At 45.7% G+C, this 162,909-nt stretch carries 126 protein-coding genes (1 of these 126 running past the window's edge); 77 read left to right on the top strand and 49 right to left on the bottom strand.

The window, feature by feature from the left end:
- The first annotated feature begins 76 nt into the window (after positions 1 to 76).
- On the top strand, positions 77 to 1,441 hold the full coding sequence (locus AC23P2_RS04445) for a DUF2254 domain-containing protein (RefSeq protein WP_487772081.1): 1,365 nt from the start codon (positions 77 to 79) through the stop codon (positions 1,439 to 1,441).
- Between the two features lie 98 nt (positions 1,442 to 1,539).
- On the opposite strand, the gene AC23P2_RS04440 is transcribed toward AC23P2_RS04445, so the two are convergent.
- A complete protein-coding gene (locus AC23P2_RS04440) occupies positions 1,540 to 2,511 on the bottom strand; it encodes an aldo/keto reductase (RefSeq protein ID WP_487772080.1) in 972 nt (323 codons plus the stop codon).
- A gap of 63 nt (positions 2,512 to 2,574) precedes the next feature.
- On the opposite strand from AC23P2_RS04440, the gene AC23P2_RS04435 reads away from it, so the two are divergent.
- The 5 genes from AC23P2_RS04435 to AC23P2_RS04415 all read left to right on the top strand — a co-directional run bounded on the left by AC23P2_RS04435 (position 2,575) and on the right by AC23P2_RS04415 (position 11,633).
- Entirely contained in the window at positions 2,575 to 5,013 is a 2,439-nt protein-coding gene (locus AC23P2_RS04435; protein ID WP_487772079.1) for a hypothetical protein, read from the top strand.
- A 358-nt stretch (positions 5,014 to 5,371) separates the two neighbouring features.
- A complete protein-coding gene (locus tag AC23P2_RS04430; RefSeq protein ID WP_487772078.1) occupies positions 5,372 to 6,589 on the top strand; it encodes a porin in 1,218 nt (405 codons plus the stop codon).
- A gap of 598 nt (positions 6,590 to 7,187) precedes the next feature.
- Positions 7,188 to 8,000, top strand: coding sequence for a DUF2490 domain-containing protein (locus AC23P2_RS04425; RefSeq protein WP_487772077.1), 813 nt, complete (start codon positions 7,188 to 7,190; stop codon positions 7,998 to 8,000).
- 21 nt (positions 8,001 to 8,021) lie between these two features.
- Positions 8,022 to 9,443 (top strand): inorganic phosphate transporter, encoded by a 1,422-nt coding sequence (locus AC23P2_RS04420; protein WP_487772076.1) that lies wholly within the window; start codon positions 8,022 to 8,024, stop codon positions 9,441 to 9,443.
- Between the two features lie 162 nt (positions 9,444 to 9,605).
- Entirely contained in the window at positions 9,606 to 11,633 is a 2,028-nt protein-coding gene (locus tag AC23P2_RS04415) for a CHU_0125 family OmpA-like outer membrane integrity protein (protein ID WP_487772075.1), read from the top strand.
- Positions 11,634 to 11,740: 107 nt separating this feature from the next.
- Here the strand turns inward: AC23P2_RS04415 and lacZ are convergent, their stop codons facing one another.
- Positions 11,741 to 15,124: a beta-galactosidase, LacZ type gene (gene lacZ, locus AC23P2_RS04410; protein ID WP_487772074.1), complete on the bottom strand. Its 3,384-nt coding sequence runs from the start codon at positions 15,122 to 15,124 to the stop codon at positions 11,741 to 11,743.
- A gap of 280 nt (positions 15,125 to 15,404) precedes the next feature.
- Between lacZ and AC23P2_RS04405 the strand changes: the two genes are divergently transcribed.
- Positions 15,405 to 16,181 (top strand): type III pantothenate kinase, encoded by a 777-nt coding sequence (locus tag AC23P2_RS04405; RefSeq protein WP_487772073.1) that lies wholly within the window; start codon positions 15,405 to 15,407, stop codon positions 16,179 to 16,181.
- A gap of 35 nt (positions 16,182 to 16,216) precedes the next feature.
- Here AC23P2_RS04405 and AC23P2_RS04400 read toward each other — a convergent pair whose 3' ends face one another.
- From AC23P2_RS04400 to AC23P2_RS04375, 6 genes are all read right to left on the bottom strand, one after another.
- On the bottom strand, positions 16,217 to 16,876 hold the full coding sequence (locus AC23P2_RS04400; RefSeq protein ID WP_487772072.1) for a DUF2490 domain-containing protein: 660 nt from the start codon (positions 16,874 to 16,876) through the stop codon (positions 16,217 to 16,219).
- 100 nt (positions 16,877 to 16,976) lie between these two features.
- On the bottom strand, positions 16,977 to 17,639 hold the full coding sequence (locus AC23P2_RS04395; protein WP_472489802.1) for a DUF4956 domain-containing protein: 663 nt from the start codon (positions 17,637 to 17,639) through the stop codon (positions 16,977 to 16,979).
- Positions 17,608 to 18,444 (bottom strand): polyphosphate polymerase domain-containing protein, encoded by an 837-nt coding sequence (locus tag AC23P2_RS04390; RefSeq protein ID WP_487772071.1) that lies wholly within the window; start codon positions 18,442 to 18,444, stop codon positions 17,608 to 17,610. Before AC23P2_RS04390 ends, AC23P2_RS04395 begins: the two co-directional genes overlap by 32 nt.
- Entirely contained in the window at positions 18,392 to 18,874 is a 483-nt protein-coding gene (locus AC23P2_RS04385) for a hypothetical protein (RefSeq protein WP_487772070.1), read from the bottom strand. Before AC23P2_RS04385 ends, AC23P2_RS04390 begins: the two co-directional genes overlap by 53 nt.
- A gap of 8 nt (positions 18,875 to 18,882) precedes the next feature.
- Positions 18,883 to 20,382, bottom strand: coding sequence for a CotH kinase family protein (locus AC23P2_RS04380; RefSeq protein ID WP_487772069.1), 1,500 nt, complete (start codon positions 20,380 to 20,382; stop codon positions 18,883 to 18,885).
- 49 nt (positions 20,383 to 20,431) lie between these two features.
- The gene (locus tag AC23P2_RS04375; protein WP_487772068.1) at positions 20,432 to 21,937 is read right to left on the bottom strand and encodes a CotH kinase family protein; all 1,506 of its coding nucleotides are present in this window, start codon (positions 21,935 to 21,937) and stop codon (positions 20,432 to 20,434) included.
- Between the two features lie 205 nt (positions 21,938 to 22,142).
- Between AC23P2_RS04375 and AC23P2_RS04370 the strand changes: the two genes are divergently transcribed.
- Positions 22,143 to 23,234 (top strand): sensor histidine kinase, encoded by a 1,092-nt coding sequence (locus tag AC23P2_RS04370; RefSeq protein ID WP_487772067.1) that lies wholly within the window; start codon positions 22,143 to 22,145, stop codon positions 23,232 to 23,234.
- Positions 23,231 to 23,953 carry a LytR/AlgR family response regulator transcription factor gene (locus tag AC23P2_RS04365; RefSeq protein ID WP_487772066.1) on the top strand — a complete coding sequence of 241 codons (723 nt, stop codon included), beginning with the start codon at positions 23,231 to 23,233 and terminating at the stop codon, positions 23,951 to 23,953. The genes AC23P2_RS04370 and AC23P2_RS04365 overlap by 4 nt, the downstream gene beginning before the upstream one ends.
- On the opposite strand, the gene AC23P2_RS04360 is transcribed toward AC23P2_RS04365, so the two are convergent.
- The gene (locus AC23P2_RS04360) at positions 23,939 to 25,915 is read right to left on the bottom strand and encodes a T9SS type B sorting domain-containing protein (RefSeq protein ID WP_487772065.1); all 1,977 of its coding nucleotides are present in this window, start codon (positions 25,913 to 25,915) and stop codon (positions 23,939 to 23,941) included. The two genes, AC23P2_RS04365 and AC23P2_RS04360, sit on opposite strands and share 15 nt — an antisense overlap.
- 151 nt (positions 25,916 to 26,066) lie before the next feature.
- Here AC23P2_RS04360 and AC23P2_RS04355 point away from each other — a divergent pair, with 151 nt between their 5' ends.
- A complete protein-coding gene (locus AC23P2_RS04355; protein ID WP_487772064.1) occupies positions 26,067 to 27,314 on the top strand; it encodes a bifunctional 3,4-dihydroxy-2-butanone-4-phosphate synthase/GTP cyclohydrolase II in 1,248 nt (415 codons plus the stop codon).
- A gap of 104 nt (positions 27,315 to 27,418) precedes the next feature.
- On the opposite strand, the gene AC23P2_RS04350 is transcribed toward AC23P2_RS04355, so the two are convergent.
- Positions 27,419 to 28,075 carry a hypothetical protein gene (locus tag AC23P2_RS04350; RefSeq protein ID WP_183974739.1) on the bottom strand — a complete coding sequence of 219 codons (657 nt, stop codon included), beginning with the start codon at positions 28,073 to 28,075 and terminating at the stop codon, positions 27,419 to 27,421.
- A gap of 79 nt (positions 28,076 to 28,154) precedes the next feature.
- Complete coding sequence (locus tag AC23P2_RS04345; protein WP_487772063.1) at positions 28,155 to 28,865, bottom strand: ATP-binding cassette domain-containing protein; 711 nt, start codon at positions 28,863 to 28,865, stop codon at positions 28,155 to 28,157.
- A 142-nt stretch (positions 28,866 to 29,007) separates the two neighbouring features.
- Here AC23P2_RS04345 and AC23P2_RS04340 point away from each other — a divergent pair, with 142 nt between their 5' ends.
- Positions 29,008 to 31,497, top strand: a complete 2,490-nt coding sequence (locus tag AC23P2_RS04340; protein WP_487772062.1) for a T9SS type A sorting domain-containing protein — start codon at positions 29,008 to 29,010, stop codon at positions 31,495 to 31,497.
- 73 nt (positions 31,498 to 31,570) lie between these two features.
- Here AC23P2_RS04340 and AC23P2_RS04335 read toward each other — a convergent pair whose 3' ends face one another.
- Positions 31,571 to 33,079, bottom strand: coding sequence for a DUF4301 family protein (locus tag AC23P2_RS04335; RefSeq protein WP_487772061.1), 1,509 nt, complete (start codon positions 33,077 to 33,079; stop codon positions 31,571 to 31,573).
- 200 nt (positions 33,080 to 33,279) lie between these two features.
- Here AC23P2_RS04335 and AC23P2_RS04330 point away from each other — a divergent pair, with 200 nt between their 5' ends.
- On the top strand, positions 33,280 to 33,735 hold the full coding sequence (locus AC23P2_RS04330) for a (deoxy)nucleoside triphosphate pyrophosphohydrolase (RefSeq protein ID WP_487772060.1): 456 nt from the start codon (positions 33,280 to 33,282) through the stop codon (positions 33,733 to 33,735).
- Positions 33,736 to 33,738: 3 nt separating this feature from the next.
- Here the strand turns inward: AC23P2_RS04330 and AC23P2_RS04325 are convergent, their stop codons facing one another.
- Genes AC23P2_RS04325 through AC23P2_RS04315 form a run of 3 tightly spaced genes read right to left on the bottom strand, consistent with a single transcriptional unit; the run spans position 33,739 to position 38,502 of the window.
- Entirely contained in the window at positions 33,739 to 34,551 is an 813-nt protein-coding gene (locus AC23P2_RS04325; RefSeq protein ID WP_487772059.1) for an RpnC/YadD family protein, read from the bottom strand.
- A gap of 19 nt (positions 34,552 to 34,570) precedes the next feature.
- Positions 34,571 to 37,468, bottom strand: a complete 2,898-nt coding sequence (locus AC23P2_RS04320; RefSeq protein WP_487772058.1) for a metallophosphoesterase — start codon at positions 37,466 to 37,468, stop codon at positions 34,571 to 34,573.
- Positions 37,469 to 37,515: 47 nt separating this feature from the next.
- Positions 37,516 to 38,502 carry a hypothetical protein gene (locus AC23P2_RS04315; RefSeq protein ID WP_487772057.1) on the bottom strand — a complete coding sequence of 329 codons (987 nt, stop codon included), beginning with the start codon at positions 38,500 to 38,502 and terminating at the stop codon, positions 37,516 to 37,518.
- 135 nt (positions 38,503 to 38,637) lie between these two features.
- Between AC23P2_RS04315 and AC23P2_RS04310 the strand changes: the two genes are divergently transcribed.
- Positions 38,638 to 39,282, top strand: a complete 645-nt coding sequence (locus AC23P2_RS04310) for a hypothetical protein (RefSeq protein ID WP_487772056.1) — start codon at positions 38,638 to 38,640, stop codon at positions 39,280 to 39,282.
- A 174-nt stretch (positions 39,283 to 39,456) separates the two neighbouring features.
- On the opposite strand, the gene AC23P2_RS04305 is transcribed toward AC23P2_RS04310, so the two are convergent.
- The 3 genes from AC23P2_RS04305 to AC23P2_RS04295 all read right to left on the bottom strand — a co-directional run bounded on the left by AC23P2_RS04305 (position 39,457) and on the right by AC23P2_RS04295 (position 43,413).
- Entirely contained in the window at positions 39,457 to 39,792 is a 336-nt protein-coding gene (locus tag AC23P2_RS04305; RefSeq protein WP_487772055.1) for a hypothetical protein, read from the bottom strand.
- A 12-nt stretch (positions 39,793 to 39,804) separates the two neighbouring features.
- The gene (locus AC23P2_RS04300; RefSeq protein WP_487772054.1) at positions 39,805 to 42,255 is read right to left on the bottom strand and encodes a penicillin acylase family protein; all 2,451 of its coding nucleotides are present in this window, start codon (positions 42,253 to 42,255) and stop codon (positions 39,805 to 39,807) included.
- Between the two features lie 69 nt (positions 42,256 to 42,324).
- On the bottom strand, positions 42,325 to 43,413 hold the full coding sequence (locus AC23P2_RS04295) for an AI-2E family transporter (RefSeq protein WP_487772053.1): 1,089 nt from the start codon (positions 43,411 to 43,413) through the stop codon (positions 42,325 to 42,327).
- A gap of 226 nt (positions 43,414 to 43,639) precedes the next feature.
- Between AC23P2_RS04295 and AC23P2_RS04290 the strand changes: the two genes are divergently transcribed.
- Complete coding sequence (locus AC23P2_RS04290; RefSeq protein ID WP_487772052.1) at positions 43,640 to 44,494, top strand: SdiA-regulated domain-containing protein; 855 nt, start codon at positions 43,640 to 43,642, stop codon at positions 44,492 to 44,494.
- Positions 44,495 to 44,639: 145 nt separating this feature from the next.
- Here the strand turns inward: AC23P2_RS04290 and AC23P2_RS04285 are convergent, their stop codons facing one another.
- Both AC23P2_RS04285 and AC23P2_RS04280 read right to left on the bottom strand, forming a co-directional pair.
- Positions 44,640 to 46,169 carry a flotillin family protein gene (locus tag AC23P2_RS04285; protein WP_487772051.1) on the bottom strand — a complete coding sequence of 510 codons (1,530 nt, stop codon included), beginning with the start codon at positions 46,167 to 46,169 and terminating at the stop codon, positions 44,640 to 44,642.
- A gap of 57 nt (positions 46,170 to 46,226) precedes the next feature.
- Positions 46,227 to 46,796 (bottom strand): serine protease, encoded by a 570-nt coding sequence (locus AC23P2_RS04280; protein ID WP_487772050.1) that lies wholly within the window; start codon positions 46,794 to 46,796, stop codon positions 46,227 to 46,229.
- 202 nt (positions 46,797 to 46,998) lie between these two features.
- Here AC23P2_RS04280 and AC23P2_RS04275 point away from each other — a divergent pair, with 202 nt between their 5' ends.
- A complete protein-coding gene (locus AC23P2_RS04275) occupies positions 46,999 to 48,009 on the top strand; it encodes a sterol desaturase family protein (RefSeq protein ID WP_487772049.1) in 1,011 nt (336 codons plus the stop codon).
- A 12-nt stretch (positions 48,010 to 48,021) separates the two neighbouring features.
- Here the strand turns inward: AC23P2_RS04275 and AC23P2_RS04270 are convergent, their stop codons facing one another.
- Entirely contained in the window at positions 48,022 to 48,384 is a 363-nt protein-coding gene (locus AC23P2_RS04270; RefSeq protein ID WP_472489849.1) for a winged helix-turn-helix transcriptional regulator, read from the bottom strand.
- A 119-nt stretch (positions 48,385 to 48,503) separates the two neighbouring features.
- Here AC23P2_RS04270 and AC23P2_RS04265 point away from each other — a divergent pair, with 119 nt between their 5' ends.
- The 3 genes from AC23P2_RS04265 to AC23P2_RS04255 are packed head-to-tail and all read left to right on the top strand — an operon-like array spanning position 48,504 to position 50,549.
- Positions 48,504 to 48,878, top strand: coding sequence for a DoxX family protein (locus AC23P2_RS04265; RefSeq protein WP_472489851.1), 375 nt, complete (start codon positions 48,504 to 48,506; stop codon positions 48,876 to 48,878).
- A 51-nt stretch (positions 48,879 to 48,929) separates the two neighbouring features.
- Complete coding sequence (locus AC23P2_RS04260; RefSeq protein ID WP_487772048.1) at positions 48,930 to 49,889, top strand: pirin family protein; 960 nt, start codon at positions 48,930 to 48,932, stop codon at positions 49,887 to 49,889.
- Positions 49,890 to 49,901: 12 nt separating this feature from the next.
- A complete protein-coding gene (locus AC23P2_RS04255; protein ID WP_487772047.1) occupies positions 49,902 to 50,549 on the top strand; it encodes an NAD(P)-dependent oxidoreductase in 648 nt (215 codons plus the stop codon).
- A gap of 466 nt (positions 50,550 to 51,015) precedes the next feature.
- On the opposite strand, the gene alaS is transcribed toward AC23P2_RS04255, so the two are convergent.
- Complete coding sequence (alaS, locus tag AC23P2_RS04250) at positions 51,016 to 53,667, bottom strand: alanine--tRNA ligase (protein WP_487772046.1); 2,652 nt, start codon at positions 53,665 to 53,667, stop codon at positions 51,016 to 51,018.
- Between the two features lie 207 nt (positions 53,668 to 53,874).
- Here alaS and AC23P2_RS04245 point away from each other — a divergent pair, with 207 nt between their 5' ends.
- Together AC23P2_RS04245 and AC23P2_RS04240 are read left to right on the top strand one after the other, a co-directional pair.
- The gene (locus tag AC23P2_RS04245) at positions 53,875 to 54,183 is read left to right on the top strand and encodes a hypothetical protein (protein ID WP_487772045.1); all 309 of its coding nucleotides are present in this window, start codon (positions 53,875 to 53,877) and stop codon (positions 54,181 to 54,183) included.
- Positions 54,184 to 54,208: 25 nt separating this feature from the next.
- The gene (locus AC23P2_RS04240) at positions 54,209 to 54,622 is read left to right on the top strand and encodes a DUF3592 domain-containing protein (protein ID WP_487772044.1); all 414 of its coding nucleotides are present in this window, start codon (positions 54,209 to 54,211) and stop codon (positions 54,620 to 54,622) included.
- Between the two features lie 17 nt (positions 54,623 to 54,639).
- Here AC23P2_RS04240 and AC23P2_RS04235 read toward each other — a convergent pair whose 3' ends face one another.
- From AC23P2_RS04235 to AC23P2_RS04225, 3 genes are all read right to left on the bottom strand, one after another.
- Complete coding sequence (locus AC23P2_RS04235; protein WP_028525809.1) at positions 54,640 to 54,888, bottom strand: DUF4926 domain-containing protein; 249 nt, start codon at positions 54,886 to 54,888, stop codon at positions 54,640 to 54,642.
- A 17-nt stretch (positions 54,889 to 54,905) separates the two neighbouring features.
- Complete coding sequence (locus AC23P2_RS04230; RefSeq protein ID WP_487772043.1) at positions 54,906 to 56,072, bottom strand: AIR synthase related protein; 1,167 nt, start codon at positions 56,070 to 56,072, stop codon at positions 54,906 to 54,908.
- Between the two features lie 89 nt (positions 56,073 to 56,161).
- Positions 56,162 to 57,505, bottom strand: a complete 1,344-nt coding sequence (locus tag AC23P2_RS04225) for a Gfo/Idh/MocA family protein (RefSeq protein ID WP_487772042.1) — start codon at positions 57,503 to 57,505, stop codon at positions 56,162 to 56,164.
- Positions 57,506 to 57,591: 86 nt separating this feature from the next.
- On the opposite strand from AC23P2_RS04225, the gene AC23P2_RS04220 reads away from it, so the two are divergent.
- Positions 57,592 to 57,828, top strand: coding sequence for a hypothetical protein (locus AC23P2_RS04220; protein WP_487772041.1), 237 nt, complete (start codon positions 57,592 to 57,594; stop codon positions 57,826 to 57,828).
- A gap of 277 nt (positions 57,829 to 58,105) precedes the next feature.
- Here AC23P2_RS04220 and AC23P2_RS04215 read toward each other — a convergent pair whose 3' ends face one another.
- The gene (locus AC23P2_RS04215; protein ID WP_487772040.1) at positions 58,106 to 59,563 is read right to left on the bottom strand and encodes an ATP-binding protein; all 1,458 of its coding nucleotides are present in this window, start codon (positions 59,561 to 59,563) and stop codon (positions 58,106 to 58,108) included.
- Positions 59,564 to 59,885: 322 nt separating this feature from the next.
- Positions 59,886 to 61,424: a serine hydrolase domain-containing protein gene (locus AC23P2_RS04210; RefSeq protein WP_487772039.1), complete on the bottom strand. Its 1,539-nt coding sequence runs from the start codon at positions 61,422 to 61,424 to the stop codon at positions 59,886 to 59,888.
- 216 nt (positions 61,425 to 61,640) lie between these two features.
- Between AC23P2_RS04210 and AC23P2_RS04205 the strand changes: the two genes are divergently transcribed.
- A complete protein-coding gene (locus tag AC23P2_RS04205; protein ID WP_487772038.1) occupies positions 61,641 to 62,228 on the top strand; it encodes a methyltransferase family protein in 588 nt (195 codons plus the stop codon).
- Positions 62,229 to 62,231: 3 nt separating this feature from the next.
- On the opposite strand, the gene AC23P2_RS04200 is transcribed toward AC23P2_RS04205, so the two are convergent.
- Positions 62,232 to 63,743 carry a sulfatase family protein gene (locus tag AC23P2_RS04200; protein ID WP_487772037.1) on the bottom strand — a complete coding sequence of 504 codons (1,512 nt, stop codon included), beginning with the start codon at positions 63,741 to 63,743 and terminating at the stop codon, positions 62,232 to 62,234.
- 63 nt (positions 63,744 to 63,806) lie between these two features.
- Here AC23P2_RS04200 and AC23P2_RS04195 point away from each other — a divergent pair, with 63 nt between their 5' ends.
- Together AC23P2_RS04195 and AC23P2_RS04190 are read left to right on the top strand one after the other, a co-directional pair.
- Positions 63,807 to 64,517, top strand: coding sequence for an SDR family oxidoreductase (locus AC23P2_RS04195; RefSeq protein WP_487772036.1), 711 nt, complete (start codon positions 63,807 to 63,809; stop codon positions 64,515 to 64,517).
- A gap of 235 nt (positions 64,518 to 64,752) precedes the next feature.
- Positions 64,753 to 65,391, top strand: a complete 639-nt coding sequence (locus AC23P2_RS04190) for a porin family protein (RefSeq protein WP_487772035.1) — start codon at positions 64,753 to 64,755, stop codon at positions 65,389 to 65,391.
- A gap of 67 nt (positions 65,392 to 65,458) precedes the next feature.
- Here the strand turns inward: AC23P2_RS04190 and AC23P2_RS04185 are convergent, their stop codons facing one another.
- A complete protein-coding gene (locus AC23P2_RS04185) occupies positions 65,459 to 67,312 on the bottom strand; it encodes a vWA domain-containing protein (protein ID WP_487772034.1) in 1,854 nt (617 codons plus the stop codon).
- A 307-nt stretch (positions 67,313 to 67,619) separates the two neighbouring features.
- Between AC23P2_RS04185 and AC23P2_RS04180 the strand changes: the two genes are divergently transcribed.
- Together AC23P2_RS04180 and AC23P2_RS04175 are read left to right on the top strand one after the other, a co-directional pair.
- The gene (locus AC23P2_RS04180; RefSeq protein ID WP_487772033.1) at positions 67,620 to 68,201 is read left to right on the top strand and encodes an RNA polymerase sigma factor; all 582 of its coding nucleotides are present in this window, start codon (positions 67,620 to 67,622) and stop codon (positions 68,199 to 68,201) included.
- On the top strand, positions 68,194 to 69,411 hold the full coding sequence (locus AC23P2_RS04175) for a carboxypeptidase-like regulatory domain-containing protein (protein ID WP_487772032.1): 1,218 nt from the start codon (positions 68,194 to 68,196) through the stop codon (positions 69,409 to 69,411). The genes AC23P2_RS04180 and AC23P2_RS04175 overlap by 8 nt, the downstream gene beginning before the upstream one ends.
- Before the next feature lie 14 nt (positions 69,412 to 69,425).
- Here AC23P2_RS04175 and AC23P2_RS04170 read toward each other — a convergent pair whose 3' ends face one another.
- The gene (locus AC23P2_RS04170; RefSeq protein WP_487772031.1) at positions 69,426 to 70,130 is read right to left on the bottom strand and encodes an SDR family NAD(P)-dependent oxidoreductase; all 705 of its coding nucleotides are present in this window, start codon (positions 70,128 to 70,130) and stop codon (positions 69,426 to 69,428) included.
- 69 nt (positions 70,131 to 70,199) lie between these two features.
- Here AC23P2_RS04170 and AC23P2_RS04165 point away from each other — a divergent pair, with 69 nt between their 5' ends.
- On the top strand, positions 70,200 to 71,153 hold the full coding sequence (locus AC23P2_RS04165) for an aldo/keto reductase (RefSeq protein ID WP_487772030.1): 954 nt from the start codon (positions 70,200 to 70,202) through the stop codon (positions 71,151 to 71,153).
- Here AC23P2_RS04165 and AC23P2_RS04160 read toward each other — a convergent pair.
- From AC23P2_RS04160 to AC23P2_RS04150, 3 genes are all read right to left on the bottom strand, one after another.
- Positions 71,123 to 72,391 carry a sterol desaturase family protein gene (locus AC23P2_RS04160; protein ID WP_487772029.1) on the bottom strand — a complete coding sequence of 423 codons (1,269 nt, stop codon included), beginning with the start codon at positions 72,389 to 72,391 and terminating at the stop codon, positions 71,123 to 71,125. The two genes, AC23P2_RS04165 and AC23P2_RS04160, sit on opposite strands and share 31 nt — an antisense overlap.
- Positions 72,392 to 72,489: 98 nt before the next feature.
- Positions 72,490 to 73,551 carry an arsenosugar biosynthesis radical SAM (seleno)protein ArsS gene (gene arsS, locus AC23P2_RS04155; RefSeq protein ID WP_487772028.1) on the bottom strand — a complete coding sequence of 354 codons (1,062 nt, stop codon included), beginning with the start codon at positions 73,549 to 73,551 and terminating at the stop codon, positions 72,490 to 72,492.
- Between the two features lie 29 nt (positions 73,552 to 73,580).
- Positions 73,581 to 73,916, bottom strand: a complete 336-nt coding sequence (locus tag AC23P2_RS04150; protein WP_028525823.1) for an arsenosugar biosynthesis-associated peroxidase-like protein — start codon at positions 73,914 to 73,916, stop codon at positions 73,581 to 73,583.
- A 112-nt stretch (positions 73,917 to 74,028) separates the two neighbouring features.
- On the opposite strand from AC23P2_RS04150, the gene rnr reads away from it, so the two are divergent.
- The gene (rnr, locus tag AC23P2_RS04145) at positions 74,029 to 76,368 is read left to right on the top strand and encodes a ribonuclease R (protein WP_487772027.1); all 2,340 of its coding nucleotides are present in this window, start codon (positions 74,029 to 74,031) and stop codon (positions 76,366 to 76,368) included.
- A gap of 135 nt (positions 76,369 to 76,503) precedes the next feature.
- Here the strand turns inward: rnr and AC23P2_RS04140 are convergent, their stop codons facing one another.
- Positions 76,504 to 81,477, bottom strand: a complete 4,974-nt coding sequence (locus AC23P2_RS04140) for a hypothetical protein (RefSeq protein ID WP_487772026.1) — start codon at positions 81,475 to 81,477, stop codon at positions 76,504 to 76,506.
- Positions 81,478 to 81,573: 96 nt separating this feature from the next.
- Between AC23P2_RS04140 and AC23P2_RS04135 the strand changes: the two genes are divergently transcribed.
- Positions 81,574 to 82,848, top strand: coding sequence for a DUF2851 family protein (locus AC23P2_RS04135; RefSeq protein ID WP_487772025.1), 1,275 nt, complete (start codon positions 81,574 to 81,576; stop codon positions 82,846 to 82,848).
- A gap of 86 nt (positions 82,849 to 82,934) precedes the next feature.
- Complete coding sequence (locus AC23P2_RS04130) at positions 82,935 to 84,401, top strand: M20/M25/M40 family metallo-hydrolase (protein WP_487772024.1); 1,467 nt, start codon at positions 82,935 to 82,937, stop codon at positions 84,399 to 84,401.
- 114 nt (positions 84,402 to 84,515) lie between these two features.
- Here the strand turns inward: AC23P2_RS04130 and AC23P2_RS04125 are convergent, their stop codons facing one another.
- Entirely contained in the window at positions 84,516 to 85,151 is a 636-nt protein-coding gene (locus AC23P2_RS04125; protein WP_487772023.1) for a DUF1361 domain-containing protein, read from the bottom strand.
- A gap of 412 nt (positions 85,152 to 85,563) precedes the next feature.
- Here AC23P2_RS04125 and AC23P2_RS04120 point away from each other — a divergent pair, with 412 nt between their 5' ends.
- The 3 genes from AC23P2_RS04120 (at position 85,564) to AC23P2_RS04110 (ending at position 91,233) form a co-directional block, all read left to right on the top strand.
- A complete protein-coding gene (locus AC23P2_RS04120; protein WP_487772022.1) occupies positions 85,564 to 88,740 on the top strand; it encodes a SusC/RagA family TonB-linked outer membrane protein in 3,177 nt (1,058 codons plus the stop codon).
- A 51-nt stretch (positions 88,741 to 88,791) separates the two neighbouring features.
- Positions 88,792 to 90,216, top strand: a complete 1,425-nt coding sequence (locus AC23P2_RS04115) for a SusD/RagB family nutrient-binding outer membrane lipoprotein (protein WP_487772021.1) — start codon at positions 88,792 to 88,794, stop codon at positions 90,214 to 90,216.
- Positions 90,217 to 90,333: 117 nt separating this feature from the next.
- The gene (locus AC23P2_RS04110; RefSeq protein WP_487772020.1) at positions 90,334 to 91,233 is read left to right on the top strand and encodes a DMT family transporter; all 900 of its coding nucleotides are present in this window, start codon (positions 90,334 to 90,336) and stop codon (positions 91,231 to 91,233) included.
- Positions 91,234 to 91,245: 12 nt separating this feature from the next.
- Here the strand turns inward: AC23P2_RS04110 and AC23P2_RS04105 are convergent, their stop codons facing one another.
- Together AC23P2_RS04105 and AC23P2_RS04100 are read right to left on the bottom strand one after the other, a co-directional pair.
- Positions 91,246 to 92,961, bottom strand: coding sequence for a hypothetical protein (locus tag AC23P2_RS04105; RefSeq protein ID WP_487772019.1), 1,716 nt, complete (start codon positions 92,959 to 92,961; stop codon positions 91,246 to 91,248).
- Positions 92,962 to 93,005: 44 nt separating this feature from the next.
- A complete protein-coding gene (locus AC23P2_RS04100; RefSeq protein WP_487772018.1) occupies positions 93,006 to 94,187 on the bottom strand; it encodes a GlmU family protein in 1,182 nt (393 codons plus the stop codon).
- A gap of 126 nt (positions 94,188 to 94,313) precedes the next feature.
- On the opposite strand from AC23P2_RS04100, the gene AC23P2_RS04095 reads away from it, so the two are divergent.
- The 12 genes from AC23P2_RS04095 (at position 94,314) to rimO (ending at position 106,119) form a co-directional block, all read left to right on the top strand.
- Complete coding sequence (locus AC23P2_RS04095) at positions 94,314 to 95,804, top strand: tagaturonate reductase (RefSeq protein ID WP_487772017.1); 1,491 nt, start codon at positions 94,314 to 94,316, stop codon at positions 95,802 to 95,804.
- A gap of 79 nt (positions 95,805 to 95,883) precedes the next feature.
- A complete protein-coding gene (locus tag AC23P2_RS04090) occupies positions 95,884 to 96,522 on the top strand; it encodes a DUF1684 domain-containing protein (protein WP_487772016.1) in 639 nt (212 codons plus the stop codon).
- Between the two features lie 57 nt (positions 96,523 to 96,579).
- Positions 96,580 to 97,263 (top strand): MCP four helix bundle domain-containing protein, encoded by a 684-nt coding sequence (locus AC23P2_RS04085; RefSeq protein WP_487772015.1) that lies wholly within the window; start codon positions 96,580 to 96,582, stop codon positions 97,261 to 97,263.
- An 88-nt stretch (positions 97,264 to 97,351) separates the two neighbouring features.
- Positions 97,352 to 98,392 (top strand): DUF4097 family beta strand repeat-containing protein, encoded by a 1,041-nt coding sequence (locus tag AC23P2_RS04080; RefSeq protein WP_487772014.1) that lies wholly within the window; start codon positions 97,352 to 97,354, stop codon positions 98,390 to 98,392.
- A 274-nt stretch (positions 98,393 to 98,666) separates the two neighbouring features.
- Complete coding sequence (gene rfbA, locus AC23P2_RS04075) at positions 98,667 to 99,527, top strand: glucose-1-phosphate thymidylyltransferase RfbA (protein ID WP_487772013.1); 861 nt, start codon at positions 98,667 to 98,669, stop codon at positions 99,525 to 99,527.
- 1 nt (position 99,528) lies between these two features.
- A complete protein-coding gene (locus AC23P2_RS04070; protein ID WP_487772012.1) occupies positions 99,529 to 100,137 on the top strand; it encodes a riboflavin synthase in 609 nt (202 codons plus the stop codon).
- Between the two features lie 13 nt (positions 100,138 to 100,150).
- On the top strand, positions 100,151 to 101,623 hold the full coding sequence (locus AC23P2_RS04065; protein ID WP_487772011.1) for an alpha-amylase family glycosyl hydrolase: 1,473 nt from the start codon (positions 100,151 to 100,153) through the stop codon (positions 101,621 to 101,623).
- 50 nt (positions 101,624 to 101,673) lie between these two features.
- Positions 101,674 to 102,180, top strand: coding sequence for a GbsR/MarR family transcriptional regulator (locus AC23P2_RS04060; RefSeq protein ID WP_028664360.1), 507 nt, complete (start codon positions 101,674 to 101,676; stop codon positions 102,178 to 102,180).
- 86 nt (positions 102,181 to 102,266) lie between these two features.
- The gene (locus AC23P2_RS04055) at positions 102,267 to 102,845 is read left to right on the top strand and encodes a hypothetical protein (RefSeq protein WP_487772010.1); all 579 of its coding nucleotides are present in this window, start codon (positions 102,267 to 102,269) and stop codon (positions 102,843 to 102,845) included.
- The gene (locus AC23P2_RS04050) at positions 102,842 to 103,771 is read left to right on the top strand and encodes a TIGR01777 family oxidoreductase (RefSeq protein WP_487772009.1); all 930 of its coding nucleotides are present in this window, start codon (positions 102,842 to 102,844) and stop codon (positions 103,769 to 103,771) included. Before AC23P2_RS04055 ends, AC23P2_RS04050 begins: the two co-directional genes overlap by 4 nt.
- 50 nt (positions 103,772 to 103,821) lie before the next feature.
- Positions 103,822 to 104,469 carry a hypothetical protein gene (locus AC23P2_RS04045; protein WP_487772008.1) on the top strand — a complete coding sequence of 216 codons (648 nt, stop codon included), beginning with the start codon at positions 103,822 to 103,824 and terminating at the stop codon, positions 104,467 to 104,469.
- 342 nt (positions 104,470 to 104,811) lie between these two features.
- Positions 104,812 to 106,119 (top strand): 30S ribosomal protein S12 methylthiotransferase RimO, encoded by a 1,308-nt coding sequence (rimO, locus tag AC23P2_RS04040; RefSeq protein ID WP_487772007.1) that lies wholly within the window; start codon positions 104,812 to 104,814, stop codon positions 106,117 to 106,119.
- Positions 106,120 to 106,228: 109 nt separating this feature from the next.
- On the opposite strand, the gene AC23P2_RS04035 is transcribed toward rimO, so the two are convergent.
- Complete coding sequence (locus tag AC23P2_RS04035; protein ID WP_487772006.1) at positions 106,229 to 107,575, bottom strand: amidohydrolase; 1,347 nt, start codon at positions 107,573 to 107,575, stop codon at positions 106,229 to 106,231.
- Between the two features lie 92 nt (positions 107,576 to 107,667).
- Here AC23P2_RS04035 and hisB point away from each other — a divergent pair, with 92 nt between their 5' ends.
- Together hisB and AC23P2_RS04025 are read left to right on the top strand one after the other, a co-directional pair.
- Complete coding sequence (hisB, locus tag AC23P2_RS04030; RefSeq protein WP_487772005.1) at positions 107,668 to 108,789, top strand: bifunctional histidinol-phosphatase/imidazoleglycerol-phosphate dehydratase HisB; 1,122 nt, start codon at positions 107,668 to 107,670, stop codon at positions 108,787 to 108,789.
- Positions 108,790 to 109,261: 472 nt separating this feature from the next.
- The gene (locus AC23P2_RS04025) at positions 109,262 to 109,633 is read left to right on the top strand and encodes a DUF3127 domain-containing protein (RefSeq protein WP_487772004.1); all 372 of its coding nucleotides are present in this window, start codon (positions 109,262 to 109,264) and stop codon (positions 109,631 to 109,633) included.
- A gap of 159 nt (positions 109,634 to 109,792) precedes the next feature.
- Here the strand turns inward: AC23P2_RS04025 and AC23P2_RS04020 are convergent, their stop codons facing one another.
- On the bottom strand, positions 109,793 to 111,157 hold the full coding sequence (locus AC23P2_RS04020; RefSeq protein WP_487772003.1) for a putative oxidoreductase C-terminal domain-containing protein: 1,365 nt from the start codon (positions 111,155 to 111,157) through the stop codon (positions 109,793 to 109,795).
- Positions 111,158 to 111,478: 321 nt separating this feature from the next.
- Between AC23P2_RS04020 and AC23P2_RS04015 the strand changes: the two genes are divergently transcribed.
- The 5 genes from AC23P2_RS04015 to AC23P2_RS03995 are packed head-to-tail and all read left to right on the top strand — an operon-like array spanning position 111,479 to position 116,327.
- Positions 111,479 to 113,905 carry a TonB-dependent receptor gene (locus AC23P2_RS04015; protein ID WP_487772002.1) on the top strand — a complete coding sequence of 809 codons (2,427 nt, stop codon included), beginning with the start codon at positions 111,479 to 111,481 and terminating at the stop codon, positions 113,903 to 113,905.
- Positions 113,902 to 114,723 carry a DUF4249 domain-containing protein gene (locus AC23P2_RS04010; protein ID WP_487772001.1) on the top strand — a complete coding sequence of 274 codons (822 nt, stop codon included), beginning with the start codon at positions 113,902 to 113,904 and terminating at the stop codon, positions 114,721 to 114,723. Before AC23P2_RS04015 ends, AC23P2_RS04010 begins: the two co-directional genes overlap by 4 nt.
- 7 nt (positions 114,724 to 114,730) lie before the next feature.
- Positions 114,731 to 115,351, top strand: coding sequence for a hypothetical protein (locus AC23P2_RS04005; RefSeq protein WP_487772000.1), 621 nt, complete (start codon positions 114,731 to 114,733; stop codon positions 115,349 to 115,351).
- 37 nt (positions 115,352 to 115,388) lie between these two features.
- Positions 115,389 to 115,676, top strand: a complete 288-nt coding sequence (locus AC23P2_RS04000; protein WP_487771999.1) for a hypothetical protein — start codon at positions 115,389 to 115,391, stop codon at positions 115,674 to 115,676.
- A 57-nt stretch (positions 115,677 to 115,733) separates the two neighbouring features.
- On the top strand, positions 115,734 to 116,327 hold the full coding sequence (locus AC23P2_RS03995) for a hypothetical protein (protein ID WP_487771998.1): 594 nt from the start codon (positions 115,734 to 115,736) through the stop codon (positions 116,325 to 116,327).
- Between the two features lie 283 nt (positions 116,328 to 116,610).
- Here the strand turns inward: AC23P2_RS03995 and AC23P2_RS03990 are convergent, their stop codons facing one another.
- The 10 genes from AC23P2_RS03990 to AC23P2_RS03945 form a co-directional block, all read right to left on the bottom strand.
- Entirely contained in the window at positions 116,611 to 117,387 is a 777-nt protein-coding gene (locus AC23P2_RS03990) for a glucosamine-6-phosphate deaminase (protein ID WP_487771997.1), read from the bottom strand.
- 25 nt (positions 117,388 to 117,412) lie between these two features.
- Complete coding sequence (gene nagA, locus AC23P2_RS03985; RefSeq protein ID WP_487771996.1) at positions 117,413 to 118,600, bottom strand: N-acetylglucosamine-6-phosphate deacetylase; 1,188 nt, start codon at positions 118,598 to 118,600, stop codon at positions 117,413 to 117,415.
- A gap of 58 nt (positions 118,601 to 118,658) precedes the next feature.
- Positions 118,659 to 120,014, bottom strand: coding sequence for a sugar MFS transporter (locus AC23P2_RS03980; RefSeq protein ID WP_487771995.1), 1,356 nt, complete (start codon positions 120,012 to 120,014; stop codon positions 118,659 to 118,661).
- Between the two features lie 70 nt (positions 120,015 to 120,084).
- Positions 120,085 to 121,452 (bottom strand): Gfo/Idh/MocA family oxidoreductase, encoded by a 1,368-nt coding sequence (locus AC23P2_RS03975; RefSeq protein WP_487771994.1) that lies wholly within the window; start codon positions 121,450 to 121,452, stop codon positions 120,085 to 120,087.
- Between the two features lie 120 nt (positions 121,453 to 121,572).
- Complete coding sequence (locus AC23P2_RS03970; protein WP_487771993.1) at positions 121,573 to 121,896, bottom strand: high-potential iron-sulfur protein; 324 nt, start codon at positions 121,894 to 121,896, stop codon at positions 121,573 to 121,575.
- Positions 121,897 to 121,921: 25 nt separating this feature from the next.
- Positions 121,922 to 123,856 (bottom strand): PVC-type heme-binding CxxCH protein, encoded by a 1,935-nt coding sequence (locus tag AC23P2_RS03965; RefSeq protein WP_487771992.1) that lies wholly within the window; start codon positions 123,854 to 123,856, stop codon positions 121,922 to 121,924.
- Between the two features lie 7 nt (positions 123,857 to 123,863).
- Positions 123,864 to 125,129, bottom strand: a complete 1,266-nt coding sequence (locus AC23P2_RS03960) for a hypothetical protein (RefSeq protein WP_487771991.1) — start codon at positions 125,127 to 125,129, stop codon at positions 123,864 to 123,866.
- A 485-nt stretch (positions 125,130 to 125,614) separates the two neighbouring features.
- On the bottom strand, positions 125,615 to 126,967 hold the full coding sequence (locus tag AC23P2_RS03955) for a neutral/alkaline non-lysosomal ceramidase N-terminal domain-containing protein (protein ID WP_487771990.1): 1,353 nt from the start codon (positions 126,965 to 126,967) through the stop codon (positions 125,615 to 125,617).
- Entirely contained in the window at positions 126,964 to 128,358 is a 1,395-nt protein-coding gene (locus AC23P2_RS03950) for a DegT/DnrJ/EryC1/StrS family aminotransferase (RefSeq protein ID WP_487771989.1), read from the bottom strand. The genes AC23P2_RS03955 and AC23P2_RS03950 overlap by 4 nt, the downstream gene beginning before the upstream one ends.
- 61 nt (positions 128,359 to 128,419) lie before the next feature.
- Entirely contained in the window at positions 128,420 to 129,436 is a 1,017-nt protein-coding gene (locus AC23P2_RS03945; RefSeq protein WP_487771988.1) for a Gfo/Idh/MocA family protein, read from the bottom strand.
- Between the two features lie 155 nt (positions 129,437 to 129,591).
- Between AC23P2_RS03945 and AC23P2_RS03940 the strand changes: the two genes are divergently transcribed.
- The 25 genes from AC23P2_RS03940 to ileS form a co-directional block, all read left to right on the top strand.
- A complete protein-coding gene (locus AC23P2_RS03940; RefSeq protein WP_028525860.1) occupies positions 129,592 to 130,230 on the top strand; it encodes a GntR family transcriptional regulator in 639 nt (212 codons plus the stop codon).
- Between the two features lie 315 nt (positions 130,231 to 130,545).
- Complete coding sequence (locus AC23P2_RS03935; RefSeq protein ID WP_487771987.1) at positions 130,546 to 133,710, top strand: SusC/RagA family TonB-linked outer membrane protein; 3,165 nt, start codon at positions 130,546 to 130,548, stop codon at positions 133,708 to 133,710.
- A 136-nt stretch (positions 133,711 to 133,846) separates the two neighbouring features.
- Entirely contained in the window at positions 133,847 to 135,634 is a 1,788-nt protein-coding gene (locus tag AC23P2_RS03930; RefSeq protein ID WP_487771986.1) for a RagB/SusD family nutrient uptake outer membrane protein, read from the top strand.
- A gap of 6 nt (positions 135,635 to 135,640) precedes the next feature.
- A complete protein-coding gene (locus tag AC23P2_RS03925) occupies positions 135,641 to 136,444 on the top strand; it encodes a creatininase family protein (RefSeq protein ID WP_487771985.1) in 804 nt (267 codons plus the stop codon).
- Positions 136,445 to 136,762: 318 nt separating this feature from the next.
- The gene (locus tag AC23P2_RS03920) at positions 136,763 to 137,152 is read left to right on the top strand and encodes a RidA family protein (protein ID WP_487771984.1); all 390 of its coding nucleotides are present in this window, start codon (positions 136,763 to 136,765) and stop codon (positions 137,150 to 137,152) included.
- Between the two features lie 98 nt (positions 137,153 to 137,250).
- Positions 137,251 to 138,210, top strand: a complete 960-nt coding sequence (locus tag AC23P2_RS03915) for a 3-hydroxyacyl-CoA dehydrogenase family protein (RefSeq protein WP_487771983.1) — start codon at positions 137,251 to 137,253, stop codon at positions 138,208 to 138,210.
- Positions 138,210 to 139,337 (top strand): mandelate racemase/muconate lactonizing enzyme family protein, encoded by a 1,128-nt coding sequence (locus tag AC23P2_RS03910; RefSeq protein ID WP_487771982.1) that lies wholly within the window; start codon positions 138,210 to 138,212, stop codon positions 139,335 to 139,337. The genes AC23P2_RS03915 and AC23P2_RS03910 overlap by 1 nt, the downstream gene beginning before the upstream one ends.
- A 57-nt stretch (positions 139,338 to 139,394) precedes the next feature.
- On the top strand, positions 139,395 to 140,306 hold the full coding sequence (locus AC23P2_RS03905; protein WP_229598806.1) for a DMT family transporter: 912 nt from the start codon (positions 139,395 to 139,397) through the stop codon (positions 140,304 to 140,306).
- A gap of 11 nt (positions 140,307 to 140,317) precedes the next feature.
- Positions 140,318 to 141,268: a dihydrodipicolinate synthase family protein gene (locus tag AC23P2_RS03900; protein WP_487771981.1), complete on the top strand. Its 951-nt coding sequence runs from the start codon at positions 140,318 to 140,320 to the stop codon at positions 141,266 to 141,268.
- 241 nt (positions 141,269 to 141,509) lie between these two features.
- A complete protein-coding gene (locus AC23P2_RS03895) occupies positions 141,510 to 142,253 on the top strand; it encodes an SDR family NAD(P)-dependent oxidoreductase (RefSeq protein ID WP_487771980.1) in 744 nt (247 codons plus the stop codon).
- A 52-nt stretch (positions 142,254 to 142,305) separates the two neighbouring features.
- Positions 142,306 to 144,375 carry a beta-N-acetylhexosaminidase gene (locus AC23P2_RS03890; RefSeq protein ID WP_487771979.1) on the top strand — a complete coding sequence of 690 codons (2,070 nt, stop codon included), beginning with the start codon at positions 142,306 to 142,308 and terminating at the stop codon, positions 144,373 to 144,375.
- A gap of 48 nt (positions 144,376 to 144,423) precedes the next feature.
- Positions 144,424 to 145,497 (top strand): hypothetical protein, encoded by a 1,074-nt coding sequence (locus AC23P2_RS03885; RefSeq protein WP_487771978.1) that lies wholly within the window; start codon positions 144,424 to 144,426, stop codon positions 145,495 to 145,497.
- A 60-nt stretch (positions 145,498 to 145,557) separates the two neighbouring features.
- The gene (locus AC23P2_RS03880; RefSeq protein WP_487771977.1) at positions 145,558 to 146,979 is read left to right on the top strand and encodes a Gfo/Idh/MocA family protein; all 1,422 of its coding nucleotides are present in this window, start codon (positions 145,558 to 145,560) and stop codon (positions 146,977 to 146,979) included.
- A gap of 274 nt (positions 146,980 to 147,253) precedes the next feature.
- The gene (locus AC23P2_RS03875) at positions 147,254 to 147,748 is read left to right on the top strand and encodes a molybdopterin-dependent oxidoreductase (protein ID WP_487771976.1); all 495 of its coding nucleotides are present in this window, start codon (positions 147,254 to 147,256) and stop codon (positions 147,746 to 147,748) included.
- 45 nt (positions 147,749 to 147,793) lie between these two features.
- Positions 147,794 to 148,885: a cytochrome-c peroxidase gene (locus tag AC23P2_RS03870; RefSeq protein ID WP_487771975.1), complete on the top strand. Its 1,092-nt coding sequence runs from the start codon at positions 147,794 to 147,796 to the stop codon at positions 148,883 to 148,885.
- Between the two features lie 31 nt (positions 148,886 to 148,916).
- On the top strand, positions 148,917 to 149,678 hold the full coding sequence (modA, locus tag AC23P2_RS03865) for a molybdate ABC transporter substrate-binding protein (RefSeq protein ID WP_487771974.1): 762 nt from the start codon (positions 148,917 to 148,919) through the stop codon (positions 149,676 to 149,678).
- The gene (modB, locus tag AC23P2_RS03860) at positions 149,678 to 150,343 is read left to right on the top strand and encodes a molybdate ABC transporter permease subunit (protein WP_487772256.1); all 666 of its coding nucleotides are present in this window, start codon (positions 149,678 to 149,680) and stop codon (positions 150,341 to 150,343) included. The genes modA and modB overlap by 1 nt, the downstream gene beginning before the upstream one ends.
- Entirely contained in the window at positions 150,340 to 151,155 is an 816-nt protein-coding gene (locus tag AC23P2_RS03855; RefSeq protein ID WP_487771973.1) for a sulfate/molybdate ABC transporter ATP-binding protein, read from the top strand. Before modB ends, AC23P2_RS03855 begins: the two co-directional genes overlap by 4 nt.
- Before the next feature lie 83 nt (positions 151,156 to 151,238).
- Complete coding sequence (locus AC23P2_RS03850; RefSeq protein ID WP_487771972.1) at positions 151,239 to 151,973, top strand: Bax inhibitor-1/YccA family protein; 735 nt, start codon at positions 151,239 to 151,241, stop codon at positions 151,971 to 151,973.
- A gap of 418 nt (positions 151,974 to 152,391) precedes the next feature.
- Positions 152,392 to 155,496 carry a SusC/RagA family TonB-linked outer membrane protein gene (locus tag AC23P2_RS03845; RefSeq protein ID WP_487771971.1) on the top strand — a complete coding sequence of 1,035 codons (3,105 nt, stop codon included), beginning with the start codon at positions 152,392 to 152,394 and terminating at the stop codon, positions 155,494 to 155,496.
- Between the two features lie 131 nt (positions 155,497 to 155,627).
- On the top strand, positions 155,628 to 157,088 hold the full coding sequence (locus AC23P2_RS03840) for a SusD/RagB family nutrient-binding outer membrane lipoprotein (RefSeq protein ID WP_487771970.1): 1,461 nt from the start codon (positions 155,628 to 155,630) through the stop codon (positions 157,086 to 157,088).
- A gap of 191 nt (positions 157,089 to 157,279) precedes the next feature.
- Positions 157,280 to 158,539 carry a dipeptidase gene (locus tag AC23P2_RS03835; protein WP_487771969.1) on the top strand — a complete coding sequence of 420 codons (1,260 nt, stop codon included), beginning with the start codon at positions 157,280 to 157,282 and terminating at the stop codon, positions 158,537 to 158,539.
- Positions 158,540 to 158,660: 121 nt separating this feature from the next.
- Positions 158,661 to 159,869 (top strand): mechanosensitive ion channel domain-containing protein, encoded by a 1,209-nt coding sequence (locus tag AC23P2_RS03830; protein ID WP_487771968.1) that lies wholly within the window; start codon positions 158,661 to 158,663, stop codon positions 159,867 to 159,869.
- Positions 159,870 to 160,042: 173 nt separating this feature from the next.
- Positions 160,043 to 160,759, top strand: a complete 717-nt coding sequence (locus AC23P2_RS03825; protein WP_487771967.1) for a head GIN domain-containing protein — start codon at positions 160,043 to 160,045, stop codon at positions 160,757 to 160,759.
- A gap of 144 nt (positions 160,760 to 160,903) precedes the next feature.
- A protein-coding gene (gene ileS, locus AC23P2_RS03820; RefSeq protein WP_487771966.1) for an isoleucine--tRNA ligase crosses the window boundary here: on the top strand, positions 160,904 to 162,909 show its 5' portion. Its footprint extends 1,447 nt past the window's final position; 2,006 of the gene's 3,453 nt are visible here — the first part of the coding sequence; it begins with the start codon at positions 160,904 to 160,906; its stop codon lies off the right edge, out of view.

Here is a 162,909-nt window from a genome sequence, read left to right as displayed (position 1 = left end):
CGGCATTCGACATTCTGCACTCGCCCCTCGACATTTAAAAAAAGGTAATTTTGGCGGAACGTAATTTTTTGTCAAAATGCTTTTCCGTCGATTGTACAAATTCCACGAGCAGGTCAAATCAAGCTGGATTTGGCTTACGCTTACTTCTTACATCATTACCGCTCTTCTGACCATTGGGTTACATGGTTGGCAGCCAGGCCAAAAAGGGGTATTGTTAGATGGCTATCTGACAGCATTGGCGGGAATTTTGACAACCATCGTGGTGACCACCTTCTCGTTTGTGTTTGTGGCTTTGCAGCTGGCTTCAGTACAATTTTCGCCCCGCATTATCCGCTCCTTCTTTGAATACGACCACTTTTGCCGTTTTTTCTTGTGGTCGTTTTTGGCCTGCGTAGGGTACTTGATGGGGCTTCAGTATTTCGGCTGGTCGGAGGCGTCACTCATTTATCCCAAATTTGGCATTGTGGGTAGTTTTTACCTGATTTTGATGGTATTCCCTTTGTTTATTCACCACATTGTTGGCAATATCAATGCCTCCAGCATTACCCAAAATATTGCTCGTCGCACCATTGAAGAAATTGATGAATTGTATGAGCCGCTATCGCCTACCGAAGTGGAGACGGGAATGGTACGAGTCTTAGCCCCCGTAAGTGGTTATTTGGATTCCATTCGCTACGAGGTATTGGAGGCACTGTTTCCATCGGAAAAAGAGGTAAAAATGACCGTTCGACCACACATTGGGAGTTTTGTGATTAAAGGAGGTGTGCTTGCGGATATTGATTGCCCGCCCGCGATGCGCGATTTTTACGCACAACTGACTAAGCCGATCCAAGGCTGTTTTGTCATTGATAAGTTCCGAAGTTATAAACAGGATATTCCGTTTGGCATCAGGCAATTGGTGGACATTGCCATCAAAGCTATTTCGCCCGCAGTCAATGACCCAACGACGGCACTCAATTGTATCGACTACCTTGGTTCGATTATCCAACGGGCAGCTCAAAGCGAAGCAAATTCGCGGGAGGCCAAGCTGTTGGCCCAAAAGAACATTCACCTACGGGAGTTTAACTTTGAGCAATTGGTGGATTTGGCGTTTGACCAAATCTATTTTTGGGGAAAGGAAGATTATATCGTAGTACGGCATTTACTGAAAACCATCACGAATTTACTACCTTTTATGCCTTCGGAAGACAAGTTAAATGTGTTATTTCGACAGGTAGAAGATTTTGAATTACAGTACCTTCATGATGAACAACAGAAAGATAAGTTAAGGGCGACTTTCCCCCGAAAAGAACACCGCAATAGCCTCCGCGATCATTTGGCTGAATTTTACGAAGGGGCTCTGGAAGCAATCGGTGAAAAAATACCTACTTCGGTGGTACTTTCTAGGAAACAAGAACAATTCCATCGTTCATTGAAAGCAGTAGCAAAATGCTATGAATGAGAATGTCGAGTGCAGAATGGAATGTCGAATGGGGTATTTTTATTCGACATTCTGCACTCTGCATTCGACATTCGGGTTGTGAGCAACCCCCAACACATTTATTGGCTCCAACTGGTAGGAGTGCGGTCCCAGCGGTGGCCTTTGAGGGCGTTGAGCAGGTCGGCGGATAGTTCTTGACCGTCCGAAGTGGCGATGTTGGCCTCGACGTTTCTGATTTTTCGCATCCCAGGAATGGTTGTTGCCACGTCCGAGTTGTTTAAAATGAACCGTAACGCCATTTCTGGCATATTCATGCCACCAGGAATTAGCGGCCGTAAGGCGTCGGCATGTTCTACGCTTGAAATTAAATTTTCGGGCACAAAATACGTACTACGCCAATCGTTTTCGGGGAAAGTCGTTTCTTTGGTAAACGTCCCTGTGAGCGTTCCTTCATCAAATGGCACGCGTGCAATCACAGCCACATCCAACGCACGGCAGAGTGGAAAAAGATTGTCTTCGGGCGCTTGGTCGAAAATATTATAAATGACCTGAACGGCCGAAATCAAGCCAGTGCGGAGCGTGTTCAATACATTATCGGGTTCCCAGCGGTTGACGCTGATGCCCCAATGCTGTACTTTGCCTTCACGCGTGAGTTGTTCAATCGCCTTTTGCCATTCTTCGTGCTGTGCCCATTGGTCTTCCCATACGTGAAATTGTTGTAAATCAATGGTTTCAACGCCGAGATTTTTGAGGCTTTTTTCGGTGTATTCCACAATGTGCGACGCAGGAAAACATTCTTCGAGCGTGTATTCGGGTTTCGACGGCCATTTGAAATTCTTGGGAGGGATTTTGGTAGCTACGTACAATCGCTTGTCGGCGTGACGTTTCACGAGTTGGCCAAGTACCTGTTCGCTTTGTCCTGCGCCGTAGCCCCATGCTGTGTCAAAAAAGTTGCAGCCCAATTCCACCGAGCGGTCGAGGGCGGTGGTGTATTCGTTTTCTTCGGAGCCAGTCCAGCCTGCCAAGCCCCACATTCCGTAGCCGATTTCGCTTACTTGCCAATCGGTTCTTCCAAATCTTCGGTATTGCATTTGTATTGGTACGATTTTTTCAGCTAAAAGTAGTGTATATTGTCATGTTACTTTCCAACAGTCATGCCGTTTCCGAAATTTCTTAAAATAGGGCTTTACATTTTGGGTAGTGTTGCGATACTCGCAGGCGGTGCTCTGACGTGGGCATACCAGTACCGTGACGATGTATTTCAATACTTACTCAAAGAGACCAATGCCCGCATCCGTGGGACAGTGACGGCCCGTAAACTTGATTTTACTCCTTTTGCGGGCGGTTTTGGCTTGTCGTTTACGCTTTTTGACATTCATTTGCGCGACAGTGCTTATGCAATTCACCACAAAGAGCTATTGGCGCTGGAACGACTGACGGTTCATATCGACCTGCGACAACTGCTTCGTAAGCAATTACAAATCAATTCAGTGACGGTTGACAAAGGAAAACTGACGGTTTTTGTGGACAAAAACGGGTACAGCAATTTGCAGGCAGTTGCTCTCAAAGACTCTTCATCGACCCAAGATACAACCACCAGCGCGGAGGGCTCGTTGGGTAAAGGGCTACTCAAAAGTCTTCGTCAAGTAAAGATGAAGGAAATGGAGGTGCATTTGCAAGATTCGTTGAAAGGAAAAGATATTCATTTTTGTTTGGAAAAAATAACCAATGACCTCAAACGCACCGATACCTGTTTGTGGGTACACCTGCGGGGAAAAACGCAGTTTCACCAGCTAACTTTTAACCTGAATCGGGGAGGGTTTTTGGAAAATAAAGCAACAGAGCTCGATTTACATTTGTCGTACGACCTTCACCGACGCGTAGGTATTGACCCTTCTGAGGTGTTTGTTGAGCAAGATAAGTTTCGATTACGGGGCAGTTTTGATTTTAAAGACGAAGGTCGGGTACAATTGTTTGTCACCACCGACACCATTGCCGCGCCAAGAGCTTTGTCGATTTTACCGCGACGATTGGCCAAACGCATTGCCAAACATAAGGTGCTGCCCGTCGTCAAAGCCGAAGTGAGTGTCGATGGGCCATTAAGAACTGGCGCCGACCCTCATATTGAAGTAGAAGTGCAGACCCAAACGTTTTTGTACAAAAGTGCGATTGGGCCACTTTCGCAGACACTGGGACGCGCCCATTTTACCAACCGCGCCGATACGTCGTTGCCCGTTAGCAATCAGAACTCTCGTCTGGTTGCCCCCCAGGTGAGTGGGCTGCTGTACGGCGTTATTCCCATGAATTTGTCGTTTTCCATTACTGATTTTGATGACCCATTTTTGTACATGGAGGGTAATACCAAAGCCAATGTAGCTCGGTGCAAGGCGCTTTTTGATCCCAATCAGGTTCAGCCTAAATCGGGGAATGTCGTCGTGAATTTTTGTTATAAAGGTAGAATCTCTCCCATTTTTGACCCCAAAACCAACCGCCTAAACGGCAAACTTGACGGAAATGCCAAGCTAGAAAAAGTGGCGTTTTTATACACACCCCAACAAATAGATATTCAGCGCGTGGATGGTTTTGTGCGGTTTGCCGAAGACAAAGCTGACCTAACGTACTTACACGTATATCACCAAAAAAACCAAGTTCGTGTCAGTGGCAATGTAATCGGTCTAACTCCCTATGCCTTTGGGACAACGGCTTCGGTTAAGGCAAATGTCTCCATTTTTGCACCTGATTTGGGCTTGGATTGGATACGAAATTACCGCCCTACTCCTCAAAAAATGACCAAAAAGCAATTGACTGATATTACATCAAAGTTTATTCAGAACCTAGATTTAAAGGTTCATTTGGCTGCTCGACGGGTGCATTATCGCAAATTTGTGGCGCAGGGAGTGAGCGGAAGGGTTTATATGACGCGCCAAGCTATTCGCTGTGAAGACGTAAAAATGCACGCTTTTGGAGGTGATTTTCGGGTGACAGGCGGTATTGAGCAGTTCGATTTGCCGACCCATCGGTTGTATGCCAAAGGAAATGTGGCCAATGCCGACGTGAAAAAGGTGTTTTATGCGTTTGAAAATTTTGGGCAACAGACCATTTCTGACCAAAACTTGAGCGGAACACTGAGTACGGCGTTTACGTATAGTAGCCAATTAGACAAGGAATTTCAGTTATTGCCGCAGACGATGAACGGCCAATTGAGTTTCAAGCTAATGAATGGTCAGCTTAATCAGTTTAAACCACTGCTACGGATTCAAAAAGTGCTTTTTAAGCGTCGTAATTTTCAACAAATTCAGTTTGAGGGACTTAAAAATGATTTTGTACTTCGGGGACAAGAGTTGTCGATGAATCAAATGAAAGTGGCGTCAAGCGTATTGACCTTTTTTGTAGGAGGAACGTACAGTTTCGGAGATAAAACCGATTTGTTGGTACATATTCCTTTAAACAACCTCAAGCGTAACCCTGAAGAAGAGGAACTTGAAACCCTGGATGGAAATAATTTGCTGATTCGGGCGGTGGAAGAACACGGCGAAATCCGACTCAAGTATGACATGGATTGGCGCAGAAAAGTAAGACGAAAAAATAAGTAACATAACAATTTATTAACAATTGGCATACGCCTATCACTGGAGATTTTTCTTTGTTTTTTACTGATATGCACTATTTCTAAAATTATTTTTTCTCCCGATAAAGAAATATTCTTTTGTCTTTTTTAGGTGTAATTGTTTGATAATTAGTGTGTTGTTTTCTTGGTTCTACGCTTTTTGAAGACATATTCTACGCTAAACGACTCCCCAAAATCACAGCAAAATGTACGGTGAATTGCTACAAAACATAATATAAAATTAATGATTTGGTAACAAACTTAATAATGTAGCAACATTTGGGAAACAGTAATTTTGCAGCGACAATTAACCCAAGACATCAATACAACTCTGACATCTGGAAATGAAAAAGTACTTAGGAAGCGCTGCTTTCTTGGTGGGGCTATGCCTTGGCCAATCGTCTTATGCTCAGGTAGAAAAGCCCAAAGAAAGTACAGGGCTCAAACTAGATTTAGCAAAAAAATGGTTTGAACGCATTAGCCTTCGCGGGTATGCACAAGTCCGTTATAATCGCCTCTTTGAAACCAATGCCAAGCTCAAATGTGAACAGTGCGACAGGTCGTGGGGCGAGAACGGCGGCTTTTTTGTGCGCCGTGGGCGGCTCATTTTTTCGGGAGATGTTTCCGACCGTTTGTACATCTACGTGCAACCAGATTTTGCTTCCAACGTCAGTAATTCGTTTCAACACAGTTTTCAGATTCGGGACGCGTATTTTGATTTGGCGGTTGATTCCAAAAAAGAATTTCGTTTTCGGGTGGGTCAAAGCAAGGTTCCCTACGGATTTGAGAACATGCAATCTTCGCAAAATCGCCTTTCGCTCGACCGGGTAGATGCCCTCAATAGTTCAGTTGCCAACGAACGCGATTTGGGGGTGATGTTTTACTGGGCCAAAGCCAACATACGAGAACGTTTTGCTTTTTTGGTAAAATCAGGCTTAAAAGGGAGTGGCGATTATGGTGTTTTGGGGCTAGGAGTTTATAATGGTCAGACTGCCAACAAAGCTGAAGTCAACAATAACTCTCATTTTGTCGCTCGCTTATCTTATCCTTTTGTATTTAAAAATGGCCAATATGCAGAGGCTAGTATTCAAGGATATACAGGAAAATATACCATAGAAAAAGATGCGGCCAATAAGGGTACGCAGACGTTGTTTGATGACCGCCGAGCAGCAGCTTCGTTGATTATATATCCCCAACCTTTGGGTTTTCAGGCAGAATATAACGTAGGCCACGGGCCAGAGTTTGACCCTGCCACGATGACTACCCAACAGAAAAAACTTTGGGGAGGGTACGCCCAAGTGATGTACCGTTATAAGAGCCTGAATCATCAGTTGATGCCTTTTGCGAAGTACCAATATTACCATGGCGGGAAAAAACAAGAAATAGATGCCCGCCGCTATATCGTAAATGACATAGAGTTGGGAGTCGAGTGGCAATGGAAAGACTATTTTGAGCTAACGGCGCTTTATACCATATCAGATCGCGTATTTGAAGACAGTAAATTACCCCAAAATCATCAGAAAGGAAGCTTGTTGCGGCTTCAGGCACAGTTTAACTTTTAGCCATTACGTAACAATTTCTTAACATTAGAAGGTGCGTCGCGTTTTAGCCCCATCACTTTTTTAGGTTAAGCTTTCATCTATGCTTTTTTCTCAGTGGCACAAAAAGGGAAATAACATCCTCCCTTTTTGTGCTTTTTTGTTTGTTAAAATATTGATAATCAATAATTTTGTGGATAGTTCGGGTTTCTTGTACCATTTTTTTTAGAAAATAGTTCGGGAGAAGTGTCTCAAAGTAAATACAACTCGCTGAAAACCTGACCTTTGAAAAATTAACACAAAATTAATGATTTGGTAACAAATGAAATTTTACAACATCCCCGCACTGACACCACTTTTGAACCGAAAATTGACCAAAGACCGCAATAAAATTCTGACATCGCCCTCAAAAAGAGACTGCTAAGTAAGAAACTTCGAGCTTGTTGTGCTTGAATTTAACAATTTGGTAATACTCGACACATACTTACTACACACTCTCATTCTTAATTTTGCACATCATTCAATGACATCAATTCGTTGTTTGCTGTTCTGTACGTCAGGACACATTTTTTTACCGAACAGAACTTTCATTCTAAATTTTATCGGGGCGCTTTTGCTTATTATGGTTTCTACCTCCTTGCCATCAGTCTCACAAAGCCCACGACGCTATTATCACATTGCGAATGGTTGGACAGATGTGAATATCTCAGGAAAAATCTTGGGAAAATTTTCTTGGCAGTTAGAAAACCAGCATCGTCGTCAGGACATGCAAGGAGAATATAAGTCTGAAACAACTACAGGCAACCCCTATAATAACCTCAATCAGCACGTTTTTCGTCCGTTTATTCATTACCAAGTCAATCCTAATATCAGGGTGTCGTTGATGCCTTTCGGATGGATTGGTTCCAATCGTTTTGCGGAAGGAAAACCGTTTGCATTTTTCTCGGAGTTGCGCGTGTCGCCGCAAGTCATTCTTACCCAAAACCTAGGACGCCTTCGGGTTGACCACCGTTTTCGCTATGAGTTTCGTTGGCTTGGCAAAAACCAAGAACTAAACGACAAATCGTTTGTGTATGGCGGTGACTTTTCGGAAACGAGTTACCGTGAGCGTTTTCGCTACCAAGCCAAATTGACCTTGCCGCTTAACCAACCTCAAATGGGTGATAAAACCCTTTACGCACAGGCATACAATGAACTTTTCTTGAACATGGGAAAGAATATCGGCAACCTGCATTTGTTTGACCAAAATCGTGTGTTGGTTGGTTTTGGTTACCGCCTCAACCATCATTATAGCGTGGAGGCATCGTATATGCAGCAAACCATTTTTAAGTTTAACAATACCGACAAGAACAACGTCGATTTGAATAATATTTTGCAACTGAATTTTGTACTTTCCAATGTGGAGTCGCTTTTTAAAAAGACGGCGGCTCATTAATTCACTTTTATTTCTAAAATCATGTTTGGCTTAGAAACTGACATTTTCATCCTCCTGTTTATCTGTATCTTATGCGCTTGTGCATTTGAGTTTGTGAATGGTTTTCACGACACTGCCAACGCCGTAGCTACTGTTATTTATACCAACTCACTCAAGCCAACAACGGCGGTAGTGTGGTCGGGTTTTTGTAACTTCTTAGGGGTAATCTTAGGAGGGATTGCCGTGGCAATGGGTATCGTCAACTTGCTGCCCGTGGAGCTACTGATAGATCAAAATATATACCATAGCATTGCCATGGTGTTAGCGTTGCTGTTAAGTGCTATCATCTGGAACTTTGGTACTTGGTATTTTGGATTGCCTGCTTCAAGCTCGCATACCCTGATTGGGTCGATTTTGGGGGTTGGTTTGGCGTTTTCGATGATGCCCGAGGCTACCGACGGCGCAGGGGTTAACTGGACCAAAGCCACCGAAATCTTCGCTTCTTTGTTGCTTTCTCCGTTGGTGGGTTTCAGTTTGGCGGTTGTGTTGATGTTTGCTTTGCGCCGTGCGCTGAATAAAGAAGCCCGTGAGCAAGTATTTAGTGAACCAAAGAAAACGCAAGAGCCTCCGACTTGGATTCGCGCGATTTTGATTTTGACTTGTACAGGCGTGAGCTTTTTTCACGGAAACAACGACGGACAAAAAGGAGTGGGTTTGGTAATGTTGATTTTGATTGGAGTTGTACCTGCTTATTTTTCGTTGAACGACCAGATTGACCCACGCATGGTAAAAGATAACTTGGTGGCAATTGAACAAGTTGTGAATAAAATTGATACAACACTTTTGGGTATTGATGAAAAAAAACGCTTGGCAAAAGTGAATAGTAGCACCGAAGATTTGATGAAAGTGATTGGTGCTGCGGACTCGGCGGGTCATATTGAACCCAATGCACGCTTGGAGGCCCGTCGCGATATTTTGGTGATTAACAGTAGCTTAAAGAAACTGATGGACAGCGAGTCGGTGAGCATGAGCGACCAAGATAAAAAAATCATCAAAGAAAATACCGACGAGAAAAAAGGGCTTCGTCGCCTGACGGACTATGCTCCGTTTTGGGTAGTATTAATGATTTCGCTTTCATTGGGATTGGGAACAATGGTAGGATGGAAACGTATCGTAGTGACAGTTGGTGAAAAAATTGGGAAATCACACTTGACTTACGCCCAAGGTGCTTCGGCAGAGTTGGTGGCAAGTATGGGTATCGGTATTGCTTCGGGCCTAGGTTTACCAGTAAGTACTACCCACATGCTTTCGTCGGGGATTGCAGGTACGATGGTGGCCAGCAAAGGGATTAAAAACCTCCAAGCCAAAACCGTGCGTAATATCTTGATGGCGTGGGTGCTTACTTTGCCCGTGTCGATTTTCTTGTCATTCACCTTGTATGTCTTTTTCCGTTGGATTTTCTAGGCTAAATAGCTTATAATAAAGAACGCTGACAGTATTTTTAAGCTGTCAGCGTTTTTTTATGATATAGAACCAATGCAACATTTCAGCAACTTTTAGCGTTAAAGTTTAGCAGAAAAAAACGATTTCGTTAAATTAGCCGCTTACGTTTTGTCCCGATCGCTTATGCAAAAGCATTTCTTTATATCCAGTTTGGCCTTTGTGGGTTGCTTGACCCTCTTCACGGCTTGTAACTCCACCCAGTCAATGTTTAAGGAGGGTATTTCTAAGTTTGACAAAGGGGAGTATGAGTTGGCTATCAAAGACCTCCGCACCGTTGCAAATGCAAACTACGAACCCTCGCGTACCAACTACTTATTGGCCGAATCGTACCGTTTGTCCAACCGTTTTGAGTTAGCCGCACCGTACTACAAAAAGGCGCTGGAAGCAGGAAACCCCGATCCCGAAATTCCTTTCCACTACGCGTATATGCTCAAAGCCTCGGGTGAATATGTCGAGGCAGCCAAACAATTGGAGAAATATTTGGCCAGCAATCCCACCAACAAAGTAAATGTCGAAAAGGCCAATCGGGAGCTATACACGCTGCGTTCGATTGACGTTTTGCGGGACAAAAAGACGTTTTATCGCGTTCAAAATCTCGAAAAACTGAATACCGCAGGCGGGGAGTATGCCCCTTTTGTAAAAGATGGGAATTTGATTTTTGCCTCTACTCGGAAGACTACCACTTACAAAACAAATGGTATGCCGATGTTGGGGATTTATAAAGTAAAATTGGCCGATGAATATGCCGAAACCGCAGGTGAAGCAGAGCCGTTTAGCCCTGCGTCTTTCTTGGAGGGTGTCAACGAAGCCGATGTAACTTTTACCAAAGATGGTAAGACCGTTGTGTTTTCGCGCGCCAACACGGGGGGCAAAAAAGGAACGGCTGATTGTGATTTGTACTTGAGCCGCTTGGTAAGTGGCAAATGGTCGGAACCTCGAATGATTCCCGTAAGTGATTCTGCTTCGTGGGATGCTAACCCTGCTTTTTCGCGCGATGGACGGACGTTATATTTCTGTTCTAATCGCCCAGGGGGAGTGGGAGGAATTGATATTTATCGGGCCAACATGGACGCCTCGGGCCGCTTTAGCAAACCCGTCAACATGGGCAAAGACATCAATACCCCAGGTGATGAAATGTTCCCGTACGTAGGCCCCGACTCAAAACTTTATTTCTCTTCGGATGGTCATCCTGGTTTAGGAAAGTTGGATGTATTTGTTGCGACTCGTTCGCAGGGGGTGATCACAGTCGAAAACCTTGGTCCACCAATCAATACCCGTTTCGATGATTTTGGAATGGTATATGTCGATGATGAAATGCGTTTTGGCTTTTTTGCTTCTAATCGTACAGGCGGAAAAGGCGACGATGACATTTATCTTTTTGAGGATGAAAGTGTAGGACTGGATTCGACGCAGTTGGCCGAATTGGAAAAATTGCCGATTGATGACCCGCGCCGCCGTACCGTTGGTAAACCAGAACCTCCCAAAATCGTCAATTATTTCCTAGCAGGTACTGTGAGTTCAAACGATACGCCTGCCGCAACGCTCGATTCGGCAGTGGTGAAGATGTACGAAGTAAGCTCGGATAGCTTGGTAGGACAAGGAATCAGTCGCGAAGGAGGTATTTTTGGAACGTTCCCCTTGGAAGAAGGAAAAGATTATACGCTTTTGATTGAACGTAAAGGTTATATTACAAAACGCGATGCTTTCTCGATGGCTGGAAAAGCCATCCCGCAGATTTTCCGTAAAAAACTAACGATGGATACGACGTTTTACGTGGCTTTCAAACTCGACCGTTTGGCGCTAAACAAGACGTTTGTACTCGAAAATATTTACTATGACTTGGATAAGTTCAACATCCGCGCCGATGCGGCCGTAGAGCTTGATAAGCTGGTTCAGATTTTGAAAGATAACCCAACGGTAAAAATTGAATTGAGTTCACATACCGACGACCGTTCGTCGGATGCGTACAACAATAAACTTTCACAAAATCGTGCGCAGTCGGCCGTTGATTATATTGTGTTAAAAGGCATTGAAAAAGACCGATTGGTGGCCAAAGGATACGGTGAAACGCGCTTGATTATCAAGAAAGCACAAACCGAAGAAGAACACCAAAAGAACCGCCGTACTGAGTTTACGATTTTGAGTTACTAAGGAGTAAACGGTTAGCTGTTATTGGCAAACCAACAAAAAAGCCCAACTCCTCGGAGTTGGGCTTTTTTGTTGCGCGTCGTGTTGTGAGCAACCCGACCACTATCATACTATCTTCTGCGCTTCTTTTTAGAAGACGATTTTTTACGATAGCTTTTTTTCTTGGTGTACTTACGTGCTTCTGCTTTGCGAATCGCGGCTTCTTGGGCATCAAGTGCTTCCTGTCCCGATGATTCTTCTTTGACAATCGAGGCAGGTGCGCCCAACTCGGAAGCAGCTTGCGACTGGGCGGTCATTTCGGGAAGTGCAGATTGGGTAATGGCACTCAATGAAGTTGCCGCATCAAATGGCCGCAAACGGAACGAATACGAGTATTCTTTATCGGTCAAAAGATATTCGTCGTGTGTGCGTGGCGTCCAGCTATCGTCACCACCTAGCCCCATTAATTTATGGTCGAAGTTCAATACACTTACTTGCCCGTGGGGAAGTTGCTGCGTAGTTTTTGTGGCGAGTAGGTCAGCGTCTGTATAGTCGTGGGCGCTAAAATTAAACGTTGGGCCGCCCATCACTGCCAATCCAAAACCAACGGAATCCGTCACTGCCGCCCAGCGAACATCGCTTTTGTTGCCGTTTTCTTGCGCCATAATGTACGGGAAATGCTGGCTGGCAATGGTACCGCTATACTCGCCAACCCGCGCGGCTGAAAGGCGGTCGGGGTAGCTTTCAAACGGCCCACGTCCATACCACGTAAGGTTACGGAACGAAGCAGGAAGTTGCATTTGCATTCCTACTTTGGGCAACGGAGGTACGTTGTTGCCATTGACCGTAATGGTGTTTTTCACGTCCATATCTCCCGAACCAAAGACGGTATAAGTCGTTTTAACGACAAAATTAACCCCTGCACGGCCTACCCACGTACTTTGGGTATGAATTTTTGCGACAGAAGGGCTTACTTGCTCAATACGAATATCCCCTCCTAAACGGCGAAGGCTGTCTAACCCTGCGGCTCTCCAACGTGCCGCGAACGATTCTTTTCCTCCACCTTCGTCATTGTCGGTAGGAACCCGCCAAAAGTTGGGCTGGAGCGGTTTGGCGATGAGTTCACGATTTTTGTAAATAAAAGAGCTGATACCCGCCACTTTGCGGTCGAAAATGATTTTGAATTGAGGATTGGTTAGCTGAATCCCGCCGCCACGAACCAACCCTACCTTGACAGTGGCGTTAGCTGGCCACGTCACCACCGTTTTGGCCGTTGGGTAGCTATTTTTGATATAAAGTTGTTCAAAAGCCACTTCGTGTCCTGCCTGCGCCCACGGGGTGTTTTCTTTGAGTTGAATGCTCAAGTTCAAGAAATATTCTGCCCCTGAAGTCGGCATAGAAAATGGAACAGAAAGCGATTGGTTGGCGCCAGGGGCAGCATTGAGGTCGTTGAGGTCGCCTTGCTGTACAACTTTGCCATTTTCGAGAAGCTGCCACGTCAATTTGAAAGGCTTTAAGCTCAAGAAATTGTAGGTGTTTTGAAGCGTAATGGCTTGATTTTGGGCCGAAAGCGTATCTTTTGGTGAAAACTTGATGTATTGATATACGTGTTTTACCTCGTTGATTTCAGGCTGAGGGGTACGGTCAGGATTGACCAAACCGTCGCCTGCGTTGGCGCCATCAATGCGGTTAACGTGGTCGATGTACCAATTGCCTGCTTTGTCTTTGAGGGTTAAACCTTGGTCTACCCAATCCCACAAAAAACCACCTTGCATACGAGGGTTTTTATCAATCAGTTCCCAATAATCACTTAAATTCCCCACGCTATTTCCCATTGAGTGCGCGTATTCGCAGATAATCAACGGGCGATTGGGGTCTTTCTTGGCCATGGCCTCCATCACTTTGACCGAAGGATACATCGTGCCATTGATGTCGTATTTCGTCACGGGCTGCTCCACATCTTCAAAGGTTTTGGGGTAATTGGAGCGTCCTTCATAATGCAGTGGGCGGGTAGGGTCGATGAGGCGGATGATTTCGGCCATGCTGTCAAAATTTCCACCCATACCTGATTCATTTCCCAACGACCAGATGACAATCGAAGGGTGGTTTTTATCGCGTTCTACCATGGCTTTCCCACGGGCTAAAAACGCATCTTTCCAGTCGGCATTGGCTGCCAAAACAATTCCTTTTTGTTGCCATAGTTCGTGGCTTTCGATGTTGGCTTCGTCGATGACGTACAGGCCGTATTCGTCGCACAGGTCGTACCAGAGTGGGTCGTTGGGATAATGCGAGCTACGTACAGCGTTGATGTTATGCTGTTTCATCAACACAATGTCTTTAATCATCGACTCACGACTAATGACGCGGCCTGTGTTTGGGTCAAACTCATGGCGATTGACTCCCTTGAATTTTACCGCTTTGCCATTGACCAATAGCTGACCATTGCGTAGATTCACTTCACGGAAACCAACGCGGGTACTTAGCACTTCGGCGGTACGCCCTTCGCCGTCTATCACTTGAATGAGTAATTTGTAAAGATTGGGCACCTCGGCACTCCACAAAGCGGGGGAAGTAATAGGTACGTTTAAGTTCAGGTACGATTCGTCTTTCGGGTCCATCATTGGTACGTTTCTTACCAAATCGTCCTGTACAAGGCGGCCAGAAGGGTCGTAAAGTTTAAACTTAACTTGGTACTTATCTTGCACTTGCGACGAAAAATTTTTGACAAAAGCCGCCACTTTTAGGGTCGCATTTTGGTAGTTATCGTCCAAATCAGTCACTACGTAGTAATCGCGAATGTGAATCGTAGGTGTAGTGTAGAGATAAACATCACGAAAGATACCCGATATGCGCCAAAAATCTTGGTCTTCGAGGTAGCTACCGTCCGACCAGTTGATGACCTGAACCGTCAGCTGATTGTCGCCGCCGCGTAGGTATTTGGTGACATTAAACTCAGCGGGCGTCATTCCGTCTTCGTGATACCCTACCTGAAGGCCGTTGACCCAAACGTAACAAGCCGACTGAACCCCTGCAAAATGCAAGAAAACGTCGCGGCCTTGCCAGTTGGCGGGAAGGCTAAATTGGGTGCGGTACAACCCTACGGCGTTGGTATCGCTGGTGATGCGTGGCGGAGAGGCAGGGAACGGATGCTTGATGTTGGAAAAAATAGGGCGGTCGTAAGGACGACCTTCTCGGGCGCCCACTACTTGCCAATTGGACGGGACGGGCAAATCGTCCCAAGTAGAAGTATTGACATTTTGTTGGAAAAAATCGCCAGGAACTTTTGAAGGATGCGATACCCATTTGAATTTCCACGTACCGTTGAGCGATTTAACGTAAGGAGAAGCCGCACGGTCAAATTTTAGTGCGGAGGCTTCATCGCTGAAAGGAACAATCGTTGTATGAGGACGTTCGGTATTTCTACTAATGACAGCCGGGTTTTCCCAGTCGGGTAAATCTTGGGCAAATCCAATACAAGGAACGAACAAGGATAAAAAAACGCTTAATTTGCGCATAAATCAAAAGCGGTTAGATTCAAGAAACGCTAGTAAAGAATAAAATCAAAAACCTTATTTTAGGTAAAAATAACTGATTATCAGTGCTTTGTTTTTTCTAAAAAAAGGAGTAGCGTCATCATTGGTTAATGAATAATTTACAAAATAAAGGCTCTTTGGGCAGAACCAATAAGAATAAAACGAAAAAAGAGGCATAAATATTGGGTACTCGTTTTACCCTACCTGCTTTCTTGAATGGAACCAACTCGCAAATTTCAATCATTCTAACCTCAAATGTATCATGCTTTTAGCCGTTGATGTAGGCAATACTGACACCGTTTTTGGCGTATGGCAAAACGATGAATGGACGCATATTTTTCGGGTTCGTTCGCTCACCGATGAAGGAGCACCTCACTACGAAACCAAACTTCGCCTTCATTTTTTGGAGGCAAATTTGTTGATTTCGGACGTACAAACGACGGTGTTGAGCAGTGTCGTACCACCGTTGACGCCCGTTTTGCGCACCATGTTGTTGGGGCTTTTTGGGATGCCGCCTGTGGTCGTTGGGCCAGAGGTGTATCCTGGGCTAAAAGTAGAAATTGATCATCCGCACGAGATAGGAAGCGACTTGGTGGCCAACGCGGTCGCGGCCTATACCAAATACGGACGCAATGCGGTGGTGGTAGATTTTGGGACAGCGCTTACGTTTACAACCGTCTCGGGCGATGGGCGAATTTTGGGCGTGGCCATTGCACCAGGCCTTAAAACGGCCGTAAAAGCCTTGTTTTCAAACACCGCTCAGTTGCCCGAAGTCCCTTTGAAACTCCCCGAGTCAGCCATTGGTAAAAACACCACGCACGCGATTCAGGCGGGGATATTGCTTGGCTATGAGAGCTTGGTACGCGGAATGATTACGCGGATTCGGCGGGAGCTCGACGGCGACTGTATCGCCCTAGCAACGGGCGGCCTTTCGTCGATTATTGATACCCTTCATGGGGAGTTTGTAGAAGTCAATCGAAGTCTTACCCTCGACGGCCTGCGCATCATTGGAGAGCGCGTATCAGGGCTTACTAACTAATATGTGGAAGGTGCGAGGCGAAGCCTCGCACCTTCCTAAAGTTTCAATTTATACGAAACCCCAATCAAAAAACGATTCTCCTGGCTACCTTGAAGCTTGTAATCGGTAAAACCAGAAATATCAATTTTGTTGCGTTTATTGATTTCAATCTCAATGCCGCCTTTGTTTCGCATTTGGTCAAAACCTAATCCGCCTAGCTGATAAAAAAAGTCAGTAGAAACGTAAGGGGTAAAGCGCGATTTGTTGGGGTAGGACACCTCAAATTTGTTGCGCACATAGCTTTTATCGTTTTCGAGGCCGCTATCATCGTCCATAAATTGGTTCTGGTACCGTAAACGGTAATCAAACTTCAACTTCCAGATTTTACGGTCGTAGGCTATATCGGCATAAAAACGGTGATAAGGGCGGTATTCGTAGCCTGTTTTATCATCGTTTCGTTTACGACGGCCAATAAAACGGTAATACCCGCTTACCTCCCACCGTTTGTTAAGTTTATACGATACGCCTGCTTCGCCGAGATAGACCCTCAAAATTGAAAGGTTATCCGTAAAACGTAATTGGGTATTGAGATTGACAGAAAGCGATTTGGTAATTTTTTTTTCCACGCCCACCCCCGACCACAAACCAATGTCCGTTGCTTGAGCTTGTCCCAAAAACGGTAAAGCTAACAAGGCTGCGATTCCTATTTTTTTCATTTTTTGACGGTTTCCTGTTTTTAATTTCGGGTTTACGGTTTCCTGTTTCGGGTTGCCCTTTGTTCGTCCTCGGTCGGGTTGTGAGCAACCCTTAGCACGTTTAATTTACTTCTTGTAAAGAGGAGACAGTCACCTGACTTTTTATCGCCGTTCCTTGATAATAAAAAATCATAATGAGCGCCGAATCTTTCAAAAAATCCATGGTTTGTACCTCTACCCGATGCACCGCAAGACCTGTCCGTACCCGTAAATCTTCTAACAATTCCTCTCGGCGCTCGGGTGTAATCAGCTCAATGCGGTCGTATTGGATGTTTTTGGTCAACTCTCTTTTCACTAGCAAATTTCCTTCCAAAAGCCACACGACCAATAAAATCATTCCGTTAACAAGCCCCAATTCGTCCCAGCTTCCTTTGATAATGGCCGAAATCAACCCCACCGAAATCACAATAAATAGGTAAGTCATGTCTTTGGCCGACAGCCCTTCGGTGCGGTAGCGTAGCATCGAAAAGACCGCAAAAAGCCCAAAAGCCGCTCCCATCGACATCTGTACCTTGTTGAGAAGGTACGTGATGAGAAAAATTACAAAGTTGAACCCAAAAAATGTCAAAAATAAGTCGGTGCGACGGTAGATGCGGTAGTAAATGAGGCGTACGAGGATGGTTGTCGTGAGTACATCGACGAGCAAGCGTACAAAAAACTTTTCGGGTAGTTTATTAAACCACTCAAAAGTATCAGGCGTGGTGAGTTCTTGGAGAAAAAGCATACGCTATTTTATGTAAATAATTGAGTTTTAATTTAAACCGATTGTGCTTTACGTGGTTGTAAAGGCTGATAATGCCCAAGCAATACTTGCTAATCGACCCCTCTCTAAGTTTATACTTTTTCATCAGATCTAAGAAAAACGAATGCTTGAGCGACTCTTGTTTTACTTCGGCTACTACTACGGGAGCGTAATTTTTTACCGTCTTTTCGTTCCGAAATGTCAGGTTTAAGTCCAATGTGAGCCGTTCGGCGGTGGTTCTGCTCACGAGCGTCACGCGGGTATAGTCCACCCACAAAACGGGTTGTAAGTCAGTAGCAGTAAACGGCGTTTGGCGTTGTAAGAAACCACAAACATTTTCTTCCATCGTTTCGCCAGGAAGTTGTTGTTGGCGCACCCGTGTTTTAATGGTTCGTCCTTTGTTATTCTTAAACTTAACTTCCGTAAAAATGAGGTTTGACTGCACGTAGTTTCGCTGGCGAATCTTGTAGCGGTTGAGCCTCCCCGACTGATGCTCGTGGTAAAGTTGAAGCGACTCAGTGTCGAAATAGAGCGTTTCGTAGTCGGCTAACCGCATCCCGTTTACTTCAAGAATTCGGTAATGCGGCTGTAAATCACTCAAAATCAATGAAAACATCCCCAACGGAATCAAAAATTTCGCATCGGTGCGGTTCATAAGCTTTACGCTGTCCATTTCGGCCAACGTAATCGGTTCAAACTCATTCGCTTGTTGGTTGATTATCTCAAACAACTCCTCAGTCGTCGTAGCGGTATTTTTTAGTTTGAATAAGTTTGCCTTTGCCGTCATACGTTTTTTTCTCCGATTTTAAGCCCCGTCGGTCGTTAGTGAAAACCGAACGACTGACCAGTTGATTTTTTGAATTGAATTCTGACTCTTCGACTTTTTCGCCTAATTCGTCGTATTGATATACTTCTCGTTTGAGTTGGCGATTGGTAGCATCGAAGGTGATTTCCTGCGTTTTATTATCGAATTTGTCAAAAATCCGTACGATGCGCTCTTCCACTTTGCCATAATTATCGTACTTGACCTCTTCGACGACGTTGCCGTCTTTGTCAAATTTTTTGTACGAATCGTTTCGGGTAATCTCCTTTCCATCAACGACTTCGGTGATGGTTTCGGTAGCCGTAACGAGGTCGTACTTTTTTATTTCTTTTTTGCTTTGTGCCCAGCTGACAGATATGCTTAATAAGGCAACAAAGATGCTACTGTTCGACATATACTATTTTATTTGAGAAAGTCATTAACCGCCTGATTTCTAGTGATAACATGCTGCTTCAATTCGGCCAAGGAGGAAGTAAACGCAGCCGTACTCGTGAGATTGGTGTACGGGGCAACCTCTTTTTCAGTACCCGTGACGTAAGGCGTAATGAGCGTGGTGTATTTTTCAAATAACTCGTTCATTTTTGCGGTGGTAAATACGTTGTCGGTAAAGGAGCGCACGTACTGTTTGTACTTGGCATAATAGACAGGGTCGGCCGCAACGTTGCGAATCAGTGGCCAACCTGTGCCCACCTCCGTCATGGCCAATGATACCGCCGAACGGCTCATTCCTCCACCCGTTGCCGAGCTAGTCATCGACATATTATGATCCCAAGGAATCCACGTGAGTTTGTTGGTAGGCGAATTATACAAGTAATAATTGTGCGCCATTGCACCGTACGCATCCCAATTGACAATGGTATTATTGATAGCCAAATACTTTAGGTAATTATCAACATTGAAGGTTTTTTCGAGATTGGCGCGCCACTGAGCGGCGTTTGTTGTGCGATCGGTGCTGTTAAGAGCAGTCACAAACGCCTGTACATCGCTGTAATCAGCCGCAGTCTCGTTGTTTTTCTTTTCAAATTGTGATTGAACAAACGACTGAAACGTTGATTCAGGCTTGTAAATATTCCCTTTTTTCTCCCCAAACTGATCTTTAACCATCGTATCGTCGATGATTTCCACCATGGTATATACGCCACAGTACTTGGCACCTTCGCCAAAGTTGATATATACTTTATAAAAAGCCGTACGGGCCGCCGCTACTCCGCCCATGCGGAAAATATCCGCCACTACTTTTTCACGAATCATGGAGTTGTCAGAATACGCAGGCGACATCGACAGTTCTTTGAAACCGTATAAACGCTGGTTATTAATTTCGGGATATTTATCCTCAAATTCATCAAACTTGAGGCGAAAAGGAAGTTTATAAATCCCTGCGCCCCAAGTGGATGCAAGGCTAGAATTACCTTTAAGTCGCAAGCCTACCTTATTCCAAGTTTTTCCATTGAATTTGAGGGTTGTAGCTACATAAATTGGGTCGCCACCAATGAGGTCAAGGCCACCGCCATTTCCGCCACCTGGTGCTGCACCTCCGTTTCCACCGTTGGGTGGATTTCCACCGCCTGGCGCGCCACCGCCTTGTGCACTGCTACGCGTTCCAAAAGCAGTACCAGTCAAGGTTTGCATATCTGTTTTGATGGCCGTCCAATCGGCAGCGGTCATTGTGATTTCGAGGGTATTGACTTGGCTCTGCGGAAATACAATGTCATAATTCGGAGTGCCATCGCCACTGTGCGACTCAGTCGTCCAATCGGCATTAGTTGCTTCCGCAGTACCATCGCCAGGGGCTACTTCTTGTACTTTGTCTTTGCAAGAAGCAACAAAAAAGGCCATGAACGCCACAAAAAGCGTGGAACGAACAATCTTCATAGAGGTGTCAGAATATGAGTTTAGAGGCATCGGTGTCAATTAGGTTTACGTTAAAAGGAATAGTTACGTTGCAAGAGGGCTAGGGCTTTTGTAAAAACGCTTCTACTTTTTGCGTTTGAGACTGAACGTGTTCATTGAGTTGTTCGAGCGAATGACTGAAACTAGCCGCATCCCGTAGCTGAGAATACGGCCTTGTTTCCTTGCCTTGTACGTAAGGCGCAATGAGGCGGTGGTAGCGTTCAAATAGCTTTTTCATGTGGGTAGTAGTAAATAGATGTTGGGTAAACTCTTTGACGTAGTTTTTATACTGAGCAAAATAGACTGGATCATCGGCTAGGTAGCGAATCAACGGCCATTGCTTGCTGACGGACGAGAGGTCGAGGGAAACGTTCCCCCCAAATCCACCTTTTTTGCCTCCCATTGGTGGCGGCGGAAAGAAGCCTTCAGGAGGAACACTGCCCTCGCTGGGACGTTTTTCATTACGCACCATGGCAGGAGGAAACATCCCACCACCGCCACGGCTCGAAAGTGCCTCATTGTTGTCCCACGGAATCCAAGTCAATTTTTTAGTGGGCGAATTGTACAGATAAAAGTTGTGCGCCATTGCCCCGTAGGTATCCCAGTTGCCGATGACGTTGTTGATGGCTAAGTAGTTCAAAAAATGAGGAACATTAAAGGTGGCTTCCAAATGGGCACGCCACTGAGCAGGCTGCGTAAGCCGAATAGAATCGTTTAGCGCCTTTATGAACGCCTGAACGTCGGAATAATCCGCTTTTTTCTTGTTGTTTTTCTTTTCAAACTGAGCAGCCACAAACTTCTGAAACGTGGATTCGGGTTTGTAAATATTACCTGTTGACTCACCAAACTGCTGCTTAACCATGGTGTCGTCAATGACCTCAACCATGGTATAGACACCACAGTATTTTAGTCCCTCCCCAAAATTGATAAATACGCGATAAAAAGCAGTTTGGGCGGCGGGCACACCTGCTTGGCGGAACAAATCGGCGGCCACTTTTTCGTGTAAAAGTGATGGATCACTGGCCGCAGGTGACATCGACAACTCATGAAAGCCATAAAATGAGGGCTTCGTAGCCCCTTTAGGCGCAAATTCATCAAACGACAATCGGAAAGGCAATTTGTAAATTCCTTGACCCCAAGACATCATTAGGGTAGAGTTACCTTTGAGGCGAAAACCCACCGCATTCCAAGTTTTTCCGTTAAATTTCAACGAGGACATCACGTAATTGGGCTCGCCTTGGCCAAAAGAAGCAGGACCTCCGCCCATCATCGAACCTCCCTCCCCCATGGGAGGAGGAAAAGCCCCATTTTTAGGCATCGGTCCTGGAAATCGACTTCCTTTTCCAAATTCATTTCCAAATTTCTTTTTCATATCTATTTGGATGCTATCCCAAGTGGCCTGGGTAAGCGTGATTTCTAGGGTATTGACCCGATTCTGAGGGAATACAACCTCGTAATTAGGCTTGGCACTTGGATGCTTTGGAGCGGTAGTCGGGCTTTGAGCCATAGACCCTAGCCAACCCCAACAGATCAAACTGAGCAAAAAATGATAAGGAGTGCGTTTCATTGTTATGGCGATGTTTTAATGTGGATTACCGCCATTAAACGTCGGCTGTGGCAGCCCAATCAACATGTGCCTACAAATACAGGTTTTGTGTAGAAGAATGTTAAGAAATTGTTAAGTCCCCCGTTAGCCTCTACACAAATTGCTGAAACATAGACACCTTGCAACAGGTTAGGCAAGAAAGGCGTACATTGCTAAAAAGGATACTATGAAGTTTTGGGAAAGATATAATGTATGGCTACACCTACTGGGGTGGGTGGTCTATATGGCCTCTCCTCTCTTGTTATTTTCTTTTTCAGGCATTTGGGTTACTCCCCACTTGGGACGTTTTGTGGCGAGTAAACTGACGGGTGATTTTGTGTTGATTGCTTTTTTTTACCTCAATTTAGAAATTTTTATTCCACGACTATTAAGCCAAAAAAACGTAGTCGCTTTTATAGGGGTACTACTTGTTGGGTTGATTATCTATCTGATTTTTAATGACGTGCTTATGCGATGGTGGTGGGATAATCGCCCACCGATGGGTGGACAAATACCTCCGCCTCCCATGCGGCCAGCCCAAGCATTACGGCCTAGTCCTCCGCCTTTTATGTCCATGGGACCCCACCAAATCACGGCTTTTTTGTCGTTCTGTTTGGTAACCTTGACCAGTTCAATGATTGCGCTGGTGCGAGACCGTTTGCACGAACGAGAAGAAAAACAGCAAATTCAACTGGAAAAAATTGCGGCTGAGTTAGCCGTTTTAAAACTCCAGATAAGTCCTCATTTTTTGTTTAATACCCTCAATAATATTCGTTGGTTGACGCGCCAAAAATCGGACAAAGCGGAGGAAGCGGTTGTTAAATTATCGCAACTTTTAAGGTATGTTATTTATCAAGCCAACCACGAACGCGTGCCTTTAACGCAGGAGATTGAACACCTTCGGCATTTTATCGACCTCCAAAAACTGCGCCTTACCGAGAAAGATACGGTCTCATTTGTGTGTGAAGGAGCGGTAGAAAAGTACCAAATTGAACCATTATTGTTCCTTCCTTTTGTTGAAAATGCGTTTAAATATGGCTTACATAGTCAGCAGAAAAGCGATATTGTGATTGGAATTCACGTCAGAGAAGGGAGTTTGCTATTTTTTGTCGAAAACCCAATCTTTGTCAATAACCTTCCCAAAGAGGGTGAGTCAGGGCTGGGAATCAAAAATGTCGAGCGGCGTTTGGCATTGCACTATCCTCAGCGTCACCAATTACATATTTACGCCAATACTACTACTTTTCGGGTAGAATTATCCCTTGATATAACCTTATGACATTGATTCGTAGTATAGCCATTGACGATGAACCGTTTGCTTTAGCGATTTTGGCCGACGACCTTCGCCGATTTCCGTATTTAGACTTACAAGCTACTTTCTCAAACGCCATAGAAGCAGCTTCATGGCTTGAAACACACGCTGTTGACTTGATTTTTTTGGATATTCAGATGCCAACCTTGACGGGAACGCAGTTTTTACGTGGGTTGTCGAGTCCTCCAATGGTGATTTTTACGACGGCTTACGAACAGTATGCGCTGGAAGGGTTTGAACTGAACGTGGTGGATTATTTGCTCAAACCGATTCCGTTTGAACGTTTTGAAAAAGCCGTACTTCGGGCCAAAGAATTGTTTGAATTGCGTCAGAAAGAAGAGACGCCAGCGGTCATGGAACGGGGTTTTTTCTTTGTTTTTTCGGAATACAAAGAAATCAAGATTTATTTCGATGAAGTGAGTTACGTGGAAGGGCTCAAAGATTATGTCAAAATATATACCATGCAGCAGCCGAAACCCATTCTGACGCGCCTGAACCTAAAAGCCATGGAAGCCAAACTGCCCGAAACGCAATTTGGCCGCGTTCATAATTCGTTTATTGTGGCTTTTAAGCGTATAACGGCGGTTCAGAAAGCCAAAATCCACTTAGGTAATGTCGAAATTCCGATTGGAAACCGCTACCTAGTTGAGTTTGAGCAAAAGTATCGAAAACTACCGAGCGAGTAAGAAAGTCCCGATTTTAACAAAATTTTTACCAAGCAAATCACTTACTTCAATCCGATACACGTAAGACCCTTCGGGCGCAGGCTGTCCATTGAGCATTCCATCCCACCCTTTTTTTATGGCATCATCGGATTCAAAAAGCACTTCGCCCCATCGGTTATAAACAATCAGTCTTGAGGTATTGACAAATTGCCCTTTCATCGCAAATAAGTCGTTGACAGTGTCTTGGTTAGGAGAAAAAGCATCTGGTATGAAGACAAGGGCATTGCGGACAAAAACGTAAGGGTTAGAATAACTTATTAACCCCGAAGAACCTTGTGGGTATGCAAGTATTCGGTATCTAAACTGTTGTTGGTCAGGGTTGTAAGTGTCAGGGTTGAAGCTAGAATTTCCTCCCAAACGAACTTGGTCAACAAGGACACCTTGCTCGTTCAAGATTTCTAAAGCGTAGTAGCCAATCGGAAATAAGAAAGGAGAGTCAACAGTCCAGTCAACGGTTGAGCTTGTTTTGGAATATAAGTGAATTGAACAAACGGGGTCGCTTGGTTCGGAGCGGTTTCCGCAACTATTTTCGTATTGAACTTTATAGCAGTACGACTGAGCATTGGGGTTGGCGGTGGGGTCAATAAATGTCAATTGGTTATTAGCAACCCCAACTTCTTGGTAGTTGTTGCTGCCATTTTCGGCGCGTAAAAAAATGGTTTTGAACCGAGAAGGACTAGCTCCCGACGCTGGCGGATTCGTAATACGTACTTCTACTCTTTGTTCCTCTTCGAGTACCGAAGCCACGACGTTGGTAATTTTTGATGGAACATCGCTAGAAATGGCTTGAACACAGCGCAGTTGCGAAACCGATTCGACGCCTCCCGCCAATGTCACCGTGACTTGATAACAATACTGATTTCCACAGGTCACGTTGCGGTCAGTTTGGGTTGTTGTGGTACGATTAGTGACCACTGGGCTAGGAGTGCCGTTGAGATTGACGCGGTAATTTTGAAATGAGGCCGCGTACGGATATTCTTTCCAAGTGAGTACGTTTTGTTGATTTTGAGCTACGACATCTAAGCTAGTGGCACAGACCACGCTGGAGGTAGTGGTGGTGTTGTCACAAACGTCGTTGGTACTTAGGCGGAAACAATAAGCGTTTTGAGCGGCGTTGATGGAGCGAATCGTCACCGTGGTAGTATCGTTGGTGGTTGCACTTTGGCCTGTGTTTCTGAACGTTCCCGTTGCACCTTCATCAATTTGAATGTCAGCTTTGATGCCCGCACTCCCTCTGACAAGCACATCCACCGTTCCGTCGGGGCGAGTGGTTACTTTGCGGATTGATACGCCCGTTGCAGTGGAAGTATTCAAAACCACGCTGGTGTCTTTTTTGCAGGTAAGCGGAATATTGCCAGGTGCAATACCCGTTACTGAAATCGTGGCGGCATTGGCATTAGTGGGATAAGCATAGGAAATAATGTAAGGACTGTTGGCTTTGGAAACAGGAAGGAAAACTCCTCCGCCAAAATTAACCAAAAAAGACTCGTAGCCTTTGGTGGTAGAATCATCGGCGATAGTGACTACCACTTTTCGATCGCTACAGACTTGTACTTTATAGTTAGGCGCTGTTACGGCTTCGACTACGCGGCAGGCGATGGCCCCTGTGCCCCCCGTGCTTACCAGTTGCAGTATGGTGTATTTGCCAAGTTTGGTATAGCGATGTGAAGTGGAGGGAATAGCCGCGTTAGGCGCTTTGGTAGGGTCGCCACCTTTGTAGTCATAAATGTATTGTATGCTTGAACCAGCAACACTTGCCTCTACCTTAACATCATATAATAAACAACCTGTGGAAGAGCCTTGAACTATAAAACCTCCTTGACCAATAACTTGATCTTTCGGCCGTTGAGCAGGGTCACACCAATCTTGCCCCAATACGGCTAGGCTTACTAAAAAGAAAAAAAGTACAAGAGATGATTTCATAGATTTATGATTTCCGATTTCCTTCTCTCCAAAGAACGTATCTTTGCAAAAGGTTGTTTTACTAACAAACTTACCACGAAAAGAATTACTCACACTACACAGAATCGTAAACATAAAACGTTGTTTTTCGCAAACTATTTTTATTTGATACATGGATAGCAATAATAATACCAATTCCATCAAGCTCGATACCATTGAATCGGCGATTGAAGACATCCGAGCTGGGAAAATCATCATTGTGGTCGATGATGAAGACCGTGAAAATGAAGGAGACTTTATTTGTGCGGCCGAAATGACCACGCCCGAAATGGTGAACTTCATGGTAAAAGAAGGCCGTGGGCTCATGTGTGCCCCCCTTACCGTGGAGCGTTGTGAGGAATTGGGCCTCAAAATGATGGTGGGAGATAATACTTCTACGCACGAGACACCTTTTACCGTATCGGTCGATTTGCTTGGCCATGGTTGTACGACGGGGATTTCGGCTTCCGACCGTTCTAAAACCATTCAAGCTTTGGTGGACCCTAACATCCGTCCCGAAGAATTAGGTCGTCCAGGACATATCTTTCCGCTTCGTGCCATGCCTGGCGGCGTATTGCGCCGTACGGGCCATACCGAAGCTGCTATTGATTTTGCCCGTTTGGCGGGTTTAAAACCTGCGGGGGTATTGATCGAAATTTTGAACGAAGATGGTACGATGGCGCGTCTGCCGCAGCTGCGCGAATTGGCGGATAAGTTTGATATGAAGTTGGTGTCTATCAAAGACTTGATAGAATACCGCCTTCAAAAAGAAACCCTTATCAAGCGCGAAATCGCCGTTGACATGCCGACCGAATGGGGGCATTTCGACATGATTGCGTTCCGCCAAATCCATACCGATGAGTTACATTTAGCCCTTATCAAAGGTACGTGGGAGAAAGATGAACCCGTATTAGTGCGTGTTCACTCATCGTGCGTGACGGGCGATATTTTTGGGTCATGCCGTTGCGACTGCGGGCCGCAATTGCACGCGTCGATGGAGATGGTTGAGAGAGCGGGCAAAGGCGTGGTTGTGTATATGAACCAAGAAGGCCGCGGCATTGGACTTATCAACAAACTGAAAGCCTATAAATTGCAAGAAAATGGCTTGGATACAGTTGACGCCAATATTGCCCTTGGGTTTAAAATGGACGAGCGCGATTATGGGGTAGGAGCACAGATTTTGCGCGATTTGGGATTGAGCAAAATCAAACTTATTTCAAACAACCCTAAAAAACGAGTGGGTTTGATGGGCTACGGCTTAGAAATTATTGATTGTGTGCCCATCGAAATGCCTGCGAATCAGTACAATGAAGCGTATTTGAAAACAAAGCGCGATAAAATGGGGCATCGCCTTACGCAGTTTGCAGCAGTAAAAGAATAGAATAAATGTCGAGTGCAGAATGGAGAGTGTCGAATGGGGTATTTCTATTCGACACTCTGCACTCTACCCTCGACACTCTGCATTCTACCTTCGACACTCAAATGCTAGAACAATACCGCTCGAATCACCAATGGACTTGAAGTCGGATAAATGTTCTCAGCAGGATACGAAGGGTTTACCAGATTGTTGTAACTTAGGTTGTACAACAACATGAGGTTAAATGCCTTGATAAAACGGCCGCCAATAGGCGTAGAATACGAAGCTCCTACCATGGCCGAATTAATCCAAGTTCGCTTACGTACACCGCTGGCGTTGTAGTCGCGGTATTGGACATTAAGCGATTCGTATTCAGCGTTTAAGTTGATACTTTCATACACATTAAACATCCCAAACACCCGCCCGCCGTAGTTGTCATAGCTACTTTTGAGGGTAGGAGAATAGCGGAGTTGGGTGTATTGATACGTAAAACCTCCCCCTAAAGAAAGTCGATTAGTAACTTGATAACCCGCCACGGGTGAAACCCCAATACTGGTTACGGTTCCAAACGACAGTGGCCCAATACTGCCTCCCAAGCGAAGGCGGTCTAAAGGCGAGGGAGGACGCTCAGGATCTTGTTTGCGAGGAGGCGCGTCTAACACTTTAATGGGGCCATCATTATTGGGTCGTACTGGTGGTGGAGGTGCGTCGGGGTTGGCTGTCTGGGCGGCGGCTCCAAATGCCCATAAGGAGGCCACTACCAATCCCAAAAATAATTTTCTCATAGTCTCAAATATAAAAAACGTTCAAAAGAGATTACGTTCAAAGGAACAATTCTGTTTCAAAAACGAAAAAAAAGGAGGGCTATTGCGTGGTAAGTTCTCGGAAGACTTCTTCCAACGGTTTACCTTCGCTGCGTAAATCGGCAAGTGTACGATCGGCCACGACTTGCCCCCGATTGATAATGACCGCACGATCGCAAATGGCCTCTACTTCCTGCATGATGTGCGACGAAAAAAGCACGGTTTTTTCTTTTCCAACGCTTTTAATGAGTGTCCGAATCTCAATAATTTGGTTGGGGTCGAGCCCCGTGGTGGCTTCGTCTAGAATCAGAACGGGTGGGTTATGAATCAAGGCTTGGGCCAAACCAACGCGTTGGCGATAACCTTTTGATAATTGTCCAATTTTTTTGTTTTGTTCCAGCTCTAGTCCACATATTTCTACCATTTCACTCACCCGCTGGCGCAGTTTTTCACCTTTGAGGCCATATAAAGCCCCCACAAAACGCAAAAACTCTTTGATGTACATATCGGTGTAAAGCGGGTTGTGTTCAGGTAGATAGCCAATTGAGCGGCGTACTTCCATCGACTGCTTTGCTACGTCAAATCCACACACTTCTACGCTTCCGCTGGTGGCGTTGAGGTAGCCCGTCGTGATTTTCATGGTCGTCGATTTTCCAGCGCCGTTAGGCCCTAAAAATCCCATGATTTCTCCAGGCTTTACGTCGAAGCTAATGTCGTTGACGGCTTTTTGAGCGCCGTATAGTTTAGTGAGGTGTTGTATCCGAATGGACATGATTTTTCAGAATTGGGGCGAAAATACAAATTTCTCGTTTAGGGTCTTGTATATTTGCTTGATAGAAAACTACAAAGAGAAGGGATTGTTGTATTGCAATGGCACAATTTTAGCGTATAACAATGTAACGGACTTGCGTTTTATGAGATTGTTTAAACGGACTGGGGTTTTATTATTTTTAGGAGTAGTCGCTTGGATGAATACGTGGGCACAAACCCCGACGATTACCACAACGGACGTCAGCGGGGCGGCAGCCTGTGCAGGTACGACCTTGTCGGTGGCGTTTACACCGTCCAATGTCCCCACACCAGCCAAACGCACCTATACTGTGCAGCTGTCGGGAACTGGAGGGACGTTTACAAGCCCTACGGCGTTGGCATCGGGAACAACCAGCCCGATTGTCGTCACCTTGCCTGCAACAGCCCTTGGTGGGGAGTATCGTTTGCGGGTTGTCTCGGATACGACGGGGGTTACATCAACACCGACTTCTGTTTTTACCATGCTCAGACGCCCTACGGCCACCCTTTCGGGTGATACCACGATTACGTTGGGGGGCACGGCGACCCTAACGGTTGTTTTTACAGGAAATGGCCCTTGGACTTATACATTTACCAATACCAACACAGGCACTACGCTCACAAGTCCGCTCAAAGGGATTGTACAACCTTCTGTGAGTACTACCTACGCACTTCAGTCGGTTAGTAATGTGTGTGGAGCAGGCACCGTGACGGGCAGCGCGCGCGTACGCGTTTCACCCATTATCACCGCTACGTTTGCGCCCGCTACTGTATGCGCAGGTTCAACGTCCATAGTGTCGTTTGTCACCACGGGGACGTTTGAATCAACAACTGCTGTAACCTATACAGCACAGTTATCAGATTCAACGGGGAGTTTTACCAATCCCGTTGCGATTGGCACAGGCACAGCTAGCCCATTGCAAGTTACTTTTCCAGCTTCGTTGTTGGCAGGCAAAAACTACAAAGTACGCGTTGTCGCTACTGCTTCTGCCTCTTCGGTGAGCAGTGGCGTGTTTGCGGTACAAGCCTTACCTACGGCTACCCTGAGTGGTACTACAACGATTGGGGTAGGAGAAAGCGCAAAACTCACGTTGGACTTCACTGGGGAAGGCCCGTGGACGTACGTGCTATCCAATGATCAGACGGCCACTGTGAATACTACCCCCGCCTTGGTGACGGTTAGCCCTACTACGACGACGACTTATTCTGTTAAATCAGTTCGTAATGCGTGCGGAACAGCCTCCACGCCGACAAGTACTGTTCAGGTAAAAGTCAATCCGCGGGTGAGTGCAGCCGACGTTGCCTTGGGTTCGGTTTGTGTCGGAAGTGTCATAAGTTTACCTTTTGTGGTAACGGGAACTTTTGAAGGCGCGGTTACTTATACCGTTCAGCTCTCAGATGCAACGGGTTCGTTTACAACGCCTCGTGCGCTTGCAACTGGAACGAGTAGCCCAATTTCAACGACGATTCCTGCCAACGTTGCGGCGGGGGCGGCGTATCGTTTACGGGTAGTAGCCAGTGTTACTTCAACATCAGTCAATAGCGCTTCTTTTATAATAAAAGTTAAACCAACGGCGGTATTATCGGGTGCTGCTTCGGTCAATTTTGGTGAATCGACTACCTTGCCTGTGACATTAACGGGTGATGGCCCTTGGTCGCTTGTATTGTCAGACGGAACTACCACAACTTCGGAAGCAACTCCTGCTCAAGTAACCGTAAAACCCACTCAAACGACCGTATATCAACTAACTTCGGTGCGAAATTCGTGCGGCGAAGGTACTGTTTCGGGGATTGCTTCAGTGACGGTCATTCCCCGCGTAATTACCGAAAACATCACCTCAGGTATTTGTAGTGGAAAAGAATTTGAGGTAAAATTTTCGCTTGGCGGCGGAACCCTCCCTGCCAATACCATATTTCAGGCGCAGTTATCGGACAGTTTAGGGAGTTTTACCAATGCTGTTATTATCGGGACGGGAAGCCGTAGCCCTATTTTAGCCAATATCCCCGCGATTCCGAACGCCAATGGTTACCGAATTCGGGTAGCGGTGGTAGGAAGTACAACGATTACGTCACAGCCGACATCGCCATTTTTGCTAGGACGTCGCCCTACGGCCGCACTGAGTGGAGGCGTAACGGCGCCGCTCAAGCCTGGGGATGAGTTGCTGCTCGTCATTCAATTTACGGGAGATGCGCCTTGGACCTATACTATGTCGGATAATACGACGGGGACAACCAACGAAACCCCCGTTTTGGTCACTGTCAAGCCCACTTTACCAACGACTTATACCCTTAGTTCGGTGAGTAACTCGTGCGGGACGGGAACGGTATCGGGTAGTGTAACAGCCAACGTGGTGATTACGGGAGTGGAAGAAGAACAAGAACAAATAATCATAGGCCCCAACCCGCTGATAGATCGATTACGGCTAACCATCGGTATCCCTACCGCTACTGAGTGGCAGTTGGTCAATGCCCAAGGGCGTTTGTACCAAAGCCGTCAGTGGACAACGGGGGAATACCAAGATGAAATAAATACCCAAGCTTTACCCACTGGGCTGTATTTTCTTAGAATAAAAGTGGGGGATAAATGGCTTGAACGTAAGCTGTTGAAACAATAACAAATAAATAACCCCCTCTGACCCAGTAAACTGTTCAGAAGGGGCTAAAAAAGGCGTTTATTGTCAATAAATATTATGCTTGGTGCTCTTTGCGGAGCAAATCGTTGACGGTTTTGACGGGGTTGAAGGTAATCAACGGAACTTCCACAAACACTGTATTCCAGTCAGACATGGAGCCATTCCAAAGTCCTGGAAGTTCTTGGGCTTTGAGGTCTTTTCCGTCTTTTGATTTTTGGGTAATAAAACCCGTATTGGAATCGCGATAACTCATCAACTCAAATTTCTTGCCTTTATAGCCACGGAGCGAACACACCAAATCAACGGGGTTGAAGTGCGTGGCGGTATCGAAAAGCGCTTTTTGTGCAGCATCGTCCATGTCAATTTGCGCCGATTCTACCACTTGGAGCGAAGTGGTGCCGTCGGGATTCGCCGCCCAGAAAGGCCCACCACCAGGCTCTCCGACGTTTTTCACCATTCCGCACAAACGCACAGGGCGGTCGAGCTTCATGGCAAAGTAGGCGAGTTTTTCAGTATTGGATAGTGCCCAGAAATCTGCAGTAGGAGAAGTAAATAAGGTGTTTTCATAAAACTCCGACAGTTCGCTGATTAGGCTGTCGCTGTTTTCGCCTGCTTCGATGCGGGTCAAGAAATCAAAAATTTGCTGGCGGTATTTCAACAACAACGCCCCTAGGACTTTTTTGTACGTAAAAGTGGTGTCTTTGAGGCTATCGGGTACTACATTGTCGATGTTTTTGATGAATACCACATCGCCGTCTTGGTCGTCGAGGTTGGCCAAAAGCGCTCCGTGCCCCGCAGGACGGAACAACAAGCTACCATCGGCGTTGCGGAAAGGCGTGTTGTCCATGTTCACCGAAATGGTATCCGTAGAGGGTTTTTGTTCCGAAAAACTCACTTGATAAGTGACGCTGTATTTTTCTTCAAAAGCAGGCTTTACTGCTTCAATCAGGGCTTCAAAACGGCTGCGGTGCTCGGGCGAGACGGTGAAGTGTAGGCGAACGACTCCGTTGGCGTTGGCGTAGTTGGCACCTTCCACCAAATGCTCTTCTACGGGCGTACGAGCTCCTTCTTGGTAGTTGTGGAATTTTAATAAACCTTTAGGAAGATTGCCATAATCTAGCCCTTTGCCACTCAAAATATAATCGGCAATTTGTTGGTAATTGCCATCGCCAATGGCCGTTTCAATGTCAACGCCGTCGTTGGCCATGGCGGTTTTGAGGTCTTCAAAAAAAGCAAAATCACGAATCCGCTCGCTAAATTCAGGGATGGACTTGTCGCTTTTTCCATCGTCTTTAAAAGCAAAAAGCGACTTAAACATCCGCGTGGCAGCGCCCGAAGCTGGGACAAACTTCAACAACGAAACGTTTTTGGCTTGTGCATCAAATTCATCGACAAGAGCGGCACTTTCTTCTTCACTTACGCGCACGATGCCGTCACCTACAGTAGCGGCCTTGAGAACTTTTAAAAAAGGGAAACCCGTTTCAAAATGAGAAATCTGCTGTTGGATGGTTTCAAGCGAAATGCCCTGTTTTTCGATTTGGGCGAGGTCTTTTTCAGTAAACATGGGTTTGAATAAGATTATACTGTTTAAGGTTCGGAGATACAAAATCGTATTATGACTACAAAAACTTGGACTTTGCGCTAAAAATAAGGAAGATTCAGGGATGCAAACTATAAAATATTTGTTAATCCTTCGACCGTTCGATAAAAAAAGCGGTTAGAAATGATTTTCCGTAGTAACTTTGTATAAAAAAGCGGCTTTGTATGTCAGTCCCACCCGAAAATTCAAAAAAAATTGTGGTAGTACCCTGCGCTATCTTTGAAAAAGATGGGTATGTTTTTTCGGCACAGCGCAAAGAGGGAATGTCACTGGCCCTAAAATGGGAGTTTCCTGGCGGAAAAGTCGATGAAGGTGAAACCGAAATAGAGGCGCTTCACCGCGAAATCATGGAGGAGTTGAGCATTGAAATTGAAGTGGGTGTTCGCCTCAATCCTGCCTACAAAGAAGACCCCAACCGCATTATCTGCCTTGTACCTTACGTGTGTCGGATGCTTACCGCGCCCATCGTTCTAACCGAGCATCAACAATACAAATGGGTTCGGCTAGAAGAGGTTCATAAACTAGACTGGGCCGAAGCCGACTTGGAAGTTATTGAGACTTTTCTTCACTATTTGGACGTTGCCAAACTCCGCCGCCACAAAGCTAAATTGAAGTGCTGATTTTTAGGCGTTTTTTGCCTGAAGTTTTTGTTGGACAGACTTGACAAAGTCCACTGTAGTATCCGCTATATCAGCAATTTGTTCGAAAGTCCTGTTTCCTTCTCTAAGCAGAAAAGCGACAAATTTAGATAATTCTTTTTCCTGCCCTTTAATGAAAAAAGGGTCATTTTCGACATCAAAATATTTTGCCATGTTCTTTATCATATCGTCAAACTTTAAGTTCAAGTTACGAAGTTTTGCAAGAATCCTTAATTGCCTGTAGTGCTTTTTTAACGTATTTGCATCAGTTTTAGTTTCTTCGAGCCTTTGGATGATTTTTGAGAGCACATTTGCTGGTTGTTCGTTGCCGAAATCCCCCAAAACAGCTAAAATAATTTCTTCAGGGTTTGGTGAGTTGAGAAATCGTAAATAGTCGAATTGGGTGATGTTGATGAGCTGAAACTGAAAATAATTTCCATCCTCTGCAAGTACAGTTCTCATCGTTGGTTCTTTGTTGCCAATGTAAATAACAAATTGCCTAATGGGAAACTTGTATTTCGATTTTAATAAAATCCAGTAATCTGCCATGCGATACACCATTCTTTTATAGTCATCTACTTGGAATTCAAGGTGTAAAATAAACTTCCTGCCGCTTGGGTCTGTAATTATTCTTAAAACGTCTGCTTCTTTTTCCTTGGTTTGTTGCAGCTTTTCTTTGATTACGGTCGATTCTAGCACTTTGAAGCCCAAAACGCTATTCATCAATGCAGGAATGATACTCTCAATATTTTCTTTTACGATACGGTCGTAAATATTACCTTCTCTTTTGTGTTCCATAGTAAAGCAAAAAGGGTGTTTACTGTTTCACTACTTTGCGAACAATCGTTTGACCCTCTACCACAAAACGTAACAGATACGTGCCAGGGGCGGTGTCTTCTAGTGATATGTCAAGCCCGTGCAATGTTCCTTTTCGGAAGTACCCTTTGTGGAGGATTTTGCCTTGGGCATCCAATAACTCCCAATCTCCTGGTTTTTGACCAAAAACTTTGGCTTCAACTTTGACTTTGCTGTGGGTCGGGTTGGGTAATACCCGCAAGTCTTCGTCAGATACAGGCTCAATGGCCGTGAGAAGAACACTCACGCGCGCACTGCCACCGACGCTTCCGTTGCCACATGTGTTTGTCACTGATTTTAGTGTATAGATGGTTTCTAATGCTGGTTTTACGCTGATGGTTTGAACGTTGTTGGAGACACTGGCTGTGTTATTGTCCGAAAGAATGTACGTCACAGGAAACGTACCTTGAACGCTTAATTTTAGCTTAGCTTCCCCTCCAAACGCAATCGTAGTGTCGCCACTAAGGGTAGCTTTGGCGCGTTGTTTGAGGGAAAAAGCGTCACTGGGAGTGAGGTTTGCGTTGGCATTTTGGGTAGGCTTGATGCGTAAACGGTAATTGCCACCGATTTCTACGTTGGCAGGAATCGTGACTTTTAAGGGGCTTTGGGTGCCATTTCCGACGATACGGGGGCTATTAAAATTCCCTTCTTTGTCCGACAACTGTGCTTCAAAACCCACGCCTGCTTCAAAGCTGCCTGTTTGGCTAAAGGGTAAATCAAACACCGATTCGTCGCAGATGGTGATAGATGTGGGCAATTGGGTGATTACTTTGGGGGTTATTTCTACCCGTGCACTGCCACTGGTCGTACCTGTTCCACAAGCATTACTTACTGAGGTGAGGGTATAAACAGTAGTTGTTTGTGGAGAAACGTTGATTGTCAGCGGATTGGTCGATGTAGTTCCCGTGGTGGTGTTGGAAAGTTGATACGTCCAAGGCCCTGAACCCGAAAATTGAAGCGTGAGTTGTGCGTTTTGCCCTGCATCAATGGCGGCTGAACCACTCAAGATAGCTGTGGGTTTTTGCTGAATACGAAAACCTGCGGATACCACTGGAGCAATCCCCGCGACGTTGGCTACAATGCGCAAACGATAATTGTCGCCTGAGGGCAAAGACGTTGGCAAAGTAGTTGTAAAGCCATTGTTGCTTTCGGTGGCCAAAGTCGTTGGTTTTGAAAAATCGCCCTGACTGTCAGATAATTGTAAGGTGTATTTCCAGCGATTTCGGTCGGTGTTGGTGACAGAAAACGGTACCGAAATCCCCTCGCCAGCACAAATATTGGCCATAGGTCTATCGAAGGAAAGGGTAGGTTTTTCACTCACTGAAACCACAAAACGGTCTAACAAACAACCCGCTTCGTCGCGGACTGAAAGCGTGGTGTCGCCCGTGAGAGTGAAGGATAGCGTAGGTTCATTGCTACCATTGGACCATTTTGCAGCGCCTTTCCACGATGGGGTGAGTGCCACAGTCTCGCCGTGACGCGCTTTGAGTTGGGTCGTTTTATTGACGTTTTTGAAAATTGTAAATTGATCACGAACGACCCCGTCATTGCAGAGCCATTCAAAATTGAGGCGATTATCCTCGACTTCAATCACCACTGAGCCACCATACTGATAATTTTTAAACGGCATGGCGGGGTGTGGTGCGCCGTCGAACCCATTGTTTTGGCCTCCCGATCCCGAAACTACATAAATCACCCCTTCGTCACCACCATTTTTGATGTATGCACAGGAGTTAGGGCTAGTGTCATACTTACCCGAAGAAGTACTGGTCAAATGAGCGGCTTCGTTGAAGGTAGGAGCGAGTCCTGTATGGCCGCGCATTGGTCGCGAACGCTCGTACAAGTGACTATGTCCGCTGAGAACCACATCTACTTTGTACCGTTCCAAAATAGGATTCAGGTTTTCGCGGATACGAACCAATTCAGTTTCTGTATCTGAATCGTGCGAGTTTTTGGTATAAGGTGGGTGGTGAAACATCACAATCGTCCATGGTAAGCGATTGGCTGCCAAGTCTTTTTTGAGCCATTCCACCTGTGGGCTGAGCGTATCGTACAACCGATATTTATCTTGTTCGATGCCATAAGAATCCAGCGCAACTACGTGTACATTGCCGTAGTCAAACGAATAATTCATTTCTGACCCCGACGGAACACCGCCCGACTCGCCGTTTTGGGGTTGAGAAAAAATTTGGAAATAGGCAATCTCACGGCGGTTTTGTGCACCCGAATAGTATTCATGGTTGCCAGGAATAGCCCAAATGACGTTGTTTTTGAAGAAATAATCTTGGTAAATATTGAAAAAGTTGTTCTGGTATTCTTCGTCGGTACCGATGGCGTAAGCGTTGTCGCCAAGAAATAAAACGGCGTCAGTTTGACGATTGTCGTTTTGGATGCGTTTTAAATAAGAGTCCCGCACGGCGCGTTGATTGGGAGAGCCATCGCCCGCATCCCCCATCGCCCAAATCCGCACTTTCTGTTTGCTTCCTGTTGGTGGTGCTGTTTTGAAATAATATGAATCGCCTTCGTAGGTCGTGCCGTTGACTTGGATTCCGTAATAATAGACTGAGTTGGGAGTAAGGCCAGTGATGCTTACTTCGTGTTCGGTCGTAGGAACGTCGCGGCTAACGCTTTGCGTTTTTTGGGAAGAAGAACTTCCGTAGGTAAGCTTACTAATCGTGGCTACGTCTGTTCGCCAACGCACTACGATGCCCGTGGAAGACCCCATTTGGAGGTAAGGGCCTCGTACAATTTTTTGCGCAAAAAGGGCATTGGAAGCATAAACGATTATCAGAAGTACAAACCCAATAAGGTTGGGTAGTGCAACGACTAAAAAACGGCGTTTAAGTAAAAATGGAGCCATGCGAATTGTGATTAGTTAAATCGAACCACAAAGTTGCGCAAAAGAACCTATTTTACCTCAATCGTTACGCTTACTTCTTTTTGAGGTTTGCAGTACCACTCGCCTTGGCAGCGTAAAAAGTACGTGGTGGTTTCTTGTGGCGAAAAACTGCGTTGATTGCGGGGTGAGTAGCTGTACCGTTGCATCAGCGTTTTGGTTCCGTTGGCAGTCTGGTAAAACCATTCCAACGGCCCTTGGCCATATTCATTGACGGGGCAGCCCGAAAGTGATAAAACGACTTCTTCCCCCTTAGTAATGGTATATTTTTCGGCAGTGAGCGTGGGAGTAGGGACGTTGCAAGTGGCACATTCTTTTTCCCGAACAACTACGTACTGCACGTTTTGAGCAAAGTCGGAGGCTTTGAAGAAATAGCGCTGCGACCAACTGCCCGTGGTGGAGTTTTCAAGAATTACCCGATTGCTGTCAAATGTTTTGGTTGAAGAAAGGCTCACTTCGGCGCATTTCACTTCGTCGAGCAGGTTGGAATAACCTTTGCGAAGGGCCACTTTGTACTCGCGTCCTGTGAAAATATTGGTGTATGTGGTGTCTTGGGAAATCAAAATTTCGTATGGATAAGGCCGAAGGGTGTCCACGGGCGGCAAGTTGACGTCAATGTCGTCCCGATAAGCTTTGTCCGTAAATCGAATCAATGCTCGGGCGGCTTTTCGGTCGGTAGTAGTACCTTTGGGGCCATCCCACACAACTTTAAATTTGCGAGAAAGAACCGTTTTAAACGAAATAGGACGACGAACCAACTCACAAGGATTGGTCAGGCCGCCTCGGTAAAAAATGCCAAACACGGCCGTGGCATAGTACAAACTATCTTGTGGATTAAAAAAACCACGGTCTTGATCGGTGACTTCCGAAGTGCTGATGGGAGCGCCCGCTTCACATTTGCCCGATGTTCCCGATGATCTTCCGTTAAAAAATGGATTTTCGCACCCTATCAGCCCTACCAATCCAATCCATACAATTATTGTCAGCCACTTCTTCATTTCACAAATCGTTTTCGATAGTTTCTCAGACAAATATACGGGGAAATTGGCAAAAACGATTCTGCTAGTTTGAGCAAAGTTTATAAAACTGGTATGCTTATTGCTCTGACGCTGAGTATAACTAAGCTTACGTACATGAAAAAATTATACCTAGTTGCGTTGTTGAGCATGTTAGTGGGAGTGCAGTCGTATGCTCAACGTTTTGTGAAAATCGACGAAGACAGTCGCCGTTTCTGGATGAATGTGGGCGTCGGGCCTGGTTTGATGAAAGCGGGTGGCTCTTACGATTTTAGCCCATTTTTTCTCCCGAAAACAGCTCCTACGTGGCAGGTGTTTTTGTCGCCTTATTACATGGCATCCAACCGTTTTAACGTTGGCCTAAAGCTGGGTGGCTTTTTCCGACCTTCGTTTGAAGATGTCGAGTCAAAGAGTTTGATTCAACAAAAATTCACTTCGTTTGGGTTGTTGTACGCCGACTATTATTTGTCGTCACCTTATCGAATTTTGGAACGCCCTTGGAAACCACGTTTTTACTTGGGCTTAGGAGCAGGCGTTTCGTACATTGGTAAACTAGAAGCAAAAGACTTATTGACCGAAAACCGCTTTACGTTCCGCCGTAAAAACCAAGATGCGTTCATTACGGTAGCGCCGAAAATTGGGGTGTCATTTCGCTACATCAAACTTGAAATTGAGCATACCTTGACGACGCCGTTCAACCCAGATATTACGTCGATTACTATCATTAGCGCCCTTCCGTTGGGAAACCCACGGTATTATTAGGGAGTGATGAGATAGAAGTGATGAGAGATGAGTGGGTTCATTATTTTGTTGTTTTGTCAACTTGACTCATTTACAAATAAAATCCCCGAGTCCTTGACAAAGGCTCGGGGATTTTATACTAGTTAAGGTCGTGAATTTCTGCTTTGGGCGGGTTATGAGTAACCCTTAGCACGGCTAAGGTTTCAGCGCCAAACGACAATAATGGCCTGCTAACCCAGCAAAGCCCGCCACCAACCCTCCCACAAGGGTAACGGCGGCAAAAAGACTGGCTGCGTTTGGTAATTTGAAAATTTCGGCCACTTTTAAGGGAAATGTTCCTGCACTGGAAAAACTTTGGAACAATGAATACCCTAACCATAAAGTAGAAACTGCGGCAAACGCAATTCCGTACGCTTCTTTGGCATTTTTAGCTTTCCAAAAACATAGCCCAAAACACACGATGGGCATCAGCCACCAAGGGCCTAAAAGTTGAGCAATGCCGCTTATGACAAGAATAAGAATATAAAGCATGAGTCGGAGTGTTTAGCGTTGTAATTTGACGGTTGATTTGATACGAGGGTGTTGTTCGTCTTTCGATTTCAAAAACACCAGCTCATTGAGTTCGCCTTTGGCCCATTTGTCCACCATGTTGTCGTAGTAATGGCTACCTGGGTTACCCGACTGCCCACCTGGGTACAAACCGTAGGCTTTAGGCCATGTTTTGTCAAGCTGCACCACCATCCGCCACGACGGTCCATGTCCTGCTTCGGTGGTAGCGTTAACAATACCAGGGCCACCGCCGTTGATAACATCCATGCGTGAAAACGACTTGAACAACGGTACAAGGTGCTTGATGTCAGTTCCTTTGGCAGTACCCCATACCCACGTTTGTGGATTGTACGGCCCGTATTTTACCGTAAGCGAGTCGATGGTGGCTTTGAAAGTCGTGGTGATAATATCAGCAGCGGTTTCCACTTTATTGGTTGTCTTTACATTATCAAACCACTTCGCATTGGGTTGTTTTTGGAGCATGGCCCACGTACGGTCGCGGGTAGGTTGAGACATGGGCGCTTTTTCGTCTTGGGTTGGAAACTCATCTTCCCAAATCGCCAAACGAAGTTCTTTTACGAAACGCTCGAAAATGGTAGGGGCGATTTCGTTGGGGTCGTTGCGTAAGTTCCATTTGGCCAACACGCCGTAGGCTGGCAATGATTTGGCGCTGGGGTCTTTTTCCAAATATTTGAGTAATTCGGGCAGAATGCGGCGTGCTTCTACGTTGAAATTGTCATTTTGGAGGAGACGTAGGCTGTCGGGGGTTGCTTTGGTCATGTTGCCCAAACGCTCATTGATACGAATACCCCGTTCGGCAGGCGCAAATTTCCACCCCAAATAATACGGATACGAAGGGTCAGCGGGGAATTGATTGGCCGAACTCACAAAACCACGGGCAGGATTTTTGACGTAAGGTGTTTGCTCGACAGGAATCCATGCTTTCCATTCGTGTTCAGGGTTAGAGCCATCGAGTGAGTATTTGCCTTGCTCTTTCCACTTGAGCGGAAAGTGGCCAGCTGAGGTAATGGCAACGTCGTTTTGATTGCTGGCAAATACCACGTTGAAACCTGGAGCGGCCAAATACGGTAAAATTTTACGGTAATCGTCGTAGTTCTTGCCGTGGTTGATGAGGTACAGCGCCTTCACTGAATTTCCCGCAGCTACGGGGCCAACCCACGTAAGTGCATGACCAACTGGTAAATCGGAGAAGAAAGGTTTTTGCCCCTGGCTATAAAGAATCGGGCCGTGGTGGGTGTAAAGGACGGTGTCGCGGATGATGTCTGGCGAGCCTTTCACCTTAAATTCATTGACCCTCGACGTGACAGGACGCCAGTTGTCGCCGTATTTGTATTCTTTGAACGTATTGTCTTTGAACTGAATTTGGAACAAATCAAACACGTCCGAACCTACGTTGGTCATTCCCCACGCAATGTCTTTGTTGAACCCAATGCCAATACCTGGCCAACCTGGCACGCACACGCCATAGACGTTGACCGTGGGTGAAACCAACTGCATTTGGTACCAAATAGAAGGAAGACTTAGTCCTAAGTGGGGATCGTTGGCGAGCAAAGGTAGCCCAGAGGCTGTACGCGAACCGTGAACTGCCCAGTTATTGGAGCCAATGCCAGGGTTTTCGGCTTCAAGGTCGAGATTGGCGGCCATGCTCGCTTTCATGAGTTCGGGTACTTTGGGAACGGCAAGTGGCGTAAAATCCCATTTTGTGCCCGAGGGTACAATCGGCGACTCCTCTACAGGATAGTCAGGAAAAAGGTCGTTCATGGTTTCTTTGCCAAACTTAGCCAAGGCGTTGGCCATGCGGTAGTCGTCCGAGCGTGCGTTCATGTCTTTGCGCATTACCATTTCGACCAAGGCCGTTTTAAGCGGTGACCAAGCTTCGGGTGTATAGCCAAGAATTTTATACTCGATGGCCAAATCTTTGTAAGAAACCTGCTGAATGTAAGCGTTGACCCCCGCCGAATAAGACTCCACAATGAGTTTAGAAGTAGGGTCGTGGGTAAATGACTCAGCCAATCGCTCGGCGCCTTCGGGTAGTTGGAGACGACGATTATAACGGTCAAAATCAAGCGCCAAAGGCCCCATTACTTCGCTCAAACGCCCCGCCGCTACGCGACTATAAAAGTCCATTTGCCAAAGACGGTCGCGGGCAATGATGAAACCTTGGGCGAAATACAAATCTTCGTCGTTGTCGGCAAAAATGTGAGGAACGCCATTGTCGTCGTATTTGACCGTTACTTCTCCTTTCAGCCCTTGTAGTTTAATGTCGGTCGGAGGAAGTTTTTCGGCTGGTTCAGCGTTTTGCCAAAAACCTGTAAAAGGACTAAAAAATGGCCCCAAAGCAGGAGCTGGTCCCAGAGGACGGCTGAAAATGTACGTCAATCCACCAGCTACCAGCAGACTCAACAACGCACGAATGTATTTCATTAGGGAATGGTTAAAAGGATTTGGTTTTGGTATTTTGTTGATAAAAAAATGAATTAATTGGGGTGCAATTTACTCTTTTTTATCAAATGTTGGCCAGTCAAGTGGCGCACGATCTTCGGCTTCTCCCAATACATACCCAAAAGGTTTGAGGGCTTCGACCGAATCAAAAATAACTTTCACAATGGCCGTAACGGGAAGGGCCAAAATCAAGCCCGAAACGCCCCAAAGTTGGCCGCCAAAAATCAAGACAATCATGGAAGCAAGCGGGTTGACGCTCACTTTTGAGCCGACGATGTAAGGCGTAATAAAATTGCCCTCTAACACTTGAATGACCCCAAAAACAGCCAATACACCCAGCGAATACATGGGAGAGTCGAGCGCAACCAAAGCCATCAACGCAGGTAAAATAGACCCTATCAACAGCCCGATGTAGGGAATTAGGAGCAGGCAAGAGGCAAAAAAGCCAAAGAAAATGGCGTGTGGAACGCCTAACAATAGCAAACCTGCGGAATTGAGTACGCCGACAATCAGAATGACCGACACCAACCCAACGAGGTAGCCTTGTACGACCTCATAAATGCGCCGAATCGCTTGATCGACGCGGCGTTTGTGTCGGCTGTCGAATAGTTTGTAAAAAAATTGACGGAAGAAATCGCGGTAAAGCAAGAAGAAAAATACGAATAAAGGAACAAGCGTGGCTGAAGCCAGCGTGCCCGTGGTGGTCGCGACAGCGCCCGTTAAGACCGATGCACTGTTTTTGAGGGCTTCGGTAAGGTATTTGCGGCCTTCGCTGATTTGCTTACGGCGGCTCATACCAAAATTATCACTCAGAAAATCTTGGCCTTGATCAATCCAATAGTTGGCTTTTTTCTCCAAACGAGGAAGTTCTTCTCCAAAACTAATGATTTGAATAGACGCCACATAAATTAACCCTACCAAAACGGCAAAAAAGATAATTTGAGCAATGGTAATGGCCAATAACCTTGGGAACCGCCAGCGTTCGAGTAAGGCACAAATGGGGTACAGTAATACTGAAAACAAGACCGAAAATGTGAGAGGCACGATGGTTTCACGGAGCATGTACAAAATATAAACAATAATCACCGACGAAAGTAACCATCCAGCGAGTCGAAGGGAAAAAGGAAATGATTTTTGCATGGTCGGAAATGGTAAATTCGCTCAAATCTACGTATTTTAAAGGGGAAAAGGCAAGCCCCCGTGTCAAGGGTTGCGTATAATCAGGTAGTGGTTACGAATTACGAATGTTGAAAACTGTACCGCTGGTGCCAAGGGGTGTTCACAACCCGCTCGAAGGAGGAAAATGATAACCCGAAACTAGATATAGATACCGCCTACATCGGTAGGACAAAAAAGCAAAGAAAAGATGTTTCAAAAACTATTTTGGTTGGCCTTCACACTGCGCGTAGCAACCTGCGACTGTCACCACGAACGACGAAAAGAAGGTTTCAAACGTGCCAATTCACGCTATACAGTAACGCAAGTCGGCCAATTGCCGCCACAAATTCACGAAACCTCGGGGTTGATATTAGGAGAAAAAGAAGGGAAGCTTTGGACCCACAACGACGGAGGAAATCCCGCCGAAATCTACGAAGTGGACCCGAAAGGAACGGTACTTCGCACGTTTCCGCTGTCGCCTTTGGTCAACAAAGACTGGGAAGACATCGCCAAAGACGACCGAGGTAACCTCTACCTCGCCGATGTTGGCAATAACGCTAACAATCGCCGCGATTTGGTCATTTATAAATTTCACCCGCTCACGCCCGAGCGCGTAGAAAGTATTCGGGTTAGGTACGCCGACCAACGCGCGTTTCCACCCGCCGCCGACTCGCTCAATTTTGATTGTGAAGCGGTGGTTTGGCACCAAAACAAACTCTATTTGTTTTCTAAAAACCGTAGCAAAACTGACCGAATGGTGAAAATGTACGCTGTGCCCGACGCGGCAGGTAGCTACGAGGCCACTCCCCAAGACAGCGTGTATAGCCACGCCATGGTGACGGGCGCCGACGTAAGCCCCGACGGAAAAACATTGGCCTTGCTTACCTACGGAAAAGTACTTCTCTTTGACATCAGCCAAGGAATGAGCTTTGCCCGACCAACCTATTGCCTGAAAATTGCCCGTGGCCAAACCGAGGCCATTGCTTTTATCAATAACACTGACTTTGTGATTTCCAATGAACGAAAGGGGCAACTGTGGAAAGTGACGAAAAGAAGAATCTGAGATAGCGCGAGCGTTTCGCTCGTGATATTAATTAGTAGGCTTCTAGCCTTTTCAAATATTGACTAAAAGGCTAGAAGCCTTTGAATAGATAGCACGAGTGGGACACTCGCGCTATCGGAAATAACAAAGATGACTACAAAAATTCTTATGATTTAGGGTCGGTTGGGAGTTTGATGGTTGGGATTTCGTCTGCCTCTTTGCCTTTTAGGTAATCGGGAAGGTTCAAACCTGCCATGTTGAAAAGGTCATTAAGTGGAGGAACAGATTTCATCATTCCAGAGATGAAGTTGGCGGTTGATGAGTTCTCACCGTTGCTCCCGCCATTGTCCCAAACTGTCACTTTGTCGATTTTGATATTTTTCACGGCTTCTACTTGAATTTGTATCAACTCAGGAAGTTTTTCAATCAACAACAACTGGAAGGCTTTCGACGGGTCGCCACCTGCGGCTTGCACTACTTCTTTGTAGCCCTCGGCTTGTTTGGTCAGGATTTCGTACAAACCTTTTGCCTCGGCTTCCATTTTGGCATAAATCGCGTCGGCTTCCCCTTTGGCTTTTTCGCGGATGCGCTCGGCTTCGGCCTGCGCTTCGATAATGGCGCGTTGTTTGGCGATTTCGGCAGGGACAATCGTGTTGGCCAATTGCGACGAGCGTTCGCGTTCAGCACGCGCAGTTTCGGCTTTCTGCTCGGCCAAATAGGATTCTTCCAGGGCCATCGCTTGTTGTACTTTTTCGGCGGCGTTGGCGCGGCGGTTGGCTTCCGCTTCGCGCTCACGGCGGAGCGCTTCGGAGTTGGCAATGGTGATTCGGGCTTCGTTTTCCCCCCGTACAGCGATGGAGTTGGCTTCCGAAATTTTAATACGCGTATCTTTTTCGGCTTCGGCCTTTCCGATGGCTTCGTCGCGGAGAGTCGCTGCAATGACCACCTCCTTGTCTTTTTTGGTTTGGGCAATCTGAATGTCGCGCTCACGCTGCGTTTCGGCAATGCGGGTATCGCGGTCGCGGTCGGCGAGGGCTTTCCCAATCTCCCCTACTTTTTCTTGTTCGGCTACGCTGATTTTGGCTTCGTTGATGGCTTTGGCGGCGGCCTCTTTTCCAAGAGCTTCGATGTACCCCGACTCATCGCGCAAGTCGGTTACGTTGACGTTGATTAATTTTAAGCCTATTTTTTTCAATTCGGCCTCTACGTTTTGCGTAATATTGGTCAAAAACTTATCGCGGTCGGAGTTGATTTCTTCGATGGTCATTGTCGCAATCACCAAGCGAAGTTGTCCAAACAAAATATCCTTGGCCAGTTCCTGAATGTCTTGCATCGAAAGTCCCAAAAGGCGCTCGGCGGCGTTGTTCATGCTATCGGTTTCGGTAGAAATAGCTACTGTAAAACGGCACGGAACGTCGATACGGATGTTTTGGCGGCTAAGGGCATTGGTCAAATTGGCTTCAATAGAAATCGGTTTTAGATCCAAAAAAGCATAATCCTGAATGACAGGCCACACAAAAGCACCCCCGCCGTGAATACAGCGCGCCGAGGAAGTGCCACCGTCCTTGTTGGTGCCCGTCCGTCCGTAGATGACGAGGATTTTGTCTGAAGGACAGCGCTTGTAACGCGCCAGAAGGGCGGTAATGGTGGCGAAAATAACGACCGCAATCACTGCGATGGTAATCAATGGAGTCATGGTTGTAAAGAGATTTAGTTAAAAAATGAATGAAAATAGTTTAGCAAAAAGAGAGAATTAGCAAAGCTCCACCACCAAGGTGTCATTAGGCAAAGTAGCAGTCACTTTAACGACGCTCCCCGTGGGAATAGGCGTTGCTTGTTGGGTGACGGCATTGAGCTCCCGTAGGGTATTTTGAACGCTCACGTGTACTTTGCCATGCCCGCTTTGGTAGGCAGGAATGGTCAGATAAACTTCGGCGGTTTTACCAATGGCATTTTCAAGCCGCATCACGTTGTTTTGGTTGAGTTTTTGCAATTGTTTGATAATAAAGAAAAACACTCCAACCAGCGCCAACCCTGCGAATGTAGCCACAACGATGAGTACGAACCGATTGGAAATGAGTTCGTAAAAGCCAAGCCCCGTCCAGCCAAACCCCAACAAAAAGTGAATCAGGTTTCGGAACGAAAACAGTTGGAACGGCCCATCGGTATGCGAAACATCCCCGTCGAAGTCGGCATCGAGGCCATCGGAGGCATCGCTTCCCGCAAACGTCATAACGGTTTGAATCAGGAAAATGAGCGAAGTAGGCAGCGTAATGTACCACAACCCTTTCACAAAAGGGTCGGCATTCTGTAGGAATTCCATAGCAGGTAGCGTTAAGAGGTTAAGAATCACTTAAAAATAATGGTACAAAGGTAGATTACCTCGCCCTGCTGGAAGAAATGATTTTAAGGTCGCGCCTTGGAATCACGTGATGGCGTCTTGTAAGTGTGTGATGAGTGGTTGAGAACACAGTAAATTACCCCAAGACCGTCCTTATGGGAGTAGCTAGTAAACCAGCCCTTTCATGGAAATTTTGGAAACCCTTTACAAAGAAATTTTAGGCTTTTTAGGCGTAAACGGCATCATCAAGATTGTCAGTAGTGGAGATTATAGTGCGTTTAGCACCTTAGATGGCATCCTTACGGCCTTGAGGCCGATGATTCCGCTGTTGTTGGTGTTTGAGTTTGGGTTAGGAATTGCCCAGAAAAACCCGCAGACCAAAGTTTACCGCACCAACTTTATCATTTACGTTTTCAATCGGTTTATTTCTCGCTATATCTCTTTGGGCGTAACGGGCTGGATGATTGCTACCCTACAGCCGTATGCTCCTTTCAATGCCCCGCTCAAGTGGTATTGGTTGCTTTATGGCTACGTAGTGTGGGAGTTTGCGCATTTTATTTACCACTTTTTGGGGCATAAAGTGCGGCTGTTTTGGTGCCTGCACGCCACGCACCACACGCCCGAAGATATGAACCTGTCGGTGGCGCACGCGCACTTTTTCCTTGAAGCCCCTTATGCCGATGCCATTCGTACGTCTATTTGTATTTTGGCGGGGTTAGACCCTAAGTTGTTGTTTTTCATTATGTTTATTGACGGCACGTACGGTACGTTTATCCACGTTGGAGAAAATCTTTTCAAAGACGGTACGCTGGGGCTGCAAAAGATACCTTTCTTTGGCAAATACATCCTGACGCCTTCTGATCATCGGGTGCACCACGCCCGTAATCCACTGTACATGGATACCAACTATTGCAATTTTCTTAATATTTGGGACAGGGTATTTGGTACGTACCAAGTGGAGCGAAAAAACATCCCTATAGAATACGGCATCACGCGTAAAATTGATTCGGGCAATTTTATGGAGACCTATTTTGGTGAAATTTGGGAGCTACTCAAGGATATGTCAAGCGCTCCCAGTATCAAAGCGTTTTTGTTGTATCCAATCATGCCTCCAGGCTGGAGCCCCGACGGCAACCACCGCACTTCTACGGTCGTTCGGCAGGAATATTTGGAAGGGAAGGAAGCCGTCGCCTAGCGCGAATACTTTTTAGGTAAGATCGAATGTTCGCTTGCGGTGCTCTAAACCCCATTCGACCATTGCGTCTAGTACACTTTTGATGTTTCTGCCCGATTCGGTAAACTCATATTCGATAACCACTGGAATAGTATCGTGGACGGTTCTTTTGACAATTCCGTTCAGCTCTAATTCTCTCAATTCTTTTGACAACATTCTTGGGGTAATCTTCGGGATTTCACGTTCAATATCCCTAAATCTCTTTTTTCCAAAAATCAATGAAGCCATAATCTGAAGCTTCCACTTGCCCGTTAGCACATTCATGGTATCGTTTACGGCCATCACAAAAGAGTGCGGACAATCTTTAATTACGTTCAAATCAAGTTCTATTTCCATCTCTAAAAATTTGGGGTGCTATACTATTGTATAGTTCTAAAATTCACTATACAATAGTATAGTACTATAATTTGTATAGCAAAGTTACTATAAATTTGCATCAAAAAACAATACTACTGATGAAAAAGAACAAGACAATTTATTGGATTTCAACGGCCTTAGCCATGCTTACGGGAGCCACTACGGCCTTCATGTACTTTACAAACCCCCAATTTATCGAGGGATACCGACATTTAGGTTTTCCTGACTATTTCCGCATTGAGCTAGGAATTTTCAAGATTATAGGGCTTCTCATTTTACTTATCCCTACGATTCCTGCCAGAGTGAAGGAATGGGCGTACGTTGGCTTCATGATTACCTTCGTTTCGGGCATCATTGCCCACGGTACGGTAGATGGCTTAGGTTTAGCCATGGCTCCGATGATTCCGTTGGTTTTCTTAATCGTGTCATATATCTACTTCCATAAGTTGCAACGTGTCTCGGTGGCGCAGTAATCAACTAGGTATTCTTAGGGGGACATAAATGCGCCTAACTACGTGAACAGCATGAACAGAAGAGACTTTAATAAGCAATCAATCATGACGACAATGGGAATTTTAGCAAATGATTTGGTGCCCGAAACTACTTCAGCACAGGTCGCAAAAGGACGAACCATTTACAAAATAATCAGTGCCTCTACGGGTGGTATGGGGGAAATGGGTTTGAAAAACATCATCCAGGGAGATTACCAAAACTACGTTTCTCCGTTTTTCCTTATTGATGAATTTGAAATGCAGTTGCCCAAAGGAGCTCCATTTAGGGTAGATGCCCACCCCCACGCAGGAATTATTCCAACTACGTATTTACTGAAGGGCAATGCCCATCACCGAGATAGCATGGATAACGATTTTGAGTATAAAGCGGGCGATTTTATTCAGTTTACCTCGGGCAAAGGAGCATTGCACATGGAGGAAACGGGCAGCGAGCTTTTTAAAAACGGTGGAGTTTTTCACGGCTTTCAAGGGTGGTTGAATATCCCGTCTCAACTGAAAAAATCAGCACCTTATTCTACGCACGTAAAAGAGGAAAACATAGAAGTTGTAGAAAAAGGAAACGCCAAAATCAGGGTTATCTTGGGAGAAGTCTTTGGTGTGAAATCCAAGACCCAACTATTGATGCCTGTCATTTATTGGCATGTGTCAATGAAAGAAAGCGCGACTTTAGCGCTGCCCGTGGCGACCTCGCAAAACGCGTTTGTCTATCTTCAATCGGGGCAACTAGAAATCAATGGTACTCAGGTCAATACGAGTCAAGCCGTTCTTTTTGAACGTGATGGAGGTTCTATTCAGCTAAAAGCAAAAACAGCATCTGAGCTTTTGGTTTTAGGAGGGGCGGTCAATAACGAGCCTTACATGGCTTATGGCCCTTTTGTATTAAACAATGAACAAGAAGTAAGACAAGCCTACATGGATTTTCAACAAGGAAAATTTGGGGACTTGGCCAAAACAAATGGAGTAAACAGATAAATAACAATCAAAATGAAAGTAGCAGTAATTGGAGCCACTGGATTTGTGGGAAAAAACATTGCCAACGAATTGGCGAACAGGGGAATAGAAGTAACAGGTATTTCCCGAAAAGAACAGTCATCTGAGCACCCTAATTTTACCTATTTGGCGATTGATGCCACTGATACAACAGCTTTGGCTTCGGCGCTGGAAGGGTATGATGTGGTCGTCAATGCGTTTAGCCCAGGTTGGACAAACCCTACTATTTACGAAGATTTTATTGAGGGGTCTAAAGCAATCCAAGAAGGCGTAAAGCAATCGGGGGTAAAACGTTTCATCAGCATCGGTGGTGCAGGAAGCTTGTATTTACCAAACGGTACTCAGCTGGTAGATACTTTCCCACAAGATAATCCTTTTGTACCTGGCGCTAAAGCGGCAAGAGATTATTATCATATACTGAAAGAAGAAACAGAACTAGACTGGGCGTTTTTTAGTCCAGCGATGGATATGCACCAAGGCATTACAGTCGGAAGAACTGGAAAATACCGTTTAGGGACTGATTATCCTGTGATGGATGAAAATGGTAAAAATGTTCTCTCCGTAGAAGATTTAGCCGTTGTTATTGCCGATGAAGTCGAAAATCCTAAGCATCACCAGATGCGATTCACGGCAGCGTATTGATATTTTGCAAGCCATGCTTTATCCAAGAGAGGTTATTTCTTTCGCTTTAGGCTTTAGCTAAAGTAGCATCCAAGCCACTGGCATCAGAGCCACCTGCGGTAGCGAAGAAAGGTTGGCCGCCACCGCCTTTTACGCTGAATTCAAAGCTGTAAGATCAACACTGCTATAACCCCATGCCTTTAGGCTGGGGATAGGAATAAACATAGCAACGCTGGGGCTTCAGCCCTGAATTTTGGAATATAGATGCGAGAAATTCAGGGCTAAAGCCCTAGAGTATGATTTTGTTTACAGGCCCCAGCCTAAAGGCATGGGGTTTGAGGATAACGGGTATTTGAAGATTATTGAAATGCTTTTGGTGGGTTAAAAAGGTTGTTTATCAATGAGTAAACTGATATTACACCAAACAAAAACGCCCCCGCCCTCATTCATCCGAACAAGAGCAGGGGCGTGCTATGATTGAGAATCGTTACAAAATCCCTTTCGCCTTAGCTAAAGCAGCGTCCAAGCCACTGGCATCAGAGCCACCTGCGGTAGCGAAGAAAGGTTGGCCGCCACCGCCGCCTTTTACCTCTTTGGCAAGCTCTTTCACGATGTTTCCTGCGTGTTTACCTTGGGCTACTAAGTCGTCGGAAAGCATTACGGCCAATTGTGGTTTGCCGCCCAATACCGTTCCTAAAACGATAAAGAATGGCGCTTGTGATTGTTCTTTCAACTGATACACAAGCGATTTTAAGGCGTCAGCGTTCGGTACTTCCACGCGAGCGACGAGGCTAGAAATGCCATTCTCAGAGGTAACTTGGGTCAACAGGGCATCTTTTACTTGCGCCAACTTCTCGTTTTCGAGGGCTTCGATGCGTTTTTGTAAAGCAGCTTTTTCGGCCAAAAGACCTTCAACGGCTTTGACAACGTCTTTTTGCCCCTTGAACATATCACGAAGGGTATTCGTAATGCGTAATTCGTCGTTCAACAGTTCGAGTGCTTTTTCGCCCGTTACTGCTTCTACCCGACGAACCCCTGCCGATACCGAACCTTCTGAGATAAACTTAAAGAGCGCAATTTCGCCCGTAGCAGGCACGTGCGTACCCCCGCAAAGCTCGACTGAGAAATTGGGGTCAAACTCTACGACGCGGACAAAATCACCGTATTTTTCTCCAAACGTTGCCGTTGCACCCATTTTGATGGCGTCATCAATCGGAATATTGACGTGGGTTTTAAGGGCCACGTTTTCGCGGATTTTGGCATTGACAATGTTTTCAATTTGCGAAAGTTCTTCGTCGGTTACTTTGGCAAAGTGCGAAAAGTCAAAACGCGTGACTTCGTCGTTTTGGTACGAACCTTTCTGAACGATGTGCGTACCCAACACGCGGCGCATCGCAGCCAACATCAAGTGCGTAGCCGTGTGGTTCCGCATGATATTCTGACGACGGTGAGCGTCCACTTTAGCGATGAGTGATGAGTGAGGAGCGATGAGTAGTTCATCTAAATTCTTATCGCGAGAAATGTGAATGAATAAATCATTCTCCTTTTTGGTATCAACGATATTTATCACTTTTCTCTCATCGCTTATCACTTCTAGCGTGCCCGTATCTCCTACCTGTCCTCCCATTTCGGCGTAGAAAGGTGTGCGGTCGAGTACGATGTGGTATTCTTCGCCCGCTTTGGTTTTTACTTTGCGGTATTTGATAAGTTGGGCGGTTGCTTCGAGGGTGTCATAGCCCAAGAACTCAAAGTCGCCCCCCTCACTGATTTCTACCCAGTCGGTGGCTTCTTTGGCAGCGTCTTGGCGGCTGCGGTTTTTTTGTTCGGCCAACGCCTTTTCGTAGCCCGCTTCGTCGATTTTATAGCCTTTTTCCTTCGCCAAAAGTGCTGTCAAATCCACAGGGAAACCGTACGTATCTGAGAGTTCAAATACGATGTTTCCATCAATGACTCCTCCCGTTGGGCTAAGCGACTCGAAGCGCTTGATTCCCAATTCTAAGGTGCGCAAGAAGCTCTTCTCTTCTTCCAACACCACGCGTGTCACAAACTCTTCTTGCGATTTGAGTTCTGGGAATACGTTTTTGAATTGTTCGGCCAAAACAGGTACTAATTGACACATAAAAGGCTCCGTAAAGCCCAAATACGAGTAGCCGTAGCGAATGGCGCGGCGCAAAATGCGGCGAATCACGTAGCCTGCTTTGGCATTGGACGGAAGTTGCCCGTCGGCAATGGCAAAACTCACCGCCCGAAGGTGGTCAGCGATGACGCGCATGGCGATGTCGGTATAATCGCTGGTGTTGAGGGTTCCACTTACGCCGTATTTTTTGCCGCACATTTTTTCAATTACCTGAATGGTATTTTGAAAAATATCGGTGTCATAGTTCGACTGTTTTCCTTGAATGGCCATGCAAAGGCGCTCGAAGCCCATGCCTGTATCAACGTGTTTGGCAGGAAGCGTAATCAACGACCCGTCGGCCTTGCGCTCAAACTGCATAAATACGTTGTTCCAAATTTCGACTACTTGCGGGTGGTCGGCGTTGACGAGTTCCTTGCCAGGCTTCGCATCCACTTCGGCTTGGTCGCGGAGGTCAATGTGAATTTCAGAACACGGGCCGCAAGGACCTACGTCGCCCATTTCCCAGAAATTATCTTTTTTATTTCCTAAAATGATTCGCTCTTCGCCACCTAAAATGGCCTTCCAAATGTCCCACGCTTCTTGGTCAAAGGGCACGCCGTCTTTTTCGTCGCCTTTGAATACCGACACGTAGATGCGGTCTTTGGGAAGCTTATAAATGCCAGTGAGCAATTCCCACGACCACTCCAATGCTTCTTTTTTAAAGTAATCCCCAAACGACCAGTTGCCGAGCATTTCAAACATCGTGTGGTGGTAGGTGTCAAAACCTACGTCTTCCAAGTCGTTGTGTTTTCCACTCACGCGCAAGCACTTTTGGGTATCGGCGATACGCTTGCTCGGCGGAGTGCCGTTGCCCAAGAAAAAGTCTTTGAACTGCGCCATGCCCGAGTTGTTAAACATGAGCGTGGGGTCGTTTTTGGCAACAAGCGGTGCCGACGGCACAATAAGGTGTCCTTTACTCTTAAAAAAGTCTAAAAAAGCTTGGCGGATTTCGTGAGAAGTCATCTTCGATTTACGGTTTATAGTCAATAGTCCACAGTCGATAGTCCATTGTTTACAGCGATTACATTCGTTTTTTGGAATATCAACCTTAGCTGTGAATTGGGCTGCAAAATTACAGAAAAATGCCGTAGCTTTCAGATTGTGCTTTGATTTTGATTAACTTGCGTAAAAGACACACAACTGTTTCTGTTCAACGTACTACTTCTTGCCATGAAAAAACTGCTATTTATTCCCCTGGTGTTTGGTGTGCATGTGCTTTGGGCACAGCAACTGCAATTGAAAGTTCCTTCTAAACAATTACCCCCGATTAAGCAGGTAACTCCTGTGCCCATGTTTCGCTATTCCAGCGATTCAACGGTAGCCTACTCACGGGTGGACAATATGCCTGTGCTCATCGCGCAGTCTGACGATGCCATGCCCAATGCGATGCCCATTACTCCCCAAGGAGAGGAGAGCAAGTACCGCTATCGAATGCCCAATCCATTGAAGAAAAATGTGCTACCTCAAAAGCCAAAATAGGGGTTACTAATCTATTATCTGGGCGATGAAAAAAACGTCAAATCGGGTAGGTGGAGGTATTTTTGCGGCCATCGGGGTTGTGATGATGATTGGGGCGTGGATGTTGTTTCAAAACGACCAAAAATTTGTGAAAGAGGCGGTCTCGGCCACGGGGACAGTTGTGGAGTCGGTGTATGTAAAATCGAGAAAAGGAAAAGGGAGCTACTATCCCGTTGTCGAATTTCAGACGGCGGACGGCAAGCGCATGACGTTTCGGTCGGATACGGGCAGGGGCCGCCCCGCTTACGAAAACGGAGAACAAGTGAGTATTTTATACGAAAAACAAAACCCTGCGAATGCTAAAATCGCAGGGTTCTGGGAACTATGGGGACTAGCGGCTGTTTTGGCCGTATTTGGGCTTATTTTTATGGGAGTAGGTTTGAAAATTAGCAGGAGTTAAGCTAAACTTCAGTTCTCTTAGGCCACATTTTCTAAGTCACGATAATTTACGACCATTCGAGAGTGTGGATAAATAAGTTCAGACTCCAGTACAGGTATTACGTCTATGGTTTGTCCTTCATTGTCGAAAAACTCCACAATGTACCCTTCTGGGGTTGAATCAGTAGATGAAATGTATTCAACAACCGTTCCCACATCCCCCTTACAAAAACCCATTTGTGGCAAGTCATGGGCTAATAAAACAGTCGAAAATAATTGAAATTTCATTTTAAACGAGCCTCCCTCTACTCATAAACAAACTCTCCAAACTCACTCTGAACCGTTACTTTTTTGCCTTCGTTGGCTTCCACATAGCCGATGATTTGAGCCTGAATGCCAAACGATTGTGCAATTTCAATAACGCGTTGGGCGTGTTCCGACGAAAGATATACTTCAAGGCGGTGGCCCATGTTAAACACTTTGTACATTTCCTGCCAACTTGTTCCGCTTTCGGCTTGAATCAACTTGAAAAGCGGCGGAATGGGGAAAAGGTTATTTTTGACAACGTGCAAATGATCAATAAAATGGAGCACCTTCGTCTGCGCACCACCACTGCAATGTACCATGCCATGAATCTGCGGGCGAAGTTCGTCCAACAACGTTTTGGCAAACGGAGCATAGGTACGCGTAGGCGAAAGAATCAATTGACCGACGTTAACAGGCGTATTTTCGACGGCATCCGTGAGGCGTTTTGAACCACTATATACAAGGGCACTGTGGACTTCTGGGTCGAAACTTTCGGGGTATTTTGATGCCAAGTAAGAATCTAACACATCATGACGCGCCGACGTAAGTCCGTTGCTTCCCATGCCTCCGTTGTAGGTAGTTTCGTATGAAGCCTGTCCAAATGACGCCAGCCCTACAATCACGTCTCCCGCTTGGATGTTGTCATTTGAAATCACTTCCGAACGTTTCATACGCGCTATCACCGTACTGTTGACCGTGATGGTACGTACCAAATCGCCGACATCGGCCGTTTCGCCACCTGTGCTGTAAATCTCAACGCCGTGATTGCGAAGCATTTCCAACACCTCCTCCGTGCCGTTGATGATTTCGGCAATCACTTCCCCAGGAATTTTGTTTTTGTTACGGTCAATGCTCGACGAAATGAGCATCGGCCCCGTTGCTCCTACGCAAATGAGGTCGTCGGTATTCATCACAATCGAGTCTTGCGCAATGCCACGCCACACCGACAAATCACCTGTTTCTTTCCAATACAAATACGCCAGCGAGGTTTTAGTACCTGCTCCGTCGGCGTGCATAATGGTGCAGTATTCGGGGTCACCTGCCAAAATATCAGGGACGATTTTACAGAAAGCTTTGGGGAAGAGTCCTTTATCGAGCTTAGCAATGGCGCGGTGTACGTCTTCTTTTGAGGCCGACACCCCACGTTGTAGGTAACGTTCTGTCATGGAGTTGAAAAACAAAATGAGGCGCAAAGTTACCAACTTTACACCTCATTTTCTAACCCTAACGGGCTTTTGAGCTTGCGGAAAGTTTTTTATACTTTCGGGAGTTGCCAACCATTATTGTAATGCGCCTTTATCAGGGCATTGGCTTCTAGGTCGTTTTTAAACGCTCCCGTTGTCGAATCCCAATACACTTTGCGGCCTGTTTTGTAAGCGATGTTCCCCATGTGGGCGTTGATTGCAGCCACACTTCCCGTTTCGATACCACATTTCAACAATTTAGGATTGTTGTCTTTGATGGCTTGTACAAAGTTTTTGGTATGCTCATTGAGGTAATCTCCGTTGCGCGCTTGGTCAGGAATATCCTCAATTTTGTACAACTTGATCCCATTTTTGGTTTGGGTTTCGGGGTGCAGCGACCAGCCACCACGGTGCAGTACAAGTGTGCCGTTGTTTCCGATAAATGCAATCCCTTCGGTGAGGCCATAGTTACCGCCGTCGATGCCTGTCGCGTGTTCCCAAAGCATGTTAAAGCCCTGGTATTCATACACAGTTTGGAGCGTATCGGGGGTTTCAGAAGCGTCGTCGGGATAAGCCAATTTGCCGCCCGAAGCCATGACCGATTTAGGCGCTTTAGCATTCATGGCATACAGGGCAATGTCGATTTCGTGGACGCCCCAGTCTGTCATCAACCCTCCCGCGTAGTCCCAAAACCAGCGAAAATTAAAATGAAAACGATTAGGGTTAAAAGGACGTTTTTTGGCGGGTCCAAGCCACATGTCGTAATCTACGCCTGCGGGTGGCGCACTGTCGGGCTTAACGGGGACGGGTTCCATCCAGCCTTGGTACGCCCATACTTTTACGAGACGAATGTTTCCGAGTTTTCCCGAACGAACGTACTCAATCGCCTTTTCGTAGTGGGAGCCGCTTCGTTGCCACTGCCCGATTTGGACAATTTTACCCGCCCGTTTGGCCGCAGCGAGCATGATATTACATTCTTCAATCGAATTAGCCAGCGGTTTCTCGCAATAAACGTGTTTGCCCGCCGCCAATGAATCGGTCAACGCCAAGCAGTGCCAATGGTCGGGAGTGCCTACAATCACCGCGTCGATGTCTTTGTTTTCGAGCATTTTGCGGTAATCCTTGTACAACTGAGGGCGATTTCCCCGCGCGGTTTGTACATCAGCCGCCCGCTGATCGAGAACACTCTGATCGACATCGGCCAAGGCCACGCACTCGACCTCACTCATTTGCAGGTGTGAGCGTAAATCAGACCACCCCATGCCCTTGCATCCAATCACACCAAGTTGCAATTTGTCGTTGGCAGAGACGCGTTTTCGTTGGCTTGCCAGTAATTCGAGGGGGGTAAAAGAGAATAAACTAGCTCCAGTAGCCACCGAAGCCGAACGAATGAAATCTCTGCGGGACGTTTGCATAGGGGGTGTGTGTTTTTTTAGAAAAAAGGAGATAAAATAGATAATCTAATCTTAGCTACTTATATTTACCATCAAACGATTAAGATATGTCAGTAATCGAACTAAAAACAGAACTTCACAAACTCATAGAGCAAGTAGAAGACGAAAAAACACTACTTGATTGGTTAAATTTATTATCCAATCAAGTAGTAAAAGGTGATTTTTTTGAGGGGCTTTCTGGTGTTCAAATTCAATCAATCCAACGTGGCCTGAATGACTTATCAGAAGGACGGGTATCTTCTCACGAAGATGTTAGAAATCGAATGAACAGGAAAGTAGTTTGAATTTCGCGTTTCATAGTCACGAAAGTCCTGCCCTAACTTTTACAAAACAGCTATTTCTCACCCAGTATTTTTTATTCTGAATGTTTGCCATTTGTTAACAGATAAATACACTTCTAAGCTTCAGATGCTTGGTAGAAGATTTGGATTGATGAACGAAGTTCATATTAAGTTTCCTGGCTTATCTGTGTTCCTTATTTCGCACCAAACATTCTTTATTTATGTAAAGTTGCTGATATACAGGCAATTAAAAAAACAAGCATACGTTCCTTAAAAGCTTTTATAGTTTCTTAAAGGCGTATTTGGCATTCTTATCTCTTTGTTTAGCACTTAATCGAACTAAGATTTTTTCCGTTTCTATAAACTGGTTTAAGTAAAGTCTGACATTCTTCTCATGAATCCCTGTGACATCTACCAATTCATTGATAGTAGCCTGGTTATGATAAAAAAGATATTGTAAAATCTTTTTCTGAGTGTCATTATAAGAAAACCAATTATTCTGAATGGTTTTAAGAATTGAGTCTGAAATTGTTTTGGTGTGTTTACTAATTTTATTTCGAAGCGTTAAATATACATTCCCGTTTTTCTCAACATATTCTGGTATTGAAAGCATAGATTTTTCCATTGACTGATATATTCTAGAAACGCCTTCGTTTAATTGTCTTACAAATCCCATATCCTCCAAAGCTCTGGCGATTCTTGGATTTCTTGAAAACCTTTCTGTTCTGATGTTCTCTACATTTACTTGGGCTGGTAAGGGGCCACTGTTAGAAATCTCTAGCCTATCGTCAAAATGTTTGACATAAATGGCATTTCCCTGCACATTGTATGAACGATGGCATAAGGCGTTTACAACAGCCTCTAGCCATGCTTCCTCTGGATATTCAGGCACTTTATTAAAACGACCTGTTTCTAAATCTAAAAAGAAATAATCTTTTAAGGTTGCTTTTAGAAATTTCTTTACAGAATCAATAATCCAGGGGATATTATTTTCAAATCGCTCATCCTTCACCACATTATGTTCGGTACCAACCTGTGCTTCTAAACCCTCATATCTAATATAACGAAGCGATGCAGAGGTTATATATTTTTCAGGATCTTTGGCAAACAGTAACACGCCCGCCTTTTTAATCTTATATTGTCCTTCTTTTTGTATTGCTAAGTGTCTTTTGACAAGTAAATCCAAGATATCTCCAGGATAATTAAGTTTTTCTTTGTACCTGTTCAAGAGCTTTACATCAAGATCATCAAAGTCGAATTCTGCCTCTATTTCATCTTCAAATTTTCTAATTTGCTTGTCATACTCCAAACTTCGGACAGCATCCCTGTCTAGCTGCTTATTTCGGTCATCAATCCTCAGGAAAATTTGTTCATTATCTTTACGCTTAAAAATACGCTCAACGTCTTGATCTACATGATATAGAAAAATCAGATTACCTTCTATTTCAACTTCTTCGAGCTTAATGTTCCCATGCGGTTCTATATGGTCAACAAACAGATTTCTGTAGTCACTGAGTTTTTCTTCTAATACCTTTAAGTTCTGAATGGAACCATCATTAGATACTCCAAAAGCCAAAACACCGCCATCTGCATTGAGCATCCCAATCAGTTCATTTGCTATTTTGGTGGGATTTATATCTTTTTCACCTAAACCTTTACGCTCAAAGTATTGGTTTTCTCTCTTATTTTGAAGAAAGTCTAGTGTAATTTGTGTATTGAACTTTGAAACAGCCTTCATTTATTACTTTTCTCCATCAGTTTTATTAACTTTCAATAGATGCTATCACTAATACACTCAACTTCTACTATTTGTTCAATGGCTAGTTAATTTCAAATACGAACTTAATCCAATATTAGTGCCCGATGTGGAACAAGTCGACATTATTTTTAGCTTGCATTCCATCTAGTTTTGCTAAAGTATATAAAAAATACTGCCATAAGATATTTAAGTATTATAGACTTGGCTATATCACTTTAAAATGCCTATTTTCTGGGAAGATACAATCGCCCTTATTGCAGTACTAGACACTCGTCAAAATCCTGACAAATTACCATTTTTTCTACTTCTTCACCTCCCCAATATGATATTCCTGAATCAACGGAGAACTTTCGGGCGTAAGCGTAAACGACACCCATAGCGTGGCCTTCTCCCCTTCGATAAGATAACGACCCCGAAGCTGATTTTCGGGAACAATTTCTTTCACGCTGATAATTTTACCCGCTTTGTTAAACAACCCCGTTGCTTCTTTTTTGAGGGCTTCCAACGAGTAATCCGCAAAGAAGTTTTCGGCAAAAAGGCCGCTGCTTTCCGCATTTTGCCAGTTAGGTAGCAGTTGAGTAAGCTGTTGCTGGCGTTGTTTCAAAACATCCGAAGCAGGCAATTGACGGGGTTTAAGTTGGGCACTTACGATGAGCGTGTCCAAAATTTGCAGGTTAATCGGGACGGTGGAGGCGTAAGTAACATTGGCAAAAGCCACTACGCCGATGCCATATTGAGGCAAAATGCGCCAGTTGCTACCAAAACCTGGGAGTCCTCCGCTGTGCCCTACGTACTCGCGTCCTTCGCAATCACGCATCCAGTTGAGCCCGTAGCAATAGGCGGAAACCGTAGCGCACGGACGCCCCGTCGCGTACTTGAACTGAGGGGAAAAGCCGCTGATGTTCCAAGGTTGGTGCATTTCGCGAATCGAACTCCGCTTGAGAGGACTAGCATCAGTATCGTTTTTGGGAGGCCAAGCCGCCAAGTGTAACGCCATATACTTGCTAAAATCGTCGATTGAAGTAATAAGCCCACCCATTGCGCCCCACGCGCCGTCGTGGAGGAGGGCTTCTTCTGTCCACTGTCCGTCGCGCCAACGGTAGCCGTGGGCTAGTTTATCGGCGGGTACTTCAGCATACTCCCATTTGGTATGCGTCATGCCCAGTGGTTTAAAAATAGACTCGTTGATAAACTGTTGGTAGGTTTTTCCCGAAACCTTTTGAATAATATAGCCCAAAAGCGTAATTCCTAAGTTGCTATATTCGTAAGCGACCCCTGGCGTATTTGAAAAAGCAATGGGGCTTTGAATCAGCTTCAATAACTCTTCATTGGTATCGGCCAACTGACGGTCGCCCCACGGGTTATCTTCGGGAAAACCTGCGGCGTGCGTCAGTAGATGGCGAATGGTAATGGCGGGCGCGTCAGCCGTAAGTAGTTTTGTGTTCCTCATTTCGGGGATATACTTATCCGCACGGTCGTCCAAATTGAGTTTACCCGCATCGCGCAATTGCAAAATGGCCATCGTCGTAAAACTCTTGCTCATGGACGCAATTCTGAAAAGCGATTGGGTGGTAGCGGGGATTTTTTTGCTAATGTCGGTGTAGCCCGTCGTGCCTGTATGAATCAGTTTTCCATCGACTACCACCCCGTACGTAAATCCTGGGAAATGATTTTTTTCGGCGTATTCTTTGTAAATTTTATCAATGGTAGGCAGCACCGCCTCAATTTTTTTCATCCGATCGGGGTCGGTGAACACAGGCGGCTTGTACGACTGCGCAGCGGCCTGGTGGCCAAAACAATAACTAATTAGGAGAAAGTAAAGAAAAGGTAGTTTTTTCACTGGTTTTCGTTGTTTGCGTTGGATAGACGTCGAAAATAGTGATAACCGCCGAAACTATGCTAGGCTTCTACCAATTTTTGTCGCTCAATGGTTAAATCTTATCATTATCAGCACACGGATTGAACAGATGTAACGGATTATTACGGATAAAGTAAGAAATTGGGCTTGAATCTATCCAATCTGTGTTTTCTGTGTGCTATTTGTAACGCTCATTCAATGAAACTTTATCTACTACAAATCTCCCTTTGGATAGCGTATGGATTCATACACAGCGCCTTAGCAAGTCCAAAGGTCAAACACATTTTTGAACAAAAACTAGGGAGACTTTTCCGCCACTATCGCTTGCTGTACAACGTACTGGCAGTTGGGCTATTGATAGGGCTGCTGTGGTACCAACGTTTACTCCCCAAAGAACGTCTCTGGGCCGCCGAGTGGTGGGTGGATGGACTTGCAATCACCTTATTTTGGATAGGTGCACTTATTGCTCTGAAAGCACTGCGAGGGTATGACTTACGCGAATTTTTGGGAATCTCGGTGCCTTCTTCATTGGCTACACCCAACGAATTTCGGACAGGTGGGCTGCTGCGTTATGTACGGCATCCGTTATATACGGGTACTATTTTGGCCGTATGGGGTCTTTTTTTGCACGAATCTACCCTCCAATCTCTGATTATGGCTATTTGTGTTACGGTCTATATTCGTATTGGCATTGTATATGAAGAACGAAAACTTGTGTGCGAGTTTGGAGACGCCTACGTGGAGTATCGCCGCCGAGTAGCGATGCTGTTTCCGAAATTATTTTAACCCCTACCAACCCTTCAACCCTGGCCAAGATGCGCTTTCAACGTACGGCTGAGGCATTCCTGGTGTGCTGCGTCCGTCTTGAATATATTTGCGGAGTAAGGCTTTGAGTTGCGTTACTTTTTCGGGATATTGGGCATACAGGTTGGTTTTTTCGGCAGGGTCTTTTTTCAAATGATAGAGTTGTACCGTGGGCAAACCTTGATAATCTTTGCCAGGCTTAGGAAAACTCCAGCCGCCTGAACCCGCATCCAAAATCAGCTTCCAATCGCCTTGCCGAATGGAAAACATCCCTTCTACCGAATGATGAACAGTTGCCTCCCGTAGAGGTTTGGTTGTTTTTTTACCAAACAAAATAGGCCCCAAGTCGTAGCTGTCTTCGCCCGCGTTTTGGGGAAGTTTTTTACCCTGAATCCCCGCACAGGTTGCCATAAAATCGGTTAAACAAATCGTTTGGTCTGATGTTGCGTTGGGCTTAATATGCCCCGCCCATTTGGCAATAAAAGGCACCCGATGCCCTCCTTCGTAACTATCGGCTTTGTAGCCCCGAAATCCATTGCTGGCAAAATGCCCAGCCTTTTCCATGAGTTCGGTACCCGCGTAAGGCGCGCAGCCATTGTCCGCAGTAAAAATGATGAGGGTATTTTTGTCCATTCCCTTTTGGCGAAGTGCCTGCTGGATTTGTCCAACGACATCGTCCACCATCAATACAAAATCTCCGTATTCGTTCAGCCCCGATTTATCTTTCCATTGGCCCGTTGGTAAAATCGGCGTGTGGGGGGCTGCCAAGGGCAAATAAAGAAAAAATGGCTCCGCCGACGTACGGCTTTGTATGTAATCAACCGATTTTTGAACGAAGGTCGCCAACACCTCTTCGTGCTTAAAATCAGCCCCCGTTGGGCCTTTACGCCACCATCCGTACTGTGTTTTAGATTCCATTTCGCGGTTGGGTTGGGCCGTAACGCGGCCATTTTCAACATACACATAAGGCGGGATGTCGAGCGACGCGGGTATAATGTACGAATAGTCAAACCCATATTCATTGGGCGATTTTTTGACGGGCTGAGAAAAATCAACGGGAACAACGGGGTCATTTTTGGGTGCCCAATTGAGTCCCAAATGCCATTTGCCAACGCAAACAGTCTGATAACCATTTTGCTTCAAAAAGGAAGCTACCGTCAAACGTTTGTCTTCAATAAGTGCCGAATCGTAGCTCCACGTCACGCCTTTTTTAAGTTTACTCCGCCACGAGTATCGTCCCGTCAAAATCCCGTAACGCGTGGGCGTACACACCGCCGAGCCTGAGTGGGCATCCGTAAAACGCATCCCTTCGGCGGCCAATTGGTCCAAATGAGGTGTTTTAAACTTCGCATTGGGGTTAAATGCCGACACGTCACCTTGCCCCATGTCATCCGCCAAAATGTAAATAATGTTGGGCTTGGAGGGAGGAGCTTGTAGGAACCATTGGGGTAAAATACCAAGGCCAACGACTAAAAATAGGGCGATTCGGGATTTCATTTGAGGGAGATGGTGTTGTTGAGAAACGAATAAATAATTGCGATACACGAAAAAGTAAGAACCATGAAAGAAATACTAAGAACGGCCCTGATTACGGGAGGAACGAAAGGAATTGGCCTGGGTGTGGCCGAAATGCTCATCAAAGAAGGCTACAAAGTGGCCATAACGGGTCGCAACGCAGAAACGGTAGAAGTGGTAGCAGCACAACTCAATCAATTGCAAGAGGGAGCGGCTTTAGGAATCGTAGCAGACGTGCGAAGCTTTGATTCTCAGCAAGCTGCGGTGAATCAGGTGTTGGAAAAATGGGGACGCCTCGACGTGCTCGTTGCCAATGCGGGTGTTGGTCATTTTGCCCCTATCGAAACATTGACCCTCGAACAATGGCAAGAAACGATTGACATCAACCTTACGGGGGTATTTTACAGCACGAAGGCGTCGTTGGCCGCCCTCAAGGCATCGAAAGGCTATTTGATTACGATTGCGAGTTTGGCAGGTATCAACTTTTTTGCCAACGGCTCGGCTTACAATGCCAGCAAATTTGGCTTGGTAGGTTTTACCCAGGCGGTGATGATGGACGTGCGTAGCGCTGGTATCAAAGCAACCACCATTATGCCAGGTTCGGTAGCAACGCATTTTAATAATCATGAGCCTTCCGAAAAAGATGCGTGGAAGATTCAACCCGAAGACATTGGGCAAATTGTGGTGGATTTGTTGAAAATGAATCCCCGTACCCTCCCAAGCAAAATCGAAGTACGGCCCACAATGCCGAAATAGTTTTTTAATGTGACAATTTGAGAATTAGGTAATTTGAAAATGGGCTTAAGTAGCGACTCGGCTTTCTCAAAACCCGAGTAAGGGGTTGCTCACAACCCCCGTTAACTGAAAACTTCCCCACAAACCAGCCCAAAAATGAGGAAAATTTTCCCCGTTTTTGGGCGAACCTATTTTTAGAAAAGCATGGAATAGAGTTTTTAAGGCAAAGAGCAACCAAAAAAACTCACTCAAAACCATGAAAAGAAGTGCTTATTTCCTCTTAATAATTGCCTTAATTTCAACAGGAAGACAGGCAATTGCCCAAGAAAACGTCTCTTTTGGCCCGATTGTCGGGGTGAATTTTTCGAGATTGACCAATCACCCTATTTATAACGACTGGAAAGTCGGCAACTCGGCGGGTATTTTTATCAACTACAGCGGAGAAAGCCGTTTAGGCGTCAATGGACAACTGTTGTATTCACGAATTGGGGGGGAGTCTGGGAACGGAGCTTCAAAAGGACACCTCGATTACATCCAAGTGCCTATTATGGGAACGTATTATCTCAATGGCCGTGGCAACGCGCTTCGTCCCAAATTGATGGCAGGCCCTTACGTTGGATTTTTGGTCAAAGCCGTCAATGAAAGCAACGTAAATATCAACCCCGAAGGGGCGGCACGGGCTTACAAAGGCGTAGATGCAGGGGCAGCTTTGGGCGCAGGGCTCAACTATTCCCTCAAAAATAAAGTATGGCTCAACGCCGATGTGCGTTACAACATTGGACTTACCAACGTGATGACAAACGCTTCAGATGTACACAACCGCTCTTGGGGACTCAACGTCGGCGTAAGTTTTCCACTGGGTAACTATTCTCCAAGCACAGGAAAGTTTAGATAGGTTAGGTTTTATATAGTGGCTGAAAATGACCCGTAGGCAGGCGATAAGCCCACCTACGGGCATTTTTTTATTCGTCTTTTTTAGCAATTGTTTTGGAGGTATCCAACGACTGAGCCAATTTGACCAAGCGCACAAATTCGGTGCGATAGCCTTCTGGGTCTTTGGCAATAGCTCCTTTGGCAAGGTCAATAACGTGACCATAAGATGCTTCACCTTTAAACTCCGAGCTGCGAAGCAATAGCCCCCATTCGGCTACCGCTGCCGCAAAACGGAAGTTGTCGGATGTTTTGGCCAAAGGAATACTAGTATTGGCAACAGGAACTTCAAAAAGGCGGCTTGTCTCGCTATCGGGTTGTTTGTAGCGGAGTTTGATGGTTACCAGCTCGTCCGAAGAAGTGGTCACTTCCGCACTTTTTTGGTATTTTAGGTCATCTACCTTATTCAAATAAGCGCTTTCCACCCCCACAGGAATGATTTCGTACAAGGCCGTCACGGTATGGCCGCTTCCCATTTCGCCCGCATCTTTTTTATCGTTGTGGAAGTCTTCGTTGTTCAACATTCGGTTTTCGTAACCGATGAGGCGATAGCCTTTGACAAACCGTGGATTAAATTCCAACTGTAGTTTTACATCTTTGGCAACGGTAAAAAGTGTCCCGCCAAATTCGTGTACAAATACCTTTTGCGCTTCTTGGAGGTTGTCGATGTACGCATAATTCCCGTTGCCTTTGTCGGCCAAGGTTTCCATTTTATTATCTTTGTAATTGCCCATTCCAAAACCCAGAACACTCAAATAGACGCCGCTTTGACGTTTTTCTTCGACCAATCGTTGCAATTCACCCTCGCTCGAAACCCCCACGTTGAAGTCGCCATCGCTGGCCAAAATGACGCGGTTGTTCCCTCCTTTGATAAAATGGTCTTGGGCAATTTTATAGGCCAATCGGATACCCTCGCCGCCCGCCGTTGAGCCTCCCGCTTGGAGGTTATCCAACGCATCTTTGATGGTAGAAGTTTGATTACCAGGGGTAGAGGGTAGAACAGTTCCTGCCGCTCCTGCATAGACCACTATCGCAACTCGGTCACTAGGACGAAGCTGATTAACCAATAATTTGAAGGCTTCTTTGACCAAAGGCAATTTGTTGGGCATCCCCATCGACCCCGATACATCCACCAAAAACACTAAGTTCGACGCAGGCAGGTTATCGCTAGGAATGGTTTTAGCCTGCAAACCTATGTGGAGCAGTTTCAAGCCTTTGTTCCAAGGTGAATCGGACAGTTCGGTTTGAAGCACCACGGGGTGTTCGCCTTTGGGCTGCGGATAATCGTAGTCAAAATAGTTAATCATTTCTTCCACCCGCACCATGTCTTTCTGGGGAAATTGTCCCAAATTCAACAGTCGGCGCACGTTACTGTAAGCCGCCCGATCTACGTCAATCGAAAACGTAGTAAGTGGGTTGTTTTTAGGGTTATGAAAACCGTTTTCGTTAATGCCCTTGTATTCTTCGGCATTGAAGTCCATTTGCATGGCGGGAGGAGTACCCATCAATGCAAAAGACGAAGCGGGTGCTGCCGCGCTTTTTGCTGCACGCTTGCTGAGGCCAGTTACCACGACCTCTTGTAAAGCATCGTGAGCTACTTTGAGCTTGACATTCACCACCGAATCTTTGCCGATCGTGCGTTCGACGGTTTGATAGCCAACAAAGTTAAAAACCAGCTTGTCGCCTTTGCGAGCTGCCAGCGAATACCGCCCGTGGACGTCCGTAGTGGTGCCTTTGTTTGTTCCCTTAATAACAATTGCTACTCCTGAAATAGGGGTCAGAAGACCTTCTTCGAGTACAGTGCCCGTGACTGTAACGGGCGTAGATTGAGCGCAAGCAAACAATGTAAATACGCTTAAAATCAGGCAAAAAAGATTTGTTTTCATGGTTGTGATTTGTTAGTTTCAACCAATGGATGCAATCCTTTGCCCGATTCCATAAAAGTTTTTGAAATTTTTTTGTGGAATTTTACCTATTCGCTCATCTATTGCTTGTGAGGGGGGACGAATGTGATAACCACATAGCTCACCTAGATTTTTCACATAGAATAATTTCAGGGCTAACGCCCCTTTCTAATGACTGTGTATTCTTTATTATTTCTACGATGATGTTAGGGCTACGCCCCTCAAAAATAAAAAGGGGTATCTCCCTAGTATCTTGTAATTTTTCACTACTTAAAACGACGAGAAAGACTTGTTCTTAAAACTATTTCGCCGAAAAACAGCTCTTACCGATGCAGACTACCTCTCGGAATACCGCCGAACGGGTAATCTCACTGACTTGGGCGAATTGTACGAACGCCACATGGATATGGTTTTTGCGATATGTTTCAAGTACTTACGTGACGAAGACGACGCAAAAGACGCCGTCATGCAGGTGTTTGAGCAGTTGATAGAAGAGTTAAAAATCAGCGAAGTGCGCAACTTCAAAAGCTGGCTGCACAGCGTAACGCGTAATCATTGTTTGATGCAATTGCGCGCGAAGCGCGTGGTAGTGGGCGATGAGGGGCTATTTGAACATGAAGCCTACGAAACCTTCGTGGTACAAGTCCCTGAAACCGACGCGACGCTTGAAACGCAATTGTCGGATTTGGGCGATTGCCTGCAAACACTGGCCGTTGAACAGCGCAAAAGCGTCGAACTGTTTTATTTTCAACAACTTTGCTACCAACAAATCGCCGACCAGACAGGTTTTGCATTCTCAAAAGTCAAAAGTTATCTCCAAAACGGTAAGCGAAACCTCAAACTGTGCATGGAGGGCAAACAACATGGCTAAATCAAAACAACATACAACGCCTTCTACCGACCACCTACAAAAATACGTAGCTGGAGCATTGACGCCTCAAGAACAACATGAGGTGGAAAAAGAGGCATTACAAAACCCACAAGTCGATGAAACCTTAGAAGGTTTGTTAGCACTCAAAGCGGCCAAAGTAAATCAAAACGCCGCGTTATTGGAGTTGCAACAGCGGCTTCAAGAGCGGGTGACGCCTAAAAAACGCCGACTGATACCTTACTATTACGCTTCGGCAGCGGCGGTGGTCATGGCCGTGGGGTTAGGTTGGTGGTTGGTGCAGCGGCAAGAATTACCCGAATCAACGGCTAAAACCGTGGCAGAGACGGTATTGCCGTCGGCTCCTGTTCCTGAAAGTGCGCCTATTTTAGCAGAAAAACAGATCCCACTTTCTGCCAAACCCAGCACCCAAAGGCTTGCTCAAAAACCAATCCAAGAACAAGTGGCCGCCGCGCCTCCCACCCAAGATGCGTTGGAAACCGAGCCAGCAGAGCGTAGTGCAGCAAGCATTGTAGAAGAAAAAAAGGCGGAAGAAGTCGCCGCAGTTTCTGCGCAGGAATTGGCCGCGAGACCCGCGCAGGCGAAAAGTCGAATCGCGTCGGCTCCTGCGGCGGCGTTGCTAGTTGATACGTTTACGCTACGAGGCAAAATACTGGATGCCGAAACTCAAGAAGCACTCGCAGGAAGTATCATTTCGGTGAAAGGTAGCAACCGAGGGACTTCTTCGGCTACCGACGGAACGTTTTTGCTGCGAGGTGTGCGCCCCAATGACAACGTAAGCATTGGTGCTATCGGTTTTGCTCCTGCCCAAATCACGGTGAAAGATTCGGTTTTAGCCCCAGTTTTGTTAAAAGCAGAGCAAAATGCACTGAGTGAGGTAGTAGTTACAGGCAACAGCAAACGTGCTCAAAAGCCCAAAGTTGCTCAGGCTTCAAAAGCGTATTCGGACTATATACAAGGGGAAATTGACGCTTTTTTAAAACAAAATCCCCAAGGCCCTCGTGGACGAGTAGTTGTAGCATTTACGGTCAACGAGCTGGGAGAATTAAGTGATTTTGAGAACAAAAACGGAGCGAATGGTCAGCTGTTTGAGGAGGCCGTTCGCATCCTCAAACAGGGAGAAAAATGGAGTCCGACCTATAAAAAAGGTAAGCCACAATCAGAAAGAAAAACGCAGGCATTTAGGTTTTAAAGGCAATGGGAGGATTATTTCAATCGTCCCATTCCGCCATCTACGTTGAGCACTTGCCCTGTAATCCAGCTACCTTCGTCCGAAAGCAATAATTTCGCTACGGCGGCCAAATCTTGAGGTGTGCCTACGCGCCCAATGGGGTGGCGTTTGTTGGAGGCTTCACGTTTTTCGTCACTCGATAACAACGAGGCGGCCAATGGCGTGTCGGTCAGTGATGGCGCGATGGCATTGCAACGGATTTTGGTGGCTGCCAGCTCCGCTGCCAGCGAACGAGTCAGCCCTTCTACCGCTCCTTTGGCCGTGGCAATCGACGCGTGAAAACCCATCCCCGTTTGGACGGCAACTGTGCTAAATAGTACAATAGAAGCGCCGCCTGCTTTGCGAAGTCGGGCAAGGTTGGCCTGAATCGCAGCTACCGCTCCCAACACATTGACATTCAAATCTGCCTGAAAATCAGCCAAAGAAAAGCGTTGAAAAGGCTTGAGATTGATGCTGCCTGGGGCGTACACGAGGCCATGAAGGGCATCAGGTAATGCGTCAAAAAGACCTTCGATGGGCTGCGTAACGTCCCACGTAATGTGTTGACTTTGAATACCCTGCGGTGCGCGGCGTGAAGCTGTAAATAAGGAGGCTCCGTCGGCTTGAAGGGTTTGGGCTATGGCAAGGCCAATTCCAGAGCTTGCCCCGATGATAAGAATGTTTTTTCCTTGAAATGACATTAGAAAAAGGAGTTTGCTATATTTAACTCGTAGGGCCAGTGGATGGTTTTAAGATAACTTACTTTTGAGATGAACTACTTAACTTTTGAAAACGGAGACAAAATGCCCGCCTTGGGGCTTGGGACGTGGAAATCGGCCAAGGGAGAAGTATATACGGCCGTAAAGACCGCTATTGAGATTGGCTATCGGCATTTCGATTGCGCTTTGGTGTATGGCAATGAGCAAGAAATCGGCCAGGCGTTTGCGGATGCAATGAAAGAAGGGACGGTAAAAAGAGAAGACTTGTGGATTACGTCGAAACTTTGGAACAACAGCCACGAAAAACAGTATATTTTGGCGTCAATTAATACCACCTTAAAAGATTTACAGCTCGACTACCTGGACTTGTACCTCATCCATTGGCCTGTAGCGCTCAAACGAGCGGTGGCCTATCCCCAAACAGGCGAGGACATGCTTAGTCTTACGGACGTTCCTCTTTCAGAAACTTGGGCAGAAATGATTGTCTTAAAAGAAATGGGTCTGACCCGCCACATCGGGGTTTCCAATTTTAGCATTAAAAAACTGGAAGAGGTAACTGCCGCCACGGGCGTTTGTCCTGAGGTGAATCAGTTGGAACTGCATCCGTTTTTGCAACAATGGCCCATGGTGGACTATTGCCGTCAGCAAGGCATTATTTTGACGGGGTATTGCCCTTTAGGCTCGTCAGACCGACCAGCCAATCGGATTGTGGACGGCGAACCAAAACTGTTTGAAAATGAAGTAATTCGCACTTTGGCACAGGCACGCGGATGCTCGGCCGCGCAGTTGATGCTGGCGTGGGCGGTTAGTCGGGGAACGTCCGTGATTCCAAAGTCGGTCAATGCAGGACGCTTGCAAGAAAACTTAGCCGCCGCCGATATTAAGCTGACTGAGCAAGAAATGGAAGCGATGCGAAAGTTGGACTTACATTACCGTTATATAAAAGGCAATTTTTGGTGCTTAGAAGGGTCTGATTATACGTTAGAAAGCCTTTGGGATGAATAAAAAGTGATTGACCGCGTAAACATCACAACTACAACGCTTGAAATCAGAAAGTAACTAGCGAGTGCTACGGTACCCCAAGGCATGGTTTCTGACATGCCGAACCAGCCGTTTTGGTAAATCAAAAATAGCCCAATGGCATTTTTTAAGGCTTCCCATGCCCAAGCGTAAGGGTTTTTGTCCATGAGTTCGGTATAGGCAAAAACGCACAAAAACAAAAAGCCGCCATAGACAAAAATGTTGGGAGTGCCTATTTTGGCGATGTTGAGAAAGAAGTAATTAATCAGTGCAAAAGTGAATAAAAATTGGATCCACGTCCAAGTGCGTAGTGCCACGGAAGCCTCCGTAGCGTATTTTGGGAAGTGATACGGGTCGTCGATTTTATAAACGGGATAACGCTCGATAACGTCAGCAGGGCGCCAGCCCGTTGGCATAAACCAAATCCGAAACTTGTCCTTCCAACTGTTTGTCCGATACGCATCTTTTATTAATAGCCACAAATGTTGAAAGTTAATTTTGATGGGATTCCACGTCTGAACGGGGCGGGTGATGCCATAGACTGGTGGCACGTCGGGGAGTTCTTCTTGAAACGTCCCAAAGAGTTTATCCCAAATGATAAAAATCTGCCCATGATTTTTGTCCAAATAAATGGGGTTCATGGCGTGGTGTACGCGGTGGTGCGAGGGCGTCACGATGATGTGTTCTAAAATACCCATTTTACCAATATAAATGGTATGGTACCAAAACTGGGCAAACAAATGCAGCGGCGCGACAATCGCAATGACTTTAGGCTCAACGCCCAACAAGGCCGCAGGGAGCAAAAATATCGTAAATAAATTGACAAACGACGAAATGCTTTGGCGCAAGGCACAGGCCAAATCAAACTCTTCGCTGCTGTGGTGAATGGCGTGTTTGTTCCAAAAAAAATTGATTTGGTGGCTCAAGCGGTGTACCCAGTAGCCCGAAAAATCGAGGGCAATGAAAGCGATTATATATACCCAAATGGTGGATTGTACTTTGTACAGCGCCCAATGTTCTACCATGTAGCCGTAGGTCAAAATCGAAACACTGAGCCCAAGCACATCTTTGATGATGTTGGTATAACCCGAACTTAAACTCGAAATAATGTCCATGGTGCGGAACGGGTGCTTTTTTACCGTCCATCCGTATAACTTTTCGAGTAAAACTAAGCCCAAAAAAATGGGCATGGCAATGAGAAGAATGCGTCCGTAGGTTTCCATTGGGTGATTTTTCTAACAAATTATGCAAGCATACTGTTTTTAATCACAAATGTAAGAAATTGTTGACTTTTTTCAAGAGTCAACAATTTTTGGACAATTTAAGCCACTTCACCACCGCAACTACTGCCCGCGCCTGCGGTGCATCCGTAGCAGTGTTGGTTGATGACGATGTCTCGTTCATTAAGTGTTTGAAAATCAAAGTCTTTTAAGTGCTTCACCGAGCCTGCTACTTTTAAGTCTAGCATTTGGTTAAAATCACAGTCGAACAAGTAGCCGTCCCAGCCAATCGACAGGGTATTGCGGCACATGACGTTACTAGCCGCTACGGGGTTAAAAGCGTTGACAAGCTTCTCCATGTACGAGCCGTAGTTGCCACTGACGAGCAAGTAGTCTAAAAAGCGACTAATGGGGATGTTGGTGATGCAAAAAAGGCTGTTGAAATCAATGCCAAATTTGGTTTTTAACGCCCGCTTAAATTCGCGCTCTAGCCCCGCTTGCCCACTGGGTAAAAAAGCGCCCGCAGGGTTATAGACCAAATTAAGGGTTAGCCCCGAATCTTCTTGTCCATACCCTACGGCATTGAGGAGTTGAAGCGCTTTGATAGAATCTTCAAATACGCCATTACCGCGTTGGGAATCCGTGCGGTTGGCGGTATAAAACGGCAACGAAGACACGACTTCAATCCGATGCTTCTTGAAGAAATCGGGTAAATCGTGGTACTTAGGGTTGGCCAAAATGATGGTAAGATTGCAGCGAACAATAATCTTAATCTCCTGACTGATTTCGCGAATTTGCTCCACAAACCACCGAAAATGAGGGTTCATTTCGGGGGCACCGCCCGTGAGGTCAACGATTTTGAAAGGGTGCTTTTTCAAGACATCCAGACATAGCTGCATGGTATCCTGCGTCATAATCTCTTTGCGGTCGGGGCCTGCGTCCACGTGGCAATGTTTACACACTTGATTGCACATTTTACCCACGTTGATTTGAAAAATATCAATTTGCGTGGGTTTCAACGGAAACAAACCGATGGGCGCGAGTTTTTCCCGAAATAAGGGAAAGCTATGCCCTAATTTTTCAGAATCGTTCAGTACATCTAGCTGGTACTGGGTGTTTCCGAGTTCGTGCTTTTGGGCCTTGAGAGATTTGACGGGGTTCATGGAGAAAGGGAGAATAAAACCTGCAAAAACTACATGGTGACTTCTTTCGCTTTATTGATCATTTGGGTGCTGTGAACGAGGGTAATACCTGCGGCCATCACGGCACTTACGTGTACGGCTTCCATCATTTCGTCTTCTGAGCAGCCTTTTTCGAGGGTGTCAGTGGTGTAAGCGTCAATGCAATAGGGGCATTTGAGCACGTGGGCAACAGCTAGTGCAATCAATGATTTCTCACGAGAGGTAAGGGCGCCTTCGGCGAATACGTCGCCATAGTATTTGAAAAAATCTTGCGCTAAGTTTTTTGCACCAAAATCGCCAATGGCGCCAAATTTTTTAAGGTCTTCAGAGTTGTAGTACGATGCCATAGTTTAAAATGTCTTGGGTGTTTACTTATTTACGCAAATAGAGGGGTTTTGGTTTTAAAAACTAGAGAAATGCAATGATTTTCGTGAAAAAATGGTTAATTTGAATAGAAGTATGAAAAATATGAAGAATAAGTCACAGAAAACGCGTAGCCCCAAAAAGAAACAGGGGGGACGTACGCACCGACAAATAGTCTCGTTTTTGGATGAACTCAAATCCGAGATTGCTACTTTTTTTGAAATCAATACCGAGCGACCTTTTGAATTGCATGAGCTTCATAACCATTTTGATGCAGAGGATTCAAAACTCCGTCTTATTTTTAACGGCTTGCTCGACGAACTTGTGGAAGAAGGTAAAGTAATCCGAACGAAAGAAGGACTATATGCGACCAACGAAAATGCGAATGTGTTTATCGGGAAAGTCGAACACGTCAATAAAAATTATGCCTTTATTGTGCTAGATACCCAGAAATCGAGTGAGCAGCCTAAGTTAGAAAATACGGATATTTGGGTGGATTCTGACGATTTACGCGGGGCGATTGATGGCGATACCGTTCGGGTCAAACTTTTTAGCGACTACCGAAGTGGCCGCCGCCGCGAAGGCCGAGTGGAAGAGATTTTAGAGCGTGGACGGGTAGAACTGGTGGGTGAAGTCGAACTTTGGCCCAAATACGGCATTGTGGTGTTGGATAACCGTCGTGTTTATGACGATGTGTATATTCCTGAGCCCAAACTCAAAAATGCGCAAGACGGAGACAAGGTGCTGTTGAAAATTACGCAGTATCCAACCCGCTCGCGGCGTATGGAAGGAGAAGTGTTGGAAGTATTAGGAAAAGCAGGCACCCACGAAACCGAAATGCACGCAATTTTGGCGGAGTTTGGATTGCCTTATAAGTTTCCTGAAGATGTAGAAGCGGAATCAAATGCGATTTCGGAAGTAATAGAAAAGGACGAAATAAAGCGCCGTCGCGATATGCGCGAGGTGACCACGTTTACCATTGATCCCGCCGATGCCAAAGATTTTGACGATGCACTTTCGGTACAGTTGTTGGAAAATGGTCATTTCGAAATCGGAGTGCATATTGCGGATGTATCGCATTATGTACGTCCTAACACGGCCTTGGAGCGAGAGGCGTATGCGCGGGCTACATCGGTGTATTTGGTGGATAGAACGGTGCCTATGTTGCCCGAAAAATTATCCAATAACTTGTGTTCATTGCGACCCAATGAAGATAAGTTGACGTTTTCGGTGGTGTTTGAGCTGAACGAAAATGCCAAAATCGTTAATGAGTGGTTTGGCCGGACGGTGATTCATTCTGACAAGCGTTTTACCTACGAAGAAGCGCAAGAAGTACTCGAAGCGACTGCGCGCGGAGAGGAGGAAGCAGGGCCTTTTGCCAAAGAATTGACGTTGCTCAATCAGTTGGCCTACAAACTTCGAGATGAGCGTTTTGCCAAAGGAGCGGTCAATTTTGAAACCACCGAAGTGAAGTTTAGGTTGGACGAAAACGGCAAGCCGCTGGGGTTATACACCAAAATCCGCAAAGACGCCCATAAGCTGATTGAGGAATTTATGTTGTTGGCCAACAAACGCGTACCCGAATACATTTACCGAAAATCGAAAAATAAGGAGCAGCCCAATACCATGGTGTATCGGATTCACGAGGAGCCCGACATGGAAAAGCTACGGATGTTTGCGGCCTTCGCGGGTCGATTGGGTTATAAAATGAAGCTCGACGACGAAAAAGTAGTGGCAAAGTCGCTCAATCAATTGATGTCGGACTTGGAAGGGAAACCCGAACAAAATGCGCTTGAGCAATTGGCGATTCGAACCATGGCCAAGGCGCGATACAGCACCGAGGACGTTGGTCACTTTGGCTTGGCGTTCCGTCGGTATTCGCACTTTACTTCGCCCATTCGACGCTATCCCGATATGATGGCGCACCGTTTGTTGCAGCATTATCTGGACGGAAAACCATCGCCTGACCGAGCCGAGTATGAGCCTGCTTGTAAGCATTCGTCGTCGAGGGAGCAATTGGCCGCCAATGCCGAACGGGCAAGTATCAAGTACAAGCAAGTGGAATTTATGGCCTCAATGGACCCTGAGCGCGTTTGGGACGGGATTATTACGGGCGTTACCGAATTTGGCTTGTTTGTCGAAATTACCGAAACGGCATCGGAAGGATTGGTTAGAATGAATGACCTGAACGATGATTTTTACGAATTAGACAAAGAAAACTACCGATTGGTAGGAAAGCGTACGCAGCGTTTTTACACGTTTGGAGATACTGTAAAAGTAAAAGTCAAAGACACCAATATTTCGCGTCGAAGCATGGATTTGACCTTGGCGGAAACTACTTCCAATGTTGTTTCTGCATTGCCTGCGCGTGGCCGAGGAGGGAGAAGTACTGCGAAAGAAAAACGTCCTCGAACGAAGGAAAAGCGCCGCAAATAACCTCTAAAAAGAGCCCTGCCAAGTTTTTGAAACTTGGCAGGGCTGAGGTTGCATTATTTTCAACGTTTGGAACAGTTTGCGTCGGAGACGCTGGGCCTTGTTTCGCCCCAAGTTCAACTTGGGGCGAGCGAGCTTTTAGAAACCTTCTTTCTCTTCTTCTTTCTCTTTCTTCTTCGTTGGGGTTTTGGCAGGTGGCGTTTGCGCTACTTTGGCACCAGGTTTGGCTTTAGGGTCAGTAGCTGTCGTTTTTGCTGCCGTTTTGGTATCTTTTGCTTTCGGATCCGTTGTGGCTTTGGCGTCTTTTGCCGCAGGTTTGGTACTCTTATCCGCCACTTTTACTTCTTCCTCCTCAGGCTCTTCGGCAGGCGTCGTCGTGGTTGCTTTTTGTGCAGCGGCAGGGGCTGATTTTGACGCAGTCGATGGCGCAGTGGTTTTCGCAGGAGCACCTTTGGCTGGAGCTTTGGTGTCTTTGGCCAGCGGTTTTTTCACTTTCGGACGGTAGTAAGCCGTAAAACGATCCACAAACAAATCACGTTCTTCAAAGCCAATTGGCAGAATAGAACCGTCTTTTTTGTCTTTTGATTTAACCGAAATCAAATCATTAATTTCCTGCACCGACGACACCATGGCGAGTTTGTCTTGTTGCCAGTCAAAATAATACCACACATCTTCGGAAGCTTCGATGTAGATACTCACTTCGTCGCCACGGGCATTTTTACGAATCTCCACCATGCCTTCTAGCTCGGCGTTGATGTCGGTATTGCCAAGGTTGGAGACCCCAATTTTACCCACACTATAAAACGCATTTTGAGGTGCCGACCAGCGAAGATTGACATTCGACAAAACGAGCGTACTGTTGAATTTAGGCGAAGCATCAAAGAGTGGTTTGTAGGCAGCAGCACTGCGACTGATGTAGCCGTCGGTGGCTTTGCGGCCAATGAGGGCAGCCAATTTGTTGCCCAAACGCTCTATGCTTGGCTCGGCGGGGTCGCTGTTTTGTTCGTCTAAGTTGGTTTGGACAAGGTTTTCGGCCGCTTTGGTAATAATCTCACGGTTGGCAGGGAAATTGAGCGACATGAGGGTGTTGAAACGGTACGTACTGCTGTCGATGTTGGCCTGTACTCCCCCCGAAATCATAAAGAGCTGCTCGGCTTCTTTGGTACTGCGGTCGTTGATGAGGCTTATTTTACCTGAATAAGTAATGGTTCCTTTGGTGTCGTTGAAGGTGTAAGCGTTTTCTTCATCTACTAGCTCATCAGCGGTTTTGGTTTCGGGCGTTACGCGGAACGCTTTTAGCTTATCATCAAACCGCAAAAGTCCGTAAGCCTCAAAGATAATTTGGTCGTTACGCGCTTCTTTTCCCGATAAAAACGTTGGGTATAGCCCATCCGTCCCTGCCCGATAATGCAACCCAACCGAAATCGGCATATCTGCTTCATTTTTGAGGGCAGGTGTTACTTTGAGGGCTACATCTTTGGTAGGGGTTTCTTTAAACGGAATCCACGAAGCGACCAGATCAGGACGTTTTTTAAGAATTGGCTTGACGTATCCGTCAAATTGTAGATTCGGTTCGGGAGCGAGCATCGTCATAGCACCTTTGTACTGCAAGCGAGGGGCGGCTACGAAATTGTCCAGTTCCACAATTTCGGCCTTGGCAACAGTATAAGAAGTCTTTTCTTTGGAAGGTGCTGTGCGGTTGCTACCCGACGACGTTGCTACGCCTTGGCGCAGGCCAAAGTTTCCCATTTTGACAGGAATGGTGTCGTTTGAAACGGTGGTGTAAAGGTAAGTGGCGTCGCCCGTAAATTTCGTGCGTGATTCAATCTTGATGTTACCGTTTTTGAGGCGGTGGTATTCGTTGAGGGTGTCAAGCACCAAACGCGCATTTTTGAAAGGTGTCATTTCGCCGTTGCGGTGAATCACCACAAGCCCTTTATCAGGCAATACCTTCGCGTCAGCAGATTTGATAAACGGAACTCCGCCGATGTTGAGGGTCATTTTTTCGATTTCGTACAAGGCTGAAGAACCGTTAAATGTCAACCCTGCTTGCTCGGGAGCGGTGGAAGTAAAGGTGGACGTAGCCACATCTCCTTTCATTGCAATCGTCTTGGCGTTGATGTTCCACTGAGCTCGGTTGATAGAGGTTTGATATGAGGCAAAAGGGAACTCCATAAGTGGGTTTTCCAGTGTATTTTTACTAGTCGAAATACCGACTAATCCCTTCACAAGGTTAAAGTCCACATCCACGTTAGAGCCTAACAAAACAGGACGGGTGGCATTGGTAGCCGATATAATTTTGTACTGCGATTCGCCCGCGAAAAAACCTTCTTTGTTAAACTTGATGTCTTGAGAAGTAAGCTCTGAGTCGTCGCGGCGAAGTAACCCTTTTCCGTATAAACCCGTCGAACGAAGCACAATTCGTCCATCAAGCTTGGTTGTTCCGTTGTAAAAATTAAAGGTATTCCCTTTGGTAGTCAGCGACATACTGTCGGCTTTGGGCGTCCAGCGCAGGGTAAAGTTGCGCAAATCGACTCTGGGGAAATATGCCTTGCCAATGGTTGCCTCTTTGACTTCGGCTTGAGCCCCATTGGCTACCAGTGAGTCTGACATAAACAAGAGACCTTCGGTAGGAATACGGGCACTCAAGTGGGTAATTTCGCCTTGCGAACGTAGCCCTTGTTTGTCCATCACGAGTTCCTTGGTAAACTTCACGACAGTATTGGTGCCATATACTTTGTAGCCCGCAGCAGGTGGGGTATAATTGAAACCCAGCGAGTTGTCGGGCATGGAGCGGAGTTCGGCTTGGAAGGTCGGGAAAATGCCGTTGGAGTTGAAGGTTCCGATGAACACAATATCTTGAAGACCCAAGCTGTCGTAATCGAGTGAAGGGATTTTGAAGAAAACTTTGCGGTCGTATTTGAAATTTCCACGATCGGGTTGGTCAAAATATACCGTCATTCCTTCGGGAACGTGCAAGCGTGGAAAAATGGAGTTTTTACGTCCCCCCGATTTATTACTAGGGTCATTTAGATAAATTCGGCCTGATTTTTCATACACAATATCGCCGCCCACTTCGGTGTTGCTTCCTTTGTCGTAGGCTGATTTTGGCACAAAGGTAATGTTATCAATTTTATTCAAATCGACAAAAAACTTGTCGTAATTAAACATCAAATCGCGGCCATTGAAGCGGAAGTTGGCCGAAACCAACAAGCCATTCATGCGAAAATCGCGGTTTTTGAGCACCTTGATTTCTTTGTCCGAAGGCGAAGCGACGATTTTGAGCGAGTCACTAATGGTAAATTTATCGACTCCTCTGATGGTTAATATGTTGTCTTTGAGGTCGATGCTGGCGTTGGCAATGTCGTTGTTGGCGGGGTATAACGACGAGACTTTAAAATTGTCAAAATCGGTTTGCTTGTTGTTGGCCATCACGTACAAAGCTCCTTTGTTGGTAAAGCGGAAAAGGCCATTTTTAGGGTCAATGGACAAAAATCCGTCGTAGTACAGTTGCATAAAAGCCGAGCGTACGGCGTTCATATCGCGTTTGAAAAACTGGGCAACTTCCTCGGGCGCAAAGCTGGTGACTTTTTGTTTGGTAACGTAATTAGACGCCATTTGCAGCGGGTGAAAACCCGACTGCTCGTTCATCGCACGAAAGCGCTCGGGTTTGAAATAGCTAAACGATTCGAACGAAATGGGAACGACGTTTTTACCTGAAATGCGCAAAAACTCAATTTGATTTTTGGGAAAATTCCAGCGAAGCATTTCCGCGTCGATGTACATTTTGTGGTACGAGTCGGAATAAGGTGTATAGTGGAAGCCTGATTTGACCGAAGCGGGTTGCGTTTTGACGGTCCCTGCGGCTTCGCTGTACGAAAGCTGAACGCCTGGGTGATACAGCGAATCGGTGCCGATGTAACTCGTAAAGGTAGCGATGGGCGAAGTAATCAGTGAATCGGTGATGTCGAAGTGGCGACTGCTCGATTTAAACGCCAATTTTCCGTTGTAATTGACCATTACCGTTGAGGGAGATTGGCTCAATGAAGCGCTGGTCATTTTTTGACCCACCAACGAAATCCCCCCTTGGTACAAGATGTTTTTGCTTAATCCCTTGATTTGGGCGTCGTTGCGGTACGAAATAAAACGAGGATAGGGTGAAGGTTGGCCTTTGGTGCGTCGTTTGCTTTCGTATTCAAATACCCCTTCGACGGGAGCGTTGAGCTTGGCACCGTACTGGAGTTTGGCGTCGTCGGTTACGAGTTTAGGAAGTCCCACGTTGAAGCTGTAGGCGCTCAGGTTGACAAAAATATCGGGCGTGCCCGCTGTTTCCCAGGTTACTTTTCCTCCCATACCTACCCAGTTTCCTTCGCGAATGGCCAATTTTCCGCTGGTTTGCAGAATAGGCACCGAGTCGTTAGCGGTGAGCATAACGAGGTTGGTATTCTTAAACTCAATAATGGCTCCTGAAACGTCAGGTAGTGGCTTTTTTTCGTAGGCAGGTAGCAGTGTGACGGCGTTTGAAGTATCGGTTACTGCTCCCCAGCCGTCGTTTGCTGCACTATTTTTTGCTGCTTCTACGGTCTTGATAAGCTCAGCATTGGCGTCACTGAAGCGAAAGCTGAAGGTACCTTCGAGGGCATAAAGGCGATTGAAGTTCGAGGTATAAATCAGGCGATTTTCAAACAGATTACGTGCCGTCTCAAAATATTTTAAAGCCGCTTTGGTATCGTAGGCTTCTAGTGCTTGGGTGGTGGTAGTTAGGTAGCTATCTACTTCATTAGGATTGGCGTGTGTTCCATTAAAAGCTGCGTAAAGACTGTTAAAAAACTGCTCAAAATGAGGGGTGGTAGGTTTGTACCCCTTGGCCACCATGCGTTTGGTGAGGGTCACGATACTTTTTTGGTGCGCTTGCGTCAAACGACTGTCCAACCAAAGAGTTTCGAGGTTTTTGGCGGCTTTGAGATAGGTAGGGTTGCCGCTTGCAGCCATCATTTTCTGCACGTCGGCTATAAACTGCGCAGGGTCATCAGAAAGTTTGACAACTTGAGCGTGAAGAACCAACCCTGTAAGCCATAAAAAAACGATGAAGTAGGGCGTAAAACGTTTCATAGTATCTGCGGAATTTGTCGAAACCAAAACTAGGTATAGAACTATCAATATACCTATTTAACTCAATTTAATTCAAAATTATTTCAATAAAGCGCTATGTCCGAAGATTTTCTGTACTTCTTGTGGCAGTTTCAGTATTTTGACGCTGCTCACCTCACAACTACGGCGGGAGAATCGCTCCAAGTACTGGCCATTGGACAACGAAACGCCAATGCAGGCCCTGATTTTATCAATGGGCGTGTCATAGTAGAAAATATCGAATGGGCAGGAAGTATTGAAATGCACTTGCGAAGTTCGGATTGGCATCGACATGCCCATACCACCGATCGCGCCTACGAGAGCGTTGTTTTGCACGTGGTTTGGGAAAACGATGCAGATATTTGTCGGCACGACGGTACGGCAGTTCCTACGTTGGCCTTAAAAGACATCACCTCGCCCAAACTGCTGCACAAATATCACGTACTGATAGGAAGCAAAGATACGATTCCGTGCGAAAACCAATTGGAAGCTGTTTCGGACTTGCAAAAACGCATGATGCTCGACCGCGCAGCTACGCAGCGTCTCGAGCGTAAAGCGCAGGACGTGTTGGAATTGTTGACCCAAAATCACCAAGATTGGGAAGAAACGACGTATCAACTCTTAGCCCAAAATTTCGGTTTTAAAGTCAATGCTGAACCAATGCTTCGGCTGGCCCAGGGCTTACCTCTAAAAATTCTTCATAAACACCGCGATAGCCTTTTTCAATTGGAAGCCCTGCTGTTTGGACAAGCGGGACTTTTGATGCCCGCAGACGAATACGCACTGTCTTTGCAGAAAGAATACGCGTTTTTGGCAGCAAAGTATAGTTTAAAATCTACCCAACTGCAGGCCCACGAATGGAAGTTTTTGCGCTTGCGTCCTGCCAATTTTCCAACGGTTCGGTTAGCGCAGTTGGCGGCGTTTATTCAGCAACAACCCAGCCTGTTTTCACTCTTCATTCATGGGGGAAATGTTAAAAAATTGGAGGAGGTACTCCGCGTCAAGCAGTCGGCCTATTGGCAGACACACTATCATTTTCAAAAAACAACGGCAGCAAAAGTAGCTATCTTAGGAAAAGCATCGGTCGAAAATATTGTTGTCAATACGGTCGTTCCTTTATTAGCAGCTTATGCTGTAGCAAAAGATAACCTAGATTTTATGAACAAAGCAACGGAATTATTGGACCAACTTCCTGCCGAAACAAACCATCTTACCGACATGTGGCGCCAGATGGGGGTAGAATCAAAAACAGCCTTTGATTCCCAAGCTATTATCGAACTCTATACCCATTTTTGTGTAAAAAAGGGATGTTTACAGTGTGCTATTGGTACATCATTGCTGAAATCTCCCTGACCGTTAGATAAATACTTAGATTCTTTTTAAACCAAACACTTACTATTTTTGTATTCTTTAAAGTTGTAAAACTATACAAGCCCCCCATGTATCGCCACCTTTTCTCTTCCTTTTTGGTCAGTGCGAGTTTTTGCGTAATTGTTGCATTTCGAGACAACAGCGAATTTGTCTCGGCTTTTCAAAAAATTAACAATGAAACCCTGAAAAATAGCCAAGCCTACGAAACCCTCGGCGATGCTACTTCGACCATCGGACATCGTCTGACGGGAAGTCCGAATGGAGCCAAGGCAGAGCAGTATGCCTTCAATCTTCTCAAAAAATATGGCTACACAGATGTCAAGTTCCAATCGTTTGAGGTAGAATCGTGGATGCGTGATACCGTGACTTTGGATGTAGTGCCCAATAAAAGTGATAATTTCAGGACAGTGCCCGTGGTGGCGTTGGCGCATTCGCCCGTTCGTGCCAAAGTTAGCGGGGCGATAGTGGACGTGGGCAATGGCTTGGAAGAAGATTTTGAAGCGGTCAAAGATATTATCAAAGGCAAAGTAGCGCTCGTAAATATTGGCTTAGTCAACGGAAAAGCAGGGCAAAAGAATTTGCACCGTTCCGAAAAAACGGCTTTGGCCATCAAATATGGCGCAAATGCGATCATTACCGTCAACCAAGTTGTAGGGAATGTGCTATTGACAGGGACGGCTTCGGTGACGGGGGCGTTGATAGGTATTCCTGCCGTAAATATCTCGCGTGAAAGTGGCGAAGAAATTCGGAATTGGATGAAGGTGGACAACGACCTCCATGCCATTGTGGACATGACCAACGTGAGTAAAAAAATAAAAGCGCGGAACGTAATTGCCACGATTCCAGGCAAAAGCGATGACCGAATCGTGATTGGAGGACACCTTGATTCGTGGGATTTGGCAACGGGTGCCGCCGATAATGGCCTAGGCTCATTTACGATAATGGATATTGCTCGTACGTTTAAAGCCTTAAAAATCAAACCTAAACGGACGATTGATTTCGTATTGTTTATGGGAGAAGAACAAGGCTTGTTGGGTTCTCGGCAAATGGTAAAAGAATTGGCCAAGAACAAGCAACTTGAGAAGGTCAAGTTTATGATGAATCTCGACATGACCAACAACGTATTTGGAATGAGCGTGGGAGGGCGCGACGAACTGATTCCGTTCTTCCAAGCTGTAGGAGAACAAATCAAAAAAGTGGACGATTCCTATTCAAACATCGTTAGCAGCCGCGCAGGACTCCATTCAGACCACCAACCGTTTATGTTGGAAGGTATTCCGACGGGAGCACCTGCGGGACGTCTGGGCGCTAATGTTTATGGATGCTATCACGCTGATTGTGATAAATTCGATTTGATTAATCGCGATGAAATGGTCAATGGTGTTCGTTTTTCGGCCATGCTGCTTTATGCTTTGGCCAATGCCAACGATTTGCCCGCCCAAAAACTAGATACCTACAAAACCCGCGATTTAATGATTGCGCAAGGGCTCAAAAAAGAGTTGGTTCTTGGCAAAGATTGGAAATGGACGGATTGATAAGCATGCCAAGGGTTGCTCACAACCTGGAGGATTGTGCTAAGGGTTGCTCACAACCCGCCCGATAACGAACAAAGAGCAAACCCAATCCCGCAACAATTAACGCCAAACACGCTACTCAGCTTTAGAGCGTGCCAATACCCAAAATGCCCCGTAGGTGGACAACATCACGAAGGAAAATGCGAGCGTGAGTTGTAGTGCTACAGGATTGTGTAGTAGGTTATTCCCAATATACCGAACCAGCGATAAAGGGTGAGTAGCCACGTGCCAGCTATTCCAACGACCAAATCTCCCCAAGTAGATTCCATAACTTGCAACTACCAAACTCCCCCCAATCAGCAACCAACTTGTGATTTGGCTGTAATAATCCTCCAAAATTGCATGGATTTTTAGGACAGAATAAAAGCCCGTTAGTAGTCCTGCCAATGCAAACGAAAAACTCATCAAAGCATCGTACCAAATCAAATGATCGGGGGAAGCCCGCAGGTGAATCAGGTCGGTGATGAGGTAAGGGGCGTTGGGAAAAAACAACAACCATGCCGCTACTCCCACCAACACGCCCCGTTGGTGAATAAAACGGTGCTGAGCTAAGTCTTCTACAATACAAGCAATTCCGAACGGAACCCAAGCTAGAAAAAGATTCCACGTAAGGAAAATTCCTCCAAAATTTTCGGTAAACGTAACGCGGCCACAAAGCAAAATGATGCTTATGAGCGACACCGCAGCGAGTAGATAGTTTTTGTTTTTCATGAATATATTAAAAGTACTTTGAAATACAAAGTAACTTAAAAATGCCTATTTATGTCAATAGGTAAGCTGATTTTTATTTTTCTAAGAATTATGACTTAGGCCTTTTTTTAAAGAAAAACCCAACTCAATCTTTGTCGTGATGTAGGCGAAGTAGTAAAAATGGTTATTCAAAAAATACTAAAATGGAGTTGTCGAAAAATAACCTTTGGGTTATGTGCCAAAAACAAGTGTAAACTACTTTGGGGAGTTTTTTCCCCATCAAAAAAAGCGTTAAAGGTAGGGTTTTGGTGGGTACAATTGGCGTTTTGGTATGTATGCAGAGCAACTTTAATCTAATTTTTATCCTAACAATTTTTTAATTTATTACATTTGCCACTAGTAGTATTTCTTAATCTAAACTAAAAAATCAAGTATGAAACACAGGTTTACACTGCTGGCCGCAGTGGCTATGCTATTTTGTGGCCTAACGTTGTTTGCCCAAGACCGCACAATTACGGGCAAAGTAACGGCCGATGACGGTTCGGTTCTTCCAGGAGTAAGCGTAACGGTACGCGGAACAACCCGCGGAGCTACTACCGATGGCGACGGGAACTACAAAGTATCTGTTCCTAAGGGCGCTCAATTAGTATTCAGTTTTATTGGTTTTGCTAACCAAGAAGTAAGTGTTGGTAATCAGAATGTGATTGACATTAAACTTATTCCTGATGTTTCGCAGCTTCAGGAAGTAGTGGTGACTGCTTTGGGTATTTCTCGCGATAAACGAGCAATTAACACTTCGGTGCAAGAAATCAAAGCCGATAAACTTACCGCCGCTCGCGATGCAAACGTAGCCAACGCTCTTGCTGGTAAAATTGCAGGGGTACAAGTACTCGGACAATCGGGCGCTAAATTTGGAACGCCTGATATTCGTGTGCGTGGGGTTAACACACTGACTGGTGGTAGTCCGCTTTATATGGTCGATGGCACACCAACCGATATCAATGCTGTCAACATGGACGATGTTGAAAATCTTTCAGTATTGAAAGGGCCAGCAGCAACTGCCTTGTATGGAAACCGCGCGGCAGGTGGGGTAATTTTGATTACCACAAAACGTGCTAAATCTGGTGAAGCTCGTTTAGACATCAATCATAGCACGACGCTTGATATGGTTGGTCTTCTTCCTAAGTATCAGAACGAATACGGTGGTGGTTATTCGCAAGATTGGGAGATTTTTAAGTTCAATCCTGCTATTCACCCAGCATCATGGTCGTCGTTTGATGGACACAAGATGTTAGATTATTCTGCTGACGAAAGTTGGGGGCCAAAAATTGATGGTTCTCCTCACCGTTCGGCATGGTCGTGGCAGCCTGGTCCTGAATTTGGCCAACTTACTCCTTTTGTAGCTAATCCTAACAACGTTCGTGATTTCTTTGAAAAACCAGTTAGTCATAACTCTAACATTTCTTTTTCAAAAGGAGGAGATAATTACCAAACGCGTATCTCTTATACGCACATCATCAACAATGGTATTGTTCCTAACAGTAGCCAAACGCGTGATTTTGTAAGCGCTAAGAATTCCCTTACTGTTTTTAAAGGACTAACTGCTGATTTGAATGTTAATTATTCGGCGACTAGAGGGGTGAATATTCCTGCTGACAACTACGGTTCAAGTGGTGGTAGCAACTCAACAGGGTTGGGAGGAGCTATTTTGAACGGATTTAACCAGACAATCGGTTCTTTTAACCAATGGTTTCAGCGTCAGTTGAGCATTGAAGATTTGAAAAACTATAAGAATGCCGATGGAACGTACCGTAGTTGGAATATCGGTGGGCCATTAGATGCGAAGCCTAAATATTGGGATAGCCCATACACTCAAGTGTACGACAACACCAATAGCCGTCGGGATACGCGTATTTTTGGTGATTTTGGTCTTAACTACAAATTTACCGATTATTTAAAATTAGCTTTGGTAGCGCGTCGCGATCAGCGTCAATACTTCCAAGAAGGGCGTATTGCAGCTGGTACTTTGAATGAAGGTGGTAAAGGAGGGTACTCAAACTTAGTGCTTAACTCTCGCGAAAATAACTATGAGGCTCTTTTAAGTTTTAATAAAAACTACGGAAAGCTTTCGGTGGTTGCCAACGCAGGTGGTAACATTCGTTATAACCTCTCTGAATATTTCATCCAAGCTACTGTAGGAGGACTTACTACGCCTGGTTTTTATAACATCGCGGCGTCTAAAGATCGACCAAGTGTTTCTAATACAAAGGGAGAACGTCGTGTCAACAGTTTATACGGAAACGTAAGCTTAGGATACAATAACATGTTCTTTTTAGAAGGGTCTTTGCGTAATGACTGGTCATCTACGTTACCGAAAGGCAATAACTCTTATTTGTACCCTTCGCTTTCTGGAAGCATTGTTTTCTCAGATTTGTTGCCTAATAGTGGTTTCTTATCATATGGTAAAATCCGTGGAGGTTATGCACAAGTGGGTACAGATATTGGCCCTTACAACACGATGTTGACGTACGGTACTGGTAACCCTTTTGGCTCTAATCCTACAATGTACCTACCTACTACGCTACCTAACGAAAACTTGAAACCAGGCTTATCGTCTTCGTACGAAGGAGGTATTGACTTGAAATTCTTCCGTAATCGCATCGGTTTAGAATTTACTGTTTATCAAAACAATAACAAGGACCAGATTATTCCTTTGGCGGTTGCTCCTACAAGTGGTTATAGCAATGCGATTATCAACGCAGGTTTGATTCGCACCAAAGGTTTGGAAATTCATATCAACGCTGTTCCAGTAAAAGGAAATAAATTCCAATGGGAAACTGATTTGAACTTTGACCGTAGCACTTCAAAAGTAATAGAGTTGGCGCCTGGCTTGACAAATTACCAGCTAGGGTCGTCATGGAGAGGGCTTACTATCAATGCCCGTGAAGGTGAAGAATGGGGATTGTTCTCAGGAAGTAAAATACGTCGTAACGAAGCAGGTCAACCAATTTTGGATGCAAAAGGTCTTTATCAGTTCGATTTGAATCAACCGCTAGGTTCTGTGTTGCCGAAATTTAAGGGTGGTTTCTTAAATAACTTTACTTATGGCAACTGGAACATGAGAGTAAACACCGACTTTATCGTGGGCGGAAAATTCTTCTCAGTTACCAAAATGTTTAATGCTTATGCAGGTTTAGCTGCTGAAACGGCTGGACTGAATGAGTTGGGGAAACCAAAACGTGACGCTGCCGCTGATGGAGGTGGTATTTTGATTGATGGTGTAGGCCCTGATGGAAAAACACCGAATACGGTTCGGGCAGAGACGCAGACATTGTACGAAGATCGTTTGTTTGCATTACATGATTACTGGATTTTTGATCAGACATTTGTAAAGCTGCGTGAAGTTTCAATTGGCTATAGCATCCCTAAAGCGATGTTGGGCAAGGCGATTAAGTCTGCCAATATATCGTTGATTGCACGAAATCCATTATTGATTTACAGTGCTGTGGGTGGTGGTATCGACATTTCAGAAGCGGAGAGCTACTGGACAGAAGGTGGTCAGTTGCCTCCTGTACGTTCATTTGGTATCAATCTCCGTTTAGGTTTGTAATGCCAAGGGAGTAGTTTGAACTTCAGTACAATTTTCAAAAAGAATCATTTTATGAAAAATACAATTTTAAAATCAATTCTTGGGGCAGGATTATTATTTTCTGTGACTTCATGTAGTGATTTTGGCGACATGAATGTTAGCCCAAACAGCCCTGCAAATCCCAATACCGCCAGTTTATTGACGGGTGTTTTACGAAATGTGGGAGGGGCTACCACAAGTATCATCCCTGCGTTGTACGCTCAGCAGTTTGGTGATGTTACTTATATTGAGGAATCTCGTTATAAAACAGTACAGGTAGATTATAATGGGTTTTACACTGGGCCACTGAGTAATTTACAATACATCATCAAGTTAAATACTGATGAAGCCACTAAGAGTACCGCTGCTGCCAATGGTTCGAATCCCAATCAGATTGCAACTGCGCGTATCTTGAAAGCCTATTTTTTGCAGTACATCACTGATCGTTGGGGAGATATTCCTTATTCTGAGGCATTGAAGGGGGTGAATAATTTTAGCCCTGCTTTTGATACCCAGCAAGCTATTTACAATGACTTATTTAAGGAGTTGAAAGAAGCCCAATCGCAATTTGATGCTGGCAAAACGGTAGTAGGGGATATTCTCCTAAGTGGAAATGTGGCTAAATGGAAAAAATTTGCCAACTCTTTGCGCCTAATTGCAGCACTTCGCTTGTCAAAAATAGATCCTGCTAAAGGAAAGGCAGAGTTCGTAGCGGCTTTGACTGATGGGGTCATCACTTCTAATGCAGATAATGTGAAATACGCCTATTTGTCGGAAGCAAACAACGAACATCCATTATACAACAACTACATTACAACCAACCGTAAAGATTATGCGGTGAGTAGTACTTTTGTTAATGCGTTGGTAAAGTTGAAAGACCCTCGCTTGCCAGCAATGGCCGAGAAAAACATCAATGGAGAGTATCGTGGCGTCCCTTATGGCGTATTTCCTGTCAGTTGGAAAGCCCAAGATGTATCATTGGCGGCACCTTCAATTCGTCAACAAAACTCTTCTGTTAACGTAATTACTTACGCACAAGTGTTGTTAGCACAAGCAGAAGCCGCCGCGTTAGGATGGACGACTGGTAACGCGAAAGATTTGTACGAAGCGGCAATTAAGGCATCTTTAGAGCAGTGGGGTGTTTATAATGAAGCCGATTATAAAGCATACATTGCGCAGGCAGATGTAGCTTATACGCCAGCGAAGGCTATCGAGCAAATTAGTGTACAACGTTGGATTACATTGTTTTATCAAGGAAGTGAAGCATGGGCCGAATGGCGTCGTACTGGATTCCCAGTGTTAACACCAGCTGCTAATCCATTAAATGGAGGAAAAGATATACCTCGTAGAATGGCTTACCCAGCAACTGAGTCAACCCTTAATAAAACCAACTACAATGCAGTGGTAGCAAGACAAGGTAAAGACGATCAGTACACGCGTGTATGGTGGGATAAATAACCATTGACCGAGTACCAATAAAAAGCAACGAGAGCTGCCTAAAAAGTTTTTTGCCTGATACAAAGGTGAGGAACTTTTAGGCAGCTTCTTTTATTTAAGAGCATAATATAGATCTCAATGAACACTTCGCCCAAATCCTCTTTATTCGACTACTTACACCTGCATTTTTTGGTCATCATTTGGGGCTTTACGGCCATTTTGGGAAAATTAATCAACGCCGATTTGTCGCGGGTTAGCCTGACGTTCTTTCGGACGCTTTTGGCGGCGATAGGTTTGGCTTTGGTGCTAACCTTGCGCAAAGAATGGAAAAAAGTGCCTGCCCAAGACCGCAACAGAATGCTAGGTGTAGGCGTGATCATGGGCGTTCATTGGTTGACTTTTTTTGCCTCTGCGCATGTTTCGAGTGCTTCGGTATGTTTGGCGGGAATGTCCACCACATCGCTGTTTACTGCGTTGTTAGAGCCACTGTTTAGTCGCAAACAAGTGCGCCCGCTGGAGATTTTAATGAGCCTGTTGGTGATGGTGGGGCTTTACCTGATTTTTCGTTTTGAGTTTGACCAGTCGTGGGGGCTAGGCTTGGCGCTGATTTCGTCCTTGCTAGCCGCGTTGTTTACCATTGCCAATAGCCGTTTTGTCAAAACCCACCCTGCTTTGGTCATTACTTTTTACGAAATGGGCGGTGCTACCATGGGGATGTTACTAGGTCTGGTAGGTGTAGGTATGGTAAGTGGCCTTACGCAAGCAGAAGTAATTCCGAAAGCGACTGATTGGCTCTGGCTAGGGATTTTGGCCAGTGTGTGTACTGTTTATGCGTATTCGGCAGGAGTCCATTTGCTGAAAAAAATGTCTCCTTTTACCCTCAATCTTACCATCAACCTAGAGCCCGTGTATGGCATGGCATTGGCGTATGTTATCTTAAACGAGCGCATGACTGCGGGGTTTTACGCAGGAACGGGGGTTATTCTTTTAACAGTGATTTTGTACCCGATACTCAACAGCCGTTTTTCAAAAGGATAAGGGCTGGGTTCGTTATCGCTTAAAAATCTTTGGCCAAATCTTGCTCCATCCTTCACGGTCGCCAGGAAGGGGGGCATTGCGCTTGAGGTATTTGCCTTGGGCGTCCAGAATAACAGCATAAGGAGCTTGCGTTATTTCCCATTCGGCTTCTAAAAAATCGTTTTGAGTGCGGGTTAGGTTGCCATGAAGTCCCCTAGTTTTACTCTTCACTACATTTTCGAGCCACACGGTAGCTCCTTCTTTGTAGTCGGCCAAATAAACAAAATTAAGCTGCCCTTTTGGTAAAGATGCTTCTAACTGACGGGCTTCGGCGAGGGCGCGCATTCCGTATTCGTCGTGGGTCCAAAAAATCAAATAAGTGGGTCTTCCCCGTACTTTTCTTTTGATTTCTTCCCAAAAATCACGTCCGCTCATGTAAATTTTTTGATACAACGTAATGCCATTTCCCAATTCTGCTTCATAATTCCCTTGGGTTTGCAAACCTACAATGTCGTTTGCTTCTCGGATGATGGTGCTATCGCTGCACTCGATGTGGTGTAATTCGTCCAACGATTTTTGGTAGTAGGCCGATGTCAAAGTAGGCCGAATGTGTCGGTACCAGACCTTTTTGTTAAAAATAGATGCCGTGTAAAGGTGCCTGACATAAAACGTAGCGTTGAGATAATCGGCTCCCATGTTCCCGAAATAGAAGCTATATTTTCGATTTTCAAGCTCAAAAGTATTGATGGTTTCGAGGGTGTCCCGTTTTTTGTTGAAAAGGGTATTCAGCATCGTCAAGTCTCGCGTTTTGGCCGAGCCACCCATGGCAATTTCTTGTAATTTAGCTTTTTCTTCGGGAGTAATGTCGGGAACAAACGCCAAAATCATTGAGGCTACTTTCGTAACAGGCAGTGTCGAGACAGAAAGCTCTGGGGTCATCAGTTGCGCATGAGCACTGAATTGTTGAAAAAAATCTGCACGCGCAAAAGTAAGCAAACTCGATTGGTCTAAATCAGCAACGGTTGCAACTGGTTTTCCTTGGGTCGTTGCTCGGTTTGTTCGTTGCTCGGCATTGGTTGAGGAAATAATCCAGAGTGAATTTGGTACCCGCTGTTCGGTTTCTTTTAAAAAAGAATAGAGCTGCGCTTTGGCGGCGTTTTCAATCGAAGAAACTACCCACTCCTCCAATAAAGGAGGAGCTTTGGTAAACGCTGGGAGCGCGCGAAAAAACGCAATTTGTCGGTTACTTTCGGCATCTAAGTGTTGCCAATATTTGCCTGTATCAGTCGTGCTGGTGGTTGCTGCGGGATTGGCGGCCAACCACTTTTTGCGTTGAACATAAAACTGAGCGTGTAAATTATTCACCTCGGCATTGACTCCTCCAAAGCGGAGCGGAATATCACTTTTGGCCAAAGAGTCGGCGTAAATCGTCACTTCGACGCGGCCTTTACTTCCCAAGAAGGGCATCACGACGTTGTTATAAGTCAAATAACACTCTTCTTTGGGAAAAATAAGGGGCATTTTGAGTTCAAAACTACCGTTGGGTTGCAACGGTGCCACCTGAATTATTTCACGGTTAGGTTGCAAAATATTTACCCTTGCCACCACTACTTCCGAGGCTTGTCGATAAAGACGAGCCGTGAGGTTTTCGATTTTTCCCCGCACCACCAAGGTGTCAGTTTGAGCATAACTGTTTTGGATGGACAAAAATAGCCCTAGGGTTAAGAAAAAATACCAACAGAATTTCATAGTAGTAACGAACGAAAATTTTATGGCTATACAAAATAGTTTACTCAAAAACGCGGTCGAGTCTGCTCAAATATACTTCTTAAAATGTCTTGTTCTATTTCTCCAAAAGGAACATTTCGCCTGCTAACAGTTTCGTAGGCCACTTGAATGGCCTTTTCGAGGCGGTATTCGGTGGTGCCTTCGGCAGCGCCTCCCCATGAAAAGGAAGGAATGTGTTTTGACTGAAACCCCGCCCCAAAAACGTTGGCATTGACCCCTACTACAGTCCCCGTGTTGAACATGGTGCTGATACCTGCTTTGGTGTAATCGCCCATAAACAAGCCGCAAAACAAGCGCCCCGTGTCTTCGAGGGTATGCGTGGCGTAGCTGTACAGTTTTACGTTGGTATAATCGTTTTTGAGGTTGGAGTTGTTGCAATTCGCTCCCAAGTTACACCATTCACCAAGAACTGAGTTTCCCAAAAAACCATCGTGGCCTTTGTTGCTGTAACTAAAAAGAACAGAGTTGCTAATTTCTCCTCCAACTTTACAGTGCGGCCCAATGGTCGTGTTCATACGCATTTTTCCGCCCCAATTTACGGTGGCACCTTCTCCCAATGAAAATGGGCCTATGACCACGCTGCCTTCGCAGATGGTGGCGTTTTTCCCAATGTAAATGGGGCCGTTTTCAGCGTTCAAAATCGCCGCACGTACTTTGGCACCCTCTTCGATAAAGATGTGCTCGGGAGCGTAGCAATGTGTGTGGGGATCGGTTAAGGGTTGGGAAACGCGATTGGCCGTAAGCGCGGCGAAATCAGCCTTGATTTGCGCCCCGTTTTCCACAAAAATGTCCCAAATATGTTGAATCACCGTGATGGGTTCAGGGAAAGACACCACCTTAAGTTCCTGTTGAGGCGCTACTACTTCAAACGGCGACCGATAGCCAATGGTCATTCCATTGGTACTGACCAACACTTGTCCTTCTTGCAGCTGTTCGATGGCCTTGGCAATAATAGCTGTGGCACAAACAGCTCCGTTGAGGAAGGTATTGTCTTCGGTAGTAATCAGGGGAAATTTATACTGAAGGTATGGTTCGGTAAGGAAAGAAGGGTTTGTACCTAGATAATGCACCCATTTTTCGGTCAAGGTCATGGTTCCACAACGTACTTCGGAAACAGGACGGGTGAAGGTAAACGGGAGCAAATGAGGGCGGATGGCCGCGTCGTCGTACAGAATAAAATTGGTCATAAATCAATAAAATCTATTAGAGTTTGTAAGCCTTTGGTAGCCACAAAGATAAGTTTTGCGCAAAATTTATTAGGTTTGCCAATACAAACATTTTTAACCTACCAAACTGCTCAATCTTTTAGAACCATGCCTAAATTAACCAAACAAATTGTTGATAACGAAACCCAATATAGCCTTGACTTGCCCGTAAAAGTACTCCAATTTGGTACGGGTGTGTTGCTCAGAGGGTTGTGTGATTATTTGATTGATCAAGCCAATAGACAACACGTTTTCAACGGACGTATTGTGGTGGTGAAATCTACCGCAGGTCTATCCGACGATTTTGCTGAGCAAGATGGTTTATATACGGTATGTGTGCGTGGGGTGGATGGCAACGGAGAAACCATTGATGAGGCTGTGACGGTGGGGGCGATTAGCCGCGTTGTATCGGCACAAGACAATTGGCGTAGCATTCTGCAAGTGGCTCGTAATCCGCACCTCGAAGTAATTATCTCGAACACGACCGAAGTGGGAATTCAGTACGTGGAAGAAAATATTTTTCAAAATCCACCTCAATCGTTTCCCGCCAAATTGACGGCGTTTTTGTACGAACGTTTCCGCACGTATGGTGGAAAAAGAGACAAAGGCGTAGTTGTAATTCCGACGGAGTTGATTACGGACAACGGTCTAAAATTGCGTGAATGTGTCGAAAAACTTTCGGCTTATAATGAGCTTGGTAAATTGTTTAATAAATGGTTGAAATACCACGTTAAGTTTTGTAATTCATTGGTGGATAGGATTGTGCCTGGTAAGCCAGATGCTGCAACCCAAGCCCAACTGGAGGCAAAACTAGGCTATGAAGATAGCCTTTTGACCGTTGCCGAGCCATACTATTTGTGGGCCATTGAGGGCGACGACCGTGTGAAAAAGGTATTGTCGTTTGAGCAATTATTTGACAATGTGATTGTTGATGAAGATATTTCCTATTACCGCGAGCGTAAGCTCCGTATCCTTAACGGCAGCCATAGCGCGTCGGCACCGTTGGGGTATTTGAGCGGGTTTGATATTACGTATCAGTGTATGCAAGACCCTGCCATGTCGAAGTATTACGAAAGCGTTATTTATGACGAGGTGGTGCCAACCTTGCCTTTTGAAGACCAGCTTGACGAATTGAAAGTCTTTGCTGGAGATATTTTGAACCGTTATCGTAACCCGTTTATTCAACAAAAACTGATTGGAATTACGCTTCAGCAAACCTCGAAAATGAACGCTCGCAACGTGGCGACTATTCAGCGCTACTATAAGCAATTTGGTACAGTCTCCAAGCGTTTTGCGTTAGGTTTTGCGGCGTATTTGCTTTTTATGAAAGCGGTTAAAAGCGAGAATAACCAGTATTTTGGACAGCGTGGGGAGAGCTTCTACCTCATCAATGACGACCAAGCTTCCTATTTCGCTGAACAATGGCAAGGCGTGACGGTGGAGACGGTAGGAACGCTAGTAAATGAGGTTTTGAGCAATACCAAAATTTGGGACACTAACTTGACCAAATTGGCAGGTTTTGCCGAAACTGTCACCGAGCTGTTGACCGAAATGATGACCAAAGGAGTCAAAGCAACGCTCGAAAAAGCGATTTTGTGATAATTTAGTTATAAAGATTACTTGCGACGGCATCGCCTCAAGCGATGCCGTCGCTTTATCTCATTAATTTTAAGCCAGTATGTTTAAAAACAAATTTGTCATCGGATTGATTGTAGCGGTTCTTGTGGGGGTCATTGGCTACACATTTTTGGGAGAAGAAACAACCGTGTCGGAAGCGGATTACGCGGCAGAAATGGCGCAAGAGCGCAAAGACAAAGACAAGTTTTTTCGCGATTCGGAGGAATCTCCTTTTCGGAAAACGGGTGATTTTAAAGGCATTAATTATTTCGCCCCGAGCTCTATTTATAAAGTAGTCGCAACGGTGGTACCCTACCACGCTACTGATAAAAAAGTCAATGTGCCAATGACCGACGGCACAACGGTAGCATACGAAAAATACGGCTTTGCGGAATTTACGTTGCCAGGAGAGAGCGCCGCTGCCGACCTTAACGTCTATCGGTTGCTGATTTATAAACACGAATCAGGGTTGTCGATTTTGTTTCGTGATGCCACTGCTCCCAAAGAAACTTACGGCGGTGGACGTTACCTAGATTTTAAAATCGATGAAGTAAAAGATGGTAAGTTGACGATTGATTTTAACAAAGCCTATAACCCTTACTGCGCGTATAATCACGAATATTCGTGCCCCATTCCCCCCAAAGAAAATACCCTACCTGTGCGGGTAGAAGCGGGCGAAAAAATCTACCACCAAGAATAAGGGAAAGAGACAGTTTTTTTCCTATATTCGTTGGTAAACTAATCTACGCGACACCCCATGAAATGGTCATTTGTTATTCAGCAAAAAGTAAAAGCATCGTTGCTACTAGGCGGAATTATGGTTGTGATTTTGCTGAGTGCCCTTGTGTCGCGTATGAGTTTGGATAACATCGACCACTCGCTGTCGTCTATTTACCAAGATAGATTGGTACCCACCGTCGATATTGTGTATTTGAGCGAGCATTTATACTCAAAGCGCTTGTTGTTGGAACAAGGGCTAGAAAAAAATGCGGCTACTTCGTGGCAAGAACTAGGGAAACAACTCTCGGCTCATACCCATAAGATTGATTCTTTATTGGTAGAGTTTCAGAAAACAAAGTTGGTGGAAGAGGAAGTGAAAGCGCTAAATGCGTTGAAGACTCACGCCCAAGCTTACGCGACGTTAGAGCAAAAAATTGTACGATTAGCTGCTCACTCGGCCTCCCAAGAGGGAAAAGAATTGTTTCAGTCGGAAGGGAGCCAATTGTTTCAGCAGTCGATTCATCGGTTGAGTGAACTGACCAAAATTCAGTCGGTAGTCGGGCAAAAACTTATCAAAGATTCGCACACAGAAACGTATTACTGCAATCTGCTTTCAAATCTTCAAATCATCATTACCATCATCATTGGTACCATTGTCGTGTCGTTGGTCGTAAACTCTAAGATCATTCGCCAAGATTCCCAGCCTTTCCATTTGAATTAGGGAAAAACTTTTTGAAAAAACAGCGCTTTGTGTGCAACTTGAGCTTGAGGTTTTGCATCTATTTAACAAAACACAAACTCATACAACCATGAAAGCCATTGTATTTACATTATCGTTCGTTTTAGTCGCTTTTGTCGCATTTTCTCAAAAGGATAACGAAACCCCTTATTTCACCAAAACATTTAGCGCTTCAGCTATCAAAGCCCTTCAAGTACGTACCTCGGGCGGGAGCATTCGCGTAGCAGGTAGTACCAACGAACCTAAAGTCGAAATGTACGTACGCTCCAACAACTGGAACGGAAGTTCGGAATTGAGCAAAGAAGAAATTGACGAACGTCTGAAAGAATACGAAGTACGCGTAGCGATGGAAGGAGAAACGCTCGTTTGCCGCGTGAAACGCAAAAACGAAGACGAAAAATGGGATTGGAAGCGTTCATTGAGTATTTCATTTAAAATTATTGTTCCCGAAAAAACCACTACCGATTTGGTTACGAGCGGGGGAAGTATCCGTTTGGCGAATTTGTCGGGAATGCAAAGCTTCTCTACCAGTGGTGGTAGCCTGCATTTGGATGATTTGGCTGGTAATGTCAAAGGCCGCACGTCGGGCGGAAGTATTCACTTAGCTAAATGCCGTGAGCAAATTGACTTGAGTACGAGTGGAGGTAGCATCCATGCCGAAGAATGCAAAGGTGACATCAAACTCGTAACCTCAGGAGGAAGTATCGAGCTCAATCAAGTTGATGGTGTTTTGAGAGCCAGTACGAGTGGTGGAAGCATCAGAGGAGGCGGAATCAAAGGTGAATTGACGGCGTCAACTTCGGGAGGTTCGATTCGCTTGAATGACGTAGCGGCGTCGCTACGCGCTTCGACAAGTGCAGGAAGCATTCACGCTGACATCGTATCGGTGGGACAATTTTTAGATTTGTCAACTTCAGCAGGTGGTATTCACGTTCAGATGCCGCTCAATAAAGGCATGGAGCTTGATTTACGTGCCAATCGCGTCAACGTTGGTACGCTTAAAAACTTCAATGGTACTGTAGAAAAAGACCGCGTCAAAGGGTCACTCAATGGCGGAGGCGCGTTGGTATCGATGCGAGCGAGTGCAGGCTCTATTTCAGTGAATGACTAACAGGTTAGACGATTTTTCGGTCAGACGACAGTCAGACCGTATCATAGGATTAAAGAGTTCACTCAGTCTGACTAACGTCTGACTGGGATAAGGTCAGACGACAGTCAGACCGAAAAATCGCATCTGCTTGAGGAGTTTTGTACGGTCTGACTACCGTCTGACCGTGGTAAGTCCGCCAGTTTTGGCGGACTTTATTTTTAGGTGCTGAGTTTCACGATGAAATAGCTAATTTTGGCGTCGAATTACCAAAACACAATTTGATCATCCGCATTCTATGAAAGGAATTATTTTAGCAGGCGGCTCAGGCACTCGCTTACACCCGCTCACGTTGGCCGTTAGTAAGCAGTTAATGCCTGTGTACGACAAGCCAATGATATACTATCCGCTGTCGATTTTAATGTTGGCGGGCATTCGTGAAATCTTGATTATTTCGACTCCTCACGACTTACCTCACTTCCAAAAATTGCTTGGCGATGGTAGCCGTATCGGTTGTGAGTTCAGCTATGCCGAGCAGCCTAGCCCTGATGGACTCGCACAGGCGTTTATCATTGGTGCCGATTTTATTGGAGACGATAAAGTGGCGTTGGTATTGGGCGATAATATTTTCTACGGAAGCGGTTTGAGTAAATTGTTACAAGCCAACAACGACCCTGACGGAGGCGTGGTGTATGCGTATCAAGTACATGACCCTGAGCGCTATGGGGTAGTAGAATTTGACAAAGACTTTAACGTGCTTTCGATTGAAGAAAAACCCGAAAATCCAAAATCGAATTACGCGGTGCCAGGGTTGTATTTTTATGATAACGAAGTCGTAGAAATTGCTAAAAACATCCAACCAAGCCCGCGCGGAGAACTCGAAATTACGGACATCAATCGCGTGTATTTGGAGCGAGGAAAGCTCAAAGTAGGGGTGTTGAACCGTGGAACAGCTTGGTTAGATACAGGGACGTTTGCGTCGTTGATGCAAGCAGGACAATTTGTTCAGGTAATTGAAGAACGCCAAGGGCTCAAAATCGGTTGTATTGAAGAAGTGGCTTACCGCATGGGCTTTATTACGGCCGAAGAGCTTCGCTCTATTGCGCAGCCATTACTCAAAAGCGGTTATGGTCAGTATTTGCTAGGAATCTTAAAATAATATGTTCACAGGAATTGTAGAAACAACGGCCGAAATCGTCGAAATTGTTGCCGAAGGAACGAATCTTACGTTTCGGCTTAGTGCAAACTTAGCGACAGAACTCAAAGTAGATCAGAGTGTTAGTCACAATGGGGTCTGCCTGACGGTGACCAGCATCGAAGGAAACACCTATACGGTCACGGCCGTGGATGAGACGTTGAAAAAGACGAATTTAGGGCAGTGGAAAGTGGGCACTAAAGTCAACGTGGAACGCTGTATGCCTGCCAATGGTCGTTTTGATGGGCACATTGTGCAAGGGCACGTTGACCAAACGGGCGTTTGTACCCACATCGCCGAAGTGGGCGGAAGCTGGTTGTTTGATTTTACCTATGATGCTGCTGTGGGAAATATTACCGTCGAAAAAGGGTCAATTTGTGTCAATGGAGTGAGTTTGACGGTATTCAATTCACACGACGATGGTTTCCGCGTTACCATCATTCCTTACACTTACGAACATACCAACTTTCATCAATTGAAGGTGGGCGACATTGTCAACCTAGAGTTTGATATTTTGGGGAAATACATGCAGAAGATTTTGGCGAAATCAATGGTGTCTATTGCAGTTAAATAAACCTTGAAAAATCTTGATTCACCCCCGAATTTGTTACGAAATATTTGTTCGCTCTTTTTGTGATTCTAACGGAGATGGTATTGGCGATTTAAACGGTATTCGCTCAAAACTACCTTACCTTCAAGAGCTTGGTGTGGAGGCCCTATGGTTAACTCCCATTCAACCCTCGCCAAGTTATCATAAATACGATGTCGTTGATTATTACAGCATCGAACCCGAATACGGAACGCTCGATGATTTTAAACATCTCCTCTCCGAAGCGCACGCTCGCGGCATCAAAATCATCCTAGATTTGGTGATTAACCATACGAGTGTGCGTCATCCTTGGTTTGTAGAATCGGCCAAGGGGAAAAGTAATCCCTACAGAAATTACTACAATTGGAAAAGCCCCGAGGAAATCGAGGCATTGGGTATTGCGACGCGTGAAGCCACCCCTGATACGTGGGAGCGAAAGCCTTGGCACGATGCCGTTGGAAATACCGAAAAATACTACGGACTGTTTTGGAAGGGAATGCCCGACCTCAATTGTGACCACCCACCCGTGCGTCAAGCGATTTATGAAATTGGTCGGTATTGGCTTGAAATGGGGGTGGATGGCTTTCGATTGGATGCCGCGCGGCATATTTACCCCGAATGGGAAGAGTATAAAAACTACGATTTTTGGGTTGAGTTTCGCACGGAAATGCAGAAAGTAAATCCGCAAGTCTATTTAGTGGGCGAAGTGTGGAACGCTGCCGATAAAATTGCGCCTTATTTCCGTGGACTTACCGCTAATTTTAACTTTGACTTGAGCCTTGCGCTTCAAAAAATCACGGCCGAGGAGCGAGATACAGTGCATTTGATTAACACATTGGCCAAAAATCGTCAAGTGTTTGCCCAAACCAATCCCCGTTTTATTGACGCAACGATGCTAACCAACCACGATCAAACGCGCATTGGAAGTGTACTGCACGGAAAACGTACTCATTTGAAAGTGGCGGCTAACTTGCTCTTTACGCTGCCAGGCCAGCCTTACGTGTATTATGGCGAAGAACTGGGAATGTTGGGACAGAAGCCCGATGAGTTTATTCGTGAACCATTTTTGTGGGGGTATCGTCAGCAAGACCGCGAGCGAGCGCGTTGGATGAAACCTAAGTACAATAAAAGCGTTACGGTAACTCCGCTGGCGGGGCAACAAAACGACTCCGATTCGTTATACCATCATTACAAACGCCTGATTCATTTTCGTAAATCCAATGCCGTTATTGGTAATTTTTATGGCCAAATCGAACCTTTGCCCAACCGTAACCCGCGTTTAGTGGTCTTTAAACGCCGCCTTGCCGAGCAGGAAGTATGGGTGCTTCATAACCTTTCGAGTACGACAGTGACGTACACCGCACCTTTTATGCCAACGGAGGTACTGCTAAGCACCGAGCCCGCTTCTCGATTTGAAAAAGTAGATGTATTTTCGTTGGCACCGTTTAGTTGTGTGGTGCTGGGGGAATAATTTAATTTCAATTATTTTTGAAAGTACAATAATTTGTTTTACTTTTGGCTATGGAATTACAAGAAGCAAAAGACCGCTTTGTTCAGGCGTGGGGTACGCTGGCTACCCAATGGGGGATTAATCGTACCATGGCACAAATTCATGCGTTGTTGATGATTTCTGCCAATGCTCTTACGACCGAAGACCTAATGGCTCAGCTTCAGATTTCGCGTGGGAATGTGAGTATGAACTTGAGAGATTTGATGGACTGGGGTTTAGTTTTTAAAGAATTACGCCCTGGTGAGCGAAAAGAGTACTTTTTTGCCGAAAAAGATGCTTGGAAAGTAGCAAAACAAGTAGCCAAAGAACGAAGAAGAAGAGAAATAGAGCCTGTTATTAAGTTACTTGAAGAGCTTCGGGGTGTCCCAGTTCGGGCAGGTGATGCCGATTCAGAAACATTCCATGCGACCATCGAAAGCATTAGCCGAGTGGTAAACTTAGCCGATGGGGCGCTAGATGCTGCCATGAAAGCAGAAGAAAGCCTGATTTTAGGAACACTCATCAAATTACTACGATAACATTCAAAGCGTAAATGAGCACTCATGTGCTTATTTTTTGAGTTTTAAATTTCAATAATTTCTGAAATATCTAAATATACAAAAAGATGAATCGCGTCATGAATCTTCCGCCCCAGGCCCCTGACATTCGTTCGGCCTTTCGTCAAAAATGGTTTTGGTTATGGGCTTTATTGCCCATCGGAGCCTATTACGTAAGTTGGCTGTTAATGATGATGCCTTTCCCGTTGTTTTTGGTCGTTGGACAATGGGTAGCAATAGAGAGCTTTCAAAAAAAACAAAGGCCAATGACCTTATGGCTGATGAATTTGGTGACTTTGTTGGTAACAGGCCTGCTTATTGTATTGATGGTAGATAAGGTGTGGACAAACAACTACGATGACAACCTCACTTTTTTCCTTTTCGGAACATACTACCTATTCCAATGCTTCAATGAATGGATTTTCTTCAAGTTGTTTTCTTCTTGGCGCTTTGGCTATTGGTCGGCTGCTAACCTCACTGCAGCGGCGGTCTGGATATTGGTTTTAGTGGGCAGTAAATTCATTTTACCTTTTGGTATCAAGCAAGAATACGTGCTTTGGTTTGTCATCCCCATGCTCGGAATCATCTCCAATGCCATCACAGGCTTAGGAATACACCTCGCCACTCAAACCCGTTATGGCTTATGAAAAAGATCGTGATTGCGGGAGGAACTGGGTACTTAGGACGAGTGCTTACCGATTATTTTGTTTCAGAAGGGTATCAATGCGTTATATTAACTCGCAAGATTCATCCAAATTTTCCTCAAATCTCCCAAATCAAATGGGTAGAGTGGGATGGGAAATCGTTGGGAGCATGGAGTAGGGAATTGGAAGGAGCAGAAGCTGTAATAAACTTAAGCGGGCGAAGTGTCAATTGTCGCTACAATGACCGCAATAAATTAGCCATTTTTACTTCCCGTCAATGGTCAACGTTCGTTTTGGGAAAAGCCCTACAGGAGTGCCAACATCCACCTAAAGTATGGCTTAATTCTTCTTCTGCTACCATTTATCGACACGCCGAAGACCGTCCAATGAATGAAGAAAATGGAGAATTGGGAGCGGGTTGCTCGGTTGAAGTGTGCCAACTTTGGGAACATACTTGTAATGCGTTCAAGTTACCTAACACAAGAATCGTTCTTTTACGTACAGCTTTGGTTTTAGGGAACAAAGGTGGCGTATTTCCTGAATTGGTAGGACTAACGAGGTGGGGACTAGGAGGAAAAATGGGAGGAGGGAAGCAAATGGTTAGTTGGCTTCATGAAAAAGATTTTGTTCAGGCAGTCCACTGGCTTGTAAAAAACAATGGTGCGGAAGGAGTGTATAATTTGGTGGCCCCTACTGCAATTTCTAACGTAGAGATGATGGCAGCTCTAAGACGGACATTAAAAATGCCAATTGGGTTACCAAGCACCAATTGGATGTTGGACATAGGTACATGGTTGAAACAAACAGAAGCCGAACTCGTTTTGAAAAGTCGCTGGGTAGAACCATCTCGTTTAATGAATGAGGGTTTCAACTTTGAGTTTGAAACTTTTGAAGGTACTTGCCGCCACTTGTTGGCAAACAAAAACTAAAAAAAAATAAATCATAACAGCAGCCGTTTTATCATTATAACGGCTATGAAATGAGAACCCTTTATTTCTTTGTGCTTATGTATTCAATAAGCAAAAGTGCCCCTGCTCAATATCCCCATACCAACTACTGGCAGGCGGAAATGAGTTATGCTGCACCCTTATTTTCTAAGACTCAAGCCATTCGTTATGGCAAAAATCGGGTCGATGCGTGGACGCCACGGGCGCAAGTCAATGCCAACCTCGGCGGTCATTTTGAGTCAATGGAAGGGCATTTTGTAGAAGTTTTTCTTCATGCACGATGCTTAGAAAACGACTTTGAAGATTCTGCCATACTTGTGGGCACGCGCATAGGAACGGGCAAAAAAAGGTGGCGTTTCTACTTTGAACTAGATTATGGAGGGCAAAATGGCAATTTTTCTGCGTATGAGACGAATGACGAATCCGCAGGCTTTATGTACGGCTTAGGGACTCGCTACCGACTCTCGACGCGGGTGTCCCTGCAAGCTTCTTATCTAAGAAATCGTTTTATGCAATTTGAAGAAGTAGCTATTCCTTTCAATCGCCCCGTTGGTTCTTTTTCCTCATTGGGCCTTTATTGGAACTTGAGTGTAAAGCCCGATAAGCGGTCTAAACCCACCAAAGTCAAAAAGTTGACGCCCCGTCGGCAAAATCGCTGCTTGTACACTCCAGCTGTTTAGAGATAGTTTACAGGGTAATAAAACCTAAATCTGTCATCAATTTTGGTGCTTCCGATTCAGTTGCCGAACTTTGTGGCTCAAATTATAGTATTACGTAAGGGCATAATAAGTTGAATATCTGTATTATTTACCGATGTCACCTAAAGTCGGAGACTTTAAGCCGTATCCGCCCCGACATAATGTCGGGACGAGCCTTAGCTTGCCCCAAACTGTTATTTGGGGCATACATAGCCTCGCGTCTCTGACGCAAAGCATGAAACTACACAGTTAAAATCAAACAATCCATAGTTGGATGTAATAAAAGAGGCTTTACCCAAAGCGGGAGAGCCGTACAAATAATCAATGAAAACCAAAGGAACCAAACGAAACAAAGTCAATATCGTGACACTGGGTTGCAGTAAAAACTTGGTGGATAGCGAAAATATTTTTACTCAACTTAAAGGAAACGGCTACAACGTTACGCACGAGTCGCAAAAAGACGATGCAAACATCGTGATTGTGAATACGTGTGGGTTTATCGACAATGCTAAACAAGAGTCGGTGGACACGATTCTGCGCTATGCCGATGCCAAAGAAGCAGGGTTGGTTGATAAAGTATATGTAACAGGTTGCTTATCACATCGTTATAAAGACGAATTGGCCGTTGAAATTCCAACCGTAGATGCGTGGTTTGGTACGAATGAGTTGCCTCGTTTGCTCAAAACGCTCAAAGCCGATTACAAACAAGAGCTTGTAGGAGAGCGTTTATTGACGACACCTGCGCACTATGCCTACCTCAAAATCGCAGAAGGCTGCGACCGTCCTTGTAGTTTTTGCGCGATTCCGTTGATGCGAGGCGGACACGTTTCTCGTTCAATAGACGAGTTGGTGACCGAGGCAAAATCATTGGCGCGTCGTGGGACTAAAGAGTTGATTTTGATTGCCCAAGATTTGACCTACTACGGGCTAGATATTTACAAAAAACGCAATTTATCGGAGCTACTCAACCACCTTGCGGACGTAGAAGGCATCGACTGGATTCGTTTGCAGTATGCGTACCCGTCGGGTTTTCCGTTGGACGTGCTAGATGTTATGCAAGAGCGTTCCAATATTTGTAAGTATTTGGACATGCCGCTCCAAAGCGGTAGTACCGAAATGCTCAAAATCATGCGCCGTGGGATTACGCGTGAAAAAACTGAAGATTTGATTAAGACCATTCGCGATAAAGTGCCAGGTATTGCGCTCCGTACCACCTTGATTGCGGGTCACCCTGGAGAAACTGAAGAAATGTTTGAAGAAACCCTTGAGTTTGTTGAGCGTACTCGTTTCGATCGCTTGGGTGTTTTTGCTTACTCGCACGAAGATCAAACGCACTCGTTTACGATGCCAGATGATGTGCCTGCGGAAATAAAACAACAACGTACCGACGACATCATGGCCGTGCAGCAAGATATTTCGTGGTCGCTGAACCAAGCTAAAATTGGCAATACGTACAAAGTGTTGTTTGACCGCAAAGAAGGCGGGTATTTTATTGGCCGTACCGAATTTGACTCGCCTGAAGTGGATAATGAGGTATTGATTTCGGCTGAACAGTACGTTCGAGTTGGAGACTTTGCCAATGTACAAATCGACAATGCGGAAGAGTTTGATTTGTACGGGAAATTGGTATAGCGCAGATAGTGTTAACACATAGACCACTCTAGAATTTTCACATAGTGAACATAGAATACAGCTATGTTTACTATGTGAAAATTTTATCTAAACTAGGTGGTTACACGCCTTATTTCGTCGCTTTCTTCCCCTTGGCAGTGCTTGAAGCTGCTGCTTTTGAATTCATCTCCATATAATCTACCACCAAGTGGCTGAGGGATTTTACGCCCAACGTAAACCCACTTTCATCAAGATAAAAATCTGGCGTGTGGTGTGGTGCTACGTCGTAAGGGCTTTTGCCTTTGGCCATTCCTCCTAAGAAGAAAAAGAAGCCTGGGATTTTCTTTTGAAAATAGCTAAAGTCTTCAGCACCAGTAGCAACGGGTGAAAGAAGGACATTTTCCTTCCCTGCTAGTGCTTCTAGTGTTGGAATCATTTTGTCAGTAAGTGCAGGGTCATTGACCGTCGCTGGGTAACCAATTCCGATTTCCACGTCGGCTTTTGCGCCTGCGCTTTCGGCAATATTGGTCGAAATCTCCTTGATGCGACGGTGCACGAGTGCCTGCTGGTCATCGCCAAACGTGCGAATGGTGCCAATCATTTCGAGCGATTCGGGAATGATGTTGTAGCGAATCCCGCCGTGAATTGCACCCACGGTTACGACTGCGGGGTTTTCTGTAATATCGACATTCCGACTTACGATAGTTTGCAAACCCATAACCACCTGAGAGGCCGTAACGATAGGGTCAACGCCCGACCAAGGGTTTGCACCGTGGGTTTGTTTTCCTTTTAATTTGATGGTTAATTGGTCAACGGCTGCCATGGTAGCGCCTGGACGATAGCGGATTTTCCCAACTTCCGTTTGTGAGTTGATGTGAAGGCCAAAAATAGCATCCACTTTCGGGTTGTCCAATGCCCCTTCTTCCACCATTCGGTTAGCCCCAAAAGTCCCACCAGTGTAAACTCCCTCTTCAGCAGGCTGGAAAATAAGTTTAACTGTTCCTGCCAAGTCTTTCTGCATAGAAGCGAGCACCTCGGCCACACCCATCAAAATCGCGACGTGGCTATCGTGTCCACAGGCGTGCATCACTCCTGTTTTTTGATTGTTGAACTCTGTTACTACTTTTGATTTGAAAGGAATGTCCACGCGTTCTGTGACAGGAAGGCCGTCCATATCGGCCCGAAGAGCAACTACAGGGCCAGGTTTACCGCCTTTCAATACCCCGATAACTCCCGTTATAGCCACTTTTTCTTTGACTTCATAGCCTAATTTACGGAGATGCTCCGCAACAACATTAGCCGTTCTAAATTCTTGGTTGCCAAGCTCTGGGTGCTCGTGGAAATCGCGTCGCCACGCAATCACCTTGCTTTCGATAGCGTCAGACGCTTGGTTGATGACGGGCTTGAGTGCACTTTGTGCATATCCTGTGCCAAGGCTCAGGGCCAACAATGCACCACTTAGGAGAGGTTTTTTCATCGGATTTTAGTTTGTCGTTAGGAAAAATTTTGAGCAATTTAACAAAAAACGCCCTTGGATGTTCGATATTCGCGGTTCAAAATCGAAAACTGATGCAAAAACTTCTCTTCATAGACCGCGACGGAACCATTATCATTGAGCCACCCGTCGATTTTCAGGTAGATTCGTTAGAAAAATTGGCTTTTTTGCCCAAAGCCATCTCAAATCTTCGCCGTTTGGCCGAAGAAACCGATTTTGGTTTTGTGATGGTGACCAACCAAGATGGCTTAGGTACCGACTCGTTTCCCGAAGATACGTTTTGGCCTGCCCAAAATAAGATGCTTCAAACGTTGGAAGGCGAAGGGGTTACTTTTCAAGCAATACACGTGGATCGTACTTTCCCGCACGAAAACGCTCCCACGCGCAAACCAGGCACGGCCATGCTTACCGAATACTTCAATGGTTCGTACGACTTGGCAAACAGCTACGTGCTGGGCGACCGCCTGACGGATGTGCAGTTGGCCGTTAATATGGGCTGTAAAGCTATTTATATTGCCAACGAACTCCCCGCCGACTTAGCGCCTGAGCTTGCCAACGCGATTTCATTAGTAAGCACCGATTGGGATGCTATTTATGAGCACCTTCGTTTGCCTGCGCGCACGGCCTCCGTAGAACGCGTGACGAAAGAAACTCAAATCAAGATTGAGCTTAACCTTGATGGTACTGGTAAGTCACAAATGAATACGGGACTTGGCTTCTTTGACCACATGCTTGATCAGCTTGCCAAGCACTCGGGTGCCGATTTGGTAATTACAGTAGAAGGAGACTTGCACATCGATGAGCACCATACCATCGAAGATACAGCATTGGCGTTGGGCGAAGCTTACCGCAAGGCATTGGGCGACAAACGAGGTATTAGCCGGTATGGCTTTTTGTTGCCGATGGATGAAGCATTGGCTCAAGTAGCGATTGACTTTTCGGGGCGCCCGTGGTTGGTGTGGGATGCCGAGTTTAAACGTGAAAAAATTGGCGAAATGCCGACCGAAATGTTTTATCATTTCTTCAAATCGTTTTCAGACACGGCCCAATGCAATCTCAACATCAAATGCGAAGGAAGCAACGAGCACCACAAAATAGAGGCAATTTTTAAAGGTTGGGCCAAAGCGATTAAGATGGCCGTAAAACGTGATTTAAAAGCGCTGGATGTTTTACCATCCACCAAAGGAGTACTTTAGTAAGAAAGCATTCAGATAATTTTACAAAAAAACACCAGTTTTTTTGGGTCTAAACGCCGAATGCTATTACTTTTGTACTATCTTTAAAATAAGGTTTTACACAATAAATAACGAATCATAATGGACTTAAGAACCATCGGTACCCTCATATTTTATGCAGTATTGTTAGGCGTTTCTTTTTGGGTAGGAGGCCTTTTAGAGAAAAACGAGCGTAAATACACAAAATATTTCAAGGAAGACTAATCAAAACGAATGAGCGTAAGCTCATCGTTTTCGATACATCAATTTCAAACGCGAGCTATTGAGGAACATCAGTAGCTCGCATTTTTGTATCTACCGATTTTTAATAGGGGGCTTTCTATGAAAAATGTAACCTTTTAAAAGTCTGTCAGTCAAAAATACCTGTGTGCTTGTGGTTGCTCGCAGCCACAAATGACTTAGCAAATATTAACAATAAAACGAATAACGGACTATGGACATCAAAGGAAGAGTACTCCAACTATTGCCTTTGCAAACAGGCGAGGGTAAAAATGGGACGTGGAAAAAACAGGATTTTGTCATTGAAACCGACGGACAATACCCCAAAAAAGTGTGTATCTCGGCGTGGGGAGATAAAATCAACGAAAGTGCCCTCAAGGTAGGAAACGAAGTGAATGTGTCATTTGACGTCGAAAGCCGCGAATACAACGGCCGCTGGTACACCGATGTGAAAGCGTGGAAAATCGACTCATTAAGCGGTGGAGCTGGCGGAAGTGATGAGGCTAGTTTTGGCGGAAGTTCTCGCCCGACTACATCGCTGCCTACCACCTTTGAAGCTAGCGAAGAAGATAATTTACCATTTTAAAAGTGTCGAGGGTAGAGTGCAGAATGTCGAATAAAAAATACCTCATTCGACATTCTGCACTCTACCCTCGACACTTTCCCTAGTGTCAATTCGGGTTGTGAGCAACCCTCAGCACCTCATTCGACATTCTGCATTTGACACTCGACACTCCCCAAGATATTATTTTTTCCCTTGTGCCATTTTGAGGGCTTGCGTGGTAGTATAATATTTTGAAATCATGTTGGGGACTTCCCATTCAGGTAACTTACCTGCCTTTAGAAAATCCATGTACTTCTTCGCTACTTGTGAGAAGTGCGCTTCGTGTCCGATGTCGTATTTCTTCGGAATCACTACTTCCCAGCCTTTGTCGTTTTTCTTGAGTTCGATGCCAGGGTACGTTGCCTGTACTTTTTTGAACGCATCGGCCACGGCTTTCTCGTAGGCTGGGGTATTGTTAAGGGCTTCGATGTACAACACAGGCTTAAAATTCTGTTCTTTACCCTGACGTATAATCAGATTCGCCTTGCTTCCCTTCATAATCGAATAGTGCGTGTCACCTGTGCCTTGGGGGGCTTGGAAGTTCCAAATCACCGAAGCGCGTGCGTGTACGCCCTTGAGGGTGTAGTCAATTTGGCCGTTGGCATACACTTCCAAGTTTTTCCCTTTTACGTCTTTTTTTAAGTAATCGGGGTAGGTGTCGTTTTTGGTGACGAGCTTAAACTGCTCAGGCGTCATGGTCGTGGCGCTGTGGGTGGCATTGATAAGTTTGATGTCTTTTTTGTAGTCAATGATTTGGTTGGGAAAACAACTCCATTGAATCAAATCCACCAAATGGGTGGTAACATCCACCACACCTTCGCCTTGTTGTTTTACGTCAAAAAACCAAGATGGACGAATCAACGGCTCGCCCGAAACGTACTTAAAGAAATGGTGAACGCTCTCTTTGGTAACGGCAGGATCTTGGGGCGTTCCTTTTTGCAAAGTACCAAAAATCGCAGGTACAAGCGCCAACTCACGCTGGAGGGCGTTGGAGATTTCGTAGCGCTCGGTCATGATGTCGTAGAGCAATACGTTTTTCTTTTTGGCTTGCGCAAAAGCTTCTTGCAACAACGAAAAGCCAGCGGCGTCGATGGCCATGGGCTTGTCGGCCAACACGTTAAGCCCTGCGTCCACCGATTTTTTTATGTAGTCGGTTTTCTTTTGGTTATTTCCTGCTAATACCACCAAGTTGCCCGCTTTTTCGCTTAACATCTTTTGGAAAAAGTCAGCGCCCGTATAAACTTTCTCGTCCCATTGCGTAGGATTGTCGGTGCGGCTGTTGTATTTCTTGATTTTATCGAGGTACGACTCAACATCGGGGCCTTTGGTGGCATATACGTGAACGACAGGGTTGACATTGTCGTAAGGAGTATTTTGAACCAATGCGGCATGAAAGTGCCCAGGCTCTAGCACAATGAGGCTAATGGGTTTTTTGGTTTGTTGTCCCATGCTGGGGAGGGTAAAAGCACTTGCGGCTAAAAAGCATCCTAAAAGACGGTTCTTCATAGAATTTGTGGGTGATTTTTTAAGGAATAAGTGTTTAACGTCCCAAATTTACTTACTTCTGGCGGCTTCTAACTATGGTGAGGCGGGTGTAGTTGGTTAGAAAATTTATATGTTATTTTAGTTGCTAGTTACTGAAAGATTGCGTTATATTTGGCGCAATGTATGCGCGAGCATACCACCCTACTTTCTGATGAACAACGTTAACAGCCATGCCAAAAAAGCTGTTCGTCAGAGCTATGTCTAATCCTATGGGAGTAGATTGTGCTTGATGTGCGTCTAATTTGGTACAAAAACAGAAAGTAAGTACTAAACCTACACGCCATGCGAACCAACATTTATCTTATTTCTTCTCTACACAAGATTAGCAATCATGTAAGTAAAACCACTTGCCAAATAATCATGATTTTGGCGGGAATTAGTCTAGTTTTCACTGCCTATACTCAAAAAATAACAATCAAAGGAACCGTAACAGAAGCTGAAACAAGCGAACCACTTGCGTTAGTTTCTGTTACGGTTTCAAGTGCATCAAAAAAATGGCACGAAACTACCAATCAGCACGGTTATTTTCAGTTGACGATTGATAAAGAAGCAACACAAGTGTTGTTTTCTCAAGTGGGGTACGAGCCTTATCATGCCATCATCAGTAGCGATACCATGCTGGTCGTTCGTTTAAAACGCTATACTTTACAAGAAGTAGAAGTAAAAACAAATTATCAACCAGCGTCCAGTCCCAACCTTGTTAGTCTTTCTCCCTCAAGACTAAACCAACTTCCTAACATTGGCGGAGAAAAAGACATCATAAAAGCGATTGGTACGTTACCTGGGGTTTCGGCGGGAAGTGAATTGTCGTCGGGTATCAATGTACGAGGCGGAGCAAATGACCAAAACTTATTTTATTTGGATGGTGCCCCAATTTATAGCACAGGGCATTTATTTAATTTTTTATCCTTGTTTAACGCAGACGCAATTCAGCGGGTTAATTTTTATAAAGGAGAATTTCCAGTTGAATTTGGGGGTAGGTTGTCTTCCGTTACTGATGTGATATTTAGAGAAGGAGATAAAAGTCGATGGCAAGGGAAAATAGACGTAGGGTTAATCACCGCAAAGTTTTCGTTAGAAGGTCCGATTAAAAAGGATAAAACATCTTTATTATTAACAGGAAGGAGTGCCTATTTGAATCTTTTTAACAGAAATAAAAAACAAGAAATAGAAAACCATCAAGAAGGTAATTTTTTAGGATATAATTTTTATGATATTAATTTAAAAATAAACCATGCTTTTAATCAAAAACATAAATTATTCTTTAGCTATTATCGCGGGGTTGATAATTATGAATCGCTGCAAAACTCTTTTAACGGAACTAATTATGACCAAAATATTCGCCGTTTGACCAACCAACTGGCATCATTGAGGTCGTACCATATTTTAGGGAGCCGCTTATTTTTACAAACTGGGTTACATTTGACCCAATACGCATTTCGATACAATGAAGGAGGTGCCAGTTATAAGGTAACTATTTCACAGCCTCAGCTATGGATATTACCAGAAACGATACGTACAAAAATAAGTGAGAACTTCAAACATAGCACGGGTCAAGTAAAGGATATTTCGGCCAATGTATTGGCTGATTGGTCGCTGAGTACTAAAAGTAAAATTAAAATTGGAAGCGACCTCATTAGGCATAATTACACGCCTATTTCATATCGACGACAAAGTTTAGATGAAGATTCATTAGTCATTAAAGAACCTAGTTCTTGGGCATGGGAGGGTGCAACGTTTGGAAATTATGCTTTGGCTATTTCTTCCGCTGCGCAGCTAACTATAGGAGGTAGATTTTCCTATTTTCAAACCCAACAATCGAGCTACCACGGGCTAGAACCTCGCTTTTCATTTAATTATAATAAGGCCAATGCTAACATTCAGCTAAGTGCTACGCGAATGATGCAATACAATCATGCGTTGATGAAAACAGGTGGGCTCACTGATAAAGTAATTTGGGTGCCATCTACCTCCCAAATAGGCCCTCAATCGTCTTGGCAATATACGGCAAGTTGGTCTCAGTCAGCAAGTGTTTTAAAGTACAGCGTTGGGGCTTACTTCAAACAGATGCAAAACTTGAGTATGTACAATGATTATTATGGGAACGAATATTTGTACTATCAGTGGGAGAAAAATACGTTGTCGAATGGAAAAGGAAAGTCGTATGGATTGGAGGTTGCTCTTGAAAAAAGCTACCGCCGTTGGACTACAAATTTGAGCTATACGTTATCGTGGAACAAGAGAAAATTTGAAAACTGGAACAATGGAAATTGGTTTAATCATTTGTACGACCGACGCCATATCCTCAATATTAATGGAGTTTTTAAACTAAATAAAACAGCACAACTGTCTTTTTTATGGATGTATTACACAGGTCAACGTTATGATTTACCAGTAGGCCGTGTTTTAGAAAACCCATTAGTGCCAGAATATGTTGTATATGACAAAATTAATGATGGTAAATTTCCTGACTATCATCGTTTAGATATTTCATTTACCAAACAATATCTATTAAAAAAAGAACGTTATATAGAAGTTAATGCTACTATTTTTAATGCCTATAATAGGTCTAATACTTATCGAATGTACCCTTCTGAAGAAGTAATTAGGGATGATCAGAATAGACCTATTGATCGAAAAAATGTTATTAAATCAGTAGCTATATTCCCTATTCTTCCATCCATCAATATTGCTTATAAATTCAAATGAGACGATTACTTTTCTTTGTTTTGAGTATTGGTTGGTTGGTTTCGTGCGAGGTTGTTTCTACGAAAACAGTTTCTTTGCCCAGCGTTCCTGAACGATTGGTCGTAAATGGCATCGTCTCAAATTTAGGAATGGGGGTTTTTGTTTCAAAAACGGCACCTGTACTTGAACCTTCACAAGCTTCTTCCCTTTTAGAAGTAACGGCAAGCCTTTACAAAAATGGTGAAAAAATAGAGGAATTATCCAAAGAGGGTAGTTTATATACGTCTAAAACAAAATGGGGGTATAGCAGTAATCACACACTTCAAATATCGCACAATAGCTTAGGAGTTGCTTCTGCCTTTCTTGAAGCATTGCCAATGGTTGTACCCATTACTAGCACAAATTTATCGTATAATAAAGATAAATCGGAAGCTACTGTTTTGATGTACTTTAAGGATATTATTGGTGAAAATTACTATGCCTACAAAATTGTAGCAGAAGCCAATGGGGTTCCTTTTATAAGTGATCACATCTATCGGGTTCCCTTTAGAAATATATTAACCGATGTTGATTTTGAATCGAAGGAAAAAGAAATTGAATTTCGGCAATTTTTGCTTAAGGAAGGTGCTAATAACCAGCGTATAAAGGCCGATAAAATAAGGATTTATCTGTACCATTTAACAAAAAGTATGTACAATTATTATTACTCATTAAACGAGTACGATTCCTTTAATGAAGATGCTTTTGCTGATATTTCTCCTATTAAAAATAATATATCAAACGGATACGGATTTGTAGGAGCTTGTGCCATAGATACGCTTACAATTACTCTTAAATGATAAAGCTATGAAAAAATCACTTAATGTTACCTTTGTCTTTTTACTTGTTTTTATTGTTAAAAGCTACGGGCAACTAGGCTCGCACCCTGCTTTTGGCGTGAAAGTAGGAGGGAATAGAATGTTTACTGATGTAAAGAATAAGCCTAGTAATTTTCAGCTCAGAGGTGTACAACCTTCAGAGGGTTTTCAGGTGGGAACGTGGGCTACTTTTCCTATCAATAAGTGGTTGTTTATAGAGACAGATCTCGATTTTCAACAGAGACAGAATCAGTACGGAGACCCCACTGATAAAACGAAGGTTGTTGCGGTAAATACATTCAATTATCTAGGATTATCGGGCAGAGTAGGAGGTACTTATAAAAATATTTACTTGACCGTAGGGCCTAGGGCGGTTGTGCTTTTGAGCAAAAAGGTGCTAGGTGGAAACGGAACGCAGGCCGCAGAGTGGGGGGCGGATGTTCGTTTAGGGTATCAGTACAAACGTTTTCGACTCGAAGCATTTTATCAACAAAGTTTTTCTCATTATCATCAGATTATTTTTTTAGATCCAGTTGAGAAAAAAAATCTTTTTATGGCTAAAACGGCGGGAATAACACTGGGCTTCAAGTTGTTTGGGAAAGGGAAGTAAGTTATGAAAGCGCGGGTCTAGCAGCCCGCGCTTTTTGTTGGCAGGAATTACAAAAACGATTAAGCCCCCATCCACTGTTGGCTATAATATATCTGGTTCTCTTAGTTATACTATTAAGCGTCAAAGTCAAGATGAAATAATTCGTAATTGGAAGATTAATCGAAACGCTTTTTATATAGCTAACCCCAATAGCCAAGGTTATGGGGTGTTCGGGCAAGTAGGTGGACTTGTTGGTGGCCCTTGGGCTGCTTGGGATGGTGCGGTTGGAATAGGAGACTGCACAGGAGCTAATGTAGCATTTGTATTACCAACTGTGACTCAATAAACCATTAAAATGGAGACAATGATATATTATCCCCATTTTTTAAATAAAATTTTTTTTATGAAATTACATATAAGCATAGCTTTAATAATACTTTTTGTTAATACTGGAGTAAAGTCTCAGACTTTTGTCAAAAATAGACTAGGTATTGGTGTAAATTATGTTACTCTAGATTTGCCTGATGATATTGTAATTTTTCCAAAAGTTAATTACCAGCATCAGTTTAATAAAAGACTTTTTGGCGCAATTGAATTAGGGTATTTGAATTATAATGGAAAAGAAAACATTTTTAACATAATTCCAGAAACGCGTAAACGAATTACTATAGATGTTTCAGGTAAATTTACGTTACTAAAATATAAAAATAACTACTTAAAGATAGAAGCTGGGCCATCAATTTGGTATAGAGATGATAAGTTGATAAATCAAATTAAATTTTTATCAAAACCTCCCGATTATGTTACAAAAATTGTTAGTTATAAAGATAATCACATAAATGATTGGAATTTAGGTTACCATTTTGGAATGGAGTTGGAAGTTAGTATGGGAAGAAGATTCTCAACGATAGGATACGCACGAAGTATTCACTTGAATAGTGCAGGTACAAGCTCGCTACTAGGGATAGCAATTTTATATAAATTTAAAGGTAGATAGTTTTTGGGCTTGAACGCATTAAAAAAAGTGGCCTCAGCGAGGCTAAATCTTAGTAGAAAAAAAGGTAAAGGCGATTCAAAAGCCCCATCGGGGTGACATCTTCCACCGAATGTCGGTCGTCTCGATGGGGCTTTGTGGTGGATTTGATTCATTTTTCTACTAAGAGGTATCTCCTCTGGAGCAATGATTAGGGTTTTATATTTTAATGTGCTCAATTTGAGTGAGTTATGGGGGCGCGGGCTGCTAGACCCGCGCTTTTTGTTGGCAGGAATTACAAAAACGATTAAGCCCCCATCCACTGTTGGCCGCTGTTTTGGTCGATAAACAGGGTCGCATCGGGGTGGGTACGTAAAATTGTTGATGGATACACTTCGCTGACGTCGTCGAGGAGGGTATGGTAAACCGCTTCGGCTTTGTGGGCGGCAGGAACCATGCAAAATACCGTAGGAGCCTTCACCAATGCGGGAATGGTCAGCGTAAGGGCATACTCAGGAACCAGCTCCAACGACGCAAAACACCCGTCGTGTACTTGCTGCTGACGGCTAGTAAGGTCTAAATCGACTCTTTTGACCAACACAGGGTCGTTAAAAAACGCAATGTGGGGGTCGTTGAACGCAATGTGGCAGTTTTCGCCGATGCCCATGCAAACAATGTCGGTAGGATACTGAGTCAGCAACGCCGAGTAGCGTTGACATTCGGCTTCGGCGTCTGCTACGTTTCCGTTGATGTAAAACACTTCTTTCAACGGTACTTTGGCAAAAAATCGGTCTTTGAGAAAATTACCAAACCGCTGCGGAGCCTCGTCCGACAAGCCAATGTATTCGTCCATGTGGAAGGCATTGACCCGTTGCCAATCAATGTCAGGCTGGGTAGCAAGCGCGTCCAAAAACTCGTTTTGCGACGGAGCAGCGGCAAAAATAATATTGACGGTTTCTTGGCTTTGGAGCAGCGTTCTGATGTTAGCAGCAGCCATTTCGGCGGCATTTTGTCCTAATTCTTGGCGGGTTTCAAACAACTTAACCCGAAGTTTGTCAACGGTTTCTTCTTTTATAAGAGGCATTTTGTGGATTTTTTTGAGCAGTTTGTCATGCCGTAGGCATCTGATTATACACTATTCTTCCTTCAACCATCGTCATCCCGACGTTGATATTTTCATCAAAAATAACAATATCAGCGTCTTTGTCTTTGGCGAGTGAGCCTTTGCGGTCGTGGACGCCCATGATGCGGGCGGGGGTCGTGCTGGCCATGCGAATGGCGTCCAGCAGCGGCACATCGGCCATCGTTATCATGTTGCGTACTAGTCGGTCGAAGGTGGCGACACTGCCCGCAAACGAGGTACGGTCGGGCAGCTTGGCTACCCCGTCTTCGATGATGACAGGTAAGCCGTTTTTCAACGAACCCAAGATACTTTCGCCTTCGGGCATTCCTGCCCCGCGCATGGCGTCGGTGATGAGGGCGGTGCGGTCGGGGCCTTTGATTTTATAAACGAGTTTGAGCAAGGGGGCGGGCAAGTGAATGCCGTCTCCGATGATTTCAACGTCTAAATCCAATAAATAGGAACTTTCAATCACCCCAGCGTAACGAAAGGCGTTTTTGCGCGTCACGCCCGACATGGCGGAGTACAAGTGCGTGACGAGCGAATAGCCGTTTTCGTAAGCGGTCAATACGTCGTCATAGTACGCATCGGTGTGGGCGATGGCGGCCAAAATACCTTGTTGGCGTAAACGTTGCCCAAACGCAATCGCTCCTTCGAGTTCAGGAGCGGCACTCCAGCGCACGATGGAAGATGAGTACTGGAGAATTTCTTCGTACTCGGCAGGGTCGGGATTGCGAATATAACGCGGGTCTTGCGCTCCCCGCTGATTGAGGGCAAAATAGGGACCTTCGAGGTGAATCCCCAAGAACGCCGCGCCGTTGGCATTGCGTTGATGGGCTTTTTCATACACATCGAGGGTATGAAGCAAATCCTCCTTTTCGGCCGTGAGCGTGGTAGGTACCAGCGCCGTCGTTCCAAAACGCGCGTGCAGTTCGGCAACGGTCAGAAACGCTTCTTCCGTACCATCCATAAAATCAGCACCACCACCTCCGTGGACGTGGATGTCGATAAACCCAGGAGAGATATACTGCCCTTGGGCGTTGATTTCTTCGGCGTCGGGCACTTCGATATTTCCTTCATGTACCCCTATAATTCTTCCTTCTTCGACTACCACCGTTCCATTTTTAATGGCGCGAAAAGGTGTCAGGACAGTACCGTTACTGATTTTTATTTTCATAAAAAAATTGCTGGTCTTTTGGGCTTGCGACTTGGTTTTGCCTTTTGGGCTAAAAAAATTAGCCCTTCTCCTGAAAGGAGAGGGGTTGGGGTGAGGTTCCCCAACGTTTCACTTTGTGCCCGTAGGCCGCATAATACACCAAGTACAAATAACAAGGCAACAATACCCAATAGGCAGTGCGCACATCGTACAAATCCGCAAAATAACCGTAGAAAAGGGGCATAATAGCGTTTCCGCACAAGCCCATGATGAGAATCGACGCACCGAGTTTGGTATAACGTCCAAGGCCGTCTAACGCCAAAGGCCAAATGCCTGCCCATACCAGTGAGTTGGCCAAGCCGAGTAATACCACAAACCAAATCGAGAGGTCGGCGGTGTGGCCCAAAAACTGAACGGTGCCTTTGGCAAAAATAATGAGCAATGTAAACACCGTTCCCAACACGGTACAAAAACGCAAGGCATTTACTTGGCTGACAAACTTAGGAATGGTAACAATACCGATGATATAACCGCAAATGGTACACGCCAAGGTATAAGAAGGAAAGGTTTTGGCTTTGAGCAAATCAATCCCCATGGAGTTGGCGTATCCAATGACGGTGTCAATTGCAATTACCTGAGTTCCAACGTGAAGGAAGATAGCGACTGCGCCTAGAATCAGGTGCGGAAACTGGAAAATGCTGGTTTTGCCCGCGTTGGCACTGGCGACCTCGGGGCTTTCGTGTTCGGTATTGATTTCGGGTAAAGGCGAGCGATACACCAAGTATCCTAACACAAAAAGAAAGATTCCTAAGACGGTATAAGGCGTAATCACCCGACGTACGAGCTCGTCCAAGGCAGCGCTTTTTTCAATGGCGTTCATGGTGCCAAGTTGTGCAAACAAATCGGTGTCGGTAGGGCGTAAAATGACGGCGGCAAAAACCAACGGTGACAAAATTCCTGCGGCTTTGTTACAAATTCCCATGATGCTGATGCGCTGTGCACCGCGTTCTTTAGGCCCCAAAATGGTGATGTAAGGGTTGGCAGCAGTTTGTAAAATGGCTAACCCAATCCCAATTGTAAATAGCCCCATTAAGAAAATGCCATAGGTGCGCGTCATGGCGGCAGGGACGAAAATAAAAGCTCCCAAAGCCATGGCCCAAAAGCCAAACATCATGCCCTTTTTGAACCCTTGGGTTTTGAGCAAATACGAGGCAGGTACCGACATGATAAAGTAGGCAATGTAAAACGCAAACGCCACTAAATAGGCTTGAAAGCTGGTGAGTTCGCAGGCAATTTTGAAGTAAGGAATCAGAATGGAGTTGACCCAAGAGATGAAGCCGAAGATAAAAAACATCAGCCCAATCAAGAAGATAGAAACGGTGGTTTCGCGCGGGCTTAGGCTGCTTACTTCAACGGCAGCAGTAGAGGATTTCATAGAAAGGATGGTTTTGAACTTCCCGAAAGTGGGTAACTTTCGGGAAGTTAGTTAGGTTTAGATAGAATCGTTACAGCGTTGGCTCCCAGCCTTTTTCGTACTCACGTTTCCAGAATTTCTGCGCTTCTTTGTTGTTCTTGATGTGTCCGTTGGTAGGGTCAATGTCCAAAATGCTGTTGGAACGCAAAGCGATGTTGCCCAACTGACACAAAAGCGTACTTTGGTGCCCGCTTATAATATCGGATGCCAACGGTGTCCCTTTTTTGATGGCTTCAACGAAGTTTTGGAAGTGAGTGGCGTCCAATGCTTGCGAAGGATTCATTTTGTTGCGAGGGTCAATCGGCATATCGTTGGTAACGTCTTTGATGACCTTGTTGTCCAAGTCATAAATTTTGTAGGCATTACCGCCGCCGTACTCCAACGTACCCTTTTCTCCGTAAAACGAAACGCCTACGCTGCTGCCTTCGATATTGCGGCTGTTGCAGCTACGGCCTTCCCACGTCATGAATTTATCTTTGCCAAATTCAAGGTTAATTACTTGGGTATCTGGTGTTTCCCAGTCATCTTGAAAGCGGTAACGACCTCCTGAAGACGAAACTTTGGTCGGATAGCTTACCTGCAATCCCCAACGCATGAGGTCGAGCATGTGGGTGCCGTTGTTGAGGGCTTCGCCCGTTCCCCAATTCCAAAACCAGTGCCAGTTGTAGTGAATGATGTTGTCTTTGTACGCACGGCGCGGCGCAGGGCCTTGCCACAGGTCAAAGTTGAGCCACGACGGCACGGCCGTTGCTTTGCCCGTTCCGATGGTTGGGCGGTTGTTGGTGTACCAGCCTTTGGCAAAATACGGGCGACCAATCACGCCGTCGTGGATTTCCTTGATGGCTTGCTTAACGTTGGGCCACGACCGACGCTGGTTTCCCATCTGAATCACGTTCTTGTACTTCGCGGCTACGGCCATCAATAGTTCGCCTTCGTGCGGGTTATGGCTGCATGGTTTTTCCAAATACACATGTTTGCCTGCTTTGGAAGCCAAAATAGCGGCAGGTGCGTGCCAGTGGTCAGGAGCGGCAACGATGAGTCCGTCCATGTCTTTGTCTTCCAGTGATTTGCGAAAATCAGGCGTTTCTTTTGGCTTGCGGTTCTGGATTTTCTCTACCCCTGCCACGCACTTTGCAGCGGCTTTTGAATCGACGTCTGAAATACTGACGACTTCGCAGTTAGGTTGGAGGGCAAAGTTGGTTGCCAAGGCAAACCCACGGCTATTGACTCCCATGACACCGAGGCGTACCTTGTCGTTAGCGCCCAAAATGTTGGCATAACTTTTTGCACTAAAACCAGGAAGAACTCCACCTACGGTCAAAACGGCCGTTCCTGTTAGGCTTTTTTTGAGAAAATCGCGGCGAGAAGCGCTGTTGGATGAAGTTGAGTTTTTGCTCATGTAAAGGTTTTGGTTAGAAATAATGTGTTTATTGACGCCTGCAAAAATAGAGCATAGTTTGGGCTTTTATCAAACTTTCCAAGTTTGGTTTCTGCGCTTTATGAAACTTGGAAAGGTTCGTTATTTACTCTGCGGTGCCCAATACGTACAATAACCTGCCGTTTGAACGGGGCCTTTGAACAGCATACAGCCACCGCAGGCTTTTCCGTCTTTGGGAGGAAGCCACAAATTACAGTTTCCACACTGAGATTCGGCACGGGGCGAGGCATCGACATACCCCAATTTTTTCCGAGTTTTTAGGTCATTCTCACTAACGTTTGAAAAATCTTTGCAAGGGTCGGTATTTTCAGAATGAGAAGCCGATTTTGGTTGACAGCTACTCACCAAAAATGCGGTGGCGGGTAATATCGTTAACGCGGTGGCAATAAATTCTCTTCTTTTCATGCGGGTTAATGATAAAATAAACCTGTTATTTCTTCCCCAACAAAAGGGCTAAGCGCTGGGCTTCTCCCGAGCGATTGCGGGTACGCACCACATGACCAAAGTCTTTGAGGAAACTTTCTTTGTCGGGTGTCATTTGGGCAAAAAAACCTTCCTTTTGCAATACGTCAATGAGTGCAAAAGAGGCTCCTGTCTCCGAACTTAAAATTCCCATGCGGTACCATTTATCCTGAATGTGCGGAATGAGGGCTTTCGCTAAAGCTTCTGAAGCAGCAAGGGTTTTGTACTGTCCAAGGCTCAAACAAGCTTGAAACGATACTTTTGGCGATAGGTCAGTGGTTTTTTCGATAAGTTGCGGTACTAACTCAGGCCATTTTTCAGCTTCGATAAGGCCATACGCGCGGAGGTCGGGCTGAGCGTCAGTGATGGCTTTTTTGATCAAATTGGGTGTCAGTGCATTAAGTCCTTCCAAGACAAAAAACGCGTGCAAACGAGCGCGGGCGTCGGGATGTGTTAAAAAAATATCAGTCACGGCGGAAAGCACCGATTTATCTTTCTTTTCGAGCAAAAGCCGCTGGGCATTGAGCCGCCACCATTGTTGCGGATGGGCTAAAAGAGTCACCAATTCGGCCGACGATTTTGAACGTAATTTAGGCACTTCTTGCGTTGGTTTGGCTCCTTTGGGAACAATTTGGTAAATGCGTCCGAGTTTGTTGCCGTTGAAAAAATCCATTTCTTCTTTCAAATCTTCAGGAATGGCCGTGGGAGTTTCGATGTGCTGTCGGTACATGTCGATGACGTACAGCACGCCGTTGGGTCCCACGCTCAGTTGCGCAGGCCGAAACCACGGATCAGAAGAGGTTAAAAACTCTTGCGTTTTTTCCTTTTCGCCACGTTTCGCCACAAACGTTGGGCTGTTGGGCAAAGGTTGGACAACGTCACGGTGAATCAAATTTCCCGCCACTTCGCCCGTAAATACGGAGCCACGGTACTCCTCAGGTAGTAAGTTCCCTCCATAAAACGTTCCTCCTGAAGCTCCCGTAAAATGATCTTCGGCGTATTCGTGGCGGTCGAGTTTAGCTTCGGCAAACTGTTCATTACGGCGTTTGGTTCGTTCTTGACGCCAGTAAGGAGCGGGGGTTTGCTGAAACATCTCAGGATCGTGGTCGGAGATATTTAAAGCGACATCATACGACGGCAAAAAGGTATGGCGGAACAAATAACGTCCTGCAATGGGGGCGTGCTGAATGTGCAAAGAGTTTTCGGTAAAAAAGCGGTTTCCCCAGTCATCGATCGACATCCCAAATTGTCCCGTACTCGATTCAATTTCAAACTGCCCTCGGTCGAGACGAAAACGAAAATCGCCGCCTTTGACCGAAATCGGCGGCAGCTTGGGGTCACGCATAAATTTTACCAACCCATCTTGCCCACAATTAGAGGCATAAATCCAGTTATCGACGTTGTAGTGCAAATTGGTGATTTGTGCTTCCGAATTGTTGGCAAAAAAGCCCGTAAAAAGTACCTCACGAATATCGGCGCGGTAATCGCCTGTGGTATCTTTTAAAAACAAAATATCGGGAGCGGCGGCTACCAACAAACCTCCTTCCCACGGTAATACGCTGGTAGCTTCGGAGAGATTATCCGCAAAAACAATGGCCGAATCAATGCGACCGTCTTGATTGGTATCGCGCAGTAACCGAATGGCTCCTCCCAACGTACCATCTTCGGGTTTGGAAGGGTAGTCGGGCATTTCGACCACAAACGCATTTCCCTCTTCGTCAAACACCATTTCAACGGGGTCGAGCACTTGCGGTTCGGTGGCAAATACTTCGACTTGGAGGCGGTCGTCGCTCAAAGTAAAGCTTTTGAGGGCTTCGTCGGGGGTGAGGGGTTCGGTATAATGCGCACACGACCAACTGAGTCCTACAAGTGCGAAGAAGAGGAGTTTTTTCGAGGCATTCATTGGGATATTACAAGCTGATTTTTACTAAATCTTGAATCTCGTGTCCTTGGTGGTCGAAACGTGCCAAGGTATAAACCGACTTATCGGCACCAATGGCAACGGAATTGACGTAAGTAGGGCGGCTGCTATCGGCGTAGAAAATCGGGCCGTGGTCGTGGTAAGTGTGGGTCGGTAAATGGTACGTCACCAAATGCAGATTTTCGAGCCCTTTGGCGGCTCCTTTCGCAATTTGGTCAGCTCCTTTTACGCGTTTTCCGTCGATATAAATGGGGCCACCTGTGAGGTAGTAGATGGTTTCGTGGTCGGGGCCTAATTGGAAGCCCAAATACCCGTAGCTAAACTGGTCGAACATGCCACTTTTGCGCGAAGGCTCCGACGTGAGGCGCTCAACAAGTTCTATTTTTTGGGCTTTGGGGTCAAAACGGAACAAATACCCCGAATTTCCGTGGATACCGTAGGCGACTTGTTCAGGGGCATACCAGAAAATTTTTCGCCAATTGTACCCCATGCTGCCTGGATGTTTGGGGTCATATTTGCCAAAATAGTCGATACGTAAGTCAACGTTTTCTAGCTTAGTTAGCTCTTCATTATCAGGATGATAAGTAAAAATATCCCCTTCGGCGGTTGAAAAATAAACGTGGCCGTCGCGGGGGTCAACGAGCATCGAACGGCACAACACGCGGTAGTCATCTCCAGGAATCCCAGCTTCACCATTGGCCGAAACTAACGCAACTTTTTTAAGGGTTTTGGTAGAAAGGTCGAGGTCAATAAAATACCCCAACGGCCAAGTAATGCCGTACAAGTGTCCACGCTCACGGTCGATGGTCATGGTTAAAATCCCTTCGCCATCAGGGGCAAGGGCTAAATCTTCAAATTGACCCGTAGCCAAATCGTAGGAAAGAAAATGCCCACCTGGGTAGAGTTTTTTACCGTTGGGCGCTTGGGTAGGAAGTCGTTCCATGCCTTCAATCATCTCATAGACGCCAATGTGAGTGGCAAAATAAAGTTTGCCGTTGTTTTCGTAAAAACGAACGTGACTTTTACCCTGTGGAATGGCGTTGGCTTCTTTTTCGCCGCAGACGTCGGTGAGGTCGGCTACCCATTCGGTTTGGTCCGTGGCGGGGTCGTAAGCATACATTTGTCCGCCGATGTCGTATGATTCTGAGCAAAGAACGTAATAAATTTTACCGTTACTCGCCGCCGAAATGGCGTTGTAGGTATCGTGAGCTAACTCAAAACCCGAAAAGTAGGCTTTGGCAGTAAGTGAATTCATGTGGTTGTGTTTTTTTGAACAAAAATAATTTTTGGTGTGTGCGCAAGGGTACTTATACCCTTGCGTGGCGGTTGCTCACAACTGGGTTTCGTTGTTAAAGTCGGAGACTTTAAGCCATTTTTCGCCCCGAAACCATTTCGGGGCGAGCGTGTCGAGTGTGTGAGGGTACTCATACCCTCGCTTGGCGGTTGCTTACAACCTTGTTTCATTGTTAAAGTCGGAGACTTTAAGCCATTTTTCGCCCCGAAATCATTTCGGGGCGAGCGTGTGCTGTGTGTGCGAGGGTACTTATACCCTTGCGTGGCGGTTGCTCATAACTGGGTTTAGCTTTTAAAGTCGGAGACTTTAAGCCTTTTTTCGCCCCGAAATCATTTCGGGGCGAGCGTGTCGAGTGTGCGAGGGTACTTATACCCTCGCGTGGCGGTTGCTCACAACTGGGTTTAGCTTTTAAAGTCGGAGACTTTAAGCCCTGTTTCGCCCCGAAATCATTTCGGGGCGAGCTTGACGAGCTTAATTTGCTGTGCTAGTTTGTCAATTTCATTATAAATCAAGCTAGGAACAGAAGCGTCCCAAATACTCGGTAATCCATAGACCATTTGCGATGACTCGCCTTCGTATCCCCCTTCCTTCAGAATGGTAGCAGAAGGAATATACCCCATAACATCGTTGGAATAAGCCGCTACAAAAATGTTCGTTCCGTAGCGCTTTTTGCACTCGATGGCGTATTCAATGACCAGTTCTCCCCCAAAACTGAACAAAGCCTGTTCGCCTATTTTCCAGAGTTGGATGGGGTAGGGGTAAGACGACACAAACGGCTTGCCTTGCTTCATTTCACTGAGCAAGCGAGCTGCCCAACGCTGCATGTAGGGAGCTTCGGTTTGTTGGATTTTCAATAGTTGTGCCTCCGTAGGTGGTGCCGAAAGCGGCAATGTGACCTCGGCATAAGCCGATTGAAACTGTGCCGAAAGGGGTTTCATGGGTTCTTCTAACACCCGTTCCACAGCAGCGGCGAGTTCTTTGCCGTATTGCTTGGCCAACGAAACCGTGCGGCGGGGCAAAGGGTTTTGATCGCCTGCCGCGCCTTGAAAAAACAAAGCAGTGGCTTCGGGATGCGCTTTTTCTAACTCAATTTGGGCAAAACCAGGGTAATCACCCGAAAGGGCGTAAAGGTCAAGCACGGTAGGGTGGCAAGCGTAGCCGAAAACGATGGCTTTGAGCTTCCCTTTGGGCGTCACGGCTTTGATGACAGGGACGGCGTAGTCGTTGGGGCCTTTTAATTCAGTTTGTTCGAGCAAAGCCCCTTCTTTGTTGTTGCGTCGGTTGACCTGAAAACGAGTGACGCCATTTTGGGAAAACAGCTCAACGGGTTCCAAGTTTTTTAACGCATTGCCTATTAACTCCACCACTTGCCCCTCCAACCAACGCGAATACTGGTCGATTTTGACTTCTTCGGCGGCATTGAGGGGATAAATGTCGTGCAGGGCGTTGTACAATACAGGGCCAGAATGCGTGTGCGAACTGTTCAAGAGAACATTCGCTTTACTCAAACCAAAACGTGCTTGTAGCTGGCTTCGGATGCGGTCAGACATGGCTTTGGGAAAGCCCAGCATATCGGTAGTGACCAGCACTGAGCGTTGGCCATTTTCGTCCTCCAGTGCCACTGCTTTGGCCCACAAATCGTGCAGTTTTCCTTCCGAAGCGTGCGTGCGCGACGCATAGCCTGCTTGCCAAATCGCTTCTTTGGGCGTAATGACAACTTTGGAAACGCCTGCTTTCCAGCCTTTTGCAAAGGTGGTTGAAATAATGAATAGACCCACCAGCCAAAGATGCTTTCTCATTTCATTGTCAGGAGTTTATCGGCGTGGGTAAAGATTTTTTCGATGGCATTAGCGATGTCGTCCATGTCGGAGCGTGTACCGAGGAGCATATTTTGGGTGAACCAAACGGCTTCTTCGTTACAGAGGCGGTCGTTGTTGGGGCAATGGTTTCGCTCCACGTAGCTTTTAAAATCCAGCATGGCTTTGGGGTACATTTTCTGGAAATTTTTCGATTGGAAAGCATCGTCGAGGTAAGGCATGTTGTTGAGGGTCGCGTAACCTTTCGAACATGGGATTCCCTCGGCCGTCAGCGCTTTTAAGAACGTGTCGCGTGAAAGTCCTTTAAAGGCCGATTTTTGATAACGGAATGGGAATAAATGGAATGCGGCTTTGGTGACATTGTCGTACAGTTTGTACGGAATAACACCTGGAATTTGTTCAATTTTGGCTTTTAGGTAAGCCGCATTTTCGTTGCGTAGGTTGGTTTCTCCTTCCAACCGTTTGAGTTGTGCCAACCCAATGGCGGCTTGGTATTCAGTAATGCGTTGTTTGTTGCCTTGCATAATGGTGCCCGCGCCAATCACTCCCGAGGCCATGCCGTAAGGATTGCCGTAGTTGTGGTACGAAAAGCAACGATCCATAAACAAGTCGTTGTTGCTCACAATCGCTCCCGCTTCGCCGATGGCTAAGTTTTTGGAATTTTGGAAGCTAAAACAGCCCGCATCACCAAACGTTCCCACTTTTTGGTGGTTGATTTCGGCAAAATGCGCCTGACAAGCATCTTCAATCACGGCCAATTTGTGTTTTTTGGCAATGGCCAGAATCTGCGGCATGTTGGCGGGCAAACCTAAAATATGTACGGGGATAATGGCTTTGGTACGAGGTGTGATTTTGGCTTCAATTTTGGCAGGGTCAATCTGAAACGTCTCGGGGTCAACATCGACAAACACGGGCATAGCGCCGTTGGCAATGACAGGCGCGACCGTTCCGATAAATGTATAAGGCGGAACAAGTACTTCATCGCCACCGCGAATGTTGAGTTGTGCCAATGCCGTGATGAGGGCGTTGGTGCCATTGACCACGGCCAACGAACGCTTCGCTCCGACGGCTTGTGCCCATTTTGCTTCAAAGTCGCTGACGACATTGGCCCGTGACCAAACGCCGCTGCGGAGGACTTCGAGGAGTTGTTTTTCATCCGTTTCGGGTTTCCAAATCGGCCACGTAGGCCATTGTTGCGTCCGTACGGGTTTGCCTCCCAACAACGCTGGAGGCTCTGCCAACGAAAATGTGACTGATTTTGCGTTAGCTTCTGCGGGTGAGGGCGTTAGCAGTGTGGGAGCCAAGGCAGCGCCGAGTCCCGTGAGCGAATTTCGTTTGAGAAACTCGCGTCGTGAAAAGGGTTGGGAAGGCATATTGATGAATGTTATCCTTTCCAAGGTTCAAAACCTTGGAAAGGCTGTTTAAAAATAATGACTATTTTCTCGCCTTTTTTAACACACTTTCGAGTGTTACGGGGGCACCGCCTTGGCGTTTGCTTTCGTCGGCGGCTTCCATAAAGGCAAAAATTTCAATGGTTTCTTCTGGTGTTACGGGCACTTGGCCCGTTTCAAAATACGAGACAATGTCCTTTAATAGAGGTTCGTAGCCGCCATAAGGTCCGAGTACGATGTTGCCATTTTGGGTGTAAACTGTACCGCCATAGTCGTGTTTACCCGTGCGTGTTCCGCGAAAGGTGCCCACGCGCCCGTCGGCCCAGGTACCTACCACAATGTCAGTACCTTCGTTGTTGATTCTAATCACTTGTTTGCAGCCCGTACCCATGACGGTATAAAGCGTTTCGACGCCGTGAATACCGTACCAGAATAAATCGGGGTGCGTTTTTTCCAACACCGCAGGGCTAAAGGTATCAGCGCCTACGACTTTGGTTTTATCCACTTTTTCTACGCCTTTTATGTGCCGCAACGAAGAGGCGGAGAAAAGTGGCATTTGGTATTTTTTGGCGGTTTCAAAGATGGTGAGGACGTCGGAAAGCGAGGCGGCAATGGGTTTGTCGATAAATACGCGTTTTCCTGCTTTAAGAACGGGGAGGAGTTGTTCGAGGTGGCGGCGGCCATCGTTGGTTTCCAGCAAAACCACATCAACTTTGGCCAAAAGTGCTTCAATCGAATCAACAATTTCTACGTTCAATTTTTTTACTTCTTCGGTATAACTAGGAATGCGTTTGGTGCTACTTTCAATGTCTTTGCTGCCGTGGGGATAGGCTGCGACTATTTTGTAGCCTTGGTAGTCGGGGCTAGCATCAGACGCATTGAGAACTTTGGTAAAGGCGGTACTGTGTGAGGTATCAAGGCCAATAATACCCACTCGCTTGCCTACGGCTACCGTTGAGGGCGCAGACGTAAAAGAGGAAGGGGCAAGGGCCGACAGCGATAAACTTCCGACAGTAGCGCTTTTAACAAAATTTCTTCTAGTAAATGTGGTTTTTTCCATGATGAAAACAGATGATTGGGTATAGACAATATATTATCTATATTTAGGAAGACATATTTGTACTACTATTACGGTGTCATTGGATAAATATTTTTTAACTTTACAAAGATACTTAAAATTTGTTTACATTTTTGCATAAAATTTGACTACAAAATATGAAAGTAGATTCCCTCGCAAATAAAGTATATAATGAGCTTCGCAAAAAAATTCTGTCGAACCAATTGGTGTCGGGTACTAGGCTAAAGGAAGATATCTGGGCCAAGCGTTTAGATGTGAACCGCATGGCGGTGCGTGAGGCATTGACGCGGCTATTGGGGGAGCAGTTGATTGAAACGGGCGAAAAAGGGGGGTACTTTGTGAAGTCGATGAGTGTGGAAGATGTACGTCAGATTCGTGAATTGCGCGAAATATTGGAATTGGGGGCGATTCGGTTGGCTATTCAAAAGATTGATGAAGAGGGGATTCGCAAGTTGGAAGAGATTTGTAACGATTTTTCGTCGATGGTAGAGCGTGGGTATTTTGGTGGAGCTTGCGAAGCGGATGTTAAATTTCACGAAACACTCATTGATTTTGCCCAAAATGACAAGTTGAAAGACATTTACGAAATCAGTAACATTCCACTTTTTCACCAAAAGCTGGGAAAATCTCAAACCCACATGGATGACTACGAGCTTACTGACCAAGAGCATCGGCAGTTGTTGAAAGCATTGAAAGAGAAAGATGTAAAGTTGGCAGAAGAAACTTTGTCGAAGCACTTGTTGCGCGGAGAAGTAGAGGCGTTGGAGTTGGATTGAGCCTTCATATATAGTATATAATAGTATTCTAACCGCCCCAAGGGTAAGTTGCGCTCGTAGCCAACCCTTGGGGTTTTGATTTTGAGGGGCATAGGGAAGAAAGTGTTTCGTAAAAAAAAATTAACATAACTTTTTTTGTTTACAAAAATAAGTTTTCTTTGTAAACAAATTCAGCAAAGATATGTAGGCAAAAGTCGCGTAATGCCTAACTAGATTTGGAGAATTGAGAATGTTACCAATAACCCTTATTAAAACACCATTAAATGCAAAGCCCTATTTACTATTAACTCTTTTCTTTAAAAAAACATCACACACATGAATGACTTCTTCCTACTCCGAAAAAAAGGGGTAAGTATGCTATTGCTTTGCCTACTTATGTCCGTTGCGGTGTACGCCCAAACCCAAATCTCGGGTAAAGTGGTGGGGGCTGATGATTCTCAGCCCATTGCAGGCGCTTCGGTGCTTATTAAAGGAAATACGACAAATGGTGCCATCACGGGTGCCGACGGTACATTTAGATTGACGGTTGGCTCGAATGCGGTGTTGGTAATTTCGTACATTGGATACCAAGCGCAAGAGCTGAATGTGGGTTCACAAACGACTTTTAACATTTCCTTAGTTCCTTCTACCACTACCCTCGGCGAGGTTGTGGTAACGGGTTACTCGGCTGAGCGCAAAAAAGACATTACAGGCTCGGTGTCGGTGGTGGATGTGAAGGCGTTGAAGTCGATTCCGTCGGGTTCGGCTGTGCAAGCCCTTCAAGGTCAGGCGGCTGGGGTCAACGTCATTAGCTCAGGCGCGCCAGGAAGCCCTAGCAATATCTTCGTGCGGGGGATTACTTCGTTTGGTAATACCCAACCGTTGGTGCTCGTTGACGGAGTTCAGGCAGAACTCAACGACGTAAGTTCGGACGACGTAGAGTCGATTCAAGTCTTGAAAGATGCGGGTGCAGCGGCCATTTATGGGGTACGTGGCTCGAACGGGGTAATTGTAGTAACGACCAAAAAAGGAAAATCTGGACAACCTGTTATTTCGTACGATGCCTACTACGGAAGCCAACAACCTTTGCAAGGAAACGTGTTTAACTTGCTTAATTCAACGGATTTTGCGCGTTTGACCAAAGTTGCCTACCCGACGACAGGTTTATTTCAAAACGGTCTTCCTGACTTTACGTATAGAGGCCCAGGTGCAACGGGCGTTGGTAAGGCAGGCGATGCAGCGGTGGATCCTTCCAAGTATAATTTTGATGCCAACAACCCAGGTCGCAACTACTTGATTCAGTCCGTAAACAAAGAAGGTACCGACTGGTTCCATGAGTTGTTTAAGCCCGCCGCGATGACCAGCCACAACCTAACGGCCAGTGGCGGTACTGATAAGTCGAATTACATGGTGTCGTTGGGGTATTTCAATCAGCAAGGAACGATGCTCAAAAGCTATTTGGAGCGTTATTCGGCCCGTATTAACACCCAATTTAAGATTAAAAACAACATTCGGGTGGGTGAAAACGTCTATATGTTCTACAAACGTAACCCAGGATTTGACAACTTGAGTACGGGTAACCCCATCGCTTGGACGTACCGTGCGATGCCAACTATCCCTGTGTATGACATCAGAGGCAACTACGGGGGAACGTTCGCAGGGCCTGAATTGGGAAGTTCGTCGAACCCTGTGGCGGTACAAATGAACACCGTCAACAACAAAACCAATGCTTGGGATGTGATCGGGAACGTGTATGCTGAAGTTGATTTCTTGAAGCACTTTACGGCGCGCACCAGCTTCGGGGGAAGTATTGATAATCAGTATGCTACGAACTTTAACTTTACCCCTTACAACAACTCAGAAGGTAATACGAACCCTAACTCGTTTTCGGAAATTGCGTTGTACAACAGCAACACCATGTGGACGAATACGTTGACCTACACGAATTCATTTGGCAAAAACAACCTGAAAGTGATTGTAGGTTCGGAAGCGATTCGTAACTACGGACGTTACCTTATTGGTTCGGCAAGCCGTTTGTTTTCAACCAATTTTGATTATTTGAGTTTATCGAACGGAACCATCAACATCACCAACGGTAGCAGCGCATACAACAATACCTTGTTCTCGATTTTTAGCCGTGTTGATTATTCGTTTGATGACAAATATTTGGTAGGCGTAACGGTTCGTCGCGATGGTTCATCGCGTTTTGGTGCCAATCGTCGTTACGGTATTTTCCCTTCGGTATCGCTCGGCTGGCGCTTGACGGGTGAGGAGTTCTTGAAAGATGTTGCTTGGCTAAACGAATTGAAATTGAGAGCAAGCTACGGGGTACTTGGTTCGCAAAACAACGTAAGTCCGCAGAATGCTTACACGCTCTTCGGCGGAACGTTTGCTAATGCTTACTATGATATTGGCGGAAACGGTGCGTTGGCACAAGGTTTTGCCCAAACAAGCATCGGAAACCCGAACACAGGATGGGAGGAAAACATCGTAACTAACATCGGTTTGGACGGTACTATCTTGAACAACAAATTGGACGTTTCGGTCGAATACTACAAAAAGTCAATCAATGGCTTATTGTTTAGCCAACCGCTTCCTGCTACGGCTGGGGGAGCTACGGCGCCAACGGTGAACATTGGCGACATCCAAAACAAAGGGGTGGATTTGGCCTTGACCTACCGCCAAACGATTAGTCCAAGTTTGAAATTCAGCATTGGTGCCAACATTACTACCTACCAAAACGAAGTAGTAAACACGCCAAGTCCAGGGTATTTTGATGGTGCCAACACCCAAAACCTCGGAAACGTGGTACGTAACCAAATCGGTCAGCCTGTGAGCTCGTTTTTTGGATACAAAGTGATCGGATTGTTTAAAAACGATGCCGAAGTAACTTCTTCGCCGACCCAAAGTGGAGCGGCTCCTGGTCGCTTTAAATACGAAGACGTTAACGCTGATGGCAAAATCGACGCCAGCGACCGCACCTTCCTCGGAAGCCCTAACCCTGATTTTACGTACGGCCTTAACTTAGGCGTGACTTACCGCAATTTTGATTTCTCAACTGTTTTGTACGGCTCGCAAGGCAACGAAATCTACAATACTGTGCGGTCATTTACGCACTTCTTTAGTACGTACGTTGGGGCAAAAAGCAATGATTTGTTGAATGCTTGGACACCTGAAAATCCCAATAGTAGCATTCCAAAAATCGAGTCAACGGGCTCGTTCAGTTCATCGGGGGTTTCAAACTCGTTTTACGTAGAAAACGGGTCGTTCCTCAAAATGCGTTCGTTGATGGTAGGTTATACTGTGCAACCGTCGTTCCTCAAAAAATATGGTATGAGCAAACTTCGCTTGTATGCCCAGGCCGCGAACTTGTTTACGTTCACCAAATACACGGGTCTTGACCCAGAGTTGAGCGGAAACAGTTCGTCCTTTGGAATCGACTATGCCAACTATCCCAACAACCAGAAGAATTTTATTTTTGGCCTAAACCTTTCATTCTAAGTGCTTACGCACAGTTAATTGTTATTTGTTAACCGTCTATCAGTTTCTCTACTACTTGCTGAATTAGCTGAAAACTAACCACGATTAACGGATAACAATTAACAGATAACCAATAATAGTCTAAACATCGACTTACATGAAACGATTTAAAACACTACTATATGCGACTGGGTTGGGGTTGATTTTGACCACCAACTCCTGCAAGGAAGAATACCTCGAAATCGGGGCGTTGGGTTCTACCAGTGAAGCTACCCTTGCCAACAAGGCAGGTTTGAATGGTCTCTTGACGGGGGCGTATTCCTTGCTCGATGGCTGGGGTGTACCTAACACCACCTATTATTTTGTGGGGGTAAGCAACTGGATTTTTGGCGGGGTAACCTCTGACGATGCCCACACAGGAACGCAGGCGTCGGCGTTGCCACCGATGGAAGCGGTTGAAAGTTATAACTATGACCCAACGCTGGCACCGTTCAACAACAAATGGATGGTATTGTACGCAGGAGTACAACGCGCCAACGATGTGTTGCGGGTTTTGGCCAAAACCAATGATCCTGCACTTTCGGCAGAAGAAGCCAAGCAAATCAAAGCCGAAGCAACGTTTTTGCGGGCGGTGTACCACTTGGAAGCGGCCAAAATGTGGGAAAATATCCCTTATTTGGACGAAAGCATCAGCTACGCTAACGATAATTATAAAGTCGCCAATACGACCTCAGCTTGGCCTAAAATTGAGGCAGATTTTAAGTTTGCAGCCGACAACCTTTCTGGTACAAAAACCGAAGTAGGCCGTGCCAATAGCTGGGCAGCGAAGGCATTTTTGGCAAAAACATACATGTTTCAAGACAAATACACGGAAGCCAAAACGGTATTGGAAGATGTGATTGCTAATGGCGTAACTTCGTCGGGAGCAAAGTATGCCTTGGTCAACTATGCCGACAACTTTAACCCTTCTAAGAAAAACGGCCCTGAATCGGTGTTTGCTGTGCAAATGTCGATTGCAGAATCGTTCCAAAATGGAAATTACGGCGATGCCCTCAACTTCCCGATGGGTGGCCCTGCTACTTGCTGCGGAGCGTATCAGCCGTCGTTTAGTTTAGTCAATTCGTTTAAAACAGATGCTACCACTGGTTTACCGTTGATTGATACCTTCAACAATTCAGATGTTACAAACGACCAAGGAATCGAAAGTAGCACACCGTTTACGCCTTATGCAGGAACGCTTGATGCGCGTTTGGACTGGACAGTAGGCCGTCGTGGAATCCCGTACTTGGATTGGGGATTACACCCAGGAAAAGCCTGGGTTCGTGTACAATCGGTCGCTGGCCCTTACAGCCCTATCAAGAGTATTTATTACCAAGCGGCTGCGGCAACTACCTCATCATCATCGCGTTGGACTTCTAATAACTATACTATGATTCGTTTTGCGGATGTGTTATTATGGGCAGCAGAAGCGGAAGTAGAAGTGGGAAGTTTGGCCAAAGCGCAGGAATACGTAAACCGTGTACGTGCACGGGCGGCAAATCCAGTGGGATGGGTGAAAAAGTATGTGGACAACACTGCACCACTAAAAGGAGTGACCAACGAACCAGCCGCCAATTACAAAGTGGGTTTATATACCACCGAGTTTACGGCAAAAGGCAAAGAGTTTGCGCGGGAAGCGGTGCGTTTTGAACGTAAAATTGAGTTTGGAATGGAAGGCCATCGTTACTTTGACCTTCGCCGTTGGGACAACGGAACAGGCTACATGGCCAACGTTTTGAACGCCTATGTACAGCACGAGACGACCATTCCAGGTTATGACTTTACCTACATGAAAGGGGCGACGTTTAAGAAAGGGAAAACCGAGTTATACCCTATTCCTCAAGCACAAATCGACCTAAGTGTAGTAAACGGTCAGCCAGTGTTGAAGCAAAATCCTAACTATTAAGTCGTTATGCTTTTTTACGCTTCTACTTACCCTGACCTCAACGAGGCAGCCAAAGACAAGGTGGTGGTGTTGCCTTTGGGCGCCATCGAACAACACGGCCCACATTTGTCGGTTTCGACCGATACCGACATTGTCACGTACGTTGCTCAGCAGATAGAAAAAGCATTACCTGAGTCGGTGTTGCTTTGTCCTACACTGCCTTTTGGGTCGAGCCACCATCATTTATCCTTGGGGGGAACGATGAGTATTTCGCCCGAGCTTTATACCCAAGTGGTGATGGATTTGGTGGGGTCGTTGGTAGAAAGCGGTTTTAAAAAGATTATTTTGCTTAATGGCCACGGGGGAAACATCACCCCCGTGCGCCAAGCATTGGCGGTGTTGAGCAAGCGTTTTGACATAAGCCACCAGCCTACTATCGCGTTGGCAACGTATTGGGAGGTGGGTGGAAAAGCCTTTGCGGGTGAACCACCGATGGAAAGCCCCGCCCTGAGCCACGCGTGCGAATATGAAACAAGCATGATGCTGTACCTATTTGCCGATAAGGTATGGATGGAGCGCGTCGAGCGGGCACAACGCCCCGAAAGCAATGGCTACATTCCGTGGGAAGATGATGAGCCGTATCGCGGGGTGACGGTCTTCAAACAAACGGCTTTTATTTCGAGCAATGGCAGCAGCGGTGAGCCCCAATTGGGTACGGCCGAAAAAGGAAAGTATTTAGTAGAACAGGCTATCAAAGGATTAATTACATTTATAGAATCATTCAAAAACTGGCCGTTGTCGGAGCGTCTTTTTAACCACAAAGAACCCTAAGAATTGTACAAAGAAACACAAAGTGAATGCCCTTTGACAGGTTAAACGCATTTAAAAAAAGTAGCCTCAGCGAGGCTAAATCTTAGTAGAAAAAGGTAAGCAAACACGTCCCACACCTCCCAAGGCTCCGTCGGGGCGACAGACTCTCGGTGAAAGATGTCACCCCGATGGGGCTTGGGGGAATACCTGGGTCATTCTTTCTACTAAGATGTAGCTCCTCTGGAGCAATAAAAAGCTATTTAATGCGGTCAACCTGGTTTTTTGCGAACATTTTGGTAAAATAAAAAAGATTTGAAAGATTTGAAAATCAACATAGTTATGTCAAAAAAAATAGAAATAAAACATCCTGATAAAGCCGCCAATACTGGCGCTTATTCGGCAGGAGTGATGGTAGGCGAATGGTTATTTATCAGCGGCCAAGGCCCACTCGACTTGACCACGGGTGAAGTGATTCACGGAACCATCGAAGAAGAAACGTTGCTGACGCTTTCGCACATTCAAAAGGTGGTAGAAGCCGCAGGAGGAACCGTCGATGACATCGTCAAATGCACGACGCACTTAGAAGATATTAACGATTTCGACCGCTATGATGCCGCTTATGCGTCGTTTTTCAAGGGGATTAAACCCGCCAGAACTACTGTGCAGTCGGTGCTGTCGGACGGAATTAAAATTGAGATTGACGCGATAGCGATTATTTCTCAAAAATAGGGGAACAATTTTCTAATTTGAAAATGAGGCAATTTGAAAATTAATTACACGATGTATTTCTTAATTACCGAATTTTCAAATTCTCAAATTTGCAGGGTATGAATCAAAAAAAACGCATTGGTACGGTAGGATTGGGGCTAATGGGAAGCAGCATTGCCACCTGTATTTTGGCGGCGGGGCATGAGGTGACATCGTTGGTCAAAGACCTAAGCATAGTGGATGAAGCACGGCAGCGTATCCTCTCTTTTTTGGAACAACTCCACCAAGAAGGCATTCTGAGTGAGCGTCCCGAAGAGGTATTAAAACGCCATACCATCACCGACGATGTGACTAAAATGGCGGGGCACGAAGTGGTGATTGAATCCATTATCGAAAATGTTGATGAAAAGAAAAGTGTCTATAAAAAGCTAGAAACGGTGCTTTCGCCTACGGCCATTATTGGTAGCAATACATCGGCAATCCCTGTTACGATTCTCCAAAGTGGGCTCCAGCACCCCGAGCGAGTTTTAGGAATTCACTGGGCTGAGCCTGCCCACATCACTCGTTTTATGGAGGTGATTTGTGGTAAAGATTCGCAACTAGAATATGCCTACAAAATGGTCGAGTTGGCCGAAAGCTGGGGCAAAGAGCCTTCGTTGTTGAAAAAAGACATTCGTGGGTTTATCACCAACCGCATCATGTACGCCATGTTGCGTGAGGCTTTTTATTTGGTCGAAAACGGCTACGCTACCATGGAAGACGTGGACCGTTCGTTACGAAACGACTTGGGGTACTGGATTACGTTTGCAGGACCTTTCCGATTCATGGACCTGACGGGCATTCCAGCGTACCTGACCGTTATGAAAGACTTGTTTCCAGAACTCAGCAACGCTACCGAAGCACCTGCTTTTATGGAAGACCTTGTGTCGGCAGGTGCCAAGGGCGTTAGCAATGCCCAAGGATTCTACCCCTACACGCCCGAAAGTGCCGAGCGTTGGGAAGAAAAATTTATTGAATTTAGCTATGACGTCCGAAAATTAGCCAAAAAGTATTCATCCAGTTCGATTGAAAATCCCTAATGACGACTATCCACACCATTAAAGCCACGGAGGTGATTGTGCCTGCCAAGCCCGGAAGCCTAAATTCGGAGGAGGTTATAGATAAAGATGCCGCCTTTGCCCAGAAATTTTTGACGGGCGAGCGTTGGACGGAGTTTGCCAATCAACCCAAGTGGATCATTGAAATTACGCTTAAAAATGGCCTGACGGGTATCGGTGAAACCTACCGAAGCGCATCTAAAGAGCAATTGTCTGAGGCCATGCAAACATTGGTTGGGCAAGATGTACTCCAATTAAACTGGCGTCGATTGCCTATAACTGACCAACGAATTTACGAAGCTTTTGAGACGGCGGTGCTGGATGTGGTGGGCAAAATACTGAACGTACCCGTCGCTCAATTGCTTGGTGGAGCCTACCGCGATCGCGTCGATTGTTTTGGCTGGACAGGCCGCCGTACGCCCGAAGATGCCGCGCAAAAAGCCTATGAAGCCATGCAGAAAGGCCACAAGGCGTTCAAGTTTAAGTGCTCCGACGAAGACCCCGTGCGTTTGTGGACGGCCGAAATCAAGAAAAAATGCGGCGATGGCATTAAAATATTACTCGATCCCAACCAACGTTGGACGGATGTGGCTACCACGCTTCGATTGATGGAAGGCGTAGAAAACGACATCATGCTGGGTTTGGAAGACCCCATTTTGCACGCCGATGTCGCAGGGTTTAAGTACCTGCGCGAAACGTTGGGTATTCCAATGTACCGCCATATTTCGTTGCCTTACACCCAAGACATCCGTGACATGATTGCGTTTGTACGCGCCGATGCCGTGGATGGGTATAATTTTAACGGTTCGGCTTATAACTGCGTACTGTTGGCCGAAATCGCTCATTTAGAGGGGAAAGCCTGTTGGAGAGGTTCGGAAGTGGACTTAGGAATTTCGGAAACCATGGGGCTGCACATCGCCGCTGCAAGTATCAACTGCACCATTCCTTCCGATTTATTTGGGGAATTGGTTCGCGAAGACGATTTGATTGTAACTCCCATTCAATTTGAAAACGGAGCTGCCCTCGTCCCGCAAGGCCCAGGACTGGGCATTGAGCTAGACAGAGTGGCATTGGAGAAATATAAAGTGAGTGAATTTAACTGTAACTAACAGATAATAGAAAATTCCCCCATTGGGGGGCAGGGGGCTACTATGAAAAAATCGGCAATGTCTTGGACCATACTGTTTGCTTGTAACTTTATGTGGGCCTTTCATTTTACGAGCATCAAGCTGACGCAAGACCAAGTCGGGCCGTATTTTACGGTGTGGGCACCGATGCTACTGGCTACAATTCTGCTGGGGCCGTTTGTGGTACGCGATTTTAAGAAAGGAGGTAAAAAACTCTCCGACATCTTGATTTTCGTGCAGTTGGCGGCGTTGGGCGCATTTCCCTCACAAGTACTAATGACGTGGGGAACGCAGTACTCTTTGGCCAGCAATGCGGCGATTTTGGTGCTTACCTTGCCCGTTATTACGGCGGTTTTTGCCTTTCTGATGCTCAAAGAACGCATGAATGCGGCGCGTTGGGTAAGTTTTGCCATCGCGATTATCGGGGTAGCCCTTTGCTCGACCGACGACATCAAGCGTATTGATTTAAGTTCGAAATACGCGTTAGGAAATGTGCTTATTTTCTTGGCTATTTTGGGCAACGCGTATTACAACGTAGGCTGCAAGAAAATCGCGGAGAAATACACCGAAATCGAAATGGTGTTTTATACCTACCTCGTGATGTGCATTTTACTAACACCGCTAGTGCTTTATTACGAACCCGAAATGTTTGGCAAAATCCCCGAGTTTACCACCAATACTTGGATAGGTATGATTTCGCTGACGGTGTTTCATAACTTTCTTTCGATGGTATTGTTTTTTAAGGCCCTCAAGCATTTGGACGCGACCCAAGTGGCTTTATCCAACTATCTTATCACCTTTATGGGTTTGCCAATTGCCGCGTTTTGGCTGGGAGAAAAGCTTAATAGTCAGGCCATTATTGGTGGTCTTTTGGTGCTAGTGTCAACCCTTATTCTTTCTATTGTAGATAGCAGAGTGCAACAAAAAAAAATGATTAATAATAATCCATAATCAGTACAGATATGTCAGAGCTAACAAACGAGCTATTCGGCGTTGTCCCGATTGTTCCCACACCCTTTACCGAAAACGAAGAAATCGACGAAAGCGCTCTTCGCAATTTGATTGATTTCGCCATTGCAGGTGGTATCAAAGCGGTTTGTTTACCCGCTTATGCCAGTGAATTTTATAAACTGACCGACGAAGAAAAACTTCAGGTCGTACGCGTGGCCGTGGAGCACGCAGCAGGGCGCATCAAGATTGTGGCGCAGTCAAATCACCCATCACTCAAAGTGGCGATTCGTTTGGCTCATGCCAACGTAGCAGCGGGTGCCGATGTGGTATCGTTGGCAGTTCCGCGTATTTTCAGCTTGCCCGAAAGCTCGTTGAAACAATACCTATCGGAGTTCCTTCAGTCGATTCCCAATACCCCTGTTCTTATTCAAGATTTTAACCCAGGTGGTGCTTCCATCAGCGTAGAATTTATCAAAGAGTTGATGGACGAAAACCCGAATTTCAAGTACCTCAAACTGGAAGAACCGCTTTGTGCGCCTAAATTTGAGAGTATCATCAAAGCGACCAAAGGCAAAGTAGGTTTGTTTGAAGGATGGGGTGGTTTGTACATGCTCGAATTGGTCCCGATTGGTATTCAGGGCGTCATGCCAGGGTTGGCCGTGGCAGATATTCTACAACGCGTATTTGATTTACGTCGTAACGGTGAAGACGGCAAAGCGTTCGATTTGTTTGAAAAAGTAATGCCGCAGATTTTCTTCTCATTACAAAACATGGAATTGTTCCACTACGCCGAAAAAGAATTGCTCATTGCGCGGGGTGTGTTGAGCAACAGTATTGCCCGCAAAGCAGCCTACATTCCAGACGCATCGAGTGTAAGTTATATCAAAGAATTGAACCAGCGCGTCATTGACGTTCTCAACGACGAAACCTACGCCATTCGCCCAGTAGCCGAAGCAGTGTAGAGGGGAATGTCGAATTTCGAGTGCAGAATGTCGAATGGGTGTCAATCGCCTCGGAGAGGCGAAACCTTTGTAGTAGGCATTGAGCACCGCCTCGGAGAGGCGAAACGTTTGTAGATAAAATAATGCATCAAAATCGCCTCGGAGAGGCGAAACGTTTGTAGGCGAAACGTTTGTAGGATAAAATAATGTATTAAAACCGCCTCGGAGAGGCGCAACCTTTGTAGCGTAACGTTTGTAGAAAATGAGTGAATTTAACGGACAAATAGCCATCATAACGGGAGCAGCATCAGGCATAGGCTTGGCAATAGCCAAAAAACTCCTTGCCGAAGGAGTCCACGTGGCACTGCTTGATTTTAATGAAAAAGGGCTTCAACAAGAATTTGAAGCCTATGGCGAGCAGACCCTGCGCATCGGACTTGATATTACCAACGAAACACAAGTACAAGAAGCTGTGGCAGAAGTAGTGGCGCGCTTTTCGAAGGTAGATATTTTGGTCAACTGCGTGGGTATCACAGGAGTAACCAACCTAAAAAGCCATGAAGTAAGCACTGAAAACTTGCAAAAGGTGTTTGATGTCAACTTTATGAGCTGCTTTTATACTTCGAAGGCAGTGATTCCATCGATGTTGGCCCAAAAATACGGTCGCATTTTGCACATCGCGTCGATTGCGGGGAAAGAAGGAAATGCAGGAATGCTCGCCTATTCGGCTTCCAAAGCGGCGGTGATTGGTTTGACCAAAGTGCAGGGAAAAGAATACGCCGAAGACGGAATTACGGTCAACGCCCTAGCACCTGCCGTGATTCGTACACCTTTGGTAGATGCCATGCCCGAAGTTCAGGTCAAGTACATGACGGACAAGATTCCGATGAAACGTTGTGGAACGTTGGAAGAAGCGGCTGACTTGGCCGCCTATATTGTTTCATCAAAGAACAGTTTCACCACGGGCTTTACCTTCGATTTGTCGGGAGGCAGAGCGACGTATTAAAGAGAACCTTGGCAAAGTTTAAAACTTTGCCAAGGTTGAAAAACAAAGGAAAATGAAATCCCTCATTCTGATAATAAGCAGTTGTTTTTGGGTTTTTACGGGGATTTTTGCCCAAAATCGCCCCAGTTTATTGCCCGAACCCACATCAATTCAATACGGAAATGGCGCATTGGCGGTGAGCAACGTGACATTTTATGTGCCTCCGACTGCTTCTAAAGACATTGTATTTGCTCTCAAAGAATTACAACAAACCCTGAGTGAGCGGAGTGGGAAGCCCGTCAAAACGGCTTCCACTCTTGCCGCTTCGCGGGTGCGCTATACCGTAAAAACGACAGGCCGAGAACTGCCCGAAACCGACGAAGCGACTAAAGGAAGCACCCGCGAACATTATTCTTTGTCGGTATCAGCGCAGGGAATCCGAATAGAAGCCGAAACCTCAACGGGGCTGTGGTATGCCGTACAAACCCTTCGACAACTGATTCAAGGAGAAGGACAACAGGCGGCTATCCCGTACGTGACAATCACCGACCGACCCACTATGGCCTTTCGGGGTGTTATGATGGATTTTGCCCACGGAGGCTTGCTCACGGTGGAAGAAATCAAACGTCAAATCGATTTTTTGGCACGTTGGAAAACCAACCAGTATTACTTTTACAACGAAGTAAGCATTGAATTGGAAGGCTACTCCACCCTCAATTACAAAGCCAATTACACCCAAGAGGAGGTGAAAAGTATTATTGCTTATGCCCGTGAGCGTCATATGGATGTCATTCCGTTTGTTAATTTTTATGGGCATTTGCACGAACTCATTCGGAACGAGAAATATGCGTCGCTGGCGATTGGGCGCTACGGACACGAGATGGATCCGCGCAATGCAGGTGTAAGAGAATTGCTCAAAAACTGGATTAAACAGTACACCTCGTTGTTCAAAAGTCCGTTTATTCACGTTGGTTTTGATGAAACGTGGGAAACCAAACGCCTCAACAGCACAGAGGAGAAAAGTCTCAATCCCGAAGCGTTGTACATCCAGCAGCTGACCTTCGTAAGTGAAGAACTCAAAAAGTACGGAAAAACGCTTCTTGCTTGGACCGACATGAGCTCGTTTTATCCCGATATTATCAAGAAATTTCCAGCCGATGTCATCCCCGTTATTTGGCAATATTCGCCCGATTCGGCCGCAACCTACCATTACCTAAACCCCGTTTTGAAGGAGAAAAGACCCTTTTTCATTCAGCCTGCGGTATCGGGCTGGGGGCACATTTATCCCGAAGCGGGTTACACCTACGACAACATCGACCTGTGTTTACGCGCAGGATTGCGTCATCAAACGTTAGGTTTTATCACCTCTGTCTGGACCGACTCGGTGGAGCCGTTTGTGCGGTCGTCGTGGATGTTTATGGCCTACGGGTGCATTTCGGCTTGGCAGGGAAAATCACCCAATCAAAAGGAGTTTTCCCGAAAATATGCGTCGTTGGTTTATCCCAACATTGCCCAAGAAATGGGAGACGCGTTTGAGAACATTGCCACGTCGGTCGAATACCTAAAAAAGTGTTTGGGAAAAAACACCCAAAGTATGCCGCGCGGAACGCTGGTTGAAGCGTGGTCGAATCCCTTTTCGGCCTATTATTTGGCGAACACCGAGGCGCACATGGCCGATTTTAGGGAGGTTCGTAAGTACAGCGAAGAGGCGCAAGCCAATTTGATAGCGGCCCTCAAAAAAGCCTCAAAAACAGAAAGCGAATTTGCCAATTCATTGCTGGTATCGGCCCGATTAATCAATTATTCGGCCATGCGGTTTATGTGGGCGCGTACGGTGGTCGATCGTTGGGATTATGCCATGGTGACGAAGAAAAAGGAAGACTACGTTATTTACGATTTGACGTACCCTTGCCATAGTTTATTGGTGGATGCGATGGATGAAACGGGCGAACTCAAAAGAGAATACGAAAAAGCGTGGCTGTCGGAATGTATGCCTTATCGTCTCAATAGTATTTTAGGGCGTTTTGACGTGGAGTACAGCTTGTGGCGAAAATTGCACTTGAAAGTAGTTGATTTCCAGATTCAACGCCAAAAAGATGCACCTGTAAAGTCGTTTATAGAGGTCTTTAATCCTGATTTCTAAGTAATTGAATAGGTGCCGTTTGGCATTGTCCATTTATAGGTTAGAACCATGAAAAACATAGAATTTATCAGTCCCATAGAAGGCGATATGCTTCACGGCTGGGACGGACAGGTAGTAGAAGGTGTACTCCAAACGACGGTCAAAGTAAAAGCGCCGTTGCAGCATTTTATTGTTATCAATGGCGTGGAAGCCCAAGAACGTGAAGGTGTTTTTGAAGCATTGGTGACGTTGAGCGACTACCAAAATACGGTAGAAGCAAAAAATATGACCACGGGAGAAAGTGCCCAAATCAAGGTCTTTTGGCTGCCCAATTTTGCAGGAAATTACCGTTTGTCGATTGACGATAACATCTGGTTTTTGCGCGATATTCACCAAAACAATGCGAACTATGCGTCGATTTTTGATAACCCGTATTTGGGTTTTCTAAAACAAGTGCACGACGAATACGGGACAAAAATCCACCTCAATCTTTTTTACGAAACCGACGGTTTTAACTTGTCACAAATGACCGACCGCTTCAAACCTGAGTGGACAGCCAATGCCGATTGGTTGCGGTTGAGTTTTCACGCGCGAGGGGAGTTTCCCGACATGCCGTACCGCACCGCAGGCTACCAACAAGTAGCCGACGATTGTGAAATGGTCAAAAATGAAATTCGGCGTTTTGCGGGAGAGGCTGTGATGGGGCCTGTTACTACGCTGCACTGGGGCGAAGCTACCGTCGAGGGCTCTCGGGCTTTGCGGGATGCGGGGTATGTAGGTCAGTTGGGATATTTCAACGTGGACGACGATTTGCCGCCAGTTTCGTATTATTTGACCGTTGAACAACGTCGTCAACTGAAAAAACGCTTTGTGTGGCACGATACGGAAGAAGGCATCACGTTTGTTCGGAGTAGCATTGTGATTGATAAAAAAGAGTTGCCCGATATTGTTCCGCACTTGAATAATTACGCAAACCTTCCGTCAGGACAGCCACCATACGTCGATTTTTTGGTACACGAACAATACTTCTATCCCTTTTATGAAGCCTACCAACCCGATTTTCGCGACCGTGTTGTGGCCTGTGCGCGCTGGGCGACTGAAAAAGGGTATCAACCCGCTTTCCTCGGGGATTGCATTTTTTAAATCAAAAACGAAGCCATTCCAAGGTTCAAAACCTTGGAATGGTTCTCATTCCCTAAAGACATGGAAAACAATCGTAGAAATTTCTTAAAAACAGCAAGTGCAACTGGACTTGGACTTTTTGCCTCTAATCCCTTTGCTGCTTACGCCAATAGCCCTGAAGAATGGGCGCAAGTACGCGCGCAAGCTGACCGCAAGCGCGTACAGAAATTTAATATGAGTGGCTACGCCGCTCCCAAACTGGACGTAGTTCGGGTTGGGTTTATCGGCTTAGGGAATCGCGGGATGGGGGCTGTCGAGCGATTAAACAAAATCGAAGGTGTCGAAATCAAAGCTTTGTGCGATTTACGTTCTGAGAAAACTGCCGCTGCCAAAAAACTGGTAGAAGCTTCGGGACACCGCCCCCAAACCTACGATAGCAACCCCGAGATTTGGAAAAAACTCGCCGAACGCTCCGATTTGGACCTCATCTACATTCTCACCCCCTGGGCATTTCATACGCCCATGGCGGTATTTTCGATGGAGCACGGCAAGCACGTATGTGTAGAAGTGCCCGCCGCCAAAACCATTGAAGAAGCCTGGCAGCTGGTCGATACCTCGGAGCGCACGCGCAAGCATTGTATGATGGTAGAAAACTGTTGTTATGACTTCTCCGAACTATTGACGCTCAATTTGGCCCGTAATGGCTTTTTTGGGGAGATTATCCACGGTGAAGCAGCCTATATTCACAATTTGCAAACGCACGTTTTTTCTAAAACCCATTTTTACCAATTGTGGGAGTTGCAAGAGATGTTTCAGCGAAAAGGCAACTTGTATCCCACACACGGACTGGGGCCTATTTGCCAAGTAATGGACATCAATCGGGGGGACAAAATGGATTACCTCACTTCGATGTCGAGCAACGATTTTGTGTTGGGAAATTTGGCCAAAGAGCTCGCCGCTAAAGATGATTTTTACAAGCCGTACGTGGGGAAATCGTTTAATGGCAATATGAGCACAACGACGATTAAAACCCAAAAAGGCAGAACGATTATGGTGCAGTATGATGTATCGTCGCCGAGGCCGTATTCGCGGATTCAACTGGTGAGCGGTACCAAAGCGGTGGGCTTAAAATACCCCGAACCCGCGCGTTATTCGACGGGGCACGAGTGGATGTCGGCGGAAGAATACAAGGCATTGGAAGAAAAATACCTGCCACCAATTGTGAAGAAAATGGGCGAAATCGCCAAAAATGTAGGTGGACACGGCGGTATGGACTTTTTGATGGATTGGCGCACGATTGATTGCCTCCGCAATGGTCTCCCGCTCGACCAAGATGTCTATGATGCGGCTCTTTGGAGTAGCATTGCGCCACTCAGTGGCTGGTCGGTAGCCAACCGCTCCAATTCCATTGATGTGCCCGATTTTACGGGTGGGTCGTGGAAAATGAATGCTCCCGTTGATATATCTATGACCAAAGGCGGCACGACAAAAGCCAAAGTGTAAGCTTCGATTGACTTAGCAAGTTTTCTAGGAGTTCAAAGTAGCCTCGGTAGAGGCGCCACATTTGTAGTAGAGGTAGAGACGCAACATTTGTCGTATTGTAGGAGTTTTTGTACGAGGTTTTGAGAAACCTCGTGTGTCGGTTTTAAGAAACCGACATCACATCACCTTGGACATTACATTGAGCCTTGGAGAGTTTCTATAACTTTCCAAGGCTTTTATATTAGGTAATTTGGCGAAAGCGTTATATTTTTGAGAAAATAGCGCTTTCGGCAAAATGATACATACTTTCCTAAAATTGCTTTTGAGCGGAATACTGGTTTCAGCCATCGGTATCCAAGGGCTCTTTGCCCAAACCCTCTCCGTAACGGGTGAAGTAAAAACACCTTTATCGCTCACATCTTCTGATTTTCAATCGCTTGAACGTACTGAAGTAACGGCCAAAGACCGCGATGGCAAAGAACATCGCTATGCGGGAGTGACGCTGACGTCGGTTCTTCGCAAAGCGGGCGTGACGCTTGGGGGAGAATTACGCGGTGAAAATCTCTCAAAATATATCATTGCCAAGGCGGGCGATGGCTACGAAGTACTGTTTTCGTTGGCGGAGGTTGATGCCGAGTTTAGTGGCCGCACTATTTTGGTGGCCGACTCGGTGGATGGTGCCCCGTTGCCCCAAGGAGTAGGGCCTTTTCGGCTAGTGATACCCGACGAAAAACGCCCCGCTCGTTGGATTCGCGAGTTGAAATCTATTGAAATTCGATTTGCAAAATAAGGCTGCTGGTTCGCGATACAATCGCAAACTAACAAAGAAAACAAAATGCGAAACATCCTTCTTTTAATGGCGTTGGCAGTTTTTCTTTCTTCTTTTTGGGTAGAAACCAAAGAGAAGAAAGCAGAATTACATCCCTATAAGCTGGTGTATCCTTCGTCTTTTGGTAGCCGTTTTGTTATTCCTACCAATAATCCGACGACGGAAGAAGGAGTGGCGTTGGGGCGAATGTTGTTTTATGAGCCGCTGCTTTCGAGTACCAACAGCGTTTCGTGTGCCAGTTGCCATGAGCAAACAAAGGCATTTTCGGACGGGCGACCATTGAGCATAGGGGTTTCGGGAAAACCAACCCGACGAAATTCGATGTCGTTGGCGAACTTGTTGTGGGTCAAAAATTTGTTTTGGGATGGGCGAGCCAGTGGCCTTGAAAATCAAGCGATTTTTCCCCTGACGCATCCCGACGAAATGGGGCAGTCGCTGGAGGTATCGGCGAAAAAGTTGGCCAAAACAGCTCGGTATCCTTCGCTTTTCCGACAGGTATTTGGAACATCATCCATCACAGGAGAACAGATAACCAAAGCGTTAGCTCAATTTGAACGAACGTTGATTTCGGCCGATTCACCTTACGACCGTTCGTTGCAGGGAAACTACACGCTCACGGCTTCCGAACGGCGAGGCATGGAACTGTTTATGCGAGGTCCCGCGCCCGAACGCGGAGTGCGGGGAGGCAACTGTGCCCATTGCCACGGCGGAGCTAAGTTGATGCAAGAAGTATTTCATAATAACGGCCTAGACAGTATCGCCGTAGTTGACCGAGGCAGGCAAGAAATTTCGGGTGATGAATTGGATAATGGCCGTTTTCGAGTGGCAACTTTGCGCAACATCGCACTGACAGCACCTTACATGCACGACGGGCGTTTTAAGACGTTGGAGCAAGTGCTGGATCATTACAATGAGCATTTTCATTTTAGTCCTAACCTTAGTCACGAACTGCGCACGTCGCACAACGAACCTACTGGACAACGATTAGGACTGACTTCTTCCGAAAAAAAGGATATTATTGCGTTTTTGCACACCCTCACAGATTCGACATTTATTACCAATCCCGCGTTTTCGAATCCGTTTGAGACGAAAAAATGATTATTCGATAGCGTTTATACTGAACCAGTTAATGAAGAAAATACTTTTGTTTTTGTGGCTGATTAGCCCGCAGTTATACGCCCAAACTGTGCGCGTAGCGGTGGCAGCCAATGCGCAGTTTGTGATGGAAGAACTAGAAACGGTGTTTGAGAAACAAACAGGCATTCAGCTAGAAGCCATTATCAATTCGTCGGGAAAAATTACGACCCAAATCCAACAAGGAGCGCCGTTCGACGTATTTTTATCGGCCGATATGCACTACCCCGACATACTTTTTAAAGAAGGGCTAACCACCGCCGCTCCCAAGATTTATGCCTACGGTGCTTTGGTCGTTTGGGCCATCGGAACAACTAAGCCTACGAAAGACTTGTCGTTTTTGACCCAGCCTTCCATCAAAAAAATAGCCCTTGCCAATCCCAAGCTTGCCCCCTACGGAGTTGCAGCCCAGGAGGCACTCAAGTATTATCGTTTGTTCGACAAAACGCAAGAAAAGTGGGTCATGGGGGAAAGTATTTCCCAAGTAAATCAATACATTGTTTCGCAAGTAGTTGAGGTAGGTTTTACGGCCAAATCGGTGGTATTAGACCCTTCCCTGAAAGACAAAGGAACGTGGGTAGAAATAGACCCCAAAACCTACAGCCCGATTGCACAAGGCGTGGTGTTGATCAAAAAGAAAAACATTGAACCCAGTTTGGCGGCCCGCCGTTTTTATGATTTTTTGTTTAGTAAGCGCGCACACGCTATTTTTCGGAAGTTTGGGTACCGAGTAGGGGGCGCAACACCACAAAAATGATGAACATGGATTGGGAGCCAATTTGGCTCACGTTTCGTTTGGCAAGCATTACCACGGTACTTCTGCTGTTGGTTGGGATACCGCTTGCGGCTTGGTTGTCGGCTACTAAAATCAAACTCAAACCTTTGATAGAGGCAATCATCAGTATGCCTTTGGTCTTACCACCGTCGGTGTTGGGGTTTTATTTTTTATTGGCATTTAGTCCAAACAGTACCTTGGGGCAATGGTTAGAAAAAGCGTTTAATCTGCGATTGGTGTTTTCGTTTGAAGGGCTCGTTGTGGCGTCGATGATATATAGTTTGCCTTTTATGGTACATCCTATTCAAGCAGGCTTAGAAAATCTTCCCCCGTCTTGGCAGGAAGCATCTTTTACTCTTGGCAAATCGCGCGCTACTACCTTATTTCGAGTCTTATTGCCCAACATTAAGCCTGCGCTGTTGACGGGTATTGTGTTGTCTTTTGCGCATACCATTGGCGAATTTGGGTTGGTGTTGATGATTGGAGGAAACCTGCCAGGACAGACGCGCGTAGCATCCATCGCCATTTATGACGAGGTCGAAACGCTCAATTATGCCGCTGCGCACAGTTATGCCGCACTATTATTGGTCATTTCTTTGGTGATTTTAGTACTTGTGTATCGGTTTAATAAACGTCTGACCGTATGATAGAGCTTGACCTCCAGTTACCGCGCCTTTTTGCCGATGGCCAGGGAGAGCTACGTATTCAGCTTTCGTTGGAGTCGCATAGCCTGACGGCTTTATACGGGGCATCAGGGGCGGGCAAAACAACGTTATTGCGATTGTTGGCGGGTTTAGAAACGCCTGCGGTGGGGCGAATTGTCGTGGACGGTGATACGTGGCTGGACACTTCTTCTCAGATAAATGTACCCGTTCAGCATCGTTCGATTGGCTTCGTTTTTCAAGATTCGGCGCTTTTTCCTAATATGACTGTTCGCGAAAACTTGGCTTACGCCGCTGCGTCGCCGAAAGAATCGTTGATTGATGAATTGTTACAAAGTATTGGTTTAGAATCGCTTGCGTATCGAAAGCCCGATGTGTTGTCGGGAGGACAGCGGCAGCGCGTAGCGTTGGCACGGGCTTTGGTGCGACGACCCAAGGTGTTATTGCTGGACGAACCGTTTGCTTCGTTGGATGCTACAACTGCGCAAAGCCTACGGGAAGTATTAGGCAATTTGCATCAACAATTCCAAACGACGACGTTGCTAGTCACTCACAGTCAAGAAGACATTCGTCAGTTGGCCGACCGAAAGGTTGAAATTGAGCGTGGGCGAGTCAAAACGGATGAGGACAAAGCCACCGAGCCCGCACCGATGTGGGGTGTCATCACAAAATTAGACCGTGAGAATGGTTATCTCGAAACCGATACGATGCAAATTCGTTTTGGAGCTTCTACTCCTTGGCCCAACGACCTAAAAGTAGGGGATGAAGTGTCGCTGCTTTGGAAAAACCGAACATAATTCACTGGAAAAAACCTTTGATTTTCTCCAAAAACCGCATAAATTGTCGTCTATAAACATTTTTTACAAAAAATAATTCAGCTATGGCGAATCCAACCTTATCCGAAAAATCATTCATCAAAGCCGCTCAAGAAGGTATTGGGCAAGGCGCGATGACTGTCCAAGGTACAGTCAACAAAATCATTTTATTAGGCGCTTTGGTCATTGCTTCTGCCGCAGGCAGTTGGTTTTTATTTGCCTCCAATCCTGCACTTATCATGCCTTTGGCCATCGGCGGAGCAATTGCGGGTTTGGTCATTGCCCTCATTTTGGCTTTTAAACAACAGCTCGCGCCCACACTTGCGCCCATTTATGCCATCGTAGAAGGGGTATTTGTAGGAGCTATTACCCTGGTATTTGAAAGTATGTACCCAGGCATCGGGTTATCGGCGGTGTTGTTGACGTTTGCCATTTTGGCGGGGATGGTCGGTTTGTACAAAGCGGGGGTCATTCGGGCAACTCCCACGTTCAAACGGACGGTAATGGCAGCTACGGCTGGCGTGGCTATTTTTTACTTGGTGGCCATGGTATTACGCATGTTTAGCATCGAAATGCCACTTATTTACGACACAGGCTGGTTTGGAATCGGCTTTTCGTTGTTTGTAGTGGGGTTAGCAGCCTTCAATTTAGTACTTGATCTCGACAGAATCGAACAAGGTGCGGCGTACGGCGCACCCAAATACATGGAATGGTACTGCGCATTTGGGATGATTGTTACTATCGTGTGGTTGTACATAGAAGTGCTTCGCTTGTTATCTAAGCTCTCAAGCCGCGACTAGGCGTTCAATTTTTGTAAACATAAAAAAGACACAGGGGGCAACTTCTGTGTCTTTTTTGTTTGAAACTGAGCGAGTAAACAATAGTGAAATAGTTATATTTCTTGAGTATTTTTCTGGCTTTTATTTTTTCGCTAATGGAATCTTGTTTTGTTTATTACTAACAGATATAATTTAACCAATAATTAGTTTGAAAATTTGACTTTATTTAAAATAATCATTGGAAAATATTCATATTTGCCATAAACTTGTGCATGTTTATTGCCAAGCAACAAAAGATTTTTCGCTCTTTGTAATTACATATTTTAATTCTGAATGGCCGCAACTATGTAAGAATTAAGCCTCTCTTGTTTGTGATACGAATGCGAGAGGATTATTGGAAAATTACCATTATTACCCAATAACTTAATATAGTTCGCCCATGAGAAAGTTTTTATCTACGCTCTGTTTAGTAGGTGCGATGCTGACATGCTTGGTCAGTCACGCACAAGACCGCATTTTAAAAGGAAAAGTCCTTGACAAAGACGGCGCCCCACTTCCTGGAACCAGTATTGTCATCAAAGGTACTGACCGTGGGACTTCGGCCAGTTCTACGGGAGAGTTTAGCCTCTCTGCTCCCCCTAGCGCCACTACGCTCGTGTTTTCATTCATTGGCTATAAGCCCATGGAAATGGCCATTGGCTCACAGACTTTGTTCAACATTACGATGGTAGAAGATGCGTCCATTTTGAACGAAGTCGTTGTCACAGCCTTGGGGATTGCCCGTGAAAAGAAAGCCTTGGGCTATTCGGTGCAAGAGGTTAGCGGAAAACAAATGACACAGGCCCGTACCACCAACTTCGTCAATGCCTTGGCTGGCAAAGTGGCTGGGGTGCAAATTACGGGCTCGAACGGTGCGCCAGGGGCTTCGTCGCGGATTTTGATTCGTGGTACAAGCTCAATCGGTAGCAACAACCAGCCGCTTTTTGTGGTTGATGGTGTGCCCATCGACAACGGTAACTACGGTTCAGGAACGGGCGTTGACTACGGAAACGGTGCAGCCTCCATCAACCCTGACGATATCGAAAACGTAAGTGTATTGAAAGGGCCAAGCGCGGCGGCTTTGTACGGCTCACGCGGTGCCAACGGTGTTATTTTGATTACGACCAAAAGCGGAAAAGGCGCGAAAGGTATTGGCGTTTCGGTCAACTCTAATACCGCTTTTGATACGCCTTTCCGCCTTCCTGAATGGCAAAACGAGTACGGCCAAGGAAACAAGGGCTTGTTTTCGTTTGTGGATGGAACGGGTAAAGGCGTCAACGATGGCGTGGACGAAAGCTGGGGACCTAAAATGGATGGTCGCTTGCTTCCACAATTCGACTCGCCGCTGGATGCCAACGGTATTCGTACTGCTACTCCGTTTGTGCCTCATCCTGATAACGTTACCAACTTTTTTGAAACAGGTAAAACTTATACCAACAACATCGCCATTACAGGCGGAAATGACAAAGGAGACTTCCGTCTTTCGTTTACCAACTTGAGCCAAACGGGAATTTTGCCAAACACCGATTACAAACGCCGTACGGTTTCGTTGAACGCAGGCTGGAATTTGACCAAAAAATTGAGCATTCGCGCAACGGGTAACTATGTGGTGGATGGTAGCGATAACCGTACCAACTGGGGTCTTTACTTTATCTGGTTTGGTCGCCAAGTGGACGTAGAAAAGTTGAAAAACTACCAAGCGCCCAACAGCATTTATCAGTACAACTGGAACTACAACTACTGGACTAACCCGTACTACGTGTTGAATTTGAGTACGAAATTTAACCAACGTGACCGTGTGTATGGAAACTTGGCGGCTACCTACAAGTTTAACGATTGGTTGACCTTGACGGGCCGTTCAGGAACGGATGTGTACATTGATCGTCGCAAAACCAAAAATGCAGCCCGTATCGACAACCTCAACGGTGCGAAACAGTACGATAGCTACAATGAAGAACAAATTTTTATTCGGGAATCAAACTCGGATGTATTGTTGAGCGCAACCCGCAAGTTTGGTGATTTTGACGTATCTGCCAACGTGGGAGCCAACCATCGTAGCAATTATTATCAACGTAATTACATGGGAGCGACTGAATTAGCCATTCCACGCGTATGGAACCTCGGTAACTCTCGCCAAGCAAAAGTGGCCGAAAACTCTTTCTCTGAAAAAGCAGTAAACAGTGTTTATGCGGCGGCTAACTTCGGATTCCGCAACTATCTTTTCTTGGATTTGACGGCACGAAACGACTGGTCGAGTACATTGCCTGCCAACAACCGCTCGTATTTCTACCCATCGGCCGCATTGAGTGCCATTGTAACCGACATTTTGGGCCTAAACTCACCTGTATTATCATTTGCCAAAGTACGTGCAGGGATTGCTCGCGTAGGTAACGACACCGATGCCTATCGTTTGATTCAAGCCTATAAGTACGAAAACCCGTGGGGGAGTACGCCTACGTTGTCAGAAAACAACGCGATGTTGAACGCTTCCCTTAAACCTGAGTTGACAAACTCGTACGAAATCGGGGCGGAATTTAAGTTTTGGCGCAACCGCGTAGGCTTGGATGTAACCTACTACAACAAGCAGTCGTCGAACCAAATTTTAGATGTTAATATCTCTCAAACAACGGGCTTTAATTCTAAATTGTTGAACGCTGGAAAAATCGAAAACAAAGGAATTGAAGTACAACTCAGTGCTACGCCTGTGAAAGTGGGTGATTTTCAGTGGGATGTGGCAGTCAACTGGGCGCGTAACCAAAACAAAGTAATCGAATTGGCAGATGGCCTAACAACCTATACTTTAGGTACTGTTCGCGGGATGACCATCGAAGCGCGCGTAGGACAGCCTTACGGTACGTTCTTCGGACAAGGGTTTGCCCGTGACCCAAGTGGTAATATCATTTACGACAAAAGTGGTTATCCAACGCTCAACCCAACTCGCCGTATCTTAGGAAGCTTCACGCCAAAATGGTTGGGTGGTTTGCAGAATACATTCACGTACAAGAGCGTCTCGTTGAGTACCTTGATTGATGTAAAATACGGCGGTGATATTTTCTCGCAAAGTGTGAACATCGGTCGTTATACGGGGGTATTGGCTGAGACGGTGTTAGGGCGTGAAACAGGAATCGTTGGCGAAGGAGTTGTCAATACTGGCTCTACAACCGAACCTGTATATGTACCAAACACAACCAAAATTTCGTCGGAAGAATGGCACCACAAATACTACGCGTTGACCAACAACGAAATGACGATTTTTGATGGTAGCTATGTAAAACTTCGCGAAGTGAGATTGAGCTATATGCTTAGCAATCAGTTGATTAAAAAGCTGCCTGTTCGCGACATTACGGTATCGGTTGTAGGCCGTAACCTCTGGTTGATTCACAGTAATGTGCCACACATTGATCCTGAAACTAGCTTCTACAACGATGGCAATTTGCAGGGAATCGAAAACGGTCAAATTCCAACGACGCGCTCGGTTGGCTTCAACATTAGTTTTAGCTTATAAAGGTGTCAAGGTCAGACGATAGTCGGACCGTATTTCCATGGGTCTGGCTCTCTCTGACCTTGACACGCAGGACAAGAAAGTTACGGTCTGACTATCGTCTGACCTATCACATAATTTTTTCTATTACGACAATGAAAAGACTTTTTTCTTCTTTCCGATACAAAGCCGCGTTGGCGGCGGTGATGCTGAGTGTTTCGGCTTGCACCGACAAATTTGACGAAATGAATACCAATCCCAATGCCCCAGCTATAGCAACGGCTGACCTGTTTTTGCCGCACGGCATCCAGAGCGCGGTTGATACCTATTGGGGTGGTTCGTTGGGAATGGATATTGGTAACTTAATTCCGCAGTATTGGGCACGAATCCAATACACCGACATCGACCAGTACTCTATCTCAAGCAGTGTGTATAGCGATACTTGGCAGACTTTCCACATCGAAGCCTTGGCCGATTATCAACGTATTTATAAGCTGGGGGCGGAAATTAAAAACCCTAATTACCAAGCCGTGGCCATCATTATGCGCTCGTGGGTGTTTTCATTATTGACGGATATTTACGGAGACATCCCCTATTCTAAGTCGCTTCAAGGGCTGGAAGGTGAGTTACAACCTGCGTACGACACCCAAAAAGATATCTACGCAGGTTTGATCAAAGACCTCAAAACGGCCAACGACATGATTGATGCAACGGACAAAACCAAGGCGATTGCGGGTGATATTTTGTTTGCCAATGATGTCACAAAGTGGAAAAAATTTGCCAATTCGTTGAGTCTTCGCTTGTTGAATCGGATGCTAAGCAAAACCGACGCGGCCATTGATGTAAAAGCCGAAATCAACCGAATTTTGAGCGACCCTGCTAAGTACCCTGTCATTGGGTCGGTGTCGGAGAATATTCAGTTAAATTATATCGATGCAACAAACAACAACAACCCGATTAACCAAAACCGTAAAACGCGCGACGACCACCGTGTAAGTGCTACGCTTGTGAATAAGCTGGCGGCGTTGAAAGATGCGCGTTTGGCGGTATATGCCGATAAGCCTGCCGATGGCGGGGATTATAAGGGCGTTCCAAACGGACTTTCAAACGCGGATGCCAACACGCTGGGCTTATCGAAAACCTCGAAAGTAGGCGCGTACTTCGTGAGCGCAACGGCGCCAGGCGTGATTATGTCTTATTCAGAGTTGTTGTTTATCAAAGCTGAAATGGCCTACAAAGGCATTACAGCTGCGGGCGACGTAGCCACTAACTACACCAATGCTATTACGGCTTCGCACACCCAATACAAACTTACTGTAGGGGCCGATTACTTGGCGGCCAACGCGCTCAAGTCAGGGACAGAGGGGTACAAGCAAATCATGGAACAAAAGTGGATTGCGATGTACGGGCAGGGAGTCGAAGCATGGACGGAATTCCGTCGTACGGGTATTCCTGAGCTGAAACCAGCGGTTGTCAACGTAAATGGTGGCGTTATTCCTACGCGTTTGCCCTATCCAGGTTCGGAAGAGTCATTGAATTATACCAACTTCAGTGCCGCCCTGAAGGCCCAAGGAGGAGTCAACGACATGAAGCTCAAACTTTGGTTTGCTAAATAATTCGATAGTGGCGTCAGAGACGCACCACCCTTTTTGACCCAAATGGTAGTTTGGGTCAAGCTATTGCGCCTCGACGCTGCGTTGGGGCGCAAATAGTTTTCTCAGTAGTAGAACAAGAGCTTTTGAGTATTTTTGATTTAGATTTTTTTCGTTTGTTCACTTATTTCTCAATAAACTATAAAAACATTCCAATGAAACCCCTTTTCCGTACCACCCTTTCTGTATGTTTAGCCGTTGGGGCCTTGTCGGCTACTGCACAAGATGATGCTGCTTTGTTAAAAAAGGCAAAAAAAATCCACGATAAGGCATTTACACTAGATACACACGCCGATACCCCTATGCTGCTGTCGCGTGGTGGGTTTGACATCACCAAAGACAACGACGCACGAACGACCAATAGCAAGGTGGATTATCCGCGCATGGTACGTGGAGGACTAGATGCCATCTTTTTTGCCGTGTATTTAGGGCAGGGGCCGCGTACGCCTGAAGCCCACGAAGTGGCAAAGAAAAAAGCATTGAGTATTTTTGATGCCGTCCATACCACCCTGAAAAACACCAGTTCAATGGCTGCGTTGGCTACTACTCCCGAAGAAGCGATTAAGATTGGCAAAACAGGCAAACGTGCGATATTTATTGGGGTAGAAAATGGCTATACCATTGGTCATGATTTGGGGATGTTGCAGAAATTCTATGACTTGGGAACCCGCTACATGACGCTTTGCCATTCGAGCAACAACGACATTTGTGATTCGTCAACCGACCCAAAAGGTGCTGAATACCAAGGGTTGAGTCCGTTGGGAGAGCAAGTAGTAAAAGAAATGAATCGTTTGGGGATGATTATTGACGTCTCTCACGTATCAGATTCAACGTTTTATGATGTCATTCGCCTATCGAAAGTACCAGTAGTTGCTACGCACTCTGGCGCACGCGCCATTTGCAACCACCCTCGAAACCTCACCGATGATATGCTAAAGGCATTGGCCAAAAACGGCGGTGTTGTTCAACTCAACTTGTTGAGTGACTACATCAAGACGATTCCGCCAAGTGCCGAGAGAGAGGCTGCGATGAAAGAATTATATGCAAAATACAGCATCAAAGACCGCCGTGGCATGATGACGTTGCCCGAAGCAGAGCAGCAAAAAGCACGGGCTGATTTTATGGAGTTGAACAAAAAGTTTCCTATTCAATTGGCGACAGTGAAAGATGCCATCGACCATATCGACCACATGGTAAAACTCATTGGTATCGACCACGTAGGCATGGGGGCTGATTTTGACGGAGGAGGCGCGTTGGCAGACTGCTTCGACGTAAGCCAATACGAAAACATGACAATTGAACTGGTACGTCGTGGGTATTCAAAAAAAGACATTGAAAAAATTTGGAGCGGTAATTTCTTCCGTGTGATGAAAGCCGTTGAAAAAGGTAAAACGGGCGAAGTAAGCCTGAAATAAAAGTAAGTGAGACAACAACGAAAATGAAAAGAGTCGGGCGTTTGCTCGACTCTTTTTTATGAAGAAAAGGCATTGGCACACTTTTTTCGCTATTATTGGTACTTATCAATGACGATTACTTATGTTGCCTATGTTATTTTTACGTTCAAAATTACCCCAATTTGCCCGCTTTGTTTTCTTAATCTTCCTTGCCTTTGGCACTCAGGCTCAGTCGATTTCAGGGATTAGTTTGCCCTCCTTTGCGCAGGATACAGTGAAGCGTATTTCGATGCGAGGTATGTTTTCACAAATCAACAATACCGCCACTGTGAGTGACTGTAAAACGGGGAAAATTGTCCACATTTTGCCCCAAAAAGCCTACAAAGACCTCATGGAAGCCTACCAAGAAGTGAAACAAACGGGCGAAAATAGAATGTACGTCGAAATACAAGGGTATTTTAATGACAATCGTTCTGAAAAACTCATTGTTGAGGAACTGCGTTTTTATGAAAACACCTCGGTCTGTCCTTCAGTCGCCAAATCTTACATTGCCCGTATGAAGGCCGATTTTGTCGAATATGGCGAAATGACCGTCGGTTGGGGGATTAAACTGGGCATTGCGGCGCTGATACTTATTTTGGGGTTTGGACTGATTAATTTTTTGGATAAACCGCTCAAGTCGTTTATTGACAAACGCAGTACCATCGACCCCTCCGTCAAGAGTTTTTTAAAAAGTTTGCTATTTATCAGCCTCCGAATTACACTCATTATGATTGCGGGTGGGTTTCTGGGGATTCGGGTTACGGGGATTGTGGCGTTGTTTAGTGCTGCCACGTTGGCCATTGGTTTTGCCCTGCAAGGAAGTCTGTCCAATTTTGCGGGAGGTTTTATCATCTTGTTGATGAAACAGTTTAAAGTGGGGGAAAAAATCACCGCCCAAGGCTACACGGGGCAAGTGCGTGATATTTTGATGTTTAATACCGTCTTGGATACGGGCGATGGCCGTCGCGTGATGATTCCCAACGGGCCGCTGCTCAACAGCACCATTATCAACCATACCCGAGCGGGATACGAAAAACGGGTGCTGAAGATTTTTACCACTTCTGACGTGGACACTGAGCACCTAAAAGCCATTATTTTGGACCAAATGGGCACGCTAAACGATGAAACATTGAAGCTTACACCCGACGTAAAAGTAACTGACTGGAATGGCGACCGCCTCGAAATTACCCTTTCTTACCAGACGCCTGCGGCACTGAGCGGAGAGGTTTATGAAAAGGTCATTCAACAAATGAATAACCGCCTGCGGACAGAGGGAATCAAACTGTATCCTTCTATGACTACTACCTAGAGGAAGGTTGAGCCGTGCGTGAGTGAGCTTTGTCGTAATCCGTTTTTGTTATACACCTGCACACATCACTATGAAACTGCTGCTTGAAGAAAATATTGATGTTCGCATAGGGGAAGCACTTTGTTAAGTTGTCATAGCTTCAAAACAGTCAATTAAAAACGTTTCGAACAGCTATGAAAAAGTCATTGGCCCTCTTTTTGTTTGCGCTTCTTGCCGTATTTACTCAATCGTGTGTGTTTATCTCAGAAGGTACCCTCACACCCCGCGACCCTAGTTCTCAGACATACAACCTGCGTGATTTTGACCAGCTCGAAATGGGCAACGCCTTTGATGTGAGCGTTCGCCAGTCGGGGCAGTTTAGTATTTCAGTACGGGGCGACCGCCGTGATATTCAAGATTTGGAGGTATATGTTGAGCGTTCGGGTAAGCTAGTGATGAAATACCGCAACTGGCGCGCGCGCCGCTACGAAATGGAAGTGGACATTACGATGCCTACCCTCACCGAGGTTGATTTTTCGGGAGCAACTACTTCCACCATCGAAGGTTTTACCAACGGTCGCGCGCTCGACGTAGAGTTGTCGGGGGCGTCTAAGTCGGTCATCGACAGCGATTGGGATCGTGTCAATGTAGATCTTTCGGGGGCTTCTAATCTTACTTTGCTAGGACAAGGGCTTACGATTGCAGGTGAGCTTTCGGGCGCTTCACGCATTGATGCCTTCGATTATCCCGTCGATAATGTCGATTTAGACCTTTCAGGAGGAAGTAATGCGCGTGTGTTGGTGGACAAAACCTTGAAAGTCAACGCCAGCGGAGGAAGTACCCTGCGCTACCGTGGCACGCCTGAATTGCGCTCCAATATTTCGGGTGGAAGCACCGTAAAGCCAGATTAAGCCAAAAAATTCCTACCTTTGTAGCTCTTTTTGAAAAAGTCGTTAATTGTTATCTGTTAACTGTTAATTGTGGATACCTTAACTACGATTAACGATTAATTAATAACGATTAACGGCATTTTTTTACTCGAAAAAAATTGCCCAATGAACTACAAAGAGTATAAAGGTCTGGACTACGCGCAGGTGGGGAAAGAAATCCTGCAGTTCTGGAAAGAAAATCAAATATTTGAGAAATCAGTCGAAGTACGGGAAGGGTCACCGTCTTTCACATTTTATGAAGGACCTCCGTCGGCCAATGGCACACCTGGTATTCACCACGTCATGGCCCGTACGATTAAAGATATTTTTTGCCGTTACAAAACCCTTCAAGGCTTCCAAGTGAAGCGAAAAGGAGGCTGGGATACGCACGGCCTACCGATTGAGCTTCAAGTAGAGAAAGAATTGGGCATTAGAAAAGATGACATTGGGGTAAAAATCAGCATCGAAGATTACAACAAAAAATGCCGTGAGGCCGTGATGCGATTTACCGATTTGTGGCTCACCATGACCGAAAAAATGGGGTATTGGGTGGACATGGACGACCCGTACGTGACCTACAAAAACGACTACATCGAAACGCTTTGGTGGTTGCTCAAGCAGCTGTATGACCAAGGGCTTTTGTACAAAGGCTATACCATTCAGCCGTACTCTCCTGCGGCGGGAACGGGGCTTAGTTCGCACGAGCTAAACCAGCCTGGTACCTACAAAGATGTTAAAGACACGACCATCGTTGCCCAGTTTAAAGTAAAATTGACGGGAAAATCGGCCTATTTGTTTGATACTGCCGATAGCGATGAGATATATATCTTAGCATGGACGACCACTCCTTGGACGCTCCCTGCCAACTCCGCCCTGACGGTCGGAAAAGACATTACGTACGTCCTTATCAAAACCTTTAATCCTTATACCTATTTGCCAATCAATGTCGTATTGGCGAAGGATTTGGTTGGAAAATATTTCTCAGAAAAAGGCAAAGACGGTGATTTTGCAGCCTACAAAGATGGCGACAAAGTTATTCCGTGGTCGGTGCTAATGGAGTTTAAAGGCGAACACCTCGAAGATATTCAGTACGAACAGCTATTACCTTACGTGCAACCGTTGCAAGACGCCGACAAAGCCTTCCGCGTTATTTTGGGTGACTTCGTAACGACCGAAGATGGTACGGGCGTTGTTCATACCTCTCCTACGTTTGGCGCCGATGACTTCCGCGTGGCGAAAGCCAATGGCGTGCCTGCCATCATGGTGCGCGACGAAAGTGGGAAAGAAGTGCCCATCGTGGACCGTCAAGGACGTTTTGTGAAAGAAATCGGCGAATTTGGTGGACGTTTTGTCAAAGAAGAATACTACTCGACCGAAGAACGTAACGACCCTGATTTTCGCCCAACGGATGTGCTTATCGCCATCAAGTTGAAGGAAGCCAACCGTGCGTTTAAAGTAGAAAAATACGAGCACCCGTACCCGCACTGCTGGCGTACTGACAAGCCCGTATTGTACTACCCGCTCGATAGCTGGTTTATTGCTACGACCAAGAAAAAAGACCGCTTGGTAGAACTCAACAAAACCATTAATTGGAATCCAGAAAGCACAGGAACGGGGCGTTTTGGAAACTGGCTCGAAAACCTCGTGGACTGGAACCTTAGCCGTAGCCGTTACTGGGGTACGCCCCTGCCGATTTGGCGTAGCGAAACGGGAGAAGAAGCCTGTATTGGTTCGGTAGAAGAACTGACGAATGAGCTTCAAAAGGCAATTGACAGTGGTGCTCTTAGTCCTGAGCAACAAGCAAAAAACGAGTCTTTCTTACAGTCAAAAGGAACGGAATCCTTTGATTTACACCGTCCTTACGTGGACGAAATCTATTTAGTATCGGACTCAGGTAAAGTGATGTTCCGCGAACCAGACCTTATCGACGTGTGGTTTGACTCAGGAGCGATGCCGTATGCGCAGTTCCACTTTCCGTTTGAGAACCTCGACAAGTACCCTCAAAGTATGGGCGGTACGGCAAGCGATGGCAAAACGTCGTTCCCTGCCGATTTTATTTCGGAAGGGGTTGACCAAACGCGCGGTTGGTTCTTTACCCTCCACGCCATCGCAGGTTTATTGTTTGATTCAGT

Source organism: Runella sp. R0.1_18 (genome assembly GCF_057652155.1).
This window is presented reverse-complemented; position numbering and strand designations above follow the sequence as displayed.

Coding starts and splice junctions, on each gene's coding strand:
- AC23P2_RS04445 (WP_487772081.1), top strand. CDS start 77: ATGCTTTTCCGTCGATTGTACAAATTCCACGAGCAGGTCAAATCAAGC.
- AC23P2_RS04440 (WP_487772080.1), bottom strand. CDS start 2,511: ATGCAATACCGAAGATTTGGAAGAACCGATTGGCAAGTAAGCGAAATC.
- AC23P2_RS04435 (WP_487772079.1), top strand. CDS start 2,575: ATGCCGTTTCCGAAATTTCTTAAAATAGGGCTTTACATTTTGGGTAGT.
- AC23P2_RS04430 (WP_487772078.1), top strand. CDS start 5,372: ATGAAAAAGTACTTAGGAAGCGCTGCTTTCTTGGTGGGGCTATGCCTT.
- AC23P2_RS04425 (WP_487772077.1), top strand. CDS start 7,188: ATGGTTTCTACCTCCTTGCCATCAGTCTCACAAAGCCCACGACGCTAT.
- AC23P2_RS04420 (WP_487772076.1), top strand. CDS start 8,022: ATGTTTGGCTTAGAAACTGACATTTTCATCCTCCTGTTTATCTGTATC.
- AC23P2_RS04415 (WP_487772075.1), top strand. CDS start 9,606: ATGCAAAAGCATTTCTTTATATCCAGTTTGGCCTTTGTGGGTTGCTTG.
- lacZ (WP_487772074.1), bottom strand. CDS start 15,124: ATGCGCAAATTAAGCGTTTTTTTATCCTTGTTCGTTCCTTGTATTGGA.
- AC23P2_RS04405 (WP_487772073.1), top strand. CDS start 15,405: ATGCTTTTAGCCGTTGATGTAGGCAATACTGACACCGTTTTTGGCGTA.
- AC23P2_RS04400 (WP_487772072.1), bottom strand. CDS start 16,876: ATGAAAAAAATAGGAATCGCAGCCTTGTTAGCTTTACCGTTTTTGGGA.
- AC23P2_RS04395 (WP_472489802.1), bottom strand. CDS start 17,639: ATGCTTTTTCTCCAAGAACTCACCACGCCTGATACTTTTGAGTGGTTT.
- AC23P2_RS04390 (WP_487772071.1), bottom strand. CDS start 18,444: ATGACGGCAAAGGCAAACTTATTCAAACTAAAAAATACCGCTACGACG.
- AC23P2_RS04385 (WP_487772070.1), bottom strand. CDS start 18,874: ATGTCGAACAGTAGCATCTTTGTTGCCTTATTAAGCATATCTGTCAGC.
- AC23P2_RS04380 (WP_487772069.1), bottom strand. CDS start 20,382: ATGCCTCTAAACTCATATTCTGACACCTCTATGAAGATTGTTCGTTCC.
- AC23P2_RS04375 (WP_487772068.1), bottom strand. CDS start 21,937: ATGAAACGCACTCCTTATCATTTTTTGCTCAGTTTGATCTGTTGGGGT.
- AC23P2_RS04370 (WP_487772067.1), top strand. CDS start 22,143: ATGAAGTTTTGGGAAAGATATAATGTATGGCTACACCTACTGGGGTGG.
- AC23P2_RS04365 (WP_487772066.1), top strand. CDS start 23,231: ATGACATTGATTCGTAGTATAGCCATTGACGATGAACCGTTTGCTTTA.
- AC23P2_RS04360 (WP_487772065.1), bottom strand. CDS start 25,915: ATGAAATCATCTCTTGTACTTTTTTTCTTTTTAGTAAGCCTAGCCGTA.
- AC23P2_RS04355 (WP_487772064.1), top strand. CDS start 26,067: ATGGATAGCAATAATAATACCAATTCCATCAAGCTCGATACCATTGAA.
- AC23P2_RS04350 (WP_183974739.1), bottom strand. CDS start 28,075: ATGAGAAAATTATTTTTGGGATTGGTAGTGGCCTCCTTATGGGCATTT.
- AC23P2_RS04345 (WP_487772063.1), bottom strand. CDS start 28,865: ATGTCCATTCGGATACAACACCTCACTAAACTATACGGCGCTCAAAAA.
- AC23P2_RS04340 (WP_487772062.1), top strand. CDS start 29,008: ATGAGATTGTTTAAACGGACTGGGGTTTTATTATTTTTAGGAGTAGTC.
- AC23P2_RS04335 (WP_487772061.1), bottom strand. CDS start 33,079: ATGTTTACTGAAAAAGACCTCGCCCAAATCGAAAAACAGGGCATTTCG.
- AC23P2_RS04330 (WP_487772060.1), top strand. CDS start 33,280: ATGTCAGTCCCACCCGAAAATTCAAAAAAAATTGTGGTAGTACCCTGC.
- AC23P2_RS04325 (WP_487772059.1), bottom strand. CDS start 34,551: ATGGAACACAAAAGAGAAGGTAATATTTACGACCGTATCGTAAAAGAA.
- AC23P2_RS04320 (WP_487772058.1), bottom strand. CDS start 37,468: ATGGCTCCATTTTTACTTAAACGCCGTTTTTTAGTCGTTGCACTACCC.
- AC23P2_RS04315 (WP_487772057.1), bottom strand. CDS start 38,502: ATGAAGAAGTGGCTGACAATAATTGTATGGATTGGATTGGTAGGGCTG.
- AC23P2_RS04310 (WP_487772056.1), top strand. CDS start 38,638: ATGAAAAAATTATACCTAGTTGCGTTGTTGAGCATGTTAGTGGGAGTG.
- AC23P2_RS04305 (WP_487772055.1), bottom strand. CDS start 39,792: ATGCTTTATATTCTTATTCTTGTCATAAGCGGCATTGCTCAACTTTTA.
- AC23P2_RS04300 (WP_487772054.1), bottom strand. CDS start 42,255: ATGAAATACATTCGTGCGTTGTTGAGTCTGCTGGTAGCTGGTGGATTG.
- AC23P2_RS04295 (WP_487772053.1), bottom strand. CDS start 43,413: ATGCAAAAATCATTTCCTTTTTCCCTTCGACTCGCTGGATGGTTACTT.
- AC23P2_RS04290 (WP_487772052.1), top strand. CDS start 43,640: ATGTTTCAAAAACTATTTTGGTTGGCCTTCACACTGCGCGTAGCAACC.
- AC23P2_RS04285 (WP_487772051.1), bottom strand. CDS start 46,169: ATGACTCCATTGATTACCATCGCAGTGATTGCGGTCGTTATTTTCGCC.
- AC23P2_RS04280 (WP_487772050.1), bottom strand. CDS start 46,796: ATGGAATTCCTACAGAATGCCGACCCTTTTGTGAAAGGGTTGTGGTAC.
- AC23P2_RS04275 (WP_487772049.1), top strand. CDS start 46,999: ATGGAAATTTTGGAAACCCTTTACAAAGAAATTTTAGGCTTTTTAGGC.
- AC23P2_RS04270 (WP_472489849.1), bottom strand. CDS start 48,384: ATGGAAATAGAACTTGATTTGAACGTAATTAAAGATTGTCCGCACTCT.
- AC23P2_RS04265 (WP_472489851.1), top strand. CDS start 48,504: ATGAAAAAGAACAAGACAATTTATTGGATTTCAACGGCCTTAGCCATG.
- AC23P2_RS04260 (WP_487772048.1), top strand. CDS start 48,930: ATGAACAGAAGAGACTTTAATAAGCAATCAATCATGACGACAATGGGA.
- AC23P2_RS04255 (WP_487772047.1), top strand. CDS start 49,902: ATGAAAGTAGCAGTAATTGGAGCCACTGGATTTGTGGGAAAAAACATT.
- alaS (WP_487772046.1), bottom strand. CDS start 53,667: ATGACTTCTCACGAAATCCGCCAAGCTTTTTTAGACTTTTTTAAGAGT.
- AC23P2_RS04245 (WP_487772045.1), top strand. CDS start 53,875: ATGAAAAAACTGCTATTTATTCCCCTGGTGTTTGGTGTGCATGTGCTT.
- AC23P2_RS04240 (WP_487772044.1), top strand. CDS start 54,209: ATGAAAAAAACGTCAAATCGGGTAGGTGGAGGTATTTTTGCGGCCATC.
- AC23P2_RS04235 (WP_028525809.1), bottom strand. CDS start 54,888: ATGAAATTTCAATTATTTTCGACTGTTTTATTAGCCCATGACTTGCCA.
- AC23P2_RS04230 (WP_487772043.1), bottom strand. CDS start 56,072: ATGACAGAACGTTACCTACAACGTGGGGTGTCGGCCTCAAAAGAAGAC.
- AC23P2_RS04225 (WP_487772042.1), bottom strand. CDS start 57,505: ATGCAAACGTCCCGCAGAGATTTCATTCGTTCGGCTTCGGTGGCTACT.
- AC23P2_RS04220 (WP_487772041.1), top strand. CDS start 57,592: ATGTCAGTAATCGAACTAAAAACAGAACTTCACAAACTCATAGAGCAA.
- AC23P2_RS04215 (WP_487772040.1), bottom strand. CDS start 59,563: ATGAAGGCTGTTTCAAAGTTCAATACACAAATTACACTAGACTTTCTT.
- AC23P2_RS04205 (WP_487772038.1), top strand. CDS start 61,641: ATGAAACTTTATCTACTACAAATCTCCCTTTGGATAGCGTATGGATTC.
- AC23P2_RS04200 (WP_487772037.1), bottom strand. CDS start 63,743: ATGAAATCCCGAATCGCCCTATTTTTAGTCGTTGGCCTTGGTATTTTA.
- AC23P2_RS04195 (WP_487772036.1), top strand. CDS start 63,807: ATGAAAGAAATACTAAGAACGGCCCTGATTACGGGAGGAACGAAAGGA.
- AC23P2_RS04190 (WP_487772035.1), top strand. CDS start 64,753: ATGAAAAGAAGTGCTTATTTCCTCTTAATAATTGCCTTAATTTCAACA.
- AC23P2_RS04185 (WP_487772034.1), bottom strand. CDS start 67,312: ATGAAAACAAATCTTTTTTGCCTGATTTTAAGCGTATTTACATTGTTT.
- AC23P2_RS04175 (WP_487772032.1), top strand. CDS start 68,194: ATGGCTAAATCAAAACAACATACAACGCCTTCTACCGACCACCTACAA.
- AC23P2_RS04170 (WP_487772031.1), bottom strand. CDS start 70,130: ATGTCATTTCAAGGAAAAAACATTCTTATCATCGGGGCAAGCTCTGGA.
- AC23P2_RS04165 (WP_487772030.1), top strand. CDS start 70,200: ATGAACTACTTAACTTTTGAAAACGGAGACAAAATGCCCGCCTTGGGG.
- AC23P2_RS04160 (WP_487772029.1), bottom strand. CDS start 72,391: ATGGAAACCTACGGACGCATTCTTCTCATTGCCATGCCCATTTTTTTG.
- arsS (WP_487772028.1), bottom strand. CDS start 73,551: ATGAACCCCGTCAAATCTCTCAAGGCCCAAAAGCACGAACTCGGAAAC.
- AC23P2_RS04150 (WP_028525823.1), bottom strand. CDS start 73,916: ATGGCATCGTACTACAACTCTGAAGACCTTAAAAAATTTGGCGCCATT.
- rnr (WP_487772027.1), top strand. CDS start 74,029: ATGAAAAATATGAAGAATAAGTCACAGAAAACGCGTAGCCCCAAAAAG.
- AC23P2_RS04140 (WP_487772026.1), bottom strand. CDS start 81,477: ATGAAACGTTTTACGCCCTACTTCATCGTTTTTTTATGGCTTACAGGG.
- AC23P2_RS04135 (WP_487772025.1), top strand. CDS start 81,574: ATGTCCGAAGATTTTCTGTACTTCTTGTGGCAGTTTCAGTATTTTGAC.
- AC23P2_RS04130 (WP_487772024.1), top strand. CDS start 82,935: ATGTATCGCCACCTTTTCTCTTCCTTTTTGGTCAGTGCGAGTTTTTGC.
- AC23P2_RS04125 (WP_487772023.1), bottom strand. CDS start 85,151: ATGAAAAACAAAAACTATCTACTCGCTGCGGTGTCGCTCATAAGCATC.
- AC23P2_RS04120 (WP_487772022.1), top strand. CDS start 85,564: ATGAAACACAGGTTTACACTGCTGGCCGCAGTGGCTATGCTATTTTGT.
- AC23P2_RS04115 (WP_487772021.1), top strand. CDS start 88,792: ATGAAAAATACAATTTTAAAATCAATTCTTGGGGCAGGATTATTATTT.
- AC23P2_RS04110 (WP_487772020.1), top strand. CDS start 90,334: ATGAACACTTCGCCCAAATCCTCTTTATTCGACTACTTACACCTGCAT.
- AC23P2_RS04105 (WP_487772019.1), bottom strand. CDS start 92,961: ATGAAATTCTGTTGGTATTTTTTCTTAACCCTAGGGCTATTTTTGTCC.
- AC23P2_RS04100 (WP_487772018.1), bottom strand. CDS start 94,187: ATGACCAATTTTATTCTGTACGACGACGCGGCCATCCGCCCTCATTTG.
- AC23P2_RS04095 (WP_487772017.1), top strand. CDS start 94,314: ATGCCTAAATTAACCAAACAAATTGTTGATAACGAAACCCAATATAGC.
- AC23P2_RS04090 (WP_487772016.1), top strand. CDS start 95,884: ATGTTTAAAAACAAATTTGTCATCGGATTGATTGTAGCGGTTCTTGTG.
- AC23P2_RS04085 (WP_487772015.1), top strand. CDS start 96,580: ATGAAATGGTCATTTGTTATTCAGCAAAAAGTAAAAGCATCGTTGCTA.
- AC23P2_RS04080 (WP_487772014.1), top strand. CDS start 97,352: ATGAAAGCCATTGTATTTACATTATCGTTCGTTTTAGTCGCTTTTGTC.
- rfbA (WP_487772013.1), top strand. CDS start 98,667: ATGAAAGGAATTATTTTAGCAGGCGGCTCAGGCACTCGCTTACACCCG.
- AC23P2_RS04070 (WP_487772012.1), top strand. CDS start 99,529: ATGTTCACAGGAATTGTAGAAACAACGGCCGAAATCGTCGAAATTGTT.
- AC23P2_RS04060 (WP_028664360.1), top strand. CDS start 101,674: ATGGAATTACAAGAAGCAAAAGACCGCTTTGTTCAGGCGTGGGGTACG.
- AC23P2_RS04055 (WP_487772010.1), top strand. CDS start 102,267: ATGAATCGCGTCATGAATCTTCCGCCCCAGGCCCCTGACATTCGTTCG.
- AC23P2_RS04050 (WP_487772009.1), top strand. CDS start 102,842: ATGAAAAAGATCGTGATTGCGGGAGGAACTGGGTACTTAGGACGAGTG.
- AC23P2_RS04045 (WP_487772008.1), top strand. CDS start 103,822: ATGAGAACCCTTTATTTCTTTGTGCTTATGTATTCAATAAGCAAAAGT.
- rimO (WP_487772007.1), top strand. CDS start 104,812: ATGAAAACCAAAGGAACCAAACGAAACAAAGTCAATATCGTGACACTG.
- AC23P2_RS04035 (WP_487772006.1), bottom strand. CDS start 107,575: ATGAAAAAACCTCTCCTAAGTGGTGCATTGTTGGCCCTGAGCCTTGGC.
- hisB (WP_487772005.1), top strand. CDS start 107,668: ATGCAAAAACTTCTCTTCATAGACCGCGACGGAACCATTATCATTGAG.
- AC23P2_RS04025 (WP_487772004.1), top strand. CDS start 109,262: ATGGACATCAAAGGAAGAGTACTCCAACTATTGCCTTTGCAAACAGGC.
- AC23P2_RS04020 (WP_487772003.1), bottom strand. CDS start 111,157: ATGAAGAACCGTCTTTTAGGATGCTTTTTAGCCGCAAGTGCTTTTACC.
- AC23P2_RS04015 (WP_487772002.1), top strand. CDS start 111,479: ATGCGAACCAACATTTATCTTATTTCTTCTCTACACAAGATTAGCAAT.
- AC23P2_RS04010 (WP_487772001.1), top strand. CDS start 113,902: ATGAGACGATTACTTTTCTTTGTTTTGAGTATTGGTTGGTTGGTTTCG.
- AC23P2_RS04005 (WP_487772000.1), top strand. CDS start 114,731: ATGAAAAAATCACTTAATGTTACCTTTGTCTTTTTACTTGTTTTTATT.
- AC23P2_RS03995 (WP_487771998.1), top strand. CDS start 115,734: ATGAAATTACATATAAGCATAGCTTTAATAATACTTTTTGTTAATACT.
- AC23P2_RS03990 (WP_487771997.1), bottom strand. CDS start 117,387: ATGCCTCTTATAAAAGAAGAAACCGTTGACAAACTTCGGGTTAAGTTG.
- nagA (WP_487771996.1), bottom strand. CDS start 118,600: ATGAAAATAAAAATCAGTAACGGTACTGTCCTGACACCTTTTCGCGCC.
- AC23P2_RS03980 (WP_487771995.1), bottom strand. CDS start 120,014: ATGAAATCCTCTACTGCTGCCGTTGAAGTAAGCAGCCTAAGCCCGCGC.
- AC23P2_RS03975 (WP_487771994.1), bottom strand. CDS start 121,452: ATGAGCAAAAACTCAACTTCATCCAACAGCGCTTCTCGCCGCGATTTT.
- AC23P2_RS03970 (WP_487771993.1), bottom strand. CDS start 121,896: ATGAAAAGAAGAGAATTTATTGCCACCGCGTTAACGATATTACCCGCC.
- AC23P2_RS03965 (WP_487771992.1), bottom strand. CDS start 123,856: ATGAATGCCTCGAAAAAACTCCTCTTCTTCGCACTTGTAGGACTCAGT.
- AC23P2_RS03960 (WP_487771991.1), bottom strand. CDS start 125,129: ATGAATTCACTTACTGCCAAAGCCTACTTTTCGGGTTTTGAGTTAGCT.
- AC23P2_RS03955 (WP_487771990.1), bottom strand. CDS start 126,967: ATGAGAAAGCATCTTTGGCTGGTGGGTCTATTCATTATTTCAACCACC.
- AC23P2_RS03950 (WP_487771989.1), bottom strand. CDS start 128,358: ATGCCTTCCCAACCCTTTTCACGACGCGAGTTTCTCAAACGAAATTCG.
- AC23P2_RS03945 (WP_487771988.1), bottom strand. CDS start 129,436: ATGGAAAAAACCACATTTACTAGAAGAAATTTTGTTAAAAGCGCTACT.
- AC23P2_RS03940 (WP_028525860.1), top strand. CDS start 129,592: ATGAAAGTAGATTCCCTCGCAAATAAAGTATATAATGAGCTTCGCAAA.
- AC23P2_RS03935 (WP_487771987.1), top strand. CDS start 130,546: ATGAATGACTTCTTCCTACTCCGAAAAAAAGGGGTAAGTATGCTATTG.
- AC23P2_RS03930 (WP_487771986.1), top strand. CDS start 133,847: ATGAAACGATTTAAAACACTACTATATGCGACTGGGTTGGGGTTGATT.
- AC23P2_RS03925 (WP_487771985.1), top strand. CDS start 135,641: ATGCTTTTTTACGCTTCTACTTACCCTGACCTCAACGAGGCAGCCAAA.
- AC23P2_RS03920 (WP_487771984.1), top strand. CDS start 136,763: ATGTCAAAAAAAATAGAAATAAAACATCCTGATAAAGCCGCCAATACT.
- AC23P2_RS03915 (WP_487771983.1), top strand. CDS start 137,251: ATGAATCAAAAAAAACGCATTGGTACGGTAGGATTGGGGCTAATGGGA.
- AC23P2_RS03910 (WP_487771982.1), top strand. CDS start 138,210: ATGACGACTATCCACACCATTAAAGCCACGGAGGTGATTGTGCCTGCC.
- AC23P2_RS03905 (WP_229598806.1), top strand. CDS start 139,395: ATGTCTTGGACCATACTGTTTGCTTGTAACTTTATGTGGGCCTTTCAT.
- AC23P2_RS03900 (WP_487771981.1), top strand. CDS start 140,318: ATGTCAGAGCTAACAAACGAGCTATTCGGCGTTGTCCCGATTGTTCCC.
- AC23P2_RS03895 (WP_487771980.1), top strand. CDS start 141,510: ATGAGTGAATTTAACGGACAAATAGCCATCATAACGGGAGCAGCATCA.
- AC23P2_RS03890 (WP_487771979.1), top strand. CDS start 142,306: ATGAAATCCCTCATTCTGATAATAAGCAGTTGTTTTTGGGTTTTTACG.
- AC23P2_RS03885 (WP_487771978.1), top strand. CDS start 144,424: ATGAAAAACATAGAATTTATCAGTCCCATAGAAGGCGATATGCTTCAC.
- AC23P2_RS03880 (WP_487771977.1), top strand. CDS start 145,558: ATGGAAAACAATCGTAGAAATTTCTTAAAAACAGCAAGTGCAACTGGA.
- AC23P2_RS03875 (WP_487771976.1), top strand. CDS start 147,254: ATGATACATACTTTCCTAAAATTGCTTTTGAGCGGAATACTGGTTTCA.
- AC23P2_RS03870 (WP_487771975.1), top strand. CDS start 147,794: ATGCGAAACATCCTTCTTTTAATGGCGTTGGCAGTTTTTCTTTCTTCT.
- modA (WP_487771974.1), top strand. CDS start 148,917: ATGAAGAAAATACTTTTGTTTTTGTGGCTGATTAGCCCGCAGTTATAC.
- modB (WP_487772256.1), top strand. CDS start 149,678: ATGAACATGGATTGGGAGCCAATTTGGCTCACGTTTCGTTTGGCAAGC.
- AC23P2_RS03855 (WP_487771973.1), top strand. CDS start 150,340: ATGATAGAGCTTGACCTCCAGTTACCGCGCCTTTTTGCCGATGGCCAG.
- AC23P2_RS03850 (WP_487771972.1), top strand. CDS start 151,239: ATGGCGAATCCAACCTTATCCGAAAAATCATTCATCAAAGCCGCTCAA.
- AC23P2_RS03845 (WP_487771971.1), top strand. CDS start 152,392: ATGAGAAAGTTTTTATCTACGCTCTGTTTAGTAGGTGCGATGCTGACA.
- AC23P2_RS03840 (WP_487771970.1), top strand. CDS start 155,628: ATGAAAAGACTTTTTTCTTCTTTCCGATACAAAGCCGCGTTGGCGGCG.
- AC23P2_RS03835 (WP_487771969.1), top strand. CDS start 157,280: ATGAAACCCCTTTTCCGTACCACCCTTTCTGTATGTTTAGCCGTTGGG.
- AC23P2_RS03830 (WP_487771968.1), top strand. CDS start 158,661: ATGTTGCCTATGTTATTTTTACGTTCAAAATTACCCCAATTTGCCCGC.
- AC23P2_RS03825 (WP_487771967.1), top strand. CDS start 160,043: ATGAAAAAGTCATTGGCCCTCTTTTTGTTTGCGCTTCTTGCCGTATTT.